The sequence below is a fragment of the Microbacterium sp. Beta genome, from assembly GCF_005502545.1.
Lineage (GTDB): Bacteria > Actinomycetota > Actinomycetes > Actinomycetales > Microbacteriaceae > Microbacterium > Microbacterium oxydans.
The window spans coordinates 1-201,941 of sequence record NZ_SCOG01000006.1 but is presented as its reverse complement, the minus strand read 5'-3'; the positions used below and the strand labels follow the sequence as shown (position 1 = coordinate 201,941).

Sequence of the window (201,941 nt, the reverse complement as noted above, 5' to 3'; positions counted from 1 at the left end):
CCCCACCCTCACCCCCGTGCCGTTCGACCCCGAGGTGCAGGCCGTGCTCGATGAGCTCGACAGGAACCCGCAGCCGGCGCTGACCCGCGACACCCTCCCGCGCGAGGGCACCGACCGCATGTTCCCCGACAACGACGCCGTGATCGCCGGACGTGCGATCGAGTGGGAGGACCGGATCATCCCCGGCCCCGCCGGCGCCCCTGACATCGAGATCACTGTGTTCCGTCCCGTCGGCACCGCGCACGAGGTGCTCCCCGGCTTCGTGAACATCCACGGTGGGGGCATGATCGTCGGACACCGCTCCTGGGAGACCGGCCGCGTGGTCGACATCGTCGCCGAGCACCACGTCGTCGCAGTGAACGTCGAGTACCGTCTCGCGCCGGAGGACCCTTTCCCGGCCGGAGTCGAAGACTGCTACGCCGCCTTCCTCTGGGTGCACGCCCACGCCGCCGACCTCGGGATCGACCCCGATCGCATCGTGGTCGGAGGCGGCAGCGCCGGTGGTGGCCTCACGGCGGCCGTCGCGCTGATGGCCCGCGACCGGCGCGGACCGGTCATGGCAGGGCAGCTGCTGCTGTGCCCGATGATCGACAACACGAACACCAGTGTCGCGAGCCGCCAGTACGACGGCATCGGCACCTGGCAGCGGGAGATGAACCTGCTCGCCTGGTCGTGCGTGCTCGGCGACGACCTCGCCTTCAGCCCGGAAGCCCCGGCGTACGCCGCTCCGAGCCGTGCGACCGACCTCGCCTCCCTCCCACCCGCCTTCATCGAGGTCGGCGAGGCGGAGGCCTTCCGCGACGAGGACACCGAGTACGCCCTGCGCATCTGGGCCACCGGCGGTCAGGCGGAGTTGCACGTGTGGGGCGGTGGCGCGCACGGCTTCGACATGTACATGCCGGATGCCGAGATCTCGCGCGCGGCCCTCGCCACCCGCGCCTCCTGGCTGCGCCGGATCTGGCTGGAAGCCCGATGACCGCCCCCGCGCCGGTGCCGTACGACCCCGCGCTCGTCCCGGGGCTGACCGCGTTCGTCGACCTCGTCGAGGTGATCCCGCTGCGCGCCGAGATGATCCACGCCAACCGCGACCACTTCGCGACCATCATCCCGCCCATGGCGACACAGGCCGCCGGGCGGGCGGTCACCTGGGAGGACCGGACCATCCCGGGCCCCGACGGCGCACCCGACATCGAGGTCACGATCGTCCGCCCGACCGCACCCGCGTATGCACCGGCGCCGGCCGTGCTGTCGATCCACGGCGGCGGCATGGTCCTCGGCACCCGGTTCTTCGGCACGGGCGAGCTCATCGACCTCGCGGAACGCCACGGCGTGATCGGCGTCGCCGTCGAGTACCGCCTCGCCCCCGAGCATCCCGGTCCCGCACAGGCGGAGGACTGCTACGCGGCATTGGAGTGGATGGCCGCGCACGCCGACGAACTCGGCATCGACCCGGACCGCATCATCGCCTCCGGCATGAGCGCGGGCGGCGGGCTCTCCGCTGCCGTCGCCCTGATGACACGCGACCGCGGCGGCCCACGCCTGGCAGGACAGCTGCTCGGCTGCCCGATGCTCGACGACCGCAACGACACCGTCTCCAATCGCCAGTATGACGGGTTCGGCGCCTGGGATCGCCACAACAACGACACGGCCTGGAACGCCATCACCGGATCCGACCGCGGCACGGACCGGGTCTCCCCGTACACCTCGCCCGCGCGCGCCGACGACCTGTCCGGCCTCGCGCCCGCGTTCATCGAGGTCGGAGCGGCCGAGACGTTCCGAGACGAGGCGGTCGACTACGCCCTGCGCATCTGGGCGACGGGAGGCCGCGCGGAGCTGCACGTCTGGGCCGGCGGCTATCACGGGTTCTCCGGCTTCTCCCCCGAAGCGGAGGTCTCACGGGCGGCCGTCGCCGCTCGCGACAGCTGGCTGCGGCGCACCCTGCGCCTGGACGGATGAGCATCACCTCGTCCGGACCGACCCCGCGCCCGCGGATGGGAACGCTGCGGGCCATGCTCGTGCTCGGCATGCTGGAGGCGTTCGGTCCGCTGTCGATGGATCTGTATCTGCCCCAGCTGCCGCAGCTCGCCGCGTCCCTCGACACCACCGGGGCGCTCGCTCAGGCGACGATGTCGGCGTGCATGATCGGCCTCGGCCTCGGCCAGCTCGTCGCCGGGCCGCTCAGCGATCGTCTCGGCAGGAGGCTCCCGCTCATGGTGGGCGTCTCGACCTTCGCCGTGCTCTCCCTCCTGTGTGCTCTCGCCCCGACGATCGAGGTCCTGCTGGTGGTCCGCTTCCTGCAGGGTCTCGCGGGGTCGGCCGGCATCGTGATCTGCCTCGCGATCGCCCGCGACCAGTTCGAGGGCGTCGAGCTGTCGCGCATGCTGTCGCTGTTGTTCCTGGTCTCGGGCACCGCGCCGATCGTCGCACCCGTGGTCGGCGGTCAACTCGCACTGATCATGGATTGGCGAGGCATCTTCGGCGTGCTCAGCGCGGTGGGTGTCGTGCTGCTCCTGGTCGTCGTGCTCGCCCTGCCGGAGACCCTGCCTGCCACCGCCCGTCACGGCGGAGGTCTGCGCACGCTCGGACTCCATGCCGGGGCCGTCGTCCGCGATCGTCTGTTCGTGGCCGTGCTGTGCGCCGCAGCAGGAGGCGGTGTCGCCTTCTTCACCTACCTGTCGATGTCGTCGTTCGTGCTGCAGGACGAATTCGGCCTGAGCCCGCAGTCGTTCAGCCTCGCTTTCGCGGCCGGAGCGCTGGCCAGCATCGCCGGCAGCCAGCTCAGCCGTCTCGTGGTCGGCAGATGGGGCCCGCTGCGCGTGTACCTCGGCGGCATCTCGGCCACGCTGGTCGCGACGACCGCATTCCTGGCGCTCGCCCTCTCCGGTGTCGGCGTCACGGGCATCGTCGCCGCGTTGATCGGCTTCATGCTGTGCTCGGGGCTGGGTGGCCCCAACGGGCAGACCCTCGCGCTCGCCCACCACGGAGCACGAGCGGGCACCGCCTCTGCCCTGCTCGGCATGTCGACGTTCCTGTTCGGCCCCGTGCTCGCGCCGATCGCCGCGGGAGTCGGCGGCACGAACGCGGTCACGATGGCGGTGACGATGACCGTGGCTGCGGCCGTCGCCGCGGTCGCCGCGTGGGCGTTCGTGCGCCCGGCCGCGGTCGTCTGAGAGCTCCGCTCAGAATCCGAGGCACATGACAGCGACGCCGGCAGCCATCGCCCACGACTCGACGGTGAGCAGACGCGCCGTGCGACCTCGATGCACGGGAGCGACGAACCACTCCGCGACGACCGTCCACAGCACGACCCCGACGACTCCGACCAGCACGAGCACCGACAGCACTCCCGACAGCCCGTGCCCGCCGTGACCGGACGACACGGATGCCGAGGCGCCTCCTCCGACCGGATCTGCCGCCACCGCTCCGTCGAACGCGCACATCGCCATCACCAGGGAGACCAGCGCTCGATGACAGCAGCTCGCCGCCGCCGCCGTGCCGCGCACCCCCATCGTGCCCACCATGGCCGAGACCAGCAGCACGGCACCCAGGACGAGCCCGACCAGCGGGTTGCGGCCGTCGGTCGCCGCAAGCGCGAGCATGGCTGCAGCCATGATGAGCGATGCCTGCCGCCCCTGCCAGGGCACGGCGCGCCAGAGCGCCGCTGTAGCGGCGGCCGAGACGATCGCCGCCGCGGCCATCAGCCACGGTGCTGCGGGGAGGAGGTGATCCACAGCCGCAGTATATTGATCAATCGCTCAATAACGCTAGACCGCAATGCCGCAGGTCTCGACGCCATGCGCCAGGATGGAGTCATGCCCCGCATCGTCGACCACGATGAGCGCCGCAGGCAGATCGCCGAGGCGCTGCTCGCCGTCGCCGCTCGCGACGGACACGAGAGCGTGTCATCGCGGGCGGTCGCAAAGGAGCTGGGCGTCGCGACGGGTGCACTCTGGCACTACTTCGACGGCTTCGACGAGGTCGTGCGCGCAGCCGCGACCGAGGTGACCCGGCGCACCGAGGAGCGCATCGCCGCGGCCACGGCAGGACTTCGCGGCCTCCCCCGCCTCCACGCACTCATGCGCGAGGTGCTCCCGATCGATGAGCGCACCCGCACCGAGGCGCACGTCGTGGTCGGATTCTGGGGGCGCCTCGCAGCACTCGCCCCCGCGCCGGACGCGGCGGTACCCACCCTCGCCACCTGGCAGGAGAGCACCCGGCTCGCGCTGCGCGAGGCGGTCGAGGACGGCGAGCTGCGCACCGACACCCCGACCGAGACGATCGTGACGCTGCTGCGCTCCATCACCTACGGGCAGCAGATCGTCGAGGTCACGGAGCCGCAGTCCGCCGCCGCGCACCTCGCCGTGCTCGACGCCGCGCTCGCCCCCTGGCGCGCCTGAGACCCCCTCCGCACGCCTCGTCGGTAAGACGCCCCGTTGCGAAGGACGGGCTGTCGGCCCTATCATCGTGCCAACCCGTTTATTGAGCAGTCGCTCGAAAATAGTGAGGTCGATGATGTCCCACCATGCTCCGCAGCCCGTGTCGATCGGGAAGATCGCCGCTCCGCACCCGCACGATCCCCTCACCGGAACCGAGATCGCCGCCGCCCGTGAGGTGCTCGACGCCGCTGGTCTGATGACGGCGACCACCCGCGTGCCGATGCTGCTCCCCGACGAGCCCACCAAGGACGAGCTCGCGACGTGGACCGCCGGATCCCCCGTCGACCGCCGCGTCGACGTGACACTGCTCGACATCGCCACCGGGATCGCCACGGAGGTCGTGGTCTCGATCACCCGTCGTGAGGTGCTGCGCACGCACCGGGTGCCGAACGACGCCCCGCCCTACGGACAGCCGCAGTATCTGTTCGAGGAGTACGAGCGCGCGGAGAGCATCGCGAAGGCCTCGCCGGAATGGCAGGCCGCGATGAAGCGTCGGGGGCTCGAGGAGCACATGGCTCTCGCCTTCTGCGGCCCCCTCGCTCCCGGATACACCGGGCGTGCCGACGAGGTGGGCCGCCGGGTGATCCGCTCGCTGACGTTCCTCAAGTACGACGAGCACGACTCCCCGTGGGCGCACCCGGTCGAAGGTCTCATCGTGCACATCGACCTCACCTCGAACAGCGTGATCCGCGTCGAGGACCACGGCGACGTGCCCGTGCCGGCCGGACACGGCAACTACTACCCCGAAGTGCAGGGCGAGGCGCGCACCACTCTGAAGCCCATCGAGATCACCCAGCCGGAGGGGCCCAGCTTCTCCGTCACCGGGTCGCTCGTGGAGTGGGAGGGCTGGTCGATGCGCGTCGACTTCAACGCCCGCGAGGGACTCGTGCTGCACGACGTCACGTTCCAGGGACGATCCGTGCTGAGCAGGGCGAGCGTTCCGGAGATGGTGGTCCCCTACGGCGACACCGCTCCCGGACGCTTCTGGATCAGCTACTTCGACGCCGGCGAATACCTGCTCGGCAAGAACGCCAACCACCTCGAGCTCGGCTGCGACTGCCTCGGTGTGATCCGGTACGTCGACGGCTACGTCGCCGACGACCACGGCCACCCGGTACGGATCCCGAACGTGATCTGCATGCACGAGGAGGATTACGGCATCCTCTGGAAGCACACCGACCTCGCCGGTCGCTCCGACGTGCGCCGCTCCCGTCGGTTCGTGGTGTCGTACTTCTCCACGATCGGCAACTACGACTACGGCTTCTACTGGAACTTCGGCCTCGACGGCTCGATCGAGGTCGTCGCCAAAGCCACGGGCATCGTGTTCGCCGGTGCGGGTGAACCCGGCGTGCGGCAGAGGCATGCGACCGAACTCGCGCCCGGCGTGTTCGCCCCGGTCCACCAGCACCTGTTCTGCGCGCGCCTCGACGTCGCGATCGACGGCGAGGACAACCGGCTCGTCGAGGTGGATGCCCAGCGCATCCCGATGGGCGAGGACAACCCCTTCGGCAACGCCTTCACATGGTCGGAGACACCGCTGCGCACAGAGTCGGAGGCGCAGCGCGACGCGGACTCCTCTGTGGCGCGGGTCTGGGAGGTGCAGAGCGCCTCGCGGACGAACCACGTCGGCCGACCCACGGCGTACCACCTGATCCCGGAGCCGACCGCGCTGCTGATGGCCGACCCGGAGTCCTCCGTCGCCGCGCGCGCCGCCTTCGCGACGAAGCACCTGTGGGCGACGCGCTTCGAGCCGGGGCAGATCTGGCCGGCCGGTCGCTACCCGAACGCCCATCAGGGCGGCTCCGGACTGCCGGAGTACGCCGCCGCGGACCGTGACATCGACGGACAGGACATCGTGCTCTGGCACACCTTCGGCCTGACGCACTTCCCCCGCCCCGAGGACTGGCCCATCATGCCCGTCGACTACGCTGGCTTCTGGTTCAAGCCCGCAGGGTTCCTCGATCAGAACCCGGCCATGGACGTGCCGGAGTCCTCGCAGGCGCACGGAGGTGCGGCATCGGCCTGCTGCGGCGGAGGGTCTTGCACCTGCGGGCACTGATCCTGCGCCTGCGGAGCCGAGCCTGCAGGGCACCGGCACCGGCACCGGCACCGGCACAGGTACCGGCACAGGCACCGGGCCCGCAGGTCGCGGGCCCGGCGTCAGTCAGTACTGCGCCGAGAAGGCCCCGTCGGACTTCAGCAGCTGCCCCGAGATCCAGCGACCCTCGTCGGACACCAGGAACTCCACCACGGCCGCCACATCCGCGGGCCGGCCGAGGCGTCCGAGCGGGGTCATCCCGGCCAGGCCCGTGCGCGTCTCGTCGTCCATCCAGCCGGTGTCGACGGGTCCGGGGTTCAGCACGTTCGCGGAGATCCCCCGGGGGCCGAGCTCGCGCGCCGCGGAGATGACGAGGCGGTCGAGCGCCCCCTTCGACGCGCCGTAGGGGAGGTTGCCGGTCACGTGGTCGCTGGTCAACGCCAGGACCACTCCCCCGTCGTCGCCGACCTGACGGGCGAAGGCCGCGATCAGCAGCAGGGTCGCTCGCGCGTTCACGGCGACGTGCAGATCGAAGCTCTCCGCTGTGGTGTCGAGCACTCCTGACTCCACATCGTGCGCGTGACTCAGGATGAGGGCGGTGATCGGTCCATGAGCCGCCGTTACCTCCGCGATCAGCGCTTCGGGCCCCTCGACCGTGGAGAGGTCGGCGGGGTGGTCGGCATCGCGCAGGTCGCTGGTGACGACGGTCCAGCCGGCGGCGCGCAGTCGGGGGACGATTCCGGCGGCGATGCTGTCGGCGCGCGCAGCGCCGGTGATCAGAGCGAGGGGCATCCGCATACCGTATCGGACGCGCGGGAAGCGCGCCGATCAGGCGAGCGCGGTGATGGCGTCGCGAAGGATCCCGTCGGCCTCGTCGAGAGCGGATGCCGCATCCTCGGCGGTCGCATCGGCGGCGAGCATCAGCAGCGCGAGCTTGACCGAGCCGTCCGCCGCCTGCAGCGCCGTGGCCGCCCCCTCGGTGTCGACGCCGGACAGCTGCGACACCGTGCGGATCGAACGGGCGTGCAGCTTCTCGTTCGTGGCCAGCAGATCGACCATCACGCCGCGATACGTCTTGCCGAGGTTGATCATCGACAGCGTCGTGAGCATGTTCACGACGAGCTTCTGCGCCGTCCCGGACTTCAGCCGCGTGGACCCGGAGATGAACTCGGGTCCGGTGACGACCTCGATCGCGACCTCGGCCGCGGCCCCGATCTCGGAGTCGGCGTTCGACGCTATCGCCACCGTGAACGCGCCGATGCCGCGCGCATACGTCAGGCCGCCGACGACGTATGGAGTACGGCCGGAGGCCGAGATGCCCACCACCGTGTCGCGCTCGGTGAGTCCGAGCTCGCGCAGCGACGCCTCGGCGGCCGCGTCGTCGTCTTCGGCGTTCTCGACGGCGGAGCGGATGGCCGTCTCACCACCCGCGATCAGACCGACCACCATCGAGGGATCCGTGCCGAACGTCGGCGGGCACTCGCTCGCGTCGAGCACGCCGATGCGGCCCGCGGTGCCCGCTCCGATGTAGATGAGGCGTCCGCCGCGACGGAACCGCTCGGTGATGCCGTCGACGGCAGTCGCGATCTCCTCCGCGCGCTCGGCGACGGCTTCCGGCACCCGGCGGTCCTCCGCGTTCATCCGTCGCACGAGCTCGGCCGTGCCGAGCAGGTCGAGGTCGCCCCGCTCCGTCGTCGAGGCCTCGGTGTCGAGGCGCTCCAGCACGGAGAGGAGGGCGGTCAGGCGGGAGTCGTCATTCGGCACGGTGGACGAACCTTTCATGGGGGAGGTCGGTGCGGCGCGCGAGAAGCAGCGCCCCGTCGAGGGCGTCGCCGCGCGCGGGCACGACCCGACGCTCGGCTGCCTGCAGGGACGACGTGAGCTGCGGGCGGAACCAGACGTGGTCGGTCAGACCGCCGTGGATGACGGTGTCGGCGGTGAGCGCGGAAGCGGCGGTGGCCGTCGCCGTGAGCAGACGGACGCCCTCGTCGACGATCGCGGAGGCAGCCGCATCGCCGTTCTGCGCGGCATCGAGCACGAGGGGCGCGAGCGTCGCGAGGCGCCGCGGAAGGGGCTCGCCGCCCGCCAGCCACGCCTGGATGTCGGCGACGTCACCGACCGGATCGGCGATCGCCGCGGTGAGGACCGTGCTCGGCCCCAGCGAGTCGTTCGCGCGCAGTACGGCGCGCAGCGCTTCCCGTCCGAGCCACGAGCCGCTGCCGAGGTCGCCGAGCTCAGGGCCCCAGCCGTCGACGAGGCGCGCGCCGTCGGCGTCGATGCCCAACGCGGCCGCCCCGGTCCCGGCGATGAGGAGCACGCCGGCGCCGCCGTCGAGGGCTCCCGCATGAGCGGTGACCACGTCGGACGCGACAGTGGTCTGCGCTCCGGTCGCCGCGGCGAGCGATGAGGCCAGATCCCGCGCAGCATCGGGTGCGAGCCATGCGCCGGCCGCACCCACCCCGACCAGCTCCAGACCCTCTTCTGCCGTCAGGAGCGGGAGGATGGCCTCGAGCGCGCTCTTCACCCCGCCCGCTGCGGCGAGTCCGGGCGCTCCGACGCCGTCACGCTCGACCCGTCGGTCGGGACCGGTGACGAGGACGCGGCACCGCGACTTGCCGAGGTCGACGGATGCCGTCACGCGTGCGTCCATGGGCCCTCCTCGGATCGGCGAAAAAGTCTGTGAAAAGAGCCTACATCGGAAGTAGACTCGGCAAAAAGAATTTACACCGCGCACCTCACACCTCGCACCTCGCACTCACCACGACGGAGGACGGCATGAGCATCCAGTCGACGATCGAGGCGGCAGCATCCACGCTGACCCCTTCCCTCGCCCGCATCGCCCTCGTCGTGCGTGAGAACCCCTCCGTCGTGATCGACAGCACCATCAACGAACTCGCGGCGGAGTGCGGCACCTCCGTCGCGTCGGTCGTGCGCTTCTGCCGGGCGATCGGCTTCAGCGGGTACGCCCCGCTGCGCATGGCCCTGGCCTCCGAACTCGGCAAGGAGGCCGCCCAGTTCTCGGCACGGGGCGCCTACGGGTCGGAGATCTCGGAGTCGGACACTCTGCAGGAGGCGGTGTCGAAGGTCGCATCACTCGAACTGCTGGCGATCGAGGAGACCGTCGCGCGGCTCGACTTCGAGGTGCTCGAGGCTGCCGTCGACGCGATCGACCGCGGGGAGCGCATACTCCTCTACGGCCTCGGTGCCAGCCGCTTCGTGGCCGAGGACCTCAGCCACAAGCTGCTCCGTGTCGGACGCAACGCCCACATGCCCGCCGACCCCCACGAGGCCGTCGCCGTGTCGGCGCTGCCCACCGCGGGCACGGTCGCCATCGGCTTCTCGCACTCGGGTTCGACCCTCGAGACCGTGCGGTTCCTGGAGACCGCGCGTGCGAGCGGCGCGACCACGATCGCGGTCACCTCCGCCAAGGACTCTCCGCTCGCCCGCGCGGCCGACCATGCGCTGTTCACCGAGGTGCGCGAGTCGAGCTTCCGCGCGGGGGCGATGGTGAGTCGCATCGCCCAGCTCACCCTCGTGGACTGCCTGTTCCTCGGCGTCGCCAAGCGCCGCTACGCCGAGACGGTCGACGCGCTGCAGCGCACCGGCCAGGCGACCCGAGAGCTTCGCGGCTGAGCGATCTCACCCGAGTGCCGCCGCCGTCGGAATGTCGGTGGCCCATGATGGACTGAGTCCATGAACGCACTGCTCGACGCGACGGACACCCAGATGGCGATGCTCGCCGATCTGGTCGTGTCGCTCGAAGCGGCGGAGGCCACGCTGAGCAGCATGCACGCCGCTCGCGACGGCATGCTGGCGATGGCAGGGCGCCTCGCCGTCGACATCGCCCGCGCCGCGGAGCACCCCGACCGGGGAGACATGGCAATCCGCGCCGTGGCCGCCGAGATCGGGGCCGCACAGCGCGTGAGCGACCGCACGGTGGAACGGCGGATGGCCGACGCCTCCTGGCTGGTCGAACGCTTCCCGGCCGTGTGGTGGGCCCAGGGCGAGGGGCGCATCAGCGCGGCGCATTCGCGCGTCATCGTCGATGCGGGCGCGCACCTCGAGCACGCGGCGGATCGACAGGCGTTCGCTGACGAGGCGGTGGAACTGGCCGCGGGCGAATCCCCCAACCGGCTGCGCAGGCTGGCCCGCCGGCTCGCGGAGCGGTTCCAGGAGCGCACGCTCACCGAGAGGCACCTCGATGCGCGGGAGAAGCGTCGGGTCTGGGTGCGCGACCTCGATGACGGCATGGCCGAGCTCGGCGTCCAGGCTCCCGCCGTGCTCGTGCACGGTATGTTCGATCGGCTCTCGCAGATGGCTCATGCGGTGAAGCAGCAGAGCGCCGTTGTTGATCAAGGCACCGCTGATGAACGCACCGCTGATGAAGGCACCGCTGATGTGAGCACCGCTGATGTGAGCACCACCGAGGAGCACGACCGCGAGGCGCGTACGGTCGATCAGTTGCGCACTGACCTGCTGACCGACCTCGTGCTGACCGGAACGCCCACCGGACACGACACCGCCGACGGCCTGCTCGGAGAGATCGAGGCCCGCGTCGAGGTCACGGTTCCGGTGATGACGCTGATGGGCCGCGACGATGCCACACGACAGGGGCTCCCGTTCGTGCCCGGTTCCGTGCCGCCGCGAGCAGGTTCCGTGCCGCCGCCGGCCGAGCTCGACGGTGTGCCGCCGCCGGCCGAGCTCGACGGTGTGGTTCCGATCGACACGGCGACTGCTCGAGCACTCGCCGGTCTCGCCTCCGGGTGGGATCGGGTGCTCACGCATCCGATCTCCGGCGAGATGCTCGCGGTGGATCGCTACCGACCGAACGCGCGGCTGCGACGACACCTTCGAGCGCGAGATCAACGCTGCCGGTTCCCCGGGTGCGGGATCGTCGCCCGAAAGTGCGACCTCGACCACAATCATGCGGCCGCGAGCGGCGGTGCCACCTGCGAATCGAACCTCTCCGCGTTCTGCCGACGACATCACATGCTCAAACACCATTCCCCCTGGAATGTCGAGCAGCGCCACGGTGGCGTCTTGGAATGGACGAGCCCGACCGGGCGCGAGTACATCGACCGCCCACCGCCCCAGAACACGGTGGTGTTCACCGACGAGTCACCGCCAGACGAGCCGGCACCGGACGAGCCACCGCCAGACACAGTTCGCCCGCGCTTCTGAGACACCTCGCAGGAGCACGCCTCTGGAGCACGCCTCAGGAGCACGCTTCTGATCAGAATGCCGACCTGAACGGACTGCCGCGTTCCCAATCGGCCCGTGACAAGTGGAACCGCAGGTACCGCGAATCGGCGCCGAGAAAGCTCTCCGAAGTGCCGTGGCCCGTTTCCGTCATCCCGATCCGGCGAAGCACGCGGACGGAACCGATGTTCGCCTCCACCGCCTCAGCCCAGATCGACGACAGTCCCAGCTGCGTGAATCCGTGATCGAGGCCGGCGAGGGCGGCCGCCGTACCCCATCCGTGTCTCCACCGACGAGAGGGCCCGATCAGGAACCCGAGTTCTCGAGGTCCTCCCTCCGCATCGTGCAGGCCATCCGTGTCGTGAAGGTCGACATGACCGATCAGCTCGCCCACCTCGTCTACGGCCGCGAGCCGCACCAGGCGGGGGTCGGGGTGTTCGATGATCTCGCGCCACCACGAGGCGACTCGATCGACCGTCATGTCCTGGCTCCACCCCGCGTGTGCGCGGAACACCGGATCCTCGGCCCACGACGCGAACGTCTCCGCATCGGCGGGGATCATCGGACGCAGAGCGAGCTTCACACCTTCACCGTAATCATCGGAGCCACCCGACGCGAGTACCCTCGAAACGCGAACGAGCCGCCCGGACCCGAGGGTCCGGACGGCTCGTGTTCCGCGACGACGAGCGTCGCGGAGCGATGTGTCTTACTGGTACGACTTCACGATCTCGAGGAGGCTCGGGACGTTGGCGTAGGCCTCTGCCGCGTTCTCCTTGGTGACGATGATCGGGTCGAGCAGGTAGGCCGGAACGACCTTCACGCCGTTGTCGTACTGCTCGGTGTCGTTGACGTCGACCTCTTCGCCCTTCTGGAGCTGGCCGACCATCTTGATCGACTGCTCGACGAGGAGCGTGGTGTCCTTGTTGATCGTGGAGTACTGGACGCCCTCCATGATCGACTTCACCGACTCGACCTCGGAGTCCTGACCCGTGACCACCGGGACCGGCTTGCCCGCACCCTGCACCGAGGTGATGATGGCGCGAGCGAGGGTGTCGTTCGGGGACAGGACGCCGTCGAGCGTCTCGGAGCTGTACGTCGACGTCAGGAGCGAGTCCATGCGGCGCTGAGCGTTCTCCGCCTTCCAGCCCTCGGTCGCCGTCTGGGCGATCTCGGTCTGACCGGAGACGACCTTCAGCGTGCCGTCATCGATCTTCGGCTGCAGCACGTCCATCGCACCGTTGAAGAACACGGCCGAGTTCGCGTCATCGGGCGAGCCCGAGAACAGCTCGATGTTGTACGGAGCCTCGTGACCCGCGCGCTCGGCGAGCCCGTCGAGCAGAGCCTGACCCTGCAGCTGACCGACCTTGAAGTTGTCGAACGCCACGTAGTAGTCGACGGCTTCGGTGTTCTCGATCAGACGGTCGTACGCGATGACCGTGACGCCGGCGTCACGGGCGGCCTCGACCTGGGTGGCGAGCTGCTTGCCGTCCTTCGCGCCGATGATGATGACCTTGGCGCCACCGGTGACCATCGCCTGGATCTGGTTCTGCTGCTCGGCGACCGTGTTGCTGGCCGGTGCGTACTGTACGTCCGGCTTGAATCCGGCCTTCTTCAGGCCGTCGGTGAACAGCTGACCGGCGAGAACCCAGTTCTCCGAGGTCTTGTCCGGAAGGGCGACACCGATCGTGGCGTCGGCGGCGAAGCCCTTGGCGGTCTCCTCCCCCGCTCCCGATCCGGTGCCACCGCGCTCCGAGGAGCAGCCGGTGAGGGCGAAGGCGCCCGCGACGACAAGCGCTGTCGCCGACAGAAGAATCTTCTTCATGTGATCTCTTTCTCTGGTGTGTGAAGGTCCAGGTGCGCGTGCGGTACGCGCCTGGGCCCCTACTATCCGCGCGTCTCTTCGACGGCGGGGGCTTCGTACTTCTGGCTGGTGGGGTAATTCGTCTTGGTCGGATCGAACGTGTCGGTCGCCGGGTCCTGCTTGCGGCCGAATCGACGCGTGAGGAATCCGATGATCGACGGGCGGCCCTGCTGCTTGTTCCAGACGTCGACACCGACGGCGAACAGCAGCACGAGGCCCTTGATCATCGACACCACGTCGGCACCGGCGCCCAGGAGGGCGAGACCGTTGTTGAGGAAGGCCATCACGAGACCACCGATGATCGAGCCGATCACGGTTCCGATCCCGCCGGAGACGGCCGCGCCACCGATGAAGACCGAGGCGATCGCATCCAGCTCCCAGCCGTTGCCGTCCTGGGGACCGGAGGCGGTCGCCCTGGCGACGTAGATCATGCCGGCCAGCGACGCCAGCACCGACATGTTCATCATCACGAAGAAGTCGACCCAGCGGTCCTTCACACCCGACAGGCGCGCAGCCTGCCGGTTGCCGCCGACCGCGTAGATGTGGCGACCGAAGACGGTGTTGTTCGTGATGAACGAGTAGAGGATGACCAGGGCGAGCAGGATGATGCCGGAGATCGGGAAGCTGGTGCCCTCGCGCCCGGTGGCGAACAGCCAGCCCGCGATCAGGATCACGGCGGAGATCAGCACGACCTTGGTGACGCTCACCCACGCCGGCGCCATGTCGGCACCCATCTTGCGCTGGATGCGACGCGTGCGGAACTCCCAGAACACGATCCAGGCCACCCCGAGAAGGGCGAGGAGCATCGTGAACACGTTGAACGGCACCGGGATGAACGGCAGCTCGGGCAGGTAGCCGGCACCGATCACCTTGAAGCCCTGCGGCACCGGCACGGACTGCGAGTCGCCGACCCACTGGTTCGCGCCTCGGAAGAACAACATGCCCGCCAGCGTCACGATGAACGCCGGCACCCCGACGTAGGCGACCCAGAACCCCTGCCAGGCACCGACGAGCACGCCGACACCGAGACCGAGCAGGATGCCCAGCGGCCAGGGGAGGTTCCAGTCGGCCATGGCCTTGGCCACGACGATGCCCGTGAACGCGGCGACGGATCCGACGGAGAGGTCGATATGACCCATGATGATGACCATCACCATGCCGATGGCCAGGATCAGGATGTACGAGTACTGGTTGACGACGTTGATCAGGTTGCCGGAGGACAGCGTCAGGCCGGTGCCCTTGAAGATCCACGTCAGCACCTGGAAGACGACCAGGATCACGACGAGGCTGCCGAGGATGCCGAACTGACGGAGGGTCGACTGCCCTCCCCCGAACATCTTCGTGATGTCCTTGAAGTGGAAGCCGCGCTTCGTTGCGGTGGTGTCGGTGGTCATGCGGATGCTTTCTGGTTCGTGGAGGTCATGCTGCGCATGAGGTCCTCGGGTGTCGCCTGATCGGCCGGGATGCAGTCGGTGACCCGACCCTCGAAGACGGTGTAGATGCGGTCGGAGATGCCGAGGAGTTCGGGAAGCTCGCTGGAGATGACGATGACACCCTTGCCCTGGGCGGCGAGCTCGTTGATGATCGCGTAGATCTCGTACTTCGCGCCCACGTCGATGCCGCGGGTCGGCTCGTCGAGGATCAGCAGGTCGGGATCGGTGAACATCCACTTGGCCAGCACGACCTTCTGCTGGTTTCCACCGGAGAGCTTGCCGACGCCCTCTTCGACCGACGGCGTCTTGATGCGCAGCGCCTTGCGGTAGCGCTCAGCCACCGAGAACTCCTCACGGGAGTCGACGACGCCGTTGTGGGCGATCTTGGAGAGCTTCGCCGCGACGATGGACCGCTTGATCGTGTCGAGCAGGTTGAGTCCGAGCACCTTGCGGTCTTCGCTGACGTACGCGAGCCCGTGCTTGATCGCCGAGGCGACGTCGTGCAGGGCGACCTCCTGGCCGTCCTTGATCAGGGTTCCGGAGAGGAAGGTGCCGTACGAGCGCCCGAAGATGCTCATGGCGAACTCGGTGCGACCCGCTCCCATGAGACCGGCGATGCCGACGACCTCGCCGCGGCGCACGTTGATGTTCGAGCCCTTGACGACCATGCGCTCGGGCACGGTCGGGTGCTGCACCCACCAGTCCTTGACCTCGAAGAACACCTCGCCGATCTCGGGGGTGCGATCCGGGTAGCGGCTCTCGAGGGAACGACCGACCATGCCGCGGATGATGCGGTCCTCGTTGATCTCTCCGCGCGAGATGTCGAGCGTCTCGACCGTGCGGCCGTCGCGGATGATGGTGATCTCGTCGGCGATCTGCTCGATCTCGTTGAGCTTGTGGCTGATCATGATCGACGCGATGCCCTTGGCCTTCAGCCCGAGGATCAGGTCGAGCAGATGCTGCGAGTCGTTCTCGTTGAGCGCGGCGGTCGGCTCGTCGAGGATCAGGAGCTTGACGTCCTTGTTGAGCGCCTTCGCGATCTCGATGAGCTGCTGCTTGCCGACGCCGAGGGTCTTGATCTGCACGTCGGGGTCTTCGCTCAGACCGACGCGGGCGAGGAGCTCGATGGCCCGCTCCTTCTGGGCCGTCCAGTCGATGCGGCCTCCGCGCTGGATCTCGTTGCCGAGGAAGATGTTCTCGGTGACCGAGAGCTCGGGGATGAGGGCGAGCTCCTGGTGGATGATCGCGATGCCCGCCTGCTCGCTGGCCGCGATGTCCCTGAACCGCTGCTCCTCTCCGTAGAGCAGGATCTCGCCGTCGTAGGTCCCGTAGGGGTACACCCCGGACAGGACCTTCATCAGGGTCGACTTCCCGGCGCCGTTCTCACCGCAGATCGCGTGGATCTCGCCGGCTCGGACGGTGATGGAGACGTCGGCCAACGCCTTGACCCCGGGGAACTCCTTGGTGATGCTGCGCATCTCCAGGATGGGGCCTGACACGGTAGGCAACGTTGCTGTGGTGCTCACGGATCTTCCTCGCGACGTGCGGTCACCTTCGATGTGACCGTTCACATCGCTATATCGTCGTCTTCGTCGGCACCGCTGTCAAGTCGGCATCGGCATTTCGAATCCGGACCGTGACACTGCCGAGATGCGCGCGATCGCAAGCCCCCGGGCGACAGCGCGGATCGAAAGGATTCGATCCGTTCGCGAGCCTTCGCGCAGCGCCGCAGGGAACGAGTCAGCGGGCGACGGCGGATTCGCGGGCGCGCAGGATCGTCTGCAACGGACCGAAGGCCGGCACCTGCTCGCCGCGGATCTCCGCGAGCAGGATCCGCACCGCCCGACGACCGAGCTCGGGGAAGTCCTGGTGCACGGTGCTCAACGTCGGAGCGACGTGTGCCGCGACGGGGATGTCGTCGAAGCCGATGACACTCACGTCGTGCGGCACCCGCACCCCCGAATCCCGGAACCCGTGCATCAGACCGATGGCCATCAGGTCGTTCGCGGCGAACACCGCCGTGAAGTCGCGTCGAAGCGAGAGCTCCTTGCCCGCGAAATACCCGAAGTCCGCCGTCCAGTCGCCACGGATGGGCGGAAACGTGGGCAGATCGGCCTCACGCAATCCGTCGAGATAGCCCCGCATGCGCGACTCGGCCTCGATCCAGTCCTGGGGACCGGCCAGGTGCAGGATGTCGCTGTGTCCGAGGGAGATGAGGTGCTCCGTTGCCGCCTTCGCACCGGCCACCTGGTCCGCCGACAGACTCACGCCGTCGGATCCGGACGCCGTCTGCAGCGTCACGAACGGCATGTCGACGGACATGCCGCGCAGGACATGGAAGACCCGCACCTGGGGGGCGAGCACCACGATCCCATCGGCTTGCTCCCGCGACAGCTGCCGCACCGCATGGCCGATCGCCTCCGGCGTCGTGTCGGCGAGGTTCAGCGTCGAGACCGAATAGCCCTCCTCCCGCGCCGCATCCTCGATGCCGGCGATGGACGAGGTGGGTCCGAACTCGCCGATCGTCGCGGACAGGATCCCCAGCATGTTCGACTTGCTGGTGACCAGAGCGCGCGCGGCGAGATTGGGCCGGTAGTCGAGGACCGAGATGGCGTCGAGCACCTTGGCCTTCGTCTCCGGCCGGATGCTCGGATGGTCGTTGAGCACGCGGGACACGGTCTGATGCGAGACACCGGCGAGGCGGGCGACGTCGCGGATACTCGGCAGGCGGGCGCGCTCGGAGGCGGTGGACATCACTTGCCTCCTTGCGTGTGCACGGTCACATCCCCAGTACATTATGTCTGTCGACGCCTTCCCGTGCACCTCCCCGTGGACCGGGGCACGCAGAACGGGTTGTACGGCGGCACCGGAACCACCACCCGGTTTCGTCGCACCGCACCGGATCGCCCCCGTCCCGCATGGCAGGGTGACAGCGTGGACACTCTGCTGCGCGGCGGGCGCGTCATCGACCCGAAGACGGAGACCGACCGGATCACCGACCTCCTCCTCGCCGACGGGCGCGTGGCCGCTCTCGGCGACGGACTCACGGTTCCGGCCGATGCCGAGGTGGTTGACGCCACCGGTCTCATCGTCGGGCCGGGGTTCGTCGACCTGCACAGCCACGTGCACTCCATCGCGGGACAGCGGCTGCAGGCGATGGACGGCGTCACCACGGCACTCGACCTCGAAGCCGGACTCCTGCCCATCGCCGAAGCCCTCGCCCGTGCCGCCACGGACGGCCGACCGCTGAACTACGGGTTCTCGGCCTCCTGGTCGCAGGCGCGGGCGTACGCGCACCTCGACCGGGTGCCCGTCGCCGACTTCACCGCGTCGATGGATCTGCTCGGCAAGCCGGAGTGGCAGCGCTCGTCCTCCCCCGCGGAGCGCCGCCGCTGGCTGGGGTTGTTGGAGGACGAGCTGGGGGCCGGTGCCCTCGGCATCGGCGTGCTCATGGGGTACGCGCCGCGCTCCGATCCGGACGAGTTCCTCGACCTCTCTCGCCTCGCCGCCGCCGCGCACGCTCCGACCTTCACGCATGTGCGAGAGCTGATCGAAGCCGACCCCCGCACTCCGATCGACGGCTCTGAGGAGCTCGTCCGCGCCGCCGCCGAGACGGGTGCCGCGATGCACCACTGCCATGTGAACAGCACCTCGCTGCGGCACGTGGACCGCGTGCTGGGGCTGATCGACCGCAGCCGCGCCGCCGGGTCCCGCGTCACGGTCGAGGCCTACCCCTACGGCGCGGGCAGCACCGCGATCGGCGCGTTCTTCCTCGCCCCCGAGAAGCTCCCGGGCCTGGGCATCACCCCGAGCTCGCTGGTGCTCGTGGACACCGGCGAGCGCATCGCCGACGAAGCCCGGCTGCGGGAGGTGCGGGCGACCGACCCCGGAGCGACCTGCATCGTGACGTTCCTCGACGAGGCCGATCCGTTCGACCGCGCGCACCTGCACCGCGCACTCGCCTACCCCGACGCGATCGTGGCGAGCGACGCGATGCCGGTCTCCTGGACGGGGATCGACGGCCGCACGCTGTACGAGCAGCGCGACTGGCCGCTCCCTCCCGGTGGGCACACGCATCCGCGCACCGCCGGCACGTTCGCCAAGTCGCTCCGGCTCATGGTGCTCGAGAGCGGCACGTGGAGCTGGCTCGACGCCTTCCGCCGCTGCTCCTTCCTGCCCGCCCGCGTGCTGGACGAGGTCTCGTCCGGGATGCGGAGCAAGGGGCACCTGACCGTCGGAGCGGATGCGGACGTGGTGGTGATCGACCCGACGACGCTGAGCGACAGGGCGACCTACGCCGATCCGACCCGACCGTCGCAGGGCGTACGGGAGCTGTTCGTGCACGGCACTCGCGTCGTGCACGAAGGAGAGCTCGTGACCGCTGCGCTTCCGGGGCGCGCCGTACGGGGGGATGCATCATGAGCACAGCACAGGGGACGAGCGCAGACCTGCAGGGGTTCCTCGATGAGACGGCCGCTGCCCTGAACGTGCCTGGTGCGGTCGTCGGGGTGATCGACGGGGACAGGGAGATCGTCTCGACGACCGGTGTCGCGGCGGTCGACACGGGCGCAGCCGTGACGGAGCGCACCCTGTTCCAGATCGGCTCCACCTCGAAGACCTTCAGCGGGACGGTCGCGATGCATCTGGTCGAGACCGGGGCCATCGACCTCGACACCCGCGTGGTCGAGGTGCTCCCCGGCCTCCGGCTCGCCGACGAGGAGGCGCTGGCTGAGCTGCGCATCCGGCATCTCCTCACCCACTCCGGCGGCTTCCTCGGCGATGCGGATGAGCGCCCCGGGTGGGACGACGATGCCCTCGCCCGCAACGTCGCGACCTTCGCCGAGCTCCCGCAGCTCTTCCCTCCCGGCACCATCGCTTCGTACAGCAACGCGGGAATCCGGCTGCTCGGCCGTGTGATCGAGCGGGTCACCGGCGAGACGTTCGAACGTGCCGTGCAGCGCGTCGTGTTCGATCCACTGGTCATGTCGGAGACGTTCTTCTTCCCCTGGGATGTGATCGCCCGCCCGCACGCGGTGGGTCACGTCCCCGACGGGTCAGGAGCGGCGACGACGTTCCCGCACTGGCCGCTGACCCGTGACATCGCACCGGAGGGCGGGATCGTGTCGTCCGTACGCGATCAGCTCGCATACGCCCGCTTCCAGATGCGCGGCGAGTCCTCGGGAACGACGCCGGTCAGCGACGCCACGCGACTCCTGATGCAGCAGCCCCACCTCGCGGCCGGCCCGCCCGTCGATGCGATCGGTCTGCCGTGGCTGCTCGGCCATCACGGTTCGGCGCGGGTCGTGATGCACGGAGGGAACATCGCCGACACGCAGCTCAGCGAGTTCGTCCTCGCCCCCGACGAAGACCTCGCGGTCACGGTCCTGACCAACAGCGGTGGCGGGAAAGCGCTGGGGACGGCCGTCGTCGACTGGTGCTTCCGCAACCTTCGCGGCATCGAGAAGGCGCCGGAGACGGTCGAGCTCGGCCCCGCGGACAGGCTCGACGACGTGGTGGGCATCTACGACGCCGGGCAGTGGCACTACGACGTGACCCGCGCGGGTGATGCTCTCGAGTTCGCGATGGTGCTGCGCGCGGACATCGCCGCGCTCGGCATCCCTCCGCGGCCGCCCCTGCGACTGCGTGTGCGTGCCGACGGCGCCCTGATCACGGATGCTGCCCAGCCCGTCGGTCGTCTCCTCGACGAGACGGAAGGCGGCCCCGAACTGCTCCATGTGGGCCTGCGCGCCGTGCGGCGGCGCTGACTCGGGGAACGTTCGTCCGGCCGCACCAAGGTCTGCGCAAGTCTCGTCGCCGGGAACCAACGAGGCGTCGGATCGCCCGAATAGTCTCGGCCCCATCGCCGTCGCCCGAAGACGACGGCCTACTCGACGAAGAGGAGCGCACGTGTCCGACCTGAACGAAATCGGCAGCTGGGTGCGGGAGAACCTTCCCACGATGCTGGCCGACGCGCATATCCCTGCCGCATCCGTCGCGATCCTGGCCGGTGGCGAGATCTTCACCACCGCAGCCGGGATCCTCAATCGCAACACCGGCGTCGAAGCCGACGAGGACTCGGTCTTCCAGATCGGGTCCATCACGAAGACCTGGACGGCCACGCTGATCATGCAGCTCGTCGACGAGGGTCTGCTCGACCTCGACGCCCCGGTGCGCGAGGTGGTACCGGAGTTCACGATCGGCGACGACACGGCGGCGAGCGCGATCACCCCTCGTCAGCTGCTGAGCCACGTGAGCGGGTTCGAGGGCGACCTGTTCAACGACACCGGAGTGGGCGACGACGCGGTGGAGAAGTACCTCGCGACGATCGCCGACGCCCCGCAGCTCTTCGCTCCCGGCGAGCGGTTCTCGTACAACAACGCCGCGTTCGTGGTGCTCGGCCGCATCGTCGAAGTGCTGCGCGGCACGTCCTACGATCAGGCGCTGCGTACCCACCTCGCCGCTCCCCTGGGGCTCACTCACGTCGCCACCACGGCCGCGGAGGCGATCATGTTCCGCGCGGCGCTCGGGCACATCCCCGCGGAGGGCAGCGACGAGCCCGTGCCGGCGCCGGTGTGGAGCCTGGTGCGCTCGAACGCCCCCGCGGGATCGATGCTCGCCATGACGGCGCGAGACCTGGTGACCTACGCCCGCATGCATCTGGACGGCGGCGTCGCCGCCGACGGCACAAGGGTGCTCTCGGAGCAGAGCGTGCTGGCCATGCAGGAACGGCAGGTCGACCTGCCCGAACTCGGACTGATGGGCGACGCCTGGGGTCTGGGCTGGGAGATCTTCTACTGGGACGGCGGACCCGTGATCGGCCACGACGGCGGCACGATCGGCCAGAACGCATTCCTGCGCATGGTGCCGGGCGCGGGAGTCGCGGTGGCGGTGCTCACGAACGGCGGACGCACGGTCGATGCGTACCATGCCATCACGTCGAAGGTGCTGGCCGCCCTCGCCGGGGTCACGGTCCCGGAGCTGCCGTCGATCCCCGACTCCCCGGTCGCGATCGACCTCGAGCGGATCCTCGGCACGTACTCGTCGTCGGTCTCCGACTCCACCGTGCGGGTCGACGACGATGGCCGCATCTGGCTGGAACGCACCATGAAGGGGATCTTCGCCGAACTGGGGCCGGCACCGGAGCCCGTCGAGCTGATCGGCTGGGCCGGCGACACCCTGCTCCCCCGCGAAGCACAGAACGGGATGCGCATGCCGCACGCCTTCGTCGGCGACGACGGCAGCGGACGTGCTCTGTACCTGCACACCGGACGAGCCGACCGCCGGGTGGACGCATGAGCAGCATCGCGGCCGCCGTACCGGAAACGGACACGACGGGCGTCGAACGACGGATCGCCGAGATCTTCGCAGATGCAGGAGCCACGGGCTTCCTCCACGCCAGGGAGATCGGTGTCGAGGGCGGTCCTGAGGTGACCGTTGGCGCCGATGAGCCGGTGGTGCTCGCCTCGGTCTTCAAGATCCTGGTGCTGACCGCTTTCGTCCGCGCGGTCGCCGCGGGAGAGCTCGACCCCGCGGCGCGCACGACCGTGACGGCGCGCTACCGCATCGGAGGGGTGGGCACGGCCGGCTTCGCGGACGACGTGGAGATGAGCTGGCGCGATCTGGCCCTGAACATGATGACCATGAGCGACAACGCGGCGACCGACGTCATCTACCACCGCCTGGGCGCAGAGGCCATCGATCGCGTCATCTCCGAACTCGCGCTGCGGCAGACCCAGCTCGTGGGATGCTGCGAAGACCTGTTCGCCTCGGTGGTCGCCGACCTCGGCGGCGCGGCCGACAGCGACCTGGACGACCTGTTGACCGGAGCGAGCGCGGAGCAGATCCTCGCCCTCGACGCCGTGCAGCCGCTGCGGACGTCGCACTCCACGCCGCGCGAGGTGACCGCCGTGCTGAACGCGCTGTGGACCGACGCCGCCGCCGCACCGGAGGCCTGTCGTCAGGCGCGCGACATCATGGCACTGCAGATCTGGCCGCACCGACTCACCTCCGGGTTCCCTGCCGAGGTGCGCATCGCCGCGAAGACCGGCACACTCCCGACCTGGCGCAACGAAGCCGGTGTGGTCACCTACCCCGACGGCCGTCAGTACGCGGTGGCCGTGTTCACTCGAGCAGCATCGCTGAGCGACCGACAGCCGCTCGTGGACGCCTCGATCGGACGCGCCGCCTTCGCCGCCGTCGAAGACCTGCGCGCGCGCTGATCCCCGACCCGTATCCCCCTGCACCACCCACCTGCACCATCCCGAACACTGCTGGAGGCTTCTGATGCGTTCTCGTACCCCGCTGGTCGCGCTGCTCGGCGCTGCGGCGCTCGCCCTGACGTCCTGCGCCGGAGGCGCCCCGCCCAGCGGGGATGCCACGGACGGCGTGCTCGCCGATGGCAAGACCTTCACCTCGGTGATCTCCACCGATCCGGGCAGCCTCGATCCCTTCGTCACCGTGATGTCCGTCGCGCGCTCGATCGACCGCTTCCTGTACGCGCGGCTCGTCGAGGTGCTGGAGGACGGCAGCATCGCCTCCGGCCTCGCCGACTCCTGGGAGGCGGACACCACGACCGCGACCTTCACGCTCCGTGACGGTCTCACGTGCGAGGACGGCACCCCGCTCACGGCCACCGACGTGGCCGCGAACATCACCCACATCGGAGACCCGGCCAACGGCTCGCCCCTGGTCGGGCTGCAGGTGCAGCCGGGCACCAGTGCCGTGGGCGACGACACCGCCGGCACGGTGACCGTCACCAGCGGAAGACCGGACTCGTTCCTGATCGAGAACATCGGCAGCATCTCGATCGTCTGCGGATCGGTGATCGACGACCCGGATGCGCTCGCCAAGGGCGAAGGGGCCACCGGCATGTTCACCATGGCCGAAGTCGTCCCCAACAGCCAGTACACGCTGACCCGTCGCGACGACTTCGCCTGGGGCCCCGACGACTGGGACCCGAAGCAGAAGGGGCTCCCCGACTCCGTGGTCTTCCGCGTCATCCCGAACGAGACGACCGCCACGAACCTGCTGCTCTCCGGCGAGGTCAACGCCGCCCTCGTGATCGGTCCGGACAACAAGCGCCTCAAGGACGCCGGGCTGTTCCACACCGAGATCCCGACCCCGGCAGGACAGTTCATCTTCAACCAGGCGGAGGGGCGCCCCACCGCTGACCAGGCCGTGCGCGAGGCGCTGCTCGAGGCACTCGACCTCGACCAGATGCGCCAGGTTCTCGGCAGTGGATCCGCCAGCGTGCCCACCGGGCTCGTGACCGTGTCGCCGAACCCCTGCCGTGCGGACGTGCTGAAGGGCTTCATGCCCGAGTTCGACGCGAAGGCCGCAGCCGCAGCGCTCGACGGGGCGGGGTGGAAGGCCGGCAGCGACGGCGTGCGCACCAAGGACGGCGAGACGCTGACCCTGCGCATGATCTACTCCTCGCAGCTCGGCGACGCCGGCAACGCCGCAGCGGAGCTCGCCCAGGCCGCCTGGAAGGAGCTGGGCGTCGACATCACGGTCGCCGCCGTGGACTCGCCCACGCTGAGCGAGACCCTGTTCTCCACGGGCGACTGGGACATCTCGGCCGCGCCGCTCACCGTCTCGCTGCCGAGCATGCTCGTGCCGTTCTACTCGGGCCCGACGCCGCCGAACGGCACCAACTTCGCCTCGATCGACAATCCGGAGTACACGGAGGCCGTCACCGCGGCATCCGCGAAGGCCGGCAGCGAAGGGTGCGACGACTGGGGCACCGCCGAGCAGGCCCTGTACGCGACGACCAGTGTCATGCCGTACGCGAATATCGACCGGTCGACCTTCGCGACCAAGGCGACGTTCACCGAGGGCGACGGCATCGACCCCACGTCGATCCGCATGTACGAGTAATCGGAGACCGGAGACAGCCGATGGCCAGCACCACCGCCACGCAGGCGATACTGATCAGATCCGCCCGGTCGGACAACCCCTGGTTGTCCTTCCTGGTCCGGCGCGGAGGGCAGTTCCTGCTCTCGGTGTGGGTGCTGGTCACGGCTGCCTTCCTCATGATCCACCTCGTGCCGGGCGACCCGGTGCGCGCGGCGCTAGGGCTGAACGCCCCGGCCGAGCTCGTCGAGGCCCGGCGCGCGGCTCTCGGCCTCGACCAGCCGCTCATCGTGCAGTACTTCCGCTACATCGGGGGGCTGTTCACCGGCGACATGGGCTCCTCGATGATCACCAGCCAGCCCGTCTCCGAGATCATCGCCACCCGGCTCCCCGCGACTCTCCAGCTCGCCCTGCTCGCGGTCGTGCTCGTGCTGCTGGTCTCGGTCCCGCTCGGGGTGACCATGGCCGTCGCCACCCGCGGCGGTCGCCGACGCGGGCTGGAGCTGGCGTTCGCGACCGGTTCGGTCATCCTCGCCGCGATCCCCGAGTTCCTCCTCGCTGTCGGCCTCGTGTACGTGTTCGCGGTGTCGCTCGGGTGGTTCCCCGTCGCCGGGAACAGCGCTCCGTTCGCGCTCGTGCTGCCGGTCGTGGCGCTCGCGGTCGGCCCGATCGCGGTGTTCTCACGCATCATCAGGGTCGAGGTGCTCTCCGTGCTCAGCCAGGACTTCATCCGCACCGCGCGGGCCAAGCGCCTCGCCCCGCGCCGCATCTACTCCCGCCATGCGCTGCCGAACGCCATGACCGCGACCCTCACCCTCACCGGACTGCTCCTGACGGGGATGGTCGCCGGCACGGTGCTGGTCGAGAACGTCTTCGCCTGGCCGGGGCTCGGCACCATGATCGTGCAGTCGATCCTCACCAAGGACTACTCGGTCGTGCAGGGCATCGTGCTCGTCTACGGCGTGGGGGTGCTGGTCGTGAACCTCGTGATCGACGTGATCCTCGCGCTCCTCGATCCTCGCTCCACCATCAGGGAGGCATGATGTCCGCACGCACGGCATGGTCCGGCATCGTCCGCTCGCCCCTCGGCATCACCGCCCTCGGTCTGATCCTGCTCGTCACGCTCGGCGCGATCTTCGCCCCGATGATCTGGGGCGCCCAGGCCGAGCAGGTGGACCCGACCGCGATCACGCAGGGACCGAGCGCGGAGCATCTGCTGGGAACCGACGCCCTCGGCCGCGACGTGCTCGCCCGCGTACTGGTCGCGACCCGACTCTCTGTGGTGCTCGCCGTGGTCGCGGTGGTCATCGGCGTGGTCGCCGGAACGCTGCTCGGCACGGCACCGTCGGTGCTCCCCCGATGGGTCGGACGCCCGATCGTCGGCTTCGTCAACATCGCCGTGGCCTTCCCCGGCCTCCTCCTCGCCCTGTTCTTCGCCGTCATCTTCGGCGTCGGCTCCACCGGTGCCGTGCTCGCGATCGGCTTCGCGATGGCGCCGCAGTTCGCCCGTCTCACCCAGACCCTGTCGGCGGCGATCGCCGGTCGCGACTTCATCTCCGCCGCCCGGGTCGCCGGAGTCTCGCGCCTGCGGGTCCTCATCCGCCACATCCTGCCCAACATCGGCGAGCCGCTCATCGTGAACGCGACCGTCGCGGCCGGTTCGGCACTGCTGGCCTTCGCCGGACTCTCGTTCCTCGGTCTGGGCGTGCAGGTGCCGGAGTACGACTGGGGCCGCCTGCTCGGCGAGGGCCTCAACCGCATCTACCTCAACCCCGCGGCGGCGCTCGGACCGGCCGTGGCCGTGGTGATCGCCGGCCTCGCCTTCAACCTCCTCGGAGAGACGGCGGCTGCAGCCCTGGGCGGACGGTCGGCTCGGCGCCGCCATCGCCTTCCCGCCGTCGCGCTCCCCGGAGCGACCGGACTCGATGCCAGCAAGCCCGCGCAGGTCGACGGTGAAGAAGTGGTGCTCCTCGTCGACGACCTGCGCGTCTCCTTCCCCACGGCCGCCGGGTGGGTCACCCCGGTGCGCGGCGTCTCGTTCACCGTGTCGCGCGGCGAGGCGATCGGCGTGGTCGGCGAATCCGGATCCGGCAAGAGCCTGACCGCCCTCGCCGCAGCCCGCCTCATCGAGCGTCCCGGCCATGTCGCCGCCGCGCAGCTGGACTTCTGCGGCATTCCGCTGCTGACCAGCTCGGATCGGGCAGTGCGAAGCCTGCTGGGCACGTCGCTCGCGATGGTCTTCCAGGACCCGATGACGTCGTTCAACCCGACCAGGCGCATCGGATCGCAGCTCGCCGAGGCAGCCTCCGAGCACCAGGACATCACGCGGAAGCAGGCCATGGACCGGGCGATCGAGCGCCTGCAGTCGGTGCGGGTGCCCGCGGCCGCCCGCCGCGCCCACCAGTACCCGCACGAGTTCTCCGGCGGCATGAGGCAGCGCGCGATGATCGCGATGGGTCTCATGAACCACCCGCGGCTGATCATCGCCGACGAGCCGACGACGGCGCTCGACGTGACGGTGCAGCGACAGGTGCTCCAGCTGCTCGCGGGAGTGCGGCGCGACACCGATGCCGCGATCCTGCTGATCAGCCACGACATCGCCGTGGTCGCGCAGACCTGCGACAGGGTGCTCGTCATGTACGCGGGCCGCATCGTCGAAGACCTGCCCGCGGCGACCCTGCACACCGACGCCAGGCACCCTTACACCCGGGCACTGCTCGAGGTCGTACCCGAGCTCGACGCCGACCGCAGCGAGCCGCTCAAGATGATCCCCGGCCGCCCGCCGGCGCCAGGGGCCTTCCCCGTCGGATGCGCGTTCGCCGCCCGGTGCCCCCTCGCCACCGATCTCTGCCGCGAGAGCGACCCCGAACTGGTGGCCGACGCAGCGGGACACCGGGTCGCGTGCTGGCACCCGGTCGACGGCGAGGCTCCGGTGCCGGTGGCGGTGGCGATCGACACGAGCACCGAAGAGGAAGAGACGGTCCTGAGATGAGCGAACTGCGATTCGATCGGGTCAGCGTGCGCTACGGAACGCACCGCGCCGGTCTCACGGCCGTCGACGACGTCTCCCTCGTCGTGCCGTCCGGCTCCGTGGTCGGGCTGGTCGGCGAATCGGGGTCGGGCAAATCGACGCTGGCTCGCGCGGCGATCGGCCTCGCGCCGATCAGCGAGGGAACGATCACTCTCGACGGTGCGGATGTGCGGAGCTTCCGTCGTCGGCGCCCCATCCAGATGGTGTTCCAGGATCCGTTCTCCTCACTCGACCCCCGGATGACGATCGGCGAGTCCATCGCCGAGGCGCTCCCCCGCGACATCCGCGGCACCACTGCCCGACGCGCCGAGGTCGCCAGACTGCTCGACCTGGTGAGCCTGGACCCCGACCGCGCCCCGTCTCTTCCGGCAGCGCTCTCCGGCGGTCAGCGACAGCGCATCGCCCTCGCCAGAGCGCTCGCCGCGAGGCCGGAGGTCGTGATCGCCGACGAGATCACCTCGGCGCTCGATGTGTCGGTGCAGGGCTCGGTACTGAACCTCGTGCGGGAGCTGCGCGGTGAACTCGACCTCACGATGCTGTTCATCTCGCACAACCTCTCGGTCGTGCGCTATCTGAGCGACCACATCGCCGTGATGTATCTCGGGCGGATCGTGGAGTTCGGCCCCACCGAGCAGGTGCTCGCCGACCCGCAGCACCCGTACACGAGGGACCTGTTGCAGGCGGCGCCCACCAGGAACGGTGACCTGCTGGCGGTCGACCCGCTCGCCCCGGTCGACGTGGAGCCCGCCGACCCGCATGCGCCTCCCAGCGGATGTCGGTTCCACCCGCGGTGCCCGATCGGTCCCGCGGCACGACCCGATCGTCAGATCTGTGTGATCGCGGATCCTCCCCTGCCCTCCGGTTCAGCCGGAGCCGCATGCCATTTCGCCGGCACGCACGCGGACCTCGCGCTCGGAACTGTGCCCACCTCCCAAAGCATCCCCCTGGTTTCGGCCGCGACCACAACACCGTCCCCGCTCTCAGCGGACACAGTGAACTGACCATCGATTGGAGCTCTCATGAACCGCGTCACCGTCGACGACCTGCTCTCCGTCCGCACACCGGAGCAGCCCGCGCTGTCTCCGGACGGCACCCGCATCGCCTACGTGCTGCGGACGACCGACCGCGACGGCGACCGCGACACCCGCGCGCTCTGGCAGGTGGCGTCCTCCGGCGGAGCCCCCTCCCCGCTGACGCACGGCACAGGGGATTCTGCCCCCGTGTGGAGCCCCGACGGCGCGCAGCTGGCATTCCTGCGGGCGCAGGACGGACCCGCGCAGCTCTGGGTCCTCCCTGCGGGCGGCGGCGAGGCCCGCAGCCTGACCGCTCTCCCTCTCGGCGCCGGCGCCGCGGCCTGGAGTCCGGATGGTGCACGCATCGCCTTCACCGCCCCGGTCGACAGCGCGGCCCTCCCCGGAGAGGGCAAGGACACCATCCTGGCCCGTCGTTCGGCTCCCACCGGCACCGACCGTCTCGGCTACAAGGCGGATGGCGCCGGAACCCTCGGCACGCTCGTGCAGCAGCTGCACGTGCTCGACGTCGCCTCCGGGAAGATCACCGTGCTCACGCGTGGACGCTCGCACGCCTCCGAGCCCTTCTGGTCGCCGGACGGCACCCGCATCGCCTACTCCGCGAGCGTCGGGGACGATGCGGACCTGACGATGCGGATCCCCGTGCTCGTGTGCTCGTCCACCGACCCGAACAGCCCCCCGGTGCAGGTCAGCGCCGCCGACGTGCAGGCGACGGCGGTGGGCTGGACCCCCGACGGTCGCCACGTGCTCGCGGCCGGACGCACCGACACCGAGGTCGGCAACGCGGACCTGCTGCTGTTCCCCGTCGACGGCGGAGACCCGCGGAACCTCACCGCCGGCCTCGACCGCAACGTGATGCCCGGTGGTCCGGGCTACCCCGGCGGCATGCCGCAGTTCACGGAGGACGGCGACATCGTGTTCTGCCTTCGCGACAACGGCTACTCGCACGTGTACCGGGTCGCGCAGGACGGCTCCGGTGCCACATCGCTCGTGAACGGCACCGCGAACGTCTCGGGGCTGTCGGTCGCAGGATCGTCCGCCACGATCGTGCTCGCCACACCGGAGTCGTTCGGCGAGGTCTCGCTCCTGGACCTCTCCGACGGCACGGCGCGCACCCTCACCGACTACGGCACTCCCGAGTTCGAGCTCGTGCCCGCGGAGGAGCGCCGATTCACGATCTCCGACGGTACGGTCGTCACCGGCTGGCTGCGCCGCGACCCCGACGCCGCTGGCCCGCTCCCGCTCCTGCTCGACATCCACGGCGGGCCGCACAACGCCTGGAACGGGGCAGCGGACATCGCCCATCCTTATCACCAGGTGCTCACGCGACGCGGCTGGGCGGTCCTGACCCTCAACCCCCGAGGAAGCGACGGCTACGGCGACGCGTTCTTCTCGGCGGTATCCGGCGGCTGGGGAGTCAACGACGCGAACGACTTCCTGGAGCCGATCGACGCTCTCGTGGCGGAAGGCGTCGCGGATCCGGCGCGCCTCGCCGTCACGGGCTACAGCTACGGCGGCTTCATGACGTGCTTCCTCACCTCGCGCGATGACCGCTTCGCCGCCGCTGTCGCCGGTGGCGTCGTCACCGACCTCTTCTCGATGGGCGGCACGTCGGACTTCGGCCACTACCTCTCCTCCAAGGAGAACGGCGGTCTGCCGTGGCGCGACGAGGAGCGCATCTCCGCGCAGTCGCCGTTCACGCGGGTCGATCAGGTGAAGACGCCGACGCTGATCCTGCACGGCGCAGCCGACGACCGCTGCCCGGTGGGTCAGGCGGAGCAGTGGTTCACCGCGCTGCGCGAGCGCGGGGTGCCGACCCGTCTCGTGCTCTACCCCGGTGGCTCGCACCTCTTCGTGCTCTCCGGTCCGCCGTCGCACCGCGCCGACTTCTCGCAGCGGGTGATCGATTGGGTGGAGCAGTACGCCCCGCCAGCGGGGAAGCCGGTGCGCGCACGACTCGACGCCCGGCACTGGCAGCAGCGACTGAGCGCCCTGGCCGAGGCGCACAAGGTTCCCGGGGCGACCCTCGGCATCCTCCGTCTCGGGGAGGAGCCCGTGTATGCGCACCACGGCATACTCAACGTGCGCACGGGGATCGAGACCACCGACGACTCGGTGTTCCAGATCGGCTCGATGAGCAAGGTGTGGACCACCTCGGTGGTGATGAAGCTCGTCGACGAGGGCAGGCTCGACCTCGACACCCCGATCGTGGAGTACGTCCCGGAGTTCGCCTCGTCGGATCCCGAGGTCACCCGCACCGTGACGATGCGTCACCTGCTCAACCACACGAGCGGGATCGACGGCGACGTGTTCACCGATACCGGCCGCGGAGACGACACCCTGGAGAAGTACGTCGCGCTGCTCGACGGCATCGCGCAGAACCACCCGCTCGGTGCCACGATGTCGTACTGCAACTCCGGATTCGTGCTGGCCGGTCGGGTGATCGAGAAGATCACGGGTACCAGCTGGGACCGGGCGATGCGCGACCTGTTGATGACGCCCCTCGGTCTCACGCACTCCTGCACGCTCCCCGAAGAGGCCATCATGTTCCGTGCCGCCAGCGGCCACACCGAAGTGGGTGATGACGGACCGACCCTCGCCCCCGCCTGGATGCTCCCGCGCGCGATGGGTCCGGCGGGACTGGTGAACTCCACGACCGCCGACGTGCTCGCCTTCGCCCGTATGCACCTCACGGGGGGACTCGCAGCCGACGGCACGCGGGTGCTGTCGGAGGAGAGCGTGCGACGGATGCAGCAGCGGGAGGTCGACATGCCCGACCCGTACTCCCTCGGCGATGCCTGGGGCGTGGGGTGGATCCTGTTCGACTGGGACGGGCGCCGACTCTACGGCCACGACGGGAACACCATCGGCCAGGCGGCGTTCCTGCGCATCCTGCCGGACGAGCAGCTCGCGGTGACGATGCTCACCAACGGCGGCAACACGCACGACCTGTACGCCGAACTGTTCGACGAGATCTTCTCCGAGCTCGCGGATGTGCACGTGCCGGCGGGCCTCACCCCGCCTGCGGAGCCGTTCGGCGACGACTTCTCCGAGTTCGAGGGCATCTACGACCGCTCAGGGGTCCGTACCGAGATCTTCCGCGACGACGAGGGCCTGCGCATGCGCACCACGCTCAACGGCCCGCTCGCCGCCCTCCTCCCCGATCCGGTGCAGGAGCACCCGCTGGTCCCGGTGCGTCACGGCGAGTTCGTGATGCGACCGGAGGGCGAGCAGGGGTGGCATGCTGTGGTCTTCTACTCCCTGCCCAGCGGCGAGCGCTACCTGCACCACGGTGTGCGCGCAGCGCCGAAGGTGTCGTGATGCGCGTGCAGGCGGACGCGGACCTCGACCTGGTCCTCGCCGACATCGAGACCCTCGTCTCCTGCGAGTCGCCGTCGGACGACCTCGAAGCCGTCTCCCGCAGCGCCGACGTCGTCGCTGCCCTCGGTGAGAGGCTGCTGGGGGTCGCCCCGGAACGCATCGTCATCGACGGGCGCACGCATCTGCGCTGGCGATTCGGCGATCCGGTCGTGCTGCTCCTCGGCCACCACGACACGGTATGGCCGCTCGGCTCGCTGCGGCGGTTGCCGTTCACCGCCGAGGACGGTGTGCTCCGCGGACCCGGATGCTTCGACATGAAGACGGGCGTCGTGATGGCGCTGCATGCCGTCGCCGCACTGTCCGATCGCACCGGCATCAGCATCCTGATCACGGGTGATGAAGAACTCGGTTCTCCGAGTTCGCGCGCCCTGATCGAGCAGGAGGCGATCGGCTGCGCTGCGGCGCTCGTGCTCGAGGCCTCGGCCGACGGCGGTGCCGTGAAGATCGCACGCAAGGGCGTCTCGCTCTACCGTGTGCATGTCACGGGGCGCGCCGCCCATGCCGGGCTCGAACCGGAGCGTGGCGTGAACGCTGCCGTCGAGGCGGCTCACCTCGTGCTCGCGATCGCGCGGCTCGGCGACCAGTCGGTGGGGACCAGCGTGACGCCCACGCTCCTGCGCGCCGGCAGCACCACCAACACGGTGCCGGCCGAGGCGGAGTTCGCCGTCGACGTGCGCGTGCGCACGGTCGCGGAGCAGGACAGGGTGGATGCCGCCCTCCGTGCGATCCCTGCCACCGTCCCCGGTGCCTCCGTACGCATCGACGGCGGTGCGAATCGTCCGCCACTCGAGCCCGAATCCTCGGCACCGCTGTTCGCGCTGGCGCTCGAGATCGCCGAGCGTGCCGGTCTCACTCCGTTCCACGGCGTCGAGGTCGGCGGCGCGTCCGACGGCAACTTCACCGCCGCGCTCGGGGTGCCGACGCTGGACGGGCTCGGCGCGGTCGGCGGCGGCGCCCATGCCGACGATGAGCACGTGATCGTCGCACTGATCCCGGAGCGCATCGTGCTGCTGCGGGAGCTGATCCTCGCCGTCAGAGAACGCACGCCGGCGCGGAACGGAGGACGGGCATGAGCCTGACGGACGCCGCGGCCTTCCCCGCGTCGCCGGAGGAAGCCGCCGATGCCGCGAACGCCGCCGCGTCGAAAGCGGGGGTGGAGATCCGCCTGCTGGAGGATGTGGACGACTTCACCCTGGTCGCCGAGCTGTTCCAGAGCATCTGGACCAAGCAGGGCGAAGCCTCCCCCGTGAACGTCGAGACGCTGCGGGCGCTGTCGAAGGCCGGCAGCTACGTGGGCGGAGCATTCGAGCACGACGAGCTCGTCGGCGCATGCTTCGGCTTCTTCGCCGCTCCCGAGCAGCGTGCGCTGCACAGCCACATCGCGGGCGTCTCCTCGCGGATGCGCGGTCGCAGCGTCGGCTTCGCCCTCAAGGTGCACCAGCGCGCGTGGGCGCTCGAGGAGGGTCTGGACGAGATCTCCTGGACGTTCGATCCCCTCATCAGCCGCAATGCGCACTTCAACCTCGTGAAGCTCGCCGCGACCCCGACGTCGTATCACCGCAACTTCTACGGACACATGGCCGATGCGCTCAACGGGGCGGACGACACCGATCGGATGCTCGTGACCTGGTACGTGCGCGACCCCAGGGTGGTCGCCGCCTGTCACGGAGGGCCGGTGCCCGAGATCGAGGAGATCGACACCGAGAAGATCAACGCCGAGGAGATGTCCGTCGAGCCGCTGCTCAGCGTGGGCGGCGACCTCGGGCCGCTGCGGCATCGCACCGACGCGCGCCTGGTACGGGTGGCGCTGCCACGCGACATCGAGACCTTGCGCCTGACCGAACCCGCACGGGCGACCGCATGGCGTCTGGCGTTGCGCGAGACGCTCGGATCATCGCTGGAGGGTGGAGGGCGCGTGCTCTCGTTCGACCGCTCCGGCGCCTACACCATCGACAGAGGAGAACAGGGATGAAGCTCACCGGATTCGAGCTGCGCGTGATCGAGATGCCGCTGGTGTCGCCGTTCCGGACGTCGTTCGGCGTGCAGACCGTGCGCGAGGCCCTGGTGGTCCGCGCCCTCACGGACGAGGCGGAGGGCTGGGGCGAAGGCGTTGCCATGAACGACCCGCTGTACTCCTCCGAGTACGTGGAGGCGAGCGTCGACGTCATCACCCGGTTCCTGCTGCCGGCGCTCGCGCAGGTCGAGGACCTCGATGCGAGCGGCGTCGCCCCGGCCCTGGCGAAGTTCAAGGGTCACCGCATGTCGAAGGCCGCGGTCGAGCTGGCGATCCTCGATGCCGAGCTGCGGGCCGCCGGAGTTCCGCTCTCGCGCGAGCTGGGAGCGGTGCGTGAGCGCGTCGACTGCGGCGTGTCCGTCGGGATCATGGACTCCGTCCCCGAGCTGCTCGAAGCCGTCGGCGGCTACCTCGACGAAGGCTACGTGCGCATCAAGCTCAAGATCGAGCCCGGGTGGGACATCGAACCGGTGCGCGCCGTGCGGGAGCGCTTCGGCGACGACGTGCTGCTGCAGGTCGACGCGAACACCGCGTACCACCGCGGTGATGCGCGGCACCTCGCCAAGCTCGATCCGTTCGACCTGCTCCTGATCGAGCAGCCGCTCGACGAGGAGGACCTTCTCGGACACGCGCAGCTCGCCCGGGCGATCACCACCCCGGTGTGCCTCGACGAATCGATCGTGTCGGCCAGGGCCGCGGCGGACGCGATCGCCCTCGGCGCCTGCTCGATCGTCAACATCAAGCCTGGCCGTGTGGGCGGGTACCTGGAGGCACGCCGCATCCACGACGTGTGCGCGGCGAACGACATCCCGGTGTGGTGCGGCGGCATGCTCGAGACCGGGCTCGGGCGTGCGGCGAACGTCGCCCTCGCAGCCCTCCCCGGTTTCACCCTGCCCGGCGACACCTCGGGATCCGGACGGTACTACGCGCACGACATCACCGAGCCGTTCGTCGTCGAGGACGGCACGCTCACGGTGCCGACCGGCCCGGGGATCGGGGTCACCCCTGACCGGGAAGCGCTGGATGCGGTGACGATCCGCACCGAGTGGATCACCTTCTGAGAGCGGGCTGACGGCCCGTGCGGGGCACGACGATCCTGTCGAGATCGACCAAGAGTCGATACGATTTCGTCGTGCCCCACAGCTCCCCCACCCGTGGTCGCCCCCTAGCCTGGGCGCTGTGCTCATGTCCGTGACGACCAGGCCCCGCGCCAGCCTCGGCCGGGTCATCGAAGACCTCGGCACCACCCTGCTCGAGGTGGTGAGCGGCGCCGTCGACGACGAGGCCGAGATCGAGACCGTGGTCATCCACGACGTCCTCGACGACGCGATGCCGATGCGCGGGGCACTCGTGCTCGGTGTCGGGCTGAGCGATCCCGATGAGATCGCCGAACTCCTGCAGAACCTTGCTGCCCAGCACGCCTCCGCCCTCGTGCTGCGCGCTCCGGTGCGGGCCGAACGACCGGTGCGCGATGCGTCCGAGGCCACGGGCATCCCGGTGCTCGCGCTCACCCGCGGGGCGTCGTGGGCGCAACTGGCTGCCATGCTGCGCTCGCTCATCGCCGAGGGTGACGTCGGCGATCAGGGAACGACGACGCTGGGCGGCATGCCCTCCGGCGACCTCTTCGCCCTCGCCAACGCGATCGCCACGCTGCTGAACGCACCGGTCACGATCGAGGACCGCAACTCGCGGGTCGTCGCGTTCTCGGGCCGCCAGCACGAGGCCGATCCGGCGCGCATCGAGACGGTGCTCGGTCGGCAGGTTCCCGAACGGTTCGCGCGGCAGCTCGAGGAGCGCGGCGTGTTCCAGGAGCTGTACCGCAGCGAGGATCCGATCCACGTCGGACCGGTGTCCAACACCGAGGGTCTGCCGTCGTTCCCGCGCGTGGCGCTGGCCGTACGTGCGGGCGACGAGATCCTCGGATCCATCTGGGCGGCTGTGCAGGAACCGCTCTCGCCCGACCGCGTGCGAGCGCTGAAGGACTCGGCCGGGCTGGTGGCCCTGCACATGCTGCGTCTGCGCGCCGGCGCCGACGTGGAGCGCCGACTGCGCGCCGACCTGCTCTCCACGATCCTGGAGGGAGGGCCGGGGGCTGCGGATGCGACGGCTCGTCTGCGCCTGAGCGATCATCGGTGCGTCGTGCTCGCCGTGTCCGCCACGGAGGACATCGACGACGAGCCCTCCGCCGGGGCACGAGGTGTCGCGGAGAGGCAGCGGATCGCCGATGCGTTCGCCGTGCACCTGGGGGCCGTGTACCTCCGCTCGGCTGTGGCCGTGATCGGCGATGTCGTGTACGCCGTCGTCGGGATCCGCCCAGAGCAGGGCGATGCCGATCCCGGATCGGAGCATCCCGACGCGGACAGCCGCGCCGCGCGCGTCGCCACGGACTTCCTGGGCCGGCTCGGCGCGACCGCTGAGATTCGCATCGGCGTCGGCACGGTGGCGGAGGCGGTCGCAGACATCCCTTCCTCGCGCGCGAATGCCGACCGCGCTCTGCGCGTGGTCCGTCAGGCGCCTTCCGGCGAACCGGTCGCACGGTTCACTTCGGTGCAGATGGAGGCGCTGCTGGTCGAACTCGCCGACCTCGTCCGCGCCAGGGGCGATCAGCCCACCGGTCCGGTCGCGCAGCTGCTGGCGCAGGACAGGGAGAAGGGGACGCACCTGGTGGAGACCTTGCGCGCCTGGCTCGACGCGTTCGGAGATGTGGCCGTCGCCGCAGCCCGCGTCTACACGCATCCCAACACGTTCCGCTACCGGCTGCGTCGCCTGTCGGAGATCAGCGGACTCGACCTCGCCGACCCGGAAGCCCGGTTCTCGGCCATGGTGCAGCTGCGGCTGCTGGTCCCCCGCGACTGAGACGCAGACGGCCCTGACATCCGGAGAGTGCGCCCGCCCCGCCCCCTTGCTGAACGAGGCGGCTGCAGGGACGGGGCCGGTCGAGGCTCGTGGCCCGTCGCCCTCTGCACCCTGGTCGTGAGGCTCGTGGCCTGTCGTTCGGGTGCGCGTGATGTCCGCTCGTGACCGACATCGTGCGTATCTGACACCAATTTGACCACAATGCAATCATTCAGACCATAGAGTGATTTCTGATTGAACGATCCGATCAATCGTGACTCCGCACAGAAGGCGACGGTGATCGAAATGGCCAACCTCGACGCGACCGACCGCAGGATCCTCACCGTGCTCGACGGTGACCCCCGCCGTCCGGTCGCCCTGATCGCCCAGGATCTCGGCCTCGCCCGCGGCACCGTGCACGCTCGACTGGATCGCCTCGAATCCGGAGGATACCTGCGTGCGCACAGCTCGCGAGTGCTGCCGCAGGCCCTCGGGCGCGGTGTCGCGGCCTCGATCCTGGTCGAACTCGATCAGCATCAGATCACGGACGCGATCGATGCGCTCAGTCGCGTCCCCGAGGTGCTGGAGTGCTTCGCTCCCGCCGGCGACACCGACCTGCTGCTGCGTGTCGTCGCGAAGGACCCCGACGACCTCTACCGCGTCGCCGAGGTCGTCCGGCTGTGCCCCGGCATTCTCCGCACGTCGACGAGCCTGTTCCTGCGCGAAGTGATCCCCTATCGGGTGAGCGCGCTCCTGCAAGCCGACTGAGCCGGCACGCGATCCTCAGCCGATGATGCGGGCACCCGGCACGGGGCCGTGCACGTGCAGCGGGTCGAGCCCGTTCTCCCGCAAGGACGACTGCACGTCCTGCGCCGTCTCAGGGTCGGGGCAGAGCAGCGCGATCGTGGGCCCCGAGCCCGACACGATGCCCTGCAGCGCACCGGCGGCGACCCCGAGGCTGATCGTCTCGGCGAGGTCGGGCCGTTCGTACAGCGCCGCGGCCTGCAGATCGTTGAACAGGGTGTCGGCGAGCTGGGCCGGGTCCCCCGAACGCAGCGCCTGCAGCACGGGGATGGGCACGTCCAGCGACAGCTGCGGGTCGTCGGCCAGGGCACCCTCGTCCTCGCGCAGCAGGTCGAGGCGCTCGTACACCACGGGCGTCGACAGCCCCTGCTCGCTGGGCACCAGGATCCAGTCGAAGCGTCCGCGGGCGAGTGCCGGGTTGAGCTGGTCTCCCCGCCCCGTACCCACAGCCGTTCCCCCGTGCAGCGCGAACGGCACGTCGGCACCCAGACGCGCGGCCAGGTCGTGCAGTCGGGCCTGCGACAGCCCGGTGCCCCACAGCGCATCGCACGCCACGAGGGCGGCTGCCGCGTCCGCCGACCCTCCCCCCATGCCGCCGGCGACGGGCACGCTCTTGCGGATCTCGAGCGCCACCCCGCCCGGATGATCCACCGCGACGGCGAGCAGCTTGGCCGCGCGCATCGCGAGGTTGCGGTCGTCCAGCGGCACGGACTCGATGTCCTCCACTCCGGAGACCGTCACCGAGAAGTCGTCGGCGGGGCGCGCGATCACGTCTTCGTAGAGCGAGACCGCCTGGAAGACCGTCGCCAGCGCGTGATAGCCGTCGTCGTGCCGGCCGCCGACCCCGAGGAAGACGTTGATCTTCCCCGGGGCGCGCACGTGCACGGAATCGGCGAACGCGGCATGGCTCATGATCGGGTCACAGCTCCGAGGACTTCGCCCACAGGTTGACGTCGATGGCGCCGGCGAGCTCGTCGATGCGGGCGAGCTCCCCGGTCGTGAAGTCGGGACCGTTCACGGCCGCGATGTTCTCATCCAGCTGCTCAGGACGCGAGGCGCCGATCAGCGCCGAGGCGACGACGGGGCTGCGCAAGGTCCACTGCAGTGCGAGCTGCGCGAGCGACTGGCCGCGCCCCTGAGCGACCTCGTTCAGCGAACGCAGGGTCTGCACGGCCTCGTCCGTGAGCCGGCCCTCCGGCAGCGAGCCGCGCTTCTGCGCACGCTCGGCCGTGCCGTCTCCGAGGTACTTGTCGGTGAGCAGGCCCTGAGCCAGCGGGGTGAACGCGATCGCGCCGAGGCCCGACTGCTCCAGGGTGTCGGTCAGTCCGTCTTCGACCCAGCGGTTCAGGATCGAGTACGCGGGCTGGTGGATGACGAGCGGGGTGCCGAGCTCCTTGGCGACGGCCACGGCCTCGGCCGTACGCTCCGCACTGTAGGAGGAGATACCGACGTACAGGGCCTTGCCCTGGCGCACGAGCGTGTCGAGCGCGCCGACCGTCTCGGCGATCGGGGTGACCGGGTCGACACGGTGGGAGTAGAAGATGTCGACGTAGTCGAGGCCCATCCGCGTCAGCGACTGCTCGGCGCTCGCGAGGATGTACTTGCGGCTCGCGAAGTCGCCATACGGGCCGGGCCACATGTCCCAGCCGGCCTTCGACGAGATGATCAGCTCGTCGCGGTAGGGGCGGAGGTCTTCGGCGAAGATGCGGCCGAAGTTCTTCTCGGCGGAGCCGTAGGGCGGGCCGTAGTTGTTCGCCAGGTCGAAGTGGGTGATGCCCCGGTCGAACGCGTGGCGCAGCAGTGCGCGCTGGTTGTCGAGCGGGATGTTGTCGCCGAAGTTCCACCACAGCCCGAGCGAGATCGGGGGCAGGTACAGGCCGGACGTGCCGACCTGACGGTAGGCGAACTGCTGGTAGCGGCTCTCGTCCGCGGCATACGGACGGTGCAGCTCGGGGACATCGGGACGGAAGCGGGGGGAGTCGGTCACGGTGCCAGATTACTGGGTGGAAGCGACATCGTCGGAGAGCACGTCCAGCGCGGGAGCGTGCTGCGCGATGCGCTGGTAGTCCTCGACCGTGAGGTCCTCGCCCCGAGCCGTCGGAGCGACACCGGCGGCGGTCAGCACCTCCGAGGCGGCAGCCGAGCTGCCGAAGATCCCGGACAGTGCCTGACGCAGCATCTTGCGGCGCTGGTTGAAGGCCGCATCGACGATCTGGAACGTGCGACGGCGCTCCTCCTCCGTGCCGCGCTCACCCTCGGACCGGTCGAAGCCGACGAGCAGGCTGTCGACGTTCGGCACCGGCCAGAACACCTGGCGGGAGACGTTTCCGGAGAGCTTCCACTCGCCGTACCAGGCGGCCTTGACGCTGGGCGAGCCATAGATCTTCGAGCCCGGCTTCGCGGCCAGCCGTTCGGCGACCTCGGCCTGGACCATCACCACGCCGCGCTGGAGATACGCGAAGTTCTCCAGGAAGTGCAGCAGCACCGGCACCGAGACGTTGTAGGGGAGGTTGGCGACCAGCACGGTGGGCTCGCCGGGGAGCTCGGTGATGCGCAGCGCATCCGCATCGACGACCGTGAGGCGGTCGGCCTCGACACCGTGCTCGGCGGCCGTCTGCGCGAGCCGGGCCGCGAGTCGGTGGTCGATCTCGACGGCTGTGACGGAGGCGCCGGTCTCGAGGATCGCCAGCGTCAGGGAGCCGAGACCCGGACCGACCTCGACCACGCGCTCGTGCGGCTGCACACGGGCCGCCTGCACGATCTTGCGCACGGTGTTCGCATCGGTGACGAAGTTCTGGCCGAGCTTCTTCGTCGGGGTGACGTCGAGCTCGGTGGCGAGGCGGCGGATCTCGGAGGCGCCGAGCAGGGTGACGGTCATCCCCCCATTCTCCCCCACACTCCGGTGTCCCCACTCCTCAGTAGTCTTCTCTGGTGCCTTCCCTCGGAGAACTCGTCGCGCCCCGTCGCATGGGCCGCGATTTCCGATGGCTGCTCGCGTCGTCGTGGACGAGCAACGTCGGTGACGGCGTCGCGCTCGCGGCCGCTCCCCTGCTGATCGCATCGATGACCTCGTCGCCGATCCTGGTGGCGGCCGGCGCGATCCTGCAGTTCCTCCCCTGGCTCCTGTTCGGCCTGCATGCGGGAGCGATCGCCGACCGCTTCGACCGACGCCGCCTGGTCATGTTCGCGAACGCCGCCAGGGCTGTCTTGCTCCTCGCACTGTGCGTCTTCCTGATCACCGGCGTCGCGAACATCTGGATCGTGCTCGCTGTGGCCTTCCTCTACGGCACCGCCGAGGTCTTCGTCGACACGGCGGGCAGCACGCTGCTGCCGATGCTGGTGAAGCCCGCCGACCTCGGCATCGGCAATGCACGTCTGCAGGCCGGATACCTGGTGGCGAACCAGTTCGCCGGTCCGCCGCTGGGCGCCTTCCTGTTCGCCGCCGGCACCGCCTGGCCGTTCCTGCTCGAAGTCGTGTGCGTCAGCCTCGCGGTCGTCCTCATCTCCCGCATGGCTCGCACCCCGGTGCCGCCGCGCGCGATCGACGAGCGCACGCCGGTGCACACCGACATCGCCGAGGGGCTCCGCTGGCTGTGGCGCAACCCGCCCGTGCGCATGCTGGTGCTCATCATCCTGGTGTTCAACATCACCTGGGCGGCGCCCTGGGGTGTGCTCGTGCTCTACGCGACGGAGCACCTGCAGATGGGCGCGGTGGGCTACGGCGCCCTCACGACCGCGTCGGCGGCCGGTGGCATCCTCGCGACGCTCAGCTTCGGCTGGTTGGAGCGACACGTCTCCTTCGCCACCCTGATGCGTGTCGTGCTGTCGCTCGAGGTGCTCATGCACCTGGCGTTCGCCCTCACCACCGCCGGATGGGTCGCGCTGATCATCATGTTCTTCTTCGGGGCGTACGCGTTCGTCTGGGGCACGATCTCCACGACCGTGCGACAGCGTCTGGTGCCCGCCGAGCTGCAGGGCCGGGTGGCCTCCGTGAACATGGTCGGGGTGTTCGGCGGCATGGTCGTCGGGCAGGCGCTCGGCGGCGTGATCGCCCAGGTGTGGGGACTCACCGCGCCCTGGTGGTTCGCCTTCGTCGGGGCGGCCCTCACCCTGCTGCTGGTGTGGAAGCCGATCTCGCAGATCGTGAGCGCGAAGCCCGTCGCCGAGACCGGGCCCGAAGACGTGGAACCCGAAACTCAGTCGGCGAACGAGCCGTAGACCCGCAGGGTGTTCTCGGCCAGCTGGGCGCACAGCTCGTCGACCTCGATGTCGAGCTCGGCGGCCATGAAACGCACGGTGATCGGCACGAGGTAAGGCGCGTTCGGGCGGCCCCGCAGCGGCACGGGGGTGAGGAACGGGGCATCCGTCTCGACGAGGATGCGATCGAGCGGCGTCACCTTCAGCGCATCCCGCAGGTTCTGCGCGTTCTTGAACGTCACGTTGCCGGCGAACGACAGGTGGTAACCGGCGTCCGCGCAGAGGCGGGCCATCGCGTCGTCGCCCGAGAAGCAGTGGAACACCGTGCGTTCCGGGGCGCCGACACGGGAGAGCGTGGCCAGCACGGCCTCATGCGCGTCGCGGTCGTGGATCTGCATCGCGATGCCGTGCTTCTTCGCGAGCGCGATGTGCGCCTCGAACGAGGCGAACTGCGGCGCGCGGCGCTCGGGCTCTGTGCGGAAGAAGTCGAGCCCCGTCTCGCCGATCGCCCTGGTGCGGGGGTGCGCGGCGAGCTCGTCGATCACCTCGATGGCCTCGTCCAGGCCCACGCCGCCCCGCAGGCCCTCTTCCGCGTAGGTCGGGGCATCGTTCGGGTGGATGGCGACTGCGGCCAGGACGCGGGGATCCGACTCCGCGGCCTCGACCGCCCACCGGGACGACTCGATGTCGCCCGAGGCCTGCACGACGCCGGCGATGCCAACGGCCGCCGCGCGGTCGAGCTGCTCGGTGAGGCTCAGCGGCTCGTCGCCGTCGACGATCTCCAGGTGCGCGTGGTTGTCGTACACCGGAACGGCCAGCGGTTCGGGCGCGGCGGGATACCTCAGATCCTTGCGTCCGTCACCGTCACGGCGCTGCACATACGTACCCGACATCGCTCAGGCCGCGGACTCCACCCGCGGGAACAGCGGCGCCAGGCCGTTGACGCTGGCGCCGGGGCGCAGCACGCCCCAGGCTCCGGCCTCGCGGATCGGCTGGTCCTGCAGACGGCCCAGGGTCTCGGCGGCGCCGAGGGCGATCCACAGCTTCTCCGTCGACTGCGGCATCACCGGCGAGAGCAGCACGGCGAGCGCACGCAGCCCCTCGGCACAGGTGTAGAGCACGGTGGCGAGACGCTCGCGCTGTTCCTCGTCGCCGCTGTTCGCCTGCTTGGCCAGCGCCCACGGCTCGTTCGCGGTGATGTACCCGTTGAGCGCGTCCACGATGGTCCAGATCGCCGAGATCGCCTCGTCGATGCGGAAGTTCGCGATGGCCGCATCCGCGTTCGACGCGGCATCCGCCACGATCTTCTGGATCGCGAGGTCCTTCTCGGTGTACTCGGCCGCCGGCGGCACGACACCCTCGAAGTACTTCTCGATCATCGCGGTCGTGCGCGAGGCGAGGTTGCCGAAGCCGTTCGCGAGCTCGGCCTGGTAGCGAGCGGACAGGTCCTCCCACGAGAACGAGCCGTCCTGGCCGAAGGCGATCGCGGAGAGGAAGTAGAAGCGGTACGCGTCGGAGCCGAAGACATCGGTGATCTCGGTCGGCGCGATGCCGGTGAGCTTCGACTTCGACATCTTCTCGCCGCCGACCAGCAGCCAGCCGTGCGCGAAGACGCCCTTCGGCACGTCGAGTCCCGCCGCCATCAGCAGCGCGGGCCAGATCACGGCGTGGAAGCGCAGGATGTCCTTGCCGACCACGTGGTACGCCGGCCAGCGGCGCGCGAAGGTCTCCTCGTCGGAGCCGTACCCGACGGCCGTGGCGTAGTTGAGCAGCGCGTCGACCCACACGTAGATGACGTGCGACTCGTCCCACGGCAGCGGGATTCCCCAGTCGAAGGTCGAGCGGGAGATCGAGAGGTCCTTGAGGCCCTGGCTCACGAATGACACGACCTCGTTGCGCGCCGAGTCGGGGCGCACGAAGTCGGGCTGGGTCTTGTACAGCTCGAGCAGCCGGTCCTGGAACTCGCTGAGCTTGAAGAAGTAGTTCTTCTCCTGCAGCAGCTCCAGCGGCTTCGAGTGGATGGCGCAGACCTTCAAGCCCTCGAAGGGTCCGGTGCCGTCGACGATCTCCGACTCCGGCTTGAACTCCTCGCAGCCCACACAGTAGAGCGCCTCGTACTCGCCCGCGTAGATATAGCCGCGGTCGTACAGGCGCTGGAAGAACGTCTGCACGTTCGTCTCATGCCGCTCCTGCGTGGTGCGGATGAAGTCGTCGTTCGCGACGTCGAGGGTCTCCAACAACGGGAACCAGCTCTCGCTGACGAGCTTGTCGACCCACTCCTGCGGAGTGACCCCGTTCGCCGCGGCGGCGCGCAGCATCTTCTGACCGTGCTCGTCGGTACCCGTCAGCATCCAGGTGTCATCGCCCGCCTGGCGGTGCCACCGTGCGAGGGTGTCGACGGCCACCGACGTGTACCCGTGACCGATGTGCGGCACGTCGGAGGGGTAGTAGATGGGCGTGGTGATGTAGAAGGATTCGCCTGCGGGCATGGAGCAATTCTAGGTGCCGCACGAGAGGTGGTTTCGCGCTCAGCCGACGGAGACGTCGATGCGGTGCCATCCCTGCGCACCGTCGGGTGCGGGGGCGGCCGGATCCGAGGTCTGCGTCTCGCCGTCGGCGCTCAGCGCCCGGCATTCGATGGTGTGCGAACCGCTCTCGGCGGTCCATTCGAGGCTCCACTGCACCCACGTGTCGGCGGAGATCGCGGTGGCGAGATCCGCCCTGCGCCATGGCCCTTCGTCGATGCGCACCTCCACCCCGGCGACCCCGACATGCTGCTGCCACGCCATTCCCGCGATCACCGCGTCCCCGGCCGGGATCGACTGTCCGCGGCGCGGGACGTCGATGCGCGACTGCAGCTTGATGGGCCCGCGGTCGGACCAGCCGCGGCTCGTCCAGTACGCCGTGGCGCGGTCGAACCTCGTGACCTCCAGCTGCGTGACCCACTTCGTGGCCGACACGTAGCCGTACAGCCCCGGCACCACCATCCGCACCGGGAAGCCGTGTTCGATGGGCAGCGGCTCGCCGTTCATGCCGATCGCGAGCAGAGCGTCCCGATCGTCGGTGAGCGCCTCGAGCGGCGTCGACGCCGTGAAGCCGTCTGCCGAGGTGGAGAGCACCATGTCCGCTTCCGCGTCGACGCCCGCACGCGCGAGCAGCTCGCGGATCGGCAGCCCCAGCCAGCGCGCGTTGCCGATGAGCGATCCGCCCACCTCGTTCGACACGCAGGCGAGCGTCACGTCCGCCTCCTGCAGCGGCATGGCGAGCAGTTCGTCCCAGGTGATGCGCACCTCGCGATCGACCATGCCGTGGATGCGCAGCGACCAGTCGGCGGGGTCGACCTGAGGGACGATCAGTGCCGTGTCGATGCGGTAGAACTCCGCGTTCGGGGTCACGACCGTGGCGAGACCGGGGATGTCGAGCTCCGCGCCGGCAGGAACCGCGGCCGCGGTCTCCGCTGCCTTCGGAAGCCGCAGGGCATCGCGGACCGCCTCGATCGAGCGGCTCGCGCCGCGGGCGACGTTGCCGATGATGAGCGCCACGGCACCGGTCGCGGCGACCCCGACCGTCCACAGCAGGAACCGCCGCCGATCCTCGCCGTCGGGGTGCAAGCCGGCGACCGGACGCAGTCGAGCGACGAGGAGACGCAGCACGACCACCGCGACGAGTCCGGCGACGAGACCCGGGAGCCAGGCGAACGGTCCAGCGCCCGGACGGATCATCGCGGCCACGACCGCGAGCACACCGAGTGCGCCGAGGATGACCGCTCCGATACCGGACCGCCGCCGCTCCAGGATACCGGCGAGCGCGGCGACGACCACGAGCACTAGAGCGATGCCCACGATCAGCGCCACCTTGTCGCCGGTGCCGAAGAGCGCGATCGCGGTGTCCTTCGCCCAGCTCGGTGCGAGGTCGATGAGTCCGCTCCCGATCACCGCGAACGGGCTCGCACTCGGCTCGACCACAGCGGCGACGAGCTCTGCCAGCCCGACGGCGAGGAACGACGCGCTCAGTCCGGCCGCAGCCGAGCGGAGCGTGTCGTCCCTCGTCGCGTGCTGCGCGTTCGTCATGACCCGAGGGTAACCCCGCTCAGAGCCCGTTGCGCCGCGCGACCTCTCCCAACCAGGCGAGGGAGGGCTTCGGGAACCGCTCGAAGGTCTCGTGGTCGAAGCCGATCAGCCCGAACGTGGGCCGGAAGCCGCTGGCCCACTCGTAGTTGTCGAGCGCGCTCCAGTGCTGATAGGCACGCACATCGACGCCGTCGGCGATCGCGCGGTGCAGGCCTTCCAGCGCTCCCTGCGTGTAGGCGACGCGTCGGGTGTCGTCGGCGGTCGCGATGCCGTTCTCCGTCACGAGGATCGGTACCCCACCGCTGCGCTCCCACGCACTGCGCACGCCCAGTTCGAGCGCATCGGGGAAGAACTCCCAGCCTGTGAGCGTCGTCTCGACGTCGTCCGACACCGGACGCGGACCTTCCGGGCCGATGAAGGTGCGGGTGTATGCCTGCACGCCGACGAAGTCGTCTCCGGCCGACTGCTCGAGGTACCAGTGGTCGCGCGGGTCGCCGTACGTGGCGAGCATCTCGTCCGCTCCCGGTTCTCCGGTGGAGTGGAACGCCTGCGTGGCGATCGTCCATCCGGCTTTGACTCCCGGCACCGAGTGCAGGATCTCGCTGGCACGGTGGTGCGCGTCCAGCAGGGTGTCGGCCACGGCGAGGTCAGGGTTCGGGAGGCCGTAGGCGACGAGGTTCGCAGCGTCCTCTCCCCCGGCCAGCATCGCGGCGATGTTCGGCTCGTTGATCGTGCACACGTAGTCGACGCCGTCGAGGATCGGGAGCACGGTCTCGACGTAGCGGGAGAACAGATCCACCGCGTCGTCCGCGCGCCAGAAGCCGTCCTTCTGGAACCACTGCGGCACCGTGAAGTGCATGAGCGTGACGGTGGGGTCCAGTCCATTCTCACGCGCCGTGTCGATCATGCGGCGGTAGTGGTCGAGCATCGCCCGCGAGATGAACCCGCGCTCCGGCTCGATCCGCGCCCACTCGACCGAGAAGCGATAGGAGTTCAGCCCCGCCTCGGCGAGCAGCCGCATGTCCTCCGGGTAGCGGTGGAAGTGGTCGGCAGCGTCACCGGAGGGCTCCACCATGGGCGAGTCGGGAGCATGCTCCATCGCCCACCAGTTGCTCGTGGTGTTGTTGCCCTCCACCTGGTGGGCCGCTGTCGCGGCACCCCAGAGGAAGCCGTCGGGGAATGTGAGCACGGATGCGCTCCTCTCTCTTTCTTGCAGGCGTCGTCCGCGCGTCAGCGGGCGCGGGCGGGGTTCGGCACGGCGTCGAGCAGTTCGACCGTGTACGGGTCCTCCGGATGCTGCAGCACCTGCGAGGTCTCACCGCGTTCGACCACTCGGCCGCTGTTGAGCACGAGGATGTTCTCGGTGACGAGACGCGCGCTCAGCAGGTCGTGCGTGATGTAGAGCATGCTGATGCCCCACCGCTCGCGCAGGTCCTCCAGCAGCGCCAGCACTCCGGCGCGGAGCGATACGTCGAGCATCGAGACCGGTTCGTCGGCGATCAGCACCTGCGGGTCGCTCGCGAGCGCCCTGGCGATCACCACGCGCTGTCGCTGTCCTCCGGAGAGCTGGTGCGGCAGCTTGGCCGCGAACTGCTCGACGGGAGTCAGGCCGACGGTCTCGAGCAGCTCGAACACCCGGGCTCTGGCCTCCGGACCGCGCAGCTTCGTGTAGTTCACGACCGGCCGGGTCAGGGCGTACTCGACCGTGTGCAGCGGGTTGAGCGCCGCGTACGGATCCTGGAACACCATCTGCACGTCCTTGCGCAGATCGCGCAGACCACGGCGCTTGAGCGTCGCCACGTCGGTGTCCCCGAAGCGGACGGTGCCGGAGGTGGGCTTCTCGACGCCGGTGAGCATCTTGGCGATGGTCGACTTGCCCGAACCCGATGCGCCGACCAGGGCGAGGGACTCCCCCGGTTCCAGCCGGAACGACACGTCGTCGACCGCGGTGACGGCGCTCTGTCCGCGACGCGGTGCCGGGTAGTGCTTCGAGACGCCCTCGACCACGATCGCCGCATCCGCCCGACGGGTGTCGCGCGACGACACGGTCGGCAGGGTCTCGGTGACGTCGGTGCGCGAACGTCCCTCACGACGCCGGGTGCCCGCGTCGAGGAATCCGGGGATCTCGATCTTCTCGGCCCGGGGGTCGGCGTAGTGGCTCAGCAGCATCCGCGTGTACTCGTCCTGCGGGCGTTCCAGGATGTCGATGCTCCTGGCGTCCTCGACGATGTGTCCCTCGTGCATCACCATCACCCGGTCCGTCGCCTCCAGCACGATGCCGAGGTCGTGGCTGATCAGGATCGCGGTGAAGCGCTCGGCCCGCTGCAGGTCCTTGATCGTGTCCATCACGGCATGCTGCACCAGCACGTCGAGCGCGGTGGTGGGCTCGTCGAACACCATCAGCTGCGGTTCGAGCGACAGGGCGAGGGCGATCGAGGCGCGCTGGCGCATACCGCCGGAGAGCTCACCCGGGAAGCGGGCGAGCACCGAGGGATCGAGGCCCACCTTGCCCACGAGCTCCTGAGCCCTCGCCTCGCGCGCGTCCTTCGGCACGTGGCCGTGCGCAGCGAAGATGTCGCGGAAGTGGTTGCCGATCGTGCGCACCGGGTTGAGCGCGTTCATGCCCGACTGCAGCACCATCGCGAACCCACCCTGACGCTGACGGCGCAGCTCCTCGGCGTCGAGCTCCCGGATGTCACGTCCTCCGAACAGGATGCGTCCTGCGCTGATCCGTGCCGGCGGCTTCTGCAGTCGCGTGAGGGCGAATCCGAGCGTGGACTTCCCTGAGCCGGATTCACCGACGAGTCCGACGAACTCCCCACGGCGGAGGGAGAACGAGACGTCCTCGACCGCGGTGACCGGCGTCGTCCCCGGCGAGGCGTACTCCACCGAGAGGTTCTGCACGTCCAGCAGGATGTCGTTCTCGCGCATGTCGATGTTCTCCGTCATGGCGGTCATCGCCCCTTCCCCTCTCGCAGGCGCGGATTGGAGATGCCGTCCACGCCGAAGTTGATCAGTGTCAGACTGAGCGCCAGCAGGGCGATGCACAGACCGGGGGCGAACAGCAGCAGCCACTGTCCGGTGAGCAGCGAGTTGGAGTTCTGCGCCCAGTAGAGCATGGTGCCCCAGCTGACGATGCTGGAGTCGCCGAGGCCGAGGAACTCCAGCCCCGCCTCCGCCAGGATCGCCGCAGTCGCCGCACCGAAGAGGGTGCCCGCGATGATCGAGGTCATGTTCGGCAGGATCTCGCGGAACACGATGCGCGTCCTGCTGTCGCCCGAGAACTGCGCCGAGGTGACGAAATCGTTCCCCCGCAGCGACTGCGTCTGGCTGCGGAGCACACGCGCACCCCACGCCCAACCGGTCACGACGATCACCGCGATGATCATCAGGATGCCGCCGTTCTGCAGGTAGGCGGCGATCACGATCATGAGCGGCAGGCCGGGGATCACGAGGAAGAGGTTGACGATGAAGCCGATCACCTCGCCGAGGAACCCTCGCATGTACCCCCAGCTGAGGCCGATGAGCACGGCCACGATCGTGGACAGGATTCCGGCGGCGAAGCCGACAAGGAGGCTGACCTGTGCGCCGTAGATGAGCTGGCTGAGCACGTCCTCCCCGGCAGCGGTCGTGCCGAGCCAGTGCGCCCCCGACGCATCGGCGTTGCGCTCGAAGCCGTTGTCCTTCGCGCCGTACGGGGCCAGGAGAGGGGCGAACACCGCCACCAGCACGAAGAAGGCGAGGATGCACAGCCCGAGCCGCGCCTTGCCGTTGCTCCAGAGCGTGGCGACCATGCGTCCGAAGGCGCGCCACGGGCTGGGCGCGGCGATGCGCTCGGCGGGGATCTTGACGTTCATGGTGGAGGTCATCGGCGAGTCCTCGGGTCGAGAACCCCGTAGAGGATGTCTACGAGGAAGTTGGCGATGAGCACGCTCACGGTGATCATCAGGAAGAGCGCCTGCATGAGCGGGTAGTCCTGCCCGATCACGGCGTTGAACAGCAGGTATCCGATGCCGGGATAGCCGAAGACCTGCTCGACGAGGATCGATCCGCCCACCACGCCGCCGAGCGTGAGCCCGAAGCCCGTGAGGTTCGGCAGGATCGCGTTGCGGGCCGCGTACCGGAGGGCGATCGTGTGCCCCCGCAGACCGTTCGCCTCACCGAAGGTGATGTAGTCCTCGCCGAGGGTGTTGATCATGGCGTTGCGCATCCCGATGATCCAGCCGCCCAGCGAAATGAGCAGGATCGTCAGCGCCGGAAGGAACGCATGACTGATCAGATCACCGAGGAACTCCCACGTGAAGCCAGGGGTCGTCGTCGCGGAGTAGGCGCCGGTCGTCGGGAACCAGTGCAGCACGTACCCGAAGAAGAAGAGCAGCAGCAGCGCCGTCCAGAAATAGGGGAACGTGCTCAGGAACGATCCGGTCAGCGTGGGCAGCGAATCGAGCCACGTCCCTCGGCGCCAGGCAGCCATCACTCCGATGAGCGTGCCGATCACGAACGCGAGCACGGTGACGATACCGACCAGCCCGATCGTGTAGGGGAAGGCCGTGGAGACCATGCTCGACACCGACTGCGGGTAGAACGTGTACGAAACGCCGAAGTCGAGCCGCACGACCTGACCGAGGTAGGCGATGTACTGATCCCACAGCGACCCGGTCGGAACACCCAGCTGTGCCTCGATGGCGGCACGCGTCGCATCCGACACCGGCCCGTTCTGGGACAGCTTGGCGATGGCGGCATCCGCCGGGGAGCCCGGCATCATTCGCGGCAGGAAGAAGTTCAGGGTGACCGCGGCCCACAGGGTGAGCACGAACAGGCCGAACTTCTGGAGCACGTACTTCACTTGTCGTCCTCCTGCACTCGCTCCAGCCGGGTGAAGATACCCAGCGGCGCGGAGTCGTAGTTCTGCGGGATCATGTACGGGTCTTCCTCACTCGGCCAGCCGGTGAACTTGGCATCGCTGAACAGGCCCCAGATGCCGCCGTAGTAGAGGCCGATCACGGGCATCTCGTCGTAGACGATGCGCTGCAGCTCCTTGACGATCTCGGTCTGGCGAGCGGTGTCGACGGTCTCGCGGTACTCGGCCAGCAGCTCATCGACCTCGGGTGACTTGTAGCGCTCGAAGTTGTTCGCCGTGGCCTCGCCGGACGGCACATAGAACTCGCTGGAGAGCAGGTTGTTGTACGCCTGGTAGATGTCGCCGTTCCCCATGCCGCCGATGGCCATCTCGAAGTCGCCGTTGCTGATCGCGCTCTGATAGCCCGCGGGCTGCGGGAGCTTGAGGGTGACCTTCACGCCGACCGCGGCGAGCTGGCTCTGCACGGTCTGCGCCGCGCGCGTCCAGTCGGAGTAGCCGTTCGCGGTGGTCAGGGCGAACTCGAGCTGCTGGCCGTCGGCCCCGATGAGCCGGTCGCCGTCGAGTGTGTACCCCGCCTCGGCGAAGGCGGCGAGCGCTGCGTCCCTGTCCTGCGTGATCATGCCCTGGTCGGGGATGCTCGGGTCGAGGTACTGCTGCTGGTTGGGCAGGATGAGTCCGGTCTGACCGGCCGGCTTCATGTAGCCCTCCGATGCCGTCTCGGCGATCTCGTCGCGGTCGAGCGAGAGAGCGATGCCCCGGCGCACGTTCACGTCGTCGAAGGGCGCCACCTCCAGGTTCGGCATGAGCGCGATCACGCCACCCGGCGGGAACCACCAGTTGTTGTGCTCGCTCGCCGCGCCCCAGGTGCCCTCGACGTCGGAGATGAAGGAGTAGGCCCAGTCATAGCCGCGGGTGACGGTGTCGAGCTGGGAGTTCGTGGCGGGGAGGATGATGTGCTCGATCTCGATCGAGTCGGCCTGCCAGTAGTCGGGGTTCTTGTCCATCGAGTACTGCTGGTCGTTGTAGTTGCCGAGCACGAAGGGACCGGTGCCGACCGGGTTCTCGTTGCGGTATGTGCCCGGATCCTTCACGTCGGCCCAGAGGTGCTCGGGGACGATCATGGTCTGGCCCAGGATCGACAGCGAGGGGGCGTCTTCGGTCTTGAGGTGCAGCACCACATCGTCGCCCGAGGTGTCGACACTGTCGAGGTGCTGCCACGCACCCTTGATATCGAGGGACGGGTTGTCCTTGAGCAGCTGGAAGGTGAACGCCACGTCTTCGGGCGTCAGGTCTTCCCCATCGCTCCAGGTGACGCCATCGCGGATCGTCATGACGATGGTGCGGGCGTCGGGCTGCGTCCATTCGGACGCGAGCCAGGGGTTCTGCGTGCCGTCGAGCGGGTTGATCAGGATGAGCGGCTCGTAGATCCACCGGGACGCGGTGCGCGTGTTCGTGAGATACGGGTTGAAGTTCTTCGTGAAGAACGGGTTGCCCTTGTCGGCATTGATCAGCATCGTGTCGGCACCGATCGAGGGATCGGGTTGGGATGTGATCTGGATGCTGCAGCCGCTGAGTGCGACCGCCACGGCCGCGAGGCCCACGATCGCCGCTCTGCGCCAGCGCTGCATCACGCGCCCTCTCGGCGTTGTGCCCTCTGACATCTGCCACCTCATGTCGTCTCTGTCATGACCGGCGACCGACGCCGCCTTCCAGATTGTAAGCGCATACATTTTGAGATCGCAACCCCTTGACACCGGCGCGGTGAGCGTTTCCGGCCGGTCAGAGGGGGCGCTGCGAGCTCTCGCGGAGCAGGATCTGCAGCGGCAGACGGGCCACCACGGGCTCCGCCTCGGCGTGCTCGAGACGGCGGGCCAGCACCTGCACGGCCGCGCGTCCGAGGTCGATCATCGGCTGACGGATCGTGGTCAGCGGGGGCTGCGACAGGGCAGCGGCCTCGATGCCGTCGAAGCCCGTCACGAGCATGTCGTCCGGTACGTGGACGTCCGCTCCGCGGAACACGTCGAGCGCTCCGAGCGCCATCTGATCGTTCGCCGAGATCAGCGCGGCCGGCGCCCCCGTGACGAGAAGCTCCTCGGCCGCCCTCCGACCAGAAGCCCGTGTGAAGTCGCCGCGCAGCACCGTCACGTCGTCGAGGCTCCGCCCCGCCCCCGCCACCGCGGCGGCGAAACCGTCCCAGCGCTGCAGACCGTCGGGAGAGTCCGCCGGTCCCGCGAGGAAGGCGAGCCGCCCGTCTCCCACCTGCCCGAGCACGTGCCGGGTCAGCTCCGCCATGGCCTCGGCGTTGCTCACCGTCACGTGGTCGTAGTGATCTCCGCGCGGCGGGCCGGAGAGCACCACCACGGGGATGCGTCGCGCCAGTCGCGCCAGAACGTCGTCCGGCACGCTGCTCGCGAGCACCATGAGGCCGTCGACCCGACCAGCCATGTCCCGCACCGTGGAACGGTCAGGATCATCGCGGCCGACGCCGACCATCAGTACGAAACCCTGCTTCCATGCTTCGAGCTCGGCGCCGCGCAGCACCTCGTCGAGGAACAGCATCGAGGTGTGCCCGCCGTCGGACTCGGTCTCATCGCGGACGATCGCGAAGGGAGGCGCGTGTTCCTCAGCGGCGGAGAGCGCGTCGAGCGGCGGGGCATCCTCCGCGGCGTCGAAGCCGGGGAAGTACAGCCCGAGCACGCCGGTGCGGCGTTCGGCGAGTCCGCGGGCACTGCCGCTGGGGACGTACCCGAGAGCGGTCACCGCATCGAGCACGCGCTCCCGCGTGACCGGACGCACGGCATCCGGCGAGCGCAGCACGCGCGAGACCGTGGCGATCGAGACGCCGGCCCGATCGGCCACGTCGTACACGGTCGCCGCCTTGCTCACGGTCACACTCCTCCGGAGCGAGCGGCGAGAGCCGCCTGGTAGAGGTCGCGGGAGGAGAGACCGGTGAGGGCGGCGACCTCGGAGGCGGCGTCCTTCAGGCGGACGCCGTCCGCGACGAGCGTCTGCACCTGGGTGAGGGCGTCTTCCGGAGAGGCGTCTCGGCGGGAGGCCCCTTCGACCACGATCACGATCTCGCCCTTGACGCCGTCCTCCGCCCACGCGACGAGTTCGGGCGCAGTGCCGCGGCGTACCTCCTCGTAGAACTTCGTGAGCTCGCGACACACGGCGATGCGCCGCTCGTCGCCGAACGCGGCTCCCATGTCCGTCAGCGCACCGGCCAGACGTGCGGGCGACTCGAAGAAGACCATGGTGCGGGGTTCGGCAGCCAGGGCGCGAAGGGTCGAACGCCGCTCCCCCGGCTTGCGCGGCAGGAAGCCCTCGAACGTGAAGCGATCGGTGGGCAGGCCTGAGATCGCCAGTGCCATCAGCACCGCGCTCGGCCCGGGGATCGCGGTCACCGTCACGCCCTGGGCAACGGCCTCGGCGACCAATCCGTATCCCGGATCGCTCACCGTGGGCATCCCGGCATCGCTCATCACGACGATGTCGGTCTCCGCGGCGAGCGCCGCCAGCTCGGCCGCCTTCTGCTTCTCGTTGTGGTCGTGCAGGGCGATTAGGCGAGGTCTGTTGTCGATCTCCAGCGCCTTGAGCAGTCGCTGCGTGGTGCGGGTGTCCTCGGCCACGACGACCTCGGCGTTCTCCAGCACCTCCACGAGGCGGCGAGACGCGTCGCCGAGATTTCCGATCGGAGTGGCGGCGAGGATGATCACCCGCCCAGCTTAGGCGGGCGCGATGCAGCGGAACGAGAAGGCACGTTGTCTAGGCTGGACCGGTGACCGCGCCCGAACCATTGCTCCCCGCTCCCCCCGAGCGGTCGACGCGCTACGGGCAGCTCCGCGATCGTCTGCTGCTGGATCCCGACTGGGGTCGCGCGATCCGCTGGCTCGCGCCGCTCGTCATCACCGCGATCGCCGCGCTCCTGCGCCTGATCAACGTCGCCCACCCGCACCAGCTCGCCTTCGACGAGACCTACTACGTCAAAGACGCCTGGTCGCTGTGGACCCTGGGCTACGAGGGCACCTGGGGCGAGAACGCCAACGATGCGTTCGTCACGCTGCAGCAGTTGCCGTTGTCCGAGCAGGGCGCGTTCATCGTGCACCCCCCGCTCGGCAAGTGGCTCATCGCGCTCGGCATGGCGATCGGCGGACCCGACAACAGCGCGGGATGGCGCCTCGCCACCGCGGTGCTCGGCACCGCATCGGTGCTGCTGGTCTACCTGATCGCCCGCCGCCTCAGCGGCTCCGTCGTCGTCGCGAGCGTGGCGGGGACGCTGCTCGCGATCGACGGTCTGAGCATCGTGATGAGCCGCATCGCCCTGCTCGACGGCATCCTGACCTTCTTCGTCCTGCTGGGCGTGCTCTTCGTGATCATCGACCGGCAGCGGACGATCCCCGTGCTCGAGAGGCGAGACCCCGAGCGTCCCGACCCGTTCTGGGGGCCGGTGCTCTGGCGTCGCCCCTGGCTCGTCGCCGCAGGGCTGGCGCTCGGGGCGGCCTCGGCCGTGAAATGGTCGGGCCTGTACGTGCTCGCGGGTTTCGGCCTCTACGTCGTCATCACCGATGCGCTGGCGCGGCGCCGCGCCGGAGTGGTCCTGTGGCCGACTGCCGCCGCGTTCCGCCAGGGTCCCGTCTCGTTCGTGCTGCTCGTCTTCCCCGCTCTCGCCGTGTACCTGGTCAGCTGGACCGGATGGCTCGTGACGGCCGGAGGGTACGACCGGCAGAGCGACTCCAACCCGCTGATCGCCCTGTGGAAGTACCACGAGTCGATGCTCGGCTTCCACGTCGGTCTCACCAGAGGGCACCCGTATGCGAGTGCCGCATGGGAGTGGCCGTTCCTGCTGCGCCCCACCGCGGTCTGGGTCGACTCCGAACCCACGGGATGCGGCACCGACCACTGCATCGGCGTGATCTCGGCGATCCCGAATCCCCTCATCTGGTACGCGGGCGTCGCGGCCTCGATCTACCTGGTGTACCGCCTCGTGCGGGGGTGGATCACGAAGCAGCCCGTGGGCCCGGAGCTGAGCATCCCCCTGGTCGGTCTCGCTGTGACGTACCTGCCCTGGCTCATGTTCCCCGAGCGCACGATCTTCCAGTTCTACACGGTCGTCATGATGCCGTTCCTGGTGATCGCCCTCGCGATGACGTTGCGGATCATCGCCGGGAAGCGCGAGGATCCGCTGCACCGTCGACAGTCGGGCGAGCGCACCGTGATGATCTTCCTCGCCTTCGTCGTGCTGGTGTCGGCGTTCTTCCTGCCGCTGTGGACCGGGATGAGTGTGCCCTACGACTTCTGGCTGCTGCACAACTGGCTGCCCGGCTGGGTGTGACGCGTCAGCAGCAGGATCGCGAGAGCCGCGGCTGTCAGGCCTGACGCGACCCAGATCGGGGCGAGCAGGCCCCACCCCGCGCTGAGTGCAACCGCACCGAGCACCGGACCGACGGCCGCGCCGACGTTCAATGCCGCCGTGGCGTACGAGCCCCCCATCGTGGGCGCACCCGATGCGGCGTAGAGCACGCGGGTGATCACCGTGCTCCCGACGGCGAAGGACAGCACGCCCTGCACGAAGACGAGCGCGAGGAGCGCAGCCGGGGCGGAGGCGAACGCCGCCAGCCCGACCCAGCCCGTCAGCAGCAGCGGTCCGCCGACGAAGAGCACGAGCCCGGGACGCCGGTCGCAGAGCCGGCCCGCGAGCGCCACGCCGAGGAAGGAACCGATACCGAACAGCACCAGCGCCGCCGACACCCAGATCTCCGCAAGACCCGCCGCCTCGGTGACGACGGGGGCGAGGAAGGTGAAAGCCGCGAAGGTGCCACCGTTGATCAGCGCACCGATGCCCATGGGCAGCAGGAGCATCGGCGTCGCCAGCTGACGGAGTTCTGCGCGGAGGCGCGGTGAGGCTGCGGCCTGCTCCGCTGAGCCCACCGAGTTCGCGATGCCGCGCACGACGCCGATGATCGCCGGAGCGCACAGGAGGGCGACAGCCCAGAAGGTCGCCCTCCACCCCAGGGCCGAACCGAGCAGGGAGCCGCCCGGCACTCCCGCGACCGTGGCGACCGTCGTGCCGGCGAGCAGGATCGACAGCGCCCGCCCCTTCCGATCGGCCGGAACCATGGCAGTGGCCGCGCGCAGGGCCACCGCGAGGAAGCCCGCGTTGGCGAGCGCCGCGAGCACACGGGTGAGGAGCAGCACCGGGAACATCGGGGTCAGCGCCCCGACGACATGGCACCCGGCGAACAGCACGAGACACGCGACCAGCGTGCGTCGGGGCGGCCATCGGCGTGCGAAGGCCGCCATCATCGGCGCGCCGACCACCATGCCGACCGCGAAGGCCGAGGTGAGCAGACCCGCGGTGCCGACGGAGACGTCGAGATCGGCGGCGATCGCGGGCAGGAGACCCGCGAGCATGAATTCGGACGTGCCCATGACGAAGACGGCAAGGGCGAGCAGGTAGAGAGCAGAGGGCATGGCAGTACTCCGAGGTGAGAGATCAAGAAGGGGGCTTCTCGTCACCACGGCCGGCATCCGGGGATGCACCGGTGGGCGCCTCCGCGGAGGGGAGGCGCAGCTACGGGATCGCAGCTATCGGCGCACGGGGCCGGCGGTGTGACCGACGGCCCCCGACTCGTCTGACTCGGGACTCGACATGCTCGAACTCTACCGCGCTACGGCATCTCGTCCGCCGCGACGTGTTCGACCAGAGGGAGCACCCGACCGGAGAGATGCGTGCGCATCGCGATCGACGACGCGGTGCGGGCGACCCCCGGCACCAGGGCGACCCGGTCGAGCACCTCCTGCAACTGCGTGGCATCGCGCGCCACCAGTCGCAGTTGCATGTCGCTCGCTCCGGTGACGGTGTGCATGTCGACGATCTCTGGGACGGCGTCGGCCAGCGCCGTCGCCACCTCGTCATGCCCGACCTTCTGATCGATCTCGACCAGGCAGAAGGCGACGACACCGTATCCGAATCCGGCCGGATCGATGCGCGGCACGATCGCCTCGATCACCCCGCCCTCGTGCAGGCGCGCGAGTCGGCTCGTCGCCGTTCCCCGCGCGATGCCGAGCCGCCGCGCGCACTCCAGGATCGGCAGCTGCGGCGACTCCGTGAGCAGTCGGATGAGCTGGGCGTCGAGGCGATCGATGCGCATCGTCACTCCCGCGGGACGCCGGGCCTCGCCACGCTCCTGGTCGCGCGTGCGACGAGCAGGAGCACGGCGGTGAGCCCGAGTGTCAGCAGCAACTGGATGCGGGCGGCCTCATCGATCATCGCGAGGGCGATCACCGCGGCGAGCAGCACCAGACACAGCCACGACAGCCAGGGGAAGCCCCACATCCGCATCGGCATCTCGTCGCCTGCGCGGTCCGCACGACGGCGGAGGATGATCTGCGCCACCGCGGTCGCGGTCCAGATCACCAGCAGCGTCGAGCCGACCACGTTGAGCAGGGCCGGCAGCACGACGTCGGGGAACGCCCAGTTGAGTCCGACCGTGACGAACCCGAAGGCGACGGAGGCCAGCACCGCGACGAACGGCACGCCCTTGAGGCTCGTCCGGGTCGCAGCCAGCGGAGCAAGGCCCCGCTCCCCCAGCGAGTACGCCATGCGGGAGGCACCGTAGATGTTGGCGTTCATGGCCGAGAGCAGCGCGATGATCACGATCAAGTCCATCACGAGGCCGACTCCCGGTACGTTCAGGGTCTCGAGCACCGCGGAGAACGGGCCGGCCTTCACCGCAGGATCGTTCCAGGGCAGCACCGCCACGATCACGAAGATCGACCCGACGTAGAACACCATGATGCGCACGAGCACCTCGCGGACGATGCGGCGGATGTTGCGCGCGGGATCGTTCGACTCGGCGGCGGCGATGGCGACCACCTCGGTGCCGCCGAACGCGAAGACCACGATGAGCAGGGCACCGGCGATGCCCGCGATGCCGTTCGGGGCGAACCCGCCGTTGTCGACGAGGTTCGAGATGCCGGTACCCGGCACGCCCGGGATGAGGCCGACGATCGCGCACACCCCGACCACGAGGAAGGCGATGATCGCCGCGACCTTGATCGCCGCGAACCAGAACTCGAAGCGACCGTAGTTGCGCACGCCGAACAGGTTCACGGCCGTGAGCGCCACGACGAAGATCAGCACCCACACCCAAGCTGGGATCCCCGGGGTCCAGTTCGCCACGATCGCGCCGGCGCCCGTCGCCTCGGCCGCGATCACCACGACCAGCTGGATCCAGTACAGCCAGCCCACCGCGCTGCCGGCGCTACGGCCCATCGCCTTCTGCGCGTACGAGCTGAAGGCACCGGAGCTCGGCCTCGCCGCGACCATCTCGGCCAGCATCGCCATCACGAGCACGACGATGCCGCCGGCCACGAGGTACGACACCAGCACTGCGGGCCCCGCGATGCTGATCGCCTGGCCCGAGCCGACGAACAGGCCGGCGCCGATCGCGCCGCCGAGTCCCATCATCGAGATCTGACGGCGCGTCAGCCCCGGGTGCAGACCCTTGGTGGTCGTCGTGGTGGTGGGCACCTCGGTCACGGGATCGTTGGTCACGCGTCCATCGGTCATGCGTTCACCTCGGCGAGCTCGGTCTCGAGGGCGGCTTGCACCCGATCGATGTCCTCCACGGAGCCCGAGGAGATGCGGACGCCCTCGCCGGGGAAGACGCGTGCGACCACGCCGCCCTCCTGGAGCAGTCGTTCGAGCTCCGGTGTGCGGTCCCCGGATGGCACCCAGACGAAGTTGGCCTGCGAGCGGACGGCGGGCCATCCGGCGGCAGTGAGCACGTCGTGCAGGCGGTCGCGCTGGGCGACCACCTCGTCGATACGCGTCGCGAGCTCGTCCTCGGCGTCGAGGGACGCGAGGGCAGCGGTCTGGGCGAGGTCGGTCACACCGAACGGCACCGCCACCTTGCGCTGGTTCTCGGCGACGGCGGCCGGCGCGATGGCGTAGCCGATCCGGAGCCCGGCGAGCCCGTAGGCCTTGGAGAACGTGTGCAGCACGGCCACGTGCGGGTGACGTCGGAACAGCTCGATGCCGGCTCCCCTGCTCTCGGTGCGGTCGAAGTGCACGTAGGCCTCGTCGATGACCACGAGCACGTCGTGCGGCACCGCCGCGACGAAACGCTCCAACTCGTCGGCACTCACGACGGTGCCCGTCGGGTTGTTCGGATTGCAGACGAAGATCAGGCGGGTGCGTGGGGTGATCGCCGCCAGCATCGCGTCGAGGTCGTGAGCGTGGTCCGCGTCGAGCGGCACCGGGACGGGCGTCGCCCCGGCGATGCGGACGAGCGACGGATACGCCTCGAACGACCGCCACGCGAAGACGACCTCGTCGCCGTCACCGGCGACCGCGTGGATGAGCTGGGCTGCGATCTCCACCGACCCGGCGCCGACGGTGACCTCGGAGACGTCGACACCGTAGCGGGAGGCCAGTCGCTCGCGCAGTTTCGCGGCGCTCATGTCCGGATAGCGGTTGATGCCGTCGAGCCGCTCACGCACGGCCTCGACGACCGACGGGAGCGGCGGGTGCGGGGACTCGTTCGAGGAGAGCTTGGACGCACCGACCGGAGCGGAGCGCCCCTGACGGTAAGCGGGAACGGCATCGAGTCCGGCGCGAGTGGGAAGGGGCATCGTCAGAGCGTCCTTGCTGTGATCGGGTGAGGTGTCGCGCAACACTAGAACGGAATCCCACCACTGGGCAATCGGCGCACCGGAAGCTGCGCATCTCGCGCAATCGAGCGCCCGTCCCTCGGGATGGGCTGGACACACTGCACAGGCAGATGTCGACATCGGACATCGGCCGCTACGCTCGCCTCATGGGCGCTCCCTCAGGATTCGAGTTCGCGGTGCGCGGCGAGGATGTCGTCATCCGCCATCACGGCATCACGGCGTCCGTCCTTCGCGGCGCTCGCGCGCAGGAATTCCTGGCACAGGCGGCCACGGGCGACGCGCAACAACTGATGGCGCGCGTCACCGGGAACTACCGCCGCGGCAACGAGCGCACCGCCCGCCGGCATCTGCGCAACCAGGCATGACCCTCAGCGCGCGACCGACACCGCGGCCGGGTCGCTGACCGGCAGGCCGCACACGAACGCACGGCAGTCGTAGGCGCGCTCCGTCGACGCGTCCTTGCCCTCGAACAGTTCGAACCCGGCATCCGCGAACGCCCGCGCCTGGTCCGGGGTGACCACGGCGACGACCTCGGCGTCAGCGCCTCGGCCTGCGGCGGCGAGCGCGCTGTCCGGTGCCCCGGTGACCACGACGAGCTGACGGGGCGGGGCCGCGAGGCCGGCGGCCACCCGCAGCAGGGTGCCGTGGGCGAACGGCTGCTCCAGCGACCTGGCGGCGAGCGCGCTCACCGTCGACACGGCCGCTTCCCGATACCGATCCCCCGCGCCCATCCACCACGCGGTCAGGGCGGCGCTCGCGATCGCCGCGGCATCCGACGGCAGATCGCCGTCGGTCTGATCGGGCGAGGTCGCGATGCCCTGCGCCGAGAGCAGGGGGTCGTCGCCTCCCGCTCCCGACAGGACGTCGTCGAGGATTCCACGCGCCGTGATCGCCCGGTCCGTCTCGCCGGTCGCCAGCGCGAGCGCGAAGAGGCCGTCGGCGAGAAGGCCGAGGTCGGCGGCGGTCGCGACGGCAGTCGATGCCCGTCCATCCAGCGACGCACGCACGAGGGCGCCTTCGGCGTCCCGGTTGGCGCGCAGCACGTGGTCGGCAGCCGCGGCGGCCGCGTCGATCCACGCCCGTTCTCCGAACGCGGCCCCGGCGCGGGCGAGGGCACCGATCGCGAGTCCGTTCCATCCGGTGATCACCTTGCCGTCGACCGCCGGGGGCTCCAGGCCCGCGCGCTCGGCCACCGGGCGGAGGTAGTACCCGCCCTCGGAGCGCACGCCGTCGATCGTCGACTCGGAATCCTGCGCCGCGCCGAATCCGCCTCCGTCGCGCGGGAGCACGCCCGTCAGGAACGAGGCGATACCTCGCACGGTCGGCTCGTCTCCCCCGTCACGAGCGATGTCGAGCAGCTGCGCGTTGTCGGTCAGCATCCGCTCGTAGTGCGGCACGGTCCAGTCGCGCCCGGTCGCGTAGCGGAAGAATCCGCCGTCGGCGTCGCGAAGGTCGGAGGCCGCCATCGCGGCGAGCGCGCGCGCACCAGCGGCAGATGCCTCCGGCGCACCTTCTCGCACGAGGGGATGTTGAAGGAAGCGCAGTGTGGTGGCGACGGGGAACTTCGGCGCGCCGCCGAAGCCGCCGAACTGGCGGTCCTCCCGCTGCGCGATCGCCTCCGCCGCTGTCGCGATCGCCACGACATCCGGGACGTCCGATGGCACCGATTCCGCGGCTCGGGCGAGTGCATCGGTCACGGCATCCGCCGACTCCTCGGCCTCGGTGCGACGGAGCATCCAGGCCTCCCGCACCGCGGCGAGGACGTCACGGAAGGCGGGCATCGGCGCACGGGCCTCCGGCGGCCAGTACGTGCCGGCGTAGAAGGTGCGTCCGCGCGGCGTGGCGAACACCGTCAGCGGCCAACCCAGGTTCTGTGTGAAGGCCGAGGCCGCCGCCATGTAGGCACCGTCGACCTGGGGGTGCTCCTCACGGTCGACCTTGACGGCGACGAAGCCCTCGTTGATGAGCGCCGCGGTGACGGGATCGGCGAAAGACTCCCTCGCCATCACGTGGCACCAGTGGCAGGTCGAGTAGCCGATCGAGATGAGCAGCGGCACGTCCCGCCGCCGTGCCTCCGCGAAGGCCTCCTCACCCCACGGGTACCAGTCGACCGGATTGTCGGCGTGCGCGCGCAGGTACGGGCTGAGGGTGTCCGCGAGCCGATTGGTCATGCCCTCCACGCTACGCCGCGCGTGGCGACTGCGGTCAGCCGACGAGGAGTTCGACCGGACGCGAGGCCGCGTACCCCACCAGCGGCAGCGCACGCTCGGCTGCCAGAGCGATGCGGGCTTCGAGCACCCCGGAGGTGATCTCGTAGCCGTCGAAGTCGGTGTTGCTGGCGTAGACGCCGAGGGGCAGGGTGAGCGCCTGGAAGAACGCGAACAGCGGACGCAGCTGGTGCTCGATGATGAGCGCGTGCTTCTCGCCGCCGCCCGTCGCGGCGAGCAACACGGGCTTTCCCACCAGGTCGTACTGACCGACGAAGTCGAACAGGTGCTTGAAGAGCCCGGTGAACGACGCCCGATACACGGGGCTGCCCACGATCAGCAGATCGGCGGACTCGATCGCCTGCAACTGCGCCTCGACCTCCGGCGGCAGCTGGTCACGCTGCAACGCGCCGGCCAGCCCCGGTCCGATCTGCGTCAGCTCGATGAGCTGCGAGTCGATGTCGGCGCGCTCGGCGATGGCGGCCGTGATCGCGCGGACGAGGGCGGTCGTCTTGCTGGGCTCGTGCAGGGATCCCGACACGGCGACGACACGGTACGGAGCTGTCATGCCTCGACGGTACTCAGGACGACGCCCCGTGTCGCGCGAGGCGACACGGGGCGTCATGTAGGCCCGGAGGCTCCGTCTCCGCCGAGAGGGTCAGTTGACCTCGTCCGGGTGCGAGCCCACGCGGCCGGAACCGTCGAGCGGGTCGAGGGCGTCGATCGCGGCGATCTCGGCGTCGGTGAGTTCGAAGCCGAACACGTCGAGGTTCTCACGCAGGCGCTCGGCGCGCACCGACTTCGGGAACACGATGATGCCCTTCTGCAGGTGCCAGCGGAGCACCGCCTGCGCCGGGGTGACCCCGTGCGCGGCTGCGGCATCCGCGACGGCCGGGATGCCGAACAGGTCGTACTTGCCCTGGCCGAGCGGACCCCATGCCTCGATGCGCACATTGTTCGCGTCGGCCCAGGCGACCTCATCGCGGCGCTGGTACGCGGGGTGGAGCTCGATCTGGTTCACAGCCGGGACCACGCCCGTCTCCTTCACGGTGCGCTCGAGGTGCGGGACCAGGAAGTTCGATACGCCGATGCTGCGGGTGAGACCTTCCTCACGCAGCTCGATCAGCTTCGCGAACGCGTGCACGTAGTCGTCCTTGGCCGGGGTGGGCCAGTGCACCAGGTACAGGTCGACCTTCTCGAGGCCCAGCTTCTCGAGGCTCTCGCCGATGGCGGCGCGGGGCTCGTCGTCATGGTGACGATCGTTCCAGAGCTTCGTCGTGATGAAGAGCTCGTCACGGGGGATGCCAGAGGATGCGATGGCGGCACCCACGCCCTCCTCGTTGCCGTAGATCGCGGCGGTGTCGATGTGGCGATAGCCGATCTCCAGAGCCTCGCTCACCGCCTTCTCGGTCTCTGCCGGCGGCACCTTGAAGACGCCGTAGCCCAGCTGGGGGATGGAGTTGCCGTCGTTCAGTTCGAGTGCAGGAATCGTCATGTCTCCAGCCTATGACCTGTGATGACAGGTGGACCCGGCCGGTGACGAAAGAAGTCGGTGCGGTCGCCGCAGTGCCCGACGGACTTCCGTAGGCTGAGGGTCGATGAATGAACGCGACACGTCCGGCGATGAGGAGTATCTCCCGCCCCCGCCGCCCGCGGCCGAGACGCATGATCCCGACGAGGATGAGACACGGGTCGTCTCAGCGACGAAGAGGCGCAGTCGGACCATCGTCATCCTGGTCATCGTCGTCGCCGCCCTCCTCCTTCTCGGAACCATCGGGACGAATCTCCTTCTCGCCGCCGGTCTGCGCGCCGAGATCGGCGAGGGACGCGGACAGTCGACCACGGCACCATCGACATCGGCGACACCGGAATCCACCCCGACCACGACGCCACCCCCTGCCCTTCCGACATCGGGGTGCGGTGAGCTGTGCACCGCGGCCTCGACGGAGGTCGGAACCGCTGCCGGCGACTGGAAGCTCGAAGGCGAGTGGACGGATACTCCGAACGACCTCGGCTCCCGCGACGCCACGACCGCCGTGTTCAGCTCCGACACCGGACGCGCCACGCTGACCGTGCTGCAGTTCGCCTCCGACGAGGAGGCAGCACAGGCCGCCATCGACATCCGGAGCAGGATCGGCGACCCCACCTACACGGAACAGGTCTTCGACGACGGGTCCGGCACCCGATACGACTTCGAGGGAGCGACGATCAGCCGGGTGGTGTGGCACCTCGACGCGCAATCGCGTCCGCATGCTCCCGGGCGCCTGTACCTCGTCGAAGCGCCCGCGAACGCCGCGGACAGCTTCGCCGGTCAAGCCGCCTACCGCTTGTATCTGGCATTGCCCGTGTAGCGACGGCGCCGCGCACGGGCCGGTGAGCGGACGACGTCAATCGAGTCCGCTCAGCCCTTGCGACATCGACCGGAAGGCGTCGACTGCGCGCACGGCGGGACGAGGGCCGTCGGGATCCGCCGCCCACTGTTCGAGCCCGACGCGGATCGAGGCGGTCGCGACGGCGGCGAGCAATGCGGCATCCCACACGGCGAGGCCGCGTTCCTGAAGGATCGCACGCAACCTGCGCTCGGAATCATCGTTCACACGCAGCCACACGTCGCGCATCTCGGAATCGTCGTCGAGTCCGCGGAGCACGCCGAGCATCGTGTCGAGTTCGAGCCCGTCGGCGATGCCCGCACCTGACTGTCCCTCGGCGAGCTGCGCCTCGATCACGGCCGGGATCTGCTCACCCAGAGCCCCCTCTCCGACCTGCGCGAAGGCCTCCTGCCACCGTTGCGCACCGACGCTGAGGATCGGCGCGATCGCGTCTTCCTTGCGTGCGAAGTAGCGGTAGAACGTCCGCACCGAGACGCCCGCACGCGCCGCGATCTGCTCTGCGGTGACGCCCGCCACGCTCTGCTCCGCGAACAACGCGGCCGCAGCGGCAGCGATCTCTCGCTCGGTCGCGGCCCTGCGGCGCTCGGTGAGGGTCGACGTCTCCACCGTCACAGCGTACGGGAACAGATCCGCGCACCGGCAGGTTGGGACTAGATGGCACAACATGCCAAAGAGGCATATCCTGCCAGTACTCATCACGAAGGGAAGATCATGAACCGCTATGAAGGACGTCGGGCTCTCGTCACCGGAGGAGGGTCGGGCATCGGCCAGGCCACCGTGCTGCGGATGCTCCGTGAAGGCGGCAGCGTCGTCGCCGCCGACGTCAGCACCGAAGGCCTCGACGACACGGTCGCCAAGGCAGGGCCGCTCGCCGAACGCCTCACCACCGTCACGATGAACATCGCCGACGAGGCCTCCGTTGCCGCGGGCGTCGCCGAAGCCGTCGCCGCTCTGGGCGGACTCGACGTGCTCGTCAACGCTGCCGGCATCCTCCGCTCCTCGCACACGCACGAGACGACGCTCGACCAGTTCGAGCAGGTCATCCGCATCAACCTGGTCGGCACGTTCCTCGTCATCCGCGCGGCGATCCCCGCCCTGCAGGAGGGCTCCTCGGCCGCCGTGGTCAACTTCAGCTCGACCTCGGCCGGATTCGCACACCCCTACATGGCGGCCTATGCGGCCAGCAAGGGCGGCGTGCAGTCGATGACCCATGCGCTCGCAGCGGAGTACGCGAAGAGCGGTATCCGCTTCACCGCGGTGCAGCCGGGGTCGATCTCGTCCGGCATGACCGACGGGTCCGGACGGAGCAACCAGAGCAACGGCCCCGGCCTCCCCGCCGACGCCGACATGAGCCTGTTCATGAAGCTCGCACCCGCGATCGGCGAGGGTTTCGCCGGACCGGAATCGGTCGCCGGTGTCGTGGCGATGCTCGCGAGCGAGGACGGCGCCTTCATCACCGGCACCGAGGTGCGCATCGACGGCGGCACCCACTTCTGAGGTGCCCGGAGACGTCTGAGAGGCGCAGAGGGGGCACCGGCCGATGCCGGGTGCCCCCTCTGCGTCTGCGCTCAGCCCAGCGGCTGCTCAGCCACCGATCCGGGTGGTCTTGACCTCGTTCACCCGCACGACGTTCGTGCCGGTCGCGGTGCCGGCCCGGTAGGAGAACACCGAGGGCGAGCCCTCGCTCTGCAGCGCCGCGGTAGCGTCACTCGCGGACACCTGCCACGTCGCCGGTTCCGGCTGCCCGTCGGCCCACACCTTGGCGCGGATCGTGGTCGAGGACGACCCGGTCGTCTCGGTCGACAGATGGAACACGGTGCCGGCACTCCAGGTCAGCCCCGGCACAGCGGCGCTCGCGATGGCCGTCCCGTTGCGCTGGATCACGACCCACGTCGCCCCATCAGCGCGGTGCCACGCCAGGGCGCGGTAGCCGGCGTCCGCGTTGCGCCGAGAACCCGCTCCGACGTAGACGGTGCCAGACTCCGGACCGCCGGAGAGCGTGTAGGACATGGTGGTGGCGGAATCCCGCACCGACGCATCGTCCAACAGCATCTCCCTGGTCTGCCCGGCGACGAGGTCGATCACTCCCGCACCGTCGGCCACCGAGAGAGCCGTCGACTTGCCCTGCATGGGCGTCCATACGCCACCGACCTCAGCAGTGCCCCAGCCGGATTCCACCGCACGGTCGAACCGGTCGGATGCCACCACGACATCGGCCACGACGGGAGCCGTCACCGCGACCTGCTCCTCGCTCGACGCCGACAGTCCGCTGCTGTCCGTCACCGTCAGCCGCACGGTGTAGGTGCCGGCCGCCGCATAGTCATGCGTCGCCGTCGCGCCGGTCGCCGACGAGCCGTCGCCGAAGTCCCACGCGTAGCCGCTGATCGACGCTGCGCCGTCTGCGATGGATCCCGACCCGTCGACCGCGACGGTCAGGTCGGTCGCCTGGGCCGTGAAGGCCGCCGTCGGAGCCTTGAGACCCTTGCCCAGCTGGAAGTGCGAGCGCACCTGGTCGGCGTTCAACGCGAGCGGGTACACCGCGGCCTCGTCCAGCGATCCCTTGAAGTAGTTCGACGAAGGAGCAGAGGGCCAGCCCGTGAGCGCGTCTCCCCCGATGCGGAGGTAGGCGGGGTCGGTCTTGGCCGTCGTGACCGCGGCGTCGGACGCGACGAGCTCGCCGTCGACGTACAGCTTCATCCCGGCCGCACCCTGCGACACGACAGCGTGATGCCAGACGCCGTCGTTCAGCGCCTTGGTTCCGGCGATCGTGGATCGGGCCTGCCCGGCGAAGACGCCGAAGGTCAGGGTGCCGCTGTTGGCCATGTACAGCTGCCGGTCGACGCTCGCGGAGCTCCCCGTCTTGGCCGCTCCGGAGCCGATGAGCATGCCACCGGTCTTCGTGGTGGTCTGGAACCAGATCTCCGCCGAGAACTCGCTCGACACCGGCGCCTTCGCATCGGAAGACACCCGCCCGTTCGTGGTGCCGTTGAACGTTGTCGAACCGGTGCCGCTGTTCTCGATGCCCGACGACGAGGTTGAGGTTCCCGTGCCGCTCACCGGGTTGTTCGATCCGGCCCAGTCCTTCGAGACGTTGCCCATCGGGTAGTACAGCGAAGGCTTGTCCGCGAGGATCTTCTTCGAGTAGGCCGAGGCGGTGCCCGCCGTGGCCTTCGCGTTCACGCTCGCGCTCGTGGCGATGTTGCCGTCACGGTCCTTCGCGACCACCGTGTAGCTCTGCGTGGCTCCCGGGGTCGCCGTCGGGTCGTCGAGGGTGACCGTCGTCTGCTTCCACCAGGTGCCGTCCGCTGTCGCGGTGGCCACAGGCTCGGTGGCACCGTCGCGGCGCAGCTCGTAGGTGAGGGTCAGGTCGTCCCTGTCCCAGTTCGTGGGGATCGACACCCGGGCGCTGCCGGGGACGGGCGAGGTGCCCGCCGTGGGCTTCCATGCCGCGTCGGAGAGCCGGGGCCCGTCCTTCGCACCACCCGGAGGGTTCGTGGAGAAGCGCACGATTCCCTCGAACTGCCCGTTGTTCACCGAGCGGAACTCTCCGCCGATCGAGATCATGTCGCCCGCGCCCGTGATCGACAGGCCCGCCTGGCCGAGGCCGCTCGTGGTGCCGACCGCGAAGTCGGGCGCCCACTGGTACGGCGACGGAGCGGGGGTGCCGGCCCAGTTGGCGTACCCGGAGTAGGTGTTCGCGGAGAGGGTTCCGCGCGCGTCGGCCGTGTAGGCCTCGGCGTACTGGTACACCGCCGGGTTCTTCTGCGGCTGGAGCCCCATCGTGTTGCAGGAATGCATGTGGCTGGTCGTGTAGACCACCTTGCCGGTCGAGTAGACGCCGTAGTGATCGCCGTGGCAGTCTGCGATCCACCGCACCGCACCCGTGCCGGCCTCAGCGGCGAACGTGCCCTCGAGGTTGCCCCCGCCGGCCCAGCTCCACCCGGTGCCGTAGACGGTGTTCGCGTCCGTGGCGAGCGCGAAGATGCCGGAGTTGCTGCTGCTGCCGCTGTTCTTCACGACCTTGGAGATGCCCCAGGCGGTGTCGGCGGCACCCGTGGACTTGTCGACCGCTGCGGAACCGCGCAGGCTGCTGCCGTTCACCGCGGAGAAGCGTCCTCCCACGATGACGTTCGTGCCCGCTGGATCCATGACGAGGGCGTCGACCTGGCGGTCGGCCTGCGGGGCCCAGCTCAGGAGCGCTCCGTTCTTCTGGTCGAAGGCCGCGAGGTTCTTCCGGGCGACGCCGTTGGCCTGGGTGAACAGACCGCCGAGGTAGATGTTCGACCCGTCGGTCGTGATGGCGTACACGCCGCTGCCGCCGATCGAAGGCGCGAACTGCGGGACCAGCTCACCGGTCTTGGCATCGAGCGCCGCGAAGTTCCAGCGGTCCTTCCCGTTCACCTTGTTGAACGAGCCGCCGATGTAGATGCGGGACCCGTCGGGAGACGCGGCGACCGCCTTGATGACGCCGTTGACCGTCGGGGCGAACGAGGACAGAGCACCCGAGACGATGTCGTAGGCCAGCACGTTCGAACGGGCGGTGAGGGCTGTCCCGGGCGCCGCCTTCGGCTCCCGCGCGTTGTCGAACTTGCCGACCGCGTACACCGTTGTACCGATCGTGGTCTGCGCCCATACGTAGCCGTTGTCGATCTGCACAGTCGGGATCGGGTCCGACGTCACCACGTTCTCGTCGCGCTGCAACTGCGGCGGCATCGTCGGCGGCACATCCGCCGCGGCGGCCGCCGTCGCTCCCACACCCGACAGACCCGCGATCAGCAGGCCGGCCGTCAGCATTGATGCGACGACACCTCTTGTCCGTCGCCCGAAGCGTGTCCGTCGCCCGAAGCGTGTCCGTCGCCCGAAACTCGTGTTCCCCACCGTGACTCCCCAGTCGATGCTGTCCCGAACGCGGCGTGATCATCCCCCGCGCGCTCGACGACATCGAGGCGGCGAAAGATCGCCGCGACGCGGTGGTGTGAACTCCCCAGTTCGAAACTCCCCAGTCCGACCAGCCATGCCAGTCGGTCGCAAACGCCAGACAGGCGTTGCGCACCCACGCTAACACATCGCGCCTCCCGATCCGGAGGAACGCTCGAAGCCGACCGGATCAGCGCCACCGCACCGCCGCCGTATCAGCGCCGCGGCACCGCCGCCATCGCCGCTGCCCCACGTCCGACCAGGCGTTCCAGCGGGCCCCGTCCGAAGAACATCGACCAGAGCGTCGTCAGGAGCAGCAGTCCGAGCGCGGTGGCCGCCCAGAAGGCGTTGCTCGAGAAGAACCCTCCTGGCCCGGCCACCAGCACGACGGAGAGGACGTGAGCGCTGTATGCCGTCAGGGGCATGGAGCCGAGCGCGCCGAGCGGCAGCAGCACCCAGCGCAGCGGCCGGCTCAGCAGCAGACACAGCGCGATGACCACGAGCGCGAAGCCGCCCGATCCGAGGATCTCTGCGGTGCCGCCGCTGTGCGGTTCGACCGCGAACACCGCGGTGAGCACGGCGCGGAGGGGATCTGTCTCGGTCAGCGCCTGCGGATATCCCTCCCACCCGGAGGGCGGGGAGACGACACTGCCGGAGCTGCCGCCGGAGAAGGAGCTGCCGGAGAAGGAGCCGCTGTCGGAGAACGAGCTGCTGCTGAAGCCCCCGGCGAGTCCCGCTGCCTGACCGATTCCGCCCAAGCCGTAGCCGATCACGGCGAGCACGAACCCGATCCCGAGCGCGACCGCCGCCGTGCGCAACCGCTCGACGTGCAGGCGACCGAACGCCATGCCGGCGAGCACCAGCGCCATCCAGACCGTGATCGGATACGTGCCGTAGAGCACGAATCCGATACCGGAACCGTAGGGGTTCAGCATCACCGCGTTCAGGAAGGCGAGCAGTGACGGGCCCAGCAGCGCGAGCACCGCACTGGCGCTCAGCAGCTGCCAGGGCCGCCACCGCAGGAACGGGATGACCGCGACGTAGAGCAGACCGTAGAGCGTCAGGATCACGGCGATCGGGGTGTTCAGCATCTCCAGCGCCAGCCCGATCACGAAGATCACCGCACCGCGCCCGATCAGCTGCAGGCGGATGCTCGGGATCCGCTCGCGGTCGGGAGCGGCACTGCGCCCGGTCATCAGGGCGATCGAGATACCGGCGAGCACCGCGAACAGGATCGAGGACCGCCCGTGCACCAGGTCGGTCCACGTCGAGGGGTCGAACCAGTCGAATGCCTCTGTCTCGCCGATGTGCGCTCCGGCCATGCCGAGGATCGCCAGTCCTCTGGCGATGTCGAGCCCGAGGATGCGCGGCGGCCGCCCGAACTCGCGGAACCACTGGACAGGAGCGAGAGCGGTGATCACCCCATGATCGTAGGGGGCGATTCCCGGCATACGATGGAGGGCTATGTCTTCTCCCGTGATCTCCTATCCCCCCGAGCTGCCGGTCAGTGCGGCGAGGACCGAGATCGCCGACGCCATCCGCGACCATCAGGTCGTGATCGTCGCCGGTGCCACGGGATCGGGAAAGACCACGCAGCTGCCGAAGATCGCTCTCGAGCTCGGGCGCGAGCGCATCGCGCACACCCAGCCCCGTCGCCTGGCCGCACGCACCATCGCGGAGCGCGTGGCCGAAGAGCTGCAGGTCGAGCTCGGCACGCTCGTCGGCTACAAGGTGCGCTTCACCGACAAGGTGTCCGACGCCACGCGCATCGCCCTGATGACCGACGGCATCCTCCTCAACGAGATCCACCGCGACCGTCTGCTCACTCGCTACGACACGATCATCATCGACGAAGCGCACGAGCGCTCCCTCAACGTCGACTTCCTGCTCGGCTACCTCGCCCGCATCCTTCCGGAGCGTCCGGATCTGAAGGTGATCATCACCTCCGCGACGATCGATCCGGAGAGCTTCGCGAAGCACTTCGCCGCTCCCTCGGAGACCGGCGGCGACGGAACCCCCGCCCCGATCATCGAGGTCTCCGGCCGCACCTATCCGGTGGAGATCCGTTACCGCGGGCCGGTCGAGGATGCGGACGACGAGAGCTCGCCTGCCGAGCCGGAGGACGAGGTGTCGGCGATCGTCTCCGCCCTGCGGGAGCTCGACCGTGAACCGCCGGGAGACGTGCTCGTCTTCCTCCCCGGTGAGGCCGAGATCCGCGACGCCGCGGACGCGGTGCGCGGCGCCTACGCGAACGACCGCTCCCCCACCGAGGTGCTGCCGCTGTTCGGCCGCCTCTCCGCCGCCGACCAGCATCGGGTGTTCGAACGCAGCAGGGTGGCCGGCGTGCGCCGTCGGGTGATCCTCGCCACCAACGTGGCCGAGACGAGCCTCACCGTGCCCGGCATCAAGTACGTGATCGACACCGGCACGGCGCGCATCTCCCGCTACAGCAACCGCTCCAAGGTGCAGCGGCTTCCGATCGAGCCCGTCTCGCAGGCCTCGGCCAACCAGCGTTCCGGTCGCGCAGGCCGTACGAGCGACGGCATCGCGATCCGCCTGTACTCAGAGGACGACTACGACAGGCGGCCGGAGTACACCGAGCCCGAGATCCTGCGCACCTCGCTGGCCTCGGTCATCCTGCAGATGCTGTCGCTGGGCTTCGGCGACATCACGGCGTTCCCGTTCCTCACCCCGCCCGACTCCCGTGGGGTGAAGGCCGCGTTCGACCTACTCACCGAGCTCGGCGCCGTCGAGGCGTCGCGCAGGGACGGATCCCCGCACCTGACCCGCATCGGCCGCGCGATCTCGCGCATGCCGATCGATCCGCGGTTCGCACGCATGCTGATCGAGGCGGGGCGCCCTTCGACGGGCTCGGCGCCCCATTCGTCTGTGACACGCGACGTGCTCGCGATCGTCTCGGGCATGACGATCCAGGACGTGCGGGAGCGGCCGGAAGAGCGTCGGGAGGAGGCCGACCGCCTACATGCGCGGTTCGTCGACCCGACCAGCGACTTCCTGACCCTGCTGAACCTGTGGAACCACCTGCGTGAACAGCAGCGCGAGCTCGGTTCGAGCGCGTTCCGTCGACTCTGCCGCTCCGAGCACCTCAACTACGTGCGGGTGCGCGAGTGGTTCGATGTGCACCGCCAGCTCCGCACCCTCGTGAAGACGAACGACCGTGACGGGGAGGGCGGGGGCGCCAGCGACCCCGATGCGATCCACCGCGCCCTGCTCTCCGGCCTGCTCTCGCAGATCGGCATCCTCGACGAGCGCACCGCCCCCGCCGGCAAGACGCACGCCCCCGCGAAGGAGCAGAAGGGTCGGCGCATCGCGGAGTATCGCGGAGCCCGAGGGATCCGCTTCTCGATCTTCCCCGGCTCCGGGCTGCGCAAGAAGAGCCCGCGCGCGGTGATCGCCGCCGAGATCGTCGAGACCTCCCGCACGTTCGCACGCACGGTCGCCGCGATCGATCCGGCCTGGGCCGAACCCCTCGCCGGGGATCTGGCCAAGCGCCAGGTGACCGAGCCGCACTGGTCCAAGGATGCGGGGGCCGCTGTCGCGTTCGAGAAGGTGACGCTCTTCGGGCTCGAGATCATCCCGCGCAGGCGCGTGCAGTTCGCGCGCATCGACAGAGCCGCCTCACGCGAGCTGTTCGTGCGGCACGCGCTGGTCGAGGGCGAGTGGGATCCGACGCGGATCGACAAGAGGGTGAGTGCGTTCTGGCGCAGCAACGCCGAGCTGCGCAAGCGCCTCGAGAAGCTGGAGGAGCGCGAGCGCCGCCGCGACATCCTCGCGGGCGACGAGGCCGTGTTCCGTTTCTACGACGAACGCATCCCCGCCGAGGTTTTCGATGTGCGCTCGTTCGAGAGCTGGTGGCGCGAGGCCATGGCGGCCACGCCGAAGCTGCTCGTGATGCGCGAGAGCGACCTGATCGACGACGAGGAGCGCGCGGATCAGCGCGAGTTCCCGACCCGGTGGACGCAGGGCGATCAGGTGCTCGGCCTCGCCTACCGATTCGAGCCGGGCGCCGACGACGACGGAGTGAGCGTCGTCGTGCCCCTGCCCCTGCTCGCCCAGATCGAGGATCGCGGCTTCGACTGGCAGGTCCCCGGCCTGCGTGCCGAGCTCGTGACCGGTCTGCTGCGCGCTCTCCCCAAGGCCATCCGTCGCCACGTGGTGCCCGCGGCCGACTGGGCGGAGAAGTTCGGTGCCGAGCTCATCGACGAGGGGCCGGAGTCGCACGGCGGTCTGCCCCCGCGCACGCTCAAGGAAGCCCTCGCCCGTCGCATCCAGCCGCTCGCCAATCAACTGGTCTCCGCCGCCGACTTCGACGATGAACGGGTGCCCCCGCATCTGCGCATGAACTTCCGCGCCGTGGACGAACGCGGCAGGATGGTCGGCTCCGGACGCGATCTGCGTGCCCTGCAGACGCAGCTCTCCGACCGCGCTCGCAGCAGCGTCGCCCGCTCGATCGCCGCCCCTCCCCGCTCCGGCGCCCCCGGCGCGAAACGCGGCACCCCGGGCGAGGGCGTCGAACGCATCGCCGCCGCGTCGCTCGAGCAGACCGGTCTCACGGCCTGGACTTTCGGGGAGCTGCCGGAGGTGCTCGACACCCGCGTCGCCGGAGGGGTGGTCCGCGGCTACCCGGCCGTCGTCGATCAGGGCAAGACGGTGTCGGTGCGTGTCGAATCCACCCCCGACGCGGCGGCAGCGGCGACGCGCGACGGCGTGCTGCGGCTCGTGCTGCTGGGCGTTCCCTCTCCGTCCTCGTACGTGCAGGAGCACCTCACGAGCCAGGAGAAGCTGGCGCTCGCAGCCTCGCCGTATCCCTCAGCGGCCGCACTCATCGAAGACTGCCGCGCGGCAGTGGCCAGAAAGGTCATCCAGAGCCTCGTGCCGGAAGGGATCGTGCGCAACGAGGCCGATTTCGACCGGGTGCGGGACGCGGTCTCCGCCGTGCTCGTCGACGAGCTGTTCACCTGCGTGTCGCTGGTCGCACGCATCCTCACCAAGTCCCGGGACGTCGAGCGCGGCATCAAGTCGCAGAACTCGCTGGCCCTGCTCGGACCACTGAACGACATCCGCACCCAGCTGAGCGGCCTGCTGCACCCGGGATTCGTCTCCGCCGCGGGAGCCGAGCGCCTCGCGCACTTCCCCCGCTATCTGGAGGGGATGCTGGACCGCTTGAAGACTCTGGCGAGCGAGCCGGGCAAGGACCGCGCGCGCATGACCGAGTACGAGCGGATGGCGAAGGCGTTCGAAGACGCGGGCGGCACCATCCCCCTCGCCCCCGACGCGACGCCCGCGCTCGTCGAGGTGCGCTGGCTGCTCGAGGAGTATCGCGTGAGTGTGTTCGCACAGCGTCTGGGCACCGCGCAGCCGGTGTCGCCTCAGCGCATCATGAAGGTCCTCTCCGGCCGCTGACCCGAGACCGGTTCCCGCGTACCCCGGGTAGCCTGAACGCATGGCTCGCGCGATCGTCTACACCGAAATCGGCTCCCCCGCTGTCCTCCACCTGATCGAGATCCCGGATCCGGTCGCCGCACGCGGTGAGGTCGTCGTGCGGATCGAGGCGGCGGGAGCGAACCCGATCGACGCCAAGCTGCGGGGCGGCAAGCGCCCGTCCCCGCCGATCACCGAGCCGCGTCCTGTCGGCTTCGACGGCGCCGGCATCGTCGAGGTGCTGGGCGAAGGGGTCGACGATCTCGCCGTCGGCGACCGGGTGGCCATCCGCGACGGGAACGGCACCTACGCCTCGGCGCTCGCGATCGCGACCGAGAAGCTCGCGAAGCTCCCCGACTCGGTCACGACGGCCGAGGGCGCCGGGATCGGCATCCCCGCGGGCACCGCCTACCAGTCGCTGCGCTCGCTGGGAGTGACGGAGGGCGACGTGCTGCTGGTGCACGGCGGTTCCGGATCCGTCGGCCAGGCCGCCGTGCAGTTCGCCGTCGCCTGGGGTGCCACCGTGATCGCCACAGGAAGCCCCGCCCGCCACGACCAGCTGCGCGAGCTCGGGGCGATCCCCGTCGCCTACGGTGATGGTCTGCTCGACCGGGTGCGAGCCGCCGCTCCGTCACCCGTGACCGTGGTGCTCGACTGCGCCGGCACCGATGAGGCGATCGAGGCGTCGCTGGCGCTCGTCGCCGACCGTGAGCGCATCGCGACGATCGTGCGAGGGCCGGATGCGGCATCCTTCGGCATCCGGGCGTTCTCCGGCGGCTCGCCCGTCCCGCTGACCACGCAGGAGCTCGCGTGGCGCGCCGAGGCCCTGCCCGAGACGATCGCCCTCCTCGACGCCGGCGACTTCACGATCGAGCTCGGCCCTCAGCTGCCGCTCGCCGAGGCGGCGCAGGCCCATGAGCTCATGGAATCCGGCGCCGCCTCGGGCAAGATCATCCTGCTTCCGTAGCGCAGAGCGGCTGCTTCTGTAGCCGAGAGCGAGGGTCAGGCGGGAGCGACCGGTCGACCGATCGACAGCATCAGGCGGTTCGCCCAGTTGAAGAACGCCGCGCCGTGGATGACATCAGCGACCTCCAGGTCGTCGAGTCCTGCCGCCCGCAGCCGGGCGATCTCGTGCTCCCCGAATGTGCTCGGAGTGTCGGTGAGCGCGACCGACGCGGCCACGATCGCGTTCCAGCGCTCGCCGAGATCGGCGTCGACCCCCTCGTCCAGCAGCAGGTCGACGTCCTCGACCCGCTTGCTGTGGTGCGCGGCGAAGCGGGAATGCACCGAGGCGCAGAACACGCACCCGTTGCGCCGTGATGCTGCGGTCGCCGCCAGCTCGCGGTCGGCGCGCGGCAGACCCTCGGCGACGTTGTAGAAGATGTCCTTGTCGACGAGTGTCCGCGCCTTGAGCACCTCGGGGTCACGGGCCAGCAACCGGAAGTAGTCGTTCTTCGCCCGCGCGGCATCGACGAGTCCGTCGTAGTGCCGTGGCGTCAGCTCCTCCTCCGCGAGGGGCTCGAGATGCGGGACCCAGCCCACCTCTCCGCGGGTGAAGGCGTGCGGGTGCGGGGCGTCTTCGTGCCGGAGCACGGTCTGCGCGGCGGTCATGCGGCCTCCTCCTCGGAGATCTCGGTCTGGGCGGTGAGTCCTGCAGCGGCGAGCGCACGGAGTCCGGTGACGACCCGCTGCTGGAAGGCGAGGAACGACACCAGCTGGGACAGCGTGACGATCCCCTCGGTCGACCACCCGGCATCGAGCAGTCGCCCGAGATCGGCGCCCGACGCTTCACGGGGCCGGAACACGAGCAGGTGCGTGTGCGCGAGGGCTGCGGCGAGGCGCTCGCCGATGACGGCGGTCACGGCACCATCGGGCTCATACCGTTCGCCCTCCGTGTTCTCGGACTGCAGGCCGAGTTCGGTGTAGGCGCCGAACGGACCGCTCGTCGACGCCCCGGCTGCCTCGGCGAGCACTGCTCCCGCCCGCTCCGGATCGGCCTCGCGTGCGCGGGCGGCATAGAACGCCGCTGTCGCATCGTCGACGCCGGCGAGTCCGGTGGCGAAGGCTGCGACGAGCTCGCGCTCCGCCTGCGACACATGCGCGACCGTGACCGGTCGGAAGAGGGCGTCGAAGCTCGCCTGCAGCTGCTCTCTGGTGACCGGACGGCGGCGGCGCAGCTCGTCCAGCTCCGGCGTCACCCCCACGATCCGGTCCACGGTGTCGTCGGTGAGGACGGTGTCGTCCGTAAGGACGTTGTCGTCGGTCATGCGTTCTCCTTGATCGTCTCGGTGTTTGCTGTCTCCGCGATGGCGTAGCCGAGGGCCGGGGCGACCTCGTCGGCGAACAGTGCGATCGAGCGCAGCACGTGCTCGTGCGGCGCATCGACCGAGTGCACCTGGAAGGCCACCTCTGTCGCGCGGGTGAGGGTGGCGTCGGCGGCGAGCGACTCGGCAACCTGCTCTGGCGTGCCCAGATGCGTGTCGAGCGCGGCTATCAACTCGTCGATGTCGTCACCGGGGATGGTCTGGCCCTGCCGACGGAAGCCCTCCGCCGCCCGACGCAGACCGACCTCGGCGAACCGCAGAGCCTCGGCGCGGTCATCCGCGACGAACACGGTGCGCGAGGCGGTGATCCGCGGAGTCACCCCGACCGGCAGTGCCTCGAGGTACGCGTCGATGATCGGGTCCTGCAGCTCGGACAACGGGGCGTACAGGCGGTCGGGCCTGCGCGGCTGAGTGCGGGAGAGCAGGAGCCCGTGCCCGTGGATGCCGGCGCGGTGACCGCCGGGAGCGGAGAAGGTGGCCTGCCACACACGGTCGGCGAGGTCTCCCGCATCCGGGTAGAGCGTGTTGCCCGCGCCGACGTCGCGACCGGCGAGGCCGTCGAGGAGCGTGCGCAGCTTGCGGTCGTAGGTCACTGCCTTGTCTCGCACATCCTCCCCGAACGGCACGAACGACGACGGGGTGCCGCCGCTGCCGAGGCCCAGATCCACTCGCCCCCCGGAGAGCAGATCTGCGACCACGGCATCCTCGGCCACCCGCACCGGGTCCTCCAACGGCAGGGTGATCACGCCGGTCCCCAGTCGGATGTCACTCGTGACGGCGGCCGCGTGCGCGAGGAACACCAGCGGCGACGGCAGACCACCCTCGGCCGCGTGGAAATGATGCTGTGCGACCCAGGCTCTCCCGATCCCGTGGCGCTCCGCCTGCTGGATCTGCGAGGTGGCGAGCGCATACCTCTCGGCAGGAGACGCGTCGTCGAGCAGACGCGTGAAGAACGCGACGGTGGGCCCGGTCGAAGGGGCGGATCCGGTGGTCATACGACGATCTCCGTTCGTCCGGGGACCGCTGCCAGCAACTCCCTGGTGTACTCGTGCTGCGGGTCGCGGAAGAGGTCTTCCGTCTGCCCCTCCTCCACGATCCGGCCGCGGCGCATCACCGAGACCGTGTGACTGATCCTGCGCACGACGGCGAGGTCGTGCGAGATGAACAGGTAGGTGAGCCCGAGCTCCGCCTGCAGCGAGGTGAGCAGTTCCAGGATGCGCGCCTGCACGGTCACGTCCAGCGCCGACACCGCCTCGTCGAGCACCACGACCTCGGGATCGATCGCGAGGGCCCTCGCGATCGCGACACGCTGCCGCTGTCCGCCCGAGAGTTCGCGCGGGGTGCGCCGCGCGACGTCGGACGGGAGCGCGACCCGGTCGAGGAGAGCGAGCGCGCGTTCGCTGCGCTCGGCGCGAGATCCGACGTGGAAGTTCTGCAGCGGCTCCGCGACGATGTCGACGATCTGCTGGCGGGGATCCAGCGAGGCGAACGGGTTCTGGTAGACGAGCTGCACACGGCGGCGCAGCGCTCGCAGCTGCTCGCGCTTCGCGTGGGTCACGTCTTCTCCGGCGACCTCGATGGTCCCGGCTTCCGGCTGATGGAAGCGCGTGACGAGTCGCGCCGTCGTGGTCTTCCCCGACCCCGATTCGCCGACGAGCGCGTGGGTGGTACCACGGCGCACCCGGAACGAGACGTCGTCGACAGCGCGGAACCGCTCCCGGCCGGCGACGCGGAACTCCTTCACAAGCCCTTCGGCGACGATCGCGTACGGGTTCTCCGCGGCGACGGCTGCGGCATCCCGCAGGAACGGCGGGGCGTCCGGACGCCGGAAGCCGGTCGTGAACGCGGGAGCATCGGCGAGCAGCTGACGCGTGTACGGGTCCGTCGGTGCGGCGAGCACCTCCTCGCTCCGCCCCTGCTCCACGATCCGGCCGTCCTTGAGCACGACGAGTCGCTCCGCCCGATCGGCGGCAACGCCCAGGTCGTGGGTCACGAGCAGGATGCTGGTGCCCTCCTCGCGCTGCAGCTCGTCGAGCAGATCGAGCACCTTGCGCTGCACCGTGGCGTCGAGGGCGCTGGTGGGCTCGTCGGCGATCAGCAGGCGGGGTCGCAGGGCGATCGCGGTCGCGATCAGCACACGCTGCCGCATGCCTCCGGAGAGCTCGTGCGGATACTGACGCGCCCGCAGATCCGGGTCGTCGATACCGACACGGTCGAGCAGCTCGACGGCCCGTGCACGACGCGAGCGCCGATCCCGATGCCCGTGCAGGCGCAGGATCTCCTCGACCTGCTTGCCGACCGGACGCACCGGGTCGAGGGAGGTCGTCGGATCCTGCGGGACCAGGCCGATCTCCGCACCACGGATGCCGCGCAGCGCACGATCGGACCACCCGGAGATGTCGAGGTCGCCCAGGACGACCGTCCCGCCGTCGACCCTGCCCCCTGCGGGGAGGAGCCCGAGGAGCGCGTGGGCGGTCGTGGACTTGCCCGACCCCGACTCCCCGACGAGGGCGAGGGTCTCCCCCTCGCCGATCTCGAAGGAGACGCCGTGCACGACTTCACGACCCCCGTAGGAGATGCGCAGATCCGATGCGGTCAGAACGCTCATCGCGTGCCCCTTCCGATGCGGTGGCTGATGCGGTTGGCGCTGAGCACGACCGCGACGACGATGAGACCCGGCAATGCCGTGAGCCACCAGGCGGTGCCCACGTAGTTGCGGCCCTCGGCGATCAGCAGTCCCCATTCCGGGGTGGGTGGCGGAGCGCCGTAGCCGAGGAACCCGAGCGTCGAGATGGCGAGGATCGCCGTCCCGAACTGCAGGGCGGCGAGCGCGACGATGGGGGTGAGGGAGTTGGGAAGCACGTGTCGACGCAGCACGGCCAAGAAGGTGGCACCGCTGCCGAAGGCGGCCTCGACGTACTCGGTGCGCCGCACCCGGGCGACCTCGGCGCGCATCAGCCGCGCGAACGCCGCGACGCTGCCGAGTCCCACGGCGAGGGCGGCGTTGACCGTGCCGAATCCGAGCAGGATGATCACCGAGAGGGACAGGAGCAGCCCGGGAATCGCGAGCAGCACGTCGACGATGCGCATCAGCACGTCGTCCACCACCCCGCCCACGGCTCCGGCTATCGCGCCGAGAACCGTGCCGAGGGCGAGACCCACCGTGACGGCGATCAGCGCGCCCGAGAGCGAGTGCACGGCACCGTGCACGACACGGCCGAACAGATCACGGCCGAGGGTGTCGGTGCCGAACCAATGCGCGGCACTCGGCGGCAGCAGCTTGTCGGCCGGCACACCGGTGAGCGGGTCGCCGGGCACGAACACGCCGGGGATGACCGCCCACAACACAGCGACGGCGACCACGGCGAACGCGAGATACAGCCCCCAGGCGCGGCCGCGCAGACGGCCAGGGCGGCGAGGGGTCCGCGGAAGCTCGGGGACGGTCGGTGTCGGCTCGGAGTCCGGTTCGACACTCGTCGCAGCGATCACGGGAGCGGTCATGCGGGCACCTCCTGAGGCGCGGGGCGGGCGGCGACGGACGCGGTGGAGCGCGCGACCGCGCGCTGACGTGGGTCGATGAGCGGCGTGACGAGGTCGACGGCGAAGCTGATGACGACGAAGCCGAGCGCCGAGAGCAGCACCACACCCTGCAGCACCGGGATGTCCTGGTTCGCGACGGCCTGCTCGGTGAGACGGCCGATGCCCGTGCGGCCGAACACCGTCTCGGTGACGACGGCCCCCCCGACGAGTTCCCCGAACAGCACGCCCGCGATCGTCAGGGTCGGCACGGCGGCGTTGCGGGCGACGGAGCGCGTGAGCACCCACAGCGGCGGGGCCCCCTTCGCCCGGACCACCGTGACGAACGGCTGCGCCTGCACCTGATCGATCGCGCGGACCAGCACCTGCGCCAGCGGAGCCGAGATCGGCACGGCGAGGGTCAGCACGGGCAGGATGAGTCCGCTCACCGGGTCGGCCCCGACGATCGGCACCCAGCCGAGCCCGAACGAGAACACCTGGATGAGCAGGATGCCGAGCCAGAAGACCGGCACCGCGACGAAGAGACCGGGCACCTGACGAAGTCCGTCGCGAAGCCAGGCGAACGGGGCGAGCGAGGAGAGTCCGGCGATCAGCACGGCCAGGAGCAGAGCGACGAGGAGCCCGAGGGACGCGAGCAGCAGCGTCGCGGGGAGCGCCTCCGCGAGCATCGTCAGCACGGGCGTGCCGAACTGCGTGGAGTAGCCGAAGTCCCCGGCGAGGAACCCGAGCCCCGCGTGCACGTACTGCTCCCACCACGGCAGATCCGTGCCGTAGGTGGCTCGGATGCTGTCGAGCTGATCCGGGGACAGCCCGAGGCTGGGGTCGGAGAACTTGATCAGGATCGCATCGCCCGGCAGCAGCTGCAGCAGGAAGAAGGTGGCCGTGAAGGCCGCGATCAGAACGATCGCGGCCTGCCCGGCTCGTCGGAGGACGAAACTCATCGACGCACCATCCCGATCAGTGCTCGGCGAGCCAGACGCCGGAGAACGTCGGGCGTCCGACCGACTCGAAGGCGACGCCGTGCACGTAGGTCGCGGTGCCGTACACCTGCGGCTCCTCGAAGAGCGGGATCACGTAGGCCTGCTCGGCGATGTAGTCCTGCACGGCCTGAGATGCGGCGACGCGCTTGTCGGCGTCCGGCTCTGAGGCCACGGCGAGCAGCAGGTCGTCGAGCTTCGCGTCCTTCGAGATCAGCACATCGCGGTTCTTCGTGAAGTACTGGCTCTTGATCACGTCCAGATCCGCGCGTCCGACCATCGAGTGGTAGAAGCCGGTCTTGAGCGGGTCGCGCGTGTCCTCAGCGTAGCTTCCGGCATCACCGGGCTTGACCGAGAGCTCGACACCCACCTTCGCCAGCTGCTGCGCCACGAGCTCCAGGGTCTGCTTCGACAGCGGCTGCGGCTTCGCCTCGTACACCGTGATCGAGAGGCGCTCGCCATCCTTCTCGCGGATGCCGTCGGCGCCGGGCTCCCAGCCGGCCTCGTCGAGCAGCTTCTCGGCCTTCTTCGGGTCGTAGGCGTAGTGCTTCGACTCGTCCTTGTAGCCGAGCGCCTGGGAGGAGAGCACCGACGTCGCCACCGGGTAGTTCTCGGTGAACAGCGTGTCGACGACCTCCTGCGCGTTCACCGCGGCGATGATCGCCTGCCGCACGCGGATGTCGGTGAGCAGCGGATTCTCGGGACGCAGGGCGATCGAGTTGTTGACGCCGCGGGTCTGCGGCGCGTAGAGGGTGAAGCCGGCTGCCTCGACGCGGTCCTCGTCGAACGCCTGCACGTAGCGCACGTAGTCGGCCTGGCCCGCGAGCAGCGAGCCGATCCGCACCGAGTCTTCGGGGGTGATCAGCACGTGCACGGCGTCGAGGTACGGGCGACCGTCATTGTCGACGCTGTCGGGTCCCCAGTCGTAGTCGTCGCGCGCGGTGAGCGTGTACTCGGTGCCGAGCTTCTCCCCCGTGACCGTGAACGGACCGGACCCGATGATCTCGGCGGCGTTGCCCGCGCCGAAGTCCTCGATCGTGCCGTCGAGCGTCTCCGGCGACAGCAGACCCGAGTTGATGGTCGAGGTCGCCTGCAGGAACCCGGGGGACGGTGCGGAGAAGTGGAACGTCACGGTGTCGTCGTCGACGACCTCGCAGCTGGCGTAGTTGTTGATCGCCTCGGAGACGGTCAGGCCCCGTTCCGCATCGCCCAGGCCGTAGGTGTCGAAGTTCTTCTTCACTGCCGCGGCGTCGAGCACCGTGCCGTCCGAGAACGTCACGTCGGGGTTCAGGTTGAACGTGTACTCGGTCGCGTCGTCGTTCACGGTCCAGTCGGAGGCGATCCACGGCTCGATCTCGAGCGTGTCAGGGTTCTGCCAGGTCAGGCGGGCCGCGATGTTGTTCACGATGCCGCCGTTGGGGTAGAAGCCGGCCTGCGGCGGATACAGGTTCGTGTACGCCTGGTGCTCGAGGTACGTGAGCGTTCCACCCTTTACGGGGTCGCCGCCTTCGGCGGGAGAGTTCGCCGGGGCGGGCGTCGACGCGCAGGCGGCGAGGCTTCCCGCCAGGATGAGCGGCACCGCGATGGCGGCGGCGCGGAGGAGGCGACGGTTCATGGGTGGGTCTCCAGGTTTCGGGTGTGATGCTTCGGGTGAGGTACTGTGTGTCGAGATGCCGTGCGTTGAGGTGACTTCACGGTAGGAATCAGGGGCGGGAACGCGCGACCCGGGCGACGCCGGTCGTCATGCGTCGACATACGACGTAATGCGCAGGCGGTCGCGGAGTGTGGTCCCGTCGCCCTGCTCCTCGCTTCGCAGCAGCCCGCGACGGCGCAGCTCCGGCGCCGCGTTACGCGTGAACGCCTCGAACTGCGCCGGTTGGAAAGCCGACAGCACGTTGAACCCGTCCGCCCCGCCTTCCTCCCGCCAGGTCTCGAAGTGATCGGCGATGGTTCCCGCGTCACCGACGACGAAGGCGGCCGGCACCGCGTGCGCGGCGACCAGGTGCCGCCAGGTGAGGGGATCGGCGGTCGCGCCCCCGGAGACGTCCAGCCCGGCGATGAGGGCGAGACGTTCGATCAGCACCGCACCGCGCTCCCCCAGCCGGAGTGCTTCCGCGGCAGTCACCGGCGCATCGAAGGTGGCGGAGCGCAGCGGGTCGTCGACCGGAACGTCGAACGCGTCGGCGAGCGCGGCGATGCTGCGGTTCAGCGGGAACGCCGTCCGCGCCGCCTGGTGCCCCTCGGCGAGCGGCACCAGGGCGAGCAGCCGCTCCACGATGCGACGAGCATCGGCATCCGTGTCCGCGACGACCGGGAGCACCGGCGCGATCACCTTCAGCGCATCGGGCGAGCGTCCGGACTCGGCGGCGATGTCCCGCAGCAGCCGTCGTGTGGCGATGGCGTCCGCCAGCGTCGGTGCGGCGGTCAGGGCGAGATCGGCCTCGGTCGCCGCGAGCGCCCTCGACCGCGGCGATGTGCCGGCATGCACGATCGGGATCCGGCCCTGCGGAGGTCGAGCGACGTTGAGCGGCCCGGCGACCCGCACCTGAGCGCCCTGCAGCTCGGCGGCGCGCAACCCCTCCGGATCGATCAGCACCCCACGATCGGCGTCGGCGATCCAGGCGTCCTCGCCCCACGAATCCCACAGCCGGCGCAGGGCTTCGACGAACTCCTCTGCCCGGTCGTAGCGGGTCTCGTTGTCGGCGTGCGCGTCGCGACCGTGGTTGCCGGCCGCGCGCGGCTCGGCGCCGGTGACGAGGTTGATACCGGCACGGCCGCGGGTGAGCACGTCGAGCGAGGCGAGCGACCGCGCGGTCGTGTACGGGTCGGCGTAGGTCGTGTTCACCGTGGCGATCAGGCCGATCCGCGAGGTCACCCCCGCAAGGAAGAGCACAGCGCTCACGGGGTCGATGCGCGCCAGCAGATACGGATCGCGGAACTCCAGGTCCGGCCCCGTGGCGAGCCAGTCGCCGAAGAACAGATAGTCGAGCCCGGCATCCTCTCCCTCTCGCGCGATGTGCCGCAGGATGTCGGCGTCTCTCGCAGGGTCGCGGTGCGCCCCTGGCTGCCGCCAACCCGAGGGATACGCGCCGAGGGTGCGCACCATGGCGCCGATGATGAGGGGTTCGGTCATGCCCGTCACGGTAGGAGCCGCTCCCCACCCGCTGCCATGGCGTCGATGCCGGGCGTCACGGAATGTAACAGTCCGTCACACCCGGAGCACCCCCTACGCTGAGACCATGACAGGTCTTCGGTGGGGAATCCTCGCGACCGGCGGAATCGCCGGCGCATTCGCGTCCGATCTGCGAACCGCGGGGCTCGACCTCGTGGCCGTCGGATCCCGGTCACAGGAGTCGGCCGACGCGTTCGCCGCCCGCTTCGACATCCCCCGCGCGCATTCTTCGTATGAAGACCTCGTCGCGGACCCCGATGTCGACATCATCTACGTGTCGACACCGCACCCGATGCATCACGAGAACGCCCGCCTTGCCCTCGAGCACGGCAAGCATGTGCTCGCCGAGAAGGCGTTCACCCTGAACCGCGCCGAGGCGGAAGACCTGCAGGCGCTCGCCGCCGAGCGCGGTCTGCTGGTGATGGAGGCGATGTGGACGCGGTACCTGCCGCACATGGTCCGCATCCGCGAGCTCATCGCCGACGGCGCCCTCGGTGAGATCCGGGCCGTGAGCGCCGATCACACCCAGCTGCTGCCCTCCGACCCCGCGCATCGGCTCAACGCCCTCGAACTCGGTGGCGGCGCCCTGCTGGACCTCGGGATCTACCCGATCTCCTTCATCTGGGACATCCTCGGCGCACCGACCAGCATCCGCGCCGTCGGCCGCCTCATCGAGACGGGAGCCGACTCCGAGGTCGCCACGGTCATGACCCACGACGGCGGTGCGGTCTCGACCAGCCTCTCGTCGTCGCGGGCTGCAGGCCCCAACGTCGCGAGCATCATCGGCACGGCGGCCCGCATCGACATCGACACCGTCTGGTACAGCCCGACCACGTTCCGCCTCGTCCTGCCGGACGGCACGGTGCAGGAGAGCTACACCTCCGAGGTCGAGGGCCGTGGCATGCAGTTCCAGGCGCTCGCCGCAGAGCGTCTGGTGAGCGAAGGCACCCTCGCGGGCGACATCCTGCCCATCGCCGAGAGCGTCGCGATCATGGGCACCCTCGACGAGATCAGGGCGCAGATCGGCGTCCGCTACCCCCGCGAGGAGGTGTGAGCATGGCCGAGACCACCGATGCCCGCGTCGCCGTCTACCTCGACTTCGACAACATCGTCATCTCCTGGTACGACCGGGTGCACGGTCGCAACGCCTACGGCAAGGACCGTCAGCGGATCAGCGAGAACCCGAACGACCCCGAGGTCACCGAGCGATTGAGCCGGGCGATGATCGAGGTCGGCGCCATCATCGACTACGCGGCCTCGTTCGGCACGCTCGTGCTCACCCGCGCGTACGCGGACTGGTCCTCCCCCGTCAACGCCGTGTACCGCTCGCAGCTCGTTGCCCGCGCTGTCGACCTCGTGCAGCTGTTCCCCGCCGCGGCGTATGCCAAGAACGGCGCCGACATCCGGCTCGCCGTGGATGCGGTCGAGGACATGTTCCGCCTCCCCGATCTCACCCACGTCGTGATCGTCGCGGGGGACAGCGACTACGTGCCCCTGGCTCAGCGCTGCAAGCGCCTCGGCCGCTACGTGATCGGCGTCGGGGTGTCTGGCTCCACAGCCAAGTCGCTGGCCGCCGCGTGCGACGAGTTCGAGTCGTACGACTCGCTGCCCGGTGTCGTGCGCCCCTCCAAGCCGGTCGCCGCCGCGGCCACTCCCGCGGTCGAGGCGCCGACGCCGGTGGCGGAGGCTGTCGCCGAGACGGTGACGGAGACCGCCTCGAAGCCGAAGGCCGCCTCGAAGCGATCGCGCTCCAAGGCCGCCCCGAAGGCGGAGGAAGTGCGGGTCGAGGACAAGGTCGACGATCAGGAGGTGGCGACGCAGCTGCTGGAGCGCGCGCTCCGTCTGGGGCACGACAAGGCCGACGCCGACGAGTGGCTGCACAGCTCCGCGGTCAAGACGCATATGCGTCGCATGGACCCGTCGTTCAGCGAGAAGGCACTCGGCTACCGGTCGTTCTCCGACTTCCTGAAGTCCCGCGACGACATCGCGGAACTCGAGGAGACCGGGCACGAGCGTCTCGTCCGCCTGCTCGAGCCCTGAGAGTGGTTCGCGACGTGGCGGCCAGGACGCGGTGATCCGCTCCTGGCCGCCACGTACGGCCGGTGTCAGAGCGTGGCTTCGAACGGGTCGAAGTCCGCGGCGATCGACCCCACCTGATCGAGGGTGCTCTCGACCTCGACGAAGCTCCGCGCCTCGGCGGCCTCCTCGATCGAGAGCAGGGTGTCGAGCACGTGGTAGCCGAACTCGCCGGTGGCGACGTGTGGACGCCCCGCGGCGATCGCCCGCGCCATGTCGAGCAGCCCGACGCCGCGACCGGACAGCACGCCCTCCTGCTCGACGTCGATGATCTGCTGCTGCACGGGCTCCGGCGGGATGAACAGACGTGTAAGCGGACGGGTGATCGAGATCGCGCCGCCGAACGTGTTCGGATCCGGGATCACGATCGTGCCCTCGGTGCCGGTGATCTCGACGATGCCCTGGCGGACGACGGGTGAGTCGGTGCTGTACAGGCTCTGCGCCTGCCCACCCTCCTCGAACGCCATCAGCACGCTGAGCGTCGAGGGGATCTCGACCGGGAACTCCTGACCTGCGAGTTCACCGACCTGCACCCGGCGCGTGGGAGAGCCCTGCAGTCCGAGTGCTGCGACCGAGGCGACAGGCCCGAACACGTGCACGAGAGCCGACACGTAGTACGGTCCCATGTCGAGCAGCGGTCCGCCGCCCTTGGCGTAGAGGAACGCGGGATTCGGGTGGAAGATCTCCGGCCCCGACCACTGGAACGTGGTCTGCGCGAACAGCGGACGCCCGATGTCGCCGCGCGCGATCGCCCGCTTCGCCGTCTGCACGCCAGGACCGAGGACGGTGTCGGGGGCGACGCCGACGCGCAGGCCCGCCGCGTCCGCTTTCTGCAGCAGGCCGCGGGACTCCTCGCGGCTCACACCGATCGGCTTCTCGGTCCAGACGTGCTTCCCCGCCGCGATGATCGCCTCGGAGACCTCCACGTGCACGGCCGGGATCGTGAGGTTCACGACGATGTCGATCTCCGGATCCTGGAGCACCGTGTCGACACCGCCGGCACGAGGCACGCCGTACTTCTCGGCCTGCGCCTTGGCGCGCTCCTCGAGCAGGTCGCCGATCGCGACGACGCGCACGTCGGGGAACGTCGTGAGGTTGGACAGGTACTGGTCGCTGATGTTCCCGGCACCGATGATGCCGACGCCCACCGCCATCAGGCCGCCACCTTCTCGTCGAGGTAGACCCGGCTGCGCTCGATGGCGTCGAACAGGTCTCCCTCGTAGTGATCGAACTCGACGATCGCGAGCTCCAGCGCCGGCGCTGCCGCGATGGCCTCGATCAGCGGGACGTTACCCTCACCGGCGGCCACCTGATCGGCGGGCGGATACGCTCCCGCGAGAGCGGGGTCGAGTGTGCCGTCCTTCGCGTGCACGGCGATCACCCGACTGCCCAGACGCTCCAGCAGCGCGACGGGATCGACGCCGCCACGGGCCACCCAGTACAGGTCGACCTCGAGCACGACGCGGTCGTCGAGCAGCCCGGCGAGGACCTCCAGGCCGGTGACGCCGTCGAACACGGCCTCCAGCTCGTGGGCGTGGTTGTGGTATCCGACCCGCACACCGACGGCCGCACCGATCTCCGCGGCCTCGTTGAGCAGTCGCGCCGTCTCCTCGATCTGCTCGATCGACTCCCAACGCGCCGGTTCGGTGTAGGGGTCGATGACCGTGTCCATGCCGAGCACCTTCGCCGCGGCGAAGACCTCGGCCGGGGAGGGGACGGGCACCGTGGTGCCGCTGCCGTCGGGGTTGACGAACGACGGCGACGCCAGGAAGGCGTGTCCGGAGGGGGCGACCAGACCGGCGGCGGTGAGCGCGGCTGCGAGGGGCTCGGCGCGTCGCACGAAGTCATACGGCTCGACGGCCGTGAAACCGCGGGCTGCCACCGCCTGCAGGGAGGATTCGAGGTCGGCCTCCAGCTCGTCCTTGATGGTGAACAGCTGCAGGGAAGTCCGAATCGTCATCGGTCGTGCTCCTTCGGTCATCGGTGACGTGGCGGGACCGGTGTCCCGTTCAGGCACGCTATCACCAAATACCTCCACGCGGAAGTTTTGAATCGCTAGACTGCCCTCATGCCCCTCGACACCCCCGAACCCCCGGAGCCTCCACGGCAGCGCGGGGCCTACGCGAAGGGGATCGCCCGTCGGCAGGAGATCCTCGACCGTGCCATCGAGGTGTTCGCCGAACGTGGCGCCGACCGCACGAGCCTGCGGGCCATCGCGCGCGAGGTCGGGGTCACGCACGCGGCTCTCACCCACTACTTCGGCTCCCTGGAGGAGCTCCTCGTCGCGGTCTACGAGGAGAGCACCGTACCGTCGCGCCAACCGAGCTCTCCCCCGCCCGACGCGACGCCGGTGGAGATGATGATCGAGTCCGCGCGGCTCAACCGTGCGATACCCGGTCTCGTGCAGCTGTACTCGACGCTCGTCGCCACGGCGCTCGAGGAGGGCCATCCGGCGGCGCGCACGTTCGCCACCGCTCGCTTCACGCGCCTCCGCGCCCGACTCGCCGACGTCGTCCGACGCCAGCAGGAGGAGGGGAGGATCCGCGACGACCTCGACGCTGATGCGGTCGCGGCCCTGGTGGTGGCGGCGTCCGACGGCCTGCAGACGCAGTGGCTGCTCGACGAGTCCGCTCCTCAGCACGAGGCGCTCGCCCTGCTCGATCGGCTGCTGCGACCAGGAGCCTGACGACGGGTGGACCGCGGTGCGGGGCGATGCGAAGCCGAGGCTAGGCTCGAACCGTGACGCCCGTGCCGCAGTCCCCGTACGTCAGAGCACTCGGCGAGCGCATGGCCGACCTGCACCCCCGACTGCGCCTGTACTTCGCACCGATCCCGGACGGAACGACCGGCGTCGGCGAGGGGGTGTTCGAGCGAGTGGGCACTCCGCGTCGATGGCTGTGGCCGTTCCTCCGGGTCCTCGAACGACGCGGCGTGGTCGCTGCGGGGTGGGAGCGAGAGGTGCCGTTCCGCGTCGAGAACCGCACCATCGCGTCCAGAGCGCTCAGTGAGCGGACCTTCTTCTTCGGCCGTGGCACGTGGACCATGCGAGACGCCGTCGCACTCACCCGCCATGGCCGCGTCGTCGACGAGCTCGGCGAACCGGGCCTCCTCGCCGTCTGCTTCGACGTCGAGGTACGTCAGGGCGCACTGCACCTGACGAGCCGAGCCGTCGGACTTCGCTTCGGTCGCCTCCGGGTGCGGATCCCCCGGCCCGTGGCACCTGTCATCCGCCTCACCGAGCGCTTCGACGACGACCTCGATCGGCAGCGCATGGCCCTGACCGTCGATGCGCCGTTCCTCGGCCGCCTGTACGAGTATCGGGGAGAGTTCGCCTATCGCATCCAGCATCACGAGAAGGAGCAGACCGCATGAGCACAGGACGGGTCGTCATCGGCGGTTCCACCGGGTTCATGGGGCGCTTCCTCGTGCCCCGGTTCCGCGCGGAGGGGCGCGAGGTCGTCACGATCTCGCGTTCAGGCGCCGACATCCGCTGGGGCGATCAGGTGGAGATCGATCGCGCCGTCGACGGTGCCGCCCTCGTGATCGGATTGGCCGGCAAGAGCGTCAACTGCCGTTACACCCCAGAGAACCGGGCGGAGATCTTCCGCTCCCGCCTCGACACCACCGCGTCGCTGAGCACCGCGATCACCCGGTCCTCCGCACCTCCCGCGCTCTGGATCAACTCCTCGACGGCGACGATCTATCGCCACGCGGAGGATCGTCCGATGACCGAATCGACGGGCGAGGTCGGCAGTGGGTTCTCGGTCGAGGTCGCGAAGGCGTGGGAGAAGGCGCTGTTCGCCGACGAGCTCCCCGCCACCCGCCGCGTCGCCCTGCGCAGCACGATCGTGCTCGGCCACGGCGGCGTGCTCGGCCCGGTGAGAGACCTGGCGCGGTTCGGGCTCGGCGGGTCCCAGTACGACGGACGATGGCCGGTCAGCGCGGCTCGGCGCGCTGCGGGCACGGGACATCTCCCCGGCGCGCGTCGTGGCCGCCAGCGTTTCAGCTGGGTGCACATCGAGGATGTCGCGCGCATCATCGACTTCCTCGAGCGGAATCCGGCGCTCGAGGGCCCCGTCAACGCTGCCTCTCCGCATCCGGTGGACAACGTCGAGTTCATGGGGACGGTGCGGCGGGCCCTCGGAGCGCGGATCGGGGTTCCGATGCCTCGATGGATGCTGGAGCTCGGAGCCATCGGCATGCGCACCGAGACCGAGCTGATCCTGAAGAGCCGGTGGGTGCTGCCGGAGAAGCTCACAGCGGCCGGTTTCGAATTCCGATATCCGTTCCTGGAGGACGCGATCCGCGAGTCCTTCGACCTCCTGCCGGTAGATCAGGGGCTGCCGGCCGCCTAAGAGGTGCCGGCTGGCGCGTCGCCGTCGGCCCCGCGCTTCTTCTCGATCTCCTGGCGCAACCGCCACTCCTCGATCTCACGGTCGAGATCCGCGATCTGCTGCTCGGTGGTTCTCGTGTCCCTCGGTGGCGCCGGACGCACGTCGGTCGGCGCCGCGGGCCGCTCAGCTCGTCGCATCCGCGGCATCTGTATGCCGGACTCCCCGTACTCGCGGCCGAGACCGAACCAGAGCAGGCCACCGATCAGCGGCAGCAGTATCACGATGATGATCCACGCCAGTTTCGGCAGGAACTTCACCAGCGAGCTGTCCCGCGTGATGATGTCGATCAGCGCGCCGATCATCAAGGCGATGACGAGGAGCGAGAACAGGAACGACATGAGTTCAGGGTAGACGACGCCGCGACGGACCGCAGGGGTCTACGGAAGCAGGTGTCCGCCGGCACGGAACAGTTCGTACCACTCGGGTCGGGTGAGCGCGACATCGGCACCGGCTGCCGCATCACGCACCCGCTCGGGCGTCGTGGTTCCGAGGACCACCTGCATGCCGGCGGGGTGGCGGGTGATCCAGGCGGTCGCGATGGCGATCGGGGTGACGTCGTGCACCGCCGCGAGGCGATCGATCACGGCGTTCAGCTCCGCGTAGGCGGGGTTGCCGAGGAACACCCCGTGCGAGAAGCCGTCCTGGAACGGCGACCATGCCTGGATCGTGATCCCGTTGATACGGCAGTACTCCACGATGCCGCCGCCATCGCGCACCAGGCTCTGGTCATAGCCGGCCATGTTGGCAGCGACCGGCTGCGCGATGATCGGTGCGTGCGTGATCGACAGCTGGAGCTGATTCGCCACCAGCGGCTGCCGGACTGCGGTGCGGAGCAGATCGATCTGACGCGGGGTGTGGTTCGAGACGCCGAACGCCCTGACCTTTCCCGCGCTCTCCAGGTCATCGAACGCGCGGGCGACCTCCTCGGGCTCGACGAGCGCATCGGGGCGGTGGAGCAGGAGCACATCGAGGCGGTCGGTCCGCAGAGCAGCGAGCGAACCCTCGACCTGGGCCACGATGTGCTCGTAGGAGAAGTCGAACATCCCCTGCGAGGGCACGATGCCGCATTTCGTCTGCAGCACGATCTCGTCGCGCTCGGAAGAGGTCAGCTGCAGCGCCTCGGCGAACCGCGACTCGCAGTGGTGCATGCTGCCGCCGTAGATGTCCGCATGGTCGAAGAAGTCGATGCCCGCAGCCCTCGTCGTGTCGTAGAGGCGGCGGATGTGCGCGTCGTCCTTGTCGTCGATGCGCATCATGCCGGCGATCACGGCGGGGGCGGTGGACGATCCGAACGACACTGTCTTCATGCCCCCACGCTATCGCCAGGCACGGACACGGCGGTCCGGCACAGCAACCGTCAGGAGTCGTCGCCTGCCGCTCCCGGAAGAAGCGCGGTGACCGGGATGCCGAGCACATCGGCGATACGCACGAGGTCGACGACGGTGAAGTCCTCCCTGCCGTCGAGAAGCTCCCCCAGGGCGTCAGGGCCGATACCCGAACGCTCCGACAGCTCGGAGAAGGACACCCCGGCGTGAAACCGTGCTCCGTCGACTTCCGATGCCAGCAAATGACGCAATTCCGTCCCCATACGCCTACACTAGCGCCACGAACGGACACGCATGGGGGTCGAATGGGCCAGAATGGCGGCATTCTGGCGTCGTCGCGCTGCTATGGTGAGCCGGGTGAAGACACCTGCAGAGGAGTTCAACGAGGCCGTCGGTCGCCAGATGCGCGCGGAGATCGCCGCCTCGCGGAGCAGCATCGCCGCGATGGCGCGCAGCATCGGCATCGCCCGAAGTGCACTCGACAACTACGTGACGGGCAAGCGAGCGATCCCGGTACCCGTCGTCTACGCGGTCTGCGCCGACCTCGGCGTCGAGCCCCATGTCCTGCTCGCCCGCGCGGAAGAGCGCCTCAGAGCCGACGGCGAGACCACAGCGCGCATCACGCCGATCCGGCGCACCCCCGATGTCGCCGGCCCCCGCGAAGATAGCCGTGAGGTCGCCTTCGAATCCGGCGTCCGGCACGACGCCGACACCGACGACCTCTACGAGTAGGCCGATACCGGCTTCCGTCCGCGAGACGTCACGAGGAGGAGAGAATGCACCAGCTCCTCCACCTCGCCGACGCACAGCGGGTGCGCGTGGTCGAGCGGCCCGGCCGCACCCGCGGGGGCTACGACCCCACCACGCGCACGATCCGCCTCGCTCCGGGGATGAGCGCCCGCACGACCCGCAGCGTGCTCGCCCATGAGCTGGGGCACGCCTGCCTCGGCCATTTCCCCCCGACGACATCGGCCACACGAACGCAGCAGGAGCGTCAGGCCGACGAATGGGCGGCGTCCCGCCTGATCACGCCGCGGGCGTATGCCGAGGCGGAAGAGGTGCGCGGGCCGCACCTCGCGAGTCTCGCCTTCGAGCTGGACGTCACCATCGAGTTGGTCGAGGCCTACCAGCGCCTGCTGCGTCAGAGGCCCCTCGTCACTGCTGGTTGAATATCGGCATGGCCTTCCTCGTCACCCCCGCCCCCGTCACCCTCTCCGGCGAGCTCGTGGAACTCCGACCTCTCGATCGATCGCACATCGACGGACTGATCGAGGCCGTGCAGGAGGATGGCCTCTGGAAGACGGCGTGGTACACCTCGGTCCCCGCACCCGATGGCGTGGCGGCGGAGGTCGAGCGACGGATCAGCCTCACCGAGAAGGGCGAGATGGTCCCCTTCACCACCTTCGACACCAACGGTCGCATCCTCGGGCTCACGTCGTACTACGACATCGTGGCCGACGTACCCCGACTGCACATCGGCTTCACCTGGAATCGACCGTCCGCGCACGGCTCGGGCACGAACGCCGAGTCCAAGCTGCTGCTGCTGCGTCACGCCTTCGAGACCCTCGGAGTCTTCCGCGTCGGCCTCACCACGCAGTGGGTCAACTTCCAGTCGCGGGCGGCGATCGAGCGCCTCGGCGCGAAGCAGGACGGGGTCATGCGGGCGATGAGCCGCTACCGCAACGGCGCGCTGCGCGACAGCGTGGAGTACTCGATCATCGAACCGGAGTGGCCTGCTGTCAGGGCGAACCTCGAGGCGAGACTCGCCAGACGACGCTGACGTCGACATCGGGAAGCCGGATCCCATACCGGTACTTTGCGCGAGAATCCTCGCCGGATGCGTGTCCTCGAACGCGATCGCCGCCATGATTCATGGAGCCTGTGCCGGAATTCGCACAGGAGGTCGGGCGCAGATCGCGTCCGCGTCGCTTCGCCCGGAGAGGTATCGCATGGCCGACCCCACATCCCGCGTCCCCCTCGATCCCGAAGACGCACGCGAGAACGAGCGCGAGCTCACGGGTGATCGCACCCTCGCGGTCGCAGACTTCTCCAACGAGGAGGCGGGGTATCACAAGACACTCAAGCCCCGCCAGATCCAGATGATCGCGATCGGCGGCGCGATCGGCACGGGGCTGTTCATGGGTGCGGGCGCACGTCTCGCATCCAGCGGCCCTGCGCTCATCCTCGTCTACGCCCTCTGCGGTTTCTTCGCGTTCCTCATCCTCCGCGCGCTCGGCGAACTCGTGCTGTACCGCCCTTCCTCGGGCTCCTTCGTCTCGTACGCGCGAGAGTTCTACGGTGAGAAGCTGGCGTTCGCGAGCGGCTGGCTGTACTTCCTGAACTGGGCGATGACCTCGATCGTCGACGTCACGGCCGCCGCGCTCTACGTCAAGTTCTGGGCGCAGTACTGGGAGCCGCTGCAGGTCGTCCCCCAATGGCTCATCGCCCTCGTCGCTCTGGTCGTCGTGCTGTCGCTCAACCTGGTCAGCGTGAAGCTGTTCGGCGAGATGGAGTTCTGGTTCGCGATGATCAAGGTGACCGCTCTGGTCGTCTTCCTCGTGGTCGGGACCTGCTTCATCATCTTCAACGGCACCACGGATGTCGGAGTCACCGGGATCGCCGTCATCGCCGACAACGGCGGCGTGTTCCCGATGGGTTACTTCGCCCCGATACTCGCCATCTCGGGTGTCGTGTTCGCGTACGCGTCGATCGAACTCGTCGGCACCGCCGCCGGTGAGACCTCAGAGCCCGCGAAGGTCATGCCCAAGGCCATCAACACAGTCGTGGTGCGGATCGCCGTCTTCTACGTCGGCTCGATCCTGTTGTTCTCGCTTCTGCTGCCGTTCGACGCGTACAAGGCCGGGGAGTCGCCCTTCGTCACCTTCTTCACCCACATCGGATCGCCGCACACCGGAGCGGTCGCCGGGTCGGTCATGAACTTCGTCGTCCTCACCGCAGCGCTCTCCAGCCTCAATGCGGGCCTCTACTCCACTGGTCGCATTCTGCGATCCATGTCCGTCAACGGCTCGGCGCCTCGCTTCACGGCGAGGATGAGCGCGAACGGCGTCCCGTTCGGCGGCATCCTCCTCACCGCCTCGATCACGCTGATCGGGGTCGGCATCAATGCCCTCTGGCCCTCGCAGGCCTTCGAGATCGTGCTGGAGGTCTCAGCGATCGGCATCATCGGTGGCTGGGCGACGATCATCCTGTGCCAGCTGAAGATGCATGCGCTCGCGAAGAGAGGACTTGTGCAACGCTCGTCGTTCCGGATGTTCGGAGCCCCCTACACGGGTTACCTGACCCTGGCGTTCCTGCTGTTCGTGCTGGTGTCCATGGGGTTCTCCGAGACCGGGCGTTGGGTGCTGGCTTCGCTCGTGCTGCTCGTCCCGGCACTCGTCATCGGATGGTTCGCCGCGCGCGACAAGATCGCCGAGGCTGCCCGGGCACGGGAAGGCTTCACCGGCGTCCTGCCGGTCGTCGCCGGGCGCCAGGCAGCGGAGTCGTTGCGGCGCAAGAAGTCCTGAGGCGACGACGCGCCACGGGGGTTACTCGGTGGCGTTGCCCGACCAGTTGTTCGAGCGACGAGTGGCCGAGCCACCCTGACGGAGGAGGAAGGCCATGGCCAGGGTCACCAGCAGAAGACCGCCGCAGAAGGCGAGCGCCTGGAACGCCGGCAGCCCGAAGGAGATGCCCATCAGCAGGATGCCTCCGATGAAGAGGATCATGAAGAAGAGGAAGCTGAGGATCACGGGATCTCCTGTCGTCGGTGCCGTCTACCAGGATAGCCCGGACTGGGAAACCCCCTGTGCACGTTCTTCGAGGTCTGGTGTGCTCGGAGCATGAACACTCCCCTCACCGCCGTCGCCATCTCCTTCACCCTCAAGCCGTCTCCCGCGTCGTCCAGCTCCGACCTCCTCGCGACGCAACTCCTCGACGCCCTGGCAGAGCACGATGTCACCGGCGACCTCGTGCGCGCCGTCGACTTCTCGCTGAGCCCTGGGGTCGAGAAGGACATGGGTGACGGTGACGAATGGCCGCGGATCCGTCAGCAGGTGCTCGACGCCGACATCCTGGTCTTCGTCACGCCGACCTGGATGGGTCAGCACTCGAGCGTCGCGCAGCGCGTGCTCGAACGCCTCGACGCTGAGCTCGGCGAGACCGACGAGGACGACCGTCCCATCCTGTTCGACAAGGTGGCCATCGCCGGTGTCGTCGGCAACGAGGACGGCGCCCACCACATCGCGGCGATCCTGTTCCAGTCGCTGAACGACATCGGGTTCACGGTGCCTGCGCAGAGCTCTGTCTACTGGAACGGCGAGGCGATGCAGACCACCGACTACAAGGACCTCGAGGAGACTCCCGAGAAGGTCGCGTCCGCGATCAGCACTGCCGCCAGGAACGCCGCTCACCTGGCGCGGTTGCTCAAGGCGCAGAAGTACCCCGCGGAATGACGTCGATCAGGCCGTGAGGTCGAGGGCCCATTCGTTCACGGTCATCTCGGCGCCACGGAACTGGTCCGTGACCGTGCCGTGCAGCGTGAAACCGTTACGTCGGCAGACTCCGTTTGAGGCGGAGTTCTCGATCGCGGGACAGGCCATCAGGAGCCGCCGCGGCTCGGGGTGCGCACGGGCGTCGTCTATCAGGAGGGCGAGGGCTTTCGATGCGACCCCGCGCCCCTGCGCTTCGGGTCGGACGAACCATCCGGTCTCCCATGCCGGCTCATCCCTCCACACGACCGGCCAGTAGCCGATCGACCCGAGCGACATCCCCTCCTCGTCTTCGACGACGAACATCCGCGCTTCCCCGGAGGCGACCAGGCGCAGGTAACGGGCGTGGCGCTCCGTGATCTGGTCGTCGGTCTCCGGCCCGTTGAGGTGCGCGGTCATCTCCGGGGTGTTGGCGGCATGCAGCAGCTCGAGGTCGTTCTCGGACCAGGTCCGGAGTCTGAGGGTTTCCATGCACGGATCTTGCCACGGGCCGCCGACATCAACAGGGCGAAGATCAGTTCGCTCCCGTGCGGTGTGCTCGGGAGAGGTGTAGGTTGCGGAGATGGAGCCGATCCGAGTGGGGCTCGTGGCGGACCCGGCTTCGCCCACCGTCGTCGCACGTCGGATGACCGATCTCACACCGCCGCTCGCGGCGCAGGCCGACGGCTGGATCGTCGAACTCCTCAGCGAGCCGTTCACCCTCGGATCCGAAGACGTCGACGTCGCCCTCGAACGACTCCGCGCGCACGCCGAGCAGAACCGGTGGGACCTCGTCGTCGGCGTCACCGAGCTCCCGCTTCGCGACGACGACGGTCGCTATCTGCTGGCGGCGATCGATCCTCGACGCCAGGCCGCGGTGCTGTCCCTGCCCGCGCTGGGCGGGTACCGGGTGCAGAGCAGGGCCCGCCACGCAGTGCGCGGGCTCGTCAGCGGTATGGCTGCTCCCGCCTCGCCCGAGGAGCAGCGTCTGCCGCTTCCCCGCCTCAGCGCCCGGGGGCGCGTGCTGCGGGGCATGGTGCTGGCGAACCGTCCGTGGCTTCTCGCGGCCGGCCTCAAGTCCGCGCTGGTCGCAGCCCTGGCCACCGGGGCCGTGGCGACGATCGAGCCGACGGTGTGGTCGCTCGCCATCTCGCTGTCCGGCTGGCGCCTGGCGGCAGCGACCGTTGCCTCCATCGCGATCCTCATCGCCTGGATCGTGATCGACGGCAGGCTCTGGGACCGCCCGGACGACGACTCGACACAGGCGCGCGAGAGATCCCGCCTCTACAACACCTCGACGATCCTGACGCTGACCATCGGCATCATCATCTGCTACCTGGCGTTGTACGTGGTGAATCTGGCCTGGGCGCTCTTCGTGCTCGATACGACCGTGATGAGCGAAGCGCTCGGGCGGACGGTCGACGTCGAGGATCTCTTCGTGCTCACGTGGTTCGTCGCATCGGCGGCGACGCTCGGCGGGGCTCTGGGCACGGGTTTGGAATCCGACGACGCGATCCGCGCCGCCACCTACTCGAAGCGTGAGGAGGATCGACGCGCCCGCCTGGCCGACGAGAGGAGCCGCGGGATCGAGTGATGCCACGGCTCCTCTCCCCGTCGATCGTCCGGGTCATCCGAAGGCGGAGATCGCCCCGAGTCCGAACACGACCGCAGACACCAGCCCGCCGAGCGCCAGGCGGATCACACGCCAGGTGAGTCGGCGTCGCGTCCGGATCCACGGGAGAGCGTCGACGCGCAGCACGAGCCCCACCACGCCACCGGCGGCGAGCGCGACGGCCGCGAACCACAGCGCGATCGGCACGCCGGCCCAGCCCGTGGCGAAGTGCAGCACGGTGAACACGGCGAGGAGTCCGACGGATTCGGCGATGGCGGCCGTCCGGTCCGCGATCTGAACCCAAGATCAGGCCAGAACTCCTTGCTGCTTCGCGAGAGCGTTGTACAGCGCGCATCTGTCGAGGAGCTCGTCGTGTCGTCCGACATCGACGATGCGGCCACGCTCCATGACGATGATCTTGTCGAAGTCCCTCACTTCAGCGAGCCGATGCGACGCCATGAGGATCGTCGTGTCTCGCGCTCGCTCGCGAAGCAGCACTGACAGCCGCTCCGCGGAGACGGCGTCCAAGCTCGATGTGGGTTCGTCGAGCAGCAGCATACGTCGATGAGAGAGCAAGGCACGAGCGACCCCGAGACGCTGCCGTTCACCGCCCGAGAGATTGCTACCAGAAACAGACACGGGACGGTCGAGGATGTCGGCGTCTGCTCCGTCGAACAATCCCACGTCCCGCAACGCCTCCAGGAGTACGTCATCGGAAAGCCCGCGATGTTCGATATCGAGGTTGTCGCGAACGGATCCTCCAATCGGCGGGGAGTTCTGTGGCACCCACGCGAGATGGGAGCGATATTCGATGAGCGGGACATCGTGACTCAGGGTGCTGTTCAGGAGGACGGAGCCCGAACTGGGTTCGTAGAACCGCTCGACGAGCGCGAACACCGTGGACTTCCCGGAGCCGGACGGACCCACCACAGCGACGTGCTCGCCTTCTCGGATCGTGATGTCGAGGGGGCCGATCTGTGCGCCGTGTCCTGCCGCGGCCTGCGGGTACTCGAAGGTGACGTTCTTCAGAGACATCAATGGACCGTCACCCCGGCTCCCCCCGACCGGCGTGTGCTGAGCACGAGCGTCCTCTTCTGTGGACGCGGAGACAATCTCGTCTATTCGGTCGACAGCGGCGAGTCCCGTCTGAATACTGACGAAGGTCGAGCCAACCTGGGACACGGGACCCACCATCATCATTAGGTACATCATGAAGGCGATGAGCCCGCCGAGGGACAGACTGCCCTCAGCGACGCGGACACCCCCGAGAGCGAGAGTGATGATGAGAAGCGCCTGGGTTGCAAGAGTCATCACCGGCTGCATGTACGCGCCCAGCCGGGCCACGAGGATGGCATGACGTCTGACATTCCCGGCGTCCACGGCGACCAGGTCGAGCTGCGGCTGGCTCACACCGTAGGCGCGGATCAGGGGCAGAGCCGTTAGAGTGCGTTCGAAACTGCCGGTGAGGGTGGCGGTGGCCGCCTGAGTCTTGGCGGATGCTGTGCGCACCAACCGCCCCATCAGTGTCGACAGCACGGTGGCGACGACCGTAATCACCAATGACAGTGCGAAGAGCGTCGGGTCGATGGCCACCATGAGGCCCGCGGCAACGACGAACGTGATGACCGCGGCGAGCAGTTTGAACACACCGGTCGTCAGGACGGATGCCGATGCGGCGGTGTCAGAGATCATGCGAGAGAGGAACTCACCCTGCGGTACGCGCTGCACGTGAGCCATCGGCAAGGAGACCACCTGCTTCGATACCCGCGTGCGCAGGTCGAGGATGAGGTCGTGCGCTGTGCAGGCGAGGGCATAGGACTCCACCCCGGCGAGCAGCGCCTGAGCGACCACTGCGGCCGTCAGGATCAACACCGCAGAAACTGGCACGGAAGCGGAGGTAAGCGCGTCGAACATCCGCTGCAGAAGGAGCGGCTGAGCAAGCCCCAGGCCAGCACCTGCCAGCGACAACACGACAAGCCCGCCGAGGCGCCAACGGTGGCGTCGGATGAAACCTCGAAGCACGGCGCTGCGGATCACCGTTGCGTCCTTCGAGTCGCGACGAGCGCGGCGGTGAGCACGGTGACGGCGAACAGGAACGCCAACGCGACGAACGTGAGCGTGATGTCCGCCCAAGGGATGGCGCCGATTGCTGTTCCCATACGCGCCGGGTCCTGAGCGAGGTACCGCCAGGCGATGAATGCGAACGCCCCGGCAAGAAGCACACCGCTGGAAACGATAAGAACGAGCGCCTCGGACAGCAGCGTGCCCACCGTACGCAGACGAGATATCCCGAGCAGGTTCAGCAGCCGGAACTCGCCTCGACGGTTCAGGACGGATGCCGTGAGCCCCTGGATCATGGCCACGATTGCGAGGCCGTAGATGGTGCCGAAGAGGGCGATGTTGCCGGTGGCGGCGTTGCTTTGCCGCAGAGCGATCCGCGTCTGGATGAACTCGTCTTTCGTCATCGTCGAGGCGTCGCCGTCTACGGTCGCCGTCACGCGGTCGACGGCCTCAGTGCCCGCGTTGACGAACACGCGGATGTCCCACACTTCCGGGTCGAGGGTGTCTAGCATCTCCCAATCCACCAGCAACCCCGTATAGAGCCGGGATGTGACGACGGCGGCAATGGTGAGCGTTGCCGTTTCCCCGTTCGGGGCTTCCACGGTGACGGTGTCACCGACGTCGTCGCTCTCCCGCGTGGAGACGACAGCCGCCTGACCGGCACTGTCGAAGTCGCCGGACTTCACTTCTGTGTCGAACATGTCCTGGTACGTGTCGAGGTCCACGAAGTTGAACACGGTGAGGAAGGTTCCGTCAGCACGTCCCTTCTCAATGAGGCGAGTGGTCGCTGCGGAGCGCATCACGCCGTTGACGCCCCGCTCTTCCGCGGCAGCACCGGCGATGCTGTCGGCTTCCATGACGGTGGGCGGTTCGATGATGAGGTCCGCGTCGAGCTGCGTTTCATAGTCGGCCTGCATTGTGGCCTGGTCGGGTCCCGCACCGATGGCGAAGCCACCCATCACTCCCATGAGGATGAGCAGCGGGAGCACGTTGGATGCGAATCGTTGCGAGTCGCGTGAGGCGCGTTGGGCAACCAGAACGCCGGACCCGCCGATGAGTGGCCTGAGCAGCCACCCCAGGGCTCGGGCGACGACGGGAACGAGAACGGGTGCGAGTGCTCCGAGCGGGAAGATGATGAGCAGCGGCACGATGATGGACGCGATGGGGTTCTCGCTGCCGGTGTCCGGCATGAAGATCAGGAATGCGGCGAGCCCGATGATGGACGCGCCCGCGACGATGATCCGGATCGCGCTCATCCGCTTGCCTATCGCTCCGGTTGACGATGCGGAGAGCGCGGCGAGGACATCGCTCGTCTGCTTGGTACGCAAGCTCAACCAGGCGGCAAGCATGGAGCAGAGGATCATCCCCGCCGCGACGGCGACCAATGTCAGGATGGGGAAGCCGAAATTCACCTGCAGTGACTTGCCGAAGACGCCCACGCTTCGCAGCAGCAGGTAGAACGGGTGGGCGAGCAGGCCACCGACGATGACGCTCGGGACGGCAACCATGACAGCGAAAACGAGTGCCTCGATGGTGACCATGACGCGGACTCGAAGGACACTCGCTCCTGCCAGGCGGAGCTGACCGAGCTCCCGCCTGCGCAGGGCAAGCATGTTCCGGAAGCCCAAGTAGACCAGCACGAGTGCAATCACCACTGTGGTGAAGCACATGACCTGCAGGATGCCCTGAGAAGCGCTCACCGCGGCGCGTACGACGCGCGCATCGAACTCGGACAGCCCGTCGAGTCGTAGCGCCTGCCCGCTCGCCAGGCCGGTGAACAGGACCATCTCCGCGGTAGCGACGACCGTGGCGATGCTCAAGAGGATGGCGACGCCGATGTACGCCGAGCGGTGCTGACGCACGAACGCCATGGAAACAGGCAGCTGCTGAGCCACGCTCATCGGGCGGCGCTTTCCAGACCTGTCATCCGAGAGCTGACAGCCTCCGCGCTCGGGCTCTCCATCGTGTCGACAAGGCGACCGTCGACAAGGAAAAGGACGCGGTCGGCGTACGCAGCGATTTGCGGATCGTGCGTGACCATGACGACGGCGGTGCCGACCTCGCGGAACTGGCGAAGCTGATCCATCACGAGGAATCCGCTCTTACGGTCAAGGGCTCCCGTGGGTTCGTCGGCGAAGATGACTCGCCGAGTCTGCGCGAGGGCGCGTGCGATGGCCACCCGTTGCTGCTGCCCCCCGGAGAGTTCGGCCGGGTACGACTTGGCTTTCTCGGCGAGCCCGACGTTCGCGAGTGCGGCCTCTGCATCGTCTCGGCGGATCGCCGCTCCCCCGAACAGGGAGGGCAGCGTAACGTTCTGCAGTGCGGTGAGAGCCTCGACGAGATTGAAGCTCTGGAAGATGAAGCCGAACTCGTCGCGACGCAGGAGGTCGAGTTGGCGTTGCTTGGCGGACCTCAGCTCGATGCCATCGAACGTCACGGACCCGACTGACGCACGAATGAGGCCGGCGAGGCAGTACAGCAAGGTCGATTTCCCTGACCCTGACGGCCCCATGATGGCGGTGAAGGACCCTGGTTCGAAGGAGCAGGTGACGTCGTCGAGAGCGCGGGTTTCCACCCGCCCGTTCGAGAACGTATGGCCGAGCCCAGTCGCCGTGAGCATTGTTCGCCCTTTCGATGATGAAGCGTGTGGGACGCGAATAGACGCGCGTCCCATACGTCCGTGTATCAGTTCGGTCCGCAGGAGATGCTGATACCGCTGTTGTCGCCGTCACACCACATGCTGATGCCGGATCCGAAGACACCGACCTCAGGCCCGGACTCGTTCGACAGGCCCTGCAGAGAACGCAATGCGCTCATTGTGTTCACCCCCTTTCATGTCATCGTCAAAGGGTCTGGGAAGAGTCACCGGGAACCAAAGGTTCGGGTCCTCTTCGAGTTCAGAGAGGAGCGCGCCAACATACCCGGCAGCTCCGGTGGAGAAATCTGCGGAGAGATGGTGACCGTTGTCGCCGAGCACCATCAACGTCTCCGGCTCGTCGCCGCGGAACAGAAAACTGTCGGCGGTGAACGCCATCAACCGGGCCCGCTCGCTGCCCGCGGTGGATACGGGTAGGAGCGCGCAGGCGATGCCCGCCGTTCCTCGGAAGAGACCGCCGTTCATGCTGATGATGCCGCGGCGGAAGCACACGTGCATCAACCGATCCCAGGAGTCGCCTCCCGTCAGTTCCGCGAGACGGCGGCAGGTTAGCCCGACCCCGACCCACCCGTCGAACACCCCGATGGCGTTCCCTGTCTCTGACTGCGGGCTGACCATGTTCGCAGCGGCTGTGATGCGGGCGGCGAGCGAGGCTGCGTACCGGTCGAGCATGCTGCGCGCCACGCTGTCCCCCTCCGCGGCAAGGTCGCACAGCGCGAGGATCGTGCCAGACAGACCGCTACGCACGGAGAGATCAAGCCCCGAGTCCGGACTTGACGCCCCAGCAAGCAAGAGCATCTCGGCAGTATCTGCGTCACCGAGTTCGGCGAGGACGGCTGCGATGCCGGCCGTACCGCGGAGCAGGCCGTGGAACGGGATGCCTTCCGCTTCTCGAAGGCGCGCGGTCAGCCAGGTCTGGTCCTCGGTGATGTCGCGGCCTGCTCTCGCGAGCATGAGCATGACCCCCGTCGCGCCGGTCTCGATGTTCAATAGCGCGCCGGCGCCGTCCGCGAACTGCGTCGCATCTCCCGGGTACCGGCGCTGTCCGTCCCGCCGAGCCCGCTCGATGCCGGCGCACACCTGCTCCAGGAGATGGGTATCCGACAGGGCCGCGCCATCCGGAGTATGTCGGTACGGGTGCGACGTCGCTACGGCGTCCACGGGCACCGCGTCGACAAGTTCATTGACGAGCTCGGAGACGTCGGCAGGGAACTGCTCCGCGACCTTTCGCGCGCGGTACGTCAGGACAGACGGGTCGAACGCTCCCGCGAGCGATGGCCAGAGGAGATGTAGGACCACCGCGGCAAGTGCATACCTGTCCCGGACGCGATTCGACGTACGCACGTGAGGGATGAACCCCGGGGTGCCGATGCTGCCGACCGCTGACGCGTCCAACGGTCGAGCGGCTTCCAGGTCGATCAGACGGACGCGGTCATCGTCGATGAGGATGTTCTTGGGCTGCAGGTCGAGGATGCTCCATCCAGCGTCATGGATCTGCGCGACCGCCGCAACCAATTGCCGGGCAAGCGGCACCGCCCTCGCGGCGTAGGCGCTGAGAACGGTGGCATCGGTGCTGAACGGGTAGTTGCTCGCCGCCCATGACTGCAGGGTGAGACCGGAGATGTACTCCTCGACGAGGAACTCGTGGTCGCCGACGACGCGGTAGTCGATGACATCGACAACCGCGTCAACGTGTGAGAGCGCAGTCAGGGCGCGGTGTTCGTCTCGCAGACGTGCCGTGGCGTCGGTGGAGTCCGAACTGTAGGCAGACCATCGCCGCGCCTCCTTCAACACGACCTGGCCCGTGTCGGAGTCGGCGAGGTACACGCCGCCGGCGTTGCTGAAATGCAGACTGGAGCGCACGACGTAGGGCTGTAGAAGCTCCTCCAGTTCACCGGGAACGGGGCTCAGCCGGTCGTCGACGAGCTCACGGATCAGGGCTGGCGGCTCAACGAAACTGGGAAGCATGAAGACCGCCGCCCTGTTGTCGTGAATCTTCTGTCCATCCGGGGCCTGAATGGCATACCCCGTTGAGCCGTCCGCGTGCTCGAGACGGTCCATGAAGAATGCTCCGTAGCGGAAGAAGACCGGACTTTCGCCAAACTTCACATCGGAGAGGATGTACGGGCCCTCGAAGCCGCGAAGTGCCATATCGAACAGCGGCAGAAGCTCGCAGAACTCCTCATCCGTGCGGGGGAAGACCGTGATGAACTTGCCGGCCGACCCGCGGTTGGCGTACTTCATGCTCGTACGCTGCAGCTCCCCCTCGTCCGAGAGGTACTTGAAGGGAACGCTCCGCTCGACGCAGATGTCGGCGACGACACGAAGCGCATCGTGGGCCCTACCGGGGCGGGTGCTGATGTGAATCTTCCATCCCTGGCGAGGAAGGGAAGTGCCGTCAAGTGGGTGGAGCACCGTCCAGGGCCCGAACTGAGTCGTCGACCATGAGCCCGGCACAGGGTGCGCGAAGCGTCGAGAGGGCGCGGCGGAGGTGGCCTGCTCATAGAAGCCCTTGCCGGGCGAGCAGTGCTGGAGTCGGAGCATCGAACGATTCCGGTACATCACGCCTCTGCGCTCTGGCTGAGCCCGTCGACCAACATCGGCCCCGAAGCGACGCGCACTGGCAATGCCGAGAATCGACGATCCATGACCGCTCCTTCCGCTTCGTCCTCGTGGGCTGGTCACCTCCTGTCGGCGGCGTCCTGCGTCTATGAAACCGAGCCGCAGCCTCCGGCACGATGGGTCTTACCCCACTCTTCGAGGTAGGGCTGGCCATACCTTCCGCCCGCATTCACGATGCCGGGTGCAGAGGATCCCTAGGCTGGACTCATGACGACGGCGGCTCACGTGTGGGAGGCGATGAAGCTGCCTCCATGGCGTTTCGTCCTCAGCCGTTGGCCATGGCGCGCACTGGTCTACTTGGTGTTGAGCGTTCTCATCGGCGCGGCGCTCATCCCCCTCGTGATCTTCACGTTCCTTCTTCTCCCGTTCTGGGCGCTGGTTTTAGGAGCGTTGGAGCGTCGCCGCACCAGCCTTCTGGGGTTCGCCCCACAGCCGAGCGCTCACACCACCGTCGACGCCAGCGAACGTCACCACTGGATCAACATCCGCCTCACCGAACGGGCGACATGGCGGGAGACGCTGGCCCTCGCATGGGACCTGCTGTTCGCACTCATCGCCCTCATCGTGCTGTTCTTCGAGACGGTCACCCTCCTCGCGCTCGGCATGGTCGCTGTCGCTGGCATCACCGGGCCAACGCCCACTCAGTTCTTCGGAGACGCCGAAGGTGTGATGACCTCCACCAACTGGTGGCCGGTCGCGCTGATCACGCTCGTCATTCTCGTGCTCTTCGGCTACATCAACGCGTGCCTCGCCACCGGGCAATCATGCGTGCTGCGACTCTTGTGCGGGCCGCACAACCGAGCCGTGGATGCGAACGTGCAACGACTCCTCAACTCCCGCCGCGCTCTCGCCGAGTCCTCGGATGCGGAGCGCCGCCGCATCGAACGCGACCTGCATGACGGCGTGCAACAGGAACTCATCGCTCTTGGCGCCCGGCTCGGGATGATCGGACTGGAAGTCGATGAGCTCGCCGCGCGCGGCACGGACACCACTCATCTACTGCGGGCCGTCGATGAGGCTCAGCTTCAAGCGGAGCACGCGATGTCCACCCTTCGCGATACGGTGCGGGGCATCCATCCTTCCGTCCTCACGGACTACGGTCTGCGCGCGGCGCTAGAAGAACTCGCAGAGCGCAGCAACATCCGCGTGACACTCGAGGGCAATCCCCGGATCCGCGTTCCGGCCGCCTACGAGACCACCGCCTACTACCTGGTGGCGGAGGCGTTGACGAACATCGCCAAGCACGCTTCGGCCTCGTCCGCCGTCGTCGGCACCGGCGCGGATGGGAAGTCGTTCATCGTCACGGTCTCGGACAACGGAACCGGAGGTGCCGACGAACGCGCCGGAACGGGACTTCGAGGGCTCTCCGAACGTGCGGAAGCCCTCAACGGTCGCCTCCGGATCACAAGCCCTGCCGGTGGTCCCACGGTCCTGCGAATGGAACTGCCCCTCCCCAACGAAGGAGACACGTCGCGTGCGAATACTGGTCGCTGAGGACTCAACGCTTCTTCGTGAAGCGCTCATCGCTCTACTCGAGCGGATCGGTCACTCTGTCGTCGGGGCCGCCGAGACCGCCCCACAGCTCGAGGAGGCTTACGCACGCCTTGAGCTTGCGCCGGACATCATCATCACCGATGTCCGCATGCCGCCTGGCAACAAGGATGACGGTCTGCAGGCCGCCCTGCGTATCCGCGAGCAGCACCCTCACCAGCCGATCCTCGTGCTGTCGCAGTACCTCGCGGACACGAACGCGCGCCGCCTCCTGACCCTGCCGGAAGGAGCTGTCGGTTACCTGCTGAAAGACCGCATCAATCGGGTGCGCGACTTCGCCGGCGCCTTGCAGAACATCGCCGGCGGCGGGACGACTATCGACCCTCATGTCGTCCAGCACCTCCTCAGCGCTGCCCATCCCGGACCGCTCGACACGCTCACGCCGCGGGAGACGGAAGTGCTCGTACTGATGGCGGACGGTCAGTCCAACGCCGCCATCGCAGAGAAGCTGGTACTCAGCGATCCCGCTGTCGGTAAACATGTGGGGCGCATTTTCCAGAAGCTCGGTCTGAGTCCCGTTGACGAGAACCGCCGCGTCAAGGCTGTACTCACCTACCTACAAGCCTCGCGAACCCCCTAGGCCCATCACACGTCGCTGCGGTGTCCGCTCCGTCACCGGTTATACGGGCCGCGAGATTGCATTCCATCACATGCCGCGGGTCCCAGTCGTTGTGCCCGTGGACAAGAGCGTACGCTTTGATGCCCTGCAACGCGGCGGCATCGGCGACCTGGATTGCCAGGTGCTTCGTCGGGCACGCGTAGACCACCCGCTGCCCGTACTCCCGTCGCCGCCACTCAGCGATGAGTAGTCCGACCATGGTCTTCCCCGACCCGGTCGGAAGCTCGAGCGCCACGTCGTCGTCGGTGAGGTGGTCACGGTGGTACCCGCGGAGCTGATCCGTCTGGTGAGACCACAATGCGCCCACGCCGCTACGTCGGCCCCCCAGCTCACCGAACAAGGTCTCGGGCGAAGCGGTAGCCTCCTCCGCTCGAACATCGGTCGGGAAGACAGGGCGGGGCGGGCGAGCATCAGCTGTGACGGGCCTCCGAGCTATCGACGGTGGCCGACATTCCGACGACCACGGGATCTACTTCGGGTACAGGCGAACTCCGAGAGACTCCCCGAGCAGAACTATCGCGCGAAAGTGTGCCCATGCGGCTCCGGAGAGAACGCGTGGGAGCGACGCTTCCTCAATCCCCGCATCCGCGGCGACACTCCTGATGCTCGATTCCCCCATCGCCGCACGCACGCTCACGACGAACTGGTGAGATCCTTGGGAGTGGGGTGCTTTACGTTGGCCATCGCCCTCGCACCCCACTCTCAATGGTTCTTACACCAACTACTGAATCAGTGCCGTGTCCTAAGACGAGCGCCAACTTCAACGTGCGGCGGCGCCATGATGCGTGACGCCGCACAGGGACTCAGAAGTCCCAGTCGTCGTCTTCCGTGGCCTCGGCCTTGCCGATGACGTACGACGAGCCCGACCCCGAGAAGAAGTCGTGGTTCTCGTCGGCGTTCGGTGAGAGCGCCGACAGGATGGCCGGGTTCACGTTCGTGACGCTGGAGGGGAACATCGCCTCGTAGCCCAGGTTCATCAGGGCCTTGTTGGCGTTGTAGTGCAGGAACTTCTTGACGTCTTCGGTCAGACCGACACCGTCGTAGAGGTCCTGCGTGTACTGCACCTCGTTGTCGTAGAGCTCGTACATGAGCGAGAACGTGTAGTCCTTGAGCTCATCGCGACGCGCCTGGGTCTCGTTCTCGAGGCCCTTCTGGAACTTGTAGCCGATGTAGTAGCCGTGCACGGCCTCGTCACGGATGATGAGGCGGATCAGATCGGCCGTGTTCGTCAGCTTCGCCTTCGACGACCAGTAGATCGGCAGGTAGAACCCCGAGTAGAACAGGAACGACTCCAGCAGGGTGGAGGCCACCTTGCGCTTGAGCGGGTCATCGCCCTGGTAGTAGTCCATGATGATCTGAGCCTTCTTCTGAAGGTTCGGGTTCTCCGTGGACCAGCGGAACGCCTCATCGATCTCCTTCGTCGACGCGAGCGTCGAGAAGATCGAGGAGTAGCTCTTCGCGTGCACCGACTCCATGAACGCGATGTTCGTGTACACAGCCTCTTCGTGAGGAGTGATCGCGTCGGGGATCAGCGACACCGCACCGACCGTGCCCTGGATCGTGTCGAGGAGCGTGAGCCCCGTGAACACCCGCATGGTGAGCAGCTGCTCGTCGGGGGTGAGCGTGTTCCACGACTGCACGTCGTTCGACAGCGGCACCTTCTCCGGCAGCCAGAAGTTGTTCACCAGACGGTTCCAGACCTCGAGGTCCTTGTCGTCCTGGATACGGTTCCAGTTGATCGCCTGCACGCTGGAGACCAGCTTGAGTCTTTCGGGAGTCATTTTCTTCGTCGTTCCTCGGGGTTCGGCCGCGTTCTCAGGTCAGCAACAGGTCAGAGCATGCACGAGACGCACTCGGCCATGTCGGTGCCCTCGAGCGCCAGCTGACGCAGGCGGATGTAGTAGATCGTCTTGATGCCCTTGCGCCATGCGTAGATCTGCGCCTTGTTGATGTCACGCGTGGTGGCGGTGTCCTTGAAGAACAGCGTCAGCGACAGGCCCTGGTCGACGTGCTGCGTCGCCGCGGCGTACGTGTCGATGACCTTCTCGTAGCCGATCTCGTATGCGTCCTGGTAGTACTCCAGGTTGTCGTTCGTCATGAACGCCGCCGGGTAGTAGACGCGGCCGAGCTTGCCTTCCTTGCGGATCTCGATCTTCGACGCGATCGGGTGGATCGACGACGTCGAGTTGTTGATGTACGAGATCGAGCCGGTCGGCGGCACCGCCTGGAGGTTCTGGTTGTAGATGCCGTGCTTCTGGATCGACGCCTTCAGCTCTGCCCAGTCGTCCTGTGTCGGGATGTGCTTACCGGCGAACAGCTCCTTGACCTTCTCGGTCTCGGGAACCCAGGCGCGGTCGATGTACTTGTCGAAGAACTCCCCCGACGCGTAGGTCGAGTCCTCGAACCCGTCGAACGTCGTGCCGCGCTCGATGGCGAGCTTGTTCGACGCACGCAGCGCGTGGAACAGCACCGTGTAGAAGTAGATGTTCGTGAAGTCGATGCCCTCTTCGGAGCCGTAGTACACGTGCTCGCGAGCGAGGTAACCGTGCAGGTTCATCTGGCCCAGGCCGATGGCGTGCGAGCGGTCGTTGCCGTCCTCGATCGAACGAACCGAGCCGATGTGGCTCTGGTCGCTGACCGCGGTCAGTGCCCGGATCGCGGTCTCGACGGTCTGGCCGAGGTCGTCGGCGTCCATCGACAGCGCGATGTTCATCGAACCAAGGTTGCAGGAGATGTCCTTGCCGATGTTGTCGTACGACAGGTCGTCGTTGTACGTGGTCGGCGTGTTCACCTGCAGGATCTCGCTGCAGAGGTTGGACATGTTGATCCGACCCTTGATCGGGTTGGCCTTGTTCACCGTGTCCTCGAACATGACGTACGGGTAGCCGGACTCGAACTGGATCTCGGCGACGGTCTGGAAGAACTCGCGCGCGTTGATCTTGGTCTTCTTGATGCGCGGGTCGTCGACCATCTCGCGGTACTTCTCGGTGACCGAGATGTCGCCGAACGGAACGCCGTAGACCTTCTCGACGTCGTACGGCGAGAACAGGTACATGTCCTCGTCGTTCTTGGCGAGCTCGAACGTGATGTCGGGCACGACGACGCCCAGCGACAGCGTCTTGATGCGGATCTTCTCGTCGGCGTTCTCACGCTTGGTGTCGAGGAAGCGCATGATGTCGGGGTGGTGCGCGTTGAGGTACACCGCGCCGGCGCCCTGACGCGCACCGAGCTGGTTGGCGTAGCTGAAGCTGTCTTCGAGGAGCTTCATGACCGGGATGATGCCCGAGGACTGGTTCTCGATCTGCTTGATCGGCGCACCCGACTCGCGGATGTTCGACAGCAGGAGTGCGACGCCGCCGCCGCGCTTGGAGAGCTGCAGCGCGGAGTTGATGCCGCGGGCGATCGACTCCATGTTGTCTTCGATGCGCAGGAGGAAGCAGCTGACGAGCTCGCCGCGCTGCGCCTTGCCGGCGTTGAGGAAGGTGGGGGTCGCGGGCTGGAAACGACCGGAGATGATCTCCTCGACGAGGGCCACGGCGAGCTTCTCGTCGCCGTCGGCGAGACCGAGGGCGGTCATGACGACGCGGTCCTCGAAGCGCTCGAGATAGCGCTTGCCGTCGAACGTCTTGAGCGTGTAGCTCGTGTAGTACTTGAACGCGCCGAGGAACGTCTCGAAGCGGAACTTCTTGCCGTAGGCGAGGTCGTTGAGCTTCTGGATGAACTCCATCGAGTACTTCTCGATGACGGCGCCCTCGTAGTACTCCTTCTCCACGAGGTAGTCCAGGCGCTCCTTGAGCGAGTGGAAGAACACCGTGTTCTGGTTCACGTGCTGCAGGAAGTACTCCCGCGCGGCGCGCTTGTCGGCGTCGAACTGGATCTTCCCGTTCGCGTCGTACAGGTTGAGCATCGCGTTGAGGGCGTGATAGTCGAGACCCTCGTAGGAGGGGTTCGCCTTGAATGCCACTGTCTCGGTCACTGAAGCTGCCACCGTCGTTCCAATCCGTCGCTCACGCGATCCACATCGTCTTGTGTGCCGAAGATCTCGAGCCGATACAAGTGAGGCACGTGGCACTTGCGGCTGATGATGTCACCGGCGAGGCAGAAGGCATCGCCGAAGTTGGTGTTCCCCGCGGAGATCACTCCGCGGATGTGGCGTCGGTTGCGCTCGTCGTTGAGAAACCGGATCACCTGTTTCGGAACGGCGCCCTTCTCGACGCCGCGCCCCGCTCCCCCGCCGTAGGTGGGGGTGACCAGCACGAAGGGCTCGTCGATGACGAGGTCTTCTTCGTTCCGGTGGAGGGGGATGCGTCGGGACGGGAACCCGAGCTTCTCGATGAAACGCGCGGTGTTACCCGAGACGCTCGAGAAGTAGACCAGGAGCGGCGCTGCGGTCGCGACGGCGCTCATGGTGCGTCACGCCAGACGGGACGCGAGCTCGTCGATCTTGTCGGGACGGAAGCCCGACCAGTGGCCCTCGTCGGTGACGACGACGGGTGCCTGCATGTAGCCGAGCGCCTTGACCTGCTCGAGCGCCGTCGGATCTTCCGACAGGTCGAGGACCTCGTACTCGATTCCCTTGGCATCCAGGGCACGGTAGGTGGCGTTGCACTGAACGCAGGAAGGCTTGGTGTAGACCGTGATCGACATCTTTTTCGTAACCCCTCAAATCTCTGGCCTGCTTCTCATCAGGCTGTTTCCCGGTAGACCCCCTGCCGGGACTTCAATACTACATATGGGGACCGACATTGGGGGCGACCACAAGGGGTAGTAGTTACATCCGTGTAGTTATCCACCGTTCTCAACAGATACAACACAGGTTCTCCACCGTTTCTTCCACAGGCCGAGCCCCCTTCCGAAGGCACGCGAACCGCGTGAAATCGCGGCTGGGAAGCCCCTGTGAGCGATCCATCCACAGGGGGCACGTTACGACGCCCCACCGACATTCGGATTCCTGTGGAATTCACCCTTCGGCGTGTCGCGGGCGTGTCGCGGATCGCCCCATCCGCGACCGGCCCCACGGGCCGGTACCGTTGTCTGGTGGCGGGATATCGGGATCTTCTTCGCACGCCGGGAGTGGCGCGCATGATCGCTGCTCAACTGACCGCGCGCTTCCCCAACGGGATGATGTCGCTGGCGATCCTGCTGCACGTCGAGCAGCAGACCGGCTCCTACGGGTCCGCTGGTCTCGTCCTCGCCGCGACCAGCGTCGGCCAGGCGATCGCCGGCCCCATCACCAGCCGCTGGATGGGCGCCTGGGGCATGCGTCGAGTGCTCACTCTCACCCTGTCGGTGTGTGTGGTGGCCGTACTGTGTCTGGCTCTGCTTCCGCTCGAGGTGCCGGGGTACATGGCGCTCGGGATGATCGCCGGCCTCTCCACCCCACCGGTGCAGGCCGCCGTGCGCACGATCTACCCCAAGCTCGTGAACTCCTCGAACCTCACCCCGCTGTTCTCCCTCGACGCGTCGCTGCAGGAGATCATCTGGGTGCTCGCGCCCGTCGTGATCACACTCGTCTCGACCCAGATCGGCACCGCCGAGGGTCTGCTGCTGGTCGCGATCATCCTCGTCGGCGGCGGCGCGTGGTTCATCCTCTCCCCCGAGGTCGGGCGGGTGCGCATCCCGCGCAGCCGCAACGCCCTCGGAAAAGTCGTGCTCAAGCCGCCCGTGATGCTGGCGACCGTGATCGGGTTCCTCCTGATCGGAGCCTGCGCCGCCGTCGAGGTCGGCGTCGTGGCGACCTTCGAGCACGGAAGCCTCGCCGCCGGACTCGTCCTCGCCGTGTTCTCGGCCGGAAGCCTCGCCGGTGGTCTCGCCTTCGGCCACATCCCCATCGGGCCCTGGGCCATGGCCCGCCGTCTGCTGATCGTCACGATCGGCCTCGGGCTGACGATGGTCATGCTCAACGTGTTCTGGCTGGGCGGCACCCTCATCCTCGCCGGCATCGGCATCGCGCCCGCCCTGGCGGTGCTCTTCGCGATCACCTCGGCCAGCGTGAAGTTCAGCGAGACCGCTGAGGCCTTCGGCTGGGCCGGCACCGGACAGCTCATCGGCGCCGCCGCCGGTTCCGCTGTCGCCGGCTTCCTCGTGGATGTGGGCGACTGGCGCGGCGCCTACCTCGCCGCCACCATCTTCGCCGCGGTCGGACTGATCGTGGCCGTCGTCTTCGTCCGTTCCTTCCCGGACCTGCGTCACCGCGACGCGAGCCCCCACCCCGACACCGAACCCCTGGCGGTCACCCCCTCATGAGCTCTCCCTCCTCCTCCTTCCCCGAGATCGTCTGCGTCGGCGAGACCATGGCGCTGATCACTCCGACCGACTCCCGGCTCGCCGAAGCCGCCGAGGCGTCGGTCGGACTCGCCGGCGCGGAGTCCAACGTGGCCGCTGGCGTCGCCTCGACGGGACACCGCGTCGCATGGGCATCCCGCCTCGGCGCCGATCCGCTCGGAGACCGCGTCGCCTCCGAGCTCGAACGCCGCGGGGTGGAGCTGTGGGTCGAGCGCGACGACGCCGCCCCGACCGGGGTCATGTTCAAGGACCCGGGCGCGGAGTCCTCCTCCGTCTACTACTACCGCAGCGGATCAGCCGCTTCGCGCATGGAGCAGGGGTTCCTCGACCCCTCCCGCCTCGACGGGGTGCGCATCGTGCACACCACCGGGATCACGCCAGCACTGTCGGCCTCGTGCCGGCAGATGGTCGACCGGCTCTTCACCGATGCACGCGCAGCCGGCGCCCTCGTGTCGTTCGATGTGAACGACCGTCGTCCCCTGTGGAGCAGGGACGATGCCGCCGAGACGCTCGCCCGCCTCGCCGATGCCGCGGACATCACCTTCGTCGGCCGCGATGAGGCCGAGCGCATCTGGGGGACGGTGACCCCGACCGAGATCCGTGCGTTCCTGCCGAACTGCGCCCTGCTCATCGTCAAGGACGGCGATGTCGGCGCCACGGCGTTCGAGGGGGAAGCCGAGCCTGTCTTCGTACCCGCCCCCGTGGTCGACGTCGTCGAGCCGGTCGGCGCCGGGGATGCCTTCGCCTCCGGTTTCCTCGCGGCGACCCTCGACGGAGAAGACCTCACCTCACGCCTCTCCGCCGGTCACGCGGCCGCGGGGCGCGTGCTGACCATCGCGGCCGACCTCCCACCTCTGGTGCCACTGCGCTGATGCGCGCGAGACTGCGCGCTCCGGGGACCCCGGCACGTCCCCGGTCATAGGCTGGGGGCATGGCCGCACCGCTCACTCTTCCCCGCCTCTCGTGGGGGTCGCCGTCGGCCTCCCGTCGCGCCCTTCTGGTGCACGGTCTCGGGTCTTCAGGCGCACTGATGTGGCGTCTCGGCGACGCTCTCGCCGACGCGGGCTGGCACGCGACCGCCGTCGACCTCCGCGGGCACGGCGACGCTCCGCGTTCCCTCGACTACTCGGTCTCCGCCTATGGGGCCGACCTCGCCGAGACCATCCCCGACGGCGACCGTGCCTGGGATGCCGTCATCGGTCACTCGCTCGGTGGCGCGGCCAGCACGGTCGCCGCGGCCTCCAGCCCGGAGTGGACCCGGCGCCTCGTGCTCATCGACCCGGCGATCCACGTGGACGGTCGCGACGCCGCGATCATCCGCCGGAGCCAGGAACGCGCGTTCGCCGACACCCGGATCGAGGTCGTGCAGCAGGAGCATCCGCACTGGCATCCGCAGGATCAGGAGCTCAAGGTCGACGCCGTGCGGCGTGCGAGCGCGTGGGCCGTGGAGCAGACCAGCGCCCAGAATCGACCGTGGGACGTGCGCGCAGAAGCGGCGCGCCTGACGGTCCCCACGCACGTGATCGGCGCGGATCCCGCCGTCTACAGCATCTTCACGGGAGAGCTCGCCGACGAGGTGCTCGCCGCGAACCCCCTCATCTCCCTATCGGTGGTCGAGGGTGCAGGGCACTCCCTGCACCGCGACCGCCCGGAGGAATCGGTACGGCAGCTTCTGGAGGCACTGGCATGACATTCGATCCCGCAGCATTCCTTCCCGACGACCTCCTCGAGCGCATCCGCGAGCGCGCGCCGATCCACGACCGCGAGAACACCTTCCCTCAGCAGGACCTGGACGAGCTGCGGGCTGCCGGGTACCTGTCGATCCTGGTGCCACGAGAGCGCGGTGGCGCGGGACTCGGGCTTGCCGAGGCCGCGATCCTGCAGCAGCGCCTGGCGGGGGCGGCTCCGGCGACAGCCCTGGCCATCAACATGCACCTCGTCTGGACGGGCGTCGCGAAGGTGTTCTCCGACCGCGGGGTCCCCGGCCTCGAGTTCGTGCAGGACGGCGCCGTCGCGGGCGAGGTCTTCGCGTTCGGCATCAGCGAGGGCGGCAACGACCTGGTGCTGTTCGGCAGCGACACGGCGGCTGTGCCGGACGGGGACGGCGGCTACTCCTTCACGGGAACGAAGATCTTCACCTCCCTCGCCCCGGTCTGGACGCGCCTGGGCCTGCACGGTCTCGACACCACCAGCCCCGATGCCCCGAAGCTGGTCTTCGCCTTCGTTGAGCGGACGGATGCCGTCACCACCTCCGACGACTGGGACACCCTCGGCATGCGGGGCACGCAGAGCAGGACCACCCGGCTGAACGGCGCCGTGTCCGACGCCGCCCACGTCGTGCGACGCATCGATCCGGGACCCAGCCCCGACCCGATCGTGTTCGGGATCTTCTCGGTCTTCGAGATCCTGCTCGCCTCCGTCTACACGGGGATCGCCCGGCGAGCGTTGGAGCTCGCGGTGGCCACGGCGCAGAAGCGGCATTCGAAGAAGACCGGGCTCGCGTACAGCCAGGATCCCGACATCCGCTGGCGCATCGCCGACATGGCCATCGCCTACGACGCGCTGCCCCCGCAGATCGCCGCGCTCGGACGCGATGTGGATGAGCGCGTCGATCACGGCGCGCGGTGGTTCCCCCAGCTCTCCGGTGTCAAGCATCGGGCGATCACGATGGCCAAGCACGTCGTCGACGAGGCGATGCTCGTCGCCGGCGGCGGGTCGTACTTCTCGGCCAATGAACTCTCGCGCCTCTACCGCGATGTTCTGGCCGGAGCGTTCCACCCGTCCGACCCCGAGTCCGCGCACTCCACGGCGGCGAGCGCCTGGCTGGGACCGCTCGAGAGCTGAGATTCCTGCCGATTCCGCTGGACGAATAGCCAGATTCCACGAAATCGGTTGCTCAGCGCATCGTGGAGTGCGAGGATCGCACCATGAGTCCGGCGAAGAAGCACCCTTCCCTCGATGCGGTCTCGAAGACGATCGTCGAGCTGCTCCAGGAGGACGGACGACGTTCGTACTCCGAGATCGGCCGCACCGTCGGGATGAGCGAAGCCGCCGTGCGCCAGCGCGTGCAGCGGCTCACCGAGTCCGGCGTGATGCAGATCGTCGCCGTCACCGACCCGATGCAGCTGGGCTTCCACCGCCAGGCCATGATCGGCGTGCGCGTGTCCGGCGACGCCCGCCGCGTCGCCGAGGCCATCGCCGCCATCGACGCCGTCGACTATGTGGTCATCACGGTCGGATCCTTCGATGTCCTCGCCGAGGTGGTCTGCGAGGACGATGACGACCTGCTCGCGCTGATCAACGACGTCATCCGCCCGATCGACGGCGTCCTCTCCACCGAAACCTTCATCTACGCCAAGCTGCAGAAGCAGCTCTACAACTGGGGGACCAGATGAGCACCGCACGCACCATACCTTCCGAGTCCGCACTGCAGACGATGGCGAAGGACCATCTTTGGATGCATTTCACCCGGCAGTCCACGATGGCCGAGTCGGGCGTGCCCATCATCGTCAAGGGCGAGGGGCACCGCATCTGGGATGCCAAGGGCAAGGAGTACTTCGACGGGCTCGCCGGCCTCTTCGTCGTGAACGCAGGGCACGGTCGACGTCGACTGGCCGAGGCTGCCGCGGCGCAGGCTTCCGAGCTGGCGTTCTTCCCCCTGTGGTCGTACGCGCACCCGGCCGCGATCGAGTTGGCCGATCGTCTCGCCGACGAGGCGCCGGGCGACCTCAACAAGGTCTTCTTCTCCACCGGCGGCGGCGAGGCGGTCGAGACCGCGTTCAAGCTCGCCAAGCACTACTGGAAGCTGCAGGGCAAGCCCGCCAAGCACAAGGTCATCTCGCGGTCGGTGGCCTATCACGGCACGCCGCAGGGAGCCCTGGCGATCACCGGCATCCCCGCGATGAAGTCGATGTTCGAGCCGATCACCCCCGGTGGCTTCCGTGTGCCGAACACCAACTTCTACCGCGCGGCCGAGATGGGCGGACCCGCCGACGACCTCGAAGCGTTCGGACGCTGGGCGGCCGACCGCATCGAGGAGATGATCCTCTTCGAAGGCGCCGACACGGTCGCCGCGGTCTTCCTGGAGCCGGTGCAGAACTCCGGCGGCTGCTTCCCGCCCCCTCCCGGCTACTTCGCCAGGGTGCGCGAGATCTGCGACCGTCACGACGTGCTGCTCGTCTCGGACGAGGTCATCTGCGCCTTCGGCCGCCTGGGTCACACCTTCGCCTGCACGGGTCTCGGCTACGTGCCCGACATGATCACCTGCGCCAAGGGCATGACCAGCGGGTACTCCCCGATCGGCGCGACGATCGTCAGCGACCGCATCTACGAGCCGTTCTCGAAGGGTGACCTGTCCTTCCCGCACGGCTACACGTTCGGCGGGCACCCGGTGTCAGCCGCGGTCGCACTGGAGAACCTCGCGATCTTCGACGAGGAGGGACTCAACGCGCACGTGAGGGAGAACTCCCCGCTGTTCCGTGCAGAGCTCGAGAAGCTGCTCGACCTGCCGCTGGTCGGCGACGTGCGCGGCGACGGCTACTTCTTCGGCATCGAGCTCGTGAAGGACAAGGGCACGAAGGAGACCTTCGACGATGCCGAGTCCGAGCGGCTGCTGCGCGGCTTCCTGTCACCCGCCCTGTTCGAGGCCGGGCTGTACTGTCGCGCCGATGACCGCGGCGACCCCGTGATCCAGCTCGCGCCGCCGCTCACGGTCGGACCGTCCGAGTTCCGGGAGATCGAGCAGATCCTGCGGGATGTGCTGACGCGCGCGCAGTCCGTACTCTGACCGTCCCGGCCACGACGGCGCCACGACGGCGAGGACGCAGGGTCAGGCCACGGGCGTCGCGCTCCGCCTCGCCAGTAGTGCGAGATGGAGCGCGGCGAGCGTCTCTCCGTCGTCGAGGTCCGCATCGAGCAGATCGCCGATCAACGTGAGGCGCTGATAGAACACCGACCGCGAGAGGTGACTGGCGTTCGCCGCCGCTGAACGATTCCCGGGGTGTGCGACGAGCGCCGACAGCACGTCGATCAGGTCTCCTCGGCGCTCCCGGTCGTACGACACGACCGGCGCCAGCATCCGCTCGCTGTGCGCGAGAAGGCGATGGTCGTCGCGCAACGAGGCGACGAACCGCTCCAGCGGACGGTCGTCGACGCGCCGCACGCGGGGACCGCTGTCCGAACGGTCGCTCGCCGCCAGATCGCGCGCGGCCCGAAGCGAGGCGAGCAGCCCCAGCACGTCATCCGCAGGGGGCCCCACGAAGACCGTGCGGTCGGGGCCGACGAGGCTCGTGACGATCGCATCCGTCAGCGGAGCGGATGCCGGCAGCGACAGCAGTGCGACATCGTCGTCACCCACCCGCGCGGCGACCACCGCGACCCCGGCCCTGGCCGCGCGGTGCGCGAGGTGCACCGCAGATTCCGTGCCGCGTGCCACGATGCCGTGGCAGTGCCGCCCCGCGAGCATGAAGCCGCTGGTCGCGAGACGGGCCTGGATGTCATCCGGACTCGCGAAGCGGGCGCCGAGCAGATCGTCGATGAGGCCGCGCTGCGCGAGCAGCGACCATTCGGAGTCACCGCCGTCCGCTAGGCATCCGAATGCGAGGGCCGTGGCCCCCTGTTCGAGCACGGTGAGCCGGCCGGCAGGATGCGCAGGTCCGGGGAGTGCGAGGAGGGTCCCCCACCGCACGCCGCGCGCCTGTACGGGCACGCGGTCGGCCGAGCGCAGCTTCCCCAGCGCCTCCGCGACCGGCATCCGCAGGGTCTCGTGCGCGATCACCTCACGCGCCAGGTTCTCCAGCACGACGGGTGCGCCGAGCGCTCTCGCCGTCTCCGCGACGACGACGTCGGCCGGAGCTCCGCGCAGGCTGAGCGCCGTGAAGAGCTCGTGCAGGTGCTGGCGTTCGCGCAGGGCCATGGTCTGCGCCGCGATCAGCGCGCGGTGCACGGTCTCCGTGACCGTGACGAACTTGATCTCGCTGGTGAGTGCGATCAGTGCGAGCCCGCGCTCCGTGCACACCTCGACGACGGCCTCCGGGATGCGCGCTTGGCCAGAGCCGAGCTCGACCACGATGCCCGCGACCCCGGCCTGGTGAAGTCCGACGGCGAAAGCACGCAGTTCCGCCGGAGCGGTCGGCCAGCCGGCCCCGGTGCTGAGCAGGAGCTCCCCGCCGTCGAGCAGACGGGCGACACCGGCACTGTCGGACACGTGCACCCAGCGCACGGCGGCATCGAGCGCCCCACCGCCGACGATCACCTCCGGAGCGCCTGCCTGCAGCACGGGCTCCGCGAGGACGTCGGCGACCGTGAGGAGGGCGTCGCCGCGAACCGGACGATCTGTCCGGATGGAGCGGAAGTCCTGACGTTCTGACATCACGACCAACTCCTCAGCTCTGTGATCATTGAGGAGCACAAGCCTATCGGACACCGGTCAGAGTGTTCGAACGGCGCATTCTTCAGCCCTCGGAGGAACATCGTGGACATCGTCCGTCACGTCATCAACGGAGCGGAGACCGCCGAAGCGGCCCGCACCGGCCAGGTCTTCGACCCCGCCACCGGCCAGGTGTCGAAGCAGGTGGCCTTCGCCTCCACCGCCGAGGTGGACTCCGCGATCGCCGCCGCAGCCGCCGCCCTCCCCGCCTGGCGCGAGACGAGCCTGATCAAGCGCGCCGATGTATTCTTCCGCCTGCGCCAGCTGCTCAAGGAGCGCACGCCGGAGCTCGCCGCGATCGTGACGAGCGAGCACGGAAAGGTGCTCTCGGATGCAGCGGGCGAGGTGTCGCGCGGCATCGAGAACGTCGAGTTCGCCGCCGGCCTCGTGCACCTGCTCAAGGGCGAGCGCAGCGAGCAGGTGGCCCGCGGCGTCGACGTGCACTCGGTCAAGCAGCCGGTCGGCGTCGTCGCGGCGATCACCCCGTTCAACTTCCCCGTCATGGTGCCGCTGTGGATGGTGGCTTCGGCCATCGCCTGCGGGAACACGGTCGTCCTCAAGCCCAGCGAGAAGGACCCGTCCGCCTCCGTCTGGCTCGCGAAGCTGTTCACCGAGGCGGGCCTTCCCGACGGCGTGCTCAACGTCGTCAACGGCGACAAGGAGGCCGTGGACGCGATCCTGGACTCCCCGCGCGTCAACGCGGTGAGCTTCGTCGGCTCCACTCCGATCGCCCGCTCGATCTATCAGCGCGCCTCCGCTGCCGGCAAGCGCGTGCAGGCCCTCGGTGGCGCGAAGAACCACATGGTCGTGATGCCCGACGCCGACATCGACGCGGCAGCCGACGCCGCGGTCTCCGCCGCCTACGGCTCCGCCGGCGAGCGCTGCATGGCCGTCTCCGTGCTGGTCGCGGTGGGCGACATCGCCGACGACCTCGTCACCGCGATCGCCGACCGCATCGGCGGCCTCACGATCGGCGCGGGCACGGATACCGCGAGCGAGATGGGTCCGCTCATCACCCGCGAGCACCGGGACAAGGTCGCCTCCTACGTGACGGGCGCTGAGGCCGAGGGCGCGAAGGTCGTCGTCGACGGCACACAGAAGGAGTTCGACTCGGAGGGCTTCTTCCTGGGTGTCAGTCTGATCGACCAGGTCGCCCCCGGCATGAAGGTCTACGACGACGAGATCTTCGGCCCGGTGCTGTCGGTCGTCCGCGTCGACACCTACGCCGACGCGGTCGCCCTCGTGAACGCCAACGCCTACGGCAACGGCACCGCGATCTTCACGCGCGACGGCGGCACGGCCCGTCAGTACGAGTTCGACATCGAGGTCGGCATGGTCGGCGTGAACGTTCCGATCCCCGTGCCGATCGGCGCCTACTCGTTCGGCGGGTGGAAGGACTCGCTGTTCGGCGACTCGCACATCTACGGCCCCGAGTCGGTGCACTTCTACACGCGCTCCAAGGTCGTCACCACCCGCTGGCCCGACCACACCCCCTCCCAGATCGACCTCGGTTTCCCGAGCAACCACTGACTTCCCGAGCAACGACTGAGCGGACACGACGATGACGAACTTCACCGACCGACACGGGGTCGCGCACCCGCTGCCCGCCCCCGAAGCCGAAGCGCAGGTGCGTGCAGACGACCGCGGGCACGTGTTCCACTCCTGGAGCGCGCAGGGCCTGATCGACCCGCTGCCCGTCGCCGCGGGCGAGGGATCGACCTTCTGGGATTACCAGGGCAACCCCTACCTCGACTTCTCGAGCCAGCTCGTGAACCTCAACCTCGGGCACCAGCATCCCGATCTGGTCGCCGCGATCCAGCAGCAGGCCGGACGCCTCGCGACGATCCAGCCCTCCATCGCCAACGACGTGCGCGGCGAGCTCGCACGTCTGATCGCGGAGGTCGCGCCCGAGGGGTTGGAGAAGGTGTTCTTCACCAACGGCGGCGCCGAGGCCAACGAGTACGCGGTGCGCATGGCCCGCCAGTTCACGGGACGCCGCAAGGTGCTGTCGATGTACCGCAGCTACCACGGCTCCACCTCGACGGCGATCTCGCTCACCGGCGATCCGCGGCGCTGGGCGAACGACACGGTCGACTCCGGTGCCGTGCGCTTCTTCGGACCGTACCTGTACCGCTCTCCGTTCCATTCCGAGACTCCGGAGCAGGAGGCTGAGCGGGCGCTCGCACACCTCGAGCAGACGATCCAGCTGGAGGGCCCGCAGACCATCGCGGCGATCATCATCGAGACGGTCGTGGGCACCAACGGCGTGCTCGTCCCGCCGCCCGGGTACCTGCAGGGTGTCCGCGAGCTGTGCGACCGCTACGGCATCGTGTACATCGCCGACGAGGTCATGGTCGGATTCGGCCGCCTGGGCGAGTGGTTCGGCATCGACGCGTTCGACGCCAGCCCCGACCTGATCACCTTCGCGAAGGGTGTGAACTCGGGCTACGTTCCGCTGGGCGGCGTGGTGATCTCCGACCGCATCGCGAGCGCCTTCGACACGATGCCGTTCGCGGGCGGACTGACCTATTCCGGCCACCCGCTCGCCTGCGCGGCCGGCGTCGCCACGTTCGAGGTGTTCCGTCGCGACGGCATCCTGGAGCGCGTGCGCGACCTCGGCACCCGTATCATCGAGCCGACCGTGCGCGGCTGGGTCGAGAAGCACCCGAGCGTCGGCGACGTGCGCGGTCTCGGACTGTTCTGGGCCGTCGAGCTCGTGCGCGACCAGGAGACGCGCGAGCCCCTCGTGCCGTTCAACGCCTCGGGGACGGATGCCGCGCCGATGGGTGCCTTCGCCGCAGCCGCCAAGAAGGCCGGGGTCTGGCCGTTCACGCACTTCAACCGCATGCACGTCGCTCCGCCGCTGGTGATCAGCGAGGAGGAGTTGGTGCGCGGGCTCGGTGTGCTCGACGAGGCGCTGTCCGTGGCCGACGAGGCCGCGGCGGGCTAAGACGACCACGGATGCACGAAGCCCCGGCGACATCGCGTAGCCGGGGCTTCGTGCATCCATGGTCGGTGTGTCGGAGGGAGTATGTCAGCTCGACGACAGCCCTCGCTACGACCTGCTCGAACCCCTCACGTCTCTAGACGTCTCAGAGCCGCGATAAGGGCTCTAGAGAATCGTCTTTCTACGAGATAAAGCGCCGTCATCATGAGCAGCAAGATCGCTGCAGCTATCGCGCTCAGCATTGAAGGTTCATTCCAGAAAACGATAGCTGCGACCAGCGCGAGGACCGGCGCCACCCAGCTGATGATGAGAAGGCTGCGCTTCCGTTTCTCCATAGGACCAAATTCATTGAGAGAGACCATAACTGAAACTCCTTATCCCCTTACGGTCCCGTACACCAGACGTGACCCGCCCAGGTCCAGTACACCCAGATGCCCTTGCCTGCCTGGTTGCAGAGCCCCAGCCCCACGTTGTAGAGAGCCGAAACCCTTGTTCCACGTCTCACTGCGTTTCTCCGATCACTCGACCCGCCGCGCACATAGCGTCCCGCACTTCAACGGCACCTGTCTGTCCTCCGTTCGGGGGACAGACCAGCCAAACCCGCACCACATTGCGAAGAGCGGCCGATATACAATTCGACGGTCGATTACACACTCCTCAAACAGACCGCTGTGCGTCCGGCGACCGCCGAGGAGATCGCAACACACCAGGTCGGGGCCGTTGGCGACCGCGGAAACGCTTAGCTACTACACCCCGGCGCTGGCGTGATTCCCACCGGCGTACTTATCGGCGTGGTCAGCGAGCCGATGCCCCGTCCGGAGTGGGCCGACGGCTCACTCCGCGGAGTCGTACACCCGCTCCCCCTCGACCCAGGTGCCGCGCACCTCGGTCAGGCCGATCTCGTCGGCCGGATGCTCGAACGGGTCACGGTCGAGCAGGGCGAGGTCGGCCCGCATCCCCACGGCGACCGTGCCGGTGTCGTCGAGGTGGTTCACCCGCGCCGAGCCCGCCGTGTACGCGACGAGAGCCGTGGCGAGGTCGATCGCCTGCTCGGGGAGGAACGGCTCGTAATCGCCCTCCCACTCGGTCGGCGCGGAACGACGGTTCACCGCGACGTGGATCGCCGCCATCGGGTTCGGTGTGCTCACCGACCAGTCGCTTCCCGCGGCGAGCGCAGCCCCCGAACGCAACAGGTCACCGAACGGATACTGCCACGCCGACCGCTGTTCCCCGAGGAAGGGGATGGTGAGATCGACCATCTGCGGCTCCAGCGTCGCCCACAGCATCTGCATGTTGGCGGTGACGTCGAGCGCCCGGAACCGCGGGATGTCGTCGGGGTGCACGACCTGGATGTGGGAGATGTGGTGCCTGTTCCCGCGAGGTCCGTTGCGCACGAGCGCGGCGTCGACCGCATCCAGGCACTCCCGCACCGCGCGGTCGCCGATCGCGTGGAAGTGCAGCGTGAATCCGAGGGCATCGAGCCGCGTCGCCGCTTCCTTGAGCAGCTCGGGTTCGACGAAGGAGATCCCGGAGTCCTCGCGCGGATGCCCGTGGCCGTCGCAGTAGGGCTCGAGCATCGCGGCGGTGAAGTTCTCCGCGACGCCGTCCTGCATGATCTTCACGCTGCGTGCCCGGAATCGCCCGACCGTGCTCTCGTCGCGACGCCGGACGATGTCGTCGATCTGCTCCAGGCCGCGCGACCGGTCCCACCACAGCGAACCCACCACGCGACCGGTGAGCGCACCGGATGCGGCGGCGGTCAGGTACGCGGGCAGCGGGTCGCCCGCGTCTCCGTACTCGGTGCCGACGATCGCGTCCTGCCACGCCGTCACGCCGTAGGAGTGCAGGTGGCGCTGCCCCTGCAGGAGGGCCTCCACCAGACGCTCGGGCGCCTCCGTCGGCAGCAGCCTGTTGACCAGGCCCATCGCGCCCTCGTGCAGCGTGCCACTCGGTGCCCCGGTCGCGTCGCGCTCGATCCGCCCGTCCGCTGGATCGGCCGTCTCGCGGGTGATGCCGGCGAGCGCGAGTGCCCGGGAGTTGACCCAGGCGCCGTGGCCGTCGCGGTTGGGCAGGAATGCCGGGCGGTCGGGCACGACGGAGTCGAGGTCTTCCGCCGTCGGTGTGCCTCCGGGGAACGCCGACATCTGCCATCCGCCGCCCAGGATCCACTCGTCATCGGGATGCTCCTGCGCATAGGCGGCGATGCGGTCGAGGTACTCCTCGCGCGTCGACAGCTCGGCGAGGTCGCAGCGGAGCATGTCCAACCCACCCCACACCGGGTGCACATGCGCGTCTTGGAACCCCGGTACCAGAAGCCCGCCGTCGAGGTCGACGACCTCGGTGTGCGGGCCGACCAGCGCCGAGACGTCGTGTCCCACTGCGCTGATGCGGCCGTTCGTGACGGCGACGGCACACGCGGTCGATCGCGCAGCGTCCGCGAGGAAGACCCGTCCTCCCCGTGTGCCGGCGGTGAACACCAGATCTGCGAACACCATGCTCACCCTCCAGCCATCGTGCGGGCGATCTCGGTCGCCGAGTCACCCGCACGCTTGAGGACGACCGCCACCAGAGCGAGTGCCAGCAGCGTGAGCACCAGCATGATCGTCGACACCGCGGCGATCTCCGGCCGCAACCCGCTGCGGAGGGCGCTGAGCACGTAGACGGGCCACGGCGTCGTGCCGGAGACCTGCACGAAGGCGGAGACGACGGTGTTGTCGAGGCTCAGCGTGAACGAGAGCAGGAACCCGGCGAGCACCGCAGGCATCGCGAGAGGCAGCGTGATCTTGAAGAAGGTGCGCACCGGGGGCGCATAGAGGTCGGCCGAGGCCTCTTCGAGCCGGGCGTCGAGCCCCACGAGCCGCGCCCGCACGATGTACGACACGATCGCGATCGAGAACAGCGACTGTCCCACCACGAGTCTCATGGTGCCGTCGTTGAAGATGCCGATCCCGGCGTCCTGCCCGAGGAAGACCAACCACGGCAGGAGCGCGACGGCATCCACGATCTCCGGCGTCACCGACACGAGCAGCAGCAGTCCGAGGAACCACCACACCCACTTGCCGGGATTGCGCGCCATCGCGATGCCGGCGAGGGTTCCCAGCGCGGTGGCAAGGAGCGCCGCCAGCAGGCCCGTGCGCACCGAGACGAGCACCGCGTCGCGGATCGCCGGCTTGTTCACGATCGCGAGGAACGAGTCGAAGCCGAAATGGTCCCACGACACCAGCAGCCGGCCGACATTGAAGGAGTAGACGATGATCACGAGGATCGGCAGGAACAGGAACAGGAACACCAGCGCCGCCCAGATCGGCAGCACGAAGCGACCGGCCCCTCGGCGCACGCGCGGTGCGGTCTTCTGCGGTCCATCGGTCACGGCGGTCATGATCCCTCCCCCAGGACGAGGCGGTTGCGTTGCCGCAGCGGCAGGGTCACGAGCCAGAGGAGTCCGGCCGCGACGGCGATCGAGAGCATGATGACGATGATCAGCAGTACCGCCATGGCCGAGCCGAGCGCCCAGTTCTGCGCGGTCTGGAACTGACTCGCCACGACCTGCCCGATCATGTTGCCCTTCGCCCCGCCCAGCACGGTCGCCGTGATGTAGTCGCCCATGAGCGGGATGTACACCAGCAGCACTCCCGCGATGATCCCGGGCCTGGCCAGGGGCACGGTCACCCTCAGGAAGGTCGTAACGCTGTTCGCACCGAGATCCTTGCTCGCCTCGCGCAGCGGCCCCGACACGCGATCGAAGGCCACGAACAGCGGCAGGATCATCAGCGGCAGGTAGTTGTAGACGACGCCGAGGAGCACCGCGCCGCGCGAGTAGAGCAGATCGAGCGGACCGGGGATGACCCCGATGCCCTGCAGCAGCTGCGAGAGCCAGCCCTCGGGGGCGAGGATCACCTGCCAGCCGATGGTGCGCACGAGGAAGTTGGTCCAGAACGGCACCATCACGAGCGCGAGCAGGAGTCCGCGCTTCGAGGGCGGGGCCTTCACCGCGATCCAGTATGCGACCGGACCGCCGATCACCAGACACAGGGCCGTGCCGAGGATGCCGATCCACAGTGTGTTCAGGAACGTGCTGAAGAACGTCGGGGAGAGAGCTTCGAGGTAGCGGTCGAACGAGAGGTGGTCGAGCGCATGCGTGGCGAAGATGCTCGGCTTGTAGCCGAAGCTGAACACGATCACCATGAAGATCGGGGCGACGAAGAAGACGAGCAGCCAGACCCAGGCGGGGATCGCGAGGCCGAACTTGAGCTTAGGCACCGGCGGCCGCCTTCATCGAGTTCCAGATCGAGACGACACGGTCCTGCGCATCGGTCAGCTTGCCCTCGTGCATCGTGGCCACCTGCTCCTCGTCGAAGAACACCATGTCGAGCCGTTCCAGCCCCGCAGCCTCCGCTTCCTCGCGGATGCCGGAGATGCCGGTGTCGTAGCCGATGTAGTCGACCTGTGCGAGCTGCACGTCGGGCTGCAGCACGAAGTCGATGAACGCGTGCGCGGCCTCGGGGTGCGGAGCTCCCGCGGCGATCGCCCAGTTGTCCATCCACAGCTCCGTCGCCGGGCTCCCGAGCACCCACTGCCAGCGGTCAGGGTCGTCCGACTCGAAGATACCGAGCCGCGCGTCGCCGTTGTAGGACTGCAGCAGCGCGTGGGACGCCTGCGGGATCGACGACCCACCGGGGTACGAGTCGAACGCCGAGACGTGCGGAGCGAGATCCTTCACCAGGAACCTCTCGACCGCGTCGAGGTCGTCGGGATCGGTGGTCGTCCAGTCGATGCCGTTCGCCCAGAAGTAGATGCCCAGCAGCGGTGCCGGGTCGTCGAGCACCGAGGTCGAGCCCGATGCCTCGTTCTGCGCGGCATCGATGAAGTCGTTCCAGGTCGTGAGCTCGCGCGAGATCACTCTCTTGTCGTACACGAACCCCGTGGTCCCCCACGCCTTGCACACCGAGTACTCGTTGCCGGGATCCCAAGAGCGCCCACGGAACTCGGGGGCCACGTGCTTCATGTTCGGCAGCAGGTCGAGGTTGAACTTCTGCAGGAGTCCGTTCTCGGCCATGGGCCCGACGAACACCCCGGTCGGCACCACGATGTCGTAGCCGGAGGTGCCGCGGGCGGCGACCAGCTTGGCGATCAGCTCCTCGTTGGAGTTGAAGGCGTCGAGCACGATGCGCGGGCCGCTCTCGGCGGTGAACTGCTCGAGCACCTCCGGGGCGTCGTAGTCACCCCAGCTGTAGATGGAGAGCTTGTCCTCGAGAGGGCCGCCCTCGGCATGCACGGCCGCGGCGTTCTGCCCCGGCGAGCACGCGCTGAGCACGACGGCACCGCCCGCCATGATCGCGGTGGCGAGGAAGCCCCGTCGGGTCAGCTCGGTGCGGATCACCCGCGCGGCACTCCGGTGTGCGAGCACGCGCACCGGAGGGGCGCCCGTCACAGCCCGCCGTCCTTGGGCAGGGTGATCACGTGCGTCGCGGTGGTGGGGATGCCCTCGGCGGCGAACAGCCGCGCATCCGCGGGATCCCACACACAGCGGACGGCGTCATCGACTCCCACCCGCGGCGCGGTCGGGGCCGGCATGCGCGAGAGGAACGTGGCGTCCTCGCCGACGCGGACAGCGACCTGGAGGGTCTCACCCAGGTGCGAGACACCGAGCACGCGCCCGGGGACGCCCCCGCCTTCGCCCTGTTCCAGACTGACGTACTCCGGCCGGATGGCGGCGACGGCCGGCTGCCCCGCCGCCACATGCTCCCCACCCCAGCGGCCCGCGATCACGCCGATGGCCGTGTCGACCGCCTCCCCATCTGCCCGAACCGTGCCGTGCACGAAGTTCTGCTGACCGATGAACGACGCCACGTAGGCGGAGGCCGGCTCCGCGTAGATGGCGTCCGGCGCATCGAGCTGCTCGATCCGCCCCGCGCGCATCACGGCGATCCGATCGCTCATCGAGAGCGCCTCGGCCTGATCGTGGGTGACGAATACGAAGGTCGTGCCCAGCCGCGCCTGCAGCAGCTTGAGCTCGAGCTGCATCTCCTCGCGCAGCTGGCGGTCCAGTGCCGCCAACGGCTCGTCGAGCAGGAGCACGCTCGGCCGGTTGATGAGTGCACGCGACAGAGCGATGCGCTGCTGCTGTCCACCGGAGAGCTGTGTGGGCTTGCGGTCGGCGAAGGCGCGCAGCTGCACCATGTCGAGTGCTTCGCTCACCCGTTCCCGCTGCTCGGCCTTGGGCACGCGCCGCTGCTGCAGCCCGTACGCCACGTTCTCGGCGACCGTGAGGTGCGGGAACAGGGCGTACGCCTGGAAGACGGTGTTCACCTCGCGCCGATACGGGGGGAGGTTCAAGACGCTGCGGCCGGAGATGCGGATGTCCCCGGCATCCGGGTATTCGAAGCCCGCGATCATGCGCAGGGTGGTCGTCTTCCCGCAGCCGGACGGGCCGAGCAGGGAGAGGAACTCCCCCTGCTGCACGTCGAGGGTCAGGTCGTCGACGGCGGTGGCGGTGCCATAACGCTTGGTGACGCCGTCGATGTGGACCGCGCCGGTGGCGGTGGGTGCATCGAGTGTCGCCGTCGACATTCGGGTGTTGTCGGGCATGGAGCCTCCCCATTGAGATTCGCTTGTCGCGAGTCTGTCACAGGAAAGGCGTCAGGTATAGCGAAATCGGAAGCCTCTTGATGATTTCGCAACGGTATCCGTTGCCGATTCAGGAAATGGCGACCGATTGGCACCGATCAGAGGAGGAAGCCACGCAGCAGGGCTTCGGACCCGGCGAGATGATCGCGCATCGCCGCCTCGGCAGCATCCGGACGTCCGGCGAGGATCGCGGAGACGATGCTCTCGTGCTGCTCCCCCGAGTGCTGGATGTTGCGCGGCATCAGCGGGAACGTATCGAGCCACGCATTGACGTCGGCCCTGTTCTCGGCCACGAGCGCGACCAGCGACGGGATTCCGGCGGCCTCGGCGATGGCCAGGTGCAGCAGCGTGTCCAGGCGTCGATACTCCTCAGGACCCGCCGGCACCGCCGCCTCGTGTCGCGCCCACAGGTCGGCACGGGTCGAGGCGTCCAAGGAGCGGCTCGCGGCCGCGCGCACGGCCCCGGTCTCGAGCACGCGGCGCAGCCCGAGCACGTCGTCGATCTCGTCCGGCGTCACCGCCCCCGGCACGCTGGGGTGTGGCAGCGGGTCGGCCACGAACGTGCCTCCGTAGCGACCACGCCGCGGCAGCAGGTAGCCGGTGTCGGCCAGCTCGCGGATCGCCTCGCGCACGGTGTCGCGACTCACCCCGAACGACGCCGCCAGCTCGCGCTCCGGAGGCAGGGACTCGCCAGGAGCGACCACACCGAGCCGGATCGTCTGCACGAGTCGGGCCACCGCGTCCTCGAGCGCATTGCCGCGCCGCAGCGGCCGGTAGACGGCCCTTCGCACTTCGACGAGGTCGCCGTCGTGGGAGTGCTCGCTCATGCCTTCACCCTGTCACAGCGAGGTGAGGGTGGCTCACAGCGGGGTGACGTAGGCGTTCGTGATCCCGCCGTCGACGACGAACGCACTCGCGGTGATGAACGACGCGTCGTCGGAGGCGAGGAACGCCACGGCCGCTGCGAGCTCGGCGGGCTCCGCGAAGCGTCCCATCGGCACGTGCACCAGGCGCCGCTGCGCACGCTCCGGATCCTTCGCGAACAGCTCCTGCAGCAACGGGGTGTTCACGGGTCCAGGGCACAGCGCATTCACCCGCACTCCCTGACGGGCGAACTGCACACCGAGCTCGCGGGACATCGCCAGCACGCCCCCCTTCGACGCGGTGTAACTGATCTGCGAGGTGGCGGATCCGAGGAGCGCGACGAAGGAGGCGGTGTTGATGATCGATCCGCGCCCCGCGGGCACCATGTGACGGAGGGCTGCACGGCTGCACAGGTACACGCTCTTGAGATTCACGTCCTGCACGCGATCCCACGCCGGGAGCTCCGTCGTCTCGATGGAGTCGTCATCGGCCGGCGAGATGCCCGCGTTGTTGAAGGCGATGTCGATCCGCCCGAACTCCTCCGCGACACCGTCGAACAGCGCGTTCACCTTGGCCTCGTCTGCGACGTCGACCGGGCGGAACACGCCGCCCACCTCGGCGGCCGCCGCCTCTCCTGTCGTCGGATCGACGTCGGCGATCACGACGAGGGCCCCCTCCGCTGCGAAGCGCTGGGCGGTGGCGAACCCGATGCCGCTCGCGCCGCCGGTGATGATGGCGACGCGGTCCTTGAGACGCTGGGTCAGATCGATGCTCATGTGGGTTCTCCGTTCCGGATGGGTGAAAGGACGACGCGATCAGTGTTCATCGGTCGCGAAGAAGACGTTCTTGGTCTCGGTGAAGTGCTCGGCGGCGTCGGGGCCGAGTTCGCGCCCCAGGCCCGACGCCTTCATGCCGCCGAACGGCGTGGAGTACCGCACCGAGGAGTGCGAGTTCACGGACAGCACGCCGCTGCGCACACCCCGGGCCACGCGGACACCGCGTCCCAGGCTCTCGGTCCAGACGGAGCCCGCGAGACCGTACGCCGTGTCGTTGGCCAGACGGATGGCATCGGCCTCGTCCTCGAACGGCATCACCGCGACGACGGGCCCGAACACCTCCTGCTGCGCGATGCGGTCGGCGGGGTCGGCGAGCACCACGGCCGGCGCGAACCAGAACCCGTCCCCCTCGGGGGCACTGCCGCGGAAGGCGATGTCTGCACCGTCGAGGAACGACGCCACGGTATCGCGGTGTCCCGCCGAGATGAGCGGCCCCATGTCGGTGTCATCGCGGGCAGGGTCGCCCACACGCCAGGCGGCGACGGCCGGTTCGAGCAGTTCGAGGAACCGGTCGTAGACCGAGCGCTGCACGAGCAGGCGGCTGCGCGCACAGCAGTCCTGGCCAGCGTTGTCGAACACGGATCCGGGAACTCCGGACGCCGCGCGTTCGAGATCCGCGTCCTCGAAGACGATGTTCGCGCTCTTGCCCCCGAGTTCGAGCGTGACGGGCTTGAGGGCTCGCGCGCAGCCCGCCGCGACTTCGACGCCCACCTCGGTCGAGCCGGTGAAGACGACCTTGCGCACGTCCGGGTGTTCCACGAGACGCTGCCCGACGACCGAGCCCGACCCGGTGACGACCTCGAACAGCCCCTCCGGTAGTCCTGCTTCGCGCGCGAGCTCGCCGAGGCGGATGGCGGTGAGAGGTGTCAGCTCGGCGGGCTTCAGCACCACGGCGTTGCCCGCGGCGAGCGCCGGCGCGAACGCCCACGAGGCGATCGTCATCGGGAAGTTCCACGGAACGATCACGCCGACCACGCCGTAGGGGTCGTGGAACGTGACATCGAGCCCGCCGGCCACCGGGATCTGTCGCCCGGACAGGCGCTCCGGGTCGGCGGAGTAGTAGTTGAGCACCTGGGCGACGTGACCGGCCTCCCAGCGGGCCGAGCCGATCGGATGCCCGGAGTTGAGCACCTCCAGCTGCGCCAGCTCTTCGACGGCGCCTTCCACCGCGCGGGCGAACGACCGGAGGGCATCCGCACGTGCCACCGGGGCCAGGGCCGCCCACCGACGCTGCGCCGCGACGGCACGAGCGATCGCGGCATCCGTCTCTCCGATGCCGGCTCTGGGGACCTCGCGGATCGCGGCACCGGTGGACGGGTTGATGACTGTGAACGCGCTCATCGGGCGTCCTCCTTCCGCCCGGCGGCGAACGCGCGAGCCTGCGAGACGAGATCTTCGAAGAGACGTCGGTCTTCGGCGTTCTCCTCCGGATGCCACTGAATGCCGACGACGTGACCATCTGCGGTGTCGACGAACGCCTGCACGAGTCCGTCGGCGGAGTGCGCAGCGGCGACCAGCCCCTCCCCGAGCCGATCGATGCCCTGATGGTGATAGCTGTGCACGCGTACGTCGCCGGCACCGAGGACGCCGGCGAGCGCCGTGTCGCCCGAGACCTCGATGTCGTTCTCGGCGAACACGCCTCCGCCCAGGCGGTAGCGCTCGGTGCCGAGCGACTCGGGCAGGTGCTGGTGCAGAGTGCCTCCGCGCGCCACGTTGACGAGCTGCAGCCCGCGGCAGATCGCGAGCACCGGTATGCGGCGCCGCTCGGCCGCTCTGAACAGCGCCAGCTCCCACGCGTCGCGGTCGACCCGGGCCGGATCCGTGAGCGGATGCCGCTCCTCGCCGTAGAGCTCGGGAGCGACGTCGGCCCCTCCGGAGAGGATCAGTCCGTCCAGCCCGGCGATGGCTGCATCCGCCGACTCCGGGTCCTGTGGCGGCAGGAGCAGTGCGATTCCGCCCGATGCCGTCACCCCGGTCAGGTACTGCTCGGGCAGGAAGGCGGCCCGCACGTCCCACACCCCCTGCTGCGCCCGCTCGAGGTAGGTCGTGACTCCGATCAACGGTGCCGGGTCAGAGCCGCTCGAAACCACGGATCCGCTCCCAGTCGGTGACGGCGGCGTCGTAGGCCTCGACCTCGATGCGCGCCTGGTTCAGGTAGTGCTCCACAACGTCGTCGCCGAACGCTTCGCGCGCGATGGCCGACTCGCTGAACAGCTGTGCCGCTTCGCGCAGCGTGGTGGGAAGGTGTTCGACGCCGGCCTCGTACGCGTTGCCGGTGAAGCGGTCGGGCAGGGGCAGTTCGTTCTCGATGCCGTACAGACCGCCGGCGATGATGGCCGAGATCCCGAGGTAGGGGTTCACGTCGCCGCCCGGCACTCGGTTCTCGACCCTGAGCCCGGCCCCCGCCCCGATCACGCGCAGCGCACAGGTGCGGTTGTCGATGCCCCAGGCCACTCCGGTCGGGGCGAAGCTGCCCTTCGCGAACCGCTTGTACGAGTTGATGTTGGGCGCATAGAGCAGGGTGAACTCCCGGAGCGTGGCGAGGATGCCGGCGATCCAGTGCCCCATGATCGGACTGAATCCGTGCTCGCCGTCTCCGGCCATGACCGGAGTGCCGTCGTCGGCGCGCAGCGAGAGGTGGATATGGCAGCTGTTGCCCTCGCGCTCATTGAACTTCGCCATGAAGGTGAGCGCCTGGCCGTGCTGCTCCGCGATCTCCTTCGCACCGTTCTTGTAGAGCGCGTGCTGGTCAGCGGTCTCGCGCACCTCGGCATAGCGGAAGGCGATCTCCTGCTGCCCCAGGTTGCACTCCCCCTTCACGCCCTCGCAGTAGAGGCCCGCGCCGTCCATGCTGTTGCGGATGTCGCGCAGCAGCGGCTCGAGGCGGGTGGAGGCGAGCAGGTTGTAGTCGACGTTGTAGTCGGTCGACGGCGTCAGTCCCTCGTACTTGCGGGCCCAGGCGTCGCGGTAGGTGTTGTCGAAGACGATGAACTCGAGCTCGGTGCCCGAGAACGCGGTCCAGCCGCGTTCGGCCAGTCGATCGCGCTGACGGTCGAGGATCGCCCGCGGCGACGGGCTCACCGGCTCCCCGTTTCCCCACACCAGGTCCGCGATCACCAGCGCCGTCCCCGCCAGCCAGGGGATCCGGCGCAGCGTCGCGATGTCGGGCCGCAGCACCATGTCGCCGTAGCCGCGATCCCACCCCGACATCGCGTAGCCGTCGACCGTGTTCATGTCCACATCGACCGACAGCAGGTAGTCGCACGCCTCGGCACCGTGATGCACGATGTCCTCCTGGAACAGTCGTGCGGACACCCGCTTGCCGACCAGCCGCCCCTGCGCATCCGCGAAGGCCACGATCACCGTGTCGATCTCGCCGGCGGCGATGCCGGCATCCAGTTGCTCGATGCTCAGGTTTCCCGCCATCGTCTCGCTCCCGTCGTCGTGGTGAAGCGATCGGCCGACCGGCTTCGCCATCAGAGTAGATCACCAGGACGTTTAAAGGTAGACGAAACCACCATTGGCTGTCACAATCATCCGCAAGGTGCACCCGGCGCCTGTGTGTGCTTGCGAACGGAGAGCGGATGTCTGAGCAGAGCAGTGAATCCCGCAAGGTCGCTGGGGCGACCTATACACGCGCCGGGAACGAATACTTCGAGAAACGCACCCTGAAGAGGTCTGCCGGCGTCTGGGGCCTGTGGGGTCTCGCGGTCGCCGCCGTCATCTCCGGAGACTTCTCCGGCTGGAACTTCGGCATCGACTTCGCGGGCTTCGGCGGAATGCTGATCGCCTTCGTGATCCTCGTGCTCATGTACTACGGCATGATCTTCGCGATCGGCGAGATGGCCGCGATGATGCCCCACACCGGGGGCGCCTACTCCTTCGCGCGATCGGCGATGGGACCGTGGGGCGGCTTGGTCACGGGCGCAGCGGAGACGATCGAGTACGTCGCGACCACGGCGGTGATCGTCTACTTCTCGGCGTCGTATGCGAACGGCATCACGAGCGAGCTGCTGGGAATCCAGCTGCCGGGGTGGCTCTGGTACCTCATCCTCTACGTCGTGTTCATCGCGCTGAACTCCGCGGGGGCCGCGATCTCGTTCCGATTCGCGATCGTCGTCTCGATCATCTCGATCGGCATCATCCTGGTGTTCTCCCTGATGGCGATCTTCTCCGGCGCCTTCAGCTGGGACGCGCTGTGGGACATCGCCCCCGACCCCGGCCAGACGGAGTTCCTGCCGCACGGCGTGCTGCCGATCCTGTTCGCGCTCCCGTTCGCGATGTGGTTCTTCCTCGGCATCGAAGAGCTGCCCCTGGCCGCCGAGGAGTCGCACAACCCGACCCGCGACATCCCCAAGGCCGGCTTCTGGGCGCGCGGCACCCTCATCGTCACGGGTCTGCTCGTCCTCTTCCTGAACACCGGCGTGATCGGCGCCGAGGCCACCGGCACCGCGGGCGAGCCGCTGCTCGACGGCTTCCGCGCCATCGTGGGCGACCAACTCGCCGCGGTGCTCGCGCTCTTCGCCTTGATCGGGCTGCTCGCCTCCCTGCAGGGCATCATGTTCGCCTACGGCCGCAACATGTACTCGCTCTCCCGCGCAGGCTACTACCCTCGCTTCCTCTCCCTCACCGGCAAGCGGCAGACGCCGTGGGTGGCGCTCGTCGTCGGTGCGGCGATCGGTTTCGTCGCCCTCATCGTGCTCGACGTGCTCGCGGCCGTCGACGCCGAGGGCGCCGGGTCGGTGGCAGGCGCGATCGTGCTGAACATCGCGGTCTGGGGCGCGGTGCTCGCCTACGGACTCCAGCTGGTGTCGTTCATGATCCTCCGCAGGAAGTACCCGGACGTCGCGCGGCCGTACCGGAGCCCGTGGGGGATCCCCGGCGCAGCTGTCGCGCTCGTGATCGCCGCGCTGATCTTCGTCGGGTTCCTGCTGAATCCGACGTTCGGCCCCGCCATCGTGGCGATCGCCATCGTCTACGTCGTGATCCTGCTCGGATTCGGGCTCTTCTTCCGCCACCGTCTGGTGCTGTCGCCCGAAGAGGAGTACGCGATCTCCGGCGGCTCCCACGGCGACTCGCGGGCCGAGGGCTACGACGCCATGGAGGGCGAGGTGTTCGACGACAGCGGCAGGTGACTCACCGCGCAGCGCCTCGACGACTCCGTCGGGGTGCTGTGTCGCGCCGCCCCTGGACCCTACTTGCGGTCGAAGTCGAAGGCCTTGAGCAGCTCGACGACGGCCTTCTCCCGCTCCTCGCCGCCCTCCTCGAACATGTGGGTGACGTGCGTCTGCAGGTGGTTCTCCAGCAGCAGGCGGTTGAGTGACTCCAGGGAGCGCTGGATGGCGCGGGACTGCGTGATGATGTCCATGCAGTAGTCCTCGTTCTCGATCATCCGCGCGACGCCGCGCATCTGTCCTTCGAGGATGCTGGTGCGGTGCAGCGCACGTTTCTTGATGTCTTCGATCACCCCTCGAGGGTACTCCCCCCAGGGGGTATCCGGCTGTCTGTGCGCCGAGACAGCGCACGCTCCGCGCACAGGGCCGCCGGTGCGGTGGCGTGAAAGGATGACGTCATGCCGCGAACACCGATGACGCAGCTCTCGCCCGCCGACCAGGAGCGCCTCCGCGCGCTCCGACGCATGAAGGCCGTCGCCCTCGGCGCCCTGGTGTTCATGGCCGTCGTGTTCGTGTTCGCCTTCGCGTTCCAGCAGCGCATCGAGGGACTCGCTTATGTGCGCGCGGCGGCCGAAGGCGGCATGGTGGGTGCGCTCGCGGACTGGTTCGCGGTGACCGCGCTCTTCCGACGCCCGCTCGGGCTCCCCATCCCGCACACCGCGATCATCCCGAACCGCAAGGACGAGATCGGCCGCTCGCTCGGCGAGTTCGTGGAGACGAACTTCCTCGCCGCCGACGTGGTGCGCACCAAGCTGTCGACCACGAAGATCGCTCTGCGCGCAGGCGACTGGCTGCGTGAGGCCCCGCATGCGGAGCGGGTCGGCGCCGAGGGTGCGACGATCGCCACGGCCGTGCTCAACGCGCTGAGCGACGACGACGTGCGAGACCTGATCACGGACCTCGCCCGCGAGCATCTGGTCGATCCCGAGTGGGGTCCGCCCGCCGGAGCGTGGCTCGAGAAGATCGTCGAGGCCGATGCCCATCACGGCGCTGTCGACCTCGCCGCCGACAGCATCTCGCGCTGGCTCGACGCGAACGCCGAATCGTTCAGCGGTCTGGTCTCCCGGCGCCTTCCGGGGTGGGTGCCGAAGCTGGCTCACCGCTTCGTGGACGACACGGTGTATCACGAGGCGGTCAAGTTCGTGCACGCCGTGCAGGCCGACCCCCGCCACCCGGCACGCCTCGCGGTCGACGGCTATCTGGCACGTCTGGCCGACAGCCTGCAGAACGACCCGGCGACGCGGGCGAAGCTCGAGAACGCCAAGGCGTCGCTGTTCGACAGCCCCCGCGTCGGCGCTCTGGCCGCTGAGGCGTGGAACACCGCGAAGAACGGCTTGCTCGCTGCCCTCGCCGATCCCGAGAGCGGCCTCCGACGCCGCGCCGTGCAGGCCCTGCAGGAGGTCGGGGAGCGCCTCACGACCGACACCGCGCTGCAGAACCGCGTCGACACGTGGGTATCGGACGCCGCGGTCTTCCTCGTCGACCGCTACCGGCACGACATCGCCTCGATCATCACCGACACCGTCGAACGCTGGGACCCGGCGGAGACGACGGAGAAGATCGAGCTCATGGTCGGCCGCGACCTGCAGTACATCCGTTTGAACGGCACGTTCGTCGGCGCCCTGGCCGGTCTCGTCATCTTCTCCATCGCGCACGCCCTGATCCCCGGAGTCTGACCATGCCCTCGTCCTCCCGACCGCTGAGCCACGATCCCCTCTGGCCCCGAGCCGGGTCCTGGCCTGCCTTCGACGGCACCGCCGACGCCGTGCTCGTCGGGGTGCCGACCTGGCGCACCTCGCTCTCCCCGACCGGTGCGCACGCGACGCCCACGGCGATCCGCGCGGCTCTCCCCCGCTACGGCACCGCGCTGATGGGACCGCCGGTGATCGAGCTCGACGAGGTGCTGCGCATCGCCGACGCCGGCGACATCGCCGATCCTGACGGCTCCGCCGGTGAGGCCAGGGTCATCTCCCGCGTGCGCGAGCTCGCCGCCGCTTCGAAACTCGTGATCGCCCTCGGCGGCGACAACTCGCTCACCTATCCGGTGGCGCTCGGTGCCGAAGCGACGGGACTGATCACGTTCGACGCCCACTTCGACCTGCGCGACGGCATCTCGAACGGCACTCCCGTGCGGCGCCTCGTGGAAGATGTCCCCGCCACGTCGCCGCTGGATACCACGCGCATCGACCCGACCAAGGTCGTGCAGATCGGCATCGCCGACTTCGCGAACTCCGCCGCCTACGCCCGACGCGCAGCCGAGTGGGGCATCCGTGTGATCCCCCTCGACGAGCTCCGCCGCCGCGGAATCGACGATGTCGTCGCGGAGGCCGTGGAGGTCGCCGGTTCCGGAGCCGATGCGCGCATCCATCTCGACATCGACGTCGACGTCTGCGACCGGTCGGTCGCGCCGGGCTGCCCGGCGAGCGTGCCCGGCGGTCTGCAGGCGTGGGAGCTGCGCGCCCTCAGCAGGGCCGTCGCGACGGATCGACGTGTCGCGAGCGCCGACCTGGCCGAAGTCGACGCCACCGCCGACGCCGACGATGCCCGCACCGTCCGCCTGGCGGCTCTGTGCGTGCTGGAGCTGCTCGCCGGACTCGCCGCACGCACATGAGGATCGTGGTGTCGGGGACGCACGCCAGCGGCAAGAGCACGCTGATCTCCGACTTCCGTGCGGTCCGCCCCGAGTACGTCGTACTGCCCGACCCCTTCGAGGACCTCGATCTCGACGATCCCGCGAGCGAGCACAGCTTCGCCGTGCAGCTGCGCGTCACCGCGGCGCGACTCCGGGAGTCGGCCGCCGCTTCCGCGGTGATCTGCGAGCGGGGGCCACTCGACTTCCTCGCCTACCTGACCGCTCTGGAGGAGCTGGGCCGCAGTGACGGCGCGCTCCTCGCCCGCGCCGCAGAGATCGTGGAGGCGTCGATGGCCGCGATCGACCTCGTCGCGATCGTGCCCCTGGACGGGAGCCGGCCGATCCACGTCACCGGCGACGAGGACCCGGCTCTGCGCGTCGCGATGGACGAAGCGCTGGTGGGACTCGTCGATGACCTCGAGCGCGCAGGCTCCGTCCCGCACGTGGTCACGATCGTCGGCAGCCCCGAGGAGCGGCTCCGGCTACTGCTCGAGGCGAGCCGGGGCTGACCAGCCCCAACCCCCGTGCGGCGAGGGCGCTCACTCAACGACCCGGTCTCGACCTCCAGCACGAGCGGCCGAGGAACCAGAACGGCCGATGGGACATGATCTCTCATGTCCCATCGGCCATCTTCACGGTGGACCTAAGGGGATTCGAACCCCTGACCTCCTCGATGCGAACGAGGCGCGCTACCAACTGCGCCATAGGCCCGTGAACAGGTTCTACGCTATCACGACGAGAGGGCCGCTCGCGTCGCAGACCGTCATCCTGCGGCCCGACGCGAGAGCAGTTCGCGCACGTGGGCCTCGATCTCGGCGTCGTCGACGAACCCCATCCGCGCGTACGGCGACGACGCGGCCGGCAGGGCCACCGGCGGCTCCGGTGCCATCTGCTCCGCCCGCTCGCGCAGTGCGGCGACTCGCGCGGCCTTGCGGCGCGCCTCCTGGGCTTCGAGCTGAGCCTGTGCGGCCTGCGCACGGGACCCCGCCACGGATGCCATCGGCTCGGGCAGCGGACGCGGCGTCCACGTCGCTCGGCCCTGGTCGTGAAGCTCGGGGGCCACACGCGGAGCAACAGGGGTGGCCACGACGTGGGCGGCGCGCGCGGCACGGTTCGCGACCGCGGCCATGCGCTGCAGAGCGACACCGGCGACGACGACCACCGCACCACCGACCCAGATCAGAGCAGATCCGCCGGCAGCCAGCAGCTGCCACACGCCCAGCCCGGCGACGATGAGCCCGGCCAGCAGGCTGCTGGTCGCGAGGATACGCACACGTCTACGCGCGCGCGCCCGACGGATCACGGGGTCGGCCCTGGTGGCCGCGAGTTCCTGCCGCAGAGCCTCGAGCGCGGCGGCCTCCCGCTCCGACTGCACCCTCTTCGCCAGCTTCTGCTGAGCGAGCGCGGTGCGGGCGTTCAGCTCGACGCGGACCTCCCCCGGCGTCTCGCTCGTCTCGGCGAGCACGCGCAGCGCCTGGTTCAGTCGCACGGCGTTGCGTTCGGCGGCGTTGTACTGGAACCGGCCTCGCCACGACGGCAGAAGATAGAGCATCCACAAGAGCACGGCGACGAGCACGATCACTCCTCCGCTCAGCACCGGCCCGTCCATACCGACAACGCTAAGGGCTGGGGGCGGGCAGCGCCGTACAGACGGGCGCGTGTCGCGGCGTGTTCGTCCGGATCCGCTGTCCGGACGGGTGTTTCAGGACGATATGCGGTCGGCCGGCGGCACCGTCGCGGCGTCGGGAGGCACCTGGCCGCTGAGCCACCGCGCCAGCACACCCTGCGGCACGTCTTCCGTGGTCAGGGCGAATGCGTAGTGGTCGCGCCAGTCCCCGTCGATGTGGATGTAGCGCCGCCGCAATCCCTCGTACCGGAACCCGAGCTTCTGGACGATGCGCAGGCTCGCGGCGTTCTCCGGACGGATGCAGATCTCCATGCGGTGCAGGCCGTACTCGGTGAAGCACGCATCGGTGGCCATCGCGACCGCGGTCGGGGTGATCCCGCGACCGGCGAATCGCTCGCTCACCCAGTACCCGATCGTGGCAGAGCACAGCGAGCCCCGAGAGACTCCCCATACGTTGAGCTGCCCCGCGATCTCGCCGTCGTACTCCATGACGAAGGGGTAGCCGGAGCCGTCACGGTACTGCTGGAGCAGGCGACGGATGCTGAGCCTCATATCGAAGGACACCGATCCGTACGGGACGGTCGCCTCCCACGGCTGAAGCCATGACCTGTTGGCGAGCAGCTCATGCTGCAGAGGCCGCGCATCCTTCGTTCGGACGAGCCGCAGCTCTATCGGGCCGTGTCGCATCCCCGTCGCCAGATCCATGCCGCACCGACGCCCGCGAAGCCGCCTAGAGGCGTTCCGCGAACTCCTTGAGCCAGGGGCGCAGCTCCGAACCGAGGTCGTCGCGGTCTGCCGCGAGCTGGACGATCGCCTTGATGTAGTCGACGCGGTCGCCCGTGTCGTAGCGGCGACCACCGAAGACGACGCCGACGACGCCGGGGCCGTCAGGGTCGGCCGCCATCACCTGCAGTGCGTCCGTGAGCTGGATCTCGCCCCCCTTGCCCGGCTCGGTGTGCTCGAGGATCTCGAAGACCGAGGCCGGGAGGACGTAGCGTCCGATGACCGCGAGGTTCGAGGGGGCGTCCTCCTGTGCCGGCTTCTCGACGAGACCGGTGACCCGAACCGCATCCGACCCTTCGAGGGGTTCGACCGCAGCGGCGCCGTACATGTGGATGTTCGCGGGATCGACCTCCATCAGCGCGATCACCGCGGCGCCGGTGCGCTCGTGCTCGGCGATCATCTCGGTGAGCAGCGGATCGCGCTCGTCGATCAGGTCGTCACCGAGCAGCACGGCGAAAGAACTGTCGCCGACATGGGTGCGCGCACGCAGCACTGCATGACCCAGACCCTTCGGCTCACCCTGACGGACGAAGTGGATGTCGGCGAGGTCGCTCGACTTCATCACGCGCTCGAGGCGACCGGTGTCGCCCTTCTCCATGAGCTTCACCTCGAGCTCGGGGACCGAGTCGAAGTGGTTGGAGATCGCGTTCTTGTTGCGCCCGATGATGACGAGGATGTCGTCGATCCCGGCGTCAGCCGCCTCTTCGACGACGTACTGGATGGCCGGCTTGTCGACGACCGGGAGCATCTCCTTCGGCATCGCCTTCGTGGCGGGCAGGAATCGTGTCCCCAGTCCGGCGGCGGGGATGACTGCTTTGATCTTGTGGTTGCCCATCCTCTCAGCCTAGTGGTGAGCGTCGACGTAGACTCGGAGCCATGTCGAACGACGTCGAACACGCCAAGCGCGCACTCCGCGCCGAGCTCCGCGAACGACGCCAGCTCCTCTCCGACACACAACGCGAGACGGCGGCCACCGCCATCGGCGAACGCCTCGATGCCCTCGTCGACGAACTGGGCGCCCGATCCATCTCCTGCTTCCTCTCCACCACGACGGAGCCGGGCACCCGTGACTTCGTGACCAGGGCCGTGCGCCGCGGCATCCGCGTGCTCCTCCCCGTCACCCGCGCCGACGGACTGCTGGACTGGGCTGTCGCCACGGACGATGACGAGGTCGCCGAGGGCCTCTTCGGCCTGCCGGAGCCCACGGGCGAGGTGCTGGGCCCTATCGCCGTGAACGACGTCGACCTGATGATCGTCCCTGCCGCGGCGGTCGACCGTTCCGGCATGCGCATGGGCTGGGGGCGCGGGTACTTCGACAAGACGATCGGCTCGATGGAGAAGTGCCCTCCCGTCTACGCGGTCATCTATGATTCCGAGGTACTCGACGAACTTCCGCGAGAGGTCCACGACCAGCCGGTGAACGGCGTCGTGACCCCGTCGCAGACCCTCACCCTGTCGCCGCGGCGACGCTGATCTCAAGGACCCCCATGCCCACCTACGCCTATGCCTGCACCGCGTGCGGTCACACCTTCGACGCCGTGCAGAGCTTCGCCGACGACGCTCTCACCGTGTGCCCCGAGTGCGGTGGCGCGCTGCGCAAGCAGTACGGCTCGATCGGTGTGACCTTCAACGGCTCCGGTTTCTATCGCACGGACTCGCGCGCCAAATCCGGTGGATCGAAGGATGGTTCGGCATCATCGAAGACGGAATCGACGACGAGCGCCAAACCGGCGGCTGCGTCGACTCCGGCCTCTTCCTGAGGTATCGATCTGTTGGGGGATCCCATGCTCAAAGGTTTCAAGGACTTCCTGCTCCGGGGCAACGTCATCGATCTGGCCGTCGCGGTCGTCATCGGCACGGCGTTCACCGCGATCGTCACGGCCGTCGTCAACAGCATCATCAACCCGCTCATCGCGCTCTTCCTCAAGGCGGACGCGGCCGGACAGTTCGGGATCCAGGTTCCGAACATCTACGGCGAGACGGTGACCTTCCCGATCGGCGACCTGATCTCGGCGATCATCAGCTTCCTCGCCGTCGCCGTCGTCGTGTACTTCGTGTTCGTGCTGCCGATGAACACGTTCAAAGCTCATGTCGAGGCCCGCAAGGGCACGCCCGCGGAGGAGCCGGAGGAGGAGCCGGCCGCGGCGACCGAGTCCGAGCTGCTCGTCGAGATCCGCGATCTGCTCAAGGCACAGCGCGGGGCCTGACCGGCTGGAACCCCTCGAGACGCACGGTCCCTCTTCGGAGGGACCGTGCGTCTCTCCGTTCCCGGCTGAGGTAGGAGCCGCACAGTCAGTAGTGCGGCGGGACGTCCTGGAGCAGCTGATCGTCGTTCGGCCCCTTGGCACCCTTCGGCCGGTTCCGCGCCGACGGCGTCTCCGCTGGCCCCGATTCCGGTTCCGGGTCGCTCCCCGGCACCGGAGTGAGACGCGCACGACGAGATCCGGCGATGCGTTCCACGTGCTGGCGCGGGTCCGCGGGCCCCGGGTGCTCAGTCATTCTGGGTGTCGAGCGTGTCGATCGGCTGCGTATCGTTCTCCGCGCGCGGGGCGGAATCCGAGATGCCGAGCACCGCGGCGATCCGGGTCGCCACGGTCACGGGGTCGCTGTAGAGGTCGAACGCGTGCACGCGCACGTAGTGCCAGCCCAGGCGACGCAGCACGTGCGGGCGCAGACGCAGGGTCTCGCGCAGGGACTCGCCTCGCGTCTCGGGATCCGACTCGATCACGACGGCCTTGCCGCCGTGCTGCGCGACCAGCGGGAGCAGTCCGCGGTAGTCGACGTCCACCGACGCGCCGAGGCGCCGCAGTTCGCGGGCAAGCGCCAGGGTCAGCGGGTCGGCGAGATCCTCCAGCCGCGCATCCCGGCTCCGGGCGGCCAGGCCGCCGAGGATCGACATCAAGGTCGCAGCCCCGTGCTCCAGGCGCCCATCGTCGAACGAGGAGGGACGGATCGACGAGACGAGGACCATCGAACGGCGCGCTCTCGTCATCCCGACCGTGAGCAGTCGCTCGCCGTCCGGTGTGGAGAGGTCGCCGAAGTCGCTCAGGACGCGGCCGTGCTTGGTGAGACCGAAGCCGAGCGAGAAGATCACACGATCGCGGCTCTCCGCGACCGACTCCTCGAGCGTCAGCACCGCGAACGGTTCGACCGTGTCTCGGCCGACGAAGTCGGCGACATCGGATCGCCCGGCGAACGCCGAAGTGACGGCGGCGCGCACGCGCTCGGCGTGGCGGGCGCTCGCGGTGACCACCATGAGGGATTCCGACGGGCGATGCACCGCGTGCTCGACCACGAGGGTCACGACCCTGGCGACCTCGGCATCCGGGCTCTCGACCGCACCCGAGATCGGATCGGGCGTTCCCGTACCGCCCTCGACGTAGTCGACAGTCAGACTGCCACGACCGAGGTACGAGCCCGCCCAGGGAAGGGAGACGATCTCGCCCCCGTAGAAGGCATCGTTGATGAGCTCCGCGAGGTCCTCGCCACCCGCCCGGTAGCTGCGGGTGAGGGTCATCACGGGCAGGAGCTCGGACAGGCGCTCGAAGGCCGAGACGTCGTCGAAGGGCACCTCGGGCTCCCACGACTCCTCCGGATCGACCGCGATGCGGAACGGGGTGGGGCGCTGCGTGACCGGATCGCCGAACGCGACGATCTGGCGCGCACGACGGATCGCCGGGGCCGCTTCTGCGAGGTTGATCGCTGCGGCATCGACGAGGATCACGGTGTCGAACTCGACCGAGTCGGGGATCTCGGGCACCAGGTACGGCGAGGAGATCCAGGCCGGCGCGAGCACGTCGACGAGGGTGGGCGCAGCGCTGACCACCTGCGCGGTGGTCGTCGCGGATTGCGTCAGCGCCTGACGCAGGTGCTGCGACTGCTGGGGCTCGTCGACGATCGCGATGCGCCACTGATTGGCCAGCTGCCATGCGAGCAGCGGTCCGGCCATGGCGGCATGCGCCTCATCGACCAGGCGGAAATCGCGCTCGAGCCGATCGACGACCGCGGTGTTCGCTCCGAGGAGGGCGCGGTTGTCCTGCAGGGCGCGCTCGAGGAGGGACTGCCACCAGGCGAACTCGAGCTCCTCCCCCACCTGGGACTCCGAGACGTGGCGGACGGAGAGCTCGGTGAGAAGCGGCTCCAACCCGAGGAGGGCGAGTCGGTCACGCAGCTGGGCGCGCTCGACCAGGTTCTCGAAGACGTCGGATTTGGCAGCGAGGCCGGCGAGGGTGCGAACGAGCCGGGCCACGGGCAGCGATGCCAACGGCTCACGGCGTCCGAGGGCGGTGTCGAGTTCGGCGAGCTCGGCTTCCACACGCTGCCAGGCCGCGTGGACGTCGGCGAGACCGAGCGGGATCTCCGGCGCGACGCCGGCGTCGACGAAGCGCTGCCATTGGGTGCGCTGCGCCTGGATCCGCAGGAGAGCCTCATGCATCTCGGTGACATGCACTCCCGGGCGGACATACTCCTTGGCGAGCCGACGGAGCCTGCGCCGGTTCGCCCCGGACAGGCCGGGAGCGTCGCGGCGCGAACCGTGCGCCTGGATGAGCTCACCCAGAGGACGTTCGAAGACCGTGGGGCTGAATCGGTCGAGCGAATCGCGGATCCCCTGCAGAAGCCGCAGGTACTCGCCGAGCTCGTCGATGGTCGCGAACGGACGCATGTGCGTCTGCGCGATCAGCTCGTAGCCGCGCTCGAGCAGGGTGGGCACGCTCTGCGAGTGCAGTCGCCCGGCGAGCTCGTGCGCCGCTCGTGCGGCTTCGGTGCTGGAGAAGGTGACCCCGTACCAGGGCGAGTCGTTCGGGCCGAAGCGGAATTCGCCGAGACGGGCGGCCTGTGCGAGGGCCTCGGCAGCCTCGCTGCGGTCGGCGGCGAGGCGACGAAGCGCATCGGGTCCGAGACGCGCGGTGGTCGACGGTGGAACAGGGAGCGACGCCAAGCGCGTCAGCTGGCGGGTGGCGTCGAGGACCGAGGCGCCCAACCCGGCGATCGGCGCGCTGAGCGCCTGACGGTAGTCGCGCAGGACGGTCCGCAGACGCACGAGAGCATCGTCGACTTCGCCGACCTTCGGCGCCGTGGCCTTCTCGTTGCGCCCGATGGCCCTGACCAGATCGCGCCGCACGTTCGCCGGCGAGACCGCGAGGCTGTCCAGTCCGATCCCGGCGAGACGATGGCGGACGCCGTCGAGGGTCGAGCGACGCGCGGACACGACGAGGACGCGCTTGCCTCCGCGCACGAGTTCGCCGAGCGCGTTGATCACCGTCTGCGTGCCGCCGGTCCCCGGAAGCGTCGCGACGGTCAGGGAGTGCCCCGCGGCGATGCGCGCGAGCACAGCTTCCTGCTCGGCGTCGGCGTCGAGGAGGAGATTGTCGGACGCAGGAGCGCGGTCGTCCGGCCCGATGTGGTGCGGGATCGCCCGTGGGGCGGTCACGCGCTCGCGGTCGCCCACGTGTCCGGCGAGGGCGTTCAGCACCTGATGGTCGAGACTGCCGCCGTCGCGGGACATCACCCCGGACACGTCGGCGAACGTCGAGACGACCAGGCGCGGCTCGACCGAGAAGGTGTCGATCGATCGCGTGATCGCGCGCAGGCTGTCGATCACCGGCTGCGGCTTGAAGATCCCGCCGTCGTAGGCGAGGGCTGCGAGAGCTGTCGCGTCGATCGTGAGACCGAAGTGATCGCGGGCGATCCGCACGAGTTCGGGATTCACCTCGAAGGTGCCCTGCAGCTTCAGCTCGAAGTCGGAGTGGTGGCGGCGGATCGCCAGCGGACGCAACAGCACAGGTGCGGCGAACCCCGCTCCCCCGATGCGCCACCGGGCGACGCCGACGGCGAGGTGCACGGCCTCGATGCCGCGGACGGTGCGCAGCTCGGTGTTCTTTGCTGTGATGCGCTCCGCGGCGAGTCTCGCTGTGCGCAGACCGACCTCATCGCGGAAGAGGTTCGAGAGGAGCGTCGACTTGCCGGTGATGAACTGCGGCAGGCTGCCGGGGTGCGCCTTGGAGATGTCGATACCCGACTCGGGGCTGTCGCGGAAGCTCACCAGTGGCGAGGGGCCGCCGAGATCCGCGGCCTCCGCTCTCAGACGCGTGCGCTCCGACTCCGCTGCGTGCGCGATGTCGATGCCGGCAGTGGACCCGTGCAGGTCGCTGATCGACACAGCAGGATCCACCGCTGTGTCGTCCGCAGACTTTCCTTCACGTCGCCACACAATGACACCCTAGGCGCGCGACATGCCGACGCGGGGTATCCCGGGCGGGTTTCCGCCGAATTTCCGCGATGCGATGCACCGTCCACTTCTCCTGCCCGGCGTCCGCGCCGACGAGGTTCTCCACCCGGAGCGGCAACAGCGGCGTGCGGTGTCCCGTCCAGGGGTCAGGATGGGGGCATGACCTTCCGCTACGACTTCGCGCCGACCCCCTTCGGCGATGCTCTCGCGGTGTTCTCCGACGAGGGCATCGTGCGGTTCGATCTCTCCGAATCCGAAGACCCGCGCGTGCCCTGGCTGCTCGAAGGCGTGTCGCGCCAGCTGAGATCCGTGCCGGAGCCCGACCCCGGTGCCGCCGACGAGCTCGCCCATCTGCTCGCCGACTACTTCGACGGCGAGCAGGTGCGCTTCGACGAGCACATCCGCCTCGACTGGCGACTCGTCGACGGGTTCGCTTTGACCGCTCTGCGGACGATCTGCGACATCGAGTGGGGCGAGACGATGAGCTACGGAGAGGTCGCGGTCCTCGCCGGACACCCCGGCGCCGCGCGCGCCGTCGGCACAGCGTGTCGCGTCACACCGTTCTCGATCATCGTCCCGGTGCACCGCGTCGTGCGGTCGGACGGCAGCGCGGGCCAATACGGCGCGCACCCTGAGCGCAAGAAGTTCCTGCTCGACCTCGAGACGAGCTGAGCCGTCGGCAGGCGGTGTCGTGGACCCGGCGAGTAGGCCGCCGGGTCCACGACTTCGGGCTCAGGCTCAGTGCTCCGTGGCCTTCTCCGCGCCGAATCCGGTGAGCGATCGCACCTCCATCTCCGCGGCCAACCGGGGAGACTCCTTGCGGCTGCTGGTGATCGTGCCCAGCCAGCCGAGCAGGAAGCCCAACGGGATCGAGACGATGCCCGGGTTGTTCAGCGGCCACACGGCGATATCGATCCCCGGGATCATCGATGTCGGGGTTCCCGAGAACACCGGCGAGAGGACGATGAGGACAATCGCCGACCCGAGCCCGCCGTACATGCTCCACACGGCCCCGCGAGTGGTGAATCTGCGCCAGAACAGCGAGTACAGGATGGTGGGCAGATTCGCCGACGCGGCCACGGCGAAAGCCAGCGCCACCAGGAACGCGATGTTCTGCCCCTGCGCGCCGATCCCGCCGACGATCGCCAGGATACCGATCACGATGACCGTACGTCGGGCGACGCGCACCTCTCCGTTGGGGTCGGCTTCGATCGGCTTGCCCTCCGAGTCCTTGCGCCCCTTCTGGATGACGTTCGCGTAGATGTCGTGCGCGAACGACGCGGCAGCGGTGATAGTGAGTCCCGCGACGACCGCGAGGATCGTCGCGAATGCCACAGCCGAGATGAAGCCGAGCAGCACCGGTCCGCCGAGTTGGAGAGCCAGCAGCGGGGCCGCGGAGTTCACACCCCCCGGGGCCGCGGCTATCACGTCCGCTCCGACCAGGGCGCCGGCACCGTACCCGAGCACGAGCGTGAGCAGGTAGAACCCGCCGATGAGCCAGATGGCCCAGACGACCGAGCGACGGGCCTCCTTGGCGGTCGGAACCGTGTAGAAGCGCATCAGGACGTGCGGCAATCCCGCAGTGCCCAGCACGAGCGCCAGACCGAGAGAGAGGAAGTCCCACGGATTTGCTCCGTACTGCAGACCGGGCGCCAGGATCGCGTCACCCTTGTCCGAGTTCGCCACCGCGGCCTCGAGCAGCGTGTTCAGACTGAACCCGTTGATCGCGAGCACCCACACGGTCATCCCGAGGGCACCGCCGATGAGGAGGAAGGCCTTGACGATCTGCACCCAGGTCGTTCCCTTCATGCCGCCGATCAGCACGTAGACGATCATGAGGATGCCGACGACCGCGATCACGACCGACTGACCGACCCGACCGTCGATGCCGAGCAGCAGGGACACCAGACCGCCGGCACCCGCCATCTGCGCCAGCAGGTAGAAGAAGCACACGGCGAGCGTCGTGATGGCGGCCGCCATCCGCACAGGCCGCTGCTGCAGACGGAACGAGAGCACGTCCGCCATGGTGAACTTGCCGGTGTTCCGCATCAGCTCGGCGACCAGGAGCAGGGCCACGAGCCACGCCACGAGGAAGCCGATGGAGTAGAGGAATCCGTCGTACCCGTTGATCGCGATCGCACCGCAGATCCCGAGGAATGATGCGGCGGACAGGTAGTCGCCCGCGATAGCGAACCCGTTCTGCGGACCGGTGAACGAGCGGCCGGCGGCGTAGTAGTCGGCCGCGGTCTTGTTGTTGCGACTCGCTCTGATCACGATGAACAGCGTCACCGCCACGAACGCCAGGAAGATCGAGATGTTGAAGACCGGATTGATCTCGAGGGCAGCGGGTGCCGCCGCGCGCACGCCGCTCATGCCGCGCCCTGCGCTTCCTCGAGTTCCTCGCGGATCTGCGCCGCGAGCGGATCGAGCTTGCGATTCGCGAAGGAGACGTAGGCCATCGTGATCGCGAAGGTGGTGACGAACTGGCCGAGGCCGAAGAGGAGGCCGATCGTGATGTCACCCCACACCCGCTGTCCCATGAAATCCGGAGCGAAGGCGGCCAGGAGGACGTAGACGAAGTACCAGAGGAGGAAGAAGGCCGCCATCGCGAAGATGAACGATCTCTGCGTGCGTTTCAAGGTCAGGAATCTCGGGGATCGTTCGACCGCTGTGTAGTCGATCTCACCGTTCGAATCCGTGTTCGTCTGGTCGCTCATGGGGCCTCCTTGCCACATGTCCGGTGCTCGCACGAGCCACCTCGTGCGAATGGTAGGGTCGACGCTACGAAACGGGGCATTGCGTCGTCACCCCCGAAAGTAGGTAGTCGTGAACTCACCCGTCGCCCGCGAATCCGAGGCGGATCTCGTCGCGAACGCGGTGCGGGAGCTTGCACGGCGCACACGCTTCCCTGTCGCTTTCGGCGGCCTCATCGAAGAAGGCGTGGTGAGCGTCACCAGCATCGTCGGCGCTCGCACGCGTTCGCTGGACGGTCTTCGTGTGCGTCCGGAACGCGGCCTCGGCGGTCGCGCGATGATGGAGCTCCGCCCCCGCATGACGAGTGACTACGGGTCGTCCCAGCAGATCACCCACGACTACGACGTCTTCGTGCTGGGAGAAGGTCTGCGTACGCTCCTCGCTCTTCCCATCGTCGTCCAGGGACGCTCCCGCGGGGTGCTCTACGCCGGCGGGTGGGACGAGGAGCGAGTCGGCGGGGTGACCACCGCCCCCGCCATGCAGGTCGCCCGATCCGTCGCCGATGAACTGCGCATCCGCGACGAGGTGCAACGGCGACTCCAGGAGACCGCCCTCAATGAAGACGTGGTCGCCCCGGCGCAACGCGAGGAACTGCGGCAGAGCTTCGCGGAACTCCGCAGCATCGCGGCCTCCGTCGAGGACGAAGATCTCCGCACCAGGATCGCGCACGTCGAGCGGCGCCTGCTGACCCTCGCCGGAGACGGTGCGGCGCCGGCCACGGGGCCGATCCCCGCGATCCACCTCTCTCCGCGCGAGACCGACGTGCTCGCATGCGCCGCGCTCGGTTCGACCAACGCGGAGATCGCGTCGCAACTCGGTCTGCGAGAAGGCACCATCAAGGCATATCTGGGGACGGCGATGTCCAAATTGGATGCGTCGACGCGCCACGCCGCTGTCGCGAGAGCCCGGCGAATCGGACTTCTTCCCTGATCAAAGGGAATGGAATAATCGCACGGCCTTTGCGAGATGAATGCGATCGAGCATTTCGAGTTGTCGCATTTCTCTCAGGGGAGTAAAGTCGCCCCCATGGCGAGACGAATTGTGCACCAGCTGGTCGACGACATCGATGGCAGCGTTCTGGAGGTCGGCGAAGGCGAGACTGTGCATTTCTCGCTCAACGGCACCGCTTATGAGATCGACCTGAACACCGCGCACGCCGATGAATTGCGCAAGGCGCTGGAGCCCTACGTGGCGGCCGGACGCAAGGCGGGATCGTCCTCGAACGCCTCACGCACGTCGTCCGCACGCAAGCGTCCAGCGCGGAACCCCGAGGTCGCGGCGATCCGCGCATGGGCGAATGACAATGGCCACAAGATCTCCGAGCGTGGACGCATTCCTGCGCAGGTCGTCGACGCGTACAACGCCGCGCACTGACGTCATTCCAGACGTTCTTCACCCCCTACGGGGTAATTATTACGCGCCCTCCTGCAGCCAGGGCTCGTCCCGAAGCGTGATCTCCTCGGTCATATCCGTGAGGAAGCGGATCACGACTTCCCTTTCGGCCTGCGTCAGGCGAGCGGCGGAATAGAACCGCTTCGCCTGCTGCCGACCCACCGTCTCCATCGCCGCATGCCGAGTCTCCGGGGTGATGGATATCTGCAACGCCCTGCGGTCGGTCGGGTGCGGAGCGCGGGCGATATGCCCTCCCTGCTCGAGGCGGTCGAGAAGCTTCGTGGTCGCCGCGGTGGAGACGCCGAGGTGGTGGGCGATGCCCCCCGGAGTGGCCACGAGGTTTCGATTCGCGCACACGATCAGATAGTGCAACGCGCGCATGTCGGTCTCGTTCAGGCGCATGTACCGGCGCGAGGCCTGCGAGAGGGTCTGCTCCGCTTCGCGCAGCCCTGCCAACGACTCCATGACCTGCGCGATCTGCTTCAGCTCCTCGGGCGGCACGCCTGTGCGGTCGATCAGGACACTGCGGGGGTCGCTGGCCTCGACGTCGTAGATCGCGGTGTGGATGAGCCCGTCCGGCGCCTCGCCCGTCGGACTCACCCCTGCTCCCGGTGCGGGGGACGACTCCTGCGCGCCCGCGTTCGGGGTGGTGCCGGGCTCCGAGTCCATGCGATCATGTTACACACCAACATTTTCATGCTAAGTTGACTACTCACCAAGTTAGCTAAATCGGGAACGCTCGAGGCCAAGGAGATGCCGTGGATGACGTGACCCTCCTCGCCGAAGACGGGACGGCTGTCGGAACGCTTCCCAAGAGCGAAGTCCACACCAGCGACACCCCCCTGCACCTGGCCTTCTCCTGCTACGTCTTCGACCGTGACGGTCGCCTGCTGATCACACGCCGGGCACTCACGAAGAAGACGTGGCCGGGTGTCTGGACCAACAGCTTCTGCGGCCACCCGCGACCGGATGAGGCCATGGTCGATGCGGTGCTTCGCCACGGTCGCGGGGAACTCGGCATCCAGGTGTCGGACATCCGCACCGCGCTCCCCGACTACCGGTACCGCGCCGTCGATGCGAGCGGGATCGTCGAGAACGAGATCTGTCCAGTGCACGTCGCCGTCCTCGACGCCGACCCCACGGCGAATCCCGATGAGGTGTCCGAGTGGACGTGGGTCGACGTGGATCCGCTGATCGAGGCCGTGGCGCATGCGCCCTTCGCCTTCAGTCCGTGGTTGGTCGAGCAGCTGCCCCTGTTACGTCAACGCGGCGAGGTGTGACCGATGAGCGCGACGACCACCGAGGAATCGCTGAGCACCCGGATCGAGGAGGCACTTCGCCACCGGTTCTCCGAGAGGAGCACAGCGGCCGAGCGTTACGGGAGCGAGTTCGTCGCACTGTGGCGGGCCGCCGAGGAACACGCTCTCGGGGGAAAGCTGATCCGTCCCCGCCTGCTCCTCGATCTCACGCATGCGCTGGCACCCACGCCGCTGACGATCGCCGAGACGCAGTCCGCGATCGAGGTGGCCGCCCACGTCGAGCTTCTCCACTACGCCTTCCTCCTCCACGACGACGTGATCGACGGTGACCTCACGCGGCGCAGAAGACCCAATCTGATCGGAGCGCTCGCGGCATCCCGCCCCGCAGGACCGACCGAGACCTCCCTGCACTGGGCGCGCTCGAGCGCGATCCTCCTCGGGGATCTGCTCCTGTCGTCGGCGGTGCTGGGCTTCGCGCGCGCCGAGGTCGCCGCAGAGTCTCGCGAGCGCCTGCTCGGCCTGCTCGAAGAGACGATCTTCGAGACCGTGGCGGGGGAGCACACCGACGTCGCACTCAGCGACGGCATCATCGCTCCCGATCTGCGGACGATCCTCTCCACGAGCGCGTACAAGACCTCGACCTACTCCTTCGTCCTGCCGCTGCGCGCCGCTGCGGTGCTCGCGGGTTCGTCGACCGCTGCCGAGGAGCACCTCACGGCGATCGGATGGAACCTCGGACTCGCCTATCAGCTGCAGGACGACCTGCTGTCGGTGTTCGGCGACCCCGAGGAGCACGGCAAGGACCCCTTCTCCGATCTGAGAGAGGGCAAGGAGACGGCGATCATCGCGTACGCGCGCATGACGAGCGAATGGGACGGGATCGAGCTGCACTTCGGACGGACCGACCTCAGCCCGGCGGACGCCGCGGCTGCTCGCGACCGACTGCGCGCATGCGGCTCCGAGGCCTTCGTCGAGGGTTTGGTGCAGGAGCATCTCGATGCCGCCGATGCCGCGCTTCTGGACGCGGAATCCGCGGGCCTGGTCCCCACAACGGCGGCAGAGGCCATTCGGAGCCTCGCTTCCCGAGTCGGGAGTCGCCGCCGATGAGCACCACCCCATCCGGCCACCGCGATGAGACCGCACTCCGACGTTTCAACCGCACGGCGGAGATCGCCACGACCGATGTCATCCGCACGTACTCGACGTCGTTCGGACTCGCCAGCCGCCTGCTCGGGAAACGCCATCGGCAGCACGTGCGCAACATCTACGCGATGGTCCGCATCGCCGACGAGATCGTCGACGGCGTGGCTGCGGAGGCCGGCCTTGACGTCACGGCACAATCAGCCGCCCTCGATTCGTACATCGCGGAGACCCATCGGTCGATGCGCAGCGGCTACAGTAGCGACCTGATCCTGCATGCGTTTGCTCGCACGGCGCGGGAGTGCGCGATCGGCGATGACCTGACCCAGCCGTTCTTCGACTCGATGCGTGCGGACATCGACGCGGACTCCGGTTTCGCCGCGTATGACATCGACGCCCATGCGGCCTACGTCTACGGCTCCGCTGAGGTCGTCGGGCTCATGTGTCTGCAGGTGTTCCTCCGAGACGCCGAGCGCACACCGGAGGAACGGGAGATCCTCCGGCACGGGGCACGGCAGCTCGGCGCCGCGTTCCAGAACGTGAACTTCCTGCGCGACCTCGCAGACGACACCGACCGCCTGCACCGCGGTTACCTCGGCGGGAGCGCGCGTCTCACCGACGCTGATCGCGACGCGTGGGTCGAGACCGTGTTCGGGCAGCTGGCCGACGCGCGCGCCGCGATCCCGCTGCTGCCCAAGGACGCGCGCGCCGCGGTTCGCAGTGCCCTGGCGTTGTTCGCCGCGCTCACTCGGCGGGTGTCGACGACTCCCGTCGACGTCCTCTACCGGCGCCGGGTCCGCGTTCCCGATCCGATCAAGGCCGTCCTCGCCGCTCGATCCGTGCTCGTCACAGCGCTGGAGCGCGACCGATGAGCCGGGTGGTCGTCATCGGCGCCGGCGTTGCCGGTCTCGCCACGGCAGGACTGCTCGCACGGGACGGACACGACGTCGTCGTGCTCGAGAAGAACGATCGTGTCGGTGGCCGAGCAGGGACGATCGAACGCGACGGGTTCCGTTTCGACTCCGGCCCATCGTGGTACCTGATGCCGGAGGTCTTCGACCACTTCTTCGAGATGATGGGCACCACGACCGCCGAGCAGCTCGACCTGGTCAGGCTCGATCCGGGCTACCGTGTGTTCCGAGCGCCCGGAGCGGTGGATGCCTCCCCGACACCGGTGACCGTGCCCGCAGGACGGGAAGAGGTCACACGGCTGTTCGAAGCGCTCGAACCCGGTTCAACGGCAGCGCTCGACGCGTACCTCGACTCCGCACAGGATGCCGGAGCGATGGCCCGGAAGTACTTCCTCTACAACCCGTTCACGCGCATGCGGTCGCTTCTCGCGCCGGAGGTGGTCCGCGCTCTGCCCCGACTGGGCGCCCTGCTCGGAACACGCCTGCAGTCCTACGCTGCGCGGCGCTTCGACCACCCTGTCGTGCGCCAGATCCTGGGCTACCCCGCGGTGTTCCTCGGAACCGATCCCCGAAGCGCTCCGGCGATGTACCACCTCATGAGTGCGCTCGACCTCGATCAGGGCGTCAGCTACCCGCAGGGCGGATTCTGGCGCGTGATCGAACGGATCGAGGCACTCGCACGCGATGCGGGAGCACGGATCGTGACCGAGGCGCAGGTGACCGGGATCCGCACGCAGGACGGTGCCGACAGCACGCACGTGACCGGCGTCGGCTGGCTCGACGAGTCCGGTGCCTCCCACGTCGAGAGCGCCGACGTGGTGGTCTCAGCAGCCGATCTGCACCATACCGAGACCGCCCTGCTCCCTGCCACGCTGCAGACCTATCCGGAATCGTGGTGGGCGCGACGCACCAGCGGACCCGGCGGGATCCTCGTGATGCTGGGCGTACGCGGCGGGCTGCCCGAGCTCCCCCACCATTCGCTGTTCTTCACCGACGATTGGGACGCGAACTTCGACGCGATCTTCGGCTCCACCCCGACGGTGCCGGACCCGGCATCGATCTACGTCTGCCGGCCGAGCGCGACCGACCCCGACGTCGCTCCCGCCGACCATGAGAACCTGTTCGTCCTGATCCCGGTGCCCGCCGACGTCGATCTCGGCAACGGTGGGGCCGACGGACACGGATCCCCTGCGGTCGAGCGTGCGGCCGACGCGGCGATCGATCAGGTGGCGACCTGGGCGGGCATCCCCGACCTGCGGGAGCGGATCGTCGTGCGGCAGACGACAGGGCCCGCGGACTTCCGTGACGACTATCACTCCTGGCGCGGCGGGATGCTGGGCCCGGCCCACATCCTCTCGCAGAGTGCGATGTTCCGCGCCCAGAACGCATCCAAGCGCGTGCAGGGTCTGTTCTACGCCGGCGCCACGACGGCACCGGGCGTGGGGGTTCCGATGTGTCTGATCAGCGCGGAGGTCGTCCTCAAACGCATCAGGGGCGACCACTCGCCGGGGCCGCTCCCCGTTCCCGCACACTCCCCCGTCGGGACGGAGGCGTCCTGATGGGTGCGGTGTATCTGGCGGCCCTCCTGGTGTCGCTGGGCTGCATGCTGCTGCTGGACTGGCGGTTCCGGCTCTTCTTCTGGCGCGACGCGGTCTCCGCTGCCGTCGTGACGGCCCTCGGCCTCGTGTTCTTCCTCGTGTGGGACGTGGCCGGGATCGCGAACGGGATCTTCTTCCGCGGCGACGGAGCGATCGCGACGGGCCTGGTGCTCGCTCCCGAGCTGCCCATCGAGGAACCCGTCTTCCTGCTGTTCCTCGTCGTCTGCACCATGATCATCTACACCGGGACGACGCGTGTGCTCGCCCGACTCCGTGCACGCACAAGGGCACAGAGGGAGCGATGATGACCTACCTCCAGCTCTCCGCCTGGTTCGTCGCCGGTTCCGCAGTTGCCGGCGCGGCGCTCGTGCTCGCGTCCCGCGGTCGCGGACCACGCCCCGCATCCGTGCTCCTGACCATCCTGGTGCTCTTCCTCCTCACCGCCGCGTTCGACACCGTGATGATCGCGAGCGGGCTGTTCCACTACGCCCAGGATCCGCTGCTCGGAGTGCACGTCGGGCTCGCGCCGATCGAGGACTTCGCCTACCCGCTCGCAGGTGCTCTGCTCCTTCCGGCCGCGTGGACCGCGATGCGCGCCCTTCGGCGGTCCCGCGGGCGGACACCGACAGATGAGGAGGAACGACGTTGAGCGGAGCCACCGCGCCGTCGAACGGCATCGCACGGGACATCGCCCAGATCGTGCTGTCGTCGCGTCCGATCAGCTGGATCAACACGGCTTTCCCCTTCGCGGCCGCCTACCTCCTGAGCACGCGCGACATCGACCTCACCCTCGTGCTCGGCACCCTGTACTTCCTCATCCCCTACAACCTCGCGATGTACGGGATCAACGACGTGTTCGACTACGCCTCCGATCTGGCGAACCCGCGCAAGGGAGGCATCGAGGGAGCACTGCTCGCACCCCGCATCCATCGAGCGACCCTGTGGGCGGCTGCGGCGACGAACATCCCCTTCCTCGTCTACCTCGTGATCGTCGGGAACCCGGCCTCGACGGCCTGGCTTGCGGTGAGCGTCTTCGCGGTCATCGCATACTCCGCGCCGTTCCTCCGATTCAAGGAGCGCCCGTTCCTCGATTCCGTCACCTCCAGCACACATTTCGTCAGTCCCGCGATCGTCGGCCTCGCCCTGGCCGGAGCGTCGGCGACGACGGGAACCGTCATCACGCTCGGCGCGTTCTTCCTCTGGGGGATGGCCGCCCATGCCTTCGGCGCCGTGCAGGACATCGGCCCCGACCGGGCGGGCGGCATCTCTTCGATCGCCACGGTCATCGGTGCACGGGCGACCGTACGCCTGTCGCTCGCGCTGTGGGTGATCGCAGGCACGGCCATGCTGTGGACTCCGTGGCCCGGTCCGCTCGCCGCCGTCCTCGCGTTGCCCTATGTGGTGAATGCAGCACCGTGGTGGAACGTGACGGACGAGACTTCCGCCTCCACGAACCGCGCCTGGCGACGCTTCATCGCCCTCAACTACTTCGCCGGCTTCCTCGCGACGATGATCCTCATCCTCGCCTGGATCTCCTGACCGCCCGTTCCGAAGCACCCCCGAAAGGAGCCCCGATGTCCCGCCCCGACACCGCGCAGACCCCGCCGCCGAGAGAGCGCACTCGACGGCACTCCTGGGTGCGCGTCTTCCTCCCCGTCGCCCTGATCCTCGTGTGGCTGGTGGGCGCGTCGCTGGGCGGACCGCTGTTCGGCAAGGTCGACGAGGTGTCGTCCAACGAGCAGACGACGTATCTCCCGGAATCGGCGGATGCGACGCAGGTGCAGAAGCTTCTCGGCGAATTCAGCGACAGCGACTCGATCCCGGCCATCGCCGTGTTCACCGCCGACGACGAGCTGACCTCTGCCGAGCTCGATGCCATCTCCGCCGCCGTCGCGGATGCGCCGACGGTCGAGGGCGTCGGCGGCGACGTCTCCCCCGCGCTCCCATCCGACGACGGACGCGCGGTGCAGGCGTTCATCCCGATCGACTCCGACGCCGAGCTCGCGGATGTGACGACGGCCCTGGGCGACGAGCTGCGCGCCGCCGTGCCGGAGGGGGTCACCGTCTACATCACGGGACCCGCCGGTTTCAGCGCCGACCTGGTGGCCGGTTTCGCCGGTATCGACGGGCTCCTGCTCGGTGTCGCGCTCCTTGCCGTTCTCGTGATCCTGGTGCTGGTCTACCGGTCGTTCCTGCTTCCTCTCGTCGTGTTGTCCACCAGCCTCTTCGCGCTCTGCGTCGCGCTGTTGGTCGTCTGGTGGCTTGCGAAGTTCGAGGTGCTGCTCCTCAGCGGCCAGACCCAGGGGATCCTGTTCATCCTCGTGATCGGCGCCGCCACCGACTACGCCCTGCTGTTCGTCGCTCGCTTCCGGGAGGAACTGCGCGTCGCTCAGGACAAGGGCGCCGCGGTGATGGCGGCGTGGAAGGGCTCGGTGGAGCCGATCGTCGCCTCAGGCGGCACCGTGATCGCCGGCCTGCTGTGCCTGCTGCTCAGCGACCTCAAATCCAACAGCACTCTGGGACCGGTCGCGGCGATCGGCATCGTGTTCGCGATGCTCTCGGCGCTGACGCTGCTCCCGTCGCTGCTGCTGCTCTTCGGTCGCGCCGTGTTCTGGCCGCGGCGCCCACGCTTCGAGCCCGAGGTCGTGGCCGCTGAGCACGGCATGCGCACCACGGGCCTGTGGGCGCGGCTCGCCGGCCTCATCAAGCGCCGCCCTCGGGTCATCTGGATCGTGACGACGATCGTGCTGCTCGCGGGGGCGGCGGGAATCACGCAGCTCGACGCCGACGGCGTACCGCAGTCGGATCTGGTGCTCGGCGCGTCCGAAGCGCGCGACGGCCAGGTGGCCCTGGGTGAGCACTTCCCCGGCGGATCCGGAAGCCCCGTGTACGTCGTCGTGAAGGAGGGTCAGCTGCAGGACGCGGCCGATGTGCTCCTCGCCAACGACGGCGTCGATGGCGTCACGGTCACCGCGGCCGATTCCCCGAGTGGTTCGGCACCCGTGACGGAAGACGGCATCACGGCCGTCGGCCCTCCCGGCACGCCCGCCCCGGAACCGACCACCGTGAAGGGCGATGTCCTGCTTCAGGGCACCCTGACCGATGCGGCGGATTCCGAGGCGGCGGCCTCGACCGTGCGAGAGCTTCGCGAAGACCTCGATGCCATGGATGCGCTGGTCGGCGGTGTCACGGCGACCTCGATCGACACCAACGACGCATCGATCCACGACAGGAACCTCATCATTCCCGTCATCCTCGTCGTGATCATGCTGATCCTGATGCTGCTGCTGCGCTCGATCCTCGCGCCGGTGCTGCTGATCCTCACCACGGTGCTGTCCTTCGGCACGGCGATGGGAGTCTCGGCGCTCGTCTTCAACGGGATCTTCCAGTTCCCGGGCGCCGACCCTGCCGTCCCGCTGTTCGGATTCGTCTTCCTGGTGGCGCTCGGCATCGACTACAACATCTTCCTGATGACCAGAGTCCGTGAGGAGTCGAAGGCGCACGGAACGCGGGAGGGCATCCTGCGAGGGCTCTCGATCACGGGTGGGGTGATCACTTCGGCCGGCCTCGTGCTCGCGGCCACCTTCGCCGCGCTGTCGGTGATCCCGATCCTGTTCCTGGTGCAGCTCGCCTTCATCGTCGCCTTCGGCGTGCTCCTCGACACGTTCGTGGTGCGCTCCCTGCTGGTCCCTGCACTGACCTACGACATCGGCAAGGCGATCTGGTGGCCGTCGAAGCTGTGGCGTCGCGGAGAAGACTGACCCACAGCGGGGACGACGGAGACGCAGCGGCGTGCATCCGGTCGCTTAGACTGGATGCACGCCCTCGTAGCTCAGGGGATAGAGCAGCCCTCTCCTAAAGGGCAGGTCGCAGGTTCGAATCCTGTCGCGGGCACGACATGCAGAAGGGGAGCCGTCCTGGCGACGGCTCCCCTTCTGCATGTCGTGCCGCCCTCGTCACGCCGCCAGCGCGAGATACGGCTCCCACCGCGGGTCGCTGCGTTCCGTCCCGCGCACCGTCCAGGCGGTGCCGTGCGGGGGTCGAGGGGTGAAGCGCAACTGCCAGCGCATCTCCTGAGGCGTACGATCGCTCTTCACGTTGTTGCACCGCAAGCAGCACGCGACGAGGTTCTCCCAGGAATCAGCTCCTCCGCGAGAACGGGGCAGGATGTGGTCGATCGTGGAGGCCGACTTCCCGCAGTAGCCGCACCGGTGATCGTCACGACGGAGCACGCCGCGCCGGGTGACGGGCACGCGTCTGCTGGTGGGGACGCGCACGTAGCGCGCCAGGATGATGACCGCAGGGCGGTCGTAGACGCCGTGCGAGCCCCAGACGGGGTCTTCCTCGACGCGTTCGATCACGGTGGCTTTGTCGTTCATCACGAGCACCAGGGCGCGTTTGAACGACACGATCGCCAGCGGCTCGTATCCGGCATTCAGGACCAGTGTGCGCATTCGTCATCCTCTCGATCCGCCGGGACGGCTTCCCGGCACTCTCGACTCACACGAGGTCGCGCAGGAGGCAGATCGATCGCGAGGACGAAAAAAGGCGCCGTCTAGAGACAGCGCCTTTCGCGCACGGCAACGCCGTGGCATCCCTGCGGGCTAAGCAGAAGGACGTGACGACCGAGGGCATCCATGGTTCGGATGCTCGGTATTCGCTCCATCAGCCTCTCCCACCTGTACGACAACGGGATCAGGCTAACCCATCTCCCTGGGTACAGGGCGAAACGGGAGATGAATGGAGTGGAGCGTGTCTGGAAATCAGCCGGCGTTGACCGACAGCCACGACATGGGCTCGACGAGCCCGCCGTTGATCCAGACCTCGAAGTGGAGGTGGTTCGCGGTGGAGCGACCGGTGCTGCCGACGTAGCCGATCAGCTGTCCTGCCGACACCGACTGCCCGACCTGAACCTGACGCGAGCCGTAGAGCATGTGACCATAGGTGGTCTGCAGACGCTGCCCACCGACCACGCTGTCGAGCATGACCGCCACACCGTAGCCGCCGATGCTCTCGGCCGATGCGCGGACCACTCCGGCAGCAGCGGCGTAGATCGGCGTTCCGGCCGGAGCGAGCATGTCCGCACCGTTGTGGCCACCGCCGACCGTGCGGCTGACGTTCCAGGAGCCCATGGGGAGCGGATAGCGCACCTCGCCCGAACCGGGCGAGGTGAGAGCGTAACCCGCGGTGTTGAAGCGCGAGGAGGAGGTGCCGGCCGCGGAGGCGGTCGCGGCAGCAGCGGCTGCACGGGCGGCAGCGGCCTCTTCTGCCTTCTTCTTCTCGATCTCCTCGGGCGTGGTCGCGCTGAACGTGCCGCGCGCGAGCGGAGCAGCAGTCGCCTGCGAGGCGACGACGAGCGACTGCGCATCGACGGCGGCGAGCTGCTGGAGAGTCGTGGGCGCTGCCTCGCTCGGCTTCGACGAGGCGAACGCGGGAAGAGCGATGCCGGCGACCAGCGCACCGACCGCCCCGAAGATGGCGATGGATCGAAGAGGCTTGACGGCCTTTCGAGCACTCATTCGCGCGCCGGTGCGGCGGGCGGGTACTGCTTCTTCAGATGTCTTCTTCGCGGGCGATTCGATGTCTGCGGCCAAAACTTGGTCCTCCTGGGCCCTCACGCCGTTCGGGTCAGCGCTGGCTCGTCGGCACTCTGCTCTCGTGGCACGAATGTAGCTCGGGTACTTTGTGCGTTCTTGCCGTGAAGACGACGAGCCTGGAAGGCGATCTTCAGCGGGTTCATCTCCAGCGGGCTTCTTCGCTGGCGACCTGACCGAGGTTACCGGAAGATAACGATCATGTCACCCTGGGAAACTGGCAATTCTCGGAGAGGGCGACGCCGCTCTCCTTCCACGCCGATCGCACCCGCGAATTCTCGCGGGATCAGGCCGGTTCGCCGACCAGGAAGATGTGCGAGGCCAGCTCGACGGGAAGCTCGAGTCCATCGTCCTTGCCGTCCATCTGGATGAGGACGTAGCCCTCGCTGAAGCGGAAGTCACCGTGCGCTCCGGGAACGACTCCGGCATCGCGCAGCTGCTCGAGCAGCTCAGGGTCGACCTGAGCCGGCTCGGCGAGACGACGCACCGTGCCTTCGACGGGCTCGCCGGCGGCGTTCAGGCGCTGGACGAGTCCGATGACGCCTTCGTCGAAGGTGCGCGCCGGCAGATCGCCGAGCTGATCGAGTCCGGGGATGGGGTTGCCGTACGGCGACTCCGTCGGATGTCCGAGCAGCTCGACGAGGCGACGCTCGACCTGCTCGCTCATGACGTGCTCCCAGCGGCACGCCTCTTCGTGCACGAAGGCCCAGTCGAGTCCGATCACGTCGGAGAGCAGGCGCTCGGCGAGACGGTGCTTGCGCATCACGTCGACCGCCTTGCGCCGACCGGCGTCGGTGAGCTCGAGTGTGCGATCTTCCGAGACGATCACGAGACCGTCTCGCTCCATGCGCCCGACCGTCTGCGAGACCGTCGGGCCGGAGTGGCCGAGACGCTCGGAGATGCGCGCGCGCAGCGGAACGATGTTCTCCTCCTCGAGTTCGAGGATGGTGCGGAGATACATCTCCGTGGTGTCGATCAGATCGGTCATGTGCGGGCCCTCCGAGGTTCTTAGGCAAGCCTACATTCCCGCGGCGACATCGGACTCGCGAGCAGTCCTGCGGCACGCCGAGCGCCCCCTAGAATCGACGCATGGCGATCGAGATTCCGCGTGACCTCCTGCCCGTCGACGGCCGCTTCGGCTGCGGTCCCTCCAAGGTGCGCCCTGCGCAGCTCGAGGCGCTGCTCTCGTCGGGAGCCTCGATCCTGGGCACATCCCACCGTCAGGCACCCGTGAAGAACCTCGTGGGCAGCGTCCGCGAGCAGCTCGCGGCTCTGTTCCGCCTGCCGGAGGGATACGAGATCGTCCTGGGCAACGGCGGCTCGACCGCTTTCTGGGACGCGGCGGCCTTCGGACTGATCGAGAAGCGCAGCCAGAACCTCGTCTTCGGCGAGTTCGGCGGGAAGTTCGCCGCCGCCGCCGGCGCTCCCTGGCTCGAAGCCCCCGATGTGCGCAAGGCCGAGCCCGGTTCACTGACCGTTGCAGAGGCCGTGGAGGGTGTCGACGTCTACGCCTGGCCGCACAACGAGACCTCGACCGGCGTCGCGGCCCCGATCCGACGCATCGCCGCTGAAGGCGCGCTGACCGTCATCGACGCGACGAGCGCCGCCGGCGGTATCGACTTCGACGCCGCTCAGGCCGACGTCTATTACTTCGCGCCGCAGAAGAACCTGGGCTCCGACGGCGGTCTGTGGTTCGCCGCCGTCTCGCCCGCTGCCGTGGAGCGCATCGAGCGCATCGCCGCCTCGGGTCGTTACATCCCCGAGTTCCTCAGCCTGAAGAACGCGGTCGACAACTCGCGGCTGAACCAGACGCTGAACACCCCGGCGCTCACCACCCTGCACCTGCTCGACAGCCAGCTTCGCTGGATCCTCGACAACGGTGGCCTCACATGGGCGGCGGCGCGCACGTCCGAGTCGTCTGCCGTCCTCTACGACTGGGCCGAAGCCTCGTCCATCGCCACGCCGTTCGTGGCGGACGCGGCGCACCGCTCCCCCGTGGTCGCGACGATCGACTTCGACGACAGCATCGACGCGGCAGCGATCGCGAAGGCACTACGGGCGAACGGCATCGTCGACACGGAGCCGTACCGCAAGCTCGGGCGCAACCAGCTGCGGGTGGCGACCTTCGTCTCGATCGAACCGGACGACGTGCGTCAGCTGACCCGGTCGATCGAATACGTGCTGGAGAACCTGGGCGGCTGAGCGCCCGGAGTCACTCCTCCTCGTCGACCTCGCCGGCGTCCTCATCGAGGGCGTCGGCGTCGTCGTCCTCGGACTCATCCTCTTCCGACGCGACGGACTCGTCGTCGACAGCGCCCTCGTCGAGTTCGTCGATGTCCACACCGTCCACGTCGCCGGCGTGGAGGATGTCCACCTCGACGTCGTCATCATCGTCGTCGAGGTCGTCGTCGTCGAGCCCGCCGTCTTCGTCGTCCTCGAGTCCGCCGTCGTCCGTCACCACGTCGTCGCCGGCAGCCGCGGCCGCTTCAGCGAGCTCGACCTGGTGCGCGCGGTACTCGGCCAGGCGCTCGGCCCACGGAACCCACTCCGGAGCCAGCAGGGCGCCATCGCCGGGAAGGAGCTCGACCTCGAGCACCGTCGGCTCCTCATCCTCGACGCGGGCGACGGTCACCGTCCAGTACCACCCCGGGTAGCCGGCGAGCCGGTTCTCGAAGCGCAACGAGACCGACCCGTCCTCCTCCGCGAGATATCCGGCGGCGGGGCCGACGGTGGACGCCGGGGTGATCTCGGCCAGCGCGGCGAGCGCGAGATCGTGGGCGTCCAAGAGACGCGCGTCGGCGTCAGGCTTCGAGGTCATCAGCGACCTTACGCAGGACGGCCGCGATCTTGCGGCCCTGACCGGAGGAGGGGTAGCGACCGCGGCGGAGGTCTCCGCCGATGCCGTCGAGGAGCTTCACGAGGTCCTCGACGATGATCGCCATGTCGTCGGCCGGCTTGCGCTTGGCCTTGGAGAGGCTCGGAGGCGCCTCGAGCACGCGCACCGACAGTGCCTGCAGCCCGCGCTTGCCGTCGGCCACGCCGAACTCCACGCGCGCACCGGCCTTCACCGCGGTGCCGGCCGGCATCGCGGAGGCGTGCAGGAAGACATCCTGGCCGTCATCGCTGGCGATGAAGCCGAAACCCTTGTCTTCGTCGTAGAACCTGACCTTGCCGGTGGGCATGGGAGAACCTCGCTGAGATCGTCGTGCAGAACAGTGGGCGCGCTCATGCGCGTGCCCCCAGCCTACCGGTCACGACGCGCGCGAAGCCGAAGGCCGCGGTGCGAGTAGGCTGGTGCGGATGAGCACGAAGAATTCCGAACCGGAGGTTCCCATCCGGCGGCTGGATCGCATCCTGGCGTTCACCGCGCTCGGAATCGCGGCAGCATCGGTGGTCTGTTTCTTCGCGATCATCATCGGGACCGCGCTCGGGATGGATCAGACCGCGTTCGGCGAGGGCCTCTGGCCGATCGTCGCGGCGATCCCCTACTGGGGCCTGCCCGTCGCTTTCCTCATGATCATCGCGCTCCTCACGATGAGCTTCATCCGGAAGGGCCGCGCGTCTTCGCGTTCATGAGGCATCGGCCATGAGCACTCACGCGCGACCGCTGGCGGATTGGCTGGCTGCGGCGAGCGACGATGAGCTCTGCAGACTCCTCGCGGCGCGTGGGGTGCGCTCTGACGCCCCGTGGCAGGACTTCTTCGATGCCGCGGAAGCGCTCCTGGACCCCGCTTCGATCTCCCGCGTCCTCCCGTCGCTGACCGCGACCGAGGCGACCGCGCTCCTCACGGCGGCGTCCGGAGGGGACGCCGGGCCCGAACGAGAGGCGCTGACAGCACTCGCCCTGCTGCGGCCCGATGGGTCGCCGTATCCGCCGGTCACGGCCGCCCTCGCGGGCCGCTCAGCTCCTCCGACGACCCCGGTCCCCACCGTCGCTCCTGCATCTGCAGCCGCGGCAGCCCATGCCGCCGAGCGCGCCTTCACGACGGTGGCCGTGCTCGCGGACGTGCTGCTGATCGCGCGGGAGAATCCCTTCGCCCTCCTGACCGGCGGCGGTGTGAGCGCCGGCGAGAAGCGCCAGCTCGCCGAGGCCGGAGTGCCCGCGGAGATCGTCGACGCCCTCGCGGCGATCGCCCTCCAGGCGGGCCTCGCCGTGTCGACCGACCGGCGGCTGCGGTCGAGTCTCTCCGCCGAGAGCTGGCTGCGCTCGTCCGCGGCGGATCGCTGGACCGTCCTCGCGACGGCGTTCCGCGAAGCTCTCCCCCGCGGCGTCCGTTCCCAGACCGGTGGCTGGATCCCCCCTCAGCTGTGGCCTCTCGCCCATCCGTGGGACCCCGCGTGGCCCGATCGTTCTCGGGGTATGCAGGACGCGGCGGCGCTTCTCGGACTGATCGCGGAGGATGGGACCGAACCGGAGTGGGCGGTGAGCCTGCGAAGCGGTGGTCCCGCAGATGCCGGCGCACTCGTGGCCCTGCTGCCCGCCGAGGTCGATCGCATCTTCCTGCAGAACGATCTGACGGCGATCGCACCCGGCCCGCTGGAGCCCGCGCTCGACGTGCGCTTGCGCACCATCGCCGTCCGCGAGTCCGCCGCGCAGGCATCGTCCTACCGCTTCACCGCCGAATCCGTGGCGCACGCCTTCGTCGTCGGCGAGACGGAGCAGTCGATCCTCGATTTCCTCTCCTCCGTCTCGCTCACGGGCATCCCGCAACCCCTCAGCTACCTCCTCACCCAGACCGCCCAGCGACACGGCCTGGTCCGCGTCTCGACCGACGACGAGACAGGCCGCACGCGCATCGAGAGCGCCGACAGCCATCTCCTCCAGGCGATGACCGTCGATCAGACGCTGCGCCCGCTCGGTCTCACTGCGCACGTCGACTCGTTGACGACCCGCGTCGGTCGCGACACCGTGTACTGGGCGCTCACCGATGCGCGATACCCGGCGACGCTCGTCGGCTCCGACGGCGCTCTCCTGGTCAGAGAACGACACCCAGCGCCGCCGGCTCCGGCGTCGACCGACGACTCCTCCGGACTGGCTCCTCTGATCGCGCGCCTGCGCTCACACCAGGGGCCTGACGCCGATGCGGCATGGCTCGATCGCGAACTCGAAGCTGCGGTGCGGGCGAAGTCCGTCCTCAAGGTCACCGTCGGGATGCCGGACGGGTCGACCAGGGACCTGCTCCTGGAGGCGACGGGCCTCGGTGGAGGCAGACTCCGTGGACGAGACCGCGCAGCGGACGTCGAACGCACGCTGCCGGTTTCGAGCATCCTCACAGCGACGATCGTCGCCCCATGAGGCCCTGCGCATCGGGCGACCGCTAAACTGGTCAGCTATGTCTGATGGCCCCTTGATCGTCCAGAGCGATCGCACCGTGCTGCTCGAAGTCGCCCACGCCGATGCCGAGAGCGCCCGCCACGAACTGGCGATCTTCGCCGAGCTGGAACGCGCTCCCGAGCACATCCACACCTATCGCATCACGCGGCTCGGCCTGTGGAACGCCCGCGCCGCAGGGCACACCGCAGAGGACATGCTCGAGACGCTCGATCGCTGGTCCCGCTTCCCGGTCCCGCCGTCCGTCGCGGTCGACCTGCGGGAGACGGTGAACCGCTACGGCCGGCTGGTGATCGAGCGCGACGACGAGGGCACCCTGATCCTGCGCTCCTCCGATCCCGCCGTGCTGGCACAGGTCGCGAACAACAAGCGCATCCAGCCCCTTCTCATCGGGCACCCGACCCCCGAGACCTTCGTCATCGACGCATGGGCACGCGGCCAGATCAAGCAGGAGCTGCTGAAGATCGGCTGGCCGGCGGAAGACCTGGCGGGCTACACCCCGGGAACTCCCCACGAGATCGACCTCGCCGAGGACGGCTGGCACATCCGCCCCTACCAGCAGGATGCCGTCGACGCGTTCTCGAAGGACGGCTCGGGCGTGGTCGTGCTCCCCTGCGGCGCCGGCAAGACGATCGTCGGTGCCGGAGCGATGGCAGCGACCAAGACGACGACCCTCATCCTCGTGACGAACACCGTCTCGGCACGGCAGTGGCGCGACGAGCTGCTCAAGCGCACCAGCCTCACCCCCGAGGAGATCGGCGAGTACTCCGGGCAGGCCAAGGAGGTCAAGCCCGTCACGATCGCCACCTATCAGATCCTCACGGCGAAGCGGAAGGGCGAGTACGCGCACCTCGCACTGCTCGACGCCCTCGACTGGGGCCTCATCGTGTACGACGAGGTCCACCTCCTTCCTGCCCCCGTGTTCAAGCTCACCGCCGACCTGCAGGCGCGTCGTCGCATCGGCCTCACCGCCACCCTGGTGCGTGAGGACGGTCGCGAAGGCGATGTGTTCAGCCTGATCGGGCCGAAGCGCTTCGACGCCCCCTGGAAGCAGATCGAGGCGCAGGGCTTCATCTCGCCCGCCGCCTGCTACGAGGTGCGGGTCGACCTGCCGCCGAGCGACCGTCTGGAGTACGCCGCCGCGACCGACGACGAGCGCTATCGCCTGGCGGCCTCCGCGCCGGCGAAGGTTGCAGCCGTGCGCGAGCTCATCGCCAAGCACGAGGGTGAGCGCATCCTCGTGATCGGGCAGTACCTCGACCAGCTCGAATCGCTGTCCGAGGCGTTGAACGCCCCGCAGATCACGGGTGCGACCCCGGTCGATGAGCGCGAAGAGCTGTACCGCGCGTTCCGGGAGGGTGACATCTCGCTGCTTGTGGTCTCCAAGGTCGCGAACTTCTCGATCGACCTGCCAGAGGCCTCGGTCGCCATCCAGGTGTCCGGATCGTTCGGATCGCGTCAGGAGGAGGCCCAGCGTCTGGGCCGTCTGCTGCGTCCGAAGCAGTCGGGGCACACCGCGAGTTTCTACACCCTCGTGGCCCGCGACACGATCGACCAGGACTACGCCCAGAACCGTCAGCGCTTCCTCGCCGAGCAGGGGTACAGCTACACGATCATGGACTCCGACGCGATCGCCGCCTGACGCTCCCCCGTCACCCGCGTGCGGCGCGTCCGTGAAGCACCGCACCCAGCTGGTGGGTCCCCGACGGTTGATGGGTCTCTGACGCGCGTACCGGAGTCGTGCGCCACGCTGTCCGCGCGACCCCGAGTCGCGCAGCCCATCGGTCGGCGAGCACGGCGTAGATCACCATCGCGAGTGCCGAGGCGAACAGATCGACAGCCGTTCCCGAGGTCGCATTGGCATCGACGAGCGTGACGGAGCCGAGCAGGAAGATGAGCACGTTGTTCACGATGTGCAGCGAGATCGCCGCCTCGAGGCCCCCCGTTCGCCAGGTCAGCCATGCGGCGACGATCGCGAACATCCCGACGCTGGCCGCACCCCACACGTCGTACCCATGACCGAGGACGAAGATCGGCACGGGCAGGAGGATGGCGAAGGCAGGATGGCGTAGCCAGCCACCGACCAACTGCATCAGGTACCCGCGGAAGACATACTCTTCCGCGGCAGCCTGCAACGGGATCAGCAGCAGGACCAGCAGCACCATCGTCCACAGCCCGGGGTGGGAGAAGTCGGCGGTCACCGCGTCGCCGCTCAGCGCCGACCAGCCCAACACGACGGCGAAATAGACGAGGAACACCGCCAGGGCCAGCAGCAGGCTCTTCCCGAGCCATGCCATGCGAAGGCGCCCGGTCACGGAGGACAGCAGTCCCACCCCGCGCCCTTCGATGAGGCGTGATGCCAGCAGCAGCGCCGGGATCATCAGGATCAGGGGAAGAACCAGCGCGACGAGCAGCCAGGGCCGATCGAGATCGAAGAACTGCGTGGTGCTGAGGAGCACCTCTGATTCGACGCGCCACCCGGGGATGAACATCGACATGATCGCGAGAGGCACGATCACGATCAGCAGGATCACGACGTAGAGAGCGATGCCGACGAGCCCCGTGAGCAGCATGCGCCACCAGCGATACCGTGGCCGCAGGTGTGCCAGCCGATGGTATGCGAGTTCCTCCCCGTCGGGGCGATCGGCCCGTGCGGCGGGAGTTTCCGGGGCGGCGACGTCGTCCTCGCGAGAGCTCATACCTCGATCCTCCCGGGTCCGGCTATGCGACGCATCCGACCGCGGGACGATCCCGTTCCCCGATGCCGATACACGGCTCACGAAGGCCGGCGCGAACGCGCGAGTCGACGCCGTTCCGCACAATAGTCAGCATCCACATGGCCGGAGTCACCATAATGGGGACATGACTGCTCCGCGCATCCTGGTCGTCGACGACGAACCCAACATCCGTGACCTGCTCTCCACGGGTCTCAGCTTCGCCGGATTCCAGGTGAAGACGGTCGCCAACGGCGCCGCGACGATCTCGGCCGTCCTCGAAGAGGAGCCGGACCTGATCATCCTGGACGTCATGCTGCCCGACATGAACGGCTTCAGCGTGACGAAGCGTCTCCGTGGCGCCGGGTTCACCGCGCCGATCCTGTTCCTGACCGCCAAGGACGGCACCGACGACAAGATCGAGGGTCTCAACGCGGGCGGGGACGACTACGTCACGAAGCCCTTCAGCCTCGACGAGATCGTGGCCAGGGCACAGGCTATCCTCCGCCGCACGATGCAGGCCGACGAGGAGTCGATCATCCGCGCCGGCGAGCTGTCCATGGACCAGGACACGCACGACGTCCACGTCGGCAAGGAGCCGATCGAGTTGAGCCCGACCGAGTTCAAGCTGCTCCGCTACCTGATGCTCAACCCGAACCGCGTGCTGTCGAAGGCGCAGATCCTCGACCACGTGTGGGAGTACGACTTCAACGGCGACGCCGGCATCGTGGAGAGCTACATCTCGTACCTGCGCCGCAAGATCGATCCGCACACCGAGGAGTCGCTCATCCAGACCAAGCGCGGCTTCGGATACATGCTGAAGGTCGGCAAGACGGTCTGACGACCACCGCACCATCACCGCCACCGTCGCACGGTGGTGTCGCCGCACCGAGGAGGACCGCATGGCGCACAAGCCCGATGCGGTCACCAGCTGGTGGCGGCGCATCAGTCTTCGCGCGAAGGTCACCGGCGTCACCGTCGCGGTGCTCGCGCTCGGACTGCTCATCGCCGGCATCGGCACCGTGCCGATCCTGCGCAACGCCCTGGTCGCGAACATCGACGCGCAGCTGCCCGCTCTGGTGTCGAGCGATCTGGTCGAGCGCTACTTCGACTCGGTGACGGTCGACGGCGTCACCACGTACAGCCCGCGCGACGAGCAGCCGCGCGACTTCTCCTTCGCGATCTACGATGCGACGGGCGAACTGCGTGCGACCGCTCGCGGCACCTCGGGCCAGGCTCCCCTCTTCCCGTCCGAGTACTCGCTCGCCAAGGCGACGGCCAACACGGATCAGATCCCGCTCGAGATGACCGGAGCCGACGGGGAGCTGTTCCACGCCGCGGTCGCCGTCGTCCCTTCGGAGGGCGGGGTCCTGCGCATCCAGCTGGTGGCCCTCCCCCTCGCGCCCGCCGATCGCATCATCAGTCAGTACTTCGGCATCTACATCACGATCGCCCTGATCACCATCCTGATCGCCGCGCTCCTCACCCGCGGGCTCGTCACGCTCACGTTCCGCCGTCTGGGTCAGGTCGAGGCCACGGCCATGTCGATCGCCGCCGGCGACTTCCGTCAGCGGCTGACCGACCTCGAACCGACGACGGAGGTCGGTCGCCTCAACACCGCCATCAACACGATGCTCGACCGTGTCGACGCCTCACTCGCGCAACGGGACCGCACCGTGCAGCACATGCGGCGATTCATCGGTGATGCGAGCCATGAGCTGCGCACCCCGCTGGTGAGCGTGCGGGGCTACGCGGAGCTCTACCGGATGGGTGCAATCAAGGGCGAGGAGGACACCGCTCGGGCCATGGAGCGCATCGAGAAGGAGGCCATCAGGATGGGCGTCCTGGTGGAAGACCTGCTTGCGCTCGCGCGGCTGGATGAGGAGCGCGAGCCCGAGATCGTGCCGCTCGATCTCCGCCCGATCGCGCGGGATGCAGCGCTCGACCTCCGTGCCGCTGCCCCCGGTCGGACCGTCACGGTGATCGACCGGACGGCCGACAGCAAGACCGTGATCCCCCTGCATGAGATCCCGCCCCTTCAACCTCCCGAGCAGCCGACCCCCCGCGGGCTTTCCCGCGCCACGCTCTCCCGCCTTCGCCGCCGGTCCCGTCAGCAGGAGAAGGCTCCGGTGATCGACTTCACCGAGGTTCCGGACCTCCCTGTGCGCACTCCCCCGATCGTGCTCGGCGAAGAGAACAAGGTGCGCCAGGTGGTGACGAACCTGTTGGGCAACGCGCGTCGGTTCTCCCCTGAGGACGGCCCCATCGAGATCGTCGTAGACTCCGACCGTGCCGCGGGCACAGCGAGCATCGCGATCGTCGACCACGGCGAAGGCATCCCGCCGCAGATCCGGGAGCAGATCTTCGAGCGCTTCTGGCGAGCCGACACCTCACGCGCGCGGGAGACCGGCGGCTCCGGCCTCGGACTCGCGATCGTCGCGTCCATCCTGAAGGCGCTTCACGGTGGTGTCGACGTGTCGGAGACCCCGGGCGGCGGCGCGACGTTCACCGTGACGCTTCCGCTCGCGCCGGCACGAGCAACGCCTGCGCACCTCCTGGAGGACACACAGCCACTCGATCGCATCGACCTCCCCTGACGTCACTGCACGGAGGGTCGCTTCCCCCGGTTGCGCACAGGACGCGGTGCCCGGCCCCCTGGTGCGTCTTCATCAGGCCGAGCCCCGCCTAGCCTCGGAACCCCTACGAGAAGGAGTTCCCATGTCTGTCTTCACCGTCGACACCGAAGCCGTCCACGCCGCTCACAGTGCGACGCGCGCCACCATCGAGCGCCTCCAGAGCGAGTCTGCGACCCTGATGTCTCAGCTCCGGCAGCTGCAGTCGACCTGGTCCGGCACCGCGTCCAACGCCTTTCAGAACTGCGCTGAGCAGTGGCAGGGCGCACAGATCCACGTGGAACAGGTCCTCGAATCGATCGGCACCTCGCTCGGCTCCGTCGCCACCCAGTACGCGGACGCCGATCAGTACTCCGCCAGCCTCTTCCGCTGACACGCGCCGTGAACGCAGAACGCCCCCGGCCGAAGCCGGGGGCGTTCTGTCATGAGTGCAGGATCAGAAGTCCATGCCACCCGACGGGTCGCCCATCGGAGCAGGAGTCTTCTCCGGCTTGTCAGCGACGACGGCCTCGGTGGTGAGGAACAGAGCCGCGATCGACGCTGCGTTCTGCAGCGCGGAGCGGGTCACCTTGGCCGGGTCGATGATGCCGGCGCCGAACATGTCGACGTACTCGCCCGTGGCTGCGTTGAGGCCCTGGCCCGCGGGGAGCTCGGACACCTTGTTCGCGACGACGCCCGGCTCGAGCCCGGCGTTCATGGCGATCTGCTTCAGCGGAGCCTCGATCGCGACGCGGACGATGTTCGCGCCCGTCGCCTCGTCGCCCGAGAGCGAGAGGGCGTCGAGGGCCTTGGTGCCCGACTGGATGAGCGCGACGCCACCACCGGGGACGATGCCCTCCTCGACGGCTGCCTTCGCGTTGCGGACGGCGTCCTCGATGCGGTGCTTGCGCTCCTTGAGCTCGACCTCGGTCGCGGCACCGGCCTTGATGACCGCCACGCCACCGGCGAGCTTCGCCAGGCGCTCCTGGAGCTTCTCACGGTCGTAGTCGCTGTCGGTGTTCTCGATCTCGCGACGGATCTGCGTGACGCGACCCTCGATCTGGTCGGCCTCGCCCGCACCCTCGACGATCGTGGTCTCGTCCTTGGTGACGATGACCTTGCGCGCACGACCCAGCAGGTCGAGCGTGGCGTTCTCGAGCTTGAGGCCCACCTCTTCGGTGATGACCTGGCCACCCGTGAGGATCGCGATGTCCTGCAGCTGCGCCTTGCGGCGGTCGCCGAAGCCCGGAGCCTTGACGGCGACCGACTTGAAGATGCCCTTGAGCTTGTTCAGCACGAGCGTCGCGAGAGCCTCGCCCTCGACGTCCTCGGCGATGATGACGAGCTCCTTGCCGTCCTGGATCACCTTGTCGACGATCGGCAGCAGGTCCTTGATGTTGGAGACCTTCTGGTTCGCGATGAGGATGTACGGGTCCTCGAAGACCGCTTCCTGGCGCTCCGGGTCCGTGACGAAGTAGGGGTTCAGGTAGCCCTTGTCGAAGCGCATGCCCTCGGTGAGCTCGAGCTCGGTACCGAACGTCTGCGACTCCTCGACGGTGACGACGCCCTCCTTGCCGACCTTGTCGATCGCCTCGGCGATCAGTTCGCCGATGGCGGGGTCAGCGGCGGAGATCGAAGCCGTGGCGGCGATCTGCTCCTTCGAGTCGATCTCCTTGGCGCTGGCGAGCAGCTCCTCGGTGATCGCAGCGACGGCCTTCTCGATGCCGCGCTTGAGCGAGATGGGGTCGGCGCCGGCTGCGACGTTGCGCAGACCCTCGCGGACCAGCGCCTGAGCGAGGACCGTGGCGGTCGTGGTGCCGTCACCCGCGACGTCGTCGGTCTTCTTGGCGACCTCCTTGACGAGCTCCGCACCGATCTTCTCGTACGGGTCGTCCAGCTCGATCTCCTTGGCGATGGAGACGCCGTCGTTCGTGATGGTGGGGGCGCCCCACTTCTTCTCGAGAACGACGTTGCGGCCGCGCGGGCCGAGGGTGACCTTGACCGCGTCGGCGAGGATGTTCAGGCCGCGCTCGAGGCCGCGGCGGGCCTCCTCATCGAAAGCAATGATCTTTGCCATGAGTTTTTTCGTCCCTCCTGGACGTAGACGTTGGGTTTAGCACTCAGAGTGAGAGAGTGCTAACGCCATTCTGGCACTCGACACCTTCGAGTGCAAGCCGCCGGAGGTACGGCACGGGCCGAGGTCAGGGGGTGGGCGTCTCGCCGGCTGAGCTCGATCGATCGAGGCCGATGACCACTGTGAACTGCTTGTTGCCCTCCTCGGTCTGACCCGAGTAGTAGTCGCTCTGCTGCACGGCCGCTCCACCGAGCACGTTCGCCAGTCCGATCGCCGCGAGTTCGTCCTCGTCGTTGACGTAGAACACGGTCGTGGTGGCGAAGTCCTGGCTGGAGCTGTCACCGGCGAAGACGTTCTCCGACGCCCATCCGTTGTTGATGAGCAGGTCGCGCATCTGGGTGTCGAGCCCTTCCTCCGGCGTGCCGTTGAGGATCATCACGGAGATGGAGGTGTCCACCACGCCCGTCTCCACCGGGGTGGGAACGGCGCTGGGAGCGGCCTCGGGGAAGAGCGAGATGCGTCCCATGACCACGAGCGATCCGAAGATGCCGGCGATGATGAGCACCAGAGCGGCGACGAAGGACCACAGCAGCACGACCCAGCCGTTCATCCCCGGAGCTTCGGCGCGATGCGCTCCCACCCGTCCGGTGGAACGGGGAACGTCATCGAAGCGATCGCGGGAGGGCTTGGACACCCCTCGATGCTAGCGGCACCTTCCTGGCAATCCGTTCTCCGGCGCGGCACTGCTCGTTCCGAGAGCCTTCCTCGAGTCGCTTCAGCCGACGAAGCCCGGTATCCGAGCCGACCTCTGCCTGGCGCGTGAATCCCTGATCCGGCGCAATCTCCGCACCAGCATGGGGTCGTACTCCAGGGCGGCCTCCGACTCGATCAGGCGTCCGAGGAGCTGGTAGTAGCGGGCGGCGCTCATCCCGAGCTGAGCTCGGATGACCTCTTCCTTGGCCGATCCATGGCGTGGCCAAGCGACCTCCAGGGCGAGGATCGTGCGGTCGCGCTCCGTGAGATCTCCGAGCATGAGTCCAGGTTAGGACGCATCAGACAGCGAAGCCGTTCGCCACTCCCACCAGCCCCCGAGCGGATCTGCGGCCGCGCGCACCTGTCCGTCGAGCGCCACCACGAATCCCGGCCGGTCGTCGCCTTCGACCGGCGGCTCCCAGACATCGAGGGCACCGGGCGGATCGATCGTGACCCACCGGGCGTCCAGAGCGGAGATGCGCGCGACCAGCGCCTCCCTCCGGGCTCTCGGGATATGGACCAGCACACCCGGCGTGGTGACGACCAGGGTCGCCCCGCCCGGCGCCGCCGCGGCGAGCGCATCGATCTCCTCGAGGGCATCGCCGGCGACGATCAGCGGCGGATCCGATGCCGCGATTTCGAGCGCGGCATCGATGCGCTCCTCCCGCCCCTCCTCTCCCGGCCACACGAGCCCACGCAGCCAGCGCCGATCCCGTTCATCCGCCGCGTCGAGGGGCGCGAGGTCGACGCCCGCCCGCCAGACCACGTCCGGCATCCGCAGCGGAGGCAGCGCGCCCGAGACCCGGCTCTCCAGCACGACGGTCGAGGGTCCGTCAAGAGGATCGAGGGCGCTCCTGACCGATCCATCCGCCGCGATGAAGCGATACGAGTAGCGGTCCGGGTACAGGCACAACCCCGCCGACGCTCCGACCTCGAGCAGCGCGATCGGTCCGGCTATCTCCGACAGCACGGGCAGCAGCGCCGCGAGGCGGAGGGGCTCATTGGTCTGGAGGCTGCGGTTCGCGCACTCGGCGACCACCGCGTCGGCGTTGCGGAGCACGAAGTCCCTCCACTGCGGGTACCCGACGAGTCCGGAGCCGAGCATGCGCGTCACGGCGAACACGAGGGGCGGCTGCCGACGATTCTCCGGGATCCGCTGGAGGATGCCCTTGAGCTCGTCGTCGTCCGCCACACCGGCGGCCCATTCGGCGTAGAGGGCGCTGCGTCCGGGCGCCTCGTCGCGGGCGAATCGTGCGTAGCGGTCCTGCACGGCGTCGGTCATCGTCCCATTCTGACGCTGAGCACCCGAGACCTCGTCTCCCGGGAGAGAATGGAAGCGACTCAGGAGGACACATGTCGTACAGCGTGGACAAGACCGAAGACGAATGGCGCGAGGAGCTCGGTGAGGAGCAGTACGCGGTGCTGCGTCAGGCCGCGACCGAACGGGCCTGGACGGGCGAGCTTCTCGACGAGGAACGCGCCGGCCTCTACACCTGTGGTGCCTGCAACGCCGAGCTCTTCAAGAGCGGAACGAAGTTCGACTCCGGGTGCGGTTGGCCGAGCTTCTACGAGTCGATCCGTCCTGACGCGGTCGAGCTCATCGAGGACGACAGCCTCGGGATGGTGCGCACGGAGGTGCGCTGCGCCAACTGCGGGTCGCACCTCGGTCACGTCTTCCCCGACGGATTCGGGACGCCGACCGGCGACCGCTACTGCATGAACTCCATCGCGCTGAACTTCACGCCCGACGCGTCGTGAGCGCTCTCGACGCCGTCCGCGCACGGCAGTCCTGGTCGAAGGTCGAAGACACCGCGCCCACCCGCGACGAGGTGCTCACGCTGGTCGCGGCCGCCGGTCGCGTGGCCGATCACTCGTCGCTGCGCCCTTGGCGGTTGATCGAGCTGCGAGGCGCGGATCGGGAGGTGCTCGGCGCGGCGATCGCGAAGGCACAGGGCGACTCCTCTCCCTCGTCGAAGCCGCTGCGCGCCCCGCTGCTCATCGCCGTCGTCGCGAGCTACCAGAAGAGCGAGAAGGTACCCCGGTGGGAGCAGGAGGCCGTCGCCTCCGGGGTCGCCCACACGTTGAGCCTTCTCCTCGACGAGGCAGGGTGGGGCGTCATCTGGCGCACGGGCCACTACACGCGAGCCAAGGCCGTCGCCAAGGCCCACGGGCTCGGGAAGAACGAGGAGCTCCTGGGTTGGCTCTACGTCGGCGGCAAGCCCGAACACAAGAAACGGGGACGACGCAAGACCGTCGACGCCCGCAAGCTCGTCACGCGCATGCCGAAGCCGTCACCCAAGAAGGCGAAGAAGAAGTAGTTCAGCGGCGGCGAGGCCACGGCACCGCGACCACGACAGACGCGACGGCGACCACGACCATCGCGAGCACCTGCCAGAGCGCCGGCCCTGCTGCGGGCGGCCACACCAGGTCGATCACCACCGACGTGGTCAGCTGGCCGAGCACCGACCCCAGGCCCATCAGCAGCACCCCCGTCTGCGCCACGATGAACGTGCCGAGGAGGATGTAGGCGGCGCCGAGGAAGCCTCCGAGGTACAGCCACGGCTCGGCGGGGAGGGCGGCGGGTGCCCCACGGAACGCGATGCTCACGCCGGACGCCAGCGCGAGGACCACGGTTCCGGCGACGAAGCTCATCAGGGTCGCGGCCAGAGGTGAGCGCGCGCGCTGGGCCAGACGTCCGTTGGTCGCTGCCTGCCACGCGATGCCCACCCCGGCTGCGAACGGCAGGAGCAGCATCCACAGCGGCGCTGACGCCAGCACGTCCCCGGACAGCGAGATGCCGACCGCGGCGAGCGCGAGCGCACCTCCCAGGACACGTCCCGGCGTGACCGCGACGACGCCGGCCGGTCCGAATCCGATGCGATCGAGCACCAGACCGTGCACGGTCTGTCCCGCCACCACGCCGACCGTGAACAGCGAGACGCCGAGGACTCCGGCCGTGAGCCCCTGGGTGGAGACGGTGAGTGCACCGCAGGCGCCTCCGAGGAGCATCCAGAAGGGGATCGTGCGCTGTCGGACGCCGCTCCAGAGACGCGCCACTCCCCGTCGAGCCGAGGGGAGGCAGGCGATCACGATCGCGAGTGCCAGCAGGCCGACGGAGAAGGAGAGGAAGCCGGCGACGATGCCGTCGTCCACGCGCACCCCGAGCACGCCGTTGATCCGCGCCTGGATCGCCGTCATGACCCCGATCGCGACCGCCCCTCCGAGTGCCACCGGGGCGGGGATTCGACGAGGCTCTGGCACCCGTCGACCCTACCCGAGATGCTGCGCGCTCCCTCCCACCCGGATGTCGGCGCCCCGCGCTACGCTGACGGCATGTGCGCGAGCTACGGTCTCGATCCCCGATTCACCGATGCAGAGCTCCTCGCCGCGGCAGACGACGCGGTGCTCGAGGGCCTGCGCGTCTGGGCGCAGGAGAACGCGGGTGAGACCGTCCGTCCTACCGGCAAGAACCTGCGCAACCTCAATCCGCTGATCGTGCAGCCCGACACAGCGCCGACGCTGGAACCCGCATGGTGGGGTTTCCTCGTGAACGGCGAGCCGGCGAAGTTCCCGTCGATCAACACCCGCTCCGAGCGCCTGCAGGAGCGCCCGGGCGGCGCGAAGTCGCGGGGGATCGTCCCGGCAACGAGCTGGTACGAGATGCAGAAGCCGTCCCGGCAGTGGAACGAGTTCATCGTCGACGACGGCACCCTGTTCGGCATGGCCGCCGTGACGCAACGCGGCCGCACCGCAGACGACCAGTGGTACACGTGCTACTCGATCGTCATGCGCCCCGCGCCTGCGCACCTCGTCGATCTCCACGATCGGATGCCGCTGCTCATCCCGGCGTCGCTGAGCCACGACTGGCTGACGGCTCCGGTTTCGCGGGAGATCATCGACGAGGCGATCATCGCGTCCGACGAGATGGCCGCGCGGGTTCAGGCTCGTCCGCGCCGCTGACACACCGATACATCCGCCGTCGGTCGGACGCCTCGGCACCGGATGTGTACCTGAGGGGGACGCGCACTCCCGACCTCGCTCCGTAACGTTGTCCTCATGATCACAGCAGAAGGCCTCACCAAGAGGTTCGGAGACAAGACCGCCGTCGACGACGTGTCGTTCACCGTCCAGCCGGGCAGCGTCACCGGCTTCCTGGGCCCGAACGGTGCGGGGAAGTCGACCACCATGCGGATGATCGTCGGCCTCGACCGTCCCACGTCGGGGCGCGCCGCCGTCGCAGGTCGCGAGTACCGCAAGCTCCGCGCCCCGCTGACGGAGGTGGGGGTGCTTCTGGACGCCAAGGCGGTGCACACCGGCCGCACGGCCCGCAACCACCTCCGCGCGATGGCAGCGACCCACGGCATCCCCTCCTCGCGCGTCGACGAGGTCATCGACCTCGCCGGCATCGGGTCCGTGGCCCGCAAACGTGCGGGAGGGTTCTCGCTCGGCATGGGCCAGCGGCTGGGCATCGCTTCGGCGCTGCTCGGCGATCCGCACACGCTGATCCTCGACGAGCCGGTCAACGGCCTCGACCCCGAAGGTGTTCGCTGGGTGCGTCAGTTCGTCCGTCATGCCGCAGGGGAAGGGCGCACCGTGCTCCTCTCGAGCCACCTGATGAGCGAGATGGCACAGACCGCGGATCACGTCATCGTGATGGGACGTGGGCGCGTGCTCGCCGATGCACCGCTCGCAGATCTCGTCCGGTCATGGACGAGGAACACGGTGCGGGTGCGCACCCCGCGACCGGCCGACCTGGCTGCGGCCGTCGGCGGACCCGACGTGGAGATCGCGAGCTCCGCTCCCGACCTCCTCGACATCGTGGGCCTGCCCGCTGCGCGGATCGGCGACCTCGCCGCCGACCGCGGCATTCCGCTGCACGAGCTCACCCCGACCACCGGTTCGCTGGAAGACGCCTACCTCGCGCTCACCGGCGACTCCGTCGAGTACCGCACCAAGGAGATCTCATGACCTCGACACAAGCCCCCGCACCCACGCGGCCGCGCGTCGACACCGGTCGGAAGCTGACGTTCGGGCGTGCACTGCGCGGCGAGTGGATCAAGCTCGCCACACTGCGCTCGACCTGGTGGTCCATCGGGATCGCTGCAGCCCTGACCGTCGCGATCGCCGTGCTCATCGCCCAAGCCCTCGACATGCCGGACTTCGAACCGATCCAGGCCGTCATCATGCCGATCCAGTTCACCATGCTGCTCGCCGGCATCATCGGTGCGATCTCCGTGACCGGTGAGTACTCGACGGGCATGATCCGCTCGACGCTCACGGCGAACCCGGTCCGCGGCTCGGTGCTGGCGGCGAAGTCGACGGTACTGGCCGCATTCATGTTCATCTCGTCGCTGGTGATCTTCGCCGTCGCGGCGCTCGCGGTCACGCTCATCGTCGCGCCGCGCGATCAGGGCATCGAGTGGTCGGACCCGTCCGCATCGCTGCTGCCGATCGTCGTCGCCTCGCTCGCGATGGCCGTCTTCGCGCTGATCGGGGTCTCGTTCGGCTTCATCCTGCGCTCGGGCGCCGGAGCGATCGCAGCGACTGTCGGTGTGCTGTTCGTCCTGCCGATCGTCGCGAGCTTCTTCTCCTTCGCCGGCGACGCCTGGGCATGGGTCACCGAAGCGTCGGCGTACCTCCCGGTGGCAGCCGCACAGTCCGCGATCATGCCCGGTGAGACGGCTGCTCTCGACGCCCCCGTCGCGTTCCTGACGCTGGGCTGCTGGGTCGCCGGTGGCGCCCTGGTCGCGTGGGGCGTGCTGCGCACGCGCGACGCGTAAAGTCGGCCTGTGAGCAGAACGCGAAGCCGCAGCGACTCGATCCGCGAGGACGAGGAGCTGCGGCTTCCGCGTGCCCCGGGTCTCTTCCGGCGGTTCTGGGCTCGTCACCCGCTCTTCGCCGACATCCTGATCGCGCTGATCTGCCTGTTCCTGACGCTCACTCCGGCCGCGCCCTATCCGCGCAGCACGCTGCCCGAGGCCACGTACGTCACTGTCAACATCGCCACCCTGGTCATGGTCGTGATCGGATGCAGCACCCTGCTCTGGCGCCGTCGAGCGCCGCTGGGTCCCTTCATCGCCGCCGTGATCCTGGGAACCGTCGGGCTCTTCACCGGCATGTCGGGCGGCATCGTGCTCCTGCTCGTGGCCTGCTACGGCATCGCGGTCTACAGCTCGGCCCGCCTGGCGTGGATCTGCTACGGGATCGGCGCTGCCTGGTTCCTCGTGCTCACCACGGTGCTCATGCTGAGCGGGGCCACCGTGCTCCAGGTCGGGATCGACACCGCCCTCGGCTACGCGGCGCTCGGCCTCATCGGCACCCTGGTCGGCGTGAACGTGGGTGGCCGCAAACGCTATCTCCTCGCCATCATCGACCGTTCGCGCCAGCTGCTGATCGAGCGCGACCAGCAGGCGCAGCTCGCGGCCGCATCGGAGAGAGCACGCATCGCACGCGAGATGCACGACATCGTCTCCCACTCGCTCACCGTCATCGTCGCGCTGTCCGAGGGAGCGGCGGCCACCCCCGACCGCGAACAGGCCCAGAAGGCCGCGGCGCACGTCGCGGACACCGCCAGAGGCGCACTCACCGAGATGCGCGCGATGCTCGGGGTGCTGCGCGACGATGAATCGCCGCTGCCCTTGGCCCCTATGCAGCCCGTGCCCGCACGGGACACCGTGGAAGCCGCTCAGCGCGCAGGCTATCCGGCGACGCTCACCGTGGTCGGTCAGACGGAGGTCTCCCCCGCTGTCGCGCACGCGATCGGCAGGATCGTCCAGGAGGGCGTGACCAACGCCATGCGTCACGCGCCGACGGCCGAGAGCATCAGTGTGCGCCTGGAGTACACGAGCGACGCCGTGACGATCGAGATCGTGAACGACGGCGTCTCCGGCGCGATCGGGTCGGACGGGTTCGGCATCCGTGGCCTGTCGGAGCGCGCCGCCCACGTGCACGGCACGGTGCAGTCGGCGCCGGCAGGTGGAGGACGATGGGTCCTGCGGGCGGTCCTGCCCGCATCGGGGGGCGCGTCCGTCGCACGGGCGCAGACGAGAGAGGAAGAGGGATGACGCAGAGGATCAGGGTGCTGCTGGTGGATGACCAGCAGCTCATCCGAGTCGGGTTCCGGATGGTCCTCGAATCGGAGGACGACATCGTCGTGGTCGGCGAGGCCGGAGACGGCAGGGCGGCCATCACACAGAGCGCCGTGCTCGCGCCCGACCTGGTGCTGATGGACATCCGGATGCCGGAACTCGACGGGATCGCCGCAACGGAGGCGATCATCCGGGACCGTCCGCAGACCAAGGTGCTCGTGCTGACGACGTTCGATCTGGACGAGTACGCGTTCGGGGCGATCCGGGCGGGGGCGAGCGGATTCCTGCTGAAGGACGCGCAGCGACACGAGATGATCTCCGCCGTACGCGCCGTGCATCGTGGCGATGCCGCGCTGTCTCCTCGCATCACGAGAACGCTGCTGGAACATGTGACGCCGCAGCTCGGCGCCGCCGCGGCTCCTGCACCCGCCGAGAGCTCCGCTCTCGAGTCCCTCACCGAGCGCGAGCGCGACGTCTTCGTCGCGATGGGCCGCGGTCTCACCAACGCAGAGATCGCTCAGACCCTCTACGTCGGCGAGTCCACGGTGAAGACGCACGTCGGTCGGGTCCTCGCGAAGCTCGGTGCCCGAGACAGGATCCACGCGGTGATCCTGGCGCACCGGCTCGGTCTCGTCGGCGACGAGAGCCCGCCGATCACGCGTTCGTCGGCGTCCACTCCGAGACCTGATTGAGCCGCTGCACCTCTTCGCTCGACAGTTCGAGGCGCGCCCCGGCGAGAAGATCGGGAACCTGCTCCACGCTGCGCGCACTCGCGATCGGGGCGACCACCGTCGGCTGCGCGCGAAGCCAGGCGAGGGAGGTCGCGGCGATGGAGGCATCGTGCGCATCCCCGATCTCCTCAAGGGCGTCGATGATCCGCAGTCCCGCCTCGGTCGCGTACTTCGCCGCTCCCTGCGCGCGCGGCGAATCCTGGCCCACGGTCTCTGTCGACCGGTACTTGCCCGTGAGGAAGCCACTCGCCAAGGAGTAGTAGGGCACGAGTCCGAGTTCGAACTCCTCGGCGACCGGGATGATCGAGTCCTCGACCTCGTTGCGGTGCACGAGGTTGTAATGCGGCTGCACGGCGACGGGGAGCGCCACACCCGTGCGCCGCGCGATCTCGATCCACTCACGGATGCGATCGGCGGAGTAGTTCGACACCGCCACGTGACGCACGAGACCGTCGTCGACGAGCTGTCCGAAGGCTGCGACGGTCTCCTCCAGCGGAACCGACGTGTCATCGAAGTGGGCGTAGTACAGGTCGATCTCATCGACGCCCAGACGCCGCAGCGATGCCTCGGCGGCCCGACGGACGTTCGAGGCGGCCAGACCGCGGAAGTCCGGATGCTGACTCACCTTCGTGGCGACGACCACCCCTGCGGGCTTCCGAGACGCGAGCCACTCGCCGACGATCGTCTCGCTCTCGCCGCCCTCGTTTCCCGGAACCCAGGCGCTGTACGAATCGGCGGTGTCGATGAAGTCGCCGCCGCCGTCCACGAAGGCATCCAGCACGGCGAACGAGGTGTCGCGGTCGGCTGTCCAACCGAACACGTTGCCGCCGAGCGAGAGGGGGAGGACGTCGAGGTCACTTGTTCCGATGCGAGTCATGACGATCACAACAGTCGATCCCATCGCCCGCATTCCCGGATGACGCCGTGTTGCGTCGGGGTGCCGGTCACGGCGTCGGCGTCTCGTCGTCACCGTAGAGCTGCGACGGACGGGCGACGAGCAGCGGATCCGGCGCGTGAGCGATGAGAGGATCCTTGCCGGGATAGTCGAAGCGGGTGAGGACACACCGCATCGCTTCCAGTCGCGCTCGTCTCTTGTCGTCCGACCTGATGACGAGCCACGGAAGTGCCGCGGTGTCGGTCTGGCGGAACATCGCCTCTTTCGCCGCCGTGTAGTCATCCCACCGGTCGATGCTCGCGACGTCGGTCGGGCTCAGCTTCCACTGCCTGACAGTGTCTTCGGCCCGCCGGGCGAAGCGTCGACGCTGCTCGTGCTCACTGACCGAGAACCACAGTTTGATGAGCCGTATGCCCGAACCCACGAGCATGCGCTCGAACTGCGGTGCCGTCTGGAGGAACTCCTCGTACTCGGCAGACGAGCAGTACCCCATGACCCGTTCGACCCCCGCGCGGTTGTACCAGGAACGATCCATCAGGACGATCTCGCCACCCGACGGCAGGTGCGCGACGTAGCGCTGGAAGTACCACTGCGTGCGCTCGATGTCGCTGGGTCTGTCGAGGGCGACCACACGCGCACCGCGAGGATTCAGATGCTCCATGAATCGCTTGATCGCGCCTCCTTTCCCCGCGGCGTCGCGGCCTTCGAAGAGGACGAGCGCACGTTCGGATGAGCGCTTGATGTGCGCCTGCAGTTTCAGGAGCTCGATCTGCAGCAGCCGCTTCTCGCGCTCGTACGCGGCGCGCGCAAGCTTCTCCGTGACATCGTGCCGCCCTTCCGGCGTCGTCGCTTCCGGCATGAGCGCTCCAGGGATCCCGCCTTCAGGAGGCAAGCGCAGGTGGCCGCGGCGGGGAGTCGGCCACCTGCGCCGTCTTCGACCTGGCGCATCCGCAGGACCGCCAGGAAACTCAACTGTCAGTAACATATCACCGTCTAGTGCGATACTCCGGAATGGTCTCGCCTCCGCGTGCCGCTGGGGGCAGAAGCGGGTGGGAGGTGTCGGCGGATAGGGTTTCCCCCATGGGAACGATCCAGTACGGCAACGGCGATGCGATCCACATCGAGGATCGGGCGCTCGCACATCTGAAGGTGGTCATCGCGACGAAACTGCGGCGCAACGAGAGCTTCACCCTGTCGTGGCGTCACCCTGACAGCGACTCCCCCGGGCGCTCGACGATCTGGCTGCACCCGTCGATTCCGCTCCGTTTCACCTTCGACGAACCGGAGGCGCCGCAGTTGAACCCGAAGTGGATTCAGGACCTCATGCAGTCGGCGAGCTCGACAGGCGGGATCAGCCTGATCGAAGAGGTCGTCGAGGCGCCGCCGATCGACGAAGCGAGCTGAACTCGCCCGCGCCGGACACGCAGGGAGAGGTCAGTCCGTCTTCCACACGGAGAGCAACTGCCATCCCTCCGGCACCTGACCCTCGAGCGCGGCCATGTCGTCGGCCTCGATCTCGCGAATCCCGTCGCGGCGAAGGAACTTGCCCTCGACAGAGCGCATCGACCCGGCCTTCTCCATCGTCGCCATGGCCGACACCAGGTCCCACCCTTCGGGAGCCTGAGCCGTGAGCTGCGCGCGGACCTCGACGAGGTCTTCGCCCTTGAGGGTCACGCTGTGGGCTTCGACGGGGCGGATCAGTCCTTTGAGCATCAGACCAGCCTAGGACGCCCGCGTTCCGTTCCGATGCCGGCCGTGCGACCGACGACGCCCTCGCGGGAAGCGCTCGGTCCCCGGGCGATCCCTGTCGCACTCCTATGCTCGACCTATGCGCAACTCCGTTCGGCTCGTCAGCCTCGCCGCAGCCGCGGCCCTGTCCATCACCCTCGCCGCATGCTCGGCTCCGAGCGCGGATCCGACCCCGTCTGCGACAGCCTCGACCACTCCGACCGCTCCCCCGAGCCCGACCCCGTCATCGACGCCGAGCTTCGACGCGGCGGACACGTCGACCTGGCTCATCACCGACCAGGGGATCGGCCGCGCAGAGCTCGGTTCGGAGTCGATCGTCGATGCGCTGAGCCCCACGTTCGCCCTGACCGACCACTGCGAAGACCTGGAGTACTACGAGACGGCGGAGGGCGCACAGGCCAGCTTCGGGATCATCAGTCACCCCGGAGAGAGCGGCGTGAGCGGCATCACCATTCGCGTGCCGGGCGATGTCCCCCTGTCCGGCCCCGTGGCGGCCTCACCTCTCACGAAGAGCGGCATCGGCCTGGGATCGACGTTGGACGAGCTCACCACCGCGGAACCGGACGGGGCATTCGACGCGACGCCGGGGACCTCCGGCTACGTCGTCGGTACGAGTCCTCGGTGGATGGTCTTCGAGGTCTCCGAAGCCGAGCCGTTCGTTCGCGGCATCACCGTCACGGACACGCTTCCCGCAACCGGCTTCTGCAGCTGAACTCCGACCCGGAATGCGGAGGACACGGGTGACGCGTTCCTAGTCATCTGTCTCGAACGCGAGGGTGTTTCCGTCAGGATCTTCCACCCAAGCGATGCGACCACCGCCGGCACGGGGGCCGATCCCTCGTTCGTCTTGGTCGAAACCGTCATAGCGGACGAGTACAGCGCCGGCTGCCGTCAACTCTGTGACGATCGCATCGAGGTCGTCGACGTGCCAAGTGGCGACCGTCGAGTGCGTCGACCCCGCCGTCGGGGTCTCGAAGACGTGGAGCATGGTGCCCTGCCCGCACGCGTAGAAACGGGCGCCCCCTTCGATGTCGGCGCTCGGGCCGATGCTTGCGGGCACGAGCCGCAGTATGCCTTCGTAGAAGGAAGCGGACCGCTTGATATCCTTCACGCCGATCGAAGCCCGGACCGGGTAGTCGTCTAGAGTCATGCGCCCATCCTGCTGTCAAGGGCGGGCTCTCGTCCACGCGCCGGGTCACGATCAGTGCGACGACAAAGGCCCGCATCCCCCGTGTTTCCGAGGGGATGCGGGCCTTCGTGTGTGGAGCCGACTACGGGACTCGAACCCGTAACCCCCGTATTACAAGTACGGTGCGCTACCAATTGCGCCAAGTCGGCGAGCCGCGGAATCCCGCGGATCTTGCTGAGCCTGTCCGAGTTCGGTGGTAGCCGACCCCGCACAAACCCCGCGCATTCAATGAGTTCGAATGTGCATCACTGAGTCTAGAGCGTCCGCCGCTCGGCGACCGCCAACGGTCTTGCTCATGTAAGTGTTCATCGTCAGCGAGGGGTTCGTGTGACCAAGGTACTCGGCAATGTCGCGTGCCGAGAGACCCGCCTGATCGAGCGCCGTCGCCACGGTCTTCCTGAACGAATGGAAGGTGTAGTCAGGCAGCCCCAATCGCTCGCGTGCCGCTTGCCACTCGCCCGAAGTGTTGCGACGATCGCGACGCTTCCCGAGGGGCGTCGGGAAGAGCGGAACCTCCGGGTCTCGAGACCCGGAGGTTCGCTCGAGCATCTCGGCCAGCGTCGACGGGATCGTGATTCGCCTTTCGCCGGCCTTCGTCTTGGACTTGCGCACCGTCGCCACCGAGCCTGAGACATCGGCGACATTCATACCAATCGCTTCGGTGATGCGGACGCCAGTACCGGCAATGAAGGCGATCAAGTCAGCGAGGCCTGTCGCCGCCGCCAGGTCATCGGACATGACACGCTCGAGTAGATCCGGCAGCTCATCGAGGGGAACCGCGATAGCACCGACCGCTTTGGCCTGGATCGGCGCGAGCTCGCGCACCGGATTGACCTTCACCGCGTCAGATCGGGCCGCGAGCCCCATCATTCCCGACAGGACAGCGCGCGCCTTCTTCGCCTCGCCAGGGCCATTCTCGGCGGCGATCGCGTCGAGAGTGCGCTGCAGCCGATCAGCGGTGGCTTCGGTCACCGCGAGATCACCGATGCGCGGGACGATCACCTTCCGCACGCTGTGCGCGTAGGTCTCAACCGTGCGCGGCGCCCGATCAGCCTTCGACACCAGGAACCGCTCACCAAGGTCGCGGATCCGCGTCTCACGCTTCACCTCTGATGTCGTACTCGCCTGGATGGTCGTCAGCGCCTTCTTCAGCGCCTCCTCAGCCTTCGCCTTCGACGGCGCGAACCGCTCCACCTGACGCAACTTCCCATCGTCGAATCGGTACCGAGTCCGGGCACGCCACTTTCCGGCGCCGACCTCAACAGTCGAAATCGTCCCAAAGCTACTCAGCGGAGTCCGGGGCCGTGACATCCCGTTCTCCCTCTAGCCGCTCGTTGACCCGCATCGCCTCGTAAGCCTCAAAGAAACCCTTGGCATCCATCGTCGAGACCATCTTGTCTCCACGCTCGTCCAGCAAGCGGGAGAGCGGGGAGTCGGGATGCAGGCGATCCTGCTCCGGAATCTCCTCATCGGATTCCGCATCGGTCAAAGAGTCGCGAAATCGGTGAGCCGCCATTCGGGTCTGCGCATCCTTCTCATGCTGGTCGAGAAGGTCGGCCGGTGTGATCCCAAGAACCCGCTCGGCCTCACTGCGCGCGAAGCGCGATAGAGGGTGACTTGCGTGCGCAAGGTAGGCATCGCCGAGAGACTGAGCGAGAGCTTGCTGAGCGGACTCGAATCGCTCGATGTCCTCCATGAGGATCGCTGCCCGCTCGAGAACGAACGCGGTCCCGCGCTCCAGACGCCAGGTCGTCGGACCTTCGAGTAGCGTCCTCGTCGACACTCCAAGAATGCTACTGAGCGCCTCGCCCTCCCCGATCGAAACCTTGCGATCGCCGCGCTCAATCTTCCCGATGACGGGCTGGCTCATCTCGAAGCCAAAGTCAGCCATGCGCTTGGCCACGTCAGCCTGCGACAAGCCTGACGCCTGCCGAGCCAGCTTGAAGGCGGCGGCGAACTTCTCATCCATATTCAGCGGTTGCACAGACCCGAGTGTAACGAAAGGAACTGATAGTTGTTCCCACTCGTCACAATGTTCTGATATCGTTTAGGCGCAAGAAGCTTTCGTGACAAAGGAGTGAGAGATGGATCGCACAGCGTTCGGAGAACTGCCCGAGCTCGCCACCCGCCGACAGGTCGCCGAGTTCACGCAGACGTCCGTGCCGACGCTTGCCCGCTGGGCGGGAGAAGGCAAAGGACCGAAGAGCGTCCGGCTCGGCGGAGGCTCAGCCGTCCGCTACCGGCGCGAAGACGTCCTCGCCTGGATCGAGGCGTCCTGAGATGACCACCCGCAAAGAAAAAGACCCCGATGCCGGCCAGGGCGTCGAGGTCTCCGATTCCCGAAGGAACCACTTGATGAACACCACACTATCGCCCACGTCAGCTCTCGCAAACATCCGCGAGCGTTTCGAAGCGATCACTCAGGAACAGGAGAACCTCGAGCTCGAACGGCGCCGACTCCTCGTCGAAGAGCGCGACGGATGGCGAGCCGATGGGATCGATGCCCACATAGTCTCCCAGCCCGCAGGAGGTCCGAAGCTCGCCTGTAAGCACCTCGTCGACATGCGCGAGGTGCTCAGCGACACCTCCGGCCGCAACGAATGGAAGCGAGACGTGCGGTACACGCCGATCTACGTCGGGCAAGAACCTGACCAGAGGTGGGGACCGTACGCGAATCCGTACTACCTGTGGATTCACAGAGGTACCTACGTCTGCGTTCTCGCCGACGATGAATCCGCGATCATCATCAGTGCCGCGAAGACTCGGCCGGCAAGCGGAGACCAGGTCGCCCGAGCGGCATCCCGCATACGCAACCTCGCCCGCCGTGAGCACATGCGCGCGTCGATCCACGACACCCGCGTCACCCTCACCTCACCGATGAACGAAGTCGTACACGAGGGCGACATCATCTCCGCCTTCCTCTGGCTGTGTGGACTCGACGCCAACACGATCGAGGACCGCCACCAGGCCTACTGGGAAGCCACCAACGCCAAGGAGCGTGCAGCATGACCACCAACCGCCTGTACACCGTCGCATGGATTTACGACGACACGAACGATGAGCCGTACGACCTTGAAAGCGAGCTCGAAGACGTACAGCGCGCCGACCCCGAGGGCTGGGCCGAGTTCTGCGACGAGAAGTGGGGCGAGTACAAGCCGTTCTTCTGGCCCTCGACCAAGCGGATCTACCGTTCCCGCTCCGCCGCCATGGAGCGCGCAGCCCTCATTAACCACTGGGGCGGGAATGTCATCGTCCTCGAGTGCACCCCTGAATGGGTGCCGCTCGCGCAGGCACAGCGGAAGCGCGAGATCCGCGCACACCTCAAGCGCCTCGAGGCATTGCACCGAAAGCTCGACGCCACCCAGGCCGCAGCCGACGAGGTGAGCGCCAAGATCGATGCCCTCGTCGTCGAGGGGGTGGATCGATGAAGGATCCGACAGCGAACGCCGCGTCGCGCAACGTCACCGGACAGGAGCGCGCGGCCGTCATCAACTACCACGAAGACGGCCAGCCTGCACGCCTCTGGATGGACCGTGCCACCTTCAACAAGCTCGCCACCCTCGTCGCCGTCCTGACCGACGACTCCGGCGAACGGCACATCCGATTCCGCGAGGAGAAGAAGTAGTGGGATTCAAGACCACCGAGTGGGCCTACGGACTGTCACTGGTGGGCGCCGAGAAGGAAGTCCTGCAGGCGCTCGCGCACCGTGCGGACGACAACTCGCGCTCGACGTTCGTGGGCCGCTCGGTGATCGCATCGATGACGGGACGAGATGTCCGTACGGTCTCCCGCGCGTTCAAGTCGCTCGAGGCCAAGGGCATCATCCTTCGCGAAGAACGTCGCCGCAAGGACGGCTACCGCGACACCGACATGATGACGATCAACACCTCGTGGGACGAATCTCAGGGGACACAGTGTCAGGGGACACAGGATCACCTGACAGAGGATCAGGTGACACCCGATCCGATCTCAGGGGACATGCCATCCGATCTCAGGGGACACAGTGTCAAGGCAAGTTCTAAAGAACTAGTCATACATGATCAGCCAGAGGTCATAGATACCTACGAGGCCGACTTCGGTCGGTTCTGGTCCGCATGGCCACGCAAGGTCAAGAAGCCGTACGCCTTCCGCGCATGGCTCAAAGCGATCAAGCGAGCCGCACCCGAGCAGATCATCGACGCAGCTCTCGCCTACCGAGACAATCCCGGTCGGCCCGAGATGAAGTACATCCCGCATCCCGCTAGCTGGCTCAACGCCGACTCGTGGAACGACGAGCTCGAGGACAGCCGTGAGCGCTCCGGCAAGCCCACCCCGACCGAAAGGGCGCAGGCGACCCTGCAAGCCGGCCTGAACGTCGCACAGCGCCGCCAGACGTTCGGAAACGTCACCACACTCAACCCGAAGGGGATCACCGCATGAACACCGCAGAGCTCACCGTGCTCCTCGCACGCATCCAGGTCGTCAGTAACCAGCAGGTCGACGAACTCACCATCCAGGGCTGGGAGCCGCTCCTCGACGACATCGACTACGAAGACGCCGTGAACGCAGTGAACGAGCACTTCCGCACCTCCGAGGGATACCTCATGCCCGTCCACATCCGGAAGGGTGCCGACGTCTTCCGGATGCGACGCCTAGCCGCAGAGAGGCCCACGCGGCCGGTCGGCCTATGCGGGCACACGCTGATCACCGACGTCTACTGCGAACGAGGGTGCAGCCCCGCGCTCGTGACCGCAGCGGTGAGCGGATGAGCACGAAGCACACCAGCCCCGAGTGGTCCCGCACCACCCGCACGATCCGGGCACAGGTACGTGCAGCTCATGCACGCGGTGAGCAGGTCGCGTGCTGGCGATGCGGCGGCCCACTGCCCATCAACGCGGAAGGCAAGGTCGTGTTCGATGTCGGACACCTCGACCCCAACGGCGGCGAAGGTATCGACAACGCTGCACCCGAGCACCGCACCAAGGTAGGCCAGTGCGTCGGCAACCGTGCACACGGTGGACGCATGGGCGCCGCCATCACCAACGCCAAGCGCAGCACCAAGACCACGTTCAAGCCCATCCCCTGGGCATGAGAGGAGTGACCATGACATGCAACGAGACGGTGCCCTACGCAGGCGGACAGTACGCGTGCACGAATCCTCACCGCCTCGCTGTCAGGTGGATGCACTCGAACCGTGACGGCGAGGCCTGGCTGTACTGGTACTACGACCAGCACGGCGAACCCGTCGTCATCGCGCTGTGAGCCTTTTTTAGAGCAGATCAGAGCAACCCCCGCCTACGGCTCACCACGTGCCCCTCCCCCCGAGATTTCGAATAGGTAACGACCATGATCCATCCGACGCTCACTGACTTGCAGAATGAGGCGACGTGGCTCGAGCGGCGCTCGCTCATTCCGGAGCCGCTGCACTCGACGGGCTTCGTCACCACTGAGGACTCCCGCCGAGAGTTCCTGGAGGGTGCTCGTCTGCTTCGACTCGATCAGCGACGGAACTTCGCCGGTGAGATCGTGGGGCCGACACCGATTCAGCTCGCGATCACGGACACGCTCGCAGCCGGCCTCAAAGTCAACGGCATCTTGGAGCCCCGCCGCACGACGAAGACCACGGCGGTTCAAGCGACGCTGATCGGTCGGTGTGCACTCCGCGACGACTATCTCGTGGGCTGGACGCTGGCGACGACAGGAGCGAAGGCGGGCGAGCGGTTCAAGAAGGACGTGGCCGCTCCCCTGCAGCGGCTCTACCCGGACGTGAAGGCGCGCGAGGAGTTCGTGAAGATCAGCCTGTCGAAGGGATCGGAGGGGCTGCTGTTCCGCAACGGGTCCAGCTTCGACGTGTACGCCCCTTCGGGTGATGGCTTCCGGTCGAACGCGTTCGATGTTGCGTGGGTGGACGAGGCGGGTGAGGCTGAGCTTGAGCTTGGCGAAGACCTGACCGCCGCGATCCGCCCGACGCTCCACACGCGCCATCAGGCTCAGTTCGTGTTGTCTGGGACCGCGGGCGCCTTCCGTTCGGGGCAGCTCCTGTGGGATGCGCTCACGGACGCGACAGCGGCGGTCCTGAGCCACGGCCTCCCTGATGATGTCGATCCCGACGAGCTCGAGGACTGGGAGCCGTCCGAGGAGCACCCGAAGGCGCGTGTGCGCGAGCATGTCTTGCGGGTGCATCCGGGCATCGGTTGGACGACGCCGCTTGAGGTCATCAAGGAGGACTTCGACACCCCGGCGATGCGGAAGAAGTTCCCCGCCGAGATCCTGTCCGTCTTCGCGTTGGAGGGCTCGAACACGGCGCTGCTGTCGCAGCCGAAATGGCAGGCAGCGGCGCTCCCTCTCGCCGAAGCGGGGACCACTCCCCCGCCTCGGTTCTGCATGGTGCCGTTCGTGCACCCGGACGGAACGTATGGCTCTGTCGGCGCCGCCTGGTATGGGCCGAATGAGACTGTTCACGTCGGACTCCTGCACTGGCAGACCGGCACCAACGGATTCGCCCAGAGGCTCCTGGAGCTCGGGAAGAAGCACAAGCGGGACATCGTCTACGACTCCAAGAGCGCCGCCACGGAGGTCGAGGTGCGTCAGCTTCGTGAGTCCCGCCGCGCCCCTGCCGAACGACCAGTGCTGTCCGCTGACATCGCTCGAGCCGCGATCAACCTGACGAAGCTGCTCAACGAAGGCAAGCTCCGCCACTACGACCAGCCCGAGCTCACGTCTGCCGCAGAGGTCGCGGTGAAGCGCGGGTGGAACTACGGCTCCGGATGGTCCCTCGGCCGGCCAAAGGGTCAGGAGGAACTCGATATCTCCGGCCTGGAAGCGATCGCGCTCGCCGCGTACAAGCTCTCCGACGAACGCGAGCGCGGCGATCTGGCAAACGCCATCGTCTTTGACTGATCATTTCGCCCAGCTAAAGCGGCTTTGTCTGATCAGAATGATAAGATGGACCCAGGTTCCTAGATCGGATCAGCCTTGGGTGTCTTCTCGTTTCTCACTGGTGGCGTGCGACTGACTCAGTCCGCAGCCCCGATGCTCGCGTCTCCCTACTCGGGTGATCACCTGGCTCAGGCCATCGTGTCCGACTACTTCGGTCAGCTCCCCGGCGAGATGGTGGACCGAACGGTTGCCCGACGAGTCCCGGAGGTTCGTCGCGCACTCGCAGCACACCAGGCACTCGTGACGAAGCTGCGGTTCGAGAAGTACACCGCAGGCACCCCTGTGGCTCGCGCCGAGTATCAGCCGTACTGGGTCAGCTCGTGTGACTATCCCGGGATGAGCCGATGGCTCGCCGTGAAGAAGCTCGTCGAAGAGCTGTACTTCGAGGGCTTCGGTGTCCTCGGGTGCCGCCTCGACACGGAGGGTCTGGTCTACGACTGGATCACTGTGCCCCGCCACCTCTGGTCCGTTGATCAGAAGACTCAGGGAATCGTGATCGACGAGCAGGTACCCGCGGAGTTCCGGATGCGGCCGGTCGTCGTCCCCCTCGGTAGCTCTGGTGTCATGGTCGACGGCATCGACTCCATTCGGCAGGCCCGCAAGATCGAGATCGCACGCCAAGCGCGCCTGGACAGCCCGCCTGCCGCTACCGAGCTGCACGTCACCGACACCGCGTACGACAACATGGAGCGCGAAGAGCAGCAGACCCTCATCGCGAACTACAAGGAGGGCCGCAATAAGTCCTCCATCTCCGTCACGCCGTCATACATCGAGGTGAAGGAGCGCGGGACCACCGGCACCCTTGACCTCTTCGAAGAGGCCAAGAACTCCGTGCGCATCGATCTGGCCATGCATACCGGCGTTCCTCTCAACTTCGTGGGCGCCACGAAGGAAGGCGGCGGCGCCGGCAACGTCCAGTACCAGAACGTGAACGGCGAGGCGTCCGAGCTGTGGACGTTCGGCTCCTCCGAGTACGCGACCGCGATCGCCGCCGCGCTGTCCGCTGATGTCGTCGTGGGTGAAGGTGCAGAGGTCCGCGCCGACGCCTCCGCCTTCGCAGTACCCGCCCCGCTGTCCATCGACCCGGAGGCGGGCGACAACGCCACCTCCACGGAGGTAACCGAATGACCACTCAGGAAGCGGGACTCTTCTCCCGCGTCGCCGACACACGCACCGTCAAGGGGCTACTGCTCCCCTTCGGAGAACTCAGCCGGCCCAGTCTCTCCAAGACCGAGCCGGTGATGTTCTCCGCCGCATCGGTCACACTCCCCCGCGACCCCAGCGCCGTCACCCTCAACGACGAGCACGACCGCTTCAACCCCATCGGCCGCGCGACGTCGCTCGAGGTCACGGACGCGGGTGTGGTCGCGGAGTTCTCGATCTTCAACACCGACGAGGGTGACGCCTACCTGGCGAACCCGACGAAGCGGAAGCTGTCCGCCGAGCTGGGATCACTCATGCGCGCCGGCGCCAAGGCAGTCCGCTCCCGCCTCACCGGAGCCGCGGTCTGCACCGAGGGTGCATTCGAGTCCGCCGCCCTCTTCTCCCTCGCTCCCGGTGTCTCGGCCGAGTTCGCCGAGGAGGTGCCCTCGTCCGACGAGTACAGCGCCCCGGAGTCGTCGACGAGCTCGGAGTACACGACCGAGTTCACCGACGACGAGGGCGTGCGCTGGCGTCGCGTGGAGACGTCGAAGCGTGAGACCACCGTCACCAAGATCACCGACTCCGCGCCCGTGGATGAGGACACCCCGAAGAAGGAAGAGACCATGACTGCATCTGCCGCGGGCCAGACCCCCGCTCCGCTCGTGACGCCCGTCGTCGAACCCGCTGTCCAGGAGGTGGATCTCCACGCCGTCTTCTCGACCATGGCCGCCGTGAAGGCCGGCGTCCAGGTCGAGGACAACGAGACCGCACTGTTCGAACTCGCTGACATCAAGACGACCGGCGCCGGCGCACTCCCCGCCGAGGGCGTCATTCAGCCCGCATGGGTGGGAAAGCTCTGGCAGGGCAAGGAGTACGTGCGCAAGTACCTCCCGCTCAACAACCACACCTTCGGTCCCATCGAGATCGGTGGCCGCGCAGGCTTCCGCCTCGACGGCACCGAGAACCTGGTTCAGAAGACCAACGGCGAGAAGACTGAGCTGCCGACTGGTTCCGCCACCACGTCGAAGCGCAGCAGCACGCGCGATCGTTTCGGCTATGCGGCCGACGTCGCCGCGGAGTGGTCGTACCTCTCTGGCGGTGCTGAGGTGCTGGAGTCGTTCTGGAAGGGCGTGGCGAACTCCTATGCCAAGGTCACCGACCTGGAGGCGCTCGCCACCATGTTCCACGTCGCATCCCGTGACGAGGGTGCCGCGCTCTCGCGTCTTGTCGCCCCCGGCTCCCTTCCCGCTGGCACCCCGGCCAACTCGCAGTACTACCCGGGAGTGGTCCAGCTCATCCAGGCCATCGAGGCCATCACGGATGCGGACGACGACCCGGCCTGGGCTGTCGTCAACCCGGTCCTGTGGCAGCAGCTCATCTTCACGCCGAAGGATCTGCTGCCCGAGTTCGTCTCACTCGCAGTCGGTGTGGGCACGGGTGAGGCGAACGTGGATGGCAAGGTCGTCGTCCGGAAGGCTCCGCAGTCGGCGTTCATCGGCACCAAGACGACCGACCCGCAGGTCATGGCCGGCTCGAAGAACGCGATCGAGTTCCGCGAGCTCGGCACCACGCCGATCCAGATCGACGCACTGAACGTCGCGAAGTTCGGTGTCGACCGCGCCACGGTCGGATTCCTGGAGACGTTCGTCGTCCGCCCCGAGGCGACCGTCCTCATCGGGACCAAGGCCGCCTGACCATGGAGTGGTACACCGCGTCGGACGAGGCTTCTCGGGATCGTCTCGAGGATGCCTGGTCCGACGCGGCCTCCATCGACGAGGAGCTCTGCGAGATGCTCCTCGAGGTCGCTCGCGGCGACGTTCTGGCGTATGCCCCGGCCGAGACGCCCGCCGAGCAGGTGACCCGCCTGCTCACCGTCCTCGGATACCCCGCGGCCACGATCTCGCTCGTCGTGGCCGCGCTGGGCGAAGTCGTGCCAGGAATCCCCGCTCGGTACGTCTTCGCCCAGTTGCAGCAGGCCAAGAACCTGTTCAACGCCGGGCGCATCGTCGGCAACCAGGCTGGCCCTGACGGCTACTCCTTCGTACCGCGACCGCTGTCGAAGGAGATCCAGAAGGTCATCCGACCACAGTCAGGAGCCGCTCGTGTTCTCTGACATCGCCGGCGTACGGGCAGCGCTGAAAGAGCGCCTCGCCCCGTCACTGCCGACGACGTGGGCGATCGAGGAGAACCTCAAGCAACCGCCCACCGAGTACCGTTCGCCGCTCATGACCTTCGAGTTCACCCGTTTCGACTCCGCACCGGACGGGCAGGCACTCGGCCCAGGGCAGGTCGGAGCAGCCGTCGATCTGGTCCTCGGTTCGCCGATGACGGCCGAAGAGAAGGGTGAGGACGATGTAGACCAGCTCGCCCTCACCCTCGTCCAGGTCATCGACACCCAGTCCGACATGTACTGGTCCACCGCCGAGAAGCAGCGACTCGACACGGGTCAATGGGTCTGGCGCATCCACACCATCGTTCTCACCGAATCCAAGGAGCAGTAGTCATGCCGAACATCACGAACAAGGCCTACATCGGGCAGGCAGGCACCATCATCCTCGATGGCGATACCCAGTTCGGTGTCACCGCCTTCGGCCTCGTCCCCACGACCCCGCGAGAGACTGTCCCGGACATCTCCGGCGACGTGCAGGTCATCACGGGCAAGCCGACCTGGGTCGCCAACATCGAGTTCCACCAGGACCACATCACAGACGGCTCCCTGTCGCGGAAGTCCCCCGAGATGGCCGGCACGGTCATCGCCTTCACCTACACGCCGCAGGACGGCGGAGAGGGTCGTTCCGGGAACATCCGTTGGGAGGACGTGCCCTTCGGTGGCAACACCGGCCGACACAGCGTGTCTCAGGCTCTCGGTGTCGTCGGTCAGCCGACGATCATCCCTCCGGCCGGAGGCTGACGTGCACTCGGGGCGGATCAGTCTTCTGATCGATTCGCCTCTGCGGGATCTGCTCATTGCTCTGCGGGCAGTCCCCGCGGAGGCCCGTAAGCACGTCACCGCGCACACGCGAGCGAACGCTGAACCCATCTGGACCGAGGAGACCCGGGACCGTGCCGCGACCCGCCTGCAACAGCGGGCGCTCGTGAACACGGCCCGGGTCGGCGTCGCGACTCGGAACATCTACCTCCGCTCTGGCGGCGTCGGCAAGCTCTCGAGCGGAACCCCCGCCTCTGTCGTCGCGTTCGGAGCCGAGTTCGGCGCGAACCCGGACAAGCAGATCACGCAACGCTCGCGAAAGGGCAAGCCGTACAAGCGCCGTCTCGGGAACGTGTTCGGCGCTCCACGGCGCGGCGGAAACGTCGTCTACCCCGCTGCACGCGAAGCCACCCCCCGTATCGCCTCGGTGGCGATCCAGTCCGCCTATCGAGCACTCCTCGACGCTTTCGACGGGAAGAAGTGATGGCCAAGGTCCACGAGATCGGCATCGGAGCCGACACCCGCCAGTTCGAAGACCGGATCAAGTCCGGCGTCATCAAGCCGACCGAAGACGCTGCCGACGCGATGGACCGCCTCGACGAGGCTGTCGGGGGCGCAGGTACGGCGAGCGGCAAGGCCGGCGATCAGGTCGCCAGCTTCGCCGACAAGCTCGCTGACGCCGCACGCAAGGCAGGCAAGAGCGATGACGAGATCCGCGATGCCCTCAAACAGATGGGTGTCTCGGCCGATGAAGCCCGACGCGCGGTCGACAAGCTCGGCGACGACTTCAAAGACACCGGTCGCCAGGGTGAGCGCGCCACCGGCGAGGCCGAGAAGGGCGTCGACAAGCTCGAGGACGCGCTGAAGAAGGCGCAGCGCGAGACGAAGGAGCTCGGCGACAAGGCCGACGATGCCGGCGACAAAGCACGCCGAGGCATGGAACGGGCCGAGGAGGGCGTCAAAGACTTCAAGGAAGAAGCGCAGCAATCCGCCCGAGAGACCGCAGCCAGCTTCGACGGCTCCTTCGAGTCGATCGCCGACCTCGCCCAAGAGGTGGCCGCGAACGCCTTCGCAGGATTCGGCCCAGCTGGCGCCGCCGCGGGAATCGCGGTCGCGGCCGGCCTCGGTGTCGCGGTCGACCAGTTCAACAAGATCAAGGAGGTGTCGGAGGATGCGCTCCAGTCGGCGTTCGACTTCGCCTACGGGATCGGCGCGGCGTTCGACGCGGCCGACAAGATCTCCGCGGTTGAGAGTTGGACCAGCGACCAGGAGAAGTACAAGCAGGTTCTCGACCTCACCGTCGCCTCCGGCTGGGATCAAGTCGACGTGATCGACGCTCTCGTGGACGGTGGCGACAAGCTCGACCGCCTCACGGAAGCGTACGCCGCGAATGGGGCTGCTTCCGGCCTCACGCATGGGCGACTGCAGGAGCTCGACGCGGTGCTCCCGTCGATTCAGAACGGACTCGATCAGGGTGCACGTGCGGCGCAAGCCCAGGCCGAATACCTGTACAAGCTCGCGCAGGAGGCTGGTACCGCCACCGGTGAAGTCGACGCCCTAGGGAACACCATCTTCAAGCTCCCGGGGGATGTCGAGGTGGCCGTGAACGCCAAGACGCAGCAGGCGACGACCGACATTCAGCGAGTTGGGGATGCGGCCAACAGCGTCC

Annotated in this window: 192 protein-coding genes, 3 tRNA genes and 1 pseudogene; 100 read left to right on the top strand and 96 right to left on the bottom strand. The window is 68.4% G+C overall.

What is annotated here, in order from left to right; all coding sequences use genetic code 11:
- The 3 genes from FFS56_RS08855 to FFS56_RS08845 form a co-directional block, all read left to right on the top strand.
- The coding region (locus tag FFS56_RS08855; RefSeq protein WP_249352964.1) for an alpha/beta hydrolase at window positions 1–976 on the top strand (976 nt) is incomplete at its 5' end.
- Window positions 973–1,956, top strand: coding sequence for an alpha/beta hydrolase (locus tag FFS56_RS08850; protein WP_127012439.1), 984 nt, complete (start codon window positions 973–975; stop codon window positions 1,954–1,956). The genes FFS56_RS08855 and FFS56_RS08850, both read left to right, overlap by 4 nt.
- Complete coding sequence (locus FFS56_RS08845) at window positions 1,953–3,170, top strand: multidrug effflux MFS transporter (protein ID WP_233437309.1); 1,218 nt, start codon at window positions 1,953–1,955, stop codon at window positions 3,168–3,170. The genes FFS56_RS08850 and FFS56_RS08845 overlap by 4 nt, the downstream gene beginning before the upstream one ends.
- 9 nt (window positions 3,171–3,179) lie before the next feature.
- Here FFS56_RS08845 and FFS56_RS08840 read toward each other — a convergent pair whose 3' ends face one another.
- Window positions 3,180–3,731 (bottom strand): hypothetical protein, encoded by a 552-nt coding sequence (locus tag FFS56_RS08840; RefSeq protein ID WP_127012440.1) that lies wholly within the window; start codon window positions 3,729–3,731, stop codon window positions 3,180–3,182.
- Window positions 3,732–3,812: 81 nt separating this feature from the next.
- On the opposite strand from FFS56_RS08840, the gene FFS56_RS08835 reads away from it, so the two are divergent.
- On the top strand, window positions 3,813–4,397 hold the full coding sequence (locus FFS56_RS08835; RefSeq protein WP_046749700.1) for a TetR/AcrR family transcriptional regulator: 585 nt from the start codon (window positions 3,813–3,815) through the stop codon (window positions 4,395–4,397).
- A gap of 112 nt (window positions 4,398–4,509) precedes the next feature.
- Window positions 4,510–6,495: a primary-amine oxidase gene (locus FFS56_RS08830; protein ID WP_127012441.1), complete on the top strand. Its 1,986-nt coding sequence runs from the start codon at window positions 4,510–4,512 to the stop codon at window positions 6,493–6,495.
- Window positions 6,496–6,600: 105 nt separating this feature from the next.
- Here the strand turns inward: FFS56_RS08830 and FFS56_RS08825 are convergent, their stop codons facing one another.
- Genes FFS56_RS08825 through FFS56_RS08815 form a run of 3 tightly spaced genes read right to left on the bottom strand, consistent with a single transcriptional unit; the run spans window position 6,601 to window position 9,124 of the window.
- On the bottom strand, window positions 6,601–7,266 hold the full coding sequence (locus FFS56_RS08825; protein ID WP_127012442.1) for an SDR family oxidoreductase: 666 nt from the start codon (window positions 7,264–7,266) through the stop codon (window positions 6,601–6,603).
- A 36-nt stretch (window positions 7,267–7,302) separates the two neighbouring features.
- A complete protein-coding gene (gene murQ / locus FFS56_RS08820; protein ID WP_127012443.1) occupies window positions 7,303–8,238 on the bottom strand; it encodes an N-acetylmuramic acid 6-phosphate etherase in 936 nt (311 codons plus the stop codon).
- Window positions 8,228–9,124, bottom strand: a complete 897-nt coding sequence (locus FFS56_RS08815; protein WP_127012444.1) for a BadF/BadG/BcrA/BcrD ATPase family protein — start codon at window positions 9,122–9,124, stop codon at window positions 8,228–8,230. Before FFS56_RS08815 ends, murQ begins: the two co-directional genes overlap by 11 nt.
- Before the next feature lie 125 nt (window positions 9,125–9,249).
- Here FFS56_RS08815 and FFS56_RS08810 point away from each other — a divergent pair, with 125 nt between their 5' ends.
- Together FFS56_RS08810 and FFS56_RS08805 are read left to right on the top strand one after the other, a co-directional pair.
- The gene (locus FFS56_RS08810; RefSeq protein WP_127012445.1) at window positions 9,250–10,107 is read left to right on the top strand and encodes a MurR/RpiR family transcriptional regulator; all 858 of its coding nucleotides are present in this window, start codon (window positions 9,250–9,252) and stop codon (window positions 10,105–10,107) included.
- Window positions 10,108–10,167: 60 nt separating this feature from the next.
- The gene (locus FFS56_RS08805) at window positions 10,168–11,655 is read left to right on the top strand and encodes an HNH endonuclease signature motif containing protein (RefSeq protein WP_127012446.1); all 1,488 of its coding nucleotides are present in this window, start codon (window positions 10,168–10,170) and stop codon (window positions 11,653–11,655) included.
- 52 nt (window positions 11,656–11,707) lie between these two features.
- Here FFS56_RS08805 and FFS56_RS08800 read toward each other — a convergent pair whose 3' ends face one another.
- From FFS56_RS08800 to FFS56_RS08780, 5 genes are all read right to left on the bottom strand, one after another.
- A complete protein-coding gene (locus FFS56_RS08800; protein ID WP_127012447.1) occupies window positions 11,708–12,256 on the bottom strand; it encodes a GNAT family N-acetyltransferase in 549 nt (182 codons plus the stop codon).
- 123 nt (window positions 12,257–12,379) lie between these two features.
- Window positions 12,380–13,495, bottom strand: coding sequence for a sugar-binding protein (locus tag FFS56_RS08795; protein WP_046749706.1), 1,116 nt, complete (start codon window positions 13,493–13,495; stop codon window positions 12,380–12,382).
- A 62-nt stretch (window positions 13,496–13,557) separates the two neighbouring features.
- Window positions 13,558–14,928: a multiple monosaccharide ABC transporter permease gene (mmsB, locus tag FFS56_RS08790; RefSeq protein WP_058632413.1), complete on the bottom strand. Its 1,371-nt coding sequence runs from the start codon at window positions 14,926–14,928 to the stop codon at window positions 13,558–13,560.
- The gene (gene mmsA / locus FFS56_RS08785) at window positions 14,925–16,445 is read right to left on the bottom strand and encodes a multiple monosaccharide ABC transporter ATP-binding protein (protein WP_227751071.1); all 1,521 of its coding nucleotides are present in this window, start codon (window positions 16,443–16,445) and stop codon (window positions 14,925–14,927) included. Before mmsA ends, mmsB begins: the two co-directional genes overlap by 4 nt.
- A gap of 262 nt (window positions 16,446–16,707) precedes the next feature.
- The gene (locus tag FFS56_RS08780; RefSeq protein ID WP_046749709.1) at window positions 16,708–17,721 is read right to left on the bottom strand and encodes a LacI family DNA-binding transcriptional regulator; all 1,014 of its coding nucleotides are present in this window, start codon (window positions 17,719–17,721) and stop codon (window positions 16,708–16,710) included.
- A gap of 180 nt (window positions 17,722–17,901) precedes the next feature.
- On the opposite strand from FFS56_RS08780, the gene FFS56_RS08775 reads away from it, so the two are divergent.
- From FFS56_RS08775 to FFS56_RS08710, 14 genes are all read left to right on the top strand, one after another.
- On the top strand, window positions 17,902–19,389 hold the full coding sequence (locus FFS56_RS08775) for an amidohydrolase family protein (protein WP_127012448.1): 1,488 nt from the start codon (window positions 17,902–17,904) through the stop codon (window positions 19,387–19,389).
- Window positions 19,386–20,732 carry a serine hydrolase domain-containing protein gene (locus FFS56_RS08770; protein WP_127012449.1) on the top strand — a complete coding sequence of 449 codons (1,347 nt, stop codon included), beginning with the start codon at window positions 19,386–19,388 and terminating at the stop codon, window positions 20,730–20,732. Before FFS56_RS08775 ends, FFS56_RS08770 begins: the two co-directional genes overlap by 4 nt.
- Before the next feature lie 142 nt (window positions 20,733–20,874).
- Window positions 20,875–22,263, top strand: coding sequence for a serine hydrolase domain-containing protein (locus FFS56_RS08765; RefSeq protein WP_127012450.1), 1,389 nt, complete (start codon window positions 20,875–20,877; stop codon window positions 22,261–22,263).
- Window positions 22,260–23,186 carry a serine hydrolase gene (locus FFS56_RS08760; RefSeq protein WP_127012451.1) on the top strand — a complete coding sequence of 309 codons (927 nt, stop codon included), beginning with the start codon at window positions 22,260–22,262 and terminating at the stop codon, window positions 23,184–23,186. The genes FFS56_RS08765 and FFS56_RS08760 overlap by 4 nt, the downstream gene beginning before the upstream one ends.
- Window positions 23,187–23,250: 64 nt before the next feature.
- The gene (locus FFS56_RS08755) at window positions 23,251–24,843 is read left to right on the top strand and encodes an ABC transporter substrate-binding protein (protein ID WP_127012452.1); all 1,593 of its coding nucleotides are present in this window, start codon (window positions 23,251–23,253) and stop codon (window positions 24,841–24,843) included.
- A 20-nt stretch (window positions 24,844–24,863) separates the two neighbouring features.
- Window positions 24,864–25,862 carry an ABC transporter permease gene (locus tag FFS56_RS08750; RefSeq protein ID WP_127012453.1) on the top strand — a complete coding sequence of 333 codons (999 nt, stop codon included), beginning with the start codon at window positions 24,864–24,866 and terminating at the stop codon, window positions 25,860–25,862.
- A complete protein-coding gene (locus FFS56_RS08745; RefSeq protein ID WP_082108753.1) occupies window positions 25,859–27,811 on the top strand; it encodes a dipeptide/oligopeptide/nickel ABC transporter permease/ATP-binding protein in 1,953 nt (650 codons plus the stop codon). The genes FFS56_RS08750 and FFS56_RS08745 overlap by 4 nt, the downstream gene beginning before the upstream one ends.
- Complete coding sequence (locus FFS56_RS08740) at window positions 27,808–28,851, top strand: ABC transporter ATP-binding protein (RefSeq protein ID WP_082108754.1); 1,044 nt, start codon at window positions 27,808–27,810, stop codon at window positions 28,849–28,851. The genes FFS56_RS08745 and FFS56_RS08740 overlap by 4 nt, the downstream gene beginning before the upstream one ends.
- 18 nt (window positions 28,852–28,869) lie before the next feature.
- Complete coding sequence (locus FFS56_RS08735) at window positions 28,870–32,202, top strand: serine hydrolase (protein WP_137771916.1); 3,333 nt, start codon at window positions 28,870–28,872, stop codon at window positions 32,200–32,202.
- The gene (locus FFS56_RS08730; protein ID WP_127012455.1) at window positions 32,202–33,335 is read left to right on the top strand and encodes a M20 family metallopeptidase; all 1,134 of its coding nucleotides are present in this window, start codon (window positions 32,202–32,204) and stop codon (window positions 33,333–33,335) included. Before FFS56_RS08735 ends, FFS56_RS08730 begins: the two co-directional genes overlap by 1 nt.
- Window positions 33,332–34,234, top strand: coding sequence for a GNAT family N-acetyltransferase (locus FFS56_RS08725; protein ID WP_127012456.1), 903 nt, complete (start codon window positions 33,332–33,334; stop codon window positions 34,232–34,234). Before FFS56_RS08730 ends, FFS56_RS08725 begins: the two co-directional genes overlap by 4 nt.
- Window positions 34,231–35,337: an o-succinylbenzoate synthase gene (gene menC / locus FFS56_RS08720; RefSeq protein WP_127012457.1), complete on the top strand. Its 1,107-nt coding sequence runs from the start codon at window positions 34,231–34,233 to the stop codon at window positions 35,335–35,337. Before FFS56_RS08725 ends, menC begins: the two co-directional genes overlap by 4 nt.
- 124 nt (window positions 35,338–35,461) lie before the next feature.
- Window positions 35,462–37,132, top strand: a complete 1,671-nt coding sequence (locus tag FFS56_RS08715) for a helix-turn-helix domain-containing protein (RefSeq protein ID WP_127012994.1) — start codon at window positions 35,462–35,464, stop codon at window positions 37,130–37,132.
- 285 nt (window positions 37,133–37,417) lie between these two features.
- A complete protein-coding gene (locus FFS56_RS08710; RefSeq protein ID WP_046749869.1) occupies window positions 37,418–37,879 on the top strand; it encodes an Lrp/AsnC family transcriptional regulator in 462 nt (153 codons plus the stop codon).
- A gap of 15 nt (window positions 37,880–37,894) precedes the next feature.
- Here FFS56_RS08710 and FFS56_RS08705 read toward each other — a convergent pair whose 3' ends face one another.
- Genes FFS56_RS08705 through rsmA form a run of 3 tightly spaced genes read right to left on the bottom strand, consistent with a single transcriptional unit; the run spans window position 37,895 to window position 40,793 of the window.
- Complete coding sequence (locus FFS56_RS08705) at window positions 37,895–38,827, bottom strand: 4-(cytidine 5'-diphospho)-2-C-methyl-D-erythritol kinase (protein WP_058632403.1); 933 nt, start codon at window positions 38,825–38,827, stop codon at window positions 37,895–37,897.
- Window positions 38,828–38,834: 7 nt separating this feature from the next.
- Window positions 38,835–39,902 carry an L-glyceraldehyde 3-phosphate reductase gene (gene mgrA, locus FFS56_RS08700; RefSeq protein WP_127012458.1) on the bottom strand — a complete coding sequence of 356 codons (1,068 nt, stop codon included), beginning with the start codon at window positions 39,900–39,902 and terminating at the stop codon, window positions 38,835–38,837.
- A 9-nt stretch (window positions 39,903–39,911) separates the two neighbouring features.
- Window positions 39,912–40,793 carry a 16S rRNA (adenine(1518)-N(6)/adenine(1519)-N(6))-dimethyltransferase RsmA gene (gene rsmA, locus FFS56_RS08695; protein ID WP_127012459.1) on the bottom strand — a complete coding sequence of 294 codons (882 nt, stop codon included), beginning with the start codon at window positions 40,791–40,793 and terminating at the stop codon, window positions 39,912–39,914.
- 53 nt (window positions 40,794–40,846) lie between these two features.
- On the opposite strand from rsmA, the gene FFS56_RS08690 reads away from it, so the two are divergent.
- Window positions 40,847–42,133, top strand: a complete 1,287-nt coding sequence (locus tag FFS56_RS08690; RefSeq protein WP_233437310.1) for an MFS transporter — start codon at window positions 40,847–40,849, stop codon at window positions 42,131–42,133.
- Here the strand turns inward: FFS56_RS08690 and FFS56_RS08685 are convergent.
- From FFS56_RS08685 to rsmI, 10 genes are all read right to left on the bottom strand, one after another.
- Complete coding sequence (locus FFS56_RS08685) at window positions 42,112–43,005, bottom strand: TatD family hydrolase (protein WP_127012460.1); 894 nt, start codon at window positions 43,003–43,005, stop codon at window positions 42,112–42,114. The two genes, FFS56_RS08690 and FFS56_RS08685, sit on opposite strands and share 22 nt — an antisense overlap.
- A 3-nt stretch (window positions 43,006–43,008) precedes the next feature.
- Window positions 43,009–44,601 carry a methionine--tRNA ligase gene (gene metG / locus FFS56_RS08680; RefSeq protein WP_137771915.1) on the bottom strand — a complete coding sequence of 531 codons (1,593 nt, stop codon included), beginning with the start codon at window positions 44,599–44,601 and terminating at the stop codon, window positions 43,009–43,011.
- Between the two features lie 39 nt (window positions 44,602–44,640).
- Complete coding sequence (locus FFS56_RS08675; protein ID WP_127012462.1) at window positions 44,641–46,182, bottom strand: molybdopterin-dependent oxidoreductase; 1,542 nt, start codon at window positions 46,180–46,182, stop codon at window positions 44,641–44,643.
- 19 nt (window positions 46,183–46,201) lie between these two features.
- A complete protein-coding gene (locus tag FFS56_RS08670) occupies window positions 46,202–47,371 on the bottom strand; it encodes a family 1 glycosylhydrolase (protein WP_046749724.1) in 1,170 nt (389 codons plus the stop codon).
- Between the two features lie 41 nt (window positions 47,372–47,412).
- Entirely contained in the window at window positions 47,413–49,140 is a 1,728-nt protein-coding gene (locus FFS56_RS08665) for an ABC transporter ATP-binding protein (RefSeq protein ID WP_233437311.1), read from the bottom strand.
- Window positions 49,137–50,051: an ABC transporter permease gene (locus tag FFS56_RS08660; protein WP_127012463.1), complete on the bottom strand. Its 915-nt coding sequence runs from the start codon at window positions 50,049–50,051 to the stop codon at window positions 49,137–49,139. Before FFS56_RS08660 ends, FFS56_RS08665 begins: the two co-directional genes overlap by 4 nt.
- Window positions 50,048–51,028 (bottom strand): ABC transporter permease, encoded by a 981-nt coding sequence (locus FFS56_RS08655; protein ID WP_127012464.1) that lies wholly within the window; start codon window positions 51,026–51,028, stop codon window positions 50,048–50,050. The genes FFS56_RS08660 and FFS56_RS08655 overlap by 4 nt, the downstream gene beginning before the upstream one ends.
- Window positions 51,025–52,704, bottom strand: coding sequence for an ABC transporter substrate-binding protein (locus tag FFS56_RS08650; protein ID WP_046749727.1), 1,680 nt, complete (start codon window positions 52,702–52,704; stop codon window positions 51,025–51,027). The genes FFS56_RS08655 and FFS56_RS08650 overlap by 4 nt, the downstream gene beginning before the upstream one ends.
- A gap of 118 nt (window positions 52,705–52,822) precedes the next feature.
- Window positions 52,823–53,929, bottom strand: coding sequence for a LacI family DNA-binding transcriptional regulator (locus tag FFS56_RS08645; protein WP_127012465.1), 1,107 nt, complete (start codon window positions 53,927–53,929; stop codon window positions 52,823–52,825).
- Between the two features lie 2 nt (window positions 53,930–53,931).
- Window positions 53,932–54,759, bottom strand: a complete 828-nt coding sequence (gene rsmI / locus FFS56_RS08640; protein WP_127012466.1) for a 16S rRNA (cytidine(1402)-2'-O)-methyltransferase — start codon at window positions 54,757–54,759, stop codon at window positions 53,932–53,934.
- 62 nt (window positions 54,760–54,821) lie between these two features.
- Here rsmI and FFS56_RS08635 point away from each other — a divergent pair, with 62 nt between their 5' ends.
- Window positions 54,822–56,375 (top strand): phospholipid carrier-dependent glycosyltransferase, encoded by a 1,554-nt coding sequence (locus tag FFS56_RS08635; protein WP_127012467.1) that lies wholly within the window; start codon window positions 54,822–54,824, stop codon window positions 56,373–56,375.
- Here FFS56_RS08635 and FFS56_RS08630 read toward each other — a convergent pair.
- The 4 genes from FFS56_RS08630 to hisC form a co-directional block, all read right to left on the bottom strand.
- Entirely contained in the window at window positions 56,330–57,514 is a 1,185-nt protein-coding gene (locus FFS56_RS08630) for a Cmx/CmrA family chloramphenicol efflux MFS transporter (protein WP_046749730.1), read from the bottom strand. The genes FFS56_RS08635 and FFS56_RS08630 overlap by 46 nt on opposite strands.
- A 197-nt stretch (window positions 57,515–57,711) precedes the next feature.
- On the bottom strand, window positions 57,712–58,194 hold the full coding sequence (locus FFS56_RS08625) for an Lrp/AsnC family transcriptional regulator (protein WP_046749731.1): 483 nt from the start codon (window positions 58,192–58,194) through the stop codon (window positions 57,712–57,714).
- 2 nt (window positions 58,195–58,196) lie between these two features.
- Window positions 58,197–59,615 carry an amino acid permease gene (locus FFS56_RS08620; protein ID WP_046749732.1) on the bottom strand — a complete coding sequence of 473 codons (1,419 nt, stop codon included), beginning with the start codon at window positions 59,613–59,615 and terminating at the stop codon, window positions 58,197–58,199.
- Window positions 59,612–60,679 carry a histidinol-phosphate transaminase gene (hisC, locus tag FFS56_RS08615; RefSeq protein ID WP_046749872.1) on the bottom strand — a complete coding sequence of 356 codons (1,068 nt, stop codon included), beginning with the start codon at window positions 60,677–60,679 and terminating at the stop codon, window positions 59,612–59,614. Before hisC ends, FFS56_RS08620 begins: the two co-directional genes overlap by 4 nt.
- Before the next feature lie 185 nt (window positions 60,680–60,864).
- On the opposite strand from hisC, the gene FFS56_RS08610 reads away from it, so the two are divergent.
- Entirely contained in the window at window positions 60,865–61,083 is a 219-nt protein-coding gene (locus FFS56_RS08610; RefSeq protein WP_046749873.1) for a hypothetical protein, read from the top strand.
- Window positions 61,084–61,086: 3 nt separating this feature from the next.
- Here FFS56_RS08610 and FFS56_RS08605 read toward each other — a convergent pair whose 3' ends face one another.
- The 3 genes from FFS56_RS08605 to FFS56_RS08595 all read right to left on the bottom strand — a co-directional run bounded on the left by FFS56_RS08605 (window position 61,087) and on the right by FFS56_RS08595 (window position 64,420).
- Entirely contained in the window at window positions 61,087–62,889 is a 1,803-nt protein-coding gene (locus FFS56_RS08605) for a DUF255 domain-containing protein (RefSeq protein ID WP_127012468.1), read from the bottom strand.
- 34 nt (window positions 62,890–62,923) lie between these two features.
- Window positions 62,924–63,493 carry an FMN reductase gene (msuE, locus tag FFS56_RS08600; RefSeq protein ID WP_127012469.1) on the bottom strand — a complete coding sequence of 190 codons (570 nt, stop codon included), beginning with the start codon at window positions 63,491–63,493 and terminating at the stop codon, window positions 62,924–62,926.
- 90 nt (window positions 63,494–63,583) lie between these two features.
- Window positions 63,584–64,420 carry an aldo/keto reductase gene (locus FFS56_RS08595; protein WP_046749735.1) on the bottom strand — a complete coding sequence of 279 codons (837 nt, stop codon included), beginning with the start codon at window positions 64,418–64,420 and terminating at the stop codon, window positions 63,584–63,586.
- Between the two features lie 103 nt (window positions 64,421–64,523).
- Between FFS56_RS08595 and FFS56_RS08590 the strand changes: the two genes are divergently transcribed.
- Window positions 64,524–65,276, top strand: a complete 753-nt coding sequence (locus FFS56_RS08590) for a hypothetical protein (protein WP_127012470.1) — start codon at window positions 64,524–64,526, stop codon at window positions 65,274–65,276.
- Window positions 65,277–65,312: 36 nt separating this feature from the next.
- Here the strand turns inward: FFS56_RS08590 and FFS56_RS08585 are convergent, their stop codons facing one another.
- Window positions 65,313–65,921, bottom strand: a complete 609-nt coding sequence (locus tag FFS56_RS08585) for a TetR/AcrR family transcriptional regulator (protein ID WP_233437312.1) — start codon at window positions 65,919–65,921, stop codon at window positions 65,313–65,315.
- Between the two features lie 105 nt (window positions 65,922–66,026).
- Here FFS56_RS08585 and FFS56_RS08580 point away from each other — a divergent pair, with 105 nt between their 5' ends.
- Window positions 66,027–66,812 carry an SDR family oxidoreductase gene (locus FFS56_RS08580; protein ID WP_058632388.1) on the top strand — a complete coding sequence of 262 codons (786 nt, stop codon included), beginning with the start codon at window positions 66,027–66,029 and terminating at the stop codon, window positions 66,810–66,812.
- Between the two features lie 87 nt (window positions 66,813–66,899).
- Here FFS56_RS08580 and FFS56_RS08575 read toward each other — a convergent pair whose 3' ends face one another.
- Entirely contained in the window at window positions 66,900–70,109 is a 3,210-nt protein-coding gene (locus FFS56_RS08575) for a LamG-like jellyroll fold domain-containing protein (RefSeq protein ID WP_249352962.1), read from the bottom strand.
- Between the two features lie 338 nt (window positions 70,110–70,447).
- Window positions 70,448–71,653: a heparan-alpha-glucosaminide N-acetyltransferase domain-containing protein gene (locus FFS56_RS08570; protein WP_249352960.1), complete on the bottom strand. Its 1,206-nt coding sequence runs from the start codon at window positions 71,651–71,653 to the stop codon at window positions 70,448–70,450.
- A 43-nt stretch (window positions 71,654–71,696) separates the two neighbouring features.
- On the opposite strand from FFS56_RS08570, the gene hrpA reads away from it, so the two are divergent.
- Both hrpA and FFS56_RS08560 read left to right on the top strand, forming a co-directional pair.
- On the top strand, window positions 71,697–75,656 hold the full coding sequence (gene hrpA, locus FFS56_RS08565; protein ID WP_127012472.1) for an ATP-dependent RNA helicase HrpA: 3,960 nt from the start codon (window positions 71,697–71,699) through the stop codon (window positions 75,654–75,656).
- A 40-nt stretch (window positions 75,657–75,696) separates the two neighbouring features.
- Window positions 75,697–76,641, top strand: coding sequence for an NADP-dependent oxidoreductase (locus tag FFS56_RS08560; RefSeq protein WP_046749741.1), 945 nt, complete (start codon window positions 75,697–75,699; stop codon window positions 76,639–76,641).
- Between the two features lie 35 nt (window positions 76,642–76,676).
- On the opposite strand, the gene FFS56_RS08555 is transcribed toward FFS56_RS08560, so the two are convergent.
- The 8 genes from FFS56_RS08555 to FFS56_RS08520 all read right to left on the bottom strand — a co-directional run bounded on the left by FFS56_RS08555 (window position 76,677) and on the right by FFS56_RS08520 (window position 85,645).
- Window positions 76,677–77,285: an alkylhydroperoxidase domain protein gene (locus FFS56_RS08555; RefSeq protein ID WP_046749742.1), complete on the bottom strand. Its 609-nt coding sequence runs from the start codon at window positions 77,283–77,285 to the stop codon at window positions 76,677–76,679.
- Window positions 77,282–77,941, bottom strand: coding sequence for a CMD domain protein (locus tag FFS56_RS08550; RefSeq protein ID WP_046749743.1), 660 nt, complete (start codon window positions 77,939–77,941; stop codon window positions 77,282–77,284). The genes FFS56_RS08555 and FFS56_RS08550 overlap by 4 nt, the downstream gene beginning before the upstream one ends.
- Window positions 77,938–78,993 (bottom strand): putative FMN-dependent luciferase-like monooxygenase, encoded by a 1,056-nt coding sequence (locus FFS56_RS08545; protein ID WP_046749744.1) that lies wholly within the window; start codon window positions 78,991–78,993, stop codon window positions 77,938–77,940. The genes FFS56_RS08550 and FFS56_RS08545 overlap by 4 nt, the downstream gene beginning before the upstream one ends.
- Complete coding sequence (locus FFS56_RS08540) at window positions 78,990–80,606, bottom strand: ABC transporter ATP-binding protein (RefSeq protein WP_046749745.1); 1,617 nt, start codon at window positions 80,604–80,606, stop codon at window positions 78,990–78,992. Before FFS56_RS08540 ends, FFS56_RS08545 begins: the two co-directional genes overlap by 4 nt.
- Window positions 80,603–81,499: an ABC transporter permease gene (locus FFS56_RS08535; protein WP_127012473.1), complete on the bottom strand. Its 897-nt coding sequence runs from the start codon at window positions 81,497–81,499 to the stop codon at window positions 80,603–80,605. Before FFS56_RS08535 ends, FFS56_RS08540 begins: the two co-directional genes overlap by 4 nt.
- Complete coding sequence (locus FFS56_RS08530; protein WP_046749747.1) at window positions 81,496–82,476, bottom strand: ABC transporter permease; 981 nt, start codon at window positions 82,474–82,476, stop codon at window positions 81,496–81,498. Before FFS56_RS08530 ends, FFS56_RS08535 begins: the two co-directional genes overlap by 4 nt.
- A 16-nt stretch (window positions 82,477–82,492) precedes the next feature.
- Window positions 82,493–84,127 carry a TIGR04028 family ABC transporter substrate-binding protein gene (locus tag FFS56_RS08525; protein WP_046749748.1) on the bottom strand — a complete coding sequence of 545 codons (1,635 nt, stop codon included), beginning with the start codon at window positions 84,125–84,127 and terminating at the stop codon, window positions 82,493–82,495.
- 126 nt (window positions 84,128–84,253) lie between these two features.
- The gene (locus FFS56_RS08520; protein ID WP_127012474.1) at window positions 84,254–85,645 is read right to left on the bottom strand and encodes an NtaA/DmoA family FMN-dependent monooxygenase; all 1,392 of its coding nucleotides are present in this window, start codon (window positions 85,643–85,645) and stop codon (window positions 84,254–84,256) included.
- Window positions 85,646–85,751: 106 nt separating this feature from the next.
- Here FFS56_RS08520 and FFS56_RS08515 point away from each other — a divergent pair, with 106 nt between their 5' ends.
- On the top strand, window positions 85,752–86,738 hold the full coding sequence (locus FFS56_RS08515) for a Gfo/Idh/MocA family oxidoreductase (RefSeq protein WP_046749750.1): 987 nt from the start codon (window positions 85,752–85,754) through the stop codon (window positions 86,736–86,738).
- A 2-nt stretch (window positions 86,739–86,740) separates the two neighbouring features.
- Complete coding sequence (locus tag FFS56_RS08510; protein ID WP_137771913.1) at window positions 86,741–87,724, top strand: NYN domain-containing protein; 984 nt, start codon at window positions 86,741–86,743, stop codon at window positions 87,722–87,724.
- Between the two features lie 65 nt (window positions 87,725–87,789).
- Here the strand turns inward: FFS56_RS08510 and FFS56_RS08505 are convergent, their stop codons facing one another.
- The gene (locus tag FFS56_RS08505; RefSeq protein ID WP_127012476.1) at window positions 87,790–88,914 is read right to left on the bottom strand and encodes a Gfo/Idh/MocA family oxidoreductase; all 1,125 of its coding nucleotides are present in this window, start codon (window positions 88,912–88,914) and stop codon (window positions 87,790–87,792) included.
- Window positions 88,914–89,720 (bottom strand): sugar phosphate isomerase/epimerase, encoded by an 807-nt coding sequence (locus FFS56_RS08500; RefSeq protein WP_137771912.1) that lies wholly within the window; start codon window positions 89,718–89,720, stop codon window positions 88,914–88,916. The genes FFS56_RS08505 and FFS56_RS08500 overlap by 1 nt, the downstream gene beginning before the upstream one ends.
- Window positions 89,721–89,828: 108 nt before the next feature.
- On the opposite strand from FFS56_RS08500, the gene FFS56_RS08495 reads away from it, so the two are divergent.
- From FFS56_RS08495 to FFS56_RS08485, 3 genes are read left to right on the top strand one after another with little or no spacing between them, the layout of a single operon-like run.
- A complete protein-coding gene (locus FFS56_RS08495) occupies window positions 89,829–90,446 on the top strand; it encodes a TetR/AcrR family transcriptional regulator (RefSeq protein ID WP_127012478.1) in 618 nt (205 codons plus the stop codon).
- Window positions 90,447–90,499: 53 nt separating this feature from the next.
- On the top strand, window positions 90,500–91,132 hold the full coding sequence (locus FFS56_RS08490; protein WP_052748845.1) for a DUF4166 domain-containing protein: 633 nt from the start codon (window positions 90,500–90,502) through the stop codon (window positions 91,130–91,132).
- Complete coding sequence (locus FFS56_RS08485) at window positions 91,129–92,115, top strand: DUF1731 domain-containing protein (RefSeq protein WP_046749754.1); 987 nt, start codon at window positions 91,129–91,131, stop codon at window positions 92,113–92,115. The genes FFS56_RS08490 and FFS56_RS08485 overlap by 4 nt, the downstream gene beginning before the upstream one ends.
- Here the strand turns inward: FFS56_RS08485 and FFS56_RS08480 are convergent.
- From FFS56_RS08480 to FFS56_RS08470, 3 genes are read right to left on the bottom strand one after another with little or no spacing between them, the layout of a single operon-like run.
- Window positions 92,112–92,492 (bottom strand): PLDc N-terminal domain-containing protein, encoded by a 381-nt coding sequence (locus FFS56_RS08480; protein ID WP_046749755.1) that lies wholly within the window; start codon window positions 92,490–92,492, stop codon window positions 92,112–92,114. The two genes, FFS56_RS08485 and FFS56_RS08480, sit on opposite strands and share 4 nt — an antisense overlap.
- 39 nt (window positions 92,493–92,531) lie before the next feature.
- Window positions 92,532–93,461, bottom strand: coding sequence for an aldo/keto reductase (locus tag FFS56_RS08475; RefSeq protein WP_127012479.1), 930 nt, complete (start codon window positions 93,459–93,461; stop codon window positions 92,532–92,534).
- A 50-nt stretch (window positions 93,462–93,511) separates the two neighbouring features.
- Complete coding sequence (locus tag FFS56_RS08470) at window positions 93,512–93,742, bottom strand: helix-turn-helix transcriptional regulator (protein WP_220151143.1); 231 nt, start codon at window positions 93,740–93,742, stop codon at window positions 93,512–93,514.
- A 94-nt stretch (window positions 93,743–93,836) separates the two neighbouring features.
- On the opposite strand from FFS56_RS08470, the gene FFS56_RS08465 reads away from it, so the two are divergent.
- The 4 genes from FFS56_RS08465 to FFS56_RS08450 all read left to right on the top strand — a co-directional run bounded on the left by FFS56_RS08465 (window position 93,837) and on the right by FFS56_RS08450 (window position 97,003).
- On the top strand, window positions 93,837–94,211 hold the full coding sequence (locus FFS56_RS08465; protein WP_231589757.1) for a helix-turn-helix transcriptional regulator: 375 nt from the start codon (window positions 93,837–93,839) through the stop codon (window positions 94,209–94,211).
- Between the two features lie 44 nt (window positions 94,212–94,255).
- Window positions 94,256–94,648, top strand: a complete 393-nt coding sequence (locus FFS56_RS08460) for an ImmA/IrrE family metallo-endopeptidase (RefSeq protein WP_127012480.1) — start codon at window positions 94,256–94,258, stop codon at window positions 94,646–94,648.
- Window positions 94,649–94,656: 8 nt separating this feature from the next.
- The gene (locus tag FFS56_RS08455) at window positions 94,657–95,259 is read left to right on the top strand and encodes a GNAT family protein (RefSeq protein ID WP_127012481.1); all 603 of its coding nucleotides are present in this window, start codon (window positions 94,657–94,659) and stop codon (window positions 95,257–95,259) included.
- Window positions 95,260–95,428: 169 nt separating this feature from the next.
- Window positions 95,429–97,003 (top strand): amino acid permease, encoded by a 1,575-nt coding sequence (locus tag FFS56_RS08450; protein ID WP_127012482.1) that lies wholly within the window; start codon window positions 95,429–95,431, stop codon window positions 97,001–97,003.
- A gap of 21 nt (window positions 97,004–97,024) precedes the next feature.
- On the opposite strand, the gene FFS56_RS08445 is transcribed toward FFS56_RS08450, so the two are convergent.
- On the bottom strand, window positions 97,025–97,228 hold the full coding sequence (locus tag FFS56_RS08445; protein WP_046749761.1) for a hypothetical protein: 204 nt from the start codon (window positions 97,226–97,228) through the stop codon (window positions 97,025–97,027).
- A 90-nt stretch (window positions 97,229–97,318) separates the two neighbouring features.
- Between FFS56_RS08445 and FFS56_RS08440 the strand changes: the two genes are divergently transcribed.
- Window positions 97,319–97,930 (top strand): NAD(P)H-dependent oxidoreductase, encoded by a 612-nt coding sequence (locus FFS56_RS08440; RefSeq protein WP_127012483.1) that lies wholly within the window; start codon window positions 97,319–97,321, stop codon window positions 97,928–97,930.
- 6 nt (window positions 97,931–97,936) lie between these two features.
- Here FFS56_RS08440 and FFS56_RS08435 read toward each other — a convergent pair whose 3' ends face one another.
- On the bottom strand, window positions 97,937–98,437 hold the full coding sequence (locus FFS56_RS08435) for a GNAT family N-acetyltransferase (protein ID WP_113681739.1): 501 nt from the start codon (window positions 98,435–98,437) through the stop codon (window positions 97,937–97,939).
- A gap of 91 nt (window positions 98,438–98,528) precedes the next feature.
- On the opposite strand from FFS56_RS08435, the gene FFS56_RS08430 reads away from it, so the two are divergent.
- Window positions 98,529–99,539, top strand: a complete 1,011-nt coding sequence (locus FFS56_RS08430; protein ID WP_164734103.1) for a hypothetical protein — start codon at window positions 98,529–98,531, stop codon at window positions 99,537–99,539.
- Between the two features lie 33 nt (window positions 99,540–99,572).
- Here the strand turns inward: FFS56_RS08430 and FFS56_RS08425 are convergent, their stop codons facing one another.
- The 5 genes from FFS56_RS08425 to lanKC all read right to left on the bottom strand — a co-directional run bounded on the left by FFS56_RS08425 (window position 99,573) and on the right by lanKC (window position 106,818).
- Window positions 99,573–99,803, bottom strand: coding sequence for a hypothetical protein (locus tag FFS56_RS08425; RefSeq protein WP_046749764.1), 231 nt, complete (start codon window positions 99,801–99,803; stop codon window positions 99,573–99,575).
- Between the two features lie 60 nt (window positions 99,804–99,863).
- Entirely contained in the window at window positions 99,864–101,528 is a 1,665-nt protein-coding gene (locus tag FFS56_RS08420) for an ABC transporter ATP-binding protein (protein WP_249352968.1), read from the bottom strand.
- A 62-nt stretch (window positions 101,529–101,590) separates the two neighbouring features.
- Entirely contained in the window at window positions 101,591–103,519 is a 1,929-nt protein-coding gene (locus FFS56_RS08415) for an ABC transporter permease (RefSeq protein WP_127012485.1), read from the bottom strand.
- Complete coding sequence (locus FFS56_RS08410) at window positions 103,516–104,238, bottom strand: ABC transporter ATP-binding protein (RefSeq protein WP_127012486.1); 723 nt, start codon at window positions 104,236–104,238, stop codon at window positions 103,516–103,518. Before FFS56_RS08410 ends, FFS56_RS08415 begins: the two co-directional genes overlap by 4 nt.
- Window positions 104,239–104,385: 147 nt before the next feature.
- Entirely contained in the window at window positions 104,386–106,818 is a 2,433-nt protein-coding gene (lanKC, locus tag FFS56_RS08405; RefSeq protein ID WP_164734104.1) for a class III lanthionine synthetase LanKC, read from the bottom strand.
- A gap of 285 nt (window positions 106,819–107,103) precedes the next feature.
- Between lanKC and FFS56_RS08400 the strand changes: the two genes are divergently transcribed.
- Together FFS56_RS08400 and FFS56_RS08395 are read left to right on the top strand one after the other, a co-directional pair.
- Window positions 107,104–108,390, top strand: a complete 1,287-nt coding sequence (locus FFS56_RS08400) for a sensor histidine kinase (RefSeq protein ID WP_127012488.1) — start codon at window positions 107,104–107,106, stop codon at window positions 108,388–108,390.
- Window positions 108,371–109,027: a response regulator transcription factor gene (locus FFS56_RS08395; RefSeq protein ID WP_167480286.1), complete on the top strand. Its 657-nt coding sequence runs from the start codon at window positions 108,371–108,373 to the stop codon at window positions 109,025–109,027. Before FFS56_RS08400 ends, FFS56_RS08395 begins: the two co-directional genes overlap by 20 nt.
- An 842-nt stretch (window positions 109,028–109,869) precedes the next feature.
- Here FFS56_RS08395 and nrdF read toward each other — a convergent pair.
- From nrdF to nrdH, 4 genes are read right to left on the bottom strand one after another with little or no spacing between them, the layout of a single operon-like run.
- Complete coding sequence (nrdF, locus tag FFS56_RS08385) at window positions 109,870–110,847, bottom strand: class 1b ribonucleoside-diphosphate reductase subunit beta (RefSeq protein WP_045263442.1); 978 nt, start codon at window positions 110,845–110,847, stop codon at window positions 109,870–109,872.
- Between the two features lie 50 nt (window positions 110,848–110,897).
- Entirely contained in the window at window positions 110,898–113,042 is a 2,145-nt protein-coding gene (gene nrdE, locus FFS56_RS08380; protein ID WP_046749771.1) for a class 1b ribonucleoside-diphosphate reductase subunit alpha, read from the bottom strand.
- The gene (gene nrdI / locus FFS56_RS08375) at window positions 113,039–113,473 is read right to left on the bottom strand and encodes a class Ib ribonucleoside-diphosphate reductase assembly flavoprotein NrdI (RefSeq protein ID WP_045263440.1); all 435 of its coding nucleotides are present in this window, start codon (window positions 113,471–113,473) and stop codon (window positions 113,039–113,041) included. Before nrdI ends, nrdE begins: the two co-directional genes overlap by 4 nt.
- A gap of 6 nt (window positions 113,474–113,479) precedes the next feature.
- The gene (gene nrdH, locus FFS56_RS08370) at window positions 113,480–113,713 is read right to left on the bottom strand and encodes a glutaredoxin-like protein NrdH (protein ID WP_045263439.1); all 234 of its coding nucleotides are present in this window, start codon (window positions 113,711–113,713) and stop codon (window positions 113,480–113,482) included.
- Window positions 113,714–114,103: 390 nt separating this feature from the next.
- Here nrdH and FFS56_RS08365 point away from each other — a divergent pair, with 390 nt between their 5' ends.
- From FFS56_RS08365 to FFS56_RS08340, 6 genes are all read left to right on the top strand, one after another.
- Window positions 114,104–115,312, top strand: coding sequence for an MFS transporter (locus FFS56_RS08365; RefSeq protein ID WP_171010973.1), 1,209 nt, complete (start codon window positions 114,104–114,106; stop codon window positions 115,310–115,312).
- A complete protein-coding gene (locus tag FFS56_RS08360; protein ID WP_127012491.1) occupies window positions 115,309–116,223 on the top strand; it encodes a sugar kinase in 915 nt (304 codons plus the stop codon). Before FFS56_RS08365 ends, FFS56_RS08360 begins: the two co-directional genes overlap by 4 nt.
- A 59-nt stretch (window positions 116,224–116,282) precedes the next feature.
- Window positions 116,283–117,041 (top strand): alpha/beta hydrolase, encoded by a 759-nt coding sequence (locus FFS56_RS08355; protein WP_046749774.1) that lies wholly within the window; start codon window positions 116,283–116,285, stop codon window positions 117,039–117,041.
- Entirely contained in the window at window positions 117,038–118,195 is a 1,158-nt protein-coding gene (locus FFS56_RS08350) for an acyl-CoA dehydrogenase family protein (protein ID WP_127012492.1), read from the top strand. The genes FFS56_RS08355 and FFS56_RS08350 overlap by 4 nt, the downstream gene beginning before the upstream one ends.
- Before the next feature lie 83 nt (window positions 118,196–118,278).
- Window positions 118,279–118,746, top strand: coding sequence for an Lrp/AsnC family transcriptional regulator (locus FFS56_RS08345; protein ID WP_045263434.1), 468 nt, complete (start codon window positions 118,279–118,281; stop codon window positions 118,744–118,746).
- The gene (locus FFS56_RS08340; RefSeq protein WP_046749776.1) at window positions 118,743–120,137 is read left to right on the top strand and encodes an aspartate aminotransferase family protein; all 1,395 of its coding nucleotides are present in this window, start codon (window positions 118,743–118,745) and stop codon (window positions 120,135–120,137) included. The genes FFS56_RS08345 and FFS56_RS08340 overlap by 4 nt, the downstream gene beginning before the upstream one ends.
- A 42-nt stretch (window positions 120,138–120,179) precedes the next feature.
- On the opposite strand, the gene FFS56_RS08335 is transcribed toward FFS56_RS08340, so the two are convergent.
- The gene (locus tag FFS56_RS08335) at window positions 120,180–121,721 is read right to left on the bottom strand and encodes a PucR family transcriptional regulator ligand-binding domain-containing protein (RefSeq protein ID WP_082108757.1); all 1,542 of its coding nucleotides are present in this window, start codon (window positions 121,719–121,721) and stop codon (window positions 120,180–120,182) included.
- A gap of 102 nt (window positions 121,722–121,823) precedes the next feature.
- Between FFS56_RS08335 and FFS56_RS08330 the strand changes: the two genes are divergently transcribed.
- Both FFS56_RS08330 and FFS56_RS08325 read left to right on the top strand, forming a co-directional pair.
- Window positions 121,824–123,308 carry a CoA-acylating methylmalonate-semialdehyde dehydrogenase gene (locus tag FFS56_RS08330; protein ID WP_127012493.1) on the top strand — a complete coding sequence of 495 codons (1,485 nt, stop codon included), beginning with the start codon at window positions 121,824–121,826 and terminating at the stop codon, window positions 123,306–123,308.
- A gap of 31 nt (window positions 123,309–123,339) precedes the next feature.
- On the top strand, window positions 123,340–124,728 hold the full coding sequence (locus FFS56_RS08325) for an aspartate aminotransferase family protein (protein WP_127012494.1): 1,389 nt from the start codon (window positions 123,340–123,342) through the stop codon (window positions 124,726–124,728).
- Between the two features lie 125 nt (window positions 124,729–124,853).
- Here FFS56_RS08325 and FFS56_RS20500 read toward each other — a convergent pair whose 3' ends face one another.
- From FFS56_RS20500 to FFS56_RS08275, 11 genes are all read right to left on the bottom strand, one after another.
- Window positions 124,854–125,087, bottom strand: coding sequence for a hypothetical protein (locus FFS56_RS20500; RefSeq protein WP_171010972.1), 234 nt, complete (start codon window positions 125,085–125,087; stop codon window positions 124,854–124,856).
- Window positions 125,088–125,558: 471 nt separating this feature from the next.
- Window positions 125,559–127,220 (bottom strand): amidohydrolase, encoded by a 1,662-nt coding sequence (locus FFS56_RS08320; RefSeq protein WP_127012495.1) that lies wholly within the window; start codon window positions 127,218–127,220, stop codon window positions 125,559–125,561.
- 2 nt (window positions 127,221–127,222) lie between these two features.
- Window positions 127,223–128,104 (bottom strand): ABC transporter permease, encoded by an 882-nt coding sequence (locus tag FFS56_RS08315; RefSeq protein ID WP_218867307.1) that lies wholly within the window; start codon window positions 128,102–128,104, stop codon window positions 127,223–127,225.
- Entirely contained in the window at window positions 128,101–128,985 is an 885-nt protein-coding gene (locus FFS56_RS08310) for an ABC transporter permease (RefSeq protein WP_046749781.1), read from the bottom strand. Before FFS56_RS08310 ends, FFS56_RS08315 begins: the two co-directional genes overlap by 4 nt.
- The gene (locus FFS56_RS08305) at window positions 128,978–130,156 is read right to left on the bottom strand and encodes a spermidine/putrescine ABC transporter substrate-binding protein (protein ID WP_127012496.1); all 1,179 of its coding nucleotides are present in this window, start codon (window positions 130,154–130,156) and stop codon (window positions 128,978–128,980) included. The genes FFS56_RS08310 and FFS56_RS08305 overlap by 8 nt, the downstream gene beginning before the upstream one ends.
- On the bottom strand, window positions 130,153–131,313 hold the full coding sequence (locus FFS56_RS08300) for an ABC transporter ATP-binding protein (RefSeq protein WP_127012497.1): 1,161 nt from the start codon (window positions 131,311–131,313) through the stop codon (window positions 130,153–130,155). Before FFS56_RS08300 ends, FFS56_RS08305 begins: the two co-directional genes overlap by 4 nt.
- Before the next feature lie 137 nt (window positions 131,314–131,450).
- Window positions 131,451–132,179 carry a GntR family transcriptional regulator gene (locus FFS56_RS08295; RefSeq protein WP_046749784.1) on the bottom strand — a complete coding sequence of 243 codons (729 nt, stop codon included), beginning with the start codon at window positions 132,177–132,179 and terminating at the stop codon, window positions 131,451–131,453.
- 33 nt (window positions 132,180–132,212) lie between these two features.
- Window positions 132,213–132,992, bottom strand: a complete 780-nt coding sequence (locus FFS56_RS08290; RefSeq protein WP_046749785.1) for a 3-oxoacyl-ACP reductase — start codon at window positions 132,990–132,992, stop codon at window positions 132,213–132,215.
- Window positions 132,993–133,031: 39 nt separating this feature from the next.
- On the bottom strand, window positions 133,032–134,393 hold the full coding sequence (locus FFS56_RS08285) for an aldehyde dehydrogenase family protein (RefSeq protein WP_127012498.1): 1,362 nt from the start codon (window positions 134,391–134,393) through the stop codon (window positions 133,032–133,034).
- Window positions 134,390–135,142 carry a gamma-glutamyl-gamma-aminobutyrate hydrolase family protein gene (locus FFS56_RS08280; RefSeq protein WP_058631249.1) on the bottom strand — a complete coding sequence of 251 codons (753 nt, stop codon included), beginning with the start codon at window positions 135,140–135,142 and terminating at the stop codon, window positions 134,390–134,392. The genes FFS56_RS08285 and FFS56_RS08280 overlap by 4 nt, the downstream gene beginning before the upstream one ends.
- Window positions 135,123–136,529, bottom strand: coding sequence for a glutamine synthetase family protein (locus FFS56_RS08275; RefSeq protein WP_127012499.1), 1,407 nt, complete (start codon window positions 136,527–136,529; stop codon window positions 135,123–135,125). Before FFS56_RS08275 ends, FFS56_RS08280 begins: the two co-directional genes overlap by 20 nt.
- A gap of 107 nt (window positions 136,530–136,636) precedes the next feature.
- Here FFS56_RS08275 and FFS56_RS08270 point away from each other — a divergent pair, with 107 nt between their 5' ends.
- On the top strand, window positions 136,637–138,187 hold the full coding sequence (locus tag FFS56_RS08270) for an amino acid permease (RefSeq protein ID WP_127012500.1): 1,551 nt from the start codon (window positions 136,637–136,639) through the stop codon (window positions 138,185–138,187).
- A gap of 59 nt (window positions 138,188–138,246) precedes the next feature.
- On the opposite strand, the gene FFS56_RS08265 is transcribed toward FFS56_RS08270, so the two are convergent.
- Entirely contained in the window at window positions 138,247–138,519 is a 273-nt protein-coding gene (locus FFS56_RS08265) for a metal-sensitive transcriptional regulator (RefSeq protein WP_045263421.1), read from the bottom strand.
- Between the two features lie 105 nt (window positions 138,520–138,624).
- Between FFS56_RS08265 and FFS56_RS08260 the strand changes: the two genes are divergently transcribed.
- From FFS56_RS08260 to FFS56_RS08250, 3 genes are read left to right on the top strand one after another with little or no spacing between them, the layout of a single operon-like run.
- Window positions 138,625–139,902 carry a DUF445 domain-containing protein gene (locus FFS56_RS08260; RefSeq protein WP_046749790.1) on the top strand — a complete coding sequence of 426 codons (1,278 nt, stop codon included), beginning with the start codon at window positions 138,625–138,627 and terminating at the stop codon, window positions 139,900–139,902.
- A 2-nt stretch (window positions 139,903–139,904) separates the two neighbouring features.
- On the top strand, window positions 139,905–140,837 hold the full coding sequence (locus FFS56_RS08255; protein WP_046749791.1) for an arginase family protein: 933 nt from the start codon (window positions 139,905–139,907) through the stop codon (window positions 140,835–140,837).
- Window positions 140,838–140,845: 8 nt separating this feature from the next.
- Window positions 140,846–141,367 carry an AAA family ATPase gene (locus FFS56_RS08250; RefSeq protein WP_164734105.1) on the top strand — a complete coding sequence of 174 codons (522 nt, stop codon included), beginning with the start codon at window positions 140,846–140,848 and terminating at the stop codon, window positions 141,365–141,367.
- 129 nt (window positions 141,368–141,496) lie between these two features.
- Here the strand turns inward: FFS56_RS08250 and FFS56_RS08245 are convergent.
- The 4 genes from FFS56_RS08245 to galU all read right to left on the bottom strand — a co-directional run bounded on the left by FFS56_RS08245 (window position 141,497) and on the right by galU (window position 144,103).
- A tRNA-Ala gene (locus FFS56_RS08245) sits at window positions 141,497–141,569 on the bottom strand.
- Window positions 141,570–141,621: 52 nt separating this feature from the next.
- On the bottom strand, window positions 141,622–142,467 hold the full coding sequence (locus FFS56_RS08240) for a hypothetical protein (RefSeq protein WP_127012502.1): 846 nt from the start codon (window positions 142,465–142,467) through the stop codon (window positions 141,622–141,624).
- A 93-nt stretch (window positions 142,468–142,560) separates the two neighbouring features.
- Window positions 142,561–143,172 (bottom strand): GNAT family protein, encoded by a 612-nt coding sequence (locus FFS56_RS08235; RefSeq protein ID WP_058631271.1) that lies wholly within the window; start codon window positions 143,170–143,172, stop codon window positions 142,561–142,563.
- Between the two features lie 43 nt (window positions 143,173–143,215).
- Entirely contained in the window at window positions 143,216–144,103 is an 888-nt protein-coding gene (gene galU / locus FFS56_RS08230) for a UTP--glucose-1-phosphate uridylyltransferase GalU (protein ID WP_046749794.1), read from the bottom strand.
- 41 nt (window positions 144,104–144,144) lie between these two features.
- Here galU and FFS56_RS08225 point away from each other — a divergent pair, with 41 nt between their 5' ends.
- The 3 genes from FFS56_RS08225 to mscL are packed head-to-tail and all read left to right on the top strand — an operon-like array spanning window position 144,145 to window position 145,475.
- Entirely contained in the window at window positions 144,145–144,741 is a 597-nt protein-coding gene (locus FFS56_RS08225; protein WP_046749795.1) for a 5-formyltetrahydrofolate cyclo-ligase, read from the top strand.
- A gap of 14 nt (window positions 144,742–144,755) precedes the next feature.
- Entirely contained in the window at window positions 144,756–145,028 is a 273-nt protein-coding gene (locus FFS56_RS08220; protein ID WP_046749796.1) for an FmdB family zinc ribbon protein, read from the top strand.
- Between the two features lie 24 nt (window positions 145,029–145,052).
- Window positions 145,053–145,475 carry a large conductance mechanosensitive channel protein MscL gene (mscL, locus tag FFS56_RS08215; RefSeq protein ID WP_046749797.1) on the top strand — a complete coding sequence of 141 codons (423 nt, stop codon included), beginning with the start codon at window positions 145,053–145,055 and terminating at the stop codon, window positions 145,473–145,475.
- 85 nt (window positions 145,476–145,560) lie between these two features.
- Here the strand turns inward: mscL and FFS56_RS08210 are convergent, their stop codons facing one another.
- Window positions 145,561–145,767 (bottom strand): hypothetical protein, encoded by a 207-nt coding sequence (locus FFS56_RS08210; protein ID WP_127012503.1) that lies wholly within the window; start codon window positions 145,765–145,767, stop codon window positions 145,561–145,563.
- Window positions 145,760–149,428: an ATP-binding protein gene (locus tag FFS56_RS08205; protein WP_171010971.1), complete on the bottom strand. Its 3,669-nt coding sequence runs from the start codon at window positions 149,426–149,428 to the stop codon at window positions 145,760–145,762. Before FFS56_RS08205 ends, FFS56_RS08210 begins: the two co-directional genes overlap by 8 nt.
- 228 nt (window positions 149,429–149,656) lie before the next feature.
- Here FFS56_RS08205 and FFS56_RS08200 point away from each other — a divergent pair, with 228 nt between their 5' ends.
- Window positions 149,657–150,169 carry a methylated-DNA--[protein]-cysteine S-methyltransferase gene (locus FFS56_RS08200; RefSeq protein WP_046749800.1) on the top strand — a complete coding sequence of 171 codons (513 nt, stop codon included), beginning with the start codon at window positions 149,657–149,659 and terminating at the stop codon, window positions 150,167–150,169.
- A 66-nt stretch (window positions 150,170–150,235) separates the two neighbouring features.
- Here the strand turns inward: FFS56_RS08200 and FFS56_RS08195 are convergent, their stop codons facing one another.
- Both FFS56_RS08195 and FFS56_RS08190 read right to left on the bottom strand, forming a co-directional pair.
- Window positions 150,236–151,870 carry a cation acetate symporter gene (locus FFS56_RS08195; RefSeq protein WP_046749801.1) on the bottom strand — a complete coding sequence of 545 codons (1,635 nt, stop codon included), beginning with the start codon at window positions 151,868–151,870 and terminating at the stop codon, window positions 150,236–150,238.
- Window positions 151,867–152,214, bottom strand: a complete 348-nt coding sequence (locus FFS56_RS08190; protein WP_127012505.1) for a DUF485 domain-containing protein — start codon at window positions 152,212–152,214, stop codon at window positions 151,867–151,869. The genes FFS56_RS08195 and FFS56_RS08190 overlap by 4 nt, the downstream gene beginning before the upstream one ends.
- 109 nt (window positions 152,215–152,323) lie before the next feature.
- Here FFS56_RS08190 and FFS56_RS08185 point away from each other — a divergent pair, with 109 nt between their 5' ends.
- Window positions 152,324–153,181, top strand: coding sequence for a LuxR C-terminal-related transcriptional regulator (locus FFS56_RS08185; protein ID WP_046749803.1), 858 nt, complete (start codon window positions 152,324–152,326; stop codon window positions 153,179–153,181).
- A gap of 36 nt (window positions 153,182–153,217) precedes the next feature.
- Window positions 153,218–153,625 (top strand): Lsr2 family protein, encoded by a 408-nt coding sequence (locus FFS56_RS08180; RefSeq protein ID WP_331454691.1) that lies wholly within the window; start codon window positions 153,218–153,220, stop codon window positions 153,623–153,625.
- 39 nt (window positions 153,626–153,664) lie between these two features.
- On the opposite strand, the gene FFS56_RS08175 is transcribed toward FFS56_RS08180, so the two are convergent.
- Entirely contained in the window at window positions 153,665–154,312 is a 648-nt protein-coding gene (locus FFS56_RS08175) for a MarR family transcriptional regulator (RefSeq protein WP_082682551.1), read from the bottom strand.
- 89 nt (window positions 154,313–154,401) lie between these two features.
- Here FFS56_RS08175 and idi point away from each other — a divergent pair, with 89 nt between their 5' ends.
- The 9 genes from idi to FFS56_RS08130 all read left to right on the top strand — a co-directional run bounded on the left by idi (window position 154,402) and on the right by FFS56_RS08130 (window position 162,445).
- The gene (gene idi, locus FFS56_RS08170; RefSeq protein WP_058631261.1) at window positions 154,402–154,923 is read left to right on the top strand and encodes an isopentenyl-diphosphate Delta-isomerase; all 522 of its coding nucleotides are present in this window, start codon (window positions 154,402–154,404) and stop codon (window positions 154,921–154,923) included.
- Between the two features lie 3 nt (window positions 154,924–154,926).
- Window positions 154,927–156,009: a polyprenyl synthetase family protein gene (locus FFS56_RS08165; RefSeq protein WP_127012506.1), complete on the top strand. Its 1,083-nt coding sequence runs from the start codon at window positions 154,927–154,929 to the stop codon at window positions 156,007–156,009.
- Complete coding sequence (locus FFS56_RS08160) at window positions 156,006–156,914, top strand: squalene/phytoene synthase family protein (protein WP_046749807.1); 909 nt, start codon at window positions 156,006–156,008, stop codon at window positions 156,912–156,914. Before FFS56_RS08165 ends, FFS56_RS08160 begins: the two co-directional genes overlap by 4 nt.
- The gene (crtI, locus tag FFS56_RS08155) at window positions 156,911–158,512 is read left to right on the top strand and encodes a phytoene desaturase family protein (RefSeq protein WP_127012507.1); all 1,602 of its coding nucleotides are present in this window, start codon (window positions 156,911–156,913) and stop codon (window positions 158,510–158,512) included. The genes FFS56_RS08160 and crtI overlap by 4 nt, the downstream gene beginning before the upstream one ends.
- Window positions 158,512–158,856 (top strand): lycopene cyclase domain-containing protein, encoded by a 345-nt coding sequence (locus FFS56_RS08150; protein ID WP_127012508.1) that lies wholly within the window; start codon window positions 158,512–158,514, stop codon window positions 158,854–158,856. Before crtI ends, FFS56_RS08150 begins: the two co-directional genes overlap by 1 nt.
- Window positions 158,853–159,200, top strand: coding sequence for a lycopene cyclase domain-containing protein (locus tag FFS56_RS08145; protein WP_307723495.1), 348 nt, complete (start codon window positions 158,853–158,855; stop codon window positions 159,198–159,200). Before FFS56_RS08150 ends, FFS56_RS08145 begins: the two co-directional genes overlap by 4 nt.
- Window positions 159,197–160,090, top strand: a complete 894-nt coding sequence (locus FFS56_RS08140) for a prenyltransferase (protein WP_046749811.1) — start codon at window positions 159,197–159,199, stop codon at window positions 160,088–160,090. The genes FFS56_RS08145 and FFS56_RS08140 overlap by 4 nt, the downstream gene beginning before the upstream one ends.
- Before the next feature lie 35 nt (window positions 160,091–160,125).
- Complete coding sequence (locus FFS56_RS08135; protein ID WP_046749812.1) at window positions 160,126–162,312, top strand: MMPL family transporter; 2,187 nt, start codon at window positions 160,126–160,128, stop codon at window positions 162,310–162,312.
- A gap of 60 nt (window positions 162,313–162,372) precedes the next feature.
- Window positions 162,373–162,445 (top strand) — tRNA-Arg (locus FFS56_RS08130).
- Window positions 162,446–162,507: 62 nt separating this feature from the next.
- Here the strand turns inward: FFS56_RS08130 and FFS56_RS08125 are convergent.
- From FFS56_RS08125 to FFS56_RS08115, 3 genes are all read right to left on the bottom strand, one after another.
- Window positions 162,508–163,005 (bottom strand): HNH endonuclease, encoded by a 498-nt coding sequence (locus FFS56_RS08125; RefSeq protein WP_045263393.1) that lies wholly within the window; start codon window positions 163,003–163,005, stop codon window positions 162,508–162,510.
- 309 nt (window positions 163,006–163,314) lie between these two features.
- Window positions 163,315–164,070 carry a M23 family metallopeptidase gene (locus FFS56_RS08120; RefSeq protein WP_046746555.1) on the bottom strand — a complete coding sequence of 252 codons (756 nt, stop codon included), beginning with the start codon at window positions 164,068–164,070 and terminating at the stop codon, window positions 163,315–163,317.
- 361 nt (window positions 164,071–164,431) lie between these two features.
- Window positions 164,432–165,133: a metal-dependent transcriptional regulator gene (locus FFS56_RS08115; RefSeq protein ID WP_045263392.1), complete on the bottom strand. Its 702-nt coding sequence runs from the start codon at window positions 165,131–165,133 to the stop codon at window positions 164,432–164,434.
- Window positions 165,134–165,234: 101 nt separating this feature from the next.
- Between FFS56_RS08115 and serC the strand changes: the two genes are divergently transcribed.
- Window positions 165,235–166,347: a phosphoserine transaminase gene (gene serC / locus FFS56_RS08110; RefSeq protein WP_046746553.1), complete on the top strand. Its 1,113-nt coding sequence runs from the start codon at window positions 165,235–165,237 to the stop codon at window positions 166,345–166,347.
- Window positions 166,348–166,357: 10 nt separating this feature from the next.
- Here the strand turns inward: serC and FFS56_RS08105 are convergent, their stop codons facing one another.
- Both FFS56_RS08105 and FFS56_RS08100 read right to left on the bottom strand, forming a co-directional pair.
- Window positions 166,358–166,963, bottom strand: coding sequence for a DUF3027 domain-containing protein (locus FFS56_RS08105; RefSeq protein WP_061015975.1), 606 nt, complete (start codon window positions 166,961–166,963; stop codon window positions 166,358–166,360).
- A complete protein-coding gene (locus tag FFS56_RS08100; protein ID WP_045263389.1) occupies window positions 166,947–167,327 on the bottom strand; it encodes a cold shock domain-containing protein in 381 nt (126 codons plus the stop codon). The genes FFS56_RS08105 and FFS56_RS08100 overlap by 17 nt, the downstream gene beginning before the upstream one ends.
- A gap of 118 nt (window positions 167,328–167,445) precedes the next feature.
- Between FFS56_RS08100 and FFS56_RS08095 the strand changes: the two genes are divergently transcribed.
- The 3 genes from FFS56_RS08095 to FFS56_RS08085 are packed head-to-tail and all read left to right on the top strand — an operon-like array spanning window position 167,446 to window position 171,119.
- Window positions 167,446–167,721, top strand: a complete 276-nt coding sequence (locus tag FFS56_RS08095) for a hypothetical protein (RefSeq protein ID WP_046746551.1) — start codon at window positions 167,446–167,448, stop codon at window positions 167,719–167,721.
- Between the two features lie 10 nt (window positions 167,722–167,731).
- A complete protein-coding gene (locus FFS56_RS08090; RefSeq protein ID WP_127012509.1) occupies window positions 167,732–169,441 on the top strand; it encodes a helicase-associated domain-containing protein in 1,710 nt (569 codons plus the stop codon).
- Window positions 169,442–169,478: 37 nt separating this feature from the next.
- Window positions 169,479–171,119, top strand: a complete 1,641-nt coding sequence (locus FFS56_RS08085; RefSeq protein ID WP_046746549.1) for a DNA repair helicase XPB — start codon at window positions 169,479–169,481, stop codon at window positions 171,117–171,119.
- A 10-nt stretch (window positions 171,120–171,129) separates the two neighbouring features.
- Here FFS56_RS08085 and FFS56_RS08080 read toward each other — a convergent pair whose 3' ends face one another.
- Window positions 171,130–172,176 carry a type II CAAX endopeptidase family protein gene (locus FFS56_RS08080; protein ID WP_127012510.1) on the bottom strand — a complete coding sequence of 349 codons (1,047 nt, stop codon included), beginning with the start codon at window positions 172,174–172,176 and terminating at the stop codon, window positions 171,130–171,132.
- Between the two features lie 163 nt (window positions 172,177–172,339).
- On the opposite strand from FFS56_RS08080, the gene FFS56_RS08075 reads away from it, so the two are divergent.
- The 3 genes from FFS56_RS08075 to FFS56_RS08065 all read left to right on the top strand — a co-directional run bounded on the left by FFS56_RS08075 (window position 172,340) and on the right by FFS56_RS08065 (window position 175,197).
- Window positions 172,340–173,032 (top strand): response regulator transcription factor, encoded by a 693-nt coding sequence (locus tag FFS56_RS08075; protein ID WP_017828926.1) that lies wholly within the window; start codon window positions 172,340–172,342, stop codon window positions 173,030–173,032.
- 61 nt (window positions 173,033–173,093) lie between these two features.
- Entirely contained in the window at window positions 173,094–174,788 is a 1,695-nt protein-coding gene (locus FFS56_RS08070; protein WP_113681368.1) for an ATP-binding protein, read from the top strand.
- A 121-nt stretch (window positions 174,789–174,909) separates the two neighbouring features.
- Window positions 174,910–175,197: a WXG100 family type VII secretion target gene (locus FFS56_RS08065; RefSeq protein ID WP_046746546.1), complete on the top strand. Its 288-nt coding sequence runs from the start codon at window positions 174,910–174,912 to the stop codon at window positions 175,195–175,197.
- A 63-nt stretch (window positions 175,198–175,260) separates the two neighbouring features.
- On the opposite strand, the gene groL is transcribed toward FFS56_RS08065, so the two are convergent.
- The 4 genes from groL to FFS56_RS08045 form a co-directional block, all read right to left on the bottom strand.
- On the bottom strand, window positions 175,261–176,880 hold the full coding sequence (groL, locus tag FFS56_RS08060; protein ID WP_046746545.1) for a chaperonin GroEL: 1,620 nt from the start codon (window positions 176,878–176,880) through the stop codon (window positions 175,261–175,263).
- Between the two features lie 124 nt (window positions 176,881–177,004).
- On the bottom strand, window positions 177,005–177,571 hold the full coding sequence (locus FFS56_RS08055; RefSeq protein WP_307723494.1) for a LytR C-terminal domain-containing protein: 567 nt from the start codon (window positions 177,569–177,571) through the stop codon (window positions 177,005–177,007).
- 81 nt (window positions 177,572–177,652) lie between these two features.
- Window positions 177,653–177,910 carry a DUF3263 domain-containing protein gene (locus FFS56_RS08050; RefSeq protein WP_046746544.1) on the bottom strand — a complete coding sequence of 86 codons (258 nt, stop codon included), beginning with the start codon at window positions 177,908–177,910 and terminating at the stop codon, window positions 177,653–177,655.
- Window positions 177,911–177,919: 9 nt separating this feature from the next.
- Window positions 177,920–178,912 (bottom strand): DUF2332 domain-containing protein, encoded by a 993-nt coding sequence (locus FFS56_RS08045; RefSeq protein WP_127012511.1) that lies wholly within the window; start codon window positions 178,910–178,912, stop codon window positions 177,920–177,922.
- A 71-nt stretch (window positions 178,913–178,983) separates the two neighbouring features.
- Between FFS56_RS08045 and msrB the strand changes: the two genes are divergently transcribed.
- Both msrB and FFS56_RS08035 read left to right on the top strand, forming a co-directional pair.
- Window positions 178,984–179,388: a peptide-methionine (R)-S-oxide reductase MsrB gene (gene msrB, locus FFS56_RS08040; protein ID WP_017828933.1), complete on the top strand. Its 405-nt coding sequence runs from the start codon at window positions 178,984–178,986 to the stop codon at window positions 179,386–179,388.
- Window positions 179,385–179,948 carry a nitroreductase family protein gene (locus FFS56_RS08035; RefSeq protein ID WP_127012512.1) on the top strand — a complete coding sequence of 188 codons (564 nt, stop codon included), beginning with the start codon at window positions 179,385–179,387 and terminating at the stop codon, window positions 179,946–179,948. Before msrB ends, FFS56_RS08035 begins: the two co-directional genes overlap by 4 nt.
- Before the next feature lies 1 nt (window position 179,949).
- Here the strand turns inward: FFS56_RS08035 and FFS56_RS08030 are convergent, their stop codons facing one another.
- Window positions 179,950–180,861 (bottom strand): DMT family transporter, encoded by a 912-nt coding sequence (locus FFS56_RS08030; RefSeq protein WP_113681371.1) that lies wholly within the window; start codon window positions 180,859–180,861, stop codon window positions 179,950–179,952.
- A gap of 48 nt (window positions 180,862–180,909) precedes the next feature.
- On the opposite strand from FFS56_RS08030, the gene FFS56_RS08025 reads away from it, so the two are divergent.
- The 5 genes from FFS56_RS08025 to FFS56_RS08005 all read left to right on the top strand — a co-directional run bounded on the left by FFS56_RS08025 (window position 180,910) and on the right by FFS56_RS08005 (window position 185,410).
- Complete coding sequence (locus tag FFS56_RS08025) at window positions 180,910–181,590, top strand: SOS response-associated peptidase family protein (RefSeq protein WP_233437314.1); 681 nt, start codon at window positions 180,910–180,912, stop codon at window positions 181,588–181,590.
- Window positions 181,591–181,686: 96 nt separating this feature from the next.
- Window positions 181,687–182,598: an ATP-binding cassette domain-containing protein gene (locus FFS56_RS08020; protein WP_046746540.1), complete on the top strand. Its 912-nt coding sequence runs from the start codon at window positions 181,687–181,689 to the stop codon at window positions 182,596–182,598.
- A complete protein-coding gene (locus tag FFS56_RS08015; protein ID WP_127012513.1) occupies window positions 182,595–183,410 on the top strand; it encodes an ABC transporter permease in 816 nt (271 codons plus the stop codon). The genes FFS56_RS08020 and FFS56_RS08015 overlap by 4 nt, the downstream gene beginning before the upstream one ends.
- A 9-nt stretch (window positions 183,411–183,419) precedes the next feature.
- Complete coding sequence (locus FFS56_RS08010) at window positions 183,420–184,694, top strand: histidine kinase (RefSeq protein WP_052748588.1); 1,275 nt, start codon at window positions 183,420–183,422, stop codon at window positions 184,692–184,694.
- Window positions 184,691–185,410 carry a response regulator transcription factor gene (locus FFS56_RS08005; RefSeq protein WP_046746538.1) on the top strand — a complete coding sequence of 240 codons (720 nt, stop codon included), beginning with the start codon at window positions 184,691–184,693 and terminating at the stop codon, window positions 185,408–185,410. The genes FFS56_RS08010 and FFS56_RS08005 overlap by 4 nt, the downstream gene beginning before the upstream one ends.
- Here the strand turns inward: FFS56_RS08005 and FFS56_RS08000 are convergent.
- A complete protein-coding gene (locus tag FFS56_RS08000; protein ID WP_046746556.1) occupies window positions 185,373–186,326 on the bottom strand; it encodes an aldo/keto reductase in 954 nt (317 codons plus the stop codon). The two genes, FFS56_RS08005 and FFS56_RS08000, sit on opposite strands and share 38 nt — an antisense overlap.
- 67 nt (window positions 186,327–186,393) lie before the next feature.
- Window positions 186,394–187,158 (bottom strand): annotated as a pseudogene (ppk2, locus tag FFS56_RS07995) (polyphosphate kinase 2); the annotation flags it as partial.
- Window positions 187,159–187,424: 266 nt separating this feature from the next.
- Between ppk2 and FFS56_RS07990 the strand changes: the two are divergent.
- Window positions 187,425–187,748: a hypothetical protein gene (locus tag FFS56_RS07990; RefSeq protein WP_061018027.1), complete on the top strand. Its 324-nt coding sequence runs from the start codon at window positions 187,425–187,427 to the stop codon at window positions 187,746–187,748.
- Window positions 187,749–187,778: 30 nt separating this feature from the next.
- Here the strand turns inward: FFS56_RS07990 and FFS56_RS07985 are convergent, their stop codons facing one another.
- Window positions 187,779–188,057: a hypothetical protein gene (locus FFS56_RS07985; protein WP_127012514.1), complete on the bottom strand. Its 279-nt coding sequence runs from the start codon at window positions 188,055–188,057 to the stop codon at window positions 187,779–187,781.
- A 115-nt stretch (window positions 188,058–188,172) separates the two neighbouring features.
- Here FFS56_RS07985 and FFS56_RS07980 point away from each other — a divergent pair, with 115 nt between their 5' ends.
- Window positions 188,173–188,805 (top strand): hypothetical protein, encoded by a 633-nt coding sequence (locus tag FFS56_RS07980; RefSeq protein WP_127012515.1) that lies wholly within the window; start codon window positions 188,173–188,175, stop codon window positions 188,803–188,805.
- Window positions 188,806–188,844: 39 nt separating this feature from the next.
- Here FFS56_RS07980 and FFS56_RS07975 read toward each other — a convergent pair whose 3' ends face one another.
- From FFS56_RS07975 to FFS56_RS07960, 4 genes are all read right to left on the bottom strand, one after another.
- Window positions 188,845–189,243, bottom strand: coding sequence for a VOC family protein (locus tag FFS56_RS07975; RefSeq protein WP_127012516.1), 399 nt, complete (start codon window positions 189,241–189,243; stop codon window positions 188,845–188,847).
- A gap of 112 nt (window positions 189,244–189,355) precedes the next feature.
- Window positions 189,356–189,431, bottom strand: a tRNA-Thr gene (locus tag FFS56_RS07970).
- 76 nt (window positions 189,432–189,507) lie between these two features.
- Complete coding sequence (locus FFS56_RS07965; protein ID WP_249352966.1) at window positions 189,508–190,476, bottom strand: site-specific integrase; 969 nt, start codon at window positions 190,474–190,476, stop codon at window positions 189,508–189,510.
- An 88-nt stretch (window positions 190,477–190,564) separates the two neighbouring features.
- Window positions 190,565–191,266 carry a helix-turn-helix transcriptional regulator gene (locus tag FFS56_RS07960; RefSeq protein ID WP_212742667.1) on the bottom strand — a complete coding sequence of 234 codons (702 nt, stop codon included), beginning with the start codon at window positions 191,264–191,266 and terminating at the stop codon, window positions 190,565–190,567.
- A 100-nt stretch (window positions 191,267–191,366) separates the two neighbouring features.
- On the opposite strand from FFS56_RS07960, the gene FFS56_RS07955 reads away from it, so the two are divergent.
- The 16 genes from FFS56_RS07955 to FFS56_RS07885 all read left to right on the top strand — a co-directional run.
- Window positions 191,367–191,561: a helix-turn-helix domain-containing protein gene (locus FFS56_RS07955; protein WP_137771908.1), complete on the top strand. Its 195-nt coding sequence runs from the start codon at window positions 191,367–191,369 to the stop codon at window positions 191,559–191,561.
- 76 nt (window positions 191,562–191,637) lie between these two features.
- The gene (locus tag FFS56_RS07950) at window positions 191,638–192,291 is read left to right on the top strand and encodes a hypothetical protein (RefSeq protein ID WP_137771907.1); all 654 of its coding nucleotides are present in this window, start codon (window positions 191,638–191,640) and stop codon (window positions 192,289–192,291) included.
- Complete coding sequence (locus tag FFS56_RS07945; RefSeq protein WP_137771906.1) at window positions 192,288–192,710, top strand: hypothetical protein; 423 nt, start codon at window positions 192,288–192,290, stop codon at window positions 192,708–192,710. Before FFS56_RS07950 ends, FFS56_RS07945 begins: the two co-directional genes overlap by 4 nt.
- Entirely contained in the window at window positions 192,707–192,907 is a 201-nt protein-coding gene (locus FFS56_RS07940) for a hypothetical protein (RefSeq protein WP_137771905.1), read from the top strand. The genes FFS56_RS07945 and FFS56_RS07940 overlap by 4 nt, the downstream gene beginning before the upstream one ends.
- Window positions 192,907–193,701, top strand: a complete 795-nt coding sequence (locus FFS56_RS07935; protein ID WP_137771904.1) for a helix-turn-helix domain-containing protein — start codon at window positions 192,907–192,909, stop codon at window positions 193,699–193,701. The genes FFS56_RS07940 and FFS56_RS07935 overlap by 1 nt, the downstream gene beginning before the upstream one ends.
- Complete coding sequence (locus FFS56_RS07930) at window positions 193,698–194,030, top strand: hypothetical protein (RefSeq protein WP_137771903.1); 333 nt, start codon at window positions 193,698–193,700, stop codon at window positions 194,028–194,030. The genes FFS56_RS07935 and FFS56_RS07930 overlap by 4 nt, the downstream gene beginning before the upstream one ends.
- On the top strand, window positions 194,027–194,353 hold the full coding sequence (locus tag FFS56_RS07925) for a hypothetical protein (RefSeq protein WP_137771902.1): 327 nt from the start codon (window positions 194,027–194,029) through the stop codon (window positions 194,351–194,353). The genes FFS56_RS07930 and FFS56_RS07925 overlap by 4 nt, the downstream gene beginning before the upstream one ends.
- An 11-nt stretch (window positions 194,354–194,364) precedes the next feature.
- A complete protein-coding gene (locus tag FFS56_RS20495; protein WP_171010969.1) occupies window positions 194,365–194,523 on the top strand; it encodes a hypothetical protein in 159 nt (52 codons plus the stop codon).
- Window positions 194,524–194,607: 84 nt separating this feature from the next.
- Window positions 194,608–196,161, top strand: a complete 1,554-nt coding sequence (locus FFS56_RS07920) for a hypothetical protein (protein ID WP_137771901.1) — start codon at window positions 194,608–194,610, stop codon at window positions 196,159–196,161.
- A 105-nt stretch (window positions 196,162–196,266) separates the two neighbouring features.
- Window positions 196,267–197,328: a hypothetical protein gene (locus tag FFS56_RS07915; protein WP_137771900.1), complete on the top strand. Its 1,062-nt coding sequence runs from the start codon at window positions 196,267–196,269 to the stop codon at window positions 197,326–197,328.
- Window positions 197,325–199,037 carry a hypothetical protein gene (locus tag FFS56_RS07910; protein ID WP_137771899.1) on the top strand — a complete coding sequence of 571 codons (1,713 nt, stop codon included), beginning with the start codon at window positions 197,325–197,327 and terminating at the stop codon, window positions 199,035–199,037. Before FFS56_RS07915 ends, FFS56_RS07910 begins: the two co-directional genes overlap by 4 nt.
- Window positions 199,038–199,039: 2 nt before the next feature.
- Window positions 199,040–199,456, top strand: coding sequence for a hypothetical protein (locus tag FFS56_RS07905; protein WP_137771898.1), 417 nt, complete (start codon window positions 199,040–199,042; stop codon window positions 199,454–199,456).
- Entirely contained in the window at window positions 199,446–199,844 is a 399-nt protein-coding gene (locus FFS56_RS07900; protein WP_137771897.1) for a hypothetical protein, read from the top strand. Before FFS56_RS07905 ends, FFS56_RS07900 begins: the two co-directional genes overlap by 11 nt.
- Window positions 199,845–199,846: 2 nt before the next feature.
- Window positions 199,847–200,254, top strand: coding sequence for a hypothetical protein (locus FFS56_RS07895; RefSeq protein WP_137771896.1), 408 nt, complete (start codon window positions 199,847–199,849; stop codon window positions 200,252–200,254).
- A gap of 1 nt (window position 200,255) precedes the next feature.
- Window positions 200,256–200,756 (top strand): hypothetical protein, encoded by a 501-nt coding sequence (locus FFS56_RS20665; RefSeq protein ID WP_212742666.1) that lies wholly within the window; start codon window positions 200,256–200,258, stop codon window positions 200,754–200,756.
- Window positions 200,756–201,941 (top strand): hypothetical protein (locus tag FFS56_RS07885; RefSeq protein ID WP_212742665.1); only part of this gene is annotated, 1,186 nt, incomplete at its 3' end. The genes FFS56_RS20665 and FFS56_RS07885, both read left to right, overlap by 1 nt.

What these genes read in the sequence shown, in the direction of transcription:
- FFS56_RS07940 (WP_137771905.1), top strand. Translation starts at nt 192,707, where the DNA reads ATGAAGGATCCGACAGCGAACGCCGCGTCGCGCAACGTCACCGGACAG.
- FFS56_RS08470 (WP_220151143.1), bottom strand. Translation starts at nt 93,742, where the DNA reads ATGGGGACGGAATTGCGTCATTTGCTGGCATCGGAAGTCGACGGAGCA.
- FFS56_RS08260 (WP_046749790.1), top strand. Translation starts at nt 138,625, where the DNA reads ATGCCGCGAACACCGATGACGCAGCTCTCGCCCGCCGACCAGGAGCGC.
- FFS56_RS08350 (WP_127012492.1), top strand. Translation starts at nt 117,038, where the DNA reads ATGACATTCGATCCCGCAGCATTCCTTCCCGACGACCTCCTCGAGCGC.
- FFS56_RS08675 (WP_127012462.1), bottom strand. Translation starts at nt 46,182, where the DNA reads ATGACGAACGCGCAGCACGCGACGAGGGACGACACGCTCCGCTCGGCT.
- hisC (WP_046749872.1), bottom strand. Translation starts at nt 60,679, where the DNA reads ATGCCCCTTCCCACTCGCGCCGGACTCGATGCCGTTCCCGCTTACCGT.
- FFS56_RS07925 (WP_137771902.1), top strand. Translation starts at nt 194,027, where the DNA reads ATGAGCACGAAGCACACCAGCCCCGAGTGGTCCCGCACCACCCGCACG.
- FFS56_RS08225 (WP_046749795.1), top strand. Translation starts at nt 144,145, where the DNA reads ATGTCGAACGACGTCGAACACGCCAAGCGCGCACTCCGCGCCGAGCTC.
- FFS56_RS08835 (WP_046749700.1), top strand. Translation starts at nt 3,813, where the DNA reads ATGCCCCGCATCGTCGACCACGATGAGCGCCGCAGGCAGATCGCCGAG.
- FFS56_RS08755 (WP_127012452.1), top strand. Translation starts at nt 23,251, where the DNA reads ATGCGTTCTCGTACCCCGCTGGTCGCGCTGCTCGGCGCTGCGGCGCTC.
- FFS56_RS08080 (WP_127012510.1), bottom strand. Translation starts at nt 172,176, where the DNA reads ATGAGCTCTCGCGAGGACGACGTCGCCGCCCCGGAAACTCCCGCCGCA.
- FFS56_RS08190 (WP_127012505.1), bottom strand. Translation starts at nt 152,214, where the DNA reads ATGAGCGACCAGACGAACACGGATTCGAACGGTGAGATCGACTACACA.
- FFS56_RS08220 (WP_046749796.1), top strand. Translation starts at nt 144,756, where the DNA reads ATGCCCACCTACGCCTATGCCTGCACCGCGTGCGGTCACACCTTCGAC.
- FFS56_RS08815 (WP_127012444.1), bottom strand. Translation starts at nt 9,124, where the DNA reads ATGGACGCACGCGTGACGGCATCCGTCGACCTCGGCAAGTCGCGGTGC.
- FFS56_RS08525 (WP_046749748.1), bottom strand. Translation starts at nt 84,127, where the DNA reads ATGAACCGTCGCCTCCTCCGCGCCGCCGCCATCGCGGTGCCGCTCATC.
- FFS56_RS08000 (WP_046746556.1), bottom strand. Translation starts at nt 186,326, where the DNA reads ATGACTCGCATCGGAACAAGTGACCTCGACGTCCTCCCCCTCTCGCTC.
- FFS56_RS08715 (WP_127012994.1), top strand. Translation starts at nt 35,462, where the DNA reads ATGTCCGTGACGACCAGGCCCCGCGCCAGCCTCGGCCGGGTCATCGAA.
- FFS56_RS08435 (WP_113681739.1), bottom strand. Translation starts at nt 98,437, where the DNA reads ATGGAAACCCTCAGACTCCGGACCTGGTCCGAGAACGACCTCGAGCTG.
- FFS56_RS08115 (WP_045263392.1), bottom strand. Translation starts at nt 165,133, where the DNA reads ATGACCGATCTGATCGACACCACGGAGATGTATCTCCGCACCATCCTC.
- FFS56_RS08005 (WP_046746538.1), top strand. Translation starts at nt 184,691, where the DNA reads ATGACGCAGAGGATCAGGGTGCTGCTGGTGGATGACCAGCAGCTCATC.
- msuE (WP_127012469.1), bottom strand. Translation starts at nt 63,493, where the DNA reads ATGACAGCTCCGTACCGTGTCGTCGCCGTGTCGGGATCCCTGCACGAG.
- FFS56_RS07990 (WP_061018027.1), top strand. Translation starts at nt 187,425, where the DNA reads ATGGGAACGATCCAGTACGGCAACGGCGATGCGATCCACATCGAGGAT.
- FFS56_RS08620 (WP_046749732.1), bottom strand. Translation starts at nt 59,615, where the DNA reads ATGACCGATGGACGCGTGACCAACGATCCCGTGACCGAGGTGCCCACC.
- FFS56_RS08240 (WP_127012502.1), bottom strand. Translation starts at nt 142,467, where the DNA reads ATGGACGGGCCGGTGCTGAGCGGAGGAGTGATCGTGCTCGTCGCCGTG.
- FFS56_RS08270 (WP_127012500.1), top strand. Translation starts at nt 136,637, where the DNA reads ATGTCTGAGCAGAGCAGTGAATCCCGCAAGGTCGCTGGGGCGACCTAT.
- FFS56_RS08325 (WP_127012494.1), top strand. Translation starts at nt 123,340, where the DNA reads ATGACGAACTTCACCGACCGACACGGGGTCGCGCACCCGCTGCCCGCC.
- FFS56_RS08025 (WP_233437314.1), top strand. Translation starts at nt 180,910, where the DNA reads ATGCTGCGCGCTCCCTCCCACCCGGATGTCGGCGCCCCGCGCTACGCT.
- FFS56_RS08145 (WP_307723495.1), top strand. Translation starts at nt 158,853, where the DNA reads ATGATGACCTACCTCCAGCTCTCCGCCTGGTTCGTCGCCGGTTCCGCA.
- FFS56_RS08075 (WP_017828926.1), top strand. Translation starts at nt 172,340, where the DNA reads ATGACTGCTCCGCGCATCCTGGTCGTCGACGACGAACCCAACATCCGT.
- FFS56_RS08085 (WP_046746549.1), top strand. Translation starts at nt 169,479, where the DNA reads ATGTCTGATGGCCCCTTGATCGTCCAGAGCGATCGCACCGTGCTGCTC.
- FFS56_RS08090 (WP_127012509.1), top strand. Translation starts at nt 167,732, where the DNA reads ATGAGCACTCACGCGCGACCGCTGGCGGATTGGCTGGCTGCGGCGAGC.
- FFS56_RS08235 (WP_058631271.1), bottom strand. Translation starts at nt 143,172, where the DNA reads ATGCGACACGGCCCGATAGAGCTGCGGCTCGTCCGAACGAAGGATGCG.
- FFS56_RS08165 (WP_127012506.1), top strand. Translation starts at nt 154,927, where the DNA reads ATGAGCGCGACGACCACCGAGGAATCGCTGAGCACCCGGATCGAGGAG.
- nrdH (WP_045263439.1), bottom strand. Translation starts at nt 113,713, where the DNA reads ATGTCGATCACGGTCTACACCAAGCCTTCCTGCGTTCAGTGCAACGCC.
- FFS56_RS08630 (WP_046749730.1), bottom strand. Translation starts at nt 57,514, where the DNA reads ATGCCCTCTGCTCTCTACCTGCTCGCCCTTGCCGTCTTCGTCATGGGC.
- FFS56_RS08095 (WP_046746551.1), top strand. Translation starts at nt 167,446, where the DNA reads ATGAGCACGAAGAATTCCGAACCGGAGGTTCCCATCCGGCGGCTGGAT.
- FFS56_RS08255 (WP_046749791.1), top strand. Translation starts at nt 139,905, where the DNA reads ATGCCCTCGTCCTCCCGACCGCTGAGCCACGATCCCCTCTGGCCCCGA.
- FFS56_RS08400 (WP_127012488.1), top strand. Translation starts at nt 107,104, where the DNA reads ATGACGACGGCGGCTCACGTGTGGGAGGCGATGAAGCTGCCTCCATGG.
- FFS56_RS07975 (WP_127012516.1), bottom strand. Translation starts at nt 189,243, where the DNA reads ATGACTCTAGACGACTACCCGGTCCGGGCTTCGATCGGCGTGAAGGAT.
- FFS56_RS07980 (WP_127012515.1), top strand. Translation starts at nt 188,173, where the DNA reads ATGCGCAACTCCGTTCGGCTCGTCAGCCTCGCCGCAGCCGCGGCCCTG.
- FFS56_RS08505 (WP_127012476.1), bottom strand. Translation starts at nt 88,914, where the DNA reads ATGGCGGTGGGCGTCGGCATCATCGGTGCCGGGAACATCAGCGACCAG.
- FFS56_RS07955 (WP_137771908.1), top strand. Translation starts at nt 191,367, where the DNA reads ATGGATCGCACAGCGTTCGGAGAACTGCCCGAGCTCGCCACCCGCCGA.
- FFS56_RS08295 (WP_046749784.1), bottom strand. Translation starts at nt 132,179, where the DNA reads ATGAGCGAGCACTCCCACGACGGCGACCTCGTCGAAGTGCGAAGGGCC.
- FFS56_RS08705 (WP_058632403.1), bottom strand. Translation starts at nt 38,827, where the DNA reads ATGAGCCATGCCGCGTTCGCCGATTCCGTGCACGTGCGCGCCCCGGGG.
- FFS56_RS08070 (WP_113681368.1), top strand. Translation starts at nt 173,094, where the DNA reads ATGGCGCACAAGCCCGATGCGGTCACCAGCTGGTGGCGGCGCATCAGT.
- FFS56_RS08735 (WP_137771916.1), top strand. Translation starts at nt 28,870, where the DNA reads ATGAACCGCGTCACCGTCGACGACCTGCTCTCCGTCCGCACACCGGAG.
- FFS56_RS08520 (WP_127012474.1), bottom strand. Translation starts at nt 85,645, where the DNA reads ATGACCGAACCCCTCATCATCGGCGCCATGGTGCGCACCCTCGGCGCG.
- FFS56_RS08180 (WP_331454691.1), top strand. Translation starts at nt 153,218, where the DNA reads ATGAATGCGATCGAGCATTTCGAGTTGTCGCATTTCTCTCAGGGGAGT.
- FFS56_RS08045 (WP_127012511.1), bottom strand. Translation starts at nt 178,912, where the DNA reads ATGACCGACGCCGTGCAGGACCGCTACGCACGATTCGCCCGCGACGAG.
- rsmA (WP_127012459.1), bottom strand. Translation starts at nt 40,793, where the DNA reads ATGACCGTCACCCTGCTCGGCGCCTCCGAGATCCGCCGCCTCGCCACC.
- FFS56_RS07950 (WP_137771907.1), top strand. Translation starts at nt 191,638, where the DNA reads ATGAACACCACACTATCGCCCACGTCAGCTCTCGCAAACATCCGCGAG.
- FFS56_RS08660 (WP_127012463.1), bottom strand. Translation starts at nt 50,051, where the DNA reads ATGACCTCCACCATGAACGTCAAGATCCCCGCCGAGCGCATCGCCGCG.
- FFS56_RS08555 (WP_046749742.1), bottom strand. Translation starts at nt 77,285, where the DNA reads ATGACCGCCGCGCAGACCGTGCTCCGGCACGAAGACGCCCCGCACCCG.
- FFS56_RS08460 (WP_127012480.1), top strand. Translation starts at nt 94,256, where the DNA reads ATGCACCAGCTCCTCCACCTCGCCGACGCACAGCGGGTGCGCGTGGTC.
- FFS56_RS08065 (WP_046746546.1), top strand. Translation starts at nt 174,910, where the DNA reads ATGTCTGTCTTCACCGTCGACACCGAAGCCGTCCACGCCGCTCACAGT.
- FFS56_RS08175 (WP_082682551.1), bottom strand. Translation starts at nt 154,312, where the DNA reads ATGGACTCGGAGCCCGGCACCACCCCGAACGCGGGCGCGCAGGAGTCG.
- FFS56_RS08440 (WP_127012483.1), top strand. Translation starts at nt 97,319, where the DNA reads ATGAACACTCCCCTCACCGCCGTCGCCATCTCCTTCACCCTCAAGCCG.
- mmsB (WP_058632413.1), bottom strand. Translation starts at nt 14,928, where the DNA reads ATGACCACCGACACCACCGCAACGAAGCGCGGCTTCCACTTCAAGGAC.
- FFS56_RS08770 (WP_127012449.1), top strand. Translation starts at nt 19,386, where the DNA reads ATGAGCACAGCACAGGGGACGAGCGCAGACCTGCAGGGGTTCCTCGAT.
- FFS56_RS08605 (WP_127012468.1), bottom strand. Translation starts at nt 62,889, where the DNA reads ATGACCAATCGGCTCGCGGACACCCTCAGCCCGTACCTGCGCGCGCAC.
- FFS56_RS08530 (WP_046749747.1), bottom strand. Translation starts at nt 82,476, where the DNA reads ATGAGTTTCGTCCTCCGACGAGCCGGGCAGGCCGCGATCGTTCTGATC.
- FFS56_RS07945 (WP_137771906.1), top strand. Translation starts at nt 192,288, where the DNA reads ATGACCACCAACCGCCTGTACACCGTCGCATGGATTTACGACGACACG.
- FFS56_RS08515 (WP_046749750.1), top strand. Translation starts at nt 85,752, where the DNA reads ATGACAGGTCTTCGGTGGGGAATCCTCGCGACCGGCGGAATCGCCGGC.
- FFS56_RS08290 (WP_046749785.1), bottom strand. Translation starts at nt 132,992, where the DNA reads ATGAGCATCGATCTGACCCAGCGTCTCAAGGACCGCGTCGCCATCATC.
- FFS56_RS08150 (WP_127012508.1), top strand. Translation starts at nt 158,512, where the DNA reads ATGGGTGCGGTGTATCTGGCGGCCCTCCTGGTGTCGCTGGGCTGCATG.
- FFS56_RS08345 (WP_045263434.1), top strand. Translation starts at nt 118,279, where the DNA reads ATGAGTCCGGCGAAGAAGCACCCTTCCCTCGATGCGGTCTCGAAGACG.
- FFS56_RS20500 (WP_171010972.1), bottom strand. Translation starts at nt 125,087, where the DNA reads ATGGTCTCTCTCAATGAATTTGGTCCTATGGAGAAACGGAAGCGCAGC.
- FFS56_RS08450 (WP_127012482.1), top strand. Translation starts at nt 95,429, where the DNA reads ATGGCCGACCCCACATCCCGCGTCCCCCTCGATCCCGAAGACGCACGC.
- FFS56_RS08685 (WP_127012460.1), bottom strand. Translation starts at nt 43,005, where the DNA reads ATGTCGGGTACGTATGTGCAGCGCCGTGACGGTGACGGACGCAAGGAT.
- FFS56_RS07920 (WP_137771901.1), top strand. Translation starts at nt 194,608, where the DNA reads ATGATCCATCCGACGCTCACTGACTTGCAGAATGAGGCGACGTGGCTC.
- FFS56_RS08575 (WP_249352962.1), bottom strand. Translation starts at nt 70,109, where the DNA reads ATGCTGACGGCCGGCCTGCTGATCGCGGGTCTGTCGGGTGTGGGAGCG.
- FFS56_RS08100 (WP_045263389.1), bottom strand. Translation starts at nt 167,327, where the DNA reads ATGCCCACCGGCAAGGTCAGGTTCTACGACGAAGACAAGGGTTTCGGC.
- FFS56_RS08430 (WP_164734103.1), top strand. Translation starts at nt 98,529, where the DNA reads ATGGAGCCGATCCGAGTGGGGCTCGTGGCGGACCCGGCTTCGCCCACC.
- FFS56_RS08595 (WP_046749735.1), bottom strand. Translation starts at nt 64,420, where the DNA reads ATGACGATTCCTGCACTCGAACTGAACGACGGCAACTCCATCCCCCAG.
- FFS56_RS07985 (WP_127012514.1), bottom strand. Translation starts at nt 188,057, where the DNA reads ATGCTCAAAGGACTGATCCGCCCCGTCGAAGCCCACAGCGTGACCCTC.
- FFS56_RS08850 (WP_127012439.1), top strand. Translation starts at nt 973, where the DNA reads ATGACCGCCCCCGCGCCGGTGCCGTACGACCCCGCGCTCGTCCCGGGG.
- FFS56_RS08160 (WP_046749807.1), top strand. Translation starts at nt 156,006, where the DNA reads ATGAGCACCACCCCATCCGGCCACCGCGATGAGACCGCACTCCGACGT.
- FFS56_RS08730 (WP_127012455.1), top strand. Translation starts at nt 32,202, where the DNA reads ATGCGCGTGCAGGCGGACGCGGACCTCGACCTGGTCCTCGCCGACATC.
- FFS56_RS08550 (WP_046749743.1), bottom strand. Translation starts at nt 77,941, where the DNA reads ATGACCGACGACAACGTCCTTACGGACGACACCGTCCTCACCGACGAC.
- FFS56_RS08725 (WP_127012456.1), top strand. Translation starts at nt 33,332, where the DNA reads ATGAGCCTGACGGACGCCGCGGCCTTCCCCGCGTCGCCGGAGGAAGCC.
- menC (WP_127012457.1), top strand. Translation starts at nt 34,231, where the DNA reads ATGAAGCTCACCGGATTCGAGCTGCGCGTGATCGAGATGCCGCTGGTG.
- FFS56_RS08120 (WP_046746555.1), bottom strand. Translation starts at nt 164,070, where the DNA reads ATGAGTGCTCGAAAGGCCGTCAAGCCTCTTCGATCCATCGCCATCTTC.
- FFS56_RS08360 (WP_127012491.1), top strand. Translation starts at nt 115,309, where the DNA reads ATGAGCTCTCCCTCCTCCTCCTTCCCCGAGATCGTCTGCGTCGGCGAG.
- FFS56_RS08535 (WP_127012473.1), bottom strand. Translation starts at nt 81,499, where the DNA reads ATGACCGCTCCCGTGATCGCTGCGACGAGTGTCGAACCGGACTCCGAG.
- FFS56_RS08810 (WP_127012445.1), top strand. Translation starts at nt 9,250, where the DNA reads ATGAGCATCCAGTCGACGATCGAGGCGGCAGCATCCACGCTGACCCCT.
- FFS56_RS08540 (WP_046749745.1), bottom strand. Translation starts at nt 80,606, where the DNA reads ATGAGCGTTCTGACCGCATCGGATCTGCGCATCTCCTACGGGGGTCGT.
- FFS56_RS08795 (WP_046749706.1), bottom strand. Translation starts at nt 13,495, where the DNA reads ATGAAGAAGATTCTTCTGTCGGCGACAGCGCTTGTCGTCGCGGGCGCC.
- FFS56_RS20495 (WP_171010969.1), top strand. Translation starts at nt 194,365, where the DNA reads ATGACATGCAACGAGACGGTGCCCTACGCAGGCGGACAGTACGCGTGC.
- FFS56_RS08625 (WP_046749731.1), bottom strand. Translation starts at nt 58,194, where the DNA reads ATGCGCATCGATCGCCTCGACGCCCAGCTCATCCGACTGCTCACGGAG.
- serC (WP_046746553.1), top strand. Translation starts at nt 165,235, where the DNA reads ATGGCGATCGAGATTCCGCGTGACCTCCTGCCCGTCGACGGCCGCTTC.
- FFS56_RS08315 (WP_218867307.1), bottom strand. Translation starts at nt 128,104, where the DNA reads ATGACCGCCGTGACCGATGGACCGCAGAAGACCGCACCGCGCGTGCGC.
- FFS56_RS08125 (WP_045263393.1), bottom strand. Translation starts at nt 163,005, where the DNA reads ATGCGCACACTGGTCCTGAATGCCGGATACGAGCCGCTGGCGATCGTG.
- FFS56_RS07895 (WP_137771896.1), top strand. Translation starts at nt 199,847, where the DNA reads ATGCCGAACATCACGAACAAGGCCTACATCGGGCAGGCAGGCACCATC.
- FFS56_RS07905 (WP_137771898.1), top strand. Translation starts at nt 199,040, where the DNA reads ATGGAGTGGTACACCGCGTCGGACGAGGCTTCTCGGGATCGTCTCGAG.
- FFS56_RS08710 (WP_046749869.1), top strand. Translation starts at nt 37,418, where the DNA reads ATGGCCAACCTCGACGCGACCGACCGCAGGATCCTCACCGTGCTCGAC.
- nrdI (WP_045263440.1), bottom strand. Translation starts at nt 113,473, where the DNA reads ATGAGCGCCGTCGCGACCGCAGCGCCGCTCCTGGTCTACTTCTCGAGC.
- FFS56_RS08415 (WP_127012485.1), bottom strand. Translation starts at nt 103,519, where the DNA reads ATGAGCGTGGCTCAGCAGCTGCCTGTTTCCATGGCGTTCGTGCGTCAG.
- FFS56_RS08805 (WP_127012446.1), top strand. Translation starts at nt 10,168, where the DNA reads ATGAACGCACTGCTCGACGCGACGGACACCCAGATGGCGATGCTCGCC.
- FFS56_RS08475 (WP_127012479.1), bottom strand. Translation starts at nt 93,461, where the DNA reads ATGAAGACAGTGTCGTTCGGATCGTCCACCGCCCCCGCCGTGATCGCC.
- FFS56_RS08760 (WP_127012451.1), top strand. Translation starts at nt 22,260, where the DNA reads ATGAGCAGCATCGCGGCCGCCGTACCGGAAACGGACACGACGGGCGTC.
- FFS56_RS08545 (WP_046749744.1), bottom strand. Translation starts at nt 78,993, where the DNA reads ATGACCACCGGATCCGCCCCTTCGACCGGGCCCACCGTCGCGTTCTTC.
- mscL (WP_046749797.1), top strand. Translation starts at nt 145,053, where the DNA reads ATGCTCAAAGGTTTCAAGGACTTCCTGCTCCGGGGCAACGTCATCGAT.
- FFS56_RS08015 (WP_127012513.1), top strand. Translation starts at nt 182,595, where the DNA reads ATGACCTCGACACAAGCCCCCGCACCCACGCGGCCGCGCGTCGACACC.
- FFS56_RS08485 (WP_046749754.1), top strand. Translation starts at nt 91,129, where the DNA reads ATGAGCACAGGACGGGTCGTCATCGGCGGTTCCACCGGGTTCATGGGG.
- FFS56_RS08560 (WP_046749741.1), top strand. Translation starts at nt 75,697, where the DNA reads ATGGCTCGCGCGATCGTCTACACCGAAATCGGCTCCCCCGCTGTCCTC.
- crtI (WP_127012507.1), top strand. Translation starts at nt 156,911, where the DNA reads ATGAGCCGGGTGGTCGTCATCGGCGCCGGCGTTGCCGGTCTCGCCACG.
- FFS56_RS08480 (WP_046749755.1), bottom strand. Translation starts at nt 92,492, where the DNA reads ATGTCGTTCCTGTTCTCGCTCCTCGTCATCGCCTTGATGATCGGCGCG.
- FFS56_RS08410 (WP_127012486.1), bottom strand. Translation starts at nt 104,238, where the DNA reads ATGCTCACGGCGACTGGGCTCGGCCATACGTTCTCGAACGGGCGGGTG.
- FFS56_RS08285 (WP_127012498.1), bottom strand. Translation starts at nt 134,393, where the DNA reads ATGAGCGCGTTCACAGTCATCAACCCGTCCACCGGTGCCGCGATCCGC.
- FFS56_RS08750 (WP_127012453.1), top strand. Translation starts at nt 24,864, where the DNA reads ATGGCCAGCACCACCGCCACGCAGGCGATACTGATCAGATCCGCCCGG.
- FFS56_RS08845 (WP_233437309.1), top strand. Translation starts at nt 1,953, where the DNA reads ATGAGCATCACCTCGTCCGGACCGACCCCGCGCCCGCGGATGGGAACG.
- groL (WP_046746545.1), bottom strand. Translation starts at nt 176,880, where the DNA reads ATGGCAAAGATCATTGCTTTCGATGAGGAGGCCCGCCGCGGCCTCGAG.
- FFS56_RS08495 (WP_127012478.1), top strand. Translation starts at nt 89,829, where the DNA reads ATGCCCCTCGACACCCCCGAACCCCCGGAGCCTCCACGGCAGCGCGGG.
- FFS56_RS08210 (WP_127012503.1), bottom strand. Translation starts at nt 145,767, where the DNA reads ATGACTGAGCACCCGGGGCCCGCGGACCCGCGCCAGCACGTGGAACGC.
- FFS56_RS08590 (WP_127012470.1), top strand. Translation starts at nt 64,524, where the DNA reads ATGAATGAACGCGACACGTCCGGCGATGAGGAGTATCTCCCGCCCCCG.
- FFS56_RS08020 (WP_046746540.1), top strand. Translation starts at nt 181,687, where the DNA reads ATGATCACAGCAGAAGGCCTCACCAAGAGGTTCGGAGACAAGACCGCC.
- FFS56_RS08740 (WP_082108754.1), top strand. Translation starts at nt 27,808, where the DNA reads ATGAGCGAACTGCGATTCGATCGGGTCAGCGTGCGCTACGGAACGCAC.
- FFS56_RS08455 (WP_127012481.1), top strand. Translation starts at nt 94,657, where the DNA reads ATGGCCTTCCTCGTCACCCCCGCCCCCGTCACCCTCTCCGGCGAGCTC.
- FFS56_RS08355 (WP_046749774.1), top strand. Translation starts at nt 116,283, where the DNA reads ATGGCCGCACCGCTCACTCTTCCCCGCCTCTCGTGGGGGTCGCCGTCG.
- FFS56_RS08275 (WP_127012499.1), bottom strand. Translation starts at nt 136,529, where the DNA reads ATGGCGAAGCCGGTCGGCCGATCGCTTCACCACGACGACGGGAGCGAG.
- FFS56_RS07910 (WP_137771899.1), top strand. Translation starts at nt 197,325, where the DNA reads ATGACCACTCAGGAAGCGGGACTCTTCTCCCGCGTCGCCGACACACGC.
- FFS56_RS08665 (WP_233437311.1), bottom strand. Translation starts at nt 49,140, where the DNA reads ATGACCGCCATGACGGAGAACATCGACATGCGCGAGAACGACATCCTG.
- galU (WP_046749794.1), bottom strand. Translation starts at nt 144,103, where the DNA reads ATGGGCAACCACAAGATCAAAGCAGTCATCCCCGCCGCCGGACTGGGG.
- FFS56_RS08510 (WP_137771913.1), top strand. Translation starts at nt 86,741, where the DNA reads ATGGCCGAGACCACCGATGCCCGCGTCGCCGTCTACCTCGACTTCGAC.
- FFS56_RS08500 (WP_137771912.1), bottom strand. Translation starts at nt 89,720, where the DNA reads ATGACGATTCGGACTTCCCTGCAGCTGTTCACCATCAAGGACGAGCTG.
- FFS56_RS08335 (WP_082108757.1), bottom strand. Translation starts at nt 121,721, where the DNA reads ATGTCAGAACGTCAGGACTTCCGCTCCATCCGGACAGATCGTCCGGTT.
- FFS56_RS07930 (WP_137771903.1), top strand. Translation starts at nt 193,698, where the DNA reads ATGAACACCGCAGAGCTCACCGTGCTCCTCGCACGCATCCAGGTCGTC.
- metG (WP_137771915.1), bottom strand. Translation starts at nt 44,601, where the DNA reads ATGCCCGCAGGCGAATCCTTCTACATCACCACGCCCATCTACTACCCC.
- hrpA (WP_127012472.1), top strand. Translation starts at nt 71,697, where the DNA reads ATGTCTTCTCCCGTGATCTCCTATCCCCCCGAGCTGCCGGTCAGTGCG.
- FFS56_RS08050 (WP_046746544.1), bottom strand. Translation starts at nt 177,910, where the DNA reads ATGCTCGGAGATCTCACGGAGCGCGACCGCACGATCCTCGCCCTGGAG.
- FFS56_RS08610 (WP_046749873.1), top strand. Translation starts at nt 60,865, where the DNA reads ATGGGCGCTCCCTCAGGATTCGAGTTCGCGGTGCGCGGCGAGGATGTC.
- nrdF (WP_045263442.1), bottom strand. Translation starts at nt 110,847, where the DNA reads ATGACTCCCGAAAGACTCAAGCTGGTCTCCAGCGTGCAGGCGATCAAC.
- FFS56_RS08300 (WP_127012497.1), bottom strand. Translation starts at nt 131,313, where the DNA reads ATGCCCGACAACACCCGAATGTCGACGGCGACACTCGATGCACCCACC.
- FFS56_RS08195 (WP_046749801.1), bottom strand. Translation starts at nt 151,870, where the DNA reads ATGAGCGGCGTGCGCGCGGCGGCACCCGCTGCCCTCGAGATCAATCCG.
- FFS56_RS08135 (WP_046749812.1), top strand. Translation starts at nt 160,126, where the DNA reads ATGTCCCGCCCCGACACCGCGCAGACCCCGCCGCCGAGAGAGCGCACT.
- FFS56_RS08320 (WP_127012495.1), bottom strand. Translation starts at nt 127,220, where the DNA reads ATGGTGTTCGCAGATCTGGTGTTCACCGCCGGCACACGGGGAGGACGG.
- FFS56_RS08580 (WP_058632388.1), top strand. Translation starts at nt 66,027, where the DNA reads ATGAACCGCTATGAAGGACGTCGGGCTCTCGTCACCGGAGGAGGGTCG.
- FFS56_RS08745 (WP_082108753.1), top strand. Translation starts at nt 25,859, where the DNA reads ATGATGTCCGCACGCACGGCATGGTCCGGCATCGTCCGCTCGCCCCTC.
- FFS56_RS08830 (WP_127012441.1), top strand. Translation starts at nt 4,510, where the DNA reads ATGATGTCCCACCATGCTCCGCAGCCCGTGTCGATCGGGAAGATCGCC.
- msrB (WP_017828933.1), top strand. Translation starts at nt 178,984, where the DNA reads ATGTCGTACAGCGTGGACAAGACCGAAGACGAATGGCGCGAGGAGCTC.
- lanKC (WP_164734104.1), bottom strand. Translation starts at nt 106,818, where the DNA reads ATGCTCCGACTCCAGCACTGCTCGCCCGGCAAGGGCTTCTATGAGCAG.
- FFS56_RS08780 (WP_046749709.1), bottom strand. Translation starts at nt 17,721, where the DNA reads ATGTCCACCGCCTCCGAGCGCGCCCGCCTGCCGAGTATCCGCGACGTC.
- FFS56_RS08650 (WP_046749727.1), bottom strand. Translation starts at nt 52,704, where the DNA reads ATGTCAGAGGGCACAACGCCGAGAGGGCGCGTGATGCAGCGCTGGCGC.
- FFS56_RS08200 (WP_046749800.1), top strand. Translation starts at nt 149,657, where the DNA reads ATGACCTTCCGCTACGACTTCGCGCCGACCCCCTTCGGCGATGCTCTC.
- FFS56_RS08340 (WP_046749776.1), top strand. Translation starts at nt 118,743, where the DNA reads ATGAGCACCGCACGCACCATACCTTCCGAGTCCGCACTGCAGACGATG.
- FFS56_RS08825 (WP_127012442.1), bottom strand. Translation starts at nt 7,266, where the DNA reads ATGCCCCTCGCTCTGATCACCGGCGCTGCGCGCGCCGACAGCATCGCC.
- FFS56_RS08105 (WP_061015975.1), bottom strand. Translation starts at nt 166,963, where the DNA reads ATGACCTCGAAGCCTGACGCCGACGCGCGTCTCTTGGACGCCCACGAT.
- mmsA (WP_227751071.1), bottom strand. Translation starts at nt 16,445, where the DNA reads ATGCGCAGCATCACCAAGGAGTTCCCCGGGGTCAAGGCGTTGGCCGAC.